General features: G+C 76.2%; 222 protein-coding genes and 2 pseudogenes (1 of these 224 only partly in view). 112 read left to right on the top strand and 112 right to left on the bottom strand.

What is annotated here, in order from left to right; genetic code table 11:
• Positions 1-254: 254 nt before the first annotated feature.
• Both ACZ462_RS14075 and ACZ462_RS14080 read right to left on the bottom strand, forming a co-directional pair.
• Complete coding sequence (locus ACZ462_RS14075; RefSeq protein ID WP_467808602.1) at positions 255-947, bottom strand: class I SAM-dependent methyltransferase; 693 nt, start codon at positions 945-947, stop codon at positions 255-257.
• Positions 948-1057: 110 nt separating this feature from the next.
• Positions 1058-1714, bottom strand: a complete 657-nt coding sequence (locus tag ACZ462_RS14080) for a hypothetical protein (protein WP_467808603.1) — start codon at positions 1712-1714, stop codon at positions 1058-1060.
• Positions 1715-1962: 248 nt separating this feature from the next.
• On the opposite strand from ACZ462_RS14080, the gene ACZ462_RS14085 reads away from it, so the two are divergent.
• The gene (locus tag ACZ462_RS14085; protein WP_467808604.1) at positions 1963-2424 is read left to right on the top strand and encodes a BP74-related protein; all 462 of its coding nucleotides are present in this window, start codon (positions 1963-1965) and stop codon (positions 2422-2424) included.
• Positions 2425-2427: 3 nt separating this feature from the next.
• Here the strand turns inward: ACZ462_RS14085 and ACZ462_RS14090 are convergent, their stop codons facing one another.
• Positions 2428-3258, bottom strand: a complete 831-nt coding sequence (locus ACZ462_RS14090; protein ID WP_467808605.1) for a class I SAM-dependent methyltransferase — start codon at positions 3256-3258, stop codon at positions 2428-2430.
• Between the two features lie 192 nt (positions 3259-3450).
• Between ACZ462_RS14090 and ACZ462_RS14095 the strand changes: the two genes are divergently transcribed.
• Positions 3451-3912 carry an NUDIX domain-containing protein gene (locus ACZ462_RS14095; protein WP_467808606.1) on the top strand — a complete coding sequence of 154 codons (462 nt, stop codon included), beginning with the start codon at positions 3451-3453 and terminating at the stop codon, positions 3910-3912.
• A 110-nt stretch (positions 3913-4022) separates the two neighbouring features.
• Complete coding sequence (nadE, locus tag ACZ462_RS14100; RefSeq protein ID WP_467808607.1) at positions 4023-4853, top strand: ammonia-dependent NAD(+) synthetase; 831 nt, start codon at positions 4023-4025, stop codon at positions 4851-4853.
• Positions 4854-4855: 2 nt separating this feature from the next.
• Here nadE and ACZ462_RS14105 read toward each other — a convergent pair whose 3' ends face one another.
• Both ACZ462_RS14105 and ACZ462_RS14110 read right to left on the bottom strand, forming a co-directional pair.
• Positions 4856-5464, bottom strand: coding sequence for a GNAT family N-acetyltransferase (locus ACZ462_RS14105; protein ID WP_467808608.1), 609 nt, complete (start codon positions 5462-5464; stop codon positions 4856-4858).
• An 8-nt stretch (positions 5465-5472) separates the two neighbouring features.
• Positions 5473-6114 (bottom strand): GNAT family N-acetyltransferase, encoded by a 642-nt coding sequence (locus tag ACZ462_RS14110; protein ID WP_467808609.1) that lies wholly within the window; start codon positions 6112-6114, stop codon positions 5473-5475.
• Positions 6115-6327: 213 nt separating this feature from the next.
• Here ACZ462_RS14110 and ACZ462_RS14115 point away from each other — a divergent pair, with 213 nt between their 5' ends.
• On the top strand, positions 6328-7068 hold the full coding sequence (locus ACZ462_RS14115; RefSeq protein WP_467808610.1) for a siderophore-interacting protein: 741 nt from the start codon (positions 6328-6330) through the stop codon (positions 7066-7068).
• 22 nt (positions 7069-7090) lie between these two features.
• Here the strand turns inward: ACZ462_RS14115 and ACZ462_RS14120 are convergent, their stop codons facing one another.
• From ACZ462_RS14120 to ACZ462_RS14150, 7 genes are all read right to left on the bottom strand, one after another.
• Positions 7091-8866 carry a thiopeptide-type bacteriocin biosynthesis protein gene (locus ACZ462_RS14120; protein WP_467808611.1) on the bottom strand — a complete coding sequence of 592 codons (1776 nt, stop codon included), beginning with the start codon at positions 8864-8866 and terminating at the stop codon, positions 7091-7093.
• 7 nt (positions 8867-8873) lie between these two features.
• Positions 8874-10709: a TOMM precursor leader peptide-binding protein gene (locus tag ACZ462_RS14125; protein ID WP_467808612.1), complete on the bottom strand. Its 1836-nt coding sequence runs from the start codon at positions 10707-10709 to the stop codon at positions 8874-8876.
• A 329-nt stretch (positions 10710-11038) separates the two neighbouring features.
• Complete coding sequence (locus ACZ462_RS14130; RefSeq protein ID WP_467808614.1) at positions 11039-12910, bottom strand: hypothetical protein; 1872 nt, start codon at positions 12908-12910, stop codon at positions 11039-11041.
• A complete protein-coding gene (locus ACZ462_RS14135; RefSeq protein WP_467808615.1) occupies positions 12907-14055 on the bottom strand; it encodes a hypothetical protein in 1149 nt (382 codons plus the stop codon). The genes ACZ462_RS14130 and ACZ462_RS14135 overlap by 4 nt, the downstream gene beginning before the upstream one ends.
• 82 nt (positions 14056-14137) lie before the next feature.
• Entirely contained in the window at positions 14138-16891 is a 2754-nt protein-coding gene (locus ACZ462_RS14140) for a lantibiotic dehydratase (RefSeq protein ID WP_467808617.1), read from the bottom strand.
• A gap of 107 nt (positions 16892-16998) precedes the next feature.
• Complete coding sequence (locus ACZ462_RS14145) at positions 16999-17190, bottom strand: thiazolylpeptide-type bacteriocin (protein ID WP_467808618.1); 192 nt, start codon at positions 17188-17190, stop codon at positions 16999-17001.
• Positions 17191-17252: 62 nt separating this feature from the next.
• On the bottom strand, positions 17253-17444 hold the full coding sequence (locus tag ACZ462_RS14150) for a thiazolylpeptide-type bacteriocin (protein WP_467808619.1): 192 nt from the start codon (positions 17442-17444) through the stop codon (positions 17253-17255).
• 772 nt (positions 17445-18216) lie between these two features.
• Between ACZ462_RS14150 and ACZ462_RS14155 the strand changes: the two genes are divergently transcribed.
• Positions 18217-19317 (top strand): DNA alkylation repair protein, encoded by a 1101-nt coding sequence (locus tag ACZ462_RS14155; protein WP_467808620.1) that lies wholly within the window; start codon positions 18217-18219, stop codon positions 19315-19317.
• Positions 19318-19387: 70 nt separating this feature from the next.
• Here the strand turns inward: ACZ462_RS14155 and leuE are convergent, their stop codons facing one another.
• Both leuE and ACZ462_RS14165 read right to left on the bottom strand, forming a co-directional pair.
• The gene (gene leuE / locus ACZ462_RS14160) at positions 19388-20068 is read right to left on the bottom strand and encodes a leucine efflux protein LeuE (protein ID WP_467808621.1); all 681 of its coding nucleotides are present in this window, start codon (positions 20066-20068) and stop codon (positions 19388-19390) included.
• A 23-nt stretch (positions 20069-20091) separates the two neighbouring features.
• Positions 20092-21585 carry a B12-binding domain-containing radical SAM protein gene (locus ACZ462_RS14165; RefSeq protein WP_467808622.1) on the bottom strand — a complete coding sequence of 498 codons (1494 nt, stop codon included), beginning with the start codon at positions 21583-21585 and terminating at the stop codon, positions 20092-20094.
• 381 nt (positions 21586-21966) lie between these two features.
• Between ACZ462_RS14165 and ACZ462_RS14170 the strand changes: the two genes are divergently transcribed.
• Positions 21967-22827 carry an isocitrate lyase/PEP mutase family protein gene (locus tag ACZ462_RS14170; protein WP_467808623.1) on the top strand — a complete coding sequence of 287 codons (861 nt, stop codon included), beginning with the start codon at positions 21967-21969 and terminating at the stop codon, positions 22825-22827.
• Between the two features lie 19 nt (positions 22828-22846).
• On the opposite strand, the gene ACZ462_RS14175 is transcribed toward ACZ462_RS14170, so the two are convergent.
• Positions 22847-23317, bottom strand: a complete 471-nt coding sequence (locus ACZ462_RS14175; RefSeq protein WP_467808624.1) for a hypothetical protein — start codon at positions 23315-23317, stop codon at positions 22847-22849.
• 134 nt (positions 23318-23451) lie between these two features.
• Here ACZ462_RS14175 and ACZ462_RS14180 point away from each other — a divergent pair, with 134 nt between their 5' ends.
• A complete protein-coding gene (locus ACZ462_RS14180; RefSeq protein WP_467808625.1) occupies positions 23452-24435 on the top strand; it encodes a GlxA family transcriptional regulator in 984 nt (327 codons plus the stop codon).
• Between the two features lie 34 nt (positions 24436-24469).
• On the opposite strand, the gene thpR is transcribed toward ACZ462_RS14180, so the two are convergent.
• Entirely contained in the window at positions 24470-25054 is a 585-nt protein-coding gene (thpR, locus tag ACZ462_RS14185; RefSeq protein ID WP_467808627.1) for an RNA 2',3'-cyclic phosphodiesterase, read from the bottom strand.
• A gap of 226 nt (positions 25055-25280) precedes the next feature.
• Here thpR and ACZ462_RS14190 point away from each other — a divergent pair, with 226 nt between their 5' ends.
• Positions 25281-28361: an NACHT N-terminal helical domain 7-containing protein gene (locus ACZ462_RS14190; RefSeq protein ID WP_467808628.1), complete on the top strand. Its 3081-nt coding sequence runs from the start codon at positions 25281-25283 to the stop codon at positions 28359-28361.
• A gap of 35 nt (positions 28362-28396) precedes the next feature.
• On the top strand, positions 28397-28783 hold the full coding sequence (locus ACZ462_RS14195) for a DUF5655 domain-containing protein (protein ID WP_467808629.1): 387 nt from the start codon (positions 28397-28399) through the stop codon (positions 28781-28783).
• Positions 28784-28832: 49 nt separating this feature from the next.
• On the opposite strand, the gene ACZ462_RS14200 is transcribed toward ACZ462_RS14195, so the two are convergent.
• The 3 genes from ACZ462_RS14200 to ACZ462_RS14210 all read right to left on the bottom strand — a co-directional run bounded on the left by ACZ462_RS14200 (position 28833) and on the right by ACZ462_RS14210 (position 31468).
• A complete protein-coding gene (locus ACZ462_RS14200) occupies positions 28833-29111 on the bottom strand; it encodes a hypothetical protein (RefSeq protein ID WP_467808631.1) in 279 nt (92 codons plus the stop codon).
• Between the two features lie 174 nt (positions 29112-29285).
• The gene (locus ACZ462_RS14205) at positions 29286-29867 is read right to left on the bottom strand and encodes a hypothetical protein (protein WP_467808632.1); all 582 of its coding nucleotides are present in this window, start codon (positions 29865-29867) and stop codon (positions 29286-29288) included.
• Positions 29864-31468 carry a serine/threonine-protein kinase gene (locus ACZ462_RS14210; protein ID WP_467808633.1) on the bottom strand — a complete coding sequence of 535 codons (1605 nt, stop codon included), beginning with the start codon at positions 31466-31468 and terminating at the stop codon, positions 29864-29866. Before ACZ462_RS14210 ends, ACZ462_RS14205 begins: the two co-directional genes overlap by 4 nt.
• A gap of 340 nt (positions 31469-31808) precedes the next feature.
• Here ACZ462_RS14210 and ACZ462_RS14215 point away from each other — a divergent pair, with 340 nt between their 5' ends.
• Positions 31809-32342, top strand: coding sequence for a hypothetical protein (locus ACZ462_RS14215; RefSeq protein WP_467808634.1), 534 nt, complete (start codon positions 31809-31811; stop codon positions 32340-32342).
• A 125-nt stretch (positions 32343-32467) separates the two neighbouring features.
• Here ACZ462_RS14215 and ACZ462_RS14220 read toward each other — a convergent pair whose 3' ends face one another.
• Complete coding sequence (locus ACZ462_RS14220) at positions 32468-33463, bottom strand: hypothetical protein (protein ID WP_467808635.1); 996 nt, start codon at positions 33461-33463, stop codon at positions 32468-32470.
• Positions 33460-34953 (bottom strand): chloride channel protein, encoded by a 1494-nt coding sequence (locus ACZ462_RS14225; protein WP_467808636.1) that lies wholly within the window; start codon positions 34951-34953, stop codon positions 33460-33462. The genes ACZ462_RS14220 and ACZ462_RS14225 overlap by 4 nt, the downstream gene beginning before the upstream one ends.
• 140 nt (positions 34954-35093) lie before the next feature.
• On the opposite strand from ACZ462_RS14225, the gene ACZ462_RS14230 reads away from it, so the two are divergent.
• Complete coding sequence (locus ACZ462_RS14230; protein ID WP_467808637.1) at positions 35094-36059, top strand: TIGR03557 family F420-dependent LLM class oxidoreductase; 966 nt, start codon at positions 35094-35096, stop codon at positions 36057-36059.
• 66 nt (positions 36060-36125) lie between these two features.
• Positions 36126-36368 carry a hypothetical protein gene (locus tag ACZ462_RS14235; protein WP_467808638.1) on the top strand — a complete coding sequence of 81 codons (243 nt, stop codon included), beginning with the start codon at positions 36126-36128 and terminating at the stop codon, positions 36366-36368.
• A 99-nt stretch (positions 36369-36467) separates the two neighbouring features.
• Here the strand turns inward: ACZ462_RS14235 and ACZ462_RS14240 are convergent, their stop codons facing one another.
• The 3 genes from ACZ462_RS14240 to ACZ462_RS14250 all read right to left on the bottom strand — a co-directional run bounded on the left by ACZ462_RS14240 (position 36468) and on the right by ACZ462_RS14250 (position 37536).
• Positions 36468-36734 (bottom strand): DUF4235 domain-containing protein, encoded by a 267-nt coding sequence (locus tag ACZ462_RS14240; RefSeq protein WP_467808640.1) that lies wholly within the window; start codon positions 36732-36734, stop codon positions 36468-36470.
• A gap of 55 nt (positions 36735-36789) precedes the next feature.
• Positions 36790-37194 carry an ATP-binding protein gene (locus ACZ462_RS14245; RefSeq protein WP_467808641.1) on the bottom strand — a complete coding sequence of 135 codons (405 nt, stop codon included), beginning with the start codon at positions 37192-37194 and terminating at the stop codon, positions 36790-36792.
• A 96-nt stretch (positions 37195-37290) separates the two neighbouring features.
• Positions 37291-37536: a hypothetical protein gene (locus ACZ462_RS14250; RefSeq protein WP_467808642.1), complete on the bottom strand. Its 246-nt coding sequence runs from the start codon at positions 37534-37536 to the stop codon at positions 37291-37293.
• A gap of 208 nt (positions 37537-37744) precedes the next feature.
• On the opposite strand from ACZ462_RS14250, the gene ACZ462_RS14255 reads away from it, so the two are divergent.
• Positions 37745-38641, top strand: a complete 897-nt coding sequence (locus tag ACZ462_RS14255; RefSeq protein ID WP_467808643.1) for a Rieske (2Fe-2S) protein — start codon at positions 37745-37747, stop codon at positions 38639-38641.
• A gap of 35 nt (positions 38642-38676) precedes the next feature.
• Here the strand turns inward: ACZ462_RS14255 and ACZ462_RS14260 are convergent, their stop codons facing one another.
• Both ACZ462_RS14260 and ACZ462_RS14265 read right to left on the bottom strand, forming a co-directional pair.
• Positions 38677-39381 (bottom strand): UdgX family uracil-DNA binding protein, encoded by a 705-nt coding sequence (locus tag ACZ462_RS14260; RefSeq protein WP_467808644.1) that lies wholly within the window; start codon positions 39379-39381, stop codon positions 38677-38679.
• A gap of 56 nt (positions 39382-39437) precedes the next feature.
• A complete protein-coding gene (locus ACZ462_RS14265) occupies positions 39438-40721 on the bottom strand; it encodes a cytochrome P450 (RefSeq protein ID WP_467808645.1) in 1284 nt (427 codons plus the stop codon).
• A gap of 211 nt (positions 40722-40932) precedes the next feature.
• Between ACZ462_RS14265 and ACZ462_RS14270 the strand changes: the two genes are divergently transcribed.
• Complete coding sequence (locus ACZ462_RS14270; protein WP_467808646.1) at positions 40933-41964, top strand: NAD-dependent epimerase/dehydratase family protein; 1032 nt, start codon at positions 40933-40935, stop codon at positions 41962-41964.
• Positions 41965-41990: 26 nt separating this feature from the next.
• On the opposite strand, the gene ACZ462_RS14275 is transcribed toward ACZ462_RS14270, so the two are convergent.
• On the bottom strand, positions 41991-42863 hold the full coding sequence (locus tag ACZ462_RS14275) for an SDR family NAD(P)-dependent oxidoreductase (RefSeq protein WP_467808653.1): 873 nt from the start codon (positions 42861-42863) through the stop codon (positions 41991-41993).
• A gap of 91 nt (positions 42864-42954) precedes the next feature.
• Here ACZ462_RS14275 and ACZ462_RS14280 point away from each other — a divergent pair, with 91 nt between their 5' ends.
• The 3 genes from ACZ462_RS14280 to ACZ462_RS14290 all read left to right on the top strand — a co-directional run bounded on the left by ACZ462_RS14280 (position 42955) and on the right by ACZ462_RS14290 (position 44366).
• Positions 42955-43440 (top strand): MarR family winged helix-turn-helix transcriptional regulator, encoded by a 486-nt coding sequence (locus ACZ462_RS14280; protein ID WP_467808647.1) that lies wholly within the window; start codon positions 42955-42957, stop codon positions 43438-43440.
• Positions 43441-43519: 79 nt separating this feature from the next.
• On the top strand, positions 43520-43930 hold the full coding sequence (locus ACZ462_RS14285) for a YciI family protein (RefSeq protein WP_467808648.1): 411 nt from the start codon (positions 43520-43522) through the stop codon (positions 43928-43930).
• 112 nt (positions 43931-44042) lie between these two features.
• Complete coding sequence (locus tag ACZ462_RS14290) at positions 44043-44366, top strand: hypothetical protein (protein ID WP_467808649.1); 324 nt, start codon at positions 44043-44045, stop codon at positions 44364-44366.
• Between the two features lie 266 nt (positions 44367-44632).
• Here ACZ462_RS14290 and ACZ462_RS14295 read toward each other — a convergent pair whose 3' ends face one another.
• Positions 44633-44974, bottom strand: a complete 342-nt coding sequence (locus tag ACZ462_RS14295; protein WP_467808650.1) for a hypothetical protein — start codon at positions 44972-44974, stop codon at positions 44633-44635.
• A 244-nt stretch (positions 44975-45218) separates the two neighbouring features.
• Here ACZ462_RS14295 and ACZ462_RS14300 point away from each other — a divergent pair, with 244 nt between their 5' ends.
• On the top strand, positions 45219-45668 hold the full coding sequence (locus tag ACZ462_RS14300) for an SRPBCC family protein (RefSeq protein ID WP_467808652.1): 450 nt from the start codon (positions 45219-45221) through the stop codon (positions 45666-45668).
• 69 nt (positions 45669-45737) lie between these two features.
• Here ACZ462_RS14300 and ACZ462_RS14305 read toward each other — a convergent pair whose 3' ends face one another.
• On the bottom strand, positions 45738-47036 hold the full coding sequence (locus ACZ462_RS14305; RefSeq protein WP_467809974.1) for an AI-2E family transporter: 1299 nt from the start codon (positions 47034-47036) through the stop codon (positions 45738-45740).
• Positions 47037-47232: 196 nt separating this feature from the next.
• On the opposite strand from ACZ462_RS14305, the gene ACZ462_RS14310 reads away from it, so the two are divergent.
• Both ACZ462_RS14310 and ACZ462_RS14315 read left to right on the top strand, forming a co-directional pair.
• On the top strand, positions 47233-47583 hold the full coding sequence (locus ACZ462_RS14310) for a hypothetical protein (protein ID WP_467809975.1): 351 nt from the start codon (positions 47233-47235) through the stop codon (positions 47581-47583).
• 256 nt (positions 47584-47839) lie between these two features.
• A complete protein-coding gene (locus ACZ462_RS14315) occupies positions 47840-50185 on the top strand; it encodes a SpoIIE family protein phosphatase (protein ID WP_467809977.1) in 2346 nt (781 codons plus the stop codon).
• A 60-nt stretch (positions 50186-50245) separates the two neighbouring features.
• On the opposite strand, the gene katG (ACZ462_RS14320) is transcribed toward ACZ462_RS14315, so the two are convergent.
• Positions 50246-52477 (bottom strand): catalase/peroxidase HPI, encoded by a 2232-nt coding sequence (katG, locus tag ACZ462_RS14320; protein ID WP_467807898.1) that lies wholly within the window; start codon positions 52475-52477, stop codon positions 50246-50248.
• 253 nt (positions 52478-52730) lie between these two features.
• On the opposite strand from katG (ACZ462_RS14320), the gene ACZ462_RS14325 reads away from it, so the two are divergent.
• Positions 52731-53147 carry a Fur family transcriptional regulator gene (locus ACZ462_RS14325; protein ID WP_467807900.1) on the top strand — a complete coding sequence of 139 codons (417 nt, stop codon included), beginning with the start codon at positions 52731-52733 and terminating at the stop codon, positions 53145-53147.
• 61 nt (positions 53148-53208) lie between these two features.
• Here ACZ462_RS14325 and ACZ462_RS14330 read toward each other — a convergent pair whose 3' ends face one another.
• From ACZ462_RS14330 to ACZ462_RS14345, 4 genes are all read right to left on the bottom strand, one after another.
• Positions 53209-53832, bottom strand: coding sequence for a class I SAM-dependent methyltransferase (locus ACZ462_RS14330; RefSeq protein WP_467882746.1), 624 nt, complete (start codon positions 53830-53832; stop codon positions 53209-53211).
• Between the two features lie 50 nt (positions 53833-53882).
• Positions 53883-54446 carry a DUF4396 domain-containing protein gene (locus tag ACZ462_RS14335; RefSeq protein ID WP_467807902.1) on the bottom strand — a complete coding sequence of 188 codons (564 nt, stop codon included), beginning with the start codon at positions 54444-54446 and terminating at the stop codon, positions 53883-53885.
• 99 nt (positions 54447-54545) lie between these two features.
• Complete coding sequence (locus ACZ462_RS14340) at positions 54546-54887, bottom strand: hypothetical protein (protein ID WP_467807903.1); 342 nt, start codon at positions 54885-54887, stop codon at positions 54546-54548.
• Between the two features lie 7 nt (positions 54888-54894).
• Positions 54895-55326 (bottom strand): ATP-binding protein, encoded by a 432-nt coding sequence (locus tag ACZ462_RS14345; RefSeq protein ID WP_467807904.1) that lies wholly within the window; start codon positions 55324-55326, stop codon positions 54895-54897.
• Between the two features lie 266 nt (positions 55327-55592).
• Between ACZ462_RS14345 and ACZ462_RS14350 the strand changes: the two genes are divergently transcribed.
• Positions 55593-56270, top strand: a complete 678-nt coding sequence (locus tag ACZ462_RS14350) for an STAS domain-containing protein (RefSeq protein ID WP_467807905.1) — start codon at positions 55593-55595, stop codon at positions 56268-56270.
• Between the two features lie 74 nt (positions 56271-56344).
• Here ACZ462_RS14350 and ACZ462_RS14355 read toward each other — a convergent pair whose 3' ends face one another.
• On the bottom strand, positions 56345-56875 hold the full coding sequence (locus ACZ462_RS14355) for a SixA phosphatase family protein (RefSeq protein WP_467807906.1): 531 nt from the start codon (positions 56873-56875) through the stop codon (positions 56345-56347).
• A gap of 424 nt (positions 56876-57299) precedes the next feature.
• On the opposite strand from ACZ462_RS14355, the gene ACZ462_RS14360 reads away from it, so the two are divergent.
• The 10 genes from ACZ462_RS14360 to ACZ462_RS14405 are packed head-to-tail and all read left to right on the top strand — an operon-like array spanning position 57300 to position 68369.
• Positions 57300-58298 (top strand): NAD-dependent epimerase/dehydratase family protein, encoded by a 999-nt coding sequence (locus ACZ462_RS14360; protein WP_467807908.1) that lies wholly within the window; start codon positions 57300-57302, stop codon positions 58296-58298.
• A 13-nt stretch (positions 58299-58311) separates the two neighbouring features.
• Positions 58312-59976: a carbamoyltransferase family protein gene (locus ACZ462_RS14365; protein ID WP_467807909.1), complete on the top strand. Its 1665-nt coding sequence runs from the start codon at positions 58312-58314 to the stop codon at positions 59974-59976.
• Complete coding sequence (locus tag ACZ462_RS14370) at positions 59973-61037, top strand: glycosyltransferase family 2 protein (protein ID WP_467807911.1); 1065 nt, start codon at positions 59973-59975, stop codon at positions 61035-61037. Before ACZ462_RS14365 ends, ACZ462_RS14370 begins: the two co-directional genes overlap by 4 nt.
• A complete protein-coding gene (locus ACZ462_RS14375) occupies positions 61034-61708 on the top strand; it encodes a D-glycero-alpha-D-manno-heptose-1,7-bisphosphate 7-phosphatase (RefSeq protein ID WP_467807912.1) in 675 nt (224 codons plus the stop codon). Before ACZ462_RS14370 ends, ACZ462_RS14375 begins: the two co-directional genes overlap by 4 nt.
• The gene (locus tag ACZ462_RS14380; protein ID WP_467807990.1) at positions 61705-62802 is read left to right on the top strand and encodes a glycosyltransferase family 9 protein; all 1098 of its coding nucleotides are present in this window, start codon (positions 61705-61707) and stop codon (positions 62800-62802) included. Before ACZ462_RS14375 ends, ACZ462_RS14380 begins: the two co-directional genes overlap by 4 nt.
• On the top strand, positions 62799-63764 hold the full coding sequence (locus ACZ462_RS14385; protein ID WP_467807914.1) for a glycosyltransferase: 966 nt from the start codon (positions 62799-62801) through the stop codon (positions 63762-63764). Before ACZ462_RS14380 ends, ACZ462_RS14385 begins: the two co-directional genes overlap by 4 nt.
• Positions 63761-65038, top strand: a complete 1278-nt coding sequence (locus ACZ462_RS14390) for a glycosyltransferase (RefSeq protein WP_467807917.1) — start codon at positions 63761-63763, stop codon at positions 65036-65038. The genes ACZ462_RS14385 and ACZ462_RS14390 overlap by 4 nt, the downstream gene beginning before the upstream one ends.
• A 60-nt stretch (positions 65039-65098) precedes the next feature.
• The gene (locus tag ACZ462_RS14395; RefSeq protein ID WP_467807992.1) at positions 65099-65881 is read left to right on the top strand and encodes a D-sedoheptulose-7-phosphate isomerase; all 783 of its coding nucleotides are present in this window, start codon (positions 65099-65101) and stop codon (positions 65879-65881) included.
• Positions 65878-67299, top strand: a complete 1422-nt coding sequence (gene rfaE2 / locus ACZ462_RS14400) for a D-glycero-beta-D-manno-heptose 1-phosphate adenylyltransferase (protein ID WP_467807918.1) — start codon at positions 65878-65880, stop codon at positions 67297-67299. The genes ACZ462_RS14395 and rfaE2 overlap by 4 nt, the downstream gene beginning before the upstream one ends.
• Positions 67296-68369, top strand: a complete 1074-nt coding sequence (locus ACZ462_RS14405) for a glycosyltransferase family 9 protein (protein WP_467807919.1) — start codon at positions 67296-67298, stop codon at positions 68367-68369. The genes rfaE2 and ACZ462_RS14405 overlap by 4 nt, the downstream gene beginning before the upstream one ends.
• 24 nt (positions 68370-68393) lie before the next feature.
• Here the strand turns inward: ACZ462_RS14405 and ACZ462_RS14410 are convergent, their stop codons facing one another.
• Positions 68394-69662: an MFS transporter gene (locus ACZ462_RS14410; protein WP_467807993.1), complete on the bottom strand. Its 1269-nt coding sequence runs from the start codon at positions 69660-69662 to the stop codon at positions 68394-68396.
• 499 nt (positions 69663-70161) lie between these two features.
• On the opposite strand from ACZ462_RS14410, the gene ACZ462_RS14415 reads away from it, so the two are divergent.
• Entirely contained in the window at positions 70162-70908 is a 747-nt protein-coding gene (locus tag ACZ462_RS14415; protein ID WP_467807995.1) for an SDR family oxidoreductase, read from the top strand.
• Positions 70909-70936: 28 nt separating this feature from the next.
• Here the strand turns inward: ACZ462_RS14415 and ACZ462_RS14420 are convergent, their stop codons facing one another.
• The 3 genes from ACZ462_RS14420 to ACZ462_RS14430 all read right to left on the bottom strand — a co-directional run bounded on the left by ACZ462_RS14420 (position 70937) and on the right by ACZ462_RS14430 (position 72783).
• A complete protein-coding gene (locus tag ACZ462_RS14420) occupies positions 70937-71953 on the bottom strand; it encodes a DNA topoisomerase IB (RefSeq protein ID WP_467807921.1) in 1017 nt (338 codons plus the stop codon).
• A gap of 12 nt (positions 71954-71965) precedes the next feature.
• Positions 71966-72289, bottom strand: a complete 324-nt coding sequence (locus ACZ462_RS14425; protein ID WP_467807922.1) for a plasmid stabilization protein — start codon at positions 72287-72289, stop codon at positions 71966-71968.
• Between the two features lie 128 nt (positions 72290-72417).
• A complete protein-coding gene (locus tag ACZ462_RS14430; RefSeq protein ID WP_467807923.1) occupies positions 72418-72783 on the bottom strand; it encodes a hypothetical protein in 366 nt (121 codons plus the stop codon).
• A gap of 220 nt (positions 72784-73003) precedes the next feature.
• Here ACZ462_RS14430 and ACZ462_RS14435 point away from each other — a divergent pair, with 220 nt between their 5' ends.
• The gene (locus ACZ462_RS14435; RefSeq protein ID WP_467807996.1) at positions 73004-73876 is read left to right on the top strand and encodes an SDR family oxidoreductase; all 873 of its coding nucleotides are present in this window, start codon (positions 73004-73006) and stop codon (positions 73874-73876) included.
• 36 nt (positions 73877-73912) lie between these two features.
• Here the strand turns inward: ACZ462_RS14435 and ACZ462_RS14440 are convergent, their stop codons facing one another.
• Together ACZ462_RS14440 and ACZ462_RS14445 are read right to left on the bottom strand one after the other, a co-directional pair.
• Positions 73913-74449 carry a DUF5709 domain-containing protein gene (locus tag ACZ462_RS14440; RefSeq protein ID WP_467807925.1) on the bottom strand — a complete coding sequence of 179 codons (537 nt, stop codon included), beginning with the start codon at positions 74447-74449 and terminating at the stop codon, positions 73913-73915.
• Positions 74446-74649, bottom strand: a complete 204-nt coding sequence (locus ACZ462_RS14445) for a hypothetical protein (RefSeq protein WP_467807926.1) — start codon at positions 74647-74649, stop codon at positions 74446-74448. Before ACZ462_RS14445 ends, ACZ462_RS14440 begins: the two co-directional genes overlap by 4 nt.
• A 644-nt stretch (positions 74650-75293) precedes the next feature.
• Here ACZ462_RS14445 and ACZ462_RS14450 point away from each other — a divergent pair.
• A complete protein-coding gene (locus tag ACZ462_RS14450) occupies positions 75294-75770 on the top strand; it encodes a hemerythrin domain-containing protein (RefSeq protein ID WP_467807928.1) in 477 nt (158 codons plus the stop codon).
• Between the two features lie 187 nt (positions 75771-75957).
• Entirely contained in the window at positions 75958-76179 is a 222-nt protein-coding gene (locus tag ACZ462_RS14455; RefSeq protein ID WP_467807929.1) for a hypothetical protein, read from the top strand.
• Positions 76180-76255: 76 nt separating this feature from the next.
• Here ACZ462_RS14455 and ACZ462_RS14460 read toward each other — a convergent pair whose 3' ends face one another.
• The 3 genes from ACZ462_RS14460 to ACZ462_RS14470 all read right to left on the bottom strand — a co-directional run bounded on the left by ACZ462_RS14460 (position 76256) and on the right by ACZ462_RS14470 (position 80894).
• Positions 76256-76669 (bottom strand): SHOCT domain-containing protein, encoded by a 414-nt coding sequence (locus tag ACZ462_RS14460; protein ID WP_467807930.1) that lies wholly within the window; start codon positions 76667-76669, stop codon positions 76256-76258.
• 112 nt (positions 76670-76781) lie between these two features.
• Positions 76782-78200: a DUF2252 domain-containing protein gene (locus ACZ462_RS14465; protein ID WP_467807932.1), complete on the bottom strand. Its 1419-nt coding sequence runs from the start codon at positions 78198-78200 to the stop codon at positions 76782-76784.
• Positions 78201-78257: 57 nt separating this feature from the next.
• Positions 78258-80894, bottom strand: a complete 2637-nt coding sequence (locus tag ACZ462_RS14470; protein ID WP_467807933.1) for a winged helix-turn-helix domain-containing protein — start codon at positions 80892-80894, stop codon at positions 78258-78260.
• A gap of 319 nt (positions 80895-81213) precedes the next feature.
• Between ACZ462_RS14470 and ACZ462_RS14475 the strand changes: the two are divergent.
• The 3 genes and pseudogenes from ACZ462_RS14475 to ACZ462_RS14485 form a co-directional block, all read left to right on the top strand.
• Positions 81214-82440 (top strand): annotated as a pseudogene (locus tag ACZ462_RS14475) (diacylglycerol/lipid kinase family protein); the annotation flags it as partial.
• Between the two features lie 707 nt (positions 82441-83147).
• Entirely contained in the window at positions 83148-83987 is an 840-nt protein-coding gene (locus ACZ462_RS14480) for a class II glutamine amidotransferase (protein WP_467807935.1), read from the top strand.
• A gap of 90 nt (positions 83988-84077) precedes the next feature.
• The gene (locus tag ACZ462_RS14485; protein ID WP_467807937.1) at positions 84078-84251 is read left to right on the top strand and encodes a CsbD family protein; all 174 of its coding nucleotides are present in this window, start codon (positions 84078-84080) and stop codon (positions 84249-84251) included.
• Between the two features lie 78 nt (positions 84252-84329).
• On the opposite strand, the gene ACZ462_RS14490 is transcribed toward ACZ462_RS14485, so the two are convergent.
• Positions 84330-85424: an SRPBCC family protein gene (locus tag ACZ462_RS14490; RefSeq protein WP_467807938.1), complete on the bottom strand. Its 1095-nt coding sequence runs from the start codon at positions 85422-85424 to the stop codon at positions 84330-84332.
• A gap of 4 nt (positions 85425-85428) precedes the next feature.
• Complete coding sequence (locus ACZ462_RS14495; RefSeq protein ID WP_467807940.1) at positions 85429-86451, bottom strand: histone protein; 1023 nt, start codon at positions 86449-86451, stop codon at positions 85429-85431.
• A gap of 228 nt (positions 86452-86679) precedes the next feature.
• On the opposite strand from ACZ462_RS14495, the gene ACZ462_RS14500 reads away from it, so the two are divergent.
• The 10 genes from ACZ462_RS14500 to ACZ462_RS14545 all read left to right on the top strand — a co-directional run bounded on the left by ACZ462_RS14500 (position 86680) and on the right by ACZ462_RS14545 (position 91249).
• Positions 86680-87039 (top strand): gas vesicle protein GvpO, encoded by a 360-nt coding sequence (locus ACZ462_RS14500; RefSeq protein WP_467807941.1) that lies wholly within the window; start codon positions 86680-86682, stop codon positions 87037-87039.
• A 26-nt stretch (positions 87040-87065) separates the two neighbouring features.
• Positions 87066-87548, top strand: a complete 483-nt coding sequence (locus tag ACZ462_RS14505) for a gas vesicle structural protein GvpA (RefSeq protein ID WP_467807942.1) — start codon at positions 87066-87068, stop codon at positions 87546-87548.
• 3 nt (positions 87549-87551) lie between these two features.
• Positions 87552-88274 (top strand): GvpL/GvpF family gas vesicle protein, encoded by a 723-nt coding sequence (locus ACZ462_RS14510; RefSeq protein ID WP_467807944.1) that lies wholly within the window; start codon positions 87552-87554, stop codon positions 88272-88274.
• Between the two features lie 62 nt (positions 88275-88336).
• Positions 88337-88585, top strand: a complete 249-nt coding sequence (locus ACZ462_RS14515; protein WP_467807945.1) for a gas vesicle protein GvpG — start codon at positions 88337-88339, stop codon at positions 88583-88585.
• 28 nt (positions 88586-88613) lie between these two features.
• Positions 88614-89045: a gas vesicle protein gene (locus ACZ462_RS14520; RefSeq protein ID WP_467807946.1), complete on the top strand. Its 432-nt coding sequence runs from the start codon at positions 88614-88616 to the stop codon at positions 89043-89045.
• Positions 89042-89878 (top strand): GvpL/GvpF family gas vesicle protein, encoded by an 837-nt coding sequence (locus ACZ462_RS14525; RefSeq protein ID WP_467807948.1) that lies wholly within the window; start codon positions 89042-89044, stop codon positions 89876-89878. Before ACZ462_RS14520 ends, ACZ462_RS14525 begins: the two co-directional genes overlap by 4 nt.
• Positions 89875-90099: a gas vesicle protein gene (locus ACZ462_RS14530; RefSeq protein ID WP_467807950.1), complete on the top strand. Its 225-nt coding sequence runs from the start codon at positions 89875-89877 to the stop codon at positions 90097-90099. Before ACZ462_RS14525 ends, ACZ462_RS14530 begins: the two co-directional genes overlap by 4 nt.
• Positions 90089-90556, top strand: coding sequence for a gas vesicle protein K (locus ACZ462_RS14535; RefSeq protein ID WP_467807951.1), 468 nt, complete (start codon positions 90089-90091; stop codon positions 90554-90556). Before ACZ462_RS14530 ends, ACZ462_RS14535 begins: the two co-directional genes overlap by 11 nt.
• Positions 90557-90686: 130 nt before the next feature.
• Complete coding sequence (locus ACZ462_RS14540; RefSeq protein WP_467807952.1) at positions 90687-90872, top strand: hypothetical protein; 186 nt, start codon at positions 90687-90689, stop codon at positions 90870-90872.
• A 110-nt stretch (positions 90873-90982) separates the two neighbouring features.
• Entirely contained in the window at positions 90983-91249 is a 267-nt protein-coding gene (locus ACZ462_RS14545; protein WP_467807953.1) for a hypothetical protein, read from the top strand.
• 69 nt (positions 91250-91318) lie between these two features.
• On the opposite strand, the gene bla is transcribed toward ACZ462_RS14545, so the two are convergent.
• A complete protein-coding gene (bla, locus tag ACZ462_RS14550; RefSeq protein WP_467807954.1) occupies positions 91319-92224 on the bottom strand; it encodes a class A beta-lactamase in 906 nt (301 codons plus the stop codon).
• Positions 92225-92405: 181 nt separating this feature from the next.
• Here bla and ACZ462_RS14555 point away from each other — a divergent pair, with 181 nt between their 5' ends.
• The 3 genes from ACZ462_RS14555 (at position 92406) to ACZ462_RS14565 (ending at position 94667) form a co-directional block, all read left to right on the top strand.
• Complete coding sequence (locus ACZ462_RS14555; RefSeq protein WP_467807955.1) at positions 92406-93650, top strand: cytochrome P450 family protein; 1245 nt, start codon at positions 92406-92408, stop codon at positions 93648-93650.
• A 93-nt stretch (positions 93651-93743) separates the two neighbouring features.
• Positions 93744-94076: a GYD domain-containing protein gene (locus tag ACZ462_RS14560; protein WP_467807956.1), complete on the top strand. Its 333-nt coding sequence runs from the start codon at positions 93744-93746 to the stop codon at positions 94074-94076.
• Between the two features lie 93 nt (positions 94077-94169).
• Complete coding sequence (locus ACZ462_RS14565) at positions 94170-94667, top strand: TspO/MBR family protein (protein WP_467807958.1); 498 nt, start codon at positions 94170-94172, stop codon at positions 94665-94667.
• Here ACZ462_RS14565 and ACZ462_RS14570 read toward each other — a convergent pair.
• Both ACZ462_RS14570 and ACZ462_RS14575 read right to left on the bottom strand, forming a co-directional pair.
• The gene (locus ACZ462_RS14570) at positions 94657-95136 is read right to left on the bottom strand and encodes a rho GDP-dissociation inhibitor (protein ID WP_467807960.1); all 480 of its coding nucleotides are present in this window, start codon (positions 95134-95136) and stop codon (positions 94657-94659) included. The two genes, ACZ462_RS14565 and ACZ462_RS14570, sit on opposite strands and share 11 nt — an antisense overlap.
• Before the next feature lie 78 nt (positions 95137-95214).
• Positions 95215-95778 (bottom strand): hemerythrin domain-containing protein, encoded by a 564-nt coding sequence (locus ACZ462_RS14575; protein ID WP_467807961.1) that lies wholly within the window; start codon positions 95776-95778, stop codon positions 95215-95217.
• 219 nt (positions 95779-95997) lie between these two features.
• Between ACZ462_RS14575 and ACZ462_RS14580 the strand changes: the two genes are divergently transcribed.
• Positions 95998-96567, top strand: a complete 570-nt coding sequence (locus ACZ462_RS14580) for a hypothetical protein (protein WP_467807963.1) — start codon at positions 95998-96000, stop codon at positions 96565-96567.
• 228 nt (positions 96568-96795) lie between these two features.
• Here ACZ462_RS14580 and ACZ462_RS14585 read toward each other — a convergent pair whose 3' ends face one another.
• From ACZ462_RS14585 to ACZ462_RS14600, 4 genes are all read right to left on the bottom strand, one after another.
• Complete coding sequence (locus ACZ462_RS14585) at positions 96796-97920, bottom strand: YihY/virulence factor BrkB family protein (RefSeq protein ID WP_467807964.1); 1125 nt, start codon at positions 97918-97920, stop codon at positions 96796-96798.
• A 42-nt stretch (positions 97921-97962) separates the two neighbouring features.
• Positions 97963-98214, bottom strand: coding sequence for a type II toxin-antitoxin system RelE family toxin (locus ACZ462_RS14590; protein WP_467807966.1), 252 nt, complete (start codon positions 98212-98214; stop codon positions 97963-97965).
• Positions 98215-98303: 89 nt separating this feature from the next.
• A complete protein-coding gene (locus tag ACZ462_RS14595) occupies positions 98304-98804 on the bottom strand; it encodes a hypothetical protein (RefSeq protein WP_467807967.1) in 501 nt (166 codons plus the stop codon).
• Between the two features lie 111 nt (positions 98805-98915).
• The gene (locus tag ACZ462_RS14600) at positions 98916-99332 is read right to left on the bottom strand and encodes a CBS domain-containing protein (RefSeq protein ID WP_189812865.1); all 417 of its coding nucleotides are present in this window, start codon (positions 99330-99332) and stop codon (positions 98916-98918) included.
• Positions 99333-99678: 346 nt separating this feature from the next.
• Between ACZ462_RS14600 and katG (ACZ462_RS14605) the strand changes: the two genes are divergently transcribed.
• A complete protein-coding gene (gene katG, locus ACZ462_RS14605) occupies positions 99679-101868 on the top strand; it encodes a catalase/peroxidase HPI (RefSeq protein ID WP_467807968.1) in 2190 nt (729 codons plus the stop codon).
• A gap of 97 nt (positions 101869-101965) precedes the next feature.
• Here the strand turns inward: katG (ACZ462_RS14605) and ctaD are convergent, their stop codons facing one another.
• Positions 101966-103654 carry an aa3-type cytochrome oxidase subunit I gene (ctaD, locus tag ACZ462_RS14610; RefSeq protein ID WP_467807997.1) on the bottom strand — a complete coding sequence of 563 codons (1689 nt, stop codon included), beginning with the start codon at positions 103652-103654 and terminating at the stop codon, positions 101966-101968.
• 373 nt (positions 103655-104027) lie between these two features.
• Between ctaD and ACZ462_RS14615 the strand changes: the two genes are divergently transcribed.
• On the top strand, positions 104028-104297 hold the full coding sequence (locus ACZ462_RS14615; protein ID WP_467807969.1) for a hypothetical protein: 270 nt from the start codon (positions 104028-104030) through the stop codon (positions 104295-104297).
• Positions 104298-104310: 13 nt separating this feature from the next.
• Here the strand turns inward: ACZ462_RS14615 and ACZ462_RS14620 are convergent, their stop codons facing one another.
• Both ACZ462_RS14620 and ACZ462_RS14625 read right to left on the bottom strand, forming a co-directional pair.
• Complete coding sequence (locus tag ACZ462_RS14620; RefSeq protein ID WP_467807970.1) at positions 104311-104577, bottom strand: protealysin inhibitor emfourin; 267 nt, start codon at positions 104575-104577, stop codon at positions 104311-104313.
• 243 nt (positions 104578-104820) lie between these two features.
• Positions 104821-105255: an ATP-binding protein gene (locus ACZ462_RS14625; RefSeq protein WP_467807972.1), complete on the bottom strand. Its 435-nt coding sequence runs from the start codon at positions 105253-105255 to the stop codon at positions 104821-104823.
• A gap of 195 nt (positions 105256-105450) precedes the next feature.
• On the opposite strand from ACZ462_RS14625, the gene ACZ462_RS14630 reads away from it, so the two are divergent.
• Entirely contained in the window at positions 105451-107106 is a 1656-nt protein-coding gene (locus tag ACZ462_RS14630) for an ABC-F family ATP-binding cassette domain-containing protein (RefSeq protein WP_467807974.1), read from the top strand.
• A 94-nt stretch (positions 107107-107200) separates the two neighbouring features.
• On the opposite strand, the gene ACZ462_RS14635 is transcribed toward ACZ462_RS14630, so the two are convergent.
• From ACZ462_RS14635 to ACZ462_RS14650, 4 genes are all read right to left on the bottom strand, one after another.
• Positions 107201-107479: a GlsB/YeaQ/YmgE family stress response membrane protein gene (locus ACZ462_RS14635; RefSeq protein ID WP_467807975.1), complete on the bottom strand. Its 279-nt coding sequence runs from the start codon at positions 107477-107479 to the stop codon at positions 107201-107203.
• Positions 107480-107582: 103 nt separating this feature from the next.
• Entirely contained in the window at positions 107583-108830 is a 1248-nt protein-coding gene (locus ACZ462_RS14640) for a hypothetical protein (protein WP_467807977.1), read from the bottom strand.
• 191 nt (positions 108831-109021) lie between these two features.
• Positions 109022-109417 (bottom strand): DUF2267 domain-containing protein, encoded by a 396-nt coding sequence (locus ACZ462_RS14645; protein WP_467807979.1) that lies wholly within the window; start codon positions 109415-109417, stop codon positions 109022-109024.
• Positions 109418-109467: 50 nt separating this feature from the next.
• Entirely contained in the window at positions 109468-109896 is a 429-nt protein-coding gene (locus ACZ462_RS14650) for an Hsp20/alpha crystallin family protein (protein ID WP_467807980.1), read from the bottom strand.
• A 175-nt stretch (positions 109897-110071) separates the two neighbouring features.
• On the opposite strand from ACZ462_RS14650, the gene ACZ462_RS14655 reads away from it, so the two are divergent.
• From ACZ462_RS14655 to ACZ462_RS14665, 3 genes are all read left to right on the top strand, one after another.
• On the top strand, positions 110072-110731 hold the full coding sequence (locus ACZ462_RS14655; RefSeq protein WP_467807981.1) for a type III effector protein: 660 nt from the start codon (positions 110072-110074) through the stop codon (positions 110729-110731).
• Positions 110732-110788: 57 nt separating this feature from the next.
• The gene (locus ACZ462_RS14660; protein WP_467807983.1) at positions 110789-111157 is read left to right on the top strand and encodes a hypothetical protein; all 369 of its coding nucleotides are present in this window, start codon (positions 110789-110791) and stop codon (positions 111155-111157) included.
• Positions 111158-111264: 107 nt separating this feature from the next.
• A complete protein-coding gene (locus ACZ462_RS14665; protein WP_467807985.1) occupies positions 111265-112476 on the top strand; it encodes an RNA ligase family protein in 1212 nt (403 codons plus the stop codon).
• Positions 112477-112546: 70 nt separating this feature from the next.
• Here the strand turns inward: ACZ462_RS14665 and ACZ462_RS14670 are convergent, their stop codons facing one another.
• Positions 112547-113035 carry a lamin tail domain-containing protein gene (locus ACZ462_RS14670; protein WP_467807986.1) on the bottom strand — a complete coding sequence of 163 codons (489 nt, stop codon included), beginning with the start codon at positions 113033-113035 and terminating at the stop codon, positions 112547-112549.
• A gap of 343 nt (positions 113036-113378) precedes the next feature.
• The gene (locus tag ACZ462_RS14675; protein WP_467807987.1) at positions 113379-114461 is read right to left on the bottom strand and encodes a lactonase family protein; all 1083 of its coding nucleotides are present in this window, start codon (positions 114459-114461) and stop codon (positions 113379-113381) included.
• Positions 114462-114636: 175 nt separating this feature from the next.
• On the opposite strand from ACZ462_RS14675, the gene ACZ462_RS14680 reads away from it, so the two are divergent.
• The 3 genes from ACZ462_RS14680 (at position 114637) to ACZ462_RS14690 (ending at position 116826) form a co-directional block, all read left to right on the top strand.
• The gene (locus ACZ462_RS14680) at positions 114637-115509 is read left to right on the top strand and encodes a helix-turn-helix domain-containing protein (RefSeq protein ID WP_467807988.1); all 873 of its coding nucleotides are present in this window, start codon (positions 114637-114639) and stop codon (positions 115507-115509) included.
• A 144-nt stretch (positions 115510-115653) separates the two neighbouring features.
• On the top strand, positions 115654-115779 hold the full coding sequence (locus ACZ462_RS14685; RefSeq protein WP_467807989.1) for a hypothetical protein: 126 nt from the start codon (positions 115654-115656) through the stop codon (positions 115777-115779).
• Between the two features lie 153 nt (positions 115780-115932).
• Positions 115933-116826, top strand: a complete 894-nt coding sequence (locus tag ACZ462_RS14690; protein ID WP_468252108.1) for an IS982 family transposase — start codon at positions 115933-115935, stop codon at positions 116824-116826.
• Positions 116827-116850: 24 nt separating this feature from the next.
• On the opposite strand, the gene ACZ462_RS14695 is transcribed toward ACZ462_RS14690, so the two are convergent.
• Both ACZ462_RS14695 and ACZ462_RS14700 read right to left on the bottom strand, forming a co-directional pair.
• Positions 116851-117303 carry an iron chaperone gene (locus ACZ462_RS14695; RefSeq protein WP_467806442.1) on the bottom strand — a complete coding sequence of 151 codons (453 nt, stop codon included), beginning with the start codon at positions 117301-117303 and terminating at the stop codon, positions 116851-116853.
• 63 nt (positions 117304-117366) lie between these two features.
• A complete protein-coding gene (locus ACZ462_RS14700) occupies positions 117367-117726 on the bottom strand; it encodes a VOC family protein (RefSeq protein ID WP_467806441.1) in 360 nt (119 codons plus the stop codon).
• Between the two features lie 219 nt (positions 117727-117945).
• On the opposite strand from ACZ462_RS14700, the gene ACZ462_RS14705 reads away from it, so the two are divergent.
• The 4 genes from ACZ462_RS14705 to ACZ462_RS14720 all read left to right on the top strand — a co-directional run bounded on the left by ACZ462_RS14705 (position 117946) and on the right by ACZ462_RS14720 (position 124006).
• Positions 117946-120813: an ATP-binding protein gene (locus ACZ462_RS14705; protein ID WP_467806440.1), complete on the top strand. Its 2868-nt coding sequence runs from the start codon at positions 117946-117948 to the stop codon at positions 120811-120813.
• A 72-nt stretch (positions 120814-120885) separates the two neighbouring features.
• Positions 120886-121617 carry a sporulation protein gene (locus ACZ462_RS14710; protein WP_467806439.1) on the top strand — a complete coding sequence of 244 codons (732 nt, stop codon included), beginning with the start codon at positions 120886-120888 and terminating at the stop codon, positions 121615-121617.
• Between the two features lie 130 nt (positions 121618-121747).
• The gene (locus ACZ462_RS14715) at positions 121748-122695 is read left to right on the top strand and encodes an NmrA/HSCARG family protein (RefSeq protein ID WP_467806438.1); all 948 of its coding nucleotides are present in this window, start codon (positions 121748-121750) and stop codon (positions 122693-122695) included.
• Between the two features lie 102 nt (positions 122696-122797).
• Positions 122798-124006, top strand: a complete 1209-nt coding sequence (locus ACZ462_RS14720; RefSeq protein WP_467806437.1) for an FAD-dependent oxidoreductase — start codon at positions 122798-122800, stop codon at positions 124004-124006.
• 17 nt (positions 124007-124023) lie between these two features.
• Here the strand turns inward: ACZ462_RS14720 and ACZ462_RS14725 are convergent, their stop codons facing one another.
• A complete protein-coding gene (locus tag ACZ462_RS14725) occupies positions 124024-124392 on the bottom strand; it encodes a DUF6233 domain-containing protein (RefSeq protein WP_467806436.1) in 369 nt (122 codons plus the stop codon).
• 220 nt (positions 124393-124612) lie between these two features.
• Between ACZ462_RS14725 and ACZ462_RS14730 the strand changes: the two genes are divergently transcribed.
• Positions 124613-125257, top strand: coding sequence for a dihydrofolate reductase family protein (locus tag ACZ462_RS14730; RefSeq protein WP_467806435.1), 645 nt, complete (start codon positions 124613-124615; stop codon positions 125255-125257).
• A gap of 62 nt (positions 125258-125319) precedes the next feature.
• Here the strand turns inward: ACZ462_RS14730 and ACZ462_RS14735 are convergent, their stop codons facing one another.
• From ACZ462_RS14735 to ACZ462_RS14750, 4 genes are all read right to left on the bottom strand, one after another.
• Positions 125320-126051 carry a hypothetical protein gene (locus ACZ462_RS14735; protein WP_467806434.1) on the bottom strand — a complete coding sequence of 244 codons (732 nt, stop codon included), beginning with the start codon at positions 126049-126051 and terminating at the stop codon, positions 125320-125322.
• 160 nt (positions 126052-126211) lie between these two features.
• Positions 126212-127825 carry a mucoidy inhibitor MuiA family protein gene (locus ACZ462_RS14740; protein ID WP_467806432.1) on the bottom strand — a complete coding sequence of 538 codons (1614 nt, stop codon included), beginning with the start codon at positions 127823-127825 and terminating at the stop codon, positions 126212-126214.
• A gap of 8 nt (positions 127826-127833) precedes the next feature.
• The gene (locus ACZ462_RS14745; protein ID WP_467806431.1) at positions 127834-129951 is read right to left on the bottom strand and encodes a DUF4139 domain-containing protein; all 2118 of its coding nucleotides are present in this window, start codon (positions 129949-129951) and stop codon (positions 127834-127836) included.
• A 77-nt stretch (positions 129952-130028) separates the two neighbouring features.
• Positions 130029-130385, bottom strand: a complete 357-nt coding sequence (locus ACZ462_RS14750; protein WP_467806430.1) for a hypothetical protein — start codon at positions 130383-130385, stop codon at positions 130029-130031.
• Positions 130386-130726: 341 nt separating this feature from the next.
• Here ACZ462_RS14750 and ACZ462_RS14755 point away from each other — a divergent pair, with 341 nt between their 5' ends.
• Both ACZ462_RS14755 and ACZ462_RS14760 read left to right on the top strand, forming a co-directional pair.
• Positions 130727-131329, top strand: coding sequence for an RNA polymerase sigma factor (locus ACZ462_RS14755; protein ID WP_467806429.1), 603 nt, complete (start codon positions 130727-130729; stop codon positions 131327-131329).
• Positions 131326-131616, top strand: coding sequence for a hypothetical protein (locus ACZ462_RS14760; RefSeq protein WP_467806428.1), 291 nt, complete (start codon positions 131326-131328; stop codon positions 131614-131616). Before ACZ462_RS14755 ends, ACZ462_RS14760 begins: the two co-directional genes overlap by 4 nt.
• A gap of 61 nt (positions 131617-131677) precedes the next feature.
• Here ACZ462_RS14760 and ACZ462_RS14765 read toward each other — a convergent pair whose 3' ends face one another.
• Positions 131678-132040 (bottom strand): cupin domain-containing protein, encoded by a 363-nt coding sequence (locus ACZ462_RS14765; RefSeq protein ID WP_467806427.1) that lies wholly within the window; start codon positions 132038-132040, stop codon positions 131678-131680.
• A 199-nt stretch (positions 132041-132239) separates the two neighbouring features.
• Here ACZ462_RS14765 and ACZ462_RS14770 point away from each other — a divergent pair, with 199 nt between their 5' ends.
• A complete protein-coding gene (locus ACZ462_RS14770; RefSeq protein WP_467806426.1) occupies positions 132240-133028 on the top strand; it encodes a class I SAM-dependent methyltransferase in 789 nt (262 codons plus the stop codon).
• Between the two features lie 224 nt (positions 133029-133252).
• On the opposite strand, the gene ACZ462_RS14775 is transcribed toward ACZ462_RS14770, so the two are convergent.
• Positions 133253-133603, bottom strand: a complete 351-nt coding sequence (locus tag ACZ462_RS14775) for an STAS domain-containing protein (protein WP_467806425.1) — start codon at positions 133601-133603, stop codon at positions 133253-133255.
• Positions 133604-133848: 245 nt separating this feature from the next.
• Here ACZ462_RS14775 and ACZ462_RS14780 point away from each other — a divergent pair, with 245 nt between their 5' ends.
• A complete protein-coding gene (locus ACZ462_RS14780; protein ID WP_467806424.1) occupies positions 133849-134553 on the top strand; it encodes a class I SAM-dependent DNA methyltransferase in 705 nt (234 codons plus the stop codon).
• Positions 134554-134569: 16 nt separating this feature from the next.
• Here the strand turns inward: ACZ462_RS14780 and ACZ462_RS14785 are convergent, their stop codons facing one another.
• A complete protein-coding gene (locus tag ACZ462_RS14785; protein ID WP_467806423.1) occupies positions 134570-135271 on the bottom strand; it encodes a YoaK family protein in 702 nt (233 codons plus the stop codon).
• A gap of 329 nt (positions 135272-135600) precedes the next feature.
• On the opposite strand from ACZ462_RS14785, the gene ACZ462_RS14790 reads away from it, so the two are divergent.
• Both ACZ462_RS14790 and ACZ462_RS14795 read left to right on the top strand, forming a co-directional pair.
• Positions 135601-136890, top strand: a complete 1290-nt coding sequence (locus tag ACZ462_RS14790) for a ClC family H(+)/Cl(-) exchange transporter (RefSeq protein ID WP_467806421.1) — start codon at positions 135601-135603, stop codon at positions 136888-136890.
• 51 nt (positions 136891-136941) lie between these two features.
• Positions 136942-137499 (top strand): DinB family protein, encoded by a 558-nt coding sequence (locus ACZ462_RS14795; RefSeq protein ID WP_467806420.1) that lies wholly within the window; start codon positions 136942-136944, stop codon positions 137497-137499.
• A 94-nt stretch (positions 137500-137593) separates the two neighbouring features.
• Here ACZ462_RS14795 and ACZ462_RS14800 read toward each other — a convergent pair whose 3' ends face one another.
• Positions 137594-137809 carry a hypothetical protein gene (locus ACZ462_RS14800; RefSeq protein WP_125547364.1) on the bottom strand — a complete coding sequence of 72 codons (216 nt, stop codon included), beginning with the start codon at positions 137807-137809 and terminating at the stop codon, positions 137594-137596.
• A gap of 466 nt (positions 137810-138275) precedes the next feature.
• On the opposite strand from ACZ462_RS14800, the gene ACZ462_RS14805 reads away from it, so the two are divergent.
• Positions 138276-139328: an aldo/keto reductase gene (locus ACZ462_RS14805; protein ID WP_467806417.1), complete on the top strand. Its 1053-nt coding sequence runs from the start codon at positions 138276-138278 to the stop codon at positions 139326-139328.
• Positions 139329-139359: 31 nt separating this feature from the next.
• Here ACZ462_RS14805 and ACZ462_RS14810 read toward each other — a convergent pair whose 3' ends face one another.
• Positions 139360-140283 (bottom strand): SDR family oxidoreductase, encoded by a 924-nt coding sequence (locus tag ACZ462_RS14810; protein WP_467806416.1) that lies wholly within the window; start codon positions 140281-140283, stop codon positions 139360-139362.
• Positions 140284-140462: 179 nt separating this feature from the next.
• On the opposite strand from ACZ462_RS14810, the gene ACZ462_RS14815 reads away from it, so the two are divergent.
• The gene (locus ACZ462_RS14815) at positions 140463-141263 is read left to right on the top strand and encodes a hypothetical protein (protein WP_467806414.1); all 801 of its coding nucleotides are present in this window, start codon (positions 140463-140465) and stop codon (positions 141261-141263) included.
• 38 nt (positions 141264-141301) lie between these two features.
• Here ACZ462_RS14815 and ACZ462_RS14820 read toward each other — a convergent pair.
• A pseudogene (locus ACZ462_RS14820) lies at positions 141302-141726 on the bottom strand (VWA-like domain-containing protein); the annotation flags it as partial.
• A 190-nt stretch (positions 141727-141916) separates the two neighbouring features.
• Between ACZ462_RS14820 and ACZ462_RS14825 the strand changes: the two are divergent.
• On the top strand, positions 141917-142591 hold the full coding sequence (locus ACZ462_RS14825) for a hypothetical protein (RefSeq protein ID WP_467806413.1): 675 nt from the start codon (positions 141917-141919) through the stop codon (positions 142589-142591).
• A gap of 500 nt (positions 142592-143091) precedes the next feature.
• On the opposite strand, the gene ACZ462_RS14830 is transcribed toward ACZ462_RS14825, so the two are convergent.
• The 8 genes from ACZ462_RS14830 to ACZ462_RS14865 form a co-directional block, all read right to left on the bottom strand.
• Entirely contained in the window at positions 143092-144177 is a 1086-nt protein-coding gene (locus ACZ462_RS14830; RefSeq protein ID WP_467806411.1) for a class I SAM-dependent methyltransferase, read from the bottom strand.
• Positions 144174-145415 (bottom strand): glycosyltransferase, encoded by a 1242-nt coding sequence (locus tag ACZ462_RS14835; RefSeq protein ID WP_467806410.1) that lies wholly within the window; start codon positions 145413-145415, stop codon positions 144174-144176. Before ACZ462_RS14835 ends, ACZ462_RS14830 begins: the two co-directional genes overlap by 4 nt.
• A complete protein-coding gene (locus ACZ462_RS14840) occupies positions 145412-146260 on the bottom strand; it encodes an alpha/beta fold hydrolase (protein ID WP_467882610.1) in 849 nt (282 codons plus the stop codon). The genes ACZ462_RS14835 and ACZ462_RS14840 overlap by 4 nt, the downstream gene beginning before the upstream one ends.
• Positions 146257-146589, bottom strand: a complete 333-nt coding sequence (locus tag ACZ462_RS14845; protein WP_467806407.1) for an acyl carrier protein — start codon at positions 146587-146589, stop codon at positions 146257-146259. Before ACZ462_RS14845 ends, ACZ462_RS14840 begins: the two co-directional genes overlap by 4 nt.
• A complete protein-coding gene (locus ACZ462_RS14850) occupies positions 146586-151238 on the bottom strand; it encodes a beta-ketoacyl synthase N-terminal-like domain-containing protein (protein WP_467806406.1) in 4653 nt (1550 codons plus the stop codon). Before ACZ462_RS14850 ends, ACZ462_RS14845 begins: the two co-directional genes overlap by 4 nt.
• A complete protein-coding gene (locus ACZ462_RS14855; RefSeq protein WP_467806404.1) occupies positions 151235-158677 on the bottom strand; it encodes an SDR family oxidoreductase in 7443 nt (2480 codons plus the stop codon). Before ACZ462_RS14855 ends, ACZ462_RS14850 begins: the two co-directional genes overlap by 4 nt.
• Positions 158678-159070: 393 nt before the next feature.
• Positions 159071-159259, bottom strand: a complete 189-nt coding sequence (locus ACZ462_RS14860) for a DUF6381 family protein (RefSeq protein ID WP_467806403.1) — start codon at positions 159257-159259, stop codon at positions 159071-159073.
• 207 nt (positions 159260-159466) lie between these two features.
• Complete coding sequence (locus ACZ462_RS14865; RefSeq protein WP_467806402.1) at positions 159467-159787, bottom strand: hypothetical protein; 321 nt, start codon at positions 159785-159787, stop codon at positions 159467-159469.
• Between the two features lie 273 nt (positions 159788-160060).
• On the opposite strand from ACZ462_RS14865, the gene ACZ462_RS14870 reads away from it, so the two are divergent.
• On the top strand, positions 160061-162715 hold the full coding sequence (locus tag ACZ462_RS14870; RefSeq protein WP_467806401.1) for an NACHT domain-containing protein: 2655 nt from the start codon (positions 160061-160063) through the stop codon (positions 162713-162715).
• Positions 162716-162751: 36 nt separating this feature from the next.
• Here ACZ462_RS14870 and ACZ462_RS14875 read toward each other — a convergent pair whose 3' ends face one another.
• Entirely contained in the window at positions 162752-163396 is a 645-nt protein-coding gene (locus tag ACZ462_RS14875; protein WP_467806399.1) for a dihydrofolate reductase family protein, read from the bottom strand.
• Between the two features lie 277 nt (positions 163397-163673).
• Here ACZ462_RS14875 and ACZ462_RS14880 point away from each other — a divergent pair, with 277 nt between their 5' ends.
• A complete protein-coding gene (locus ACZ462_RS14880; protein ID WP_467806398.1) occupies positions 163674-164522 on the top strand; it encodes a hypothetical protein in 849 nt (282 codons plus the stop codon).
• A gap of 203 nt (positions 164523-164725) precedes the next feature.
• Complete coding sequence (locus ACZ462_RS14885; RefSeq protein WP_467806397.1) at positions 164726-166150, top strand: oxygenase MpaB family protein; 1425 nt, start codon at positions 164726-164728, stop codon at positions 166148-166150.
• Positions 166151-166199: 49 nt separating this feature from the next.
• Here ACZ462_RS14885 and ACZ462_RS14890 read toward each other — a convergent pair whose 3' ends face one another.
• From ACZ462_RS14890 to ACZ462_RS14900, 3 genes are all read right to left on the bottom strand, one after another.
• Positions 166200-167549 (bottom strand): NAD(P)/FAD-dependent oxidoreductase, encoded by a 1350-nt coding sequence (locus tag ACZ462_RS14890; RefSeq protein WP_467806395.1) that lies wholly within the window; start codon positions 167547-167549, stop codon positions 166200-166202.
• A 69-nt stretch (positions 167550-167618) separates the two neighbouring features.
• On the bottom strand, positions 167619-167876 hold the full coding sequence (locus tag ACZ462_RS14895; protein WP_467806394.1) for a DUF4404 family protein: 258 nt from the start codon (positions 167874-167876) through the stop codon (positions 167619-167621).
• A 98-nt stretch (positions 167877-167974) separates the two neighbouring features.
• Complete coding sequence (locus ACZ462_RS14900) at positions 167975-168592, bottom strand: VanZ family protein (RefSeq protein ID WP_468142775.1); 618 nt, start codon at positions 168590-168592, stop codon at positions 167975-167977.
• A gap of 516 nt (positions 168593-169108) precedes the next feature.
• Between ACZ462_RS14900 and ACZ462_RS14905 the strand changes: the two genes are divergently transcribed.
• Positions 169109-170101 carry a magnesium and cobalt transport protein CorA gene (locus ACZ462_RS14905; RefSeq protein WP_467806392.1) on the top strand — a complete coding sequence of 331 codons (993 nt, stop codon included), beginning with the start codon at positions 169109-169111 and terminating at the stop codon, positions 170099-170101.
• A 19-nt stretch (positions 170102-170120) separates the two neighbouring features.
• Here the strand turns inward: ACZ462_RS14905 and ACZ462_RS14910 are convergent, their stop codons facing one another.
• Together ACZ462_RS14910 and ACZ462_RS14915 are read right to left on the bottom strand one after the other, a co-directional pair.
• On the bottom strand, positions 170121-170600 hold the full coding sequence (locus ACZ462_RS14910; protein ID WP_467806391.1) for an NUDIX hydrolase: 480 nt from the start codon (positions 170598-170600) through the stop codon (positions 170121-170123).
• 124 nt (positions 170601-170724) lie between these two features.
• Positions 170725-170874, bottom strand: coding sequence for a hypothetical protein (locus ACZ462_RS14915; RefSeq protein WP_467806390.1), 150 nt, complete (start codon positions 170872-170874; stop codon positions 170725-170727).
• A gap of 272 nt (positions 170875-171146) precedes the next feature.
• Between ACZ462_RS14915 and ACZ462_RS14920 the strand changes: the two genes are divergently transcribed.
• The gene (locus tag ACZ462_RS14920) at positions 171147-171845 is read left to right on the top strand and encodes an alpha/beta fold hydrolase (RefSeq protein WP_467806389.1); all 699 of its coding nucleotides are present in this window, start codon (positions 171147-171149) and stop codon (positions 171843-171845) included.
• A 65-nt stretch (positions 171846-171910) separates the two neighbouring features.
• Here ACZ462_RS14920 and ACZ462_RS14925 read toward each other — a convergent pair whose 3' ends face one another.
• Entirely contained in the window at positions 171911-172345 is a 435-nt protein-coding gene (locus ACZ462_RS14925; RefSeq protein ID WP_467806388.1) for a YunG family protein, read from the bottom strand.
• A 184-nt stretch (positions 172346-172529) separates the two neighbouring features.
• Here ACZ462_RS14925 and ACZ462_RS14930 point away from each other — a divergent pair, with 184 nt between their 5' ends.
• The 3 genes from ACZ462_RS14930 (at position 172530) to ACZ462_RS14940 (ending at position 174510) form a co-directional block, all read left to right on the top strand.
• The gene (locus ACZ462_RS14930) at positions 172530-173138 is read left to right on the top strand and encodes a TIGR03086 family metal-binding protein (protein WP_467806387.1); all 609 of its coding nucleotides are present in this window, start codon (positions 172530-172532) and stop codon (positions 173136-173138) included.
• Between the two features lie 200 nt (positions 173139-173338).
• A complete protein-coding gene (locus tag ACZ462_RS14935; RefSeq protein WP_467806386.1) occupies positions 173339-174085 on the top strand; it encodes a class I SAM-dependent methyltransferase in 747 nt (248 codons plus the stop codon).
• A 245-nt stretch (positions 174086-174330) separates the two neighbouring features.
• Positions 174331-174510, top strand: a complete 180-nt coding sequence (locus tag ACZ462_RS14940; RefSeq protein ID WP_467806385.1) for a hypothetical protein — start codon at positions 174331-174333, stop codon at positions 174508-174510.
• Between the two features lie 12 nt (positions 174511-174522).
• Here the strand turns inward: ACZ462_RS14940 and ACZ462_RS14945 are convergent, their stop codons facing one another.
• Entirely contained in the window at positions 174523-175422 is a 900-nt protein-coding gene (locus ACZ462_RS14945; RefSeq protein ID WP_467806383.1) for an NAD-dependent protein deacetylase, read from the bottom strand.
• Between the two features lie 53 nt (positions 175423-175475).
• Between ACZ462_RS14945 and ACZ462_RS14950 the strand changes: the two genes are divergently transcribed.
• From ACZ462_RS14950 to ACZ462_RS14960, 3 genes are all read left to right on the top strand, one after another.
• The gene (locus ACZ462_RS14950; protein WP_467806382.1) at positions 175476-176042 is read left to right on the top strand and encodes an SMI1/KNR4 family protein; all 567 of its coding nucleotides are present in this window, start codon (positions 175476-175478) and stop codon (positions 176040-176042) included.
• Between the two features lie 89 nt (positions 176043-176131).
• Positions 176132-176467, top strand: a complete 336-nt coding sequence (locus ACZ462_RS14955) for a hypothetical protein (RefSeq protein ID WP_467806381.1) — start codon at positions 176132-176134, stop codon at positions 176465-176467.
• 85 nt (positions 176468-176552) lie between these two features.
• Complete coding sequence (locus ACZ462_RS14960; RefSeq protein WP_467806380.1) at positions 176553-176786, top strand: hypothetical protein; 234 nt, start codon at positions 176553-176555, stop codon at positions 176784-176786.
• 140 nt (positions 176787-176926) lie between these two features.
• On the opposite strand, the gene ACZ462_RS14965 is transcribed toward ACZ462_RS14960, so the two are convergent.
• Entirely contained in the window at positions 176927-177505 is a 579-nt protein-coding gene (locus tag ACZ462_RS14965; RefSeq protein ID WP_467806379.1) for a TetR/AcrR family transcriptional regulator, read from the bottom strand.
• Positions 177506-177611: 106 nt separating this feature from the next.
• Here ACZ462_RS14965 and ACZ462_RS14970 point away from each other — a divergent pair, with 106 nt between their 5' ends.
• Entirely contained in the window at positions 177612-178781 is a 1170-nt protein-coding gene (locus tag ACZ462_RS14970) for an FAD-dependent oxidoreductase (RefSeq protein WP_467806377.1), read from the top strand.
• A gap of 76 nt (positions 178782-178857) precedes the next feature.
• Here the strand turns inward: ACZ462_RS14970 and ACZ462_RS14975 are convergent, their stop codons facing one another.
• Together ACZ462_RS14975 and ACZ462_RS14980 are read right to left on the bottom strand one after the other, a co-directional pair.
• Positions 178858-179718, bottom strand: a complete 861-nt coding sequence (locus tag ACZ462_RS14975; protein WP_467806376.1) for a DUF4190 domain-containing protein — start codon at positions 179716-179718, stop codon at positions 178858-178860.
• Positions 179719-179922: 204 nt separating this feature from the next.
• Positions 179923-180390: a VOC family protein gene (locus tag ACZ462_RS14980; RefSeq protein ID WP_467806375.1), complete on the bottom strand. Its 468-nt coding sequence runs from the start codon at positions 180388-180390 to the stop codon at positions 179923-179925.
• 154 nt (positions 180391-180544) lie between these two features.
• On the opposite strand from ACZ462_RS14980, the gene ACZ462_RS14985 reads away from it, so the two are divergent.
• The 3 genes from ACZ462_RS14985 to ACZ462_RS14995 all read left to right on the top strand — a co-directional run bounded on the left by ACZ462_RS14985 (position 180545) and on the right by ACZ462_RS14995 (position 183198).
• Positions 180545-180823, top strand: coding sequence for a DUF3253 domain-containing protein (locus tag ACZ462_RS14985; protein ID WP_467806374.1), 279 nt, complete (start codon positions 180545-180547; stop codon positions 180821-180823).
• Between the two features lie 522 nt (positions 180824-181345).
• Positions 181346-182470: a nucleotide disphospho-sugar-binding domain-containing protein gene (locus tag ACZ462_RS14990; protein ID WP_467806373.1), complete on the top strand. Its 1125-nt coding sequence runs from the start codon at positions 181346-181348 to the stop codon at positions 182468-182470.
• A 116-nt stretch (positions 182471-182586) separates the two neighbouring features.
• On the top strand, positions 182587-183198 hold the full coding sequence (locus ACZ462_RS14995) for a PASTA domain-containing protein (protein ID WP_467806372.1): 612 nt from the start codon (positions 182587-182589) through the stop codon (positions 183196-183198).
• A 15-nt stretch (positions 183199-183213) separates the two neighbouring features.
• Here ACZ462_RS14995 and ACZ462_RS15000 read toward each other — a convergent pair whose 3' ends face one another.
• The 3 genes from ACZ462_RS15000 to ACZ462_RS15010 form a co-directional block, all read right to left on the bottom strand.
• Positions 183214-183702 (bottom strand): hypothetical protein, encoded by a 489-nt coding sequence (locus ACZ462_RS15000; protein ID WP_467806370.1) that lies wholly within the window; start codon positions 183700-183702, stop codon positions 183214-183216.
• A gap of 148 nt (positions 183703-183850) precedes the next feature.
• Positions 183851-184960, bottom strand: a complete 1110-nt coding sequence (locus ACZ462_RS15005; protein ID WP_467806369.1) for a hypothetical protein — start codon at positions 184958-184960, stop codon at positions 183851-183853.
• Between the two features lie 81 nt (positions 184961-185041).
• Positions 185042-185839, bottom strand: a complete 798-nt coding sequence (locus tag ACZ462_RS15010) for a restriction endonuclease (protein WP_467806368.1) — start codon at positions 185837-185839, stop codon at positions 185042-185044.
• A 173-nt stretch (positions 185840-186012) separates the two neighbouring features.
• Between ACZ462_RS15010 and ACZ462_RS15015 the strand changes: the two genes are divergently transcribed.
• A complete protein-coding gene (locus tag ACZ462_RS15015; protein ID WP_467806366.1) occupies positions 186013-186306 on the top strand; it encodes a hypothetical protein in 294 nt (97 codons plus the stop codon).
• 37 nt (positions 186307-186343) lie between these two features.
• Here the strand turns inward: ACZ462_RS15015 and ACZ462_RS15020 are convergent, their stop codons facing one another.
• A complete protein-coding gene (locus tag ACZ462_RS15020) occupies positions 186344-186886 on the bottom strand; it encodes a GNAT family N-acetyltransferase (RefSeq protein WP_467806365.1) in 543 nt (180 codons plus the stop codon).
• A 351-nt stretch (positions 186887-187237) separates the two neighbouring features.
• Between ACZ462_RS15020 and ACZ462_RS15025 the strand changes: the two genes are divergently transcribed.
• Positions 187238-187612 carry a VOC family protein gene (locus tag ACZ462_RS15025; protein WP_467806364.1) on the top strand — a complete coding sequence of 125 codons (375 nt, stop codon included), beginning with the start codon at positions 187238-187240 and terminating at the stop codon, positions 187610-187612.
• A gap of 47 nt (positions 187613-187659) precedes the next feature.
• On the opposite strand, the gene ACZ462_RS15030 is transcribed toward ACZ462_RS15025, so the two are convergent.
• Entirely contained in the window at positions 187660-188205 is a 546-nt protein-coding gene (locus tag ACZ462_RS15030) for a hypothetical protein (RefSeq protein ID WP_467806363.1), read from the bottom strand.
• Positions 188206-188572: 367 nt separating this feature from the next.
• Here ACZ462_RS15030 and ACZ462_RS15035 point away from each other — a divergent pair, with 367 nt between their 5' ends.
• Positions 188573-189538 carry an amidohydrolase family protein gene (locus ACZ462_RS15035; RefSeq protein ID WP_467806362.1) on the top strand — a complete coding sequence of 322 codons (966 nt, stop codon included), beginning with the start codon at positions 188573-188575 and terminating at the stop codon, positions 189536-189538.
• Positions 189539-189608: 70 nt separating this feature from the next.
• Here the strand turns inward: ACZ462_RS15035 and ACZ462_RS15040 are convergent, their stop codons facing one another.
• Positions 189609-190664, bottom strand: a complete 1056-nt coding sequence (locus tag ACZ462_RS15040) for a cytochrome d ubiquinol oxidase subunit II (RefSeq protein ID WP_467806361.1) — start codon at positions 190662-190664, stop codon at positions 189609-189611.
• Positions 190664-192175, bottom strand: a complete 1512-nt coding sequence (locus ACZ462_RS15045) for a cytochrome ubiquinol oxidase subunit I (protein ID WP_467806360.1) — start codon at positions 192173-192175, stop codon at positions 190664-190666. The genes ACZ462_RS15040 and ACZ462_RS15045 overlap by 1 nt, the downstream gene beginning before the upstream one ends.
• A 338-nt stretch (positions 192176-192513) precedes the next feature.
• Between ACZ462_RS15045 and ACZ462_RS15050 the strand changes: the two genes are divergently transcribed.
• Positions 192514-193080 carry a hypothetical protein gene (locus ACZ462_RS15050; RefSeq protein WP_467806358.1) on the top strand — a complete coding sequence of 189 codons (567 nt, stop codon included), beginning with the start codon at positions 192514-192516 and terminating at the stop codon, positions 193078-193080.
• A 33-nt stretch (positions 193081-193113) separates the two neighbouring features.
• On the opposite strand, the gene ACZ462_RS15055 is transcribed toward ACZ462_RS15050, so the two are convergent.
• Positions 193114-193962 (bottom strand): universal stress protein, encoded by an 849-nt coding sequence (locus tag ACZ462_RS15055; RefSeq protein ID WP_467806357.1) that lies wholly within the window; start codon positions 193960-193962, stop codon positions 193114-193116.
• A gap of 185 nt (positions 193963-194147) precedes the next feature.
• On the opposite strand from ACZ462_RS15055, the gene ACZ462_RS15060 reads away from it, so the two are divergent.
• Positions 194148-194999 carry a DMT family transporter gene (locus ACZ462_RS15060; protein WP_467806356.1) on the top strand — a complete coding sequence of 284 codons (852 nt, stop codon included), beginning with the start codon at positions 194148-194150 and terminating at the stop codon, positions 194997-194999.
• 31 nt (positions 195000-195030) lie between these two features.
• On the opposite strand, the gene ACZ462_RS15065 is transcribed toward ACZ462_RS15060, so the two are convergent.
• Entirely contained in the window at positions 195031-195690 is a 660-nt protein-coding gene (locus ACZ462_RS15065) for a CBS domain-containing protein (protein ID WP_467806355.1), read from the bottom strand.
• A 315-nt stretch (positions 195691-196005) separates the two neighbouring features.
• On the opposite strand from ACZ462_RS15065, the gene ACZ462_RS15070 reads away from it, so the two are divergent.
• From ACZ462_RS15070 to ACZ462_RS15085, 4 genes are all read left to right on the top strand, one after another.
• On the top strand, positions 196006-197082 hold the full coding sequence (locus ACZ462_RS15070; protein ID WP_467806354.1) for a zinc-dependent alcohol dehydrogenase family protein: 1077 nt from the start codon (positions 196006-196008) through the stop codon (positions 197080-197082).
• A gap of 5 nt (positions 197083-197087) precedes the next feature.
• Positions 197088-197771, top strand: coding sequence for a helix-turn-helix domain-containing protein (locus ACZ462_RS15075; RefSeq protein ID WP_467806352.1), 684 nt, complete (start codon positions 197088-197090; stop codon positions 197769-197771).
• A gap of 84 nt (positions 197772-197855) precedes the next feature.
• Positions 197856-198305 carry a universal stress protein gene (locus ACZ462_RS15080; RefSeq protein WP_467806351.1) on the top strand — a complete coding sequence of 150 codons (450 nt, stop codon included), beginning with the start codon at positions 197856-197858 and terminating at the stop codon, positions 198303-198305.
• Between the two features lie 66 nt (positions 198306-198371).
• The gene (locus ACZ462_RS15085) at positions 198372-198962 is read left to right on the top strand and encodes an Rv1733c family protein (protein ID WP_467806349.1); all 591 of its coding nucleotides are present in this window, start codon (positions 198372-198374) and stop codon (positions 198960-198962) included.
• A gap of 10 nt (positions 198963-198972) precedes the next feature.
• Here ACZ462_RS15085 and ACZ462_RS15090 read toward each other — a convergent pair whose 3' ends face one another.
• Genes ACZ462_RS15090 through ACZ462_RS15100 form a run of 3 tightly spaced genes read right to left on the bottom strand, consistent with a single transcriptional unit; the run spans position 198973 to position 201195 of the window.
• The gene (locus tag ACZ462_RS15090; protein ID WP_467806444.1) at positions 198973-199551 is read right to left on the bottom strand and encodes a CBS domain-containing protein; all 579 of its coding nucleotides are present in this window, start codon (positions 199549-199551) and stop codon (positions 198973-198975) included.
• A gap of 55 nt (positions 199552-199606) precedes the next feature.
• The gene (locus ACZ462_RS15095) at positions 199607-200479 is read right to left on the bottom strand and encodes a universal stress protein (RefSeq protein ID WP_467806348.1); all 873 of its coding nucleotides are present in this window, start codon (positions 200477-200479) and stop codon (positions 199607-199609) included.
• A 32-nt stretch (positions 200480-200511) separates the two neighbouring features.
• Complete coding sequence (locus ACZ462_RS15100; protein WP_467806347.1) at positions 200512-201195, bottom strand: CBS domain-containing protein; 684 nt, start codon at positions 201193-201195, stop codon at positions 200512-200514.
• Between the two features lie 273 nt (positions 201196-201468).
• Between ACZ462_RS15100 and ACZ462_RS15105 the strand changes: the two genes are divergently transcribed.
• Positions 201469-202377 carry a universal stress protein gene (locus ACZ462_RS15105; RefSeq protein WP_467806346.1) on the top strand — a complete coding sequence of 303 codons (909 nt, stop codon included), beginning with the start codon at positions 201469-201471 and terminating at the stop codon, positions 202375-202377.
• Entirely contained in the window at positions 202374-203237 is an 864-nt protein-coding gene (locus ACZ462_RS15110) for a universal stress protein (protein WP_467806345.1), read from the top strand. Before ACZ462_RS15105 ends, ACZ462_RS15110 begins: the two co-directional genes overlap by 4 nt.
• A 126-nt stretch (positions 203238-203363) precedes the next feature.
• Here the strand turns inward: ACZ462_RS15110 and ACZ462_RS15115 are convergent, their stop codons facing one another.
• Complete coding sequence (locus tag ACZ462_RS15115; protein WP_467806344.1) at positions 203364-203828, bottom strand: Crp/Fnr family transcriptional regulator; 465 nt, start codon at positions 203826-203828, stop codon at positions 203364-203366.
• A gap of 219 nt (positions 203829-204047) precedes the next feature.
• On the opposite strand from ACZ462_RS15115, the gene ACZ462_RS15120 reads away from it, so the two are divergent.
• Entirely contained in the window at positions 204048-204368 is a 321-nt protein-coding gene (locus tag ACZ462_RS15120) for a hypothetical protein (RefSeq protein WP_467806343.1), read from the top strand.
• Positions 204369-204404: 36 nt separating this feature from the next.
• On the opposite strand, the gene ACZ462_RS15125 is transcribed toward ACZ462_RS15120, so the two are convergent.
• Together ACZ462_RS15125 and ACZ462_RS15130 are read right to left on the bottom strand one after the other, a co-directional pair.
• Entirely contained in the window at positions 204405-205118 is a 714-nt protein-coding gene (locus tag ACZ462_RS15125; RefSeq protein ID WP_467806342.1) for a response regulator, read from the bottom strand.
• 94 nt (positions 205119-205212) lie between these two features.
• Complete coding sequence (locus ACZ462_RS15130; protein ID WP_467806340.1) at positions 205213-206184, bottom strand: helix-turn-helix transcriptional regulator; 972 nt, start codon at positions 206182-206184, stop codon at positions 205213-205215.
• Positions 206185-206246: 62 nt separating this feature from the next.
• Between ACZ462_RS15130 and ACZ462_RS15135 the strand changes: the two genes are divergently transcribed.
• On the top strand, positions 206247-207446 hold the full coding sequence (locus tag ACZ462_RS15135; RefSeq protein ID WP_467806339.1) for an epoxide hydrolase family protein: 1200 nt from the start codon (positions 206247-206249) through the stop codon (positions 207444-207446).
• A gap of 21 nt (positions 207447-207467) precedes the next feature.
• Here ACZ462_RS15135 and ACZ462_RS15140 read toward each other — a convergent pair whose 3' ends face one another.
• Positions 207468-208556, bottom strand: coding sequence for a hypothetical protein (locus ACZ462_RS15140; protein WP_467806338.1), 1089 nt, complete (start codon positions 208554-208556; stop codon positions 207468-207470).
• 372 nt (positions 208557-208928) lie between these two features.
• Here ACZ462_RS15140 and ACZ462_RS15145 point away from each other — a divergent pair, with 372 nt between their 5' ends.
• A complete protein-coding gene (locus ACZ462_RS15145) occupies positions 208929-209579 on the top strand; it encodes a hypothetical protein (protein ID WP_467806337.1) in 651 nt (216 codons plus the stop codon).
• Here ACZ462_RS15145 and ACZ462_RS15150 read toward each other — a convergent pair whose 3' ends face one another.
• On the bottom strand, positions 209580-210593 hold the full coding sequence (locus ACZ462_RS15150; RefSeq protein ID WP_467806336.1) for a GlxA family transcriptional regulator: 1014 nt from the start codon (positions 210591-210593) through the stop codon (positions 209580-209582).
• A gap of 74 nt (positions 210594-210667) precedes the next feature.
• On the opposite strand from ACZ462_RS15150, the gene ACZ462_RS15155 reads away from it, so the two are divergent.
• The 7 genes from ACZ462_RS15155 to ACZ462_RS15185 all read left to right on the top strand — a co-directional run bounded on the left by ACZ462_RS15155 (position 210668) and on the right by ACZ462_RS15185 (position 217528).
• Positions 210668-211255 carry a cysteine hydrolase family protein gene (locus ACZ462_RS15155; protein ID WP_467806335.1) on the top strand — a complete coding sequence of 196 codons (588 nt, stop codon included), beginning with the start codon at positions 210668-210670 and terminating at the stop codon, positions 211253-211255.
• Between the two features lie 151 nt (positions 211256-211406).
• Positions 211407-212069 (top strand): hydrolase, encoded by a 663-nt coding sequence (locus ACZ462_RS15160; RefSeq protein ID WP_467806333.1) that lies wholly within the window; start codon positions 211407-211409, stop codon positions 212067-212069.
• A 5-nt stretch (positions 212070-212074) separates the two neighbouring features.
• Positions 212075-212563, top strand: a complete 489-nt coding sequence (locus ACZ462_RS15165; protein WP_467806332.1) for a DoxX family membrane protein — start codon at positions 212075-212077, stop codon at positions 212561-212563.
• Between the two features lie 394 nt (positions 212564-212957).
• On the top strand, positions 212958-213788 hold the full coding sequence (locus ACZ462_RS15170) for an alpha/beta fold hydrolase (protein WP_467806330.1): 831 nt from the start codon (positions 212958-212960) through the stop codon (positions 213786-213788).
• Positions 213789-213941: 153 nt separating this feature from the next.
• Positions 213942-214895, top strand: coding sequence for an alpha/beta hydrolase (locus tag ACZ462_RS15175; RefSeq protein WP_467806329.1), 954 nt, complete (start codon positions 213942-213944; stop codon positions 214893-214895).
• Positions 214892-216805 carry an amidohydrolase gene (locus ACZ462_RS15180; protein WP_467806327.1) on the top strand — a complete coding sequence of 638 codons (1914 nt, stop codon included), beginning with the start codon at positions 214892-214894 and terminating at the stop codon, positions 216803-216805. Before ACZ462_RS15175 ends, ACZ462_RS15180 begins: the two co-directional genes overlap by 4 nt.
• 18 nt (positions 216806-216823) lie before the next feature.
• Positions 216824-217528, top strand: coding sequence for a GPR1/FUN34/YaaH family transporter (locus ACZ462_RS15185; protein WP_467806326.1), 705 nt, complete (start codon positions 216824-216826; stop codon positions 217526-217528).
• A 68-nt stretch (positions 217529-217596) separates the two neighbouring features.
• On the opposite strand, the gene ACZ462_RS15190 is transcribed toward ACZ462_RS15185, so the two are convergent.
• Positions 217597-218442, bottom strand: partial view of a helix-turn-helix domain-containing protein gene (locus tag ACZ462_RS15190; protein ID WP_467806325.1) — the 3' portion only. 123 nt of this gene lie beyond the right edge of the window; 846 of the gene's 969 nt are visible here — the last part of the coding sequence; the start codon falls outside the window, past its right edge; it ends in the stop codon at positions 217597-217599.

Raw genomic sequence — 218442 nt, forward strand, 5'->3', positions numbered from 1 at the left:
GGTCGTCCTGTCAAGGGTGGCCCGCAAGGGCCATCGCGCAGCGACGCGCCCAACGGGCGCGCCCTTTACAGGACGACCCGCCCCGGAAGGACAATCGGCTGCCGGGACACCCCCAGCACGTAACCGACACCGAGTCACCGGCTGCCGCACACCCCACGCCCACCTCCCCTGCCGTCTCCGGCCGACCCCGCCCCCGCGGCTCCCGCCCCACCCCCCGTCCGAGGCTCCCCACCGGCCCGCCCCCGGTGCGCTCCCTATGCCCCGCCCGGGCGTCGGGCGTAGCAGAACAGGTGTTCTTCCGGTGTCGCGAGGTCGCCGTCGGGGAGGAACAGGGAGACGGAGTGGTGCAGTACCTCCAGGCCGCAGTCCTCGCGCAGGAGGCGCAGGTAGGCGTCGGTCGAGTAGCTCGACACCCGCACCCGCCGCCCCATCCACTCGACTTCGGCGTCCTCCACGTCGGCCGGCACGGTGGCCGACACCAGGTAGCCGCCCGGCACCAGCCAGCCCGCCATCCGCCGCAACGCGGCGGATGCCTCCGACCGGCTCATCATCAGCAGCGGGAAGAAGGAGCAGACGGCGTCGAAGCCGCCGTCGGGGGTGAAGTCGCGCACGTCGCACTGTTCGAAGAGGGCCTTGGGGACCTGGCTGCGGGCCAGCTCGACCATGACGCGGGACACGTCGATGCCGGTCACCTCGAACCCGGCGTCGGCGAGCCGCTCGGCGACCGGGCGGCCCGTGCCGCTGCCGACGTCCAGCACGCGGGCGCCGGGCGCCAGCCGGGCGGCCAGCCAGTCGACGGCGTCCGACTGGGCGGGCAGCCTGCCGAACGCCTCCTCGTACGCGATCCCCAGCCCGTCGAACAACTCGGCCGCCGATACGGGCCGCCCGGCACCCGTCGTATCTGCCCCGCCCGCCGGGTCGTCTCCTGCACGCGCTCCGCTTCCCACGCCGCTTCCCTTCCCCCGTGCCGTGCCGGGCCGACCGCGGCCCGCGGCCCGCGGACCACCCGCAGGCCACAGCAGACCTACCCCGCTGGCCCCCTGCGCTACCACCCGCATCAGCGGCGGGGCCGCCACCCGCGGGGCATCAGGCCGGTGCGCCGGGCGGTCGCGTCCTCCTCGGCGGAGCCGCGGGCGCCGCCCGGCCGGGAGCGCGTCACGTACCGGAACGGCAGCCCGCCGGGCAGTGCGAGCATGCCGCCGAACCGGGTGTCGCCCGCGAACCACACCTCCTGCGGCGGGTCGGCCGGCTGCGGCACCGCCGGCCCGTCCCAGCCTTCCCCCGGTGGCGGGAAGGAGCAGTGGCTCTGGCCGTCCGGGCGCAGCAGGACCACGCGGCCGTCCGTGCCCCAGCGGCGGCCTCCGGCCCGCCGCCCCTCGGCGGCGACGACCCGCACCTGCTGTGCGGCGCACGGCCACACCTGCCAGCCGTAGCAGGCCATGACGAGCCGCTCCCTGCGCCGCGCCCGGCGCCACAGGAGCGCGAGCCCCACCGTCACGGCGAGGGCCGGCACGAGGACGGCGGCCGCGCCGGCGGCCGCTGCGGAGCCGGGGCCGGCGGCCGCGAGCACCGCGGCGAGGAGGCCGGCTTCGGCGGCCGCGGCCCAGGCGCCCCAGCGCAGGCCGCGCTCGCGCCGGCGCAGGACGTCCTCGACGCCGGGTGTGTCCAGGGCCGCCCCCGGAAGCACCGGGTATCCGTAAGCGCGGGCTGACATCGGCGGCTCCAGGGTGTCGGGACCGCACCGGGTGTGCGGCGGTGCGGTGGGTCGGGGAGCGAGGATACGGGCGTCGGGGCCGCCGGAACGGCGGAGCGTGGCCCTCCGGGCAGGGGGGTGGCCGTACTTGGTGTCCTTTGGGGCAGTTTCGCGGCACAAGTGGCCATTGAGGCTGGTGAGTTGGTTACGTTGCGGTTTCGACAGGCCGAAAGGCCCCACACCACCCACCAGGTACGGAGGTACCGGTCATGCGACGAATCCTCACCCGCGCCGGCAGTGTCGCGGCCGTCTCGATGCTCGCCCTGGCACTGGGCCAGCCCGCCCAGGCCGCGCAGCCCGCCGAAGGCGACACGGTGTCCGCGGCGGCGCGCGCCACCTACTTCGAGTTCACCGACGGCACGGACACGTTCGTCTTCAAGCTCACCGACCCGGCCAAGATCCGCCAGGCCCGGAACATCCTCAGCGGCGTCGACACCGAGCACCGCGGTGTCATGGGCACCGTCGTCAAGACGCCCGCCTCGTACAACAAGCCGTGGACCTACCATCTCGATCCGAACTCGGTGCAGTTCTTCGGCATGGCGATGGAGGTCTGCGACGCGGGCATCGCCTACGTCGACGAGCACCTGGACGAGGTGGGCGGGGCGCTCCTGCCGCGTTCCACCTGGTGCCCGTGGCAGTCGAAGCTGACGCGCGAGCTGCCCAGGCCGTGACGGTCAGGCGCGGGGGCGCTCGGCGGTGACGACGTAGTAGTCGAGCAGCCCCCGCTGCCAGGCGTGCAGGAAGTTCCGCGGCCAGGTGCCCGGCTCCCACTGGGCGGACAGCCAGTGGTCCCAGCCGGGCCACACGGCCGGACCGATGGAATCGGCCCGCGCGCCGGCCAGCCCGGCCCGGGTCAAGGCGCCCGTCAGGTCCGCGGGCTGCCGGGCGATGTCCAGTCCGTCGGCGAAGGTCGTCAGCAGCGAGGCCAGCGGCTCCGGGGCGGCCGGGTCGGCGGCGAAGAAGCTGGCGACGGCGAGCCGCCCGCCCGGCCGCAGCACCCTGGCCGCCTCCGCCGCGAACGCCTCCAGGTCGTCGAAGTGCTGGGCGGCCTCCACGCTGTAGACGCGGTCGAACTCGCCCTCCCCGAACGGCATCCGCTCGGCCGCCCCGCGGACCAGCCGGAACCTGTCCGGCCCGGTCGCCGCCAGGAGGCCGGTGTTGGCCCGGCGGGCCCGCTCCAACTGCTGCGGGTGGATGTCCATGCCGGTGATCCGCGCCGGCCCGTACTCCTCCAGGGCCAGCGCGCAGCCCACGCCGAGGCCGCAGCCCACCTCCAGCACCTCACCGCCCTCGACCGGGCCGACGGTGTCCAGCACGTGCCGGTACAGGTCCTGCTGGCTGCGGATCCGGTCGGCGACCGTCAGGGGCCGGCCCAGGTCGCCGGGCTGCCAGTAGCCGAAGTTGATGAAGCCGCCGGCGAAGACGGGCACCGCGCTGAGGTCCGCGGGGCCGTACGTCTCCCGGACGGCGGGCCGCATGCCGTCGAGCCGTTCGCGTTCCGTCATGTGCCACCTCCGTGCCCCAGTGTGACCGGACGGCGACGCCCTGTCGACGGGCCCGGCCCGCCCGCCGCCGACCGGGTGGCCGTCGTCGCCCCGGCCCGCGGAACCCGCCCGCGGCAGCGCTGTTACGGTGGGTGCCGGCCCGGCCGGCCGGAAGCGGGGCGGGGCCCGTCCAGCCGTCAGAGGAGCCACCGCATGACCGACGACCCGCCCGCGCGCCGCACCAGGGCCACCGCATCGGCCGCCGCCGTCGTCACGGACGGGAACGGCCGGGTGCTCGTCGTCAACCCGGTGTACAAGGACCGGTGGAACCTGCCGGGCGGCCACCTCGACGAGGGGGAACTCCCCACGGCCGCGCTGCGCCGCGAGCTGCGCGAGGAGCTCGGCCTGGACCTGGAGGTCGGCGGCCTGCTGGTGACCGCGTGGCTGGCCCGGCCGGAGGGCACGCACGTCTTCCACGTCTTCGAGGGCCCGCAGCTGACCCCCGGGCAGCAGCAGCGGATCACGCTCCAGGACTCGGAGATCGGCGAGATCCGCTTCTGCCGGCCCGAGGACGTCACCGCGGACATGGTCCCGCCGGCCGTGCTGCCGGTGTGGCAGGCGGCGCTGGCCGCCCGCGACCAGGGCCGGCCGGCCTACCTCGAACTCTCCCCGTAGCCCGGCCCCGCACGGGAGGGCGCGTACCGGCGGAGAAGGCTTCGGCTAGGGTCGGTCCCGAAACACCGAACCGCCCCGCGTACCCACGCGCACGACCCCGAGGAGCAGCCGTGAGCGAGCCGGCGTCCACCGCCCTGCAGCAGGAGATCGCACGGGACCTCCAGGTCACCGGCTCCTTCGACGCGGAGCGCGAGATCGAGCGCCGCGTGGCCTTCCTCGCCGGGCAGCTCACCGCGAGCGGCCTGCGCTCCCTCGTCCTCGGCATCAGCGGAGGCGTGGACTCCACCACCGCGGGCCGGCTGTGCCAGCTCGCGGTGGAGCGCGTCCGCACCGCCGGCCACGAGGCGGCCTTCTACGCGATGCGCCTGCCGTACGGCGTCCAGGCCGACGAGAAGGACGCCCAGCTGGCGCTGTCGTTCATCCGCCCCGACCACGTGCTGACCGTGGACGTCAAGCCCGCCAGCGACGCGGCGCTCGCCGCCGCCCTCGCCGCGGGCGTCGTCTTCCGCGACGCCCACCACCAGGACTTCGTCCAGGGCAACATCAAGGCCCGCCAGCGCATGATCGCCCAGTACGCCGTCGCGGGCGCGCACGCCGGCCTCGTCGTCGGCACCGACCACGCCGCCGAGGCGGTCTCCGGGTTCTTCACCAAGTTCGGCGACGGCGCCGCCGACCTCGTGCCGCTCACCGGACTGACCAAGCGCCGCGTCCGCGCCGTGGCGGACGCGCTGGGCGCCCCGGCCCAGCTGGTGTGGAAGGTGCCGACCGCCGATCTGGAGACCCTCGACCCGGGCAAGGCGGACGAGGACGCGCTGGGCGTCACCTACGACGACATCGACGACTTCCTGGAGGGCAAGCCGGTCGACGAGCGGGCGTTCGACATCATCGCCCGCCGCTACCGGGCCACCGAGCACAAGCGGCAGCTGCCCATCGCCCCCTGAGGTCAGGACGGCGGCGGGGCGTCCAGGAAGAGGAGGCGGGCGCGCTTGGCGGGGATGCGGACCTCCGGCAGGTCGATTTCGGGGAGGTCGACCTCCGGGCCGCGCACGAAGCCGGCGCGCTCCAGCCTCGCCACCGCCTTGCGGTTGGCGGGGTCCGGGTCGGCGACGAGCCGGCGGGTGCCCGGCAGCGCCCACAGGTAGGACAGGAACGTGCCCAGCAGGGCCGCCGTGTGGCCCGGCCGCGGCGGGCCCGACGGCGGCCCGATGAGCAGGTGCACGCCAACGTCGCCCGGCCGGACCGGGTAGCACGCGGACACCCGGTCGGCCGCGCAGTCGTACGACTGGAACAGCGCGGCCGGCACGCCGTCCAGGAGGGCCAGGAACGCGTGGTGGGTGTCCCGGCGGTCGAGGTCCTCGTAGATGTCGCGGACCAGGCCGCGGTCCGCGCCGCCCATCCCCCAGAACCGGGCTCGCTCCTCGCTCACCCAGCGGTGGACCAGCCCGGCGTCGGCCGCCGGGTCGACGGGCCGCAGGGCGGCGCGGCCGAAGCCGTCGACGGTGCGGGAGTACACGGGCCGCGGCCGCGCGGCGTTCGGGTGCGCTGTGGGCATACGGGTTCCTAGGGGGTCGGGGTGCTCCCGTCGGCGGGCGGCAGCACGGCCGGGCGGTCGAGGAAGGCGAGCACGGCCCGCTTCTCCGGGAGGTATACCTCCGGCAGATCGATTTCCGGCAGAGTGATCTCCCCTTGCGGGACGAAGCCGAGGCGGCCCAGCAGCGCGACCGCCTTCTCGTTGCGGGCGTCGGGCTCGCCGACGGCGCGCCGGACGGCCGGGTCGCGGAAGGTGAAGCGGATCAGCGCGCCGATCAGCGTGCGGCTGAAGCCGGACCGGGGCCGCCCGTTCGCGGGGGCCAGCATCAGGTGGACGCCGATGTCGCCCTCCCGCACCTCGTAGCACTCGCTGACGCGGTCCTCGGCAGGCTGGTACGTCTGGAACAGTGCCACCGGCTCGTCGTCGAGCCGCACCATGTACGCGTGGTGGGTGTCCCGGCGGTCCACGTCCTCGTAGATCTCCTGGACCAGTTCCCGGCTCGCGCCGTTCATGCCCCAGAACCGGGCGCGCTCCTCGGCGACCCACGCGTGGAGCACAGCGGAGTCCGCCGCCGGGTCGACGGGGGTGAAGCGGACGGTGCCGAAGCCGGGGACGGTCTCGGTGTGGACGTCCGCGCGCGGGGAGGCGAGGGCGGTGGACTCGGGTCTCATGGCGGTTCTTCCGTTCCTTCGTGACATCCGGCCGGTGGCGGGCCGGTGCGGGGCGCCCGGCCGCGGAGGCCGGGGCCGGCCGGCCGTACGGGGCCGGCGGCGGCAGCGGCCGGACCCGCGGGGCGCCGGGGGGGCGCGCGACGGTCCGTACCACTCCCCGAAATTATTAGGTTAGGCTCGCCTGACTATACGGCGTCAGGGGAAGGGACGGACATGGCGGTTGCCAAGGGTTGGGAGGGCGTGGTCCTCAAGCTGCTGCGCGGCAAGGACTTCACCTTCACGGTCACCGGGGCCGAACAGGTCACCCCGCACTACCGGCGCCTCTCCTTCACCGACGGCGGACTGCTCGCCGCCGCCGGCGAATCCCTGCACCCCACCATGTGGGTCCGCCTGTGGTTCACCGACAACGGCAAGCCCCACCAGCGCGCCTACACCCTCGTCGACCCCGACCCGGCCGCCGGCACCTTCTCCCTGGAGTTCGCCCTCCACGACGGCGTGGCCAGCGACTGGGCGCGCACCGCGGAGCCCGGCGCCACCATCGACGCCACCGTGCAGGGCACCGGCTTCAGCGCGCCCGCACCGGCCCCGGAGCGGCTGCTCGTGATAGGCGACCCGGCCTCCCTGCCGGCCGTCAACTCCCTGCTCGACGCCCACCCGCAGACCCCGGCCACCATCTGGTTCGAGACCCAGCACGAGGACGACGCCGACCTGCCCGTCCGGCTCGACGCCGACCGGCACGACATCCGCCGCATCCCCCGCTCCGGCGACGGCGCCGCCCTCGTCGAGCGGGTCCGCGCCGAACTCCCCGAGCTGGCCCCCGACCCGCAGACCGCGTACGTCTGGCTGGCCTGCGACACGGCGACCACCCGCACCCTCACCGCGTACCTGCGCAAGGAACTCGGTCTGCCCAAGCAGCGCGTCAACAGCCTCGGCTACTGGCGGCCCGCGGCCTGACCGCCGCCCGGCCGCCGCCCGGTCATCCCTCCAGGCGGCCCAGCGGCAGCAGGTACTGGACCGGCTCGTCCAGGTCGTCCAGGCCGAGCAGTTCGTGCGCCAGGTCGTCCTGGAGGCCGCCGAGCGGGATCGTCGCCAGCCCGAACGCGCCCGCCGCCAGCTGGAGCACCTGGGCCAGGTGCCCGGCCTCCAGCAGGCCCAGCCGCAGCGCCCGCAGCCCGTACCGGCCGCGCAGCAGCCCCAGGTCGAGGTGGACGGCGAGGACGGCCGGCGCCGCGTCGATCCCCACGGCGTCCGGGTCGCCCTCCGGGCGCGCCAGGTACGAGGACAGCGCCTTGAGCGCCTCCACCTCCGGCGCCGGCCCGAGGCGCACCAGCGACCGGCGCTCCGGCGCGCAGTGGTAGGTGCCCGAGGGCAGCCCGTCCACGCCCAGCGCCAGCAGCCGCACCCGCACGCTGTACAGGGCGCCCGCGCTCGGATACGGGCGGTGCCGGAGCTTCCGCTCCGTCCCGTCGGACAGGACCCGCCGGGACTCGTGACTCGGGGCGTGCGCGTGCCACAGCACCCCCCCGAGCTCGGCCGCGCCGAGCGGACCCGTTAGCGCGCCGCGCGCCGAGCGCCGCCCGTGCAGCGCCTCGCCGAGCGACACTTGCGGCAGGGGCGCGGCGGGCAGCGGGACCTCCCCCTCGACGCGGCGGGCGACCGGAGCCGCGGGCGGCCGCGGGACGTCCCGGACGGCCGTGTCCTGCGCGCGCCCGATCTGGAACTTGCTCTGCTCCAGGTACCGGTAGTCGGCGGCGCGCACACCCGCCGCGAAGAACCCGCCGTCCGCCGGCCCGTCGCCGTCCGCCGGCCTTTCGCCGTCCGCGGGCTCCAGCAGGGCCCGGCCCGCCAGCCGGCACACGGCCCGCTCCTCGTCCGGGGCCACCCCCAACCGGTTGAACAGCATGTGGAGTTGCGACGCCCACACCCACAACCGCCGATCCGCCCGCCCCGGGGCACCCGGCCCGCCCGCGGGCAGCACCGCCCGCAGCACGGCGTCGGCCGCGCGGACCTGCCGCACCCACTCGGCGAGCCACGGCGCCGCCCCGCCGCCCTCCGCGACCCCGGCGCGCACAGCTCGCGCCCGCCGTGCCAAACCCTCCCGCTGCGCGGCGAACACAGAGTTCACGCGGCTGTGGACGGCGGCCCCCGGCAGCGGCCGGACCTCGGCGACCCAGCGCCAGGACGCGGCGTGCCGCCGCAGCCAGCCCGCGGCCGCCAACTCGTCCAGGCCGAGGGCCGCGGCGGTGGCGTGCGCGAGGTCCAGCGCCTGCCCCAGCCGGTCCGCCCGCGCGGGCAGCGCGCGCAGCGCGGCCACGGCGGCACGCGTCGCGTGCACGAACACCTCCTCGGCGACCGGGAGCGCCGCCCGGCCCCCGTACCGCTCGGTCTCCGGCTCGTACGGCACCGCCCGCACCTCGCCGTGGCGGACCGGCCACGGCCCGGCGACCGGGGCCGTACCGGCGGCGAGGCCGCCCAGCTCCGCCGCGAGCCCGGCCGCGTCGCCGGGGCCGGACGCCGGCCCGCGGAACCGGATCCGCAGGTGCGGCCCCCCTTCGCCGTACCGGATGAAGAACCAGGCACCTCCCGACTCCGGCCCGTACCGGGCGTCCATCAGCGGGGCGAGGGCGCCGGCGACGAACGCGTCGGTGTCCGCGACGCCGGTGTGCAGCGCCAGGTGCAGGCTCTGCCAGCCGCCCGCCGCCGAGGACGGGGCAGCGGCACGGGCCGGGGGAGGGTACGCCTGAGGGGTCATCGGAACCTCACGGGAAGGGGTGCGGGTACAGGGGCAGTTCCTCGTGCCGCAGCGGGCGCGCGGTGCGGCCCAGCCGGTACGGCACCTCCAGCAGCCGGGGCAGGCCGAGGGTGCGGCGGTTGACGTGGCCGAACGTCATCGGGAGGGCGCCCGGCACGACCACCTTCGCGCAGTGCAGCCCCAGCCGGTCCCGGACGCCGGGCTCGTCCTGCCCCACCACCACGACCTCCAGCCCCTCCCCGGCCAGCCGGGCAGCCGTCTCCGACAGCAGCACCGTCAGATCCGCCACGGGCTCGGGCGCGCCCGGCCACCGCTCCTGCCAGGGGGCCGCCCCGGTGTCGGCGAACAGGAACTCCAGCCGCGGCTGCGCCTCCGGCAGCGCGTTCACGCCCACGTGGTCGTCGAGACCGACCACCAGCTCGGGCCGGTCCAGCATCGGCCGCAGCCGCTCCGGATCGCGCGCCCCGCCCCGACCGGCCGGACGCTGCGCGGCGTCCTGGACGTTCGTGACGGCCTCCGCCACCGCCGATCGGATCGCGACCCGCGGATCGTGGTGCGCACCCGCCGCGAGGAACACCCGGGGCGCCTCCGGATGGTTGCCCTCGTAGCGGCACACGGCCACCACGGTGGGCACACCGAGGTCGTTCGTGGCGTCCAGCAGGCGCAGCCGGTAGCCGAGCAGCTCCGCCCGCGCCGCCAGCGCCGCCACCAGCGGATCGCCGGCGGGCAGGGCCACCCCGGGCAGGGGGGTGCGCGCGTACCAGGCCATCAGGAAGGCGTCCCGCTCGGCCACCTCGAACAGCCCGTACAGGGCCGCCTCCTGCGGACTGTTCCCCAGCCCGCAGCCGTTCGAGGACTCGTACACCACCCGCGTCCCGGGCGGCGCACCGTCCGGCGGGTCCGGCAGGTCCCAGTACGCGACGTGCTCGGGGACGGCGCGGGCCCGCCCCTCCGCCAGTGACCAGCCGTACACCCAGTCCAGCACCAGGTCCGGCCGGTACGGCACCGTCCGGGAGGCCGGGTGGCCGTGGTACGCCGGGTCGGGCAGGCCCAGCCGGACCGGGTCCACCGCCGCGTCCGGGCCCAGCTCCGCGAAGGACGCCCGCAGCACGGTGCGCCGGCCCGTCGGGCGCATGCCGGCCAGCCGCTCCACGCTCTCGAACAGCGCCACGCGCTCGCCGGATCGGAAGTCCGCGGCGCGGCCGTACCCGCCGTCGTCGAGCAGCCGGCCGTCGGTGACCCAGGCGGTCGTCAGGCCGAAGGCCGAGTCCTCCGTACGGAAGAGGCGGCGCACCGGGCCGAACCGCTCGTCGTACAGCTCCGCCCGCAACACCTCCGCACTCGTACGGTCGTTGGGGCCGCGCAGCTCCGCCGGGTCCGGCAGCGGGCGCGGGACGGCGGGCAGCTCCGCCGCGGCGGGCGAGTCCTCCGGCAGCGGCCGGCAGACCGGGCAGCCGCCGACGGGCCGGACGCGGTGCGTGGACCAAGTGGCCCGGCCCCCCTGGACGACGTACACGGTCGCGGACGGCGCACCGCCGTCCCCGGCGGGCGGGACCGGCTCGCCGAGCAGCCCGGCGGCGAGCAGCACGGCCCCCTCCGCCAGCGCCGGCGTCCCGGTGCCTCCCAGCCGGAGCCGGGGGCTCCGCCACGGCACGCGTCCCCCGGCAGTGGCGAGCCGCTGGTACTCGGTGCACACCAGGCAGGCCCGCGCCCCGGGCTCCAGCACCGGGCCCACCACGGTCAGCGCCCCGTCCTCGCGGACGGGCACCAGGCGCACCGGATGGGCCAGCGCATGGCGGCTGAGCCGCTCGGCCGACTCCAGCGTCCAGGACGCCAGATGCACGACGGCACTCCCGGCGACGGCGCCGAGCGCCGCATCCACGTCCAGGACGGGCAGACCCCCGGGACCGCCGGCGGCGGACGCCGCCGGGCAGGGCCCGCGGCTGCCGGAGGCGTGCGGCGCCCGGCCGTTTGGCGCGGTCGTCCGCGGCGCCGCGTCAGGGTGTCGCGGGCCGGCGTCGGGGGATGCGGCCGCGTGCGCTGCCGGGTCGGCCGGGGCCGTCGCCCGGGGTGCTGCCGCGGGGACTGCCGCGGCGTCCCCCTGCGCGGCGGGCGCTGCCGCGCCCGGGCGGGCGGTACGGGGCGTGGGGGCCGCCGGGGCGGGGGTGCCGTTCACGAGGTTTCCTCCGGGTCGGCCAGAAGGGTGAAGCCGCAGGTGCGCAGGGCCGCCGCGGTCCGGGTCGCGGCAGGGTCGCCGCCCGGCGGCAGCCACGGGCCGGGGGCCGGGCCGGCCAGGCGGGTCAGGGCCGCCGTCAGCGCCGGCTCCCGGCGCGCGACTCCGGTCAGCCAGACGTCGGTCCAGCCCTCGTCCGCCCAGGCCGCCGACTCGGCACCCGCCGCCGCGAGCGGGGCTTCGGCGCCGCTGAACGGGGCGTGCGCGGCCCCGGCCGGCCCGTGGGCGGCGGCCATGGCCCGGGCGACGGCGCCGAGCAGGGCCATGGCGGCGGCATCCGCCGGGGTGGCCTCCACCGCGCTGCCGGCGGCCGCCGCCGCACCGGGAACCCGTACGACGGCCCCGTAGGCCTGCTCCCCGCCCAGCCGGCGCACCGCCGGCCGGGCGTGCGCGTACCCCGGGAAGCCGGTCAGGGCCGCCCACCAGTGGCGGGCCTGGGGATGCCCGCGCCAGAGGTCCTCCGGCAGTACGGGACCGGCGTCCCACGAGTCGGGGGCGGCCAGGGCGGCCCGGCGCAGGGCCCGGCTCCGCGCGTGCTCCGGCCCCGCGCCCGCCACCGCGCCGCCGCCCAGGCGGAGTTCGGCCGCCCGGCACGCCGCGGCCAGGCGGGCGAGGTCCGCCCGGGGCGCCCCCGCCACCAGGTGCCCGGCAGGGGTCCGGCAGGCGGCGAGCGCCGCGGGCAGCTGCGGCAGCCGGCCGGGCTGCGGCGCGTCGAGGACGCCCAGGAGGGGGTCGGCCAGCGCTCCGACGCGGCGCAGCGCCTCGGCCAGGCCGCCGGCCGGGGGCAGGGCGGGCTCCGATGCCGCGGCGGGCCCGGCCACCCACGGATGGTAGGACGCCCGGGGCGGCGCCGCCTCGGCGACGAGGACCGCGGGGCGGCCCGGCAGCAGCCGCTGGTCCTCGTCCGCCCCGGCGGGGTCGGGCAGTCCGGCGGCGGTGCACAGCAGCCGCTGCGCGGCCGCGCCCGCCAGCAGGGCCGTGAGCGCGTCCGCACCGCCCTCCGTGCCGGGGGCGCCGACGGTGCCTGCCAGGCGGGCGGCGACCGATTCGGCGTCCGCGCGCACCCGTTCGGGGGCGGTCGGCGCCGAGACGAAGCCGCCCCCGGCGGTCCGGCCGGCGGCCACGGCGACCGGCGGGGCGCCGGCCGCGGCCACGACCAGGCCGGGCGGCAGGCTGCCGTCGGCCCGCGCCTCGGGCCGGGTACCCGCCCGGTGCAGGGCCCGCAGCAGGGCCGCGGCAAGCGGGGCGTCCGGATCGGCGGCCGTGACGACGGGCGGGGCGGCGGCCAGCGCCGCGGCCGCCTCGCCGGGTCGGTCCGCGGACGCCGCCAACCATGCGGCCGGCTCCTCCCCGCCCGCGGGGGACTCCGCGAGCAGCCCGTGCGCCCGAAGCTGCCCGGTGAGCCCCTCCAGCGCCGCCGCAACCCGCGGGTCCGCCGCATCCAGCCCGCCCGGCCGGTGCGCTGCCGGCCTGCGGGCGACCGTGCCCGGTTCCGTGCCGGTTCGGCGGGGGTCCGCCGGGTCCGGTCCGCCCGGCCGGTGCACTGCCCCGGCGGGGGCGTCCGCGGCGGGCTCCGCGCCCGGGTGGCGGGGGTCCGCCGGGTCCGGCTCGGTCGGCCGGTGCGCCGCGTCCGCCGGGGTGGGCGGCGTCGCGTCCAGGCGGGTGGCCAGCAGCTCCCACAGTGCGGGCAGTGCACGGCTGCCCTCCAGCGTGACGCTGCCGTCGCGCCCGCGCAGGTGCAGGCCGGACCGGAGAACGGTGGCCGCCACCCCGGGGCGCAGCCGCACGACGGGCGGCTCCCCGGCGGTCACCGGGAGCCCTCCACGGCGGCGATGACCTCGTCGATGCGCGCCTGCCAGCGGTGCCCGGTGAGGCCCGGCACACTCCGCACCACCAGGTGCGCGGCCAGGTAGCGTTCCACGGGCCGGACGTCGCAGACGGCCAGCAGCCGGTACAGGGCGTTCGTACACGCCCGGTAGACGAGGTAGTCGGCGCGGCTCCACATCGCGCCCTCCGGGTCCGAGCGGTGCAGCTGCCGGTGGAAGTCGCTGTAGCGGGTGCGGACCTCCCGGTTCCAGCGCGCGGCGGTCTCCCGGTCGCCCAGCGCGGCCGCCCGCGCCCGGTACTCCGCGGCGTCACCGGTGAAGTCCGCGCCCGCCGCGTGCCGTTCCTCCGCGGTCCGCCAGGCGCCGGCGGACCAGTCGGCCCAGGCCCGTTCGGGGCCGGTGGCGCCGCCGGCCGCGATGCGGCCCACCAGCGCGGAGATCCGGCCGCCCGCGGCCTCCCAGCGCCGTTCGAAGGCCGCCCGCAGCCGCCCGTCGGGGTCCTCGTAGACGAGGAAGTCCTCCAGGTGGGACAGGAACGAGTAGTGGCCGCCGACGAGCCCCTCGGGGTGGGCGGCCGCGTGCGCGGCAAGGGCGGTGACCACCAGCTCCACCCGGGCCGCCGAGGTGTCCCCGCGCTCGCCGAGGAACGCCGTGCCGGCCTCCAGCGCGGGCAGGCCGGCCGCCAGGAGGTCCTCGCGCAGCCGTACGCCGTCGGGGCCTATCAGCGCCCGCAGCGGGGTCAGGTCGACGGGCTCCACACGCACGGTGTTGTCGGGGACGAGCGGCCCGTACGGCGGCGGGACGAGCTCCGCCCGCCCGGCCGCTGCGGCCTGCTCCAGCAGCTCCCGCTCGTCGGCCCCGGCCCGCGACGGGTGCGCGGCGGCGTGCGCGCGCAACCCGGCGGCCGTGCGCTCGGCGGCGGCCGCCACCCGCGCGGGGGCGCCGTGCAGCCGCACCCGTACGTGGGGGCCCCGCAGCCAGTGGCGTTCGACGTGCACGGCGAGCCCCTCGGCGGCCGCCCGCCGGGCGAGCGGCAGGACGGCCTCGCGCAGCAGGGGCGCCTTGACCGGCTCGTAGTGGTGGGCGACGACGTCGAGCGCGGTCGGCGCCGGCGGGGCCGGGGCGTTCATCGGGTGCCTCCTCGGCGGATGGCGGGCGGTGGGCGGTGTCGGCGGTGTCGGCGGGGGCGGGTGGGGCGGGTGGGGCGGCGCGTCAGCCGGTGCGGGCGGGGCGGTGCGTCTCGGCGACCAGTTCGACGGCGCGGCCCGGCCGGTCCCGCCCTGCGAAGGCGGGCAGCGCCTCCTCCAGCACCACCCCCCGCGGATGGCGGGCCAGCCAACCCGCCAGGCACCGCAGGTGCAGGGCGCTGCCCAGGTCGAGGGGCTGCGGCTTCGGCGCGCGCAGGGACGCCAGGAAGTCGTCGGCGGCGCGCCCCGCGGGCGGCTGCGGCACGGGGTGGAGGAACAGCTGCTCGGGCAGGCCCAGCAGCGCCCGCCAGCGGGCCACGGCGGCCGCCGGTACGTCGCCCGGGTCGTCCGCGAGGTCGGCGCGCAGGGCGGCCAGCACCCCTTCGGGCAGGTGCCAGCGGCGCCGGGCGAGCACCACGTGGCGGTGGCGCAGCCGGGGCGTGCGGACCACCCGGCCGCCGGGGGCGGCGGAGGCGGTGCGGGGCAGGAGCCGCCGGAAGTCGACGACGCCCTCGGGGTGGTCGCACAGGAACGGCGCGAGGCGCTGCGGAAGCATCACCGGGGCGAGGAAGCCGAGGTAGAGGACGTCGAGGAACTCGCCGGTGGCGCGCAGGCGCAGGCGCAGCTGGTCGGAGGCCGGGTCGTGCACCAGCTCCACGTCGGACTCGGCGATCGCCCCCCGCAGCGGGTCGGGCCCGATCTCGGCGTCCACGAGCAGCGGGTGGAGGTTGGCGTTGAAGCCGCCCACCGGCCGGATCTGGACGGCCCGGGAGCCGGGGCCGAGGCCCCGGCGGATCTCGCGGGCCACGGCGCGGGCCGCCGCGGTGGGCAGGGCGTCGAGGAAGCGGCTGGTGAAGCGGCCCCAGCCGGCGTACACGTGGTTGACGCAGAGCAGTCGGTCCGCGGCGTCCTCCGGCGGTGCCCCGGCCGCGTGCTGGACGAACCAGGCGTAGCCGAGCGGCCGGGCGGCAGTCCAGTCGGGCAGCCGGGCGGCCAGCCCGCGCACCTCCGCGGCGGGCAGGACGATCTCCCCGGGCGGGCCTTCCGGGCCGTCGGCGGCGGCCTCGACCGACCGGGCGAACTCGGCGCGCAGCCGGGCCAGGCGGGCCGTGCCGGGCGGGAGGGAGGGGTCGTCGCCGGGGAGGGCTGCCAGGCGGGCGGCGTCCTCCCAGGCGGCGGCGGTGTCCGCGGCGAAGTCCCAGGGGGCGGGGCACGTGCCGCCGACCCCGTAGCGGGCGGTGAAACGCCGGACGGCGGCGCGGCGCATCAGGTGGCCGAGGTCGAACAGCTCGGCCAGGGAGGTGAGTTCGGCGAGGGCCGCTCGGTCCCTCCCGGACAGTGCGGCTGCCTGCGCGGGGTCGTCGCCGGCGGGGTCCGGACCGCGGCCGGGGGCGGGTGCGGCCACTGCGGCTGCCGGCGCGGGCCGCGGGGCGTGGGGGCGGCCCGTGGCGAGTACGTCCTCGGAGAGCACGTTCAGCGGGGCGGCGTCGGCCGGCACGGGCCGTCCGGTGTCGGCAAGCAGCGCGCGCCAGCGCTCGGCCAGGTCGCCGAGCAGCGTCGGCCGTCCCGCGGCGGGGGTGTGGGCGAACCGGGCGGTATCGGCGGCGAGGAGGTCGATGCGGTCGGCGAGGGCGGCGTCCTCGGGCCACCCGCGCAGCCAGTCCGCGAGGGCGCGCAGCGGCTGCGGGTGCTGCGGATCGACGGGGTCGACCGGGACGAGCAGCCCGTTGTCGGAGAGCTGCCCGACGAACCGGCGGACGGCCGGGTCGCCGGCCGGGCGGCCGAGGGCCGGGGCGAGCCGGGCGGCGAGGGCGTCCGGCGGCGCGGGCTGCGCGGCGAGCCGGTCGAGGACGGCAAGCGCGGGGTGCGCGGCGACCTCGATCTCCTCCTCGCGGGTGACCAGATACCGGCCGCCCGCGAACACGGTGGTGTCCCGCACGTAGCGGGCCCGGCCGCCGCCGGCCGGCAGGGCACTGCTGGTGAGGCGGTGCGCGAGCGTGCCGCGGCGGCGCGGCTCGTCCAGCAGCGCGGCGGTCAGCGCCGCGACCAGCGTCCGGTTCTCCCGCACCACGGCCCGCAGCACGGGCGGGCCGGCGGCCGGGTCCGGGCCGGGGCCCGACCAGCCCACCGCGGTGAACCAGGACAGCGGACTCGTCTTGGCGGTGGCGCGCAGGGCGTGGCGGACCACCGACGGCTCCTCCTTGCGGGCGCGCCGCCCGCCCTCGTCCCGGGCGGCCCGTGACACGGCGCGCAGCAGGTCCGCGCTGCTCAGGGCGACGGCCCGGGAGAAGTGGGGGGAGCGGCACACCTCCGCCAGGGCGGAGCGCTCGGCGGCCAGGGCCGCCGGGACGGCGTCGCCGGCCTCGCCGAGCAGGTCGGTGCGCTCCTCGCGCAGGGCGAGCCACGCGCCGAGCCGGGGGACCCGTACGGGCAGGTCGCCGAGCCGGTCCAGCAGGGCGGGCCGGGGTGCGCGGCCGTTGTGCAGCGCCCGGCGGAGCGGGAGCACCACCCGGCGGTGGAAGTCCTCGGAGTGGCCCTGCCGGGATGCGAACAGGTCGTCGCACAGCGCGGCCCGCAGCGCCTCCTCCCGGGCGGCGATCCGGGCGAGCCCGCCGAGCAGGGCCCGTACGCGGGCGGACGCCTCGGAGTCGGCCGGGTGCGCCGCGACGGTGGTGCGGACCAGCGTGTAGGGGGCGGGCCGGGCGGGCGGCTCCGGCAGGGGGCGGGCGGCCCGCGCGGTTGCGGCGCGCGGCGGCGCCGTCGGGGAGGGGTGCGGCATGGCGGGGCTCCCGTGGTGGCGGATCCGGTCCTGGGGCGGGGTGTTCCGGCGCGGTGCCGGAGCCCGTGCGGCCGGCCCGGACGGCCGGCCGCACGGAGCGGCCTTGCTCAGAGGGGCAGTTCGGGGAGGCGCGGCTGGCCGCAGGAGGAGGAGCCGCAGGAGCTGGAGCTCACGCCGCCGGAAGCACCCGTCTCGGGCAGGGCGACCGAGTCGCGCAGTGCCGTGACGGTGAGCTCCCCGAGGTCGAGATCGAGGTCGAGGTCGTCCAGGGCGAGGACGCCCTCGGCGGGGTCGGTCATGTGTCAGCCTCTCGCAGGGTCGGGAACACGGGTCGGGTGGAGCGGGCGGCCGCGGCGAGCCGTCAGCCGATGGGCGTGTCCGTCTGCGGCTGGGCGCAGGACGAGGAGGCCTGGCAGGAGCAGGAGCCGTGCGACGCGCCGCTCTCCGGCAGGGCGGGCGTGTCGCGCAGCGCCGTGACGGCCAGGTCGCTGAGGTCGAGGTCCAAGTCGAGGTCGAGGCCCTCGGGGGCGGGGCCGGCGATGCTTTCGGGCATGGCGGACTTCCTCTCTGGTGGAAGGGGTGCCGGGCCGCTGGGACTGCGCCGGAGTCGTCCGGCGCCTGCGGCCGGCGGCATGGAGGCGCCCCGGGGCGGGAGGCCGCCGGATCGTCCGCGGCCGGACGCCCCGGCACACGGCGAACGGCTGCCCAGGGGCATCCGAATGAGCGTTCGCGGTGCGGTTCCGAGTCTCGGCGGCGGATCAGGCCAACGGCAAGTCCACGTGTCACGTTGGCCTGTTGTCCCGGCCCCGTACGTCAACTCGGCGGCAGTCCAATGAGCCTCCACCGGACCGCGAGTGGCCTGTGCCATGGCCCCCGCAGACCGACCCGGTCCACCGCGGACGCGGTTGATCGCCGCTGCGTGGTGCGGCGTGCCGCAATCCGACGGTCTGTCGGGAACATACCGTTCCGCTGCCCTGGCGCGCGGCACCCGGCGACGCAGTGCGCCGACCGCTGCTCCCCGCCGCGGCCGGTGGTCCGTCCGGAACCGGCCAAACTGCACCCTCTCGCGCCGCCCGCCCGCCGCCGCCCCACCCCTCCCAGCCCCCTCCGCACCCCCGGCCCCAGCCCCGCCCCACACCGCCCCGACCGCGACTCCGGTCGGCCCCGACCCCTGGTGCGCCGCCCCGGCTCCCGCCACCGGTGTCCGGCGCCGCCGGATCCGGGGTCCCGCCCGAGGGCGCAGTCTCGGCCCCCTCCGCCCGGCACGGCGTGCGGGACCCGGGGGCGCGCGCCGGGCGGGTCCCGGGATCGGCCACACTGGCTCCATGCCCACGGCCGACGAACTGCTCAGCGCTCACACCGTCCGCGACCTTGCCCGCCGCCTCGCCCCGGCAGCCGGACCGAGGTCCGCCCCGGCCCTGCTGGCCTGCGCGGACATGCTCGACGGACTGACGTTCAGCGGCCGGGTCGCCGCCGTCCGCGACGCCGCCCTCACCGACCTGCCCGTTGACTGGGCCGCCTTCGAGACCGCCCTGCGCACCGCCCTCGCCGACCCCGGATTCGACGGCTGGATGACCTTCCCCGTCAACGAGGCGGTCGCCGTCCGCGGCCTCGCCTCGGGCCCCGGCGCGTTCGGCCCGGCCCTCGCCCTGCTGCGCGACCTCACCCCGCGCCTGACCGCGGAATCCGCGGTCCGCCCCTTCCTGCGCGCCGACCGGGACCGGGCCCTGGCGCTGATGGGCCCCTGGATCGAGGACCCCGACCCGCACGTCCGCCGCCTCGTCAGCGAGGGCACCCGGCCCCGGCTCCCGTGGGCGCCGCAGCTGCCGGAGTCCATCGCCGACCCGCGGCCCGCGCTGCCCCTCCTGGACGCCCTCTACCGCGACGACTCCGACTACGTGCGCCGCTCGGTCGCCAACCACCTCAACGACATCAGCCGCGACCACCCCGAACTCGCCGTCGAGACGGCCGGACGCTGGCTGGCCGCGCCCGCGGCCACCACCGGCCGGGTCGTCCGGCACGGCCTGCGCACCCTCGTGAAGGCCGGCCGCGCCGACGCCATGACCGTCCTCGGGCACGCGCCCGACGCGCCGGTCACCGTCCGCGGACCGGTCGTCGCGACCGCCCGCGTCGCCGTCGGCGGGTACCTCGTCTTCGAGTACGCCCTCACCAACGACGCCGGTGCGCCCGCCGACCTCGTCCTCGACTACGTCGTCCACCATGTGAAGGCGAACGGCAGCCGCACCCCGAAGGTGTTCAAACTGGCCACCCGCACCCTCGCCCCCGGCGAGACCCTCGCCGGAACCCGGCGGCACTCCTTCAAGCCCCTCACCACCCGCCGGTACTTCCCCGGGGAGCACCTCGTACAGCTCCAGGTCAACGGCAGGCTGCGCGGCGAGGCCGCCTTCGTGCTGGACGCGGACTGACGGGCCGGCGGTGCACCGCCGGGCGGGCGGCGGGCGTACAGCCGCCCGCCGCCCGCCCGCCCGTCCGCCGTCAGTTGCCCGCCGTGGCCAGTTTGGCCGCGAACCCCAGGAACAGCGCGCCCGCCCCCGTAGTGAGCCCCGCCGAGAGCCTGCGCCGCCGCCGGAACTGCGCGGCCAGGTACGTGCCGCCCAGGATCAGCGCGGTGACGTACGCGATGCTGATCAGCTGGTAGACCAGGGCCAGCAGCCCGAACGACAGGGCCGGGTGCGGGTAGCCGGGGTCGACGAACTGCACGAAGAAGGAGATGAAGAACAGGATCGCCTTCGGGTTGAGCACGGTGATCACCAGCGAGCGGCGGAACAGCCGCGCCCCCGCTGCTGCGGCCCCCGAATCCCCCCGCTCCGGCGTCCCGTCCGCGCCCGCGTCCGCCCCCGCCGTCCGGCCGGGGCGCCGCCACATGGCCCACGCCGCCCGGATCATGCCGACGGCGATCCACGTGAGGTAGCCGGCGCCCGCGTACTTCACGATGGCGAACAGCAGGTCGTTGGTCTGGAGGAGCGAGGCGAGCCCCGCCGCCGTCGCCGCCATCAGGAGCGTCTCGCCGAGGAACACCCCCGCCGCGGCCCTGTAGCCGGCCCGCACACCGAGCCGTGCGGCCACGGACAGCGTGAACAGCGAACTCGGCCCGGGCAGCAGGATGATGAGCAGGGCGCCGACGGTGTACGTCAGCAGGTTGTCCACTCCGAGCATTCGGGCACCTTTCCTTCCTCGCGCTAGCCGACGTTGTTCCCGGTGCGCACGTTGTGGGCGCTCACCATCTCGTCGACCTCCGCGATCCGCTGCAAGGCGTAATCCTCGCTGATGTGTGTGAAGTTGTCCGCCCAATAAGCGCCCAGCTCGTCGATGTCGAGCAGGTCGCGCCCCCCGAACCGGTCCAGCATCTCCGCACGCTCCGCGCCGGTGAAGGAGATTCCGAGGCCGGCCAGGTAGGCGTCGATGTCGCCGCTGCTCTTGAAGAAGTTCGGCCGCCCGTAGTCGACGAGGAGGTCCCACGCCGGGCTGTTCGGCAGCGGAATGAACCGCGAGAACTCGACGGAGGACAGCTCCACCTCCCCGAGCATCTGCCGGATTCCGTCGATCGTGCGGTCCAGGGTCTCCGGCCGCTCGCCCGGCGCGCCGGCGATGTACGAGGCGTGCACCGAGATGCCCGCCTTGTTGAGCATGCGGATCGCCTCGAGGTTCGTCTCGCCGGTCGTCCTGTTCTTCCGCTGCGCCTCCAGCATCTCCGGGTCGGCGGCGTCCAGGCCGATGTTCGCGCGGACCACGCCCAGCCGCCGCAGCTTGTCGACGTTGTTGCGCTTGGTCAGCCCGAGGGCCCGCGCGTACACCATCACCTGGAGCTCGCCGCCGTCGATCAGCCGCTTCAGGTGCGGGGGAGTGGCGTCGATGAGGGCGTCGACGTACCGCGGGCTGGCGGTGAAGCTGTCGTACACCTCGAAGAACAGGTTGATCCCGTGCTCGCGGTGGTACTGGTCGACCGTCTTCCAGAACCCGCGCGGATCGCCCGTGTTGACGGTGAGGTCCGCGATCGAGCAGTAGGTGCAGCGCTTGTGGCCGTTCTCGCAGCCGCGCGCGTTGTTCACCGTGACCGGGCGGACCTCGTGCCCGTGCAAATGGCCGAACTGGGCCCGGTAGTTGTCGGCGTAGACGTCGAGCACGTCGTCGATGAAGGACAGGTCGGGAATCGTGTTGCGCAGGGAGAGCGCGTATTTGGGGGCCGGGTTGAGGCGGATCCGGCCGCCGTCCCGGTAGGCGAGCGACGACACCTCCGCCACGCCGCTGCCGTCGGCCAGGGCCCGGACCAGTTGCACGAACGGTATCTCACCGCCGTCGTTCGCTATCACGTAGTCGATCTGCGGCCTGTTCCGCAGAATCATCTCGGGGAAGAAAATCGCGTGGTCGTCGCCGAGCACGACCTGCGCCCCGCACGCCTTCGCGGTCGACGCGATGTCCAGGGCCTCCGAATAAGTCGGGGTGAGCGCGCTGATGCCGACGAGGTCGGGCGCGAAATCCCGGACCGCGCGCTGCACGGCGGCCGTGTTGGATATGCCGCCGTCGACGACGCGTATCTCGACGCGGTCGCCCAGCGCGTCCCGGGTCGCCGTGGCGAGCTGGACGATGCCGATGTGGGGATAGCAGGCGTAGTTCGAGGCGTTGCGGTTGGCCGTGGGGTTGGGGGCGTTCGCGAGCAGCAGCTTCAGCGTCATTCCTTCTCCTGGCGGAAGAGGGGGGCGAAGAGCGGGCGGGCCGGTGGCAGCCCGTCACCCGGACGGCTCCGTGAACATGTGCACACGGGTATGTGCCTGCAACGGGCACCTATCGGCCGACGGGCGATCGGATGCGGACCTTTGCATCCGGCGCCGGAGGGTCCCTCGTGCTCCTCTCGCGCCCCCCTCAAGCCCCGCTCGCGGCGGGGGCGGCGCGGCGTCTCCGCGCGGAAGCGGGCCGCCCGCGAGGGTGACACGCTGACGCCCTTCTGCTGCATTGCGTGTCCGGTCGGATACAAAGCGTGATGACTCTTTCTTTGCCTCCGCATTACCGTTTCGCGGTGCTGCGGCCGGCCGCCCCACCCATTCCGAGGAGACGCGTTGACCCACGGCAGCAAGCTCCGGGCCCGGATCGCCCGGCCCGGCACCACCCCGCTCATCGGCGTCCACGACATGTACTCGGCCTCGATCGCGGCCGAGCACTACGACGGGATGTTCGTCTCCGGCTTCGGCTTCGCGGCCTCGTACTACGGCCTGCCCGACATCGGGTTCATCGCCTGGCCGGACATGCTCTCCTTCGTCCAGCGGCTGCGCGGGGCCTTCCCCGGCCACGACCTGCTCGTCGACATCGACGACGGCTACGCCGACCCCGAAGTCGCCTGCCACGTCGTCGAGAGCCTGGAGCGCATCGGCGCCTCCGGCATCATCCTCGAGGACCAGCGCCGCCCCCGCCGCTGCGGCCACGCGGACGGCAAGCAGGTGCTGCCCCTCGCGGAGTACCTCGACAAGCTCGACATGGTCCTCGCCACCCGCAGGGACCTCGTGGTCGTCGCCCGGACGGACGCGACCGAGGAGGACGACATCCTGCGGCGCGCCGAGGCACTCGCCGCCACCGACGCGGACGTGGTCCTCGTGGACGGGGTGCGCAGCGTCGAGTGGATCCGGCGCATCCGCGAAGTCGTCGCCGGAAAGCCGCTGCTCTTCAACCAGATCGCGGGAGGGAAGTCACCCCGGCTGTCCCTGAGCGAGCTGACGGGGCTCGGCGTCGACGTGGCGATCTACAGCACCCCCTGCCTGTTCGCCGCGCACCGGGCGATGCACGACGCACTGACCGAGCTCAAGCTCTCCGACGGCCGCCTGCCGGACCCCGCCGCGGCCGGCGGCGTCGGCGTCAGGGAGTCCACCGGCCTGCTGGCCCGGAACATCGCCCGGCAGCGCACCCTCGAAGGCGCGGGCGCCTGACCCGCCGCGGCCCGGGGCGTCAGGACCAGGCGAGCAGGGCGGCCGCCCCGCACAGGTCGACCACGCAGCACCACTCGGACCAGGCCCGGGGCACCACCCGGCCGGTCCGGTGGTGCACGAAGTCCCACACGGCGTGGGCCGCCCACCCGGCTGCCAGCAGCCGCAGGCCGGCGCCCTCGTCGACCGACACCGCGACGGCGGCCGCCGCCCCGAACACCAGCAGCCCGGCGACCTGCACCCCGGCCGTCCGCAGCCCGCCGAGTTCCCGGCGGAACGCCCCGAACAGCAGGTAGCAGACGGGCATGACCACCAGCAGCGCGGCCAGGAACCCCCGGCCCGGCAGCCCGTCCGCGAAGGTGGCGGCGCCGAGCGCCAGCGCCAGCAGCGCGGGCCACCGGTGGGCCACCGCCCCACCGACCCGCGCACCGCGGGACGTCCTGTGGGCCGCGGACGGCGGGCTGGTGCGGCGGCGGGCGGAATCGGTCGTCACGGTGTCTCCCCGAAGGACGGGACGGGTCGGCGGTCACGCCCAGGGTGTGCCGGGGGCGGGCCCCGGCGCAGCCGCCGCGGCCGGTCCCGTCCGACGGCTTGGGGTACCCGTCCTTCCGGCATAGGGTCGGGCCCATGGGGGAGCGGCTCATGGTGGTGGTCGGCTTCGAGGCGGCCGAACTGCTGGACATCGCGTGCGTGACGACCGGGCTGGCCATGGCCAACCAGCTCGGCACGCCCGACCGGCCCTACCGCGTCAGCCTCGCCGCCCCGGGCGGCGCCCCGATCATCTGCGGCACCGGGCTGACCCTGCACGCCGGGCAGTCCCTCGAACGCCTCACCGGCCCCCTCGACACCCTCATCGTCTCCGGAGGCGTCGGGTTCGAACGGGCGGCCGCGGACGACCGGCTCGTCGGCCACGTCCGCCGCCTGGCCCGCGAGAGCCGCCGCGTCGCCTCCGTCTGCACGGGGGCGGCCGTCCTCGCAGCCGCGGGCCTCCTCGACGGCCGGCGCGCCACCACGCACTGGCGGTTCGCGGCCCGGCTCGCCGCCCGCTACCCGAAGGTCACCGTCGACGCCGACCCCATCTACATCCGCCAGGGGAACGTCTACACGGCGGCCGGCATCACCAGCGCCCTCGACCTCACCCTCGCCTTCGTCGAGGAGGACCACGGTCCCGAACTCGCCCGGCAGGTCGCCCGGGACCTCGTCACCTACCTGCAACGCCCGGGCAACCAGGCGCAGATGAGCCTGCACACCGCCGCCCCGGCCCCCGACAGCGGCGTCGTCGCCAAGGTCGTCCGGCACATCCTCGCCCACCCCGCGGACGACCTGGGCACGGCCCGCCTCGCCGCCCTCGCCGGGGTGACACCCCGCCACCTCACCCGCCTGTTCACCGAGCACCTGGGCCAGGCCCCCGGCCGGTACGTGCGCCAGGCCCGCACCGAGGCCGCGGCCCAGCTCCTCGCCGCCACGGACCTGCCCGTGGCGGGGGTGGCCGCCCGCTGCGGCTTCGGCACCACCGAATCCCTCCGCACCGCGTTCACCGGCCGCTACGGCATCTCCCCCTCCCGCTACCGCGCCACCCAGCAGCGCCGCCCCGCCTCGGCCCCGGACTGACCCCCGAGCGGGTGCGGGACCGCAGGCGCAGCCGTCAGGAACCGCCGCCGAACCCCCACGACTCGATGTCCCGGTAGCGGATCGGGCCCGGGCCGCGCCCGAAGTTGCTGCCCACCAGGTGCAGCCGCGCGGCCGGCCACGTCCGCCCGGCGAACCGGGCCAGGCCCGCCGCGGCGCCCGCCACGCTGCTCAGGTCGTCGCGGCGGGCGCGGGCCAGCGTCAGATGGGGCCGCAGCGGCCGTTCCGCGAACGGGATCCCGCACCCCTTGACCACGGCCCGGACGTCGGTGGCCAGCAGGTGCAGCCCCTCCAGGTCCCCGCCGACCCCGCTCCACAGCACCCGCTCGTCGAAGTGCCCGCCGCCCCGCAGCGCCAACTGCAGAGGGTCCCGCGCCGCGGCCAGCCCGGCCAGCGGCGCGCGCAGCCGCGGAACCGCCGCCGAGGGCAGCTCGCCGAGGAACGCCAGCGTGATGTGCCAGTCCTCGATCCGGTTCCACCGCATGCGCGGGTACGCCGCGTACGCGGGCGCCAGCTCCCGCTCCAGCTCCTGCTTGGCGTCGTCGGGCGGGGCGAGGGCTATGAACACGCGCACGGTCGGGGAGGGGCTCTGTTCCTTCACGGGCCATTCGTACACCACCGGCCGCCCGGCACTCCGGCGAGGGCCCGCCCCCCGGACCGCGTGCGCACTGCACCGAACCGCGGACGAGCCCGGCCCGCCCGTGCGAGAGTGTGCCCGGCGGCCTCCGCGCCGGATCCCCGCGAGAGGGCGGCGCCGGAGGACGCGGCGAACCGGACGGGGCGAGGGCGAGGGTGGGGCGGAAGTGGGCGGGCGCAGGCTGCTGTCGTTGTCGGACGCACTGGTGCTGCTCGGCGGCGACCCGCCCGCGGTCGCCGCACTCGACCGCGCCCTCGGCGGCGCCCTCGGCGCGGCCACCGGCGGCATCGGCGACGGACTGCTGCGGATCGCCGACGCCCGCGGCAGCATCGTCGCCCTCGGCCGCGACGCCGTCCACGGCCTCGGACGCCGCCTCGGACACGCCCGGGGGCGGGCCGAGCGCACCGAACTCCTGCACGCCGCCCACACCGTGATCGTCGTCGTCGCCTGGTTCGACGCACTGGACGGATCCGATCTGCCCTTCCGCGTGGACGACCTCGAACTGACCCGCGGCGAACAGCTCGCCCTCGCCGGCGCACCGGAGCGGAACGCCCGCGGAGCGGCGTTCGCCCACACCCTGGCAGCCGTCGACGCGCCCCGCCCCGCACCCCACCGCCCCTCCGAGGACGTCGCCGCCGAACTGCTGCGCTGGTACGCCGGGCTGTCGGACCGCTTCCTCTCCTTCGTCGAAGGCCTGCACCTGTGGAGCGGCCTCACCCCGTCCCAGCGCTCCGCCGCGGTGCGCGCCCTCGGCGCCGAACTCGCCCCCCGCGCCGTCGCCCGCTACGAGGACCTCTACGCCCGGCTCGCCGCGGAAGCCCCCGAATTCGGCTTCTGGGTCGGGCAGGTCGAACACCAGGCGACCCGCGACCGGATCCGGCTCGCCCTCGCCGGCATCGAGGAGCTGCTGTCCGGGGCGGCCCGCGGGATGCGCCCGCCCGCCGACGTGGCGGCCGCACTCGCCCGCGCCGCCGAAGCCGCGCTGACCCGCCCCGTCCTCGACGCCTCCGCCGCCCCCGACGGCATCCGCGTCCCCGCCCTGCGGGACATGTACCTCGACCCCGACTTCCGGGTCCGTGCGGCCGACGGAACCGGCGGCCCCGCCACCGAAGCCTGGTGGGAGGAGGCGCCCGTACGCCGCGACCTGACCGGCTACCTCGCCGGCGCCCTCACCGACCCGGGCGGGGCGCAGGCACCGCTCCTCGTCCTCGGCCAGCCCGGAGCCGGCAAGTCCGTCCTCACCCGCGTCCTCGCCGCCCGCCTCCCCTCCGCCGGCTTCCTGCCCGTCCGGGTGCCGCTGCGCGACGTACGCGCCGAGGACGACCTGCAGGAACAGCTGGAGCAGGCGGTCCGCGCCGCCACCGGCGAGCGGGTGGCCTGGCCCGAACTGGTGCGCTCCGCCGGCGGGGCGGTCCCCGTCCTGCTCCTCGACGGGTTCGACGAACTCCTGCAGACGACCGGCGTCCACCACAGCGACTTCCTCGTCCGCGTCGCCCGCTTCCAGCAGCGCGAGGCCGACCAGGGCCGTCCGCTGCGCGCCGTGGTCACCAGCCGCACCGCCGTCGCCGACCGCACCCGCTATCCCGAGGGGCTCGTCGCCCTCCGCCTGGAGCCGTTCCGCGCCGCCCAGATCCGCCGCTGGCTGGACCTCTGGAACGGCGCCAACGCCGCCGGGCTGGCCGCCCGGGGCCTGCGGCCGCTGCCGTGGGACGCCGTCGCCCGCCACGCCTCCCTCGCCGGACAGCCGCTGCTGCTGACCATGCTGGCCCTGTACGACGCCGCCGACAACGCCCTGCCGCGCAGCGCCGGCAGGCCGCCCGGCACCGGCCCCGACGGCGGCGACCCGCTCGACGAGGCCGAGCTGTACGAGGAACTGCTCACCTCCTTCGCGCGGCGCGAGGTCGACAAGACCGCCGGGGACACCCTTCCCGAGGACGGCCTGGCCGAACTCGCCGAACGGGAGCTCCAGCGGCTGTCCCTCGTCGCGTTCGCCCAGCTCAACCGGCGCCGCCAGTGGGTGTCGGCCGCCGAGCTCGACGCGGACCTGACGGCGCTCCTCGGCCGCCCGGCCGCCGAGACCGCCGGCTTCCGGGCGCCCCTCGGGGCGGCCGAGGTGGCGCTCGGCCGGTTCTTCTTCGTCCAGCGCGCCCAGTCCCTCCGTGACGGCCGGATGCTCTCCACGTACGAGTTCCTGCACGCCACCTTCGGCGAGTACCTGGTCGTACGGCTCGCGCTGCACGTGCTCACCAGCCTGCTCGCGGACCGGCCGGCCCTCTCCGCGGGCGCCAGCCGCATCGACGACGACCTGGCGTACGCGCTGCTCTCCCACGCCCCGCTGTCCTCCCGGCAGATCCTGCGCTTCGGCGGGTCGATGGCCCGGCGGATCCCCGACGGCGAGCGGGAGCGGCTGGGGCGGCTGCTGGTGCGGGTCTTCCACCAGCACGGCACCCGCACGGACGATCCCCACCCCGCCTACCGGCCCGCCCGGAACCGCACCTCCTCCCGGCACGGCACGTACGGCGCCAACCTGGTTCTGATGCTGCTCTTACTGTCCGGGCCCACCACAGCGGACCGCCTGTTCCCCGACGCGTCCGACCCCGCCTCGGCGTGGCACCGCAGCGTCCTGCTGTGGCGGTCGTCCTTCAACGAGCAGCAGTGGACGGACTTCGTCCTGTCCGTCTCCGTCCACCGCGGCTGGACGGACAGCGGCCGGAGCCTGGAGATCCGCCTGCGGGAGGAGGAGCAGCGGGCGCCCGAGCCGCTGGACATGCACTGGCTGTACCGCCGGCCGCAGCGCGACACGGTCCTGTGGTCGCGCACCTACTGGGACGACGTGTGGCACAAGATGGACGTCACGGGCGGCACGACCGACCTGCTGGTGCGGCACGCCGTCGACCCCGTCATGGAGCTGCTGGGCCCGGCCGTCACCCTGTTCACCTCCTCCCGGGAGGGCGGGCCCGCCACCTCCCTCGCCCACGACCTGCTGCGCCTGCTGATCGGCGGCAGCACCGGGCTGCCCGCCGACGAACTGGCCGACCTGTACCGGCGAGTGGGCCGCGCGCTCGTGCTGCTGCCCGACGACGCGCCGGTCCGGGAGCCGGTGACCCGGCTGCTGGCCGACGCCCTGCGCAGGGACGGCGCCGTCCTGCCGGGCAGCACGCTCCTCCAGCTGGACCGTGCCGGCCTGCGCGAACGCCGCCTGCGCGAGCGCATCGCGGAGGCCGTCCGGGCCCACCATCCGCACCTGCTGCGCATGCTGCTGGACCACTGACCGCACCTCGCCGCCGAGCGCCCTATCGTGGACGCATGGCCGGAGACGGACGGGCCGGCGCGGGCAGTCCCGAGGAGTTCTTCGAGGGCTGCGGCCGCGGCCTCGCGCTGTACGAGGCGGTCGCGCAGGCGGTCGCCGCACTCGGCCCGGAACCATGCGGGATCCGCGTGACCAGGAGCCAGATCGCCTTCCGGCGCCGCAAGGCCTTCGCCTGGGTGTGGCGGCCCGACCGGTACGTGCGGAGCTCCGTCCCGGCGGTACTGTCCGTCGCCCTGCCGCGGAAGGTGGATTCGGAGCGGTTCAAGGAGGTCGCGCACCCCGCCCCGCGGGTGTGGATGCACCACATCGAGCTGCACGACCCGGCCGAGGTCGACGCGGAGGTGCGCACCTGGCTGGCCGCCGCCCACCGCAACGCCGCCTGACAGGCGTACCTCACGGGTGTCCCGCGGCGGGTCGGCCCGGCACGGCCGGTCAGCGGGAGGCGCGGCAGGCGCCGCCCGCGACGTCCGCTGGGATGCCGGCCTGCTCGAGGCTCGCGACGCAGCTGGTCTGATTGCCGATGGAGCCCTCGTAGCACGCCTGGGCCACGGCAGGGGACGCCGGCTTGCCGTGCGAGGTGACGTACTGCTGGCAGTCCTGGACGCCGGAGGCGGAGGCGGAGGCGGAGGCGTGCGGGGCGGAGAGGAGGACGCCGCCCGCGGCGAGAACGAGACCGGCGAGGATGCCGGGGATACGAGCTGACGGACGCATGGGGGTGCACCTGCTCTTCTCGGGCGTCACGCGATCCGCGAGAGCGCCGGATCACGGGCGGGGGCGGCCCCTGGCGGGCGACATGACGCTCACCCCGCACCTCTCGACGCTAGTGCAGTGGCCGGCCCCCCGCACTCCGGCCGGGCGGTCCCGCGTCCGCCCTCCCGCCGCCGGCTACGGCGCGCAGCGGTAGGTGAACGCGACCTCCGCGGTGCGGCGGTCCGGCGACCGGAGTTCCAGACGGGCGGTGGCCGGGTAGTCGCCCGTGCCGTGGAAGGTCCACAGCAGGTGGAGCTTCGCCTCCTGCTGCCCCTTCACCAGACGCTCCGTCAGCTCCTCGGAGCGGGTGCCGTCGCTGCGGATCCACCGGTACGCGAGGGTGCCGGCGCGGCCGTTCGTCCGTACGGCCGCCGTGATGTCGGCGGTGCCGCCGCACGCCGGTCCGGCCGGATCGGTCGAGACGGCCACGTCGCGGACCTCGATGCCCGGGCCGAGGCGCTGCCAGCCCAGGTAGAGGAGGACGGCGGCGAGGATGGCCGCGGCGAGCGCGTACCGGCGCAGGCCGCCGCCCCGGCGGGCCGGGGCGGCGGGCACCGGCACGGGGAACGGGGCGAGCGCGGCCGCGGTGACGCCGGGGCCGAAGCGCAGCACGGAGCCGTCGACCCGGTCGGGCGCGACGAGGGTGCGGCCCTCGGCGGGGGTTCCGCTGATCCAGTGGCTGCCGAGGGCGGTGGCGCTGTAGTCGTCGTCGCTCATCGGATCTCGCACCGTCTCGTCAGGATCTGCTGGACCGCGGCGCCGGAGCCGGCGGCGGGCGTGGTGGTGGCGCGGACGCTCCAGTAGCAGCCGGTGCCCTTGAAGGACAGGGTCCGCGGGGTGCCCGCCGTGGACGCGGGGAAGGTCATGGATCCCTCCGACACGGCGGCGGTGCCGCGCCCGTCGCTGCTGAACCACTCCAGGCGGACGGTCGCCGGACCGGTGGCGTCGACGGCGAGCGTCACCTGGCCGGTGGTGAAGCCGGTCTGCCCGAACGAGGTCACGGCGACGGAGCGCACCTTCACCGCCGGGGAAGGCGGTGCGGAAGTCGGCGGTGCGGTCGTCGGCCCGCCCGTCGGCGTGCCCGGGGTGCCGGGGCCCGGCGAGCCGGGGCCGGGCGTCGGCCCGGACGCCGAGGCGGAGGCGGATGCGGACGGCGACGCGGACGGCGAGCCCGAGGCGGAAGCCGAGGGGGAGGCCGAGTCCGACGGGGACGCGGAGGGCGAGCCGGAGGCCGAACCGGAGGGTGCCGGGCCGCCCGTCGGCGGGGCGGCACTGGTCGTGGCGAAGGAGCTCAGCGCCGCCGCCCCGCCGGTGTGGTCCGTGGCGGCCGCCTGCTGGACGGCCAGCAGCAGGCCGAGGACGAGGGCCGCGCCGGCGCCCAGCCAGCCGCGGCGGCCCGGCGCCCACAGGGAGGTGCTCGCCGTGGCCGTGGTGGACGCGGCCGTGCCGCCCGCGGAGGGGAACAGCAGCGGCAGCAGGGCGGCGAGGGCGGCGAGCTTGCGCTGCCCGCGCTCCTCCCAGTCGGGCCCGTACGCCCCGCGGGCGATGCCCTCCAGCTCGGCGACGAACGCCTCCGCGTCCTCCGGCCGCTCCTCGGGCCGCTTGGCCAGGCCGCGGCGGATCAGCGGGCGCACCGGCTCCGGGGCCTCGCACTCCGGCACCGGGGCCTCGATGTGCTGGAGCGCGAGCTCGGCGAAGTTCTCCCCGGCGAACGGCTTGCGGCCGGTCAGGCACTCGAAGAAGGTGGCCGTCGCCGCGTACACGTCGGCGGCGGGGGAGGCGGGCCGGCCCTGCCACTGCTCCGGCGCCATGTACGCGGGCGTCCCGGCGACACCGGCCTCGGTGCCCCGGTCTGCGGCGATCCCGAAGTCGACGAGCTTCGACGAGCCGTCGGCCGCGACGAGGACGTTCTCCGGCTTGTAGTCGCGGTGGACGACCCCGGCCCGGTGCGCGGCGGCGAGGCCGAGGAGGGAGCCCTTCAGTACGACGAGCGCCGCCTCGGGCCCGGTCTGCCCCGACTCCCGCAGCAGCTCGCGCAGCGCGATGCCGTCGACCAGCTCCATCACGATGGCGGCGCCGCCGGGCGCCTCCACGTACTCGTACAGGCCCACCACGTAAGGCGAGTGCAGGCCCCCGAGCAGCCGCGCCTCGGCGCGGAACCCCTGGACGAACGCCGGGTCCTGGCGCAGCCGGTCGCTGAGGTACTTCACGGCGACGGGCGTGCCCGTCGCGTCGTGCACCGCGAGCACCACCCGGCCGCTGGCTCCCGCACCGAGCTCTCTGGTCTCCGTGTAACCGGGGACCACCCACGCTTTCATCTTTCCGTCCCCCCTGCTTCGGGCGTTTCTGTCCTGCTACACACGAACGAGCCCATTCCGGTTCCCGGACCGGTGGTGTGGGTGTCGTCGTCCCGACCGGCCGGGCCGGCGGGCGCCGCCGGCAGCGCAGGAAACGCCCCCGGGCTGCGGCGGGGTCATGATAGGGCCCGTCGCCGACACCGGAGCCCCCGGGCCGGACGCTGGCGCCGCAGTGGCCTGTTCGGGGCGGAGGCAATGATTCCGGCTGTGCGCGGACTGTCCCAGACCGCTGTTAGGGTGACGTGTGCTCGTCAAGGCGAGCTCCTTTTTCCATGCATCCACACTTCAACGGGGGTTGAACGTGAAGCTTCGCCATGCCCGCGCCGTAGCCGTCTTCGGCATCGTCGTCTTCGCTCTCACCGGCGCCCGCGGCTCCCACGGCGGCAGCTGCGGCGGAGGCCACAGCTCGTCCGGCTCCGGCAGCTCGGGCGGCAGCAGCTCCGGCGGGAGCAGCAGCAGCGGCACCACCAGCGGCAGCGACGGGAGCGACAGCAGCAGCACCAGCTCCTCCGGCAGCGTCTCCGGCGGCGCCAAGAGCGGCGACAAGGCCGAGCGCGACATCCGCATCAACGAGTGCAAGATGGACGCCACCGGCAAGAAGCTGGTCGCCCGCATCACCGTCACCAACAGCGGCTCCCTGGACGCCACGTACGGCTTCATCGTGAAGTGGAAGGGCGACCCGACGGCGAGCCCCGCCGTCGCCACCGTCACCGGCCTCAAGGTCAAGGGCGGCGCGTCGCAGACGACCGAGGCCACCACCACCTACCTCGGCAAGGGCAACGGCAGCGAGTACAAGGAGTGCGTGGTCTCCAGCGCCACGAAGAACACCTTCTGACGGACGCCCCGGCACTCCGCACCCGAGGCCGTCTCTTTCGGATCCCGCCTGGCGGCAAGACCCGAAAGAGACGACCTGGGTCCCGGCCGCGCGCAAACGCCGCGCGCGCCGGGACCGCGCCGTCGTCACCGCTCCGACGCGGCCGTCCCGTCCCGCCCGGCCCTGCTCCGCCGCCGCAGGTGCCACCACGCCCCCACGGCGGCGGAGGCCGCGGCCAACCCGATCAGCAGCGCGGGCCAGCGGCTGCCCGCCGTCCGCAGGTCCGCGAGCAGGACCAGCAGCACCACGCCCACCGGCACCAGCACCGACGACAGCACGCGCACCGCCCCGGCGAGCGCCCCCGGGTCCAGCCGGGACGCGGTGCGCCGCCGCTCCGGGGGCGGCACGCGCAGGAGGTAGGACTCGGCGGCCCGCACCAGCAGCCGCCGGGTGGCCTTCCGGTACGAGACCGCCATGTACGGCATCCAGACCAGCGGCACCACCATCCCCACCGCGAGGACGGCCAGCAGGAGCGCCCACTGGCCGACCCGCACCAGCCAGGCCCGCCCCCGGCTGCCGGTGCTCTCCTCGGCGGTGGTCACCAGGCCGAGCAGGCGGGCCATGCGCAGCGTCACCCCGACGAGGACCGTCCACCGGCTCCGCGACCGAGCACCGCCGGGCTGCGCACTCCTGCCCGCGTCCGCGGCGAGCGCCCGCGCCGCGGACTGCGCGTCCGGGTAGACGCCTTGCAGCACCAGCAGCTCCGCGGCCCGCTCCGGCGCGGTGGGATCCAGCCCGGACACCGCCGCCAGTTCCATGACGGTGCGCGCCTGCCGCAGCAGCGCCGCGCAGAACGCGACCGGGATGAACACCAGGAACGGGCCGCCGACGAAAGCCCCCTCGGCCACCGTCGCGCGGGTCCCGCGGGCGATCACCGCCGCCCCCAGCGCGGACGCGTCCGCATCCGGCAGCTCCTCGCGCAGCCGCGCCACGCCGCGGGCGGCCCGCGGCCCGTCGTGCCGCAGCGCGAACCCGGCCAGCAGCTCGGGCAGCCGGCCCGGCTGGGCGAGCACCTCCCCCAGCAGGTTCCGCGGCTCCCCGGCCGGCGTACCGCCCGGCGCGCGGCCACGATGCCGGCTCACGGCGCGGAATCCCTTCCCCCGCCGGGCCCGCCATCCTGTCGCGGCGACCCGTCACCCGGCCGCCGCGCGTCACCCGGTCGCGGCCCGGACCCGGCTCCGGAACCTGCCCCGGCCCCGGAACCCTCCCCTGGGCCGGGCCCTGCCCCGGGGCCCGCCCCGGCCGTCGCGCCCGGCGCGGGTGGTGTCCCCTCCGCCGGGGGCTCCGGGCGGCGCAGCAGCCGGGCGACGATGCTGGCCACCACCGCCGCGAACACCACGAGCGGGGTCTGGTGGTAGGCGCCCTGCCCCAGTAGCAGCACCGTCAGCACGGAACTCGTCAGCGGCAGGCCGGTGACCGCCGCGGCGGCCGCCGCGATGCCCAGCGCCAGCCCCGGCGTGGTGCCGAGCCCCGGCAGCCCCGAACACACCACACCGGCGGCCGCACCCACCAGGAGCGACGGGAAGATCGGACCCCCGCGCAGAGCGCCGAGACTGAGCCCCCAGGCCAGGCCCTTGAACAGGATCAGCGCGCAGAGCGCCGCGATCGGCCAGGCGTGCGGGTCGACGGCCAGCGTTCCCAGCGTGATCTGCCCGGACAGCGCGGCCTCCGCCGGGTCTCGGCCCGTCAGCAGCGCGTATGCCGCCACGCACACGCCCACCCCGACGGCGCAGAGCACCGTACGCGGCCCCGTCCGCGGCCGGACCCACTTCTCGGTGCGCCGGCCGAGCGCCATGCCGGCGGCGATCAGCGCCGCGATGAGCGCGGCCGCGGGGATCCCCCACAGGAAGTCGGCAGCGTCGGGGGTGAAGCGGGGCGGGGCGGTCGGCAGGGCGAGATCACCCGTCGACAGCCCCGTCCAGTCCCCGAACCCGGTGAACACCAGTGCCCCGGCGCCGCTCGCGAGCAGGGCCGGCAGCAGCACGACGACCATGCCCGTCCCGCCGAGCCCGGCGGCCTCGATGACCAGGACGGCCGCCACCAGAGGCCCGCCGAGGATCGTGGAGATCGCGGCGGTCTGCCCGGCCGCGGCGACGACCGCCCCGTTCATCGCGTCCAGGGGCTTCCGGGACAGCTGCGCGGCAAGCAGCGCAAGGCCCGAGCCGAGAGCCATCAGCGGTGCCTCCGGCCCGAGGACCACGCCCAGCGGCAGCGTCAGCAGCGCCGCCACGACCACACCGGGCAGCGCCTTCGGACCGACGGGCGGCCCGCCGAGGCCGTGCGCGGGGACGTGGCCCCCGCCGCCCGGCATCCGGGTGACGACCGGCGCCAGGACCAGCCCGGCCAGCAGCAGGCACGGCAGCGGCCACCACCACGGAGACCGGTCGAAACCGAGGTCCCTGGGCCAGTCGTCCCACACGAGATCCTGGAGTTCCTGCTGTGCGCTGACGAAGAAGAAGGACACGAGCGCGACCGGCACGCCCAGCAGGGCGGCGAGGAGCAGCAGCCGCCGGTACCCGCGGCTGGCGAGGATCTGCCGCAGCTGGGGGTCCGCGGCCGAGGTGGGCGCCATGCCGCCATCCAAGATCCTCGGCGCTCCGGCCGCTCGTCCGGCTGCTCCGACCGGACGAGCGGGCGCCCCGCCGAGGGCGGCACGGACGCGCTCCGGACCGGGCCGGGTTTGAAGCCGGGGCGACGGGTCAGACGCCGGGCATGGTGCGCATCGGATACACGATGATGACCGAGCAGGGCGGGCCGCGTGCGCTCGTCGACGACCTCGTGGGCGCCGAGGCCGCGGGCTTCGACTTCTCCGTCATCTCCGACCACTACTTCCCCTGGCTCGAAGAGCAGGGCCACTCGCCCTACGCGTGGAGCGTGCTCGGCGCGGCCGCGCAGGCCACCGAGCGGATACCGCTCATGACGTACGTGACCTGCCCTACCTACCGCTACCACCCCGCGGTCGTCGCCCAGAAGGCCGCCACGGTGCAGCTGCTGTCGCAGGGCCGCTTCCGGCTCGGCCTGGGCTCCGGCGAGAACCTCAACGAGCACATCACCGGCCGCGGATGGCCCGCCCCGCGCGAACGCCTGGAACGCCTGGAGGAGGCCGCCGTCGTCATACGCCGCCTCCTCGCCGGGGAGACCGTCGACCACGACGGCCGGCACTTCCGGATCGACGGCGCACGGCTCTTCGACCTCCCGGACCGGCCCCCGGAAATCGGTATCGCGGTCTCCGGCCCCCGCTCCTGCGCGGTCGCCGGCCGCCACGCCGACCTGCTCATCGCGATCGAGCCCAAGCGCCGGCTGCTGGAGGACTTCGACCGCAGCGGCGGCGCCGGCAAGCCGCGCGTCGGGCAGGTGCCCGTCTGCTACGACCCCGACCGCGACGCGGCCCTGGCCCGCGCCCACGAGCAGTTCCGCTGGTCCGTCGGCGGCTGGCGGGTCAACGCCGAGCTGCGCGGGCCCGCCGCCTTCGCCGAGGCCACCGCCGCGGTGGGTCCCGAGGACGTCGGCAAGGCCGTTCCCTGCGGCGCGGACGTGGAGGACTTCGTCGCGGCCGTACGCCCGTACGCCGAACTGGGCTTCACCGAGGTCGCGCTCGTCCAGATCGGCGGCGCCCACCAGAAGCCCTTCCTCCAGTGGGCCGAGGCCGAACTGCTGCCCGCCCTCCGCGAACTGTAGGCCCGGGCGGGGGCACCCCACCCACCCCGATCACCGACAGACACAGTGCGAAAGGAGCCGTGCACGATGGACGACATGGACCAGGGCGGCGCCGGCGGCGCCCCGCTCGACGACGACACCCCGCAGGACCGGCGCCGGCGCCCCGGCGGCCATGGCGCCCACCAGCCGGGAACGGGCCGCGGACGGCCCCGCGGAGAACGGGGCGCCGCGGACGAGGACGCCCGGGACGGCGAGGCGGGCGACGCCCTCAGCCCCAGCCCCCAGGCACAGCGCCGGACGGCGCACGGCCCGGGCCCCGGCCACGACTGACCGGTCCGCGCTGCGGCGCGGGCGCACAGCGCGACGCCCCCGGTTCCCGAGCCGGGGGCGTCGTACGGCCGGGTCCTCGGCGTACGGGGCGGGGCCTCCTCAGGCGGGCCAGCGGCCCGTCAGGCGCCGCACTCCCGTGGCGCCGGCCCGGTCCACGGCCGCCTTGACCGCGGCGAACACCGCGCCCTGCAGGGCCGCGGCGATGAGGATCTCCGACCAGGCGCGGTCCTCGTCCATCGCGTCGGGCGCGTCGCCCTGGCGGCCCACCAGCTTCCACACCTGTTTGAACACCAGCCCGGCGAGGAGCCCTCCCGCGGCGCCCAGCGCCATTCCGACGGGCCGGTAGGCGAGCTTGGCCTTGTTCACGTCGTCCTCGTTCCTTCCTGGGTCGGGCCTGTGCGGCCGCTCCGGTTGCCGTTCCTCAGGGCCGGTCCGCGATGTACGCGTGGACCGTCTTGCCGCCCTCCGGCGTGGGCCGCACGGACAGTTCCTCGGCGAGGTGGTTGACCAGGATCCAGCCCCAGCCGCCCGCCCCGTCCACATGCGGCGGCCGGCGGACGGGCGGGTCGGGGCTGGTGTCGCTGACGTCGATGCCGACGCCCGCGTCGTACCGGGCCACGTGCAGGGTGCACGGCCCCGCCGTGTGCCGCAGGGCGTTGGTGACGAGTTCGCTGACCACCAGCAGCACGATGTCCGCCGTCGCCGGGGCGACCGGCCGGCCCGCCCGCGCCGCGTCCTTGAGGAACCCGACCGTGGCGCTCCGGGCACTGGCCGCGGCTTCCGCGTCGTGCCCGGGGTCGAGGGACTGTTCCAGTTGGAGAGCCATCGCCTTCTCTCCGGTCGCGTACGGTCGGGCCGGCGCGGACCGCCGTGCCGGTACCGGCCGCTGGGGCCTGTCCGGCCTTGGATCCGCCGGATGGACCTAGTCCGGCGGTTCCACCGGCGGGGGAGTGGCCGGGACGTCGTCGGCGGGGCGCTCACGTCCGCCGCCCTCGCCGCTCTTGCCGCCCGCGCCGCTCCCGCCGCGTACGGCCTCGTCGGCGCGCCGGCGCTCCTCGCGGTCGCCTGCCTCGCCGGGCGCCTGGGAGGGCGGTGTCGGCTTGCGCTGCTCCGCCTCCGGGCCGGCACCGCGCTCCGGCTGCCGGTGTCCTCCGGGTTCTCGGGTCATCGTCTGGGGCCTTCCTGTCGGGCTGTGCACGCCGCATCGGGCAGCTCGCATCGGGCAGCCCGCCCGGGCCGGCATTGCCGCCGACCCGGCGGGCGCACGCGCGCCGCATCCTGTGTGCCTCACGGTGCGGCTGCCCGGATCCCCCGGCCGGAAACGGCCCGGCGCCCGCACGAGTGAGACGCGGACGGGCCGGGGTAGACGCCGGGCCATGAGAAGCCGACCACTCACCCCGCCGCTGTCCCCCGAGGCCTCACGCCGCCTGCTGCGCGCCGTGGAACGGCTCGAACAGTGGCCCGCCCCCGACCGCCTCGCCTCCGCCGTCCGCCGTGCGGTGCGCGCCGTCCCCCTGGGCCGGGCGCGGGACGTCCTGCACGGCCTGCCCCTGGGCCATCCGCTGCACCCGCTGCTGGTCCAGGTGCCCGTCGGCGCCTGGCTCTCCGCCGCCGTACTCGACTGCGTGCCCGGCCGCAGGAGCGAGCCGCAACTGCTGATCGGCGTGGGGCTGGCGGCGGCCGGGCCGGCCGCCGCGGCCGGATGGGCCGACTGGGCGGAGCTGCCGCCGGAGCAGGCCCGCGTCGGCCTGGTCCATGCCGCGTCGAACGCCGCCGCCGTGTCCCTGTACGCCGCCTCCCTGGCAGCCCGGCTGCGCGGCCGCCACGCCCGCGGCCGGCTGCTCTCCCTGGCCGGGCTGGCGGCCGTCGGCATCGGCGGCGCCCTCGGCGGGCACTTGGCGTACCGGCAGGCGGCCGGGGCGAACCACGCCGAGGCCGTCCCCCACCTGGTCCCGGAGGACTGGACCCGGCTGGGGCCCGTCTCCGACTTCCCCGCCGGCCAGGCCGTACGCGCCGACCTCGCGGGGGTGGAGCTGGTCGTCCGGCAGGCAGGAGGCGAGGTGCACGCCTTGGCGGGGCGCTGCTCGCACATGGCGGGCCCGCTCGCGGAGGGCGACATTGACGACGGCTGCGTACGCTGCCCCTGGCACGGCAGCGTCTTCCGCCTGTCGGACGGTTGGAACGTCCGCGGTCCGGCCACGGCGCCCCAGCCGTCCTTCGAATGCCGCACGGTCGACGGGCACATCGAAGCCCGCCTCCGCCGCCACCGCTGACGGCAGCCGCGGCCGGCTCGGGGCGGGGCGCGGGGTCAGCCGTCATCCAGGGCGGCCGCGGCCACGCGCAGGTCCGCCACCAGGCCGCGGTAGGCGGCGTCGCGGTCCGGGGCCCGGAGCACGGCCGAGGGGTGCACGGTCGCCAGGAATCGGGCGTCGGCCAGGGCCGCGGCCCCGCCGGGAGCCGGGAAGGGCTGCAGCACGCCCCGGTGCTCGCCGACGCGGAAGGGTCCGCCGAGCAGGGCCCGGCCGGCCGTGGCGCCGAGTGCCACCACCAGGCTGGGGCGGACCGCGGCCAGCTCGGCCGTGAGCCAGGGCCGGCAGGCGGTCATCTCGCGCAGGTCGGGCGCCTTGTGGATGCGCCGCTTCCCGCCCGCCGGCACCGTGAACTTGAAGTGCTTCACCGCGTTCGTCAGGTAGACCTCGGCCGCATCCAGCCCGGCCTCCTCCAGCGCACGGCGCAGCAGGCCCCCCGCCGGTCCGACGAACGGCTCCCCGGCCCGGTCCTCCCGGTCCCCGGGCTGCTCGCCCACCAGGACGACCCGGGCCCGCTCGGGCCCCTCCCCGAACACCGTCTGCGTGGCCGCCGCGTACAGCGGGCACCCGCGGCACCCGGCCGCGGCCCGGGCCAGTTCGCCGAGGTCGTCCGTACGGGGCACCCAGGGGCCGGCGTCGTACGCCTGCCCGTCCTGCCCGCCCGGCGCCCCCGCCCGTGTTCCGGCCCGTGCTCGCTGCGCCACCTCGGCCACCTCCTGCGGTCGCCCGGCGTCTTCACCGGCCGGGGCGGCGCCAAACGTCAGCGGGCGGCTGCTGCCCCGACGAGAGGGTCCGAGGGCATGGCGATCCGGGCGGTGAACCCGCTGCGGGGCAGTGTCGGGATCCGCGACAGCGGGATCGACAGGTCCTGCGCGGGTACGTCCAGCCGGCAGCGGGCCAGCTCCCCGGCCAGCGCCGCGAGCACGCTGACGGTGATGTCCTCGCCCGGGCAGCGGTGCCCCCGCGCCGCGTCCCCGCCGCCCTGCGCGAGGATCAGGTCCACGGGCGGCCGCGGTCCGTCGAACCGGTCCGGCCGGAAGGCATACGGGTCCCCCCACAGCGCGGGGTCGTGGTGCTGCCCGTACACGTCGAGCAGGACCGTGCAGCCCGCCTCGACGGGCTCGCCGTGCCAGCTCGTGTCCCGGGCGGCCCGCCCGCCGACGAACGGCGCGAACGGGTAGAACCGGCGCACCTCGTGCGCGAACCGCACCCGGTGCGCGCCGGAGTCGTCGTCCCGCAGGGCGGGGGAGAGGCCCGGCTGCCGGTGCAGGGCGTGCGCGGCGAAGACGGCGAACCAGGCGATCGCCACGGTCGGCCGGATGACGTTCAGCAGCTCGACGGCGGCCGTCCGCTCGTCCAGCGGCAGCCCGTCCGCATCCCGGTGCTCCGCCACCGCCGCCACCGCCGACCCCGGCGGGGCCTTACGGCCGCCCCTCCGGACGGCCCCCACCAGGGCCGCCAGACTGCGCTCCTGCCGGGCGCGGGCCCGCCTGGCCCGCAGGTGGCGGGGGCCCGGTGTCGCGAAGCCGTCGACCATGGCGACGCAGTCGGCCGCCATCCGCCGCGCGTGCGCCTCGGCGAGCGGCAGCCCCGCCCAGGCGCACACCGAGCGGGCCAGGACGCAGGAGGCCTGCTCGAACAGGGCCACCTGCTCGCCCCGGTGCGCGGCCACGGCGGCCCGCCACTGCCCGACGACGGTGTCTGTCAGGGCGGCGACCCCGTCGGCGTCCTTCAGCAGGGCCGTGAACATCGCCTTCCGCACGCGGTGCGCCTCCCCGTCGAGGGTGTGCACGGCCCCGCGCCCGAACAGGGTGTCGAGCACCGGGCCCGGGACGGCCGCGCGCCGCACGATGTTGTCGTCGTCGTAGAAGAACGGCACGGCGTCGGGCCCGTGCAGCGCGACGGCGGGGCGGCCCAGCAGCCGCGTCCGCACCAGCGGGCGGTCCTCGGCCCGCAGCAGGTCGGGCAGCCAGGCATAGCCGTGCAGCAGCAGCGGCAGCGTGCTGTCGGGCAGGCGGACGGAACGGTGGTGTAGTGGGTTCACGGTGCGGCGGCTACCCGGACCGGGAGGTTCCACACGCGGTCCGGCCGCACGTCCCCCCAATGCGTCGCCGCGGCCGCCCCGGGTAGGCGCGGGGCATGTCTGTTCCCATGCGTTCAACACCTCCCCTTCCGACTCCGGCGACGACCGTGTTCACGGCGGCGGGCGGCCCGCCCCGGGCCCGCCTGCTGCCCGGGAAGGCGGGGTGGTCGTGATGCGGGTCGTCGTGACGGGAGCCACCGGAAACGCCGGCACCAGCGTGGTGCGGGCCCTGGCCGCCGACCTGCGGGTCACCGACGTCGTGGGCATCGCCCGGCGCCGCCCCGCCCTCGACATTCCCGGCGTGCGCTGGGTGGCCGCGGACATCGACCCCGGCCACTCGGACCTGACGGGGATCTTCGAGGGGGCGGACGCCGTCGTCCACCTGGCCTGGAAGTTCCAGCCCACCCACGACCCCGTCGAGACGTGGACGACCAACGTGCTCGGCGGCATCCGCGTCTTCGAGGCCTGTGCCCGTGCAGGCGTCCGCACCCTGGTGCACGCCTCGTCCGTCGGCGCGTACGCCCCCGGCCCGCCCGACGGGCGGCCCGTCGACGAGAGCTGGCCCACCCACGGCTGGCCGGGCGCCGCCTACACCCGGGAGAAGGCCTACCTGGAGCGCTACCTGGACGGCTTCCGGCACACCCACCCGGAGATGCGGGTGGTCCGGATGCGGCCGGCCTTCCTGTTCAAGGAGGCCGCCGCCAGCGAACAGCGGCGGATCTTCGCCGGCCCGCTCCTGCCGTGGTGGCTGGTCCGGCCGGGCCTGCTGCCCGCCCTGCCGGACGTGACCGGCCTGCGCTTCCAGGCCCTGCACACCGACGACGCCGCGCAGGCGTACCGGGAGGCGGTGTTCCGCCCCGTGCGCGGTGCGTTCAACCTCGTCGCCGATCCGGTCCTGGACATGGCGGCCGTGGCCCGGCTCCTGCACGCCCGCACGGTCCCGCTGCCCGCCGGAGCCGCCCGGGCGGCCCTGTCCGCGGCCTGGCGGATGCGCCTCGTGCCCGCCGCCCCCGGCCTGCTGGACGCCTTCCTGCGGCTGCCGCTGCTCGACGCCGGCCGGGCCCGCGAGCAGCTCGGCTGGACGCCGACCGCCACGGCCACCGAGGCCGTCGCCGACTTCCTGACGGGTCTGCGCCGCGGGGCGGGCCTGGAGACACCGCCGCTCGCCGCCGCCGGAACCCCCGCCCGCAGACACGAGCGCTGACCCCCGCCGCTCGCGGACCGGACGGCTCAGGCGACCCACGCGGAGGTGAGGCCCTGGACCGCGGAGCCGTCCACGTCGGCCAGCTTGGCGCCGACGAACTCCCGCGCCCAGTCGGTGGTCTGGATCCGGAACGACGGCTCCGCGGCGGTCAGCGCCTCCATGACGGACTCCGCGGCCGCCTCCGGCGTCTGCGCGGTGCCGTCCAGGAACTGCGCGACCGTGCGGTCGACGTACGAGCGCAGGGCCCGGGTGTACGCACCGGCCTCCAGGCCGCCTTCCGGGTCGATGCCGATGTTGTTGACGAACTCGGTGGCCACGGCGCCCGGTTCGACCACCGACACGGCCACGCCCAGGGTGCGGGCGACGGGGGCGAGGCTCTCCATGTAGCCCTCGACGGCGAACTTGGCCGCGCAGTACGCCTCGTTGAACGGCTGGCCGACGACACCGCCCACGCTGGTCACGGTGACCAGGCGGCCGCCGGCCGCCCGCAGGTGGGGGAGCGCGGCCTTGGACACGTTCAGCACGCCGAAGAAGTTGACCTCCATCACCGCGCGGATGTCGGCGAGGGAGTCGTTCTCCAGGGTGCCCAGGTGGCCGGCGCCCGCGTTGTTGACGACGGCGTCGAGGCGGCCGTGGTCGGCGACCACTCCGGCGACGGCGGCGGAGACGGACGCCTCGTCGGTGACGTCGAGCTGCCGGATGTCGAGTTCCACGCCCGCATCGGCGGCGGCCTTGCGCAGCGCGTCCGCGCGGGAGGGGTCGCGCAGCGTGGCGACCGTACGCCAGCCGGCGCGGGCGGCGGCGACGGCCGCGGCGAGGCCGATGCCGGAGGACGTTCCGGTGATCAGGACGGTCCGTCCGGATCCGGAGCCGGCAGAGGTGTGAGCGGTGGCGGATATATCGGTACTCCTCGGGATGTTTCATTCTGTGCGTGCACACACAACATACATTCCTGTGTGTGCACACGCAACCCTCCCTATACTCGGATCCATGCCGAAGAAACTGACCCAGGCCGAGATGCCCGCCGAGGACTACGCCTTCTACGGCCTCGTGTGGGCCGGCACCGTCATGACCGAGCGCGTCGACCGGGCCCTCACCAAGGCGCACGGCCTGCCCGTGTCCTGGTTCGAGGTCATGCTGTGGCTGGCGTCCAGCCCGGAGCCGGTGCCCGCGTCCGTCCTCGGCAACAGCACCATGCTCAGCCGCAGCCAGGTCTCCCGGGTCGTGGACGCCCTCCAGGCCCGCGGCCTCGTCACCCGCACGCCCTCGGCGCGCGACGCCCGATCCGTCGAGATCTCCCTCACGGACGAGGGCCGCGAGGTCTTCGCCGCGGCCGACGACACGCGCCGCGCGGCCCTCGCACCGGTCTTCACCGACCTCCTCGACGACCGGGACCTCGAAGCCCTGGGCACGGTGTGGCGCAAGCTGAAGGCGGAGAAGGAACGTCTCGCCCAGGAGCCGCCCGCCGGCTCCTGACCCCGCCGCCCGGGGGAACCGCGGCGCCGGCCCGCCGGGGGAGCGCCCTGTCCGGGCCCGGGGATGGTTGGCTGCCCGGATGAAGTACTTCGTGGCGGTGCTGGCGAACCAGGCGGACTACGACGCGATGGAGGGCAGGGCCTCGCCCGCCTCCCCGGCCTGGAGCAGCGACGACATCACGGCGATGTTCGCCTTCATGAGCGGACTCAACGAGGAACTCGCGGCCTCCGGCGAACTCGTGGACGCCCAGGGCTTCGGGCCGCCCTCCGAAGCCCGGTTCGTCACCGGCGCCCCCGGCCGTGAACCGGCCGTCACGGACCGCCCCTACGCCGACACCGAGGTCGTCACCGCCGGCTACTGGCTCCTGGACTGCTCCGGCCTCGACCGCGCCACCGAGATCGCGGCCAGGATCACCCAGTGCCCCGTCCCCGCGGGCTCCCCCGAGTACCCGGTGGTCATCCGCCCCGTCGGCGAGGCCCCGTCCGCCTGAGCCCTTCTCCGTCCTGCCCCGCGCCACAGGGCGGGACGGAAGCACCGAGAGGGTTGCCGCGGGCCCGCCCGGCTGAACCGCAGTGGAGCAGGCGGTGTTGGATGGCGCCGTGGTGAGACGGAAACGAGCGAAGAAGCAGCCGCCCTTCGGCCTGCCGAAGGGCATCATCCTTCTGGCGACGGCGGAAGGCTGGCGCCACAGTGTCCTCACCGTGGAGGGCGGGATGGCCTGCGGGGCGCTCCCCGACGTGCAGGTCCATGCCGACCCCGCGTACGCGCGGGCCGCCGCGGCCGCCATGGTGGTGGGTCTCGCGCGCGACTTCCACCAGATTGATGTCGAAGTGACCTGGGACCCGCCTCGGGAGCCCTGGTCGTGGACCGGTCAGGTCACCCTCGCGGCACCGCCGCCGGACGCCGGTGGTGCCACGGGGGGTTGACCCGTCACCGCCAGACGGTGTTCATCAGGATGATCGCCGCCAGGTCGGCCAGGATGACCGAGAGGGTGGCGATGACCACGGCCCAGGCCCGCTGCGACTCGGTCCGCTGCATGTGGCGCCTCCCGACGGGACGCAGGTCCCGGCCGGACCCTCCGGCCCGCGGCCCGGCTGCCTCCGGGTGTGGCGTCCCTGCATCCAGCCGACCACGATCCGCGCCGTCCGGCTCCCCGACCGGCCCGTTCGGGGCCCGGCGGCGGCCCTCCGCGTTACAGCTCGGGGCGGTGGCCCGGGTACAGGACCAGCAGCCATTCGTCGCCGCGGGTCTCCACGGCGAATCCCGCGCCTCGGAAGGCGGCCGCCAGCGCCAGGCCGAACGCGTGCCGCAGGCCCGGCAGGTCCGGCCGGGAGCGGTCCCGCCGCCGGGCGCGGGCCGGACCCCGGCGCCGTGCGCGCAGCCGGGGCAGTTCCTCCGGCATCCAGCCGACCATCACGCCGCGGGCGTGCCGGACGACGTGGACGCCCTCCGCCCCGGTCGTGGCCTCCGTGAAGCCCGCATCCGCCAGGACGGCCCGCACCGCGGCCGCGAACTCCGCTTCCTGATCTTCCACGCAGCGCACTGTAGCCGCGGGACGCTTCCGCACGGCGCACGGGCGGCCGGACCCGCCGCGTCGCGACCGGCTGCCGCCCCCTCCGCAGATCGGGCGGAAACCGGCATGGGCGCGCATCACCGCGGGCGCGCCGGGCAAGGGCGGACCGAGGGCGCCGACCGGTGCCCGCGGGGGCGGCGGGGCCGTGCAGGCCCCCGTCGACTCCCGGCGGATCAGACAGTTCGCGAGAATGGGGAGACACGCCATGTCGCATGTGAAGGAATCGATCGAGGTCGACGTCCCCGTCCGGACGGCGTACGACCAGTGGACGCAGTTTGAGTCGTTCCCGCAGTTCATGGACGGTGTGGAGCGGATCGAGCAGCGCACGGACACGCTGACCCACTGGGTGACGAAGATCGCCGGCGTGGAGCGGGAGTTCGACGCGGAGATCACCGAGCAGGTGCCCGACCGCAAGGTCGCCTGGGTGACCGTGGGCGGCACGGCCGAGCAGTCCGGCGTCGTCACGTTCGAGCCGATCGACCCGACGCACACGCAGGTCACGCTCATGATGGACTTCGAGCCCGAGGGGATGGCGGAGAACATCGGCGACAAGCTCGGCTTCGTCGACCGCCGGGTCAAGGGCGACCTGACGCGGTTCAAGCACTTCATCGAGGACCGCGGCACGCCGACCGGCGAGTGGCGCGGCCGCGTCTGACACGACCGTGCGGCCGGATCCGGCGCCCGCCCCCGCGGGCCGCACGCCGGATCCGGCCGCGGGCCGGGCTTACGCCGGGTCCTCCGGCCGGGCGGGAGGTTCCGGCTCCGAGCCCGCGGCGGACGGCTCCCCGGAACCGCCGGCCCCCGCCTCCGCGGCCCCGTTCTCGCCCGCGTGGGCCCGCAGGTGGACCACCACCGTGTTGGCGACGGCCACCAGCGGCACCGCCACGACCGCCCCGCCGATCCCGGCGACCAGCCCGCCGGTCGCCACGGCCAGGACCACCGCGAGCGGGTGGACCCGCACGGCCCGCCCGAGGATGAACGGCTGCAGCACGTGGCCCTCGATCTGCTGCACGACGAGCACCACCAGCAGCGTCATCAGCGCGGTGAACACGCCCTGCGTCACCAGCGCCACGACCACGGCGAGCGCCCCCGAGACGACGGCGCCGACCAGCGGCACGAAGGACGCCATGAAGATCACGACGGCGATCGGGACGGCGAGCGGCACGCCCAGGAAGTAGATGCCGATCCCGATGAACAGGGCGTCGATGAACGCGACGATCAGCGTCCCCCGCACGTAGGCGGTGAGCGTCCGCCACGCCAGCGGGCCCGCGCCCGACACTCCGGGCCGCGCCGCGGCCGGCACCAGGCCCAGCGTCCACCGCCAGATGCGCGGGCCGTCGTACAGCAGGAACAGCGTGCAGAACATCGCCAGGAGCATCCCCGTGATCACCTCGACGAGGACGGTCACGCCTTGCAGGCCGGTCGACGTGATTTCGCTGGTGCTCGTCCCGATCGCATCGCTCAGGCTCGACGCGACATCGCTGATCTGCTGCTCGGTCACGTGCAGCGGGCTGTTCAGCAGCCACCGCTTCAGCTCCTCGATGCCCTCCTGGAGCCGGTCCCCCAGGTTCCCCAGGTTGTCCGACACCTGCCAGGTGATGAACCAGCCGATCAGGCCCAGGACGCCGAACCCGCACAGCGCCGTCACCGCGGTGGCGAGCCCCCGCGACAGCCCGGCCCGGTGCAGCCGCGCGACGGTGGGCTGGAGCAGGGCGGTGACCAGCAGCGCCGCGACGAACGCCAGGACGACCAGCCGCACCGACCCGATCACCTGCATCACGACCCACACGGCGGCCGCGAGCACCAGGAACCGCCAGCCGGCCTCCGCCGCGACGCGCACCCCCCACGGCACCGCAGCCGCCGGGTCCGCGGCACGCGAACGGTCCCGGCGGGCCTCGGCCCGCGCCCGTTGCCGTGCCGCCCGCTCCTCGGCGTCGTAGCGGGCCTGCACCCGCGCCCGGCGTTCGCCGAGCGCGGTCGCGCCGGCCTTGACACGGCCGGGCCAGTTCCGGATTCCGGGCATTCCCACGCTCCTTCCGTCCGCCACCCGTCTGCCCCGCATCCATGGGATCAGGCGGCGGGCCCGAACCGGCCCGGGCGGACGGAGGAGTCCCCCGTCCGGCCGTCATCCGGGCGGGTGCCCAGCGGATGCCCGGCGGCCCGGCCCGCGTCAGGCTGCGGTCAAGGCCCGCCATCACCGCACAGACGAGGATCCAGCCATGTCCCACCTCCGGCGTACCGGCGTCATCTCCGGGGCGGCACTGCTCGTGCTCGCGGCCACGGCCTGCTCGGCCGGCAAGACCACCGTCGGCGAACTCACCTTCCGGGCCCACGACTCCCCGGTCGAGCTGACGTACTCCAACACCCCCGTGCAGGGCTGCCACCGGATCCGCCTCCCCCGCGGAGCGGCACACGTGGAGAACAACACCCTCGTCGACGTCATCCTGTACCGGACCCCCGGCTGCCAGAAGGTCGAAGGCAGCGACGAGGGCACCTACATCCCCATGTCCAGCGCGAACGTGACCGCTCCCGACACCCTGCCCTGGCGCAGCTTCACCGTCGTCCACTGACCGGCCGCACCACGCGGCCGACGGCCGCCGCGGACTGTCCCGACCGGGTGTTCCGGCGGGCCCGTCCGGGGCACTCCGCGGGGCGTCCGGATGCGGCGCCCGCCGGAGGAGGGGGATCCTGGCTGTGTGACCGGGAGAGAGGCGTGATCCGGCGCCGGACCACCGCCCGCGGGACTCCGTACCGGCCGGCCGGCCGACGCGCCCGCTCCGGTGCGCCCCCGGCCGCGGACGGGCCCGCGCACCGCAGGGAGCCCACATGAACGGGACCGCCGGCTACGAAGGCCTCCACGGCCCCCTCGACGTGTCCCGGGCGGCCGTGGCGGTCCTCGACGGCGAAGGCCGCATCGTCGGCTGGAGCCCCGCCGCCGCGGACCTGCTCGGGTACGCCCCGTCCGACGTCCTCGGCCGCCGCTTCGCCGCACTCGCCGCCGACCCCGGACCGCCCCCGCTCACACCCGGCCTCCGGGCCGTGATGCGGCTGCACCACCGCGACGGCGGCCCCGGCCGGCGGACCGCCGTCGCCGTCCACCCCCTCACCTCCGCGTCCGAGGACCACCGCGGACCCGCCGCCCCCGCCCGCCGGCAGCCCGCCCGCCTGCTCGCCATGGCCGACGCCGACGCCGCAGACCACTGGGACGCCCTCCAGTCGATGCTGCACGGCCTCGCCACCCAGTCGCCGATCGGCCTGGCCATCTACGACACCGACCTCCGCGTCGTGTGGACCAACGCGGCCCTCCGCAAGGAGATGGGACCCGCCGACTACGCCGGGATCGGCCCGGACGACATGGTCGCCGACGGGGCGGTCGTCTCCCCCGGAATGCCCGGCACCCTGGAGGAGGTGATGGCCCGGGTCCTCGCCACCGGTGGGCCCGTCACCGACCTGCACTACAAGGGCCGCCCGCCCTCCGCCCCCGACCGCGACCACGTCTGGTCGTGCTCCTACTACCGGCTCGAAGGCCCCGAGGGCACCCCCCTCGGGGTGTGCGAGGAGACCTTCGACATCACCGACCGCTACCTCGCCCAGCAGCGACTCGACCTGCTCGTACGGGCCGCCCGGCGGGTCGGCACCACCCTCGACATGGGCCGCACCGCACACGAGTTCGCCAACGTCGCCACCCCTGAGTTCGCCGACGCCGTCACCGTCGACGTACTGGAAGCCGTCCTCCGCGGCGAACGGCCGCGCCCCGAAACCGAGGGCGACACCGCCTCCGTCCGGCTGTGGCCGCCCGAGCACCCCGCGGCGCCCGCCGCGCCCGACCCGCACGAGCCGGGCACGCTGACCGTGCCCCTGCGCACCGAGGGAACCGACCTCGGCCGGGTCACCTTCACCTGGCGGCACCGCACCGGCCCCTTCGACCCCGGCGAGCTGGCCGTCGCCGGGGAACTCGCCGCCCGGCTCGCCGTGTGCGTCGACAACGCCCGCCGCTACACCCGCGAACACGCGGCCGCGCTCCTCCTCCAGCGCAGCCTGCTGCCCCGGCTCCTGCCGCAGCTGTCCGCCGTGGAACTCGCCTACCGCTACCTGCCCGCCGACATCGGGGCCGGCGTCGGCGGCGACTGGTTCGACGTCATCCCCCTGTCCGGAGCACGGGTCGGCCTCGTCGTCGGGGACGTCGTCGGCCACGGCCTCAGCGCCGCCGCCACCATGGGCCGGCTGCGCACCAGCGTGCGCGTCCTCGCCCGCATGGACCTGGCGCCCGACGAACTCCTCACCCGCCTCGACGACCTCGTCACCCAGGACACCGACGAGCGGGCCGCGCCGCGCACCGCGGGGGAGGAGCTGCCCGACGCCGGGGGATTCGGCGTCACCTGCCTGTACGCCGCGTACGACCCCGTGTCCGGGACGTGCACGACGTCGCGGGCCGGGCACCCCCTGCCCGCCGTCGTCCGCCCGGACGGCACCGTGACGTTCCCCGAGCTGCCCTCCGGGCCGCCCCTCGGACTCGGGGGGCTTCCCTTCGAATCCGCGGAGCTGACGCTGCCGCCGGGCAGCCTGCTCGCCCTGTTCACCAACGGCCTCGTCCAGGGCCGCGGCCGCGACCTCGACGAGCAGCTCGGCGTCCTGGGCACGGTCCTCGGCCGGCACGACCGGCCGCTGGACGACCTCTGCGACGACGTCGTCGAGGCGCTCCTGCCGGGACCGGCCGAGGACGACGCGGCACTGCTGCTGGTCCGCACCCGGGTCCTCGGCCGGCAGCAGGTCGCCTCCTGGGACCTGGACGACGACCCGCGGGCCGCCGGCCGGGCCCGCGCCGCCGCAGCCGCCCAACTGCGCGACTGGGGGCTCGACGAGCTGGTGTTCACCACCGAGCTGGTGGTCAGCGAACTCGTCACCAACGCCGTCCGGTACGCCTCCGGAGCCCCCGTCCGGCTGCGCCTGATCCGCGACCAGACCCTCATCTGCGAGGTCTTCGACAGCGGCCACACCTCACCGCACCTGCGGCACGCCGCCGGCGACGACGAGGGGGGCCGGGGCCTGTTCATCGTGGCCCAGACGACACAGCAGTGGGGCACCCGCTACACCGGCGCGGGCAAGGTCATCTGGGCGGAGCAGGCCCTGCCCCCGCGCCGGTCGGCGGAACCGGACCCGCCGCCCGCATAGCGGGCCGTCCGGGCCGGCCGGCAGCGCGCGCCGCCGGCCGGCCCGGACCGGGCCGGGCCGTCACACGAGGTCGAAGCGGTCCAGGTCCATCACCTTGGCCCACGCGGCGACGAAGTCGTCCACGAACTTCCGCTTCGCGTCGTCGCTCGCGTAGACCTCGGCGAGCGCCCGCAGCTCGGAGTTCGAGCCGAAGACCAGGTCCACCCGGCTGCCGGTCCACCTCAGCTCGCCGGTGGCGGCGTCCCGGCCCTCGAAGGTGTGCGCGTCCGGCGAGGTCGGCTTCCAGGCCGTGCCCAGGTCGAGCAGGTTGACGAAGAAGTCGTTGGTGAGCGCGCCGGGCGTCCGGGTGAAGACCCCGAGCCCGCTCTCCCCGTGGTTCGCGCCCAGGACGCGCAGGCCGCCGACGAGGACCGTCAGCTCGGGCGCGCTCAGCGTGAGCAGGTTCGCCCGGTCGAGCAGGAGCAACTCGGCGGGCAGCCGGTGGCCCTTGCCCAGGTAGTTGCGGAAGCCGTCCGCGACCGGTTCGAGCGCGGCGAAGGACTCGGTGTCGGTCTGCTCCTGGGAGGCGTCGACCCGGCCCGGCGCGAAGGGGACCTCCACCGCGAAGCCCGCCTCCTGCGCGGCCCTCTCGACGCCCGCCGCGCCCGCCAGCACGATCAGGTCGGCGAGCGAGACCTCCTTGCCGTCCGTCCGGCCGGAGTTGAAGGACTCCTGGATCCCGGTCAGGGTCCGCAGCACCCGGGCCAGCCGGTCCGGCTCGTTCACCTCCCAGCCGATCTGCGGCTGCAGGCGGATGCGCGCGCCGTTGGCGCCGCCCCGCTTGTCGCTGCCGCGGAACGACGAGGCCGACGCCCATGCCGTCGACACCAGCTCCGCGACGGTCAGCCCGGAGTCGAGCACGGCGGCCTTGAGGCCGGCGATGTCGGAGGCGTCGACGAGTGCGTGCGTCCGTTCGGGCAGCGGGTCCTGCCACACCAGGGTCTCGGAGGGGACCTCCGGGCCGAGGTAGCGCGCGACGGGGCCCATGTCGCGGTGCGTCAGCTTGAACCAGGCGCGGGCGAAGGCGTCGGCGAACGCGGCGGGGTCCGCCAGGAAGCGCCGCGAGATCCGCTCGTAGACCGGGTCGAAGCGCAGCGACAGGTCGGTGGTGAGCATCGTCGGGGCGTGCGCCTTCGCCGGATCGTGCGCGTCGGGGACGGTGCCCGCGCCGGCGCCGTCCTTGGGCCGCCACTGGCGGGCGCCCGCCGGGCTCTCGAACAGCTCCCACTCGTAGCCGAAGAGGATCTCGAAGAAGCTGTTGTCCCAGGCGGTGGGCGTGGTCGTCCAGGTGCCTTCCAGGCCGCTGGTGATGGTGTCGGCGCCCTTGCCGGTGCCGAAGGTGTTGTGCCAGCCGAGCCCCTGCTGCTCCAGCGGGGCGCCCTCGGGGTCGGCACCTACGTGGTCCGCCGGGCCCGCGCCGTGGGTCTTGCCGAAGGTGTGGCCGCCCGCGATGAGGGCGACGGTCTCCTCGTCGTTCATCGCCATCCGCCGGAACGTCTCGCGGATGTCGCGCGCGGCCGCGACCGGGTCCGGATTGCCGTTGGGGCCTTCCGGGTTGACGTAGATGAGGCCCATCTGGACCGCGCCGAGCGGCTCCTCCAGCTCCCGGTCGCCGCTGTAGCGGCGGTCGTCGAGCCAGGTGGTCTCGGGACCCCAGTAGACGTCCTCGTCCGGCTCCCAGACGTCCGCGCGACCGCCGCCGAAGCCGAAGGTCTCGAAGCCCATCGTCTCCAGGGCGACGTTCCCGGCGAGGATCATCAGGTCGGCCCAGGACAGGCTCTGCCCGTACTTCTTCTTCACCGGCCACAGCAGGCGGCGGGCCTTGTCCAGGTTGGCGTTGTCCGGCCAGCTGTTGAGCGGGGCGAAGCGCTGCTGGCCCGCGCCCGCGCCGCCGCGGCCGTCGCTGATCCGGTAGGTGCCGGCGCTGTGCCAGGCCATGCGGACGACGAACGGGCCGTAGTGGCCGAAGTCCGCCGGCCACCAGTCCTGGGAGGTGGTCAGCACCTCGGCTATGTCCCGCTTCACGGCCGGCAGGTCGAGTGCCCGGAACGCGGCGGCGTAGTCGAAGTCCTCGCCGAGCGGGTTGGCCACGGCGGGGTTCTTCGCGAGGATCTTCAGGTTGAGCCGCTCCGGCCACCACTGGCGGTTCCCGCCGCCCTGGGTCGGGTGCGGGGCGCGCCCGTGCGCGACCGGGCAGCCCCCGCCCCCTTCCGTCTTCGCGTCTACGACGATTGCGTCATCGTTCTCAGGCATGGGAATCCTTCCGGATCAGGTGGATCGCGGTGCTCAGGAACTGCCGGCGGTGGAACGGCGGGGCACGGGCTCCGGCGGGTGGCCTCGGCCCGGTGCGTCCCGGCAGGACGGCGCGGAACGCCCAACTCGGCCTGTCCGCCCGGGCCTTGGTTGTCGCCGGAAGCGATCCTACGATGGACGAAGTCCAAGTCAATGCGGCAACCAGATCCGAATCAACTCGGCATTCGGACATGCACATTTAGGCTGGTGGGGCATGAGCGACCTGGTGGGACGGCTGCGCGCACGCGGCTGGCGCATGACGGCGCAGCGGCGGGTGGTCGCGGAGGTGCTGGACGGCGAGCACGTCCACCTGACGGCGGACGAGGTGCTGGCGCGGGCCACCGCCCGGCTGCCGGAGGTCTCCCGCGCGACCGTGTACAACGCCCTCGGCGAACTGGTGGCGCTCGGCGAGGTCGCCGAGGTGGCGACCGACGGGCGCGCCAAACGGTACGACCCCAACGCCCGCCGCCCGCACCAGCACCTGGTGTGCTCGGGCTGCGGGGAGATCCGCGACGTCCACCCGGACGGCGACCCGCTGGCGGCGCTGCCCGCCTCCGAGCGGTTCGGCTTCGCCGTCTCCGGCGCCGACATCGTCTACCGCGGCCTGTGCCCCGCCTGCGCCGCGATGTGACGGGCGCGGCGGCGGGCAGGGCGGCGCCCCGGCCGATACCGCGTGCGCGCCCCAGGACGGTTCACGGCCGGCGGCTCTCCCGCGGACGGGCCGCGCTCAGCAGCGCCGCCGTCGACGCCATACGGCCCGGCGGCTCCCACGTCCAGGTGCGGACGGAGTCGAAACCGGCCACCCGTACGCTGTCCGCGAGCGTGGGCAAACCCCCGCGCAGCCACCTCAGGTGCGTACAGAGCAGGATCCGGCCGCCCGGGCGCAGCACTCGCCGGAGTTCCGCGAGCGCTGCGGGCACGTCCGGCCAGAGCTGAACGTTGTTCACGGCCATCACGATGTCGACGGAGCCGTCCGGCAGCCCCGTACGGTCGGCGGTGCCGGCGGCCAGGCGCAGCCGGCCCCGCGCGATCGCCCCGGCGCAGCGGCGCCCGGCCGCGGCCAGCATCACCGGGGAGGGGTCGACGCCGACCACGTGGGCCGAACGTCGGGCAGCGGCCTCCAGCCCCACCCCCGGGCCGGGGCCGACGACCAGGACGACGTCCCGCTCGGCCGGTGCGGCCACCAGCACGGCATGGCGCTCGGCGGCGGCGTTGCCGCGAGCCATCAGACGGCCGCCGAGCCGCCCCAGCAGCCCGCTCGGCCTGCCGAACGCCCGGACCAGGACCCAACGCACGACGCGTTCCACACCGTCCATCACAGCACTGCTCCGGGCGCGCGGCCCCTTCAGGTCCCCGCCGGCGGCGGTCAGTGGTGGGCGTGCACCACGGCGTGGCCCCTGCCGCGGCCGATCATCCACTTGTTGATCGGCGTGGTCACCACGAAGGCCACCGCGAAGCCGCCCAGCAGCGCCGCCCAGAACAGGCCGTCGTCCAGATGGGCGTCCATGGCGCCCGGCGTGAGGGCGATGACGGCGTTGTCGACGAACTCCATGACGGCGATCGACACGGTGTCGGCGGCCAGCGCGACCTTGACCGCGGCCTTGAGCGTCAGGCCGGACCTGACCACCGCGAACAGGGTGAACGAGTACCCGAACAGGAACGCCAGGGCGATGGCCAGCACCATCGTCTGCACGTTCCCCCAGGCCAGGGCGGTTCCGATGACCATGCCGAGGATCTCGCCGATGGCGCACCCCGTCAGGCAGTGGAGGGTCGCCCGGACAGCCGTCCCCCACGTCGCCCCGGCGTGGGCGACGGGCCCGGCGTGACCGGGGTGTGCGGCGTGTCCGATCCGGCCCGTGTGGCCGATCTGACCGACGTGGCCGATGTGGCCGCGGTCTCCACCGTGGTCCCTTTCGCTGCTGCCGTCCATGACGCAACCTTCCCCATCCCGTCCGACGGTCGGACACGCGGGTGCCCCGCGCCCACGCCGGAGAACGCAATACCCCGCGGGGGTATTCCGCTCGCAGGTTCACAGAGTCTCCGGATCCTCCGGCTCCGCGGGATCCTCCATGGCCAGGACGAGGGCCAAGTGCTGGAGGATCTGCTCGCTGGTCTCCATCGGCTCGCCGCCGTCGTGCGCATCGGCCAGCGCGTCGAAAGCGAGCAGGAAGCCGTTCACCAGGGCACTCAGCGGCTCGGACAGCTGCTCCAGGACCGCGCAGCCCGCCTCCGCCGCCGTCGCCCCGGCAGGGACGACGAAGCTGGCGGGCATGGCCTCTCCCAGCAGATCGGAGACCAGCTGCTCCTCGACACCCGACCTCACCGCCGTGATCGCGGCGATCGCCCGGAGCTTGACCTCGTTCTCCCTCATCGGCGGCCTACGTCCTGTCGTCCGCGGGGTGCGCTGCGAACCGCCGCGCACCCTCCTCGTCGGCGGTGCGCGCGTCCAACACCACGGTGATCGTCTTCCCGGCCCCGCCGGAGCCGCCCGCCCGCACGTCCAAGCGCTCCGCCAGGCTTTTGACCATCTGCCAGCCGAAACGGCCGGGAACCGACGCGGGGGAGGGCCGGTCGACGGGGAACCGGGGATCCGCGTCCGAGACCTCGACCACGGCCCGCGGCGGCCGGCAGCGCACCCGGAACGCGGTGGTCCCGCCGGCATGGCGCCGCGCGTTCGACACCAACTCGCTCACCACCAGCAGCACGGCGTCGATGTCGAAACCCACGACGCCGCGCGCGGACAGGACGGCCCGGGCGATGCGCCGGGCCTCCTCACAGGTGAGGCTGCTGTGCCCGCTGAGCGGTCCCATGCCCCAGTCCTCCCTCCGGCACGAAAAACCCCGGACGGCGCTGCCCCTGTCCCGCACTCGGCGGCGACCCGTCGGGCGCGCCCCTCGCAGGAGCGTCTGTCCTGACCGCCGGAGCCGAAACCGGCAACCGGCGACACGTGCGACAGCCGGTGGTTCGTCCTGCGGACGACGAAGGCCCGCTGTTTCGCTGCCGAGGCTGCGGGGCCTCCGCAGCGGCGCGGAGCATTTTCATTGTCGACCCCCGGACGGGTGGAGGTGGGATCCCGATGATCGCTCCGCTGCACCCCGACCACCGCGTTCAGGCCCCCGCGCCGGCCCGGATGCTCCTCACCCTCGACGGCCTGCCCGGGGGCCGCACCGCTGCCCTGGTCGTCGGCGAGATCACCGACACCACGGCACCGCCCCTGCGGCGCAGCCTGCTCGCCGCACTCGGCTCCTCAACCGGGGGCGTCGACCTCGACCTGTCCGCCGTCGCCTTCTGCGACATCGCAGGCCTCCACCTGCTGCTCAACCTGCACGCCCGCGCCCTCGAGAAGGGCGGCACCCTCCGCGTCACCGCGGCCTCCCCCCTCGTCCGGCAACTCCTCGAAGCCACTGCCCGCTGGACCCGGCTCGCCGCCGACCCCGCATCCGCGGGCCCCTCGCTCCTGCTCACCACCGAACTGCGCCGTGTCCTCGTACGGCCCGGGGGAGCGTCTCCGGTCCTGCGGGGCGCAGGCGGCTCCCTCAGGGTGCGCATCGAGGGGGCCACGGCGACGGTGACCTGGCCGGCTGTCCCCTCCGGAGCCACCGCCGACGGCACAGGACAGCGCCTCGCCCGAGCGGCGGTCGCCTCGGCCCTGCACCGGGCGGGCCTTCGCACCGTACGCCACCGCTCGGCGGCGGCCCCCGGAGCACGAACGGCCCTGTTCGGGCCGCCCGCGGCTCGGCGGGGGCCGAGATGACAGCCTGCTGCGGGGCGTGACGGCGCGGGCACACGATCAGCCGAAACGCCGCTTCCGGGGCCTCGGGCTGCTCATCAGCTGCCGCCCGGAGTCCACAGGTCCGCCAGGCGGGCCGTCCCGGGGCCGATCCCGTCCCAGGGGCGGGTCACGGTCAGCACGGCGACGGAGGACGTGGGAAACGCGTGGTCGAGGTGCTTGCGCAGCTTCTTGTCGCCGCTCCCCGCCAGGGCGGCCGCCAGCTCGTGGACGGCCGGATTGTGGCCGACCAGGAGGACCCCGTACAGCTCGGGAGCCTGCCGGCGCAGTACGGCGAGCAGCCCGCCCGCATCGGCGTGGTAGAGCTCCTCCGTGTAGTAGGCCGGCGGCGGGGCGGAGAGGTGCGGCAGCATCATCTGCCAGGTGCGGCGCGTCCGCAACGACGTCGAGGACACGGCCAGGTCCACCCGGTGCCCCGACTCTTCCAGCCACCGCCCGGCCTCGCCGGCGTTGCGACGACCGCGCGCGGTCAGATCCCGGTCGGGATCGTCCGCGGCATCCTTGGGCACGGCCTTCCCATGCCGCACGACGACGATCAGCCGCCGGTCACGCCCACCGCTACCACTCACGGCGCACCTCCGTTCCACCCCGGTGCTGGCGTGTGCCCGGGGGGCGGGGGGCCAAACGCGGGGTGGGGTGGGGGCGGGGGCCGTGTGGTCGGGGGCGGTGCATGCCGGGGGTGTCCCGGCCGATCCGACGCCCGAAGGCCTTCGCGAACCGGACAGCGCCTGCGAAGCGGCGGCTCACGCCGGTTGTTTCCCCGCCGCGGTCGGGTTCGTCGGGCGAAGCCCCGCAGGCGGTTGACGTCCCGGTCGCCGATCGGCGGCTCACCCGGATGCCGCATCCGCCGTGCCGGGGGCGGGTGGCGCGGGCAGTGTGGGCAGGGCCGCTCACGGCCCCGTCCGGCGCCTCGTGCCGTACGGCAGCCGTACGGCACGCCCGGGGTCGCGGCCGTACCGGCCGGCCCCGCGCCCGACCCGGAGGAGAACCCCCATGGCACCCTTGCCGGACCCCCGCTGGAGGCATGCCGTCGTCACCGGCGGCGCGGGATTCGTGGGCTCGCACCTGTGCGCCGCCCTCCTCGCCGAAGGCACCGACGTGACCTGCCTCGACGACTTCAGCACCGGCCTGCCCGACAACACGGCCGACCTGCACGGCCACCCGGGCTTCACGCTGCGCCGGGTCGACGTCAGCCGGCCGTTCACCGTCGACCGTCCGCCCGACCTGGTGCTGCACCTGGCCTCCCCGGCGTCCCCCGCCGACTACCTCCGGCTGCCGCTGCACACCCTGGACGCCGGCAGCCTCGGCACCCGCAACGCCCTGGAGCTGGCCCGCCGCAGCGGCGCCCGGTTCGTGCTCGCCTCCACCTCCGAGGTGTACGGGGACCCGCACGAGCACCCGCAGAGCGAGGCCTACTGGGGCAACGTCAACCCGGTGGGGCCGCGCAGCGTCTACGACGAGGCCAAGCGGTTCGGCGAGGCGCTCACCACCGCGCACGGCGCCGCCCACGGCACCGACACCTGCATCGTCCGGCTGTTCAACACCTACGGGCCCGGAATGCGCGGCCACGACGGGCGCGCCGTCCCCACGTTCGTCCGGCAGGCCCTCGACGGCGAGCCGCTCACCGTGACCGGCGACGGCCGGCAGAGCCGCTCCCTGTGCTACGTCGACGACACCGTCGCCGGGATCCTCGCCGCGGCCGCCCACGGCATGCGCGGCCCCGTCAACATCGGCAACCCGGACGAGATCACCATGCTGGACCTCGCCCGCCGCATCATCGAACTCACCGGCTCCGCCTCGCAGATACGCTTCATCGCCCGCCCCGTCGACGACCCGGCGGTCCGCTGCCCCGACATCACGCTCGCCCGCGGGAAGCTCCAGTGGGAGCCGCGCACCGGCATGGCGGACGGCCTGCGCCGGACCATCGCCTGGTTCCGGGCCCGCAACGGCAGCCCGGACCGCCGCTCCGCGCCGAGCCCCTCCGGAAACTGAAGGACGGTCAGCCATGCGCGTCCTCGGCATCAACGCCCTCTTCCACGACCCCGCAGCCGCCCTCGTCGTCGACGGCCGGACCGTGGCCGCCGCCGAAGAGGAACGGTTCAGCAGACGCAAACACGGCAAGCGGCCCGTGCCGTTCTCCGCGTGGGAACTCCCCGTCGAATCCGCCCGCTGGTGCCTGCGCAAGGCCGGCCTCCGCCCGGAGGACCTCGACGCCGTCGCCTACTCCTACGACCCGCAGCTCGCCCGGGCCGCCGACGCCATGGGACTGGACGACCCCTGGGACCACCTCCGCCAGACCTACGCCCGCGAAGCCCCCGGCTTCCTGGCGTCCGCCCTCCCCGGACTCGACCCCGCCAAGGTCCGCTTCGTCCCCCACCACATGGCGCACGCCGCCTCCGCCGCGTTCGCCGCCGACCGGGCCGAGCGCAGCTCCGTCCTCGTCCTCGACGGCCGCGGCGAACGCGCCTCCCACCTCGCGGCCCGGCGCACCGGCGCCTCCCTGGAGCCCCTCTGCGCCCAGGAACTCCCCCACTCGCTCGGCCTCGTGTACGAGGAGCTGACCGCCCATCTCGGGTTCCTGCGCTCCTCCGACGAGTTCAAGGTGATGGCCCTCGCCTCGTACGGCACCCCGCGGATGCTTCCCGAGCTGCGGCGCCACGTCCACCCGACCGGCGACGGCGGGTTCCGGGCCACGGCCGTCCCCTGGCACGAGTTCTGCCCGCCGCGCAGCCCCGACGAGCCGTGGACGCGCGAGCACGCCGACACCGCGGCCTCCGCGCAGGCCGTGCTGGAGGAGACCCTGCTCGACCTGGTGCGCTGGCTCCACGGCCGCACCGGCGACCGGACGCTCACCCTGGCCGGCGGCGTCGCCCTCAACTGCGTGGCCAACTCGCGGATCGCCCGCGAGGGCCCGTTCGACCGGGTGTGGGTCCAGCCCGCCGCGGGCGACGCCGGTACGGCGCTGGGCGCAGCCCTCCTCCTGGCCGCCGGCGCCGGCGACGACACCCGTCCGATGGACGGCGCCGACCTGGGCCGCGAATGGTCCGACGCCGAGCTCGGGGCCTGGCTGAAGTCCGCGGGCGTCCCCTTCGACCGCCCCCCGGACATCGCCGCCGCCGTCGCCGAGGCCCTCGCCGACAACGCCGTCGTCGCCTGGTTCCAAGGCCGCTCCGAGTACGGGCCGCGCGCCCTCGGGCACCGCTCGCTGCTCGCCCACCCCGGGCACGCCGGCAACCTCGAACGGCTCAACGACGTCAAGGGCCGTGAGCAGTTCCGGCCCGTCGCCCCAATGGTCCTCGCCGACCGGGCCGCCGAGCTCTTCGACGGCCCGCTCCCCAGCCCGTACATGCTGTTCGTGCACGACGTGCGGCCGGGCTGGGCCGAGCGGATCCCGGCCGTCGTCCACGTCGACGGAACCGCCCGCATCCAGACCGTCGACGCCGCCCGCGAACCCCTCGTCGCCCGCATGCTGGAGGCGTTCGAGCGGCTCACCGGGCTGCCCGTCGTCGTCAACACCAGCCTCAACACCGCCGGCCGGCCCATGGTCGACGATCCGCACGACGCCCTGGAGTGCTTCGGCTCCTCGCCGGTCGACCTGCTCGCCATCGGCCCGTACGCCGTCCGCCGCGGCGCCATGTTCCGCACGTCCCCCGAGGGGTGGTCCGCATGACGGCACCCGCGCCCCGCTACGCCGTCGTCATCCCGACCGTCGGCCGCCCCCAGCTGACCGCCTGCCTGGAGGCCCTGGCCGCCACCCGCGGCCCCGGCCCCTGCCGGATCGTCGTCGTCCACGACCGGCCGGGCCCCGGCGGGACCCTGCCGCCCCTGGACGTCCCCGAGGCACTGGCGGCGCGGACCCTCGTCGTGCCCGGGGCGGCCCGCGGGCCCGCCGCCGCCCGGAACGCCGGCTGGCGCGCCGCAGGCCCCGTCCCCTGGGTCGTCTTCCTCGACGACGACGTGGTGCCCGGCCCCGACTGGGCCGAGGCGCTCGCCCGCGACCTCGCGGCCGCCGGTCCGGAGACCGCCGCGGTCACCGCCCGGATCGAGGTGCCCCTGCCGGAGGACCGGCGCCCCACCGACTGGGAGCGCTGCACCGCCGGCCTGGCCACCGCCCGGTGGATCACCGCGGACATGGCGTTCCGCACCGCCGCCCTGCACGCCGCCGACGGCTTCGACGAGCGGTTCCGGCGGGCGTTCCGCGAGGACGCCGACCTGGCCCTGCGCCTCCAGGCCGGCGGCTGGGCGCTCGCCGAGGGCACCCGCCGCACCCGGCACCCCGTCCGGCCCGCCGACCGCTGGATCTCCGTCCGCACCCAGGCCGGCAACGCCGACGACGTCCTCATGGACCGGCTCCACGGGCGCGGCTGGCGGCGGCGCGCCGCCGCCCCGCTCGGCCGCCGCCCCGCGCACCTGGCCGTCACCGCCGCCGCCTGCGCGTCCGCGGTGTGCGCCCTCCTCGGCCGCCGCCGCGCCGCCGCCTGGTGCGCGGCCGCCTGGCTCGCCGGCACCGCCGAGTTCGCCGCGGCCAGGATCGCGCCCGGGCCCCGTACCCGTGACGAGGTCCTCACCATGGCCGCGACAAGCCTGCTGATCCCGCCCGCGGCCGCCTGGCACTGGGCCCGCGCGCTCGCCGCGCACCGGCGGGTCCCGCCCACCCCCGCGGCCGGCCCCCCGCCCGCCCCCTCCCCGGCCGGGCGGCACACCGCCGCCGCCCCGGCAGGTGCGCCGTGAGCGCCCGCACCCCGGCCCCGGCGGCACCGCCCGACCCCGGCCGGGGCGGACCCTGGCTGTGGACGGGGCCCCCGGCGGCCGGACCGGCGCACCGGGGCCTGCCCCAGGCCGTCCTCTTCGACCGCGACGGCACCCTCGTCGACGACGTCCCCTACAACGGCGACCCCCGCCTCGTCCGGCCCGTGCCCACCGCGCGCGAAGCCGTGGCGGTCCTGCGCCGGCTGGGCGTGCCCACCGGCGTCGTCAGCAACCAGTCCGGTGTCGGCCGCGGCCTGCTGACGCGCCACCAGGTCCGCGCCGTCGCCGACCGCGTCGACGCGATCCTCGGCCCGTTCGGGGCGTGGGCCGTCTGCCCTCACCGGCCCGAGGACCGCTGCCGCTGCCGCAAGCCGGCCCCCGGCCTCGTCCTCGCCGCCTGCACCGCCCTGGGCGCCGACCCCGACCGCACCGTCGTCATCGGCGACATCGGCGCCGACGCGGCCGCCGCCCGGGCCGCCGGCGCACACGCCGTCCTCGTGCCCACACCGGCGACCCGCCCCGAGGAGGTCCGGGCCGCCCGCCACACCGCCCCCGACCTGCTGGCCGCCGTACGCCTTGCACTCGCACTCGCCCTCCGCCCCGGCCCGGCCCCCGGCCGGTCGGCCGCCCACCCGGGAGGCAGGCCGTGGTGAGGCTCCCGCGCACCCTCGTCGTGCGCCTCGACAGCGCCGGCGACGTCCTCCTGTCCGGCCCCGCCGTCCGCGCCGTCGCGGCCGGCTCCTCCTACACGGCCATGCTGTGCGGGCCCCAGGGCGCCCCTGCTGCCGCGCTGCTCCCCGGCGTCGAGCGGATCCTCGTCCACCACGCGCCGTGGGTGGGGTTCGCGCCGCCGCGGACCTCCCGCGAGGAGTGCGACCTGCTGCTGGACGCGCTCGCCGCCGACCGCTTCGACCGGGCGCTGATCCTCGTCTCCCACCACCAGAGCCCGCTGCCCGCGGCCCTGCTGCTGGCGCTCGCCGGGATCGAGGAGACCGCCGCCGACTGCACCGACTACCCCGGCTCGCTGCTCTCCCTGCGCCACCGCCGCCGGCCCGGCCGCCACGAGGCGGAAGCCGCCCTCGACCTGGCGCGGGACTTCGGCTACCCGCTGCCCCCCGGCGACGACGGAGCGCTGCGGATCCTGGAGCCGCCCGAGACCGTCGGCCTCACCGGCCCCGACCCCTACCTCGTCGTCCACCCCGGCGCGGCCGTCCCGGCCCGGGCCTGGAGCCCGGAACGGGCCGCCGGAGCGGTGGCGGCGCTGCACGCCGCGGGGCACCGCGTGGTGGTCACCGGCGGGCCCGCCGAGCGGGAGCTGACCGCCCGAGTCGCCGGCCGGCACGCCCTCGACCTCGGCGGCGGCACCCGCGACCTGCACGAGCTCGCCGGAGTGCTGGCCGGCGCCCGGGCGGTCGTCACCGGCAACACCGGCCCCGCCCACCTGGCCAGCGCCGTCGGCACCCCCGTCGCCTGCCTGTTCGCGCCCGTGGTGCCCGCCGAGCGCTGGCGCCCGTACGGCGTCCCGCACGTCCTGCTCGGCGACCAGCAGGCCCCGTGCGCCGCGACCCGCGCCCGCACCTGCCCGGTGCCCGGCCACCCCTGTCTGGACTCCGTACGGGACGAGGAGGTCCTCGCGGCCGTGGCCTCGCTCCTCGGCGCCGCGCCCGGCCGCCCGTCCGACCGCGACCGGTGCGCGACCGCCGGCGTCCGCCGCGCAGCAGCCCCCGACCTAGGAGCAGCACGGTGAACATCCTCCTGTGGCACGTGCACGGCTCATGGACCACCGCCTTCGTCCAGGGTCCCCACACGTACCTGGTGCCCGTCACCCCCGACCGCGGCCCGGACGGCCTCGGCCGCGCCCGCACCTTCGACTGGCCCGAATCGGTCCGCGAGGTCACGCCCGAGCAGCTCGCCGGCACCCCCGTCGACGTGGTCGTCCTCCAGCGCCCGCACGAGTGGCGGCTCGCCGAGCAGTGGCTCGGCGGCCGCCGCCCCGGCAGGGACGTGCGGGCCGTCTACCTGGAGCACAACGCCCCCGACGGCTCGGTTCCCTCCACCCGGCATCCCGCGGCCGACCGCGACGACACCGTCCTCGTCCACGTCACCCACTTCAACCGGCTGTTCTGGGATTCCGGCAGCACCCGCACCCGGGTGATCGAGCACGGCATCGTCGACCCCGGGCACCGCTACACCGGCCGGCTGGCCCGGGCGGCCGTCGTCGTCAACGACCCCGTACGGCGCGGCCGGTACACCGGCACCGATCTGCTGCCCGCCCTCAGCGAAGCTGCCCCGCTCGACGTGTTCGGCATGCGCACCGAGGGCCTCGCCGGGCACCTCGGACTGGACCCGGACCGCTGCCGCGGCCGCGACCTGCCCCAGGCTCGGCTGCACACCGCCATGGCCGAACGCCGCCTGTACCTGCACCCCGTCCGCTGGACCTCGCTCGGGCTGTCCCTCCTGGAGGCCATGCACCTCGGCATGCCCGTGGTGGCGCTGGCCGCCACCGAGGCCGTGGCCGCCGTCCCGCCCGGCACCGGGGTCCTGTCGACGCGTCCCGAGGAGCTGGCCCGCGCGGCCCGCCACTACCTGAACGAACCGGAAGCCGCCGTGGAGGACGGCGCCCGCGCCCGCCGGGCCGCGCTCGACCGGTACGGCCTCAAACGCTTCCTGTCCGACTGGGAGCACCTGCTCACGGAGGTACGGTCATGACGCCCCCCGCCCGTTACGACCGCGGCCGCCCGCTGTCGATCGCCCTGGTCTCCGAGCACGCGAGCCCGCTGGCCGCACCGGGCACGGTCGACGCGGGCGGGCAGAACGTCCACGTCGCCTGCCTGGCCGGCGCCCTCGCCGACCGGGGCCACCGCGTCACCGTCCACACGCGGCGCGACTCCCGGGGCCTGCCCGACACCGCGGAACTCCGCCCCGGGGTTCGGGTCCACCACGTCGACGCCGGGCCGCCGCAGCCGGTGCCCAAGGACGAACTGCTCCCGCACATGGGCGCCTTCGCGGCCCGGCTGCTGGCCGACTGGAGGGCCGCACCGCCGGACGCCGTGCACTCCCACTACTGGATGTCCGGGGTCGCCTCGCTCACCGCGGCCGGCGCGCTCGGCGTCCCCGTGCTGCACACCTACCACGCCCTCGGCACCGTCAAGCGGCGCCACCAGGGCGCCGCCGACACCAGCCCCGCACAGCGGATCCCCCGGGAGCGCGACATCGGGCTGCGCTGCGACCGGATCCTCGCCACCTGCCGCGACGAGGTCGGCGAGCTGATCCGGATGGGCGTCCCCGAGGACCGCGCCGACGTGGTGCCCTGCGGTGTGGACCCGGCGCGGTTCCACCCCGACGGCCCGGCCGCCCCCCGGGACCCTGCACACCCCTACCGGCTGCTGCAGCTGGGCCGGCTGGTGCCCCGCAAGGGCGCCGCCGTGTCCATCGCCGCCCTGTCCCGGCTCCCCGGCGCCGAGCTCGTCGTCGTCGGCGGACCGCCCGCCGGGCACCTCGACCGGGACCCCGAGGTGATCCGGCTGCGCGCCGCCGCCCGGCAGGCCGGGGTCGCCGACCGGGTCCGCTTCGCCGGCGGCCTCAGCGGCGCCGACGTCCCCGCCGTGCTGCGCAGCGCCGACGTGGTGCTCTGCCCCGCGGACTACGAGCCCTTCGGCATCGTCCCGCTGGAGGCGATGGCCTGCGGCCGTCCGGTCGTCGCCAGCGCCGTCGGCGGCCAGCTGGACACGGTCGTCCACGGGGAGACCGGGCTGCTGGTGCCGCCCGGCGACCCCGCCGCCCTGGCCCGCGCCGTGTCCCGGCTGCTGACCGCCCCGCTGCTGCGGGCCGAGTACGGGACGGCCGCCCGCCGCCGGGCCGTCGCCCGCTACGGCTGGGACCGTGTCGCCGCCGCCACCGAGGCCTCGTACCGGTCGGTCCTCGAACGCCGCTCCCGGGCCGCCGCAGCCGCCCTCGGCGCACGCCGCCCCGCGCCCGCCTGAACCGTCCCGCGCGACCGGAAGGAGGTGAGGCCGACCGCGACCCGCGGGCCGGCCCCCACCATGAACCCGCACCCCCGCACGCAGCGCGAGCCCGAAGGCCCCGCGCGCCCCGGCTCCCCGCCCCCCACGGCCGTCCGAGCCCACTGCACCTCCCTGCAGTCCGCCCTGGAGCGGATGTGCCGCGACAGCACCGGCCTGCTTGAACGGTGGGCCGGCGAACTCGCCCGCGCCCTGCCGGCCGGCGCCCGGCTGCTCGCCGCCGGCAACGGCGGCAGCGCCGCGCAGGCCCAGCACCTGACCGCCGAACTGGTCGGCCGGTACCGCCGGGAGCGGCCCCCCTTCTCCGCTATCGCCCTGCACGCCGAAAGCTCCAGCGTGACCGCCATCGGCAACGACTACGGCTACGACCAGGTCTTCGCCCGGCAGGTCGCCGCCCACGGCCGGCCGGGCGACATCGCCCTGCTCCTGTCGACGTCCGGCCGCAGCGGCAACCTGCTGTCGGCCGCCGCCGCGGCCCGCGAGCACGGACTGCGGGCCTGGGCCCTGACCGGGCCGGCCCCGAATCCGCTCGCCGGTGCCTGCGACGAGGCGCTGTGCGTCGACGCCGACACGGCCGCCACCGTGCAGGAAGTCCACCTGGTGGCCGTGCACCTGCTGTGCGAGGCCTTCGACGAGGCCCTGGACCGGGACACCGCCGAAGCCGCGCGGCCCCCCGGGACCGTACGGGCCGGCCGGGCCGCCGCCCGCGCCGGGCGTCCCGCCGCCGCCCGCCCTGCCGCGCGCCCCGCCGCGGGCCCACCGGACGGCCGGCCCGTCCCCGCCGTGCCCGGGAGGACGCCGTGACCGCACCCGCGTGGGACGCCCCCCTGGTCGTCGTCGGCGACGTCCTCCTCGACCGGGACATCGACGGGGCCGCCGACCGCCTCGCGCCCGACGCGCCCGTCCCCGTCGTCGACGTCGCGTCCGACCGCTCCCGGCCCGGCGGCGCCGGACTCGCCGCCGCCCTGGCCGCCGCCCGCTCCGGGCGAGAGGTGGTCCTGGTCACCGCGCTCGGCCGGGACGCCGCGAGCCGCCGCGTCCGCGAGGCCCTGCGCGGCCGGATCCGGCTCCTGGAACTGCCCCTGGAGGGCACCCTCCCGGTCAAGACGCGCGTCCTGGCCGCCGGGCGCCCCGTGGTCCGCATAGACCGCGGCGGCGGCCGCGCCGGGCCCGCCCCCGAGGAGTGCGGAGGGCTGCTCGCCGCGGCGCACACCGTCCTCGTCGCCGACTACGGCCGCGGCACCGCCGAGGCTCTGCGGCCGCTGCTCGCGCAGGCCGCGCGGCGGGTGCCGCTGGTGTGGGACCCCCACCCGCGCGGCGGGCCGCCCGTCCCCGGCGCCCGCCTCGTCACGCCCAACGCGGCGGAGGCCCGCGCGCTGTGCCCCGAGGAGGGCAGCGGGGGATCCCTCGGCGCGTACGCCCGCCGCGGCGCGCTGCTCGCCGCCCGCTGGCGGGCCGCCTCGGTGGCCGTCACCCTCGGCGAGCGGGGCGCCCTGCTGACCCGTCCGCACGCGGACGCGCCGCTGCTCGTGCCCGCGCCGTTCCGGGCGTACGGCGACACGTGCGGCGCCGGCGACTGCTTCGCCGCGCACACCGCCGCCGCCCTCGCCGACGGCGCCCTCCCCGAGGAGGCGGTCTGGCACGCCGTCACCGAGGCGGCCGCGTTCGTGGCCGCCGGAGGGGCCGCCAAGGCCGCCCTGTGGCGCCGGCCCGAGCCGGCCCCCGCCGTCCCCGACGGCTCCGACGCCCTGGCCCTCGTACGGGAGGTCCGGGCGCGCGGAGGCACGGTCGTGGCGACCGGAGGCTGCTTCGACCTGCTGCACGCCGGCCACGTGGGCCTGCTCGACAGCGCCCGCCGGATCGGGGACTGCCTGGTCGTGTGCCTGAACTCCGACGCGTCCGTGACCCGGCTCAAGGGACCGGGCCGCCCCCTGACCCCGCTCGCCGACCGCACCCGGGTGCTCCAGGCGCTCGGCAGCGTCGACGCCGTCCTCCCGTTCGACGAGGACACCCCCGCCGAGGTGCTGTCCCTGCTGCGGCCCGACATCTGGGTCAAGGGCGGCGACTACGCGGTCGACGACCTGCCCGAGGCGGCCCAGGTGCGGTCGTGGGGCGGGCAGGCCGTCGTCCTGCCCTACCTCGACGGGCGCTCCACCACCGGCCTGGCCAGGCGTGCGGCGCGCGCCTCGGCGGCCGGGCAGGCCGGGGCCGGCGTCCCGTGACAGTCGCCCCGCCGCCCGCCGGGCCGGCCGCGGCCCCCGCCGCGACCGGCCCGGCCGCATCCCCGCCGCGGCGCCGCCGGCGGCGCGCCACGCCCCCCAGGGCCGCCGTGCTGCGGGCGCTGGGCCTCGGCGACCTGCTGACCGCCGTCCCGGCCCTGCGCGCCCTGCGGAACGCCCTGCCGGAGCACGAACTGGTCCTGGCGGCGCCGGAACGCCTCGCCGACGCGGTCCGGGCCCTCGGCACCGTGGACCGGCTGCTGCCCGCCCACGCCCCCGGCCGCGGCGTGCCGGCCGCCCTGCCCTGGCCCGGCCCCCCGCCCGACGTCGCCGTCGACCTGCACGGCTGCGGCCCGCCCTCCCGGATGCTGCTCGCCGGCCTGCGGCCCCGCCGCCTCCTCGTCTTCGCACCCCCCGACCGGCCGCGGGCGCCCGGCCCTCGCTGGCGCCCCGACGAACACGAACGCGACCGGTGGTGCCGCATGCTCCGCTGGTACGGCCTCCACGCCGACCCCGACGACCTCGCCCTCCCGCTCCCCGCCGAGCCCTCGCCGGCGCCCGGCGCCGTGGTCCTGCACCCCGGCGCGGACGCCCCGGCCCGCCGCTGGCCGGCCGAGCGGTTCGCCGCCGTCGGCCGGGCCCTGGCCCGGGACGGGCACCGCGTCGTGGTCGTCGCGGGCCGCGGCGAGGGCCCGCTCGCCCGCCGCGTCGCCGCCCGCGCGGGCCTCGGGCCCGACGCGGTCGCCGGCGGCGACGGGGACCTGCCCTTCGGCCGGCTCGCCGCGCTCGTCGCGCACGCCCGCTGCGTCGTGGCCGGGGACAGCGGCGTGGCCCACCTCGCCTCCGCGCTGCGCACCCCCTCCGTCGTCCTGTTCGGGCCGGTGGCGCCCCGCCTGTGGGGACCCCCGCCCGGCGGCCCCCACCGCGTGCTGTGGCACCCGTCCCCGTACGACGACCCGCTGCGCCCGGGCGACGCCCACGGCAGGCTGCCCGACCCCCGGCTGCTGCGGATCTCCGCCGCCGAGGCCCTGGCGGCCGTACGCGCACTCCCCGAGCCGCCGGCCCGGGCCTGACACCCGGCCCGGCCGGGCCCGGAGTCAGGCGGCCGCCGCCACCGCCGTCGGGGAGACCGCCGGCGCGGGGCACGCGGCCGGGACCGGCGTCACCGGCGCGGCCCGCCGGGCGCTGCGGTGGCGGGCCAGCCAGCCGGCGCCCACGACCGCCGCGATCACGAGGCCGCCGGCGACCAGCGCGGCCCGCACCCCCAGCTGCTCCATCAGCAGGCCCAGCAGGGGCGGCGCGGCGAGCCCCCAGCCCGTGCGCACCGTGGACCAGGCGCCGAGCACCCGCCCCCGCATCCGGGCCGGCGGGTCGGTCTGGAGCAGGGTCGACTGGGCGGTGTCGCCGACGGACTCGGCGACGGCCATCGGCAGGACCAGCACCAGCAGCACCGCCAGCGACGGCGACAGGCCCGCGAGGATCTGCAGGAGCGCCCCCAGCACGGTGAGTCCGGCGACGAGGCGGACGCCGGGGAGCCGCAGCCGCGCCCCGAGGACCGCGCCGACGATGCCGCCCGCGGCGAGCACCGTGGACACCGCGGAGAAGGACGCCGCGTTCCCGGCGAGCGGGCCGGTGACGAGCACCACCAGCGTCAGCGAGTAGTTCCGGCCGAAGAGGGCGCTGATGCCGTTGAGGCCGGCGAGGGCGACCAGCCGGCGCCGGCCGAAGAAGTACCGCAGCCCGGCCCGCATGCCCGCGGCGGGCTCCGCCCCTTCTTCGGACGGCCCGCCCGCGGCCGCCGCGGCGGGCCGCTCCGCACCCGGGGACGGCCGCAGGAACGGGATGACGCAGGCCACGAAGAGGAAGGACAGCCCGTTCACCGCGTACGCGGCCGCCGTCCCGAACGCCGCGACCGTCACCCCGGCCAGCGCCGCCCCGACCAGCCGCCCCGCGCTGTGCACCAGCGACCCGATGCCGATGGCGGACGGCACGTCCCGCGCGGGGACGAGGCCGTTGCCGAGGAGCGCGCAGGCCGGCCCGTCGACGGTCGCCACGACGCCCGTGACCACGGCCAGCGCCAGGAGCAGCGGCAGGTTCAGCAGGCCGAGGGCGACGAGCAGGCAGGTCGCGAAGGCGACCACGCCGAGCAGCGCCTGGCAGACCGCGGCGGTCGCCTTGTGGGGGAACCGGTCGACGAGGGAGCCGCCGGCCAGCCCGAGCAGCAGCCCGGGGGCCGCCTGGAGGGACACCGACAGGCCGGTGAGGGCGGCCGAGCCGGTGATCTGGAGCACCAGCAGGTTCTGCACCGTCAGCTGGGTCCAGGTACCCGCGTTGGAGACGAAGTTGGCGGCGGCCCACCAGCGCATCCCGCGGTGGCGCAGGGCGCGCCACGGCGAGCGGTCGGGGACCGCTGCGGAAGGCGCGGGAGCGGGCGCGGAGGCGGTCGCGGCGGGGGAGGGCGCGGCGGAGCGCGCCGGGGAAGCAGAGGGAGACACAGCGGTACCGGGGAACGGGGCCAGGACGGGTCACGGGCGGATCCGGCGTCTCGGCTCGGCCGGCGCCCGCACCGGGCGGCCGCGGGGCGGGCACCGAGGGAATCGTCCCGTTCGGCCCATGCTGGCAGACCGGATCCCCGAGGGGGGCGTGACCGCCGTCACCGGCTCCCCAATCCGCCCGTCGGAGAGGCCGGTTGGGGCCCGGGTGGGTTTGCTCACACCGGCCCCGGGCGCCCGGCCGGTGCACGGGCGGCGCAGCCCGGCGTGCCCGCCCCGCCCCCGCCCCGCACAGTGGAGGCGCAGACACCGCCGGGCTGCGCCCCCGTGCGCCCGGCGGCCGGTGTACCGCGACGAAAGGCGTGTGACCGCGATGGACAGCTCCTCGCCCCTCGACCTGCTCGGCAGGCAGGCACTGGTGACCGGCGGGGCGCGCGGCCTGGGCGCCGCGATCTGCCGCCGGCTGGCGGACGCGGGGGCCCGGGTGCTCGTGGCCGACGTACGGCGCGACCTCGCCGAGGACCTCTGCGAGGACCTCACGGCCCGCGGCGGGCAGGCCCGCCACCTGGACCTCGACGTGCGGGACCCGGCGCAGGCCGCGGACGCCTTCCGCACCCTCGACGACGCCGGCGAGGCACTGCACGTCCTGGTGAACTGCGCCGCGGTGGACGTCACGAAGTCCGCCGAGCACCTCACGGCGGACGAGGTCACCCGGGTGGTGTCCACCAACCTGCTGGGCCCGATGTACCTGTGCCTGGAGGCGTACCGCCGCATGGTGGCCCGCGGCGGCGGCCATATCGTGAACATCCTCTCCACCGCCGCCAACCGCACCTGGACGGAGGCCGGCCCCTACGCGGCCAGCAAGACGGGCCTGCGCGCCTTCACCCACACCCTTTTCAAGGAGGCGCAGCGCGACTGCCTGGGCATCGGCGTGACGGGCGTCATCGCCGGCGGCATGGAGACGGCGTTCATCACGGACCGCTTCCCCGACGCGGACATCTCGATGCTCCAGAGCCCCGACATCGTCGCCGACACCGTCATGTACGCGCTGTCCGTGCCGGGCGGCAGCGCGGTCCCCGAGGTGGTCGTCGTACCCCGCCGGGAGCCGTCCTGGCCGTGAGCGCCGCCGGCCCCGCCGGCCGCGCCGGTCAGCCGCCGAGCAGGCGCAGGACGGCCCGCTCGACCGCGCCGCGGGTGGCCGGCGTGCCCAGGTCGGCGTCCTCGCCGAGCCGCCCCAGGGCCGGCGCGATGGTGACGCCGTCCTCGTACCGCTCGAAGACCAGCGGATCGATGTAGGAGGCCCGGCACACCGCCGGGGTGTTGCCCAGGTAGTGGCTGACTTCGCGCACCGCCCGCGCCGCGGCCCGCCTGCGGACGGCCTGCGAGCCGTCGGCCGTGGGGGCCGACACGGCGAGGGCGACCGCGGCGAGGACCGTGGCGTGCCACGTCCGGAAGTCCTTGGCCGTGACGTCCCGCCCGGCCCGCTCCCGCAGGTAGGCGTTCAGGTCCGCAGCCCGCACCCCGTGCCAGGTGCGGCCCTCCCGGTACGCGAACAGCCGCGGGCCCGGCTCCCTGCGGCGCAGCAGCGCCCGTACGACGGCCAGGGCCGCATCGTCGACCAGGGTCCGCTCGACGTGGCGGCCGGACTTGGCCGGGAAGTCCAGGCACACCTCCCCGCGACTGCACCGGGCGTGCTCGCGCAGCAGCGTCGTCAGGCCCCGGCTGTCGTTGTCGCGGGCGTACCGCTCCCCGCCGATCCGGAAGAAGCCCAGGTCCAGCAGGCGCGCAGCACAGGCCAAGACCCGGTCCGGGCCGAGGCCGCGTCCGGCGAGGTCCTCCTCGACGGCCTGCCTCAGCCGCGGCAGGCTCCGCGCGACGCGGCGCACGTGCTCGTGCTTTGCCGCGTCGCGCCGCTCGCGGAACGCCTCGTGGTACAGGTACTGGCGGCGGCCCGCCGCGTCCCGGCCGACGGCCTGGATGTGGCCGTTCGGCCAGGGGCAGATCCACACGCCGGTCCACGCCGGCGGGATGGCCAGGCGGCGGATCCGCTCCCCCTCCCCGGCGGGGAGCGGGGCGCCGTCGGCGTCGAGGTAGCGGAACCCCCGGCCGTGGCGCACCCGCTGCCAGCCGGGCCGGTGCGGGTCGCTCGTGCGCAGTCTGGTCACGGGGCGGCCGGGTCAGCGGTCCAGGGCCCGCTGCAGTTCGGCCTTGTCCATCTGCGAGCGGCCCTTGATGCCCTTCTTCTTCGCCTCGTTGTACAGCTGCTCCTTGGTGGGGCCGCCCGCCCCGCTGTGCGAGCGCTGTCCGCCCCTCTGGGACGAGGGCATGTCCTGCGTGGAGGACCGGCTGGCGGTCTTCGACTCGCCGGACCGCGCCCGCTCCTTGTTCACCGTCCGCGCGGCGATCTCCTCGGCCCGCTTCTCCGACTCGCCGCGGTCCCGCGCGGACTCCTTGATGTGCTCGTACTGGCGTTCCCGCTTCGGGGACGATCCTCGGGGCATCGCCTGCTCCTTCCTGTGCCGTGGGGTGTGGGTGCGCCCGGGGGGTGCGACAGTCCTGTGCGCTGCCCGCGGTGCACGGTGCGTGCTCTCGGCGTGCCGGGCGCCGTGCGGGACTGTCGCAACGCCCCCTAGCCCTTGCGCTGTGTCTTCGGCGCGTCCGGCGAGCGGACGCCCGAGAACGCCGAGTCGTCCTTGGCTCCGCTGGGGCGCCCGGACCGGCCGCGCCGGCCCAGGTCGTGGTGGCCCTCCTGGGCCTGGCCCGCCATGTCCTCGCCGCGGCGGGTGGTGGACTCGACCGGGGTTCCCTCGTCGGCCGGGCCCGCCTTCGACCCGCTCTTGCGGCGCTTGCCGGGGGAGTCGAAGGAGCGTCGGGCGCTCGGGTTCTCCTGCTTGTGCGTCGCGTCGACGTCGCCGGACCAGCCGTGCTGCTCGGTGCCCTGGTGCCGGCTCGGGCCCTCGCCGTGCGGAACGTGTGACTTCGGGCTGGTGGACATGAGCCGATCCTCCTCGCCTCGTGGCCCCCCTCGGCCACCCGCCTGCCCCGTCGGCCCACGGCCAATCCCCCCGTACGGGGGGTGCCGCGTGTCCGCGGCGAAGGGCCGGGTAGGCGGGGCCGAGTGGTTTCCGTTCCCGACACGGGCGCACGGCCCGGAGGAGGAGTACCCCGTGACCGACACCAACCCCAGCACCGGCACCGAGACCGGCCGGGGCGGCGTGGCCCCGGACCCGACGACCCTGTACCCCCGTCCCGACTATCCGGCACAGGAGCAGCAGCCGCCGGGCGACACCCGGGCGATGGAGCCCCGGCCCGACCACGGGGAGGACTCCTACCGCGGCAGCGGCCAGCTCCTCGGGCTGAAGGCCGTCGTCACCGGAGGGGACTCCGGGATCGGGCGCGCCGTGGCGCTCGCCTTCGCCCGCGAAGGGGCCGACGTCCTGTTCACGTACCTCCCGGAGGAGGCCGAGGACGCCGACACGACGATGCGCCTGGTGGAGGCCGCCGGCCGCCGGGCGGTGGCGGTGCCCTGCGACCTGAGGGAGGAGGAGGCCTGCGCCGCCGTCATCGCGCACGCGGCCGCGGAGTTCGGGCGCATCGACATCCTGGTCAACAACGCCGCCTACCAGATGGCCCAGCCGGAGGGCATCTCCCACATCAGCACCGAGCAGTTCGACCGGGTGGTGCGCACCAACCTGTACGCCATGTTCTGGCTGTGCAAGATGGCCCTGCCGCACATGTCGGCCGGTGCCAGCATCATCAACACCGCGTCCGTGCAGGCCTACAAGCCGAGCCCGCCGCTGCTGGACTACGCCATGACCAAGGGGGCGATCGTCACCTTCACGCAGGGGCTGGCGCAGATGCTCGCGGAGGACGGGATCCGCGTCAACGCGGTCGCGCCGGGACCGGTCTGGACCCCGCTGATCCCGGCGACGATGCCGGACCCGCAGGAGTTCGGGAAGCAGAGCCCCCTGGGGCGGCCGGCGCAGCCGGCCGAGATGGCCCCCGCGTACGTGTTCCTGGCCTCGTCCCGGGCGAGCTACATCACCGCCGAGGTCCTGAACGCGACGGGCGGGACGCCGCTGCCCTGAGCGGCAGCGGCCCCGCCCGCCCGTCGGCCGCGTCCCTCAGGCTCCGCCCGGTCCTTCATCCTCCGTCTCGATGACGTGCACGGCCGCCTCCTCCGCGGAGGCGGCCCCGCCGTCGATCCCGGTGTCCCGGGCCACGACGGAGATGTGCCGCACCGGCATCTGCTCGTCGGAGGCGGTCATCCGCCCGGCGCGCTCGCGGCCCGCCGTGGAGCGGTCGCCGCCCGGATCGGCCGTGACGTCCTCGCCGCGGTCCCCGCCGCCGGTGCCGGCGGGCTCGGCGAGGTCCTCGCCCGGGCTCGCCTCCGACCCGCCGCCCGCCTCCGCGGAGGGGTCCGGTTCCGGCTCCTCCTGGGCGAGCCGCTGGTCCAGCGTCTCCCCCTCGCGCTGCTCGCCGGCGGTCGTGCCGTGCCGGGTGACCGCCCTCGGGCGGTCGGGCGGCGAGTAGCCGGTGTCGAGCGTGTCGTCCAGGTCGGGTTCGTCCAGGGCGTTCTCCATGTCCGGCTGCCACTCGCCGGGCTCCGCCTCCGCCGGCGGCTGGTAGACGCCGTTGCCCTGCGATTCGCTCGCGCTCATGCTCCGCCTCCTGTCGGGGTGTCCGCCGGTGCGGCGCCGCTGCCGGCTCCGGCCGGCCTCGTCCGCGCCGGGCCCGTCCCGGCCTCCAGCAGGCCGAGCATCTTCTGCATGACCCTGTCGAAGTCCTGCCACGGCCCCCGGGGAGCCCCGTCCGCGGGGCGGGCGGCGGGGCCGCCCCGACTGCTCGTCCTCGACACCATCGTGAACCACTCCTCCGCTCGGCTCGGCAGATTCCCTGCGGCGGCGCGACGGCCGCCCGGTGGGTATGCGCGTCTTCCCCGCAGGGCGGCGCCCATGTGCCTCAGCTGCGTGTTTCACCCGTTCGGACAGGCCGATCGGACCCGGCAGCCCGCAGGGGCCGCCCAGGTCCGATACGGCGTCCCCGGCGGGGGACGCGGTGCCGGCCGGGGGTCGGGGCAGGGAGCCCGGCCGGCACCGGGAAGGCCGCAGCCGCGGGTGCGGATGCGGCGTGGCCTTGCCGCCTGTGCCGCCTCGTCGCCTGTGCGGCGCCGAGGCCGCCCGCCGAAGGCTCCGGGAGATGCCGTTGCCGGTGGGCGCCGCGGCGCACCGGGCGTCTTTCCCGCAGCCGGCGGCGCAAACCGCCCGTGGCGCACCCCTGCTCGGCCGCATGCCGGACGGCAGGGACGTCCCGCGGGCGAAACGCCCCGCCGCGCGGAGCCGGCCGCGCCCTGTCCGGCCCCTGCCCGCGTACGGTGACCGCTCGTCGCGGCCCGCCCGCCGGAACCCGGTGGCGCAGCCGCGGCTGAGCCGCCGCCGTGCGGGTATGGGCGGCAGGCGTTCCGTTGGTTCGGTAGGGCCGGATACGACCGGAAAGGAAAGCCCCATGGATGCGATCGTGCTGCTGCGCGAGGACCACAAGACCGTCGAGAAGCTGTTCAAGCGCTTCGAGAAGACCGGCGACGAGGACACGGAGGAGCGCCGGGAGATCGCCGACAGCGTGATCGAAGAACTCACCGTCCACGCCTGGATCGAGGAGCAGATCTTCTATCCGGCCGCCCGGGAGGCGGCACCGGACACCTCCGACCACGTCCTGGAGAGCGTCGAGGAGCACCACGCAGTGGTGTGGATGCTCTCCGAGCTGAAGGACATGGACCCCTCCGACGAGCGGTTCAAGGCCAAGATGAGCGTCCTCATGGAGAACGTCCGCCACCACGTCGAGGAGGAGGAGAAGGACTGGTTCCCGGACGTCCGCAAGGCCATGGGCCGCAACCGGCTGGTGGAGCTGGGGGAGCGGATGGCGGCGGAGAAGGAGAAGGCCCCGCGCGACCCCCTGACCGTGCCCAGCGCCGACAGCCGCTGACCGCTCGCCGCCCGCACGCACGCACGCCCGCCCGCCCGCCCGCACGCGCGGGCGGGCGGGCGGGGCCGTGGAGCCGTACGCACGGCGGCTGCCGCCGCGGGTGTGGCCGGGCCGGATCCGGGTATCACCACATGTTCCCCGCGAGCGCCTTCACCGCCCCCCCGCCTCGCGGAACGGAGGCCGCACCATGTCCGACTGCAAGATCCCCGACTACCGCTCCGGGCGGCGCGGCCGACACTGGACGCACGCCCTGCGCAGCGCCGAGAAGACCGGCGCGGTCATCGTCACCGACGACACGGGCGAGCCGGTCCGGTTCGCGGCCGGCGGCACCGGCCCCGGCCGCTTCCGGCCGTGGGCCGGCCCCGACGGCCGCCGCTACGACAGCTACGAGGTGCACCCCGAGTGGTAGCCGCGGCGGCGCCTGCCACGCGTTGCCGGAGCCCGCGGGGTGCGCGTGCGCCCGCCCGGCGCGGGACCGGCGCGGGTCACTGCAGGATGCGCTGCTTGGCGCGCTGGAACTCCTCCTCGGAGATGTCGCCGCGGGCGCGGATCTCCGAGAGCTTCGCCAGCTGGTCCACCTCGCTGGTGCCGGACTTCCCGGCCGTGCGCCGGATGTAGTCGTCCATGGCCTCCTGCTGCTCCTGCACCTGCTGGAGCTCCCGCCGGCCCATCTTCCTGCCCCTGGCGATCACGTACACCAGGACGCCGAGGAACGGCAGGATGATCACGAAGACCAGCCAGGCGGTCTTGCCCCACCCGCCCAGGTCGTGGTCGCGGAAGATGTCGCTGATCACGCGGAAGAGCAGGAAGAACCACATGATCCACAGGAAGATCCACATGGTCGTCCAGAAGACCCCCAGGACCGGGTAGTCGTACGCCAGTGACACGGAACCGTCCATTGCTTCCTCCCAGCTGGGCGATGAGGACGGGATCGACTCTGCGGCTCCTGCCGCCGCCGCGGATCACCCCTGGCGGGTGAACCGGCCCGCGCGGCGCGGACGCGCGGCGGCCTCAGCCCTCCGCTGTCGTGACGCGTCCCGTGCGTGCGGCGTCCGCGAGCGCCGCGAAGTCCCGCTCGTTCTGGTCGGCGTACGACTCCGCGAAATCCGCGACCGCCCGGTCGAACGTGTCGGCCGAGCCCAGGTAGGAGGCGATCGCGATCGGGTCGCCGGAGCGGGCGTGGGCCCGGGCCAGCGAGCGGCCGCACACCCGGGCGAGGAGTCGCATGCCCGCCGGGGCCATCCCCTCCGTCGTCGCGGAGCCCTTCCAGTCCAGGAGCTGGCGCACGTAGAAGTCGCGCTCCCGGCCGTCGAGGCCCGTCAGGCGCTCCCAGCCGAGGAAGATGTCGCCGACGGCCTGCATCACCCGCTGCCCGGCCACGACCCGCTGCCCCTGGTTGTCGTACGCGGACGGCGCGGTGTACGGGGCGAGCACGGACGGGCCGGCCTCCTTGGCCTGGAGCAGCAGCGGGTCGCCCTCGTCCCGGCCGAGCAGCAGGAAGATCCAGCAGCGGGTGCCGACACTGCCGACCCCGACCACCTTGCGCGCCATGTCGACGACCTGGAACCGCTCGACCAGCGTGCGCAGTTCGGGCGCGAGGCTCTGCGCGTACGTGTCGACGAGCCGGCGCAGCCCGGTGTCCAGGTCCGTCGGGCCGGACCCGTCCAGCAGCTCCGTCAGGGGCACGACGAGCGGCGGGTCCGGGGTGATGCGCAGCCGCCCGCCGACGCGGCGGGTGAGCTTGGAGAACGCCCGCATGTGGTCGCGGGTGCGGGCCTTGGCGAAGACCTTGTCCGCGCGGGCCAGCATGGCCCCGCCGCCCTGGGCGGCCATCGCGCGCAGGTCCGCGGAGTCGTCCCGCGCGTACCAGATGTCCAGGACGCGCATGCCGGAGAAGTCCTGCATCCGCAGGCGGTACGCGGAGACCGCGTCGAGGACGACGGCGGCCCGCTCGGCGGCGTCGAAGCCGTTCTCCCGGCCGGCCGCGGCGAAACTGGCGGCGAGCCGTTTGACGTCCCATTCGAACGGCCCGGGGTGGGTCTCGTCGAAGTCGTTCACGTCGAAGACGAGGGACCTCTCGGGCGAGGCGAACAGGCCGAAGTTCAGCAGGTGCGCGTCGCCGCACAGCTGCACCTCCAGCCCCGTGTGGGGCGCCGTCCCGAGGTCGTGCGCCATCACAGCGGCCGCCCCCCGGTAGAAGCGGAACGGCGACTCCAGCATGCGGCCGCGGCGGATCGGGACCAGTTCGGGCACCCGGGCCGCCTCCTGCTCCAGCAGGATCCCCACCGGGTCGGGCCGGTCCGGGCCGGGCTCGAACCGGGCCTGCTCCGAGCGGCGCACGCTGGTGCGCGCCGCCTTGCCGCGCTCCGCGCGCTCCGACGGAGTGAGCGCGACCGGGCTTCCCCCTCCGGCACTGAGGGACCTCGTCACGGCGGTGCCTCCTCTCGGCCCGCGGCCGGCCGGGGCGCCGGGCCGGGTGCACGGGGTTCAGATGACGTGCAGGTCGCGGGCGCGCTCCACGGCGTCGCGGCGCCGTGAGACGCCCAGCTTGCGGAAGATGCCGCGCATGTGGGTCTTCACGGTGTTCGCGGACAGCCGGAGCTCTGCGGCGACCTCCTCGGTCGACATCATCCGCGCCACCAGGGCCAGCACCTCCTTCTCGCGCGGGCTGAGCTCCTCGACCGGCATGCCGTCCGCGGTGCGTGGTGCGACGGCCGTGACCCACTCGTAGGCGCCGCTGTGCCCGTTGAGGCCGCCCGCGAGGTGCCGCAGCCAGGGGCCGGCCTCCGCGAAGGGCCGCCGGAGCAGCTCCGGACGGGCGGTGTCCAGGGCGTGCAGGAGCCGGTCGCGGGCCCCGGCCTCGTCGCCGTCCAGCAGGGCGCAGTGGGCGCGGAGCAGGGTGAGCCGCACCCGGTCCAGAAGCGTGGCCTCCGCCGAGCCCTCGGCTTGGGCTATCAGCCGCAGGGCCTGCGCGGACTGCCCGGCGGCCAGGTGGGCCTGGGCGAGGAGCACCGTACGCGCGGGCAGCGACTCGGGGACGGCCCGCAGCGCGGTGAGCGCCGCGTCGCGGTCGCCGCGGGCCAGCGCGGCGCTCGCCTGCGCGACCGAGAGCCGGGCGGCCGCGCCCGGCGGGCCGGGCTGCCGCGGTGCGTCCAGGACGGCCAGGGCCGCGTGCCAGCGGCCGCCGGCAATCTCCAGCTGCGCCCGCAGGACGGAGTGCTCCGCCGCCAGGACGGGGTCGTGCAGGATGTCGGCGTGGCCGGCGCCGCGGTCCAGGTGGGCCGCCGCGCTCCGCAGATCGCCCCGCTCGACCGCCACGGAGGCCAGCGCCAGCCAGGCGGCCCCGGAGCGGTCCGCCTCGGGGACGCCGCCCCGGTCGGCGGCGTCCAGGGAGGCCGTGCCGTGCTCCTCCGCGGCCGACAGGGCGCCCGCCGCCGCGTCGGCGAGCGCGAGCCGGCCCAGGCAGCGGTGCAGCAGGGCCGGCGCCGCGTCGCCGCAGGCCCGCACCGCCTCGGCGAGGCCCTCCCGCGCCGCCGGCACGCGGCCGTCCCGCAGCAGGGCGCGGGCGCGCCCGTACAGGCGGAGCGGCTCGATCTCCGGATGCCGCGCCCGCTCCTCCTCCGGCAGCAGCGGCATGAGCTCCGCGACGCGCCGCGCCGCCCGCTCCGCCGCGGCCGAGCCGGGTGCGGACAGCAGCCTCAGCAGCTCCAGGGTGAGCAGCTCGGCCGGTCCCGCGGCCGGCTCGTGCACCAGGTCCCGTTCGGCGCGGGGGAGCCGGGCCAGGCAGCCGGCCGCGTCGTGGCGGGCCAGGCGGCAGGCCGCGGCCACCAGCCCCGCGGCGGCGCCGGGGGTGTGCTCGGGCATCCGGGTGAGGGCCGCGGCGGCGGGGGCGGCGGAGGGCTGCGCCCCGGGCGGCGGGGCGGCGGGAAGGCCGGCGAGCAGCGGGACCACCGCGAGGTGCCGGACGGCCTGCGCCGCCGCGTACGCCCATTCGCCGCCCGCGGCGGCCTCCTCCACCGCCTCCGCGGTCCGGCAGTGCGCCGCGTACCAGCGTGCGGCCCGGCGGTGCAGCAGGGCCTCCAGGGCCGGCTGCCGGCGGCGGAGCCGGCCGCGCAGCACCGCCGCGAACAGGGGGTGGACCCGGAACCACCGGGTTCCGGCCACGGGTTCCACGAAGGCGTGGCGGCGCACCAGCTCGTGCAGGACGGCCTCGCAGTCGGTGCGCCCGGTCAGCGCGGCGGCGAGGCCGGGGTGGACCCGCCCCAGGACGCCGGCGCGCAGCAGCAGCTCGCGGGAGGCGGCGGGCTGGACGGCCAGCACCTCCGTCAGCAGGTACTCGGATACGGCCTGCCGGGCGGCGGCCGCCGAGCCGGCGAAGGCGAGGGGGTCCTCGGCCCGCTCCATGGCCAGGGCGCACAGCCGCAGCCCGGCCGCCCACCCCTCGGTGTGTTCGAGCAGCAGGTCGACGACGCGCTCGTCGCGCGGGCGGCCGCCCGGTGCCTGGAGCAGGCGGGCGGCCTCGGAGCGGGTGAAGGCGAGGTCCCGCCCGCCGATCTCGGCGACCCGGCCCTCCACCCGGTAGCGGTGCAGCGGCAGCGCCGGCTCGGACCGGCCGAGGACGACGAGCCGGAAGGCGGGCCCGGCGTGTTCCACGACGAAGCGCAGCCCGGAGGCCGCGTCCGGGCCGCGGACCCGGTCGAGGCCGTCGAGGACGAGCACCAGCGGCGCCGGAAGCTCTTCGAGGGCGGCGGCGATCCGCACCGGCAGGCCCGGATCGGGGCCGTCGCCGCGGCCGCCGTGCGCGCCCTCGCCGCAGAGGGGGCCGCCGACGGGCGCACCGCCGCGGCGGAGCCCCTCCACGACGTGCGCCCAGAAGGTGTGCGGGGTGTCCTGCTCGTCCAGTGACAGCCACACCACAGGAGAGGAGGCCGCCCGCGACCGAGCCCAGGAGGCGACCAGCGCGGTCTTGCCGCTGCCGGCAGCCGCCGTGACCAGCGTGAGGGGTCCCTGCGCACCGCGGTCGAGCAGCCCGGTCAGCCGCTGCCGGCGCACCAGGCCGGGCGGCGGACCCGGCAGGGCGAACTTCGCACCCAGGACGGGGGCGCGCACGAGAGAGACGGTCATAGGCTCCAACTCCGTGGAGGCGGCTCACCGCGGTCGCGGTCCTGTCCGTGCACGACCCTCCGATCGTGTCCGCTCCGGCCGCCGGAGCCGCTGTTCGGCGGCGGGCGGAGCCCCCGGGCACCGGCCTCTCCATGCTCACGCCCCGTGCCCTTGATCGCCACGCAGCGCTCTTCGCCCGGCACGGGGGATGCGCGCCGGCCCGTCCGGACCGCCAATGGGCTCCACGTCCCGTACGCCCGACGGCGCGGAGGTCGACCACGTGAGCACCCAAGCCAAGGCGCGCCTCGCCCTGCTGTCCGGGGCGGCGGCGCTGCTGGTCATGCTGCTGTTCGCCGGCTACCGCAGCATCCTGCTGGTCGCGGCGGGGCTGGTCGGGGTGGCCGCCACGGCGGCCGCCGTCTGGCTCGTGCTCGCCCACCGCGGGCCGGTGCGCTGGCTCGCGCTCGCGGCCGCCGCGGCGGTGCCCGTCCTGCTCGTGGTCTCGTACGTGCACTCGGGGCTGCTCTGGGTCGTCCTGTGCTCGGCGGCCCTGTGGCTGGCGGCCGTGGCAACCGGGCGGTCGGCCCTGGCGGACGAGGCCCGCGCCCGCATGCCGGAGCATCCGGCGGCCCGGCCCGCACGACCCTTCCTGATCATGAACCCCCGTTCCGGCGGGGGGAAGGTCGGCGCCTTCCACCTGAAGGAGAAGGCGGAGAAACTCGGCGCCGAGGTCGTGCTCCTGGAGGGGCCCGAACCGCTGGACGTCGCCGCCCTCGCCCGCGGCGCGGTCGCCCGCGGGGCCGACCTGCTCGGCGTCGCCGGGGGCGACGGCACCCAGGCGCTCGTCGCCGCCGTCGCCGCCGAACACGACCTGCCGTTCCTGGTGATCAGCGCCGGCACCCGCAACCACTTCGCGATGGACCTCGGCCTGGACCGCACGGACCCGGCGGCCTGCCTGGACGCCCTCACCGACGGCGTCGAACTCCGGGTCGACCTCGGACGCGTCGGCGAGCGCCCCTTCGTCAACACCGCGTCCTTCGGCACGTACGCCGAAATCGTCCGGAGCCCCGCCTACCGCGACGACAAGATGCGCACGACCCTGGAGCTCCTCCCCGACCTCCTGGCCCGGCAGACCGGGCCCCGGCTCACGGTGAGCGCCGACGGCACCACCGTCGAGGACCCGCAGGCGGTGCTGGTCAGCAACAACCCCTACGGCGCCGGCGACCCGGCGGGCCTCGGCCGGCGCGCCCGCCTGGACGCCGGCACCCTCGGGGTGTTCGGCGTGAAGGTCGCCGGCGCCGCCCAGGCGGCCGGCATCCTGCGCGGCCGCCGCTCCACCGGGCTGGTCGCGCTCGACGCCCGGGAGGTCGTCGTCGACGCGGACGCCCCGCACATCAGCGCCGGCATCGACGGCGAGTCCCTGACGCTGCCCACGCCGGTGCGCTGCCGGATCGAGCCGGGCGCCCTGCGCGTCCTGGTGCCGCGCCGCCGCCCCGGCAACCGCGCCGGAGTGCCCCTCAACTGGGCCGAAGTCCGCAGACTGGCCCGGACCATGGGCCGAGCCGCCACCGGCGGCCAACCGGTGCAGGGCGGCGAGCCGGACCACCCGGGAGGGCGCCGCCGCTGGCACCGGTACGGCACGGGCGAACGGCCGCGGTTCGACTACAGCGGTGCCGTGTACGGGTCGCTGCTCGCCGCGTCGGTCGTGGTCGGCTCCGGTGTCGGCGGCCCCTTCCCCCGCCTCCATCTGATCGTGCTGCTACTGGCCACCGGAGTGGTCTTCTGGGCGGCCCACGTCTACGCCCGCCTCTTCGGGGCGTCCCTCGCGAACGAGCCGCTGACCTGGCACGAGTTCCGTACCGTCTGCCGGGACGAAAGACCGCTGATCGACGCCGCGCTGCCGCCGGCGGCGGCCGTCGCCGTCAGTCCGCTGCTCGGTTTCGACACCACGGCGACGACCTGGTTCGCCATGGCGGTGGCGCTGGCCGGCCAGGTCGGCTGGGCGGTCCTCGGCGCCGTACGGGCGGGCGCGCCGCGGCGCCTGGTGGTCATCACGGCGGTGGTGACCGTCCTGCTGGGCGCGGCCATCGTCGCGGCCAAGGCGGGCCTGTCCCATTAGGACGTGCCCGGCCGGCCACGGCCGGGCCCGGCGGCCGGAACTCCGCGGGCCGGCCGCACGCCCTTCGGCCGTCACCCGGCGCGGGTGATGCGCCGGGGCGGCCGCGGGCCCACCGTCGAAGGGCGCACCGGCGCCGCGGGAAAGGATGGTCGATCATGTGCCGATGGCTCGCCTACTCGGGGACGCCCGTCCTCCTGGAACAGCTCCTGTACAAGCCGGCCCATTCACTGATCGACCAGAGCCTGCACTCGCGGCTGGGCGTCGAGACGACCAACGGGGACGGCTTCGGGATCGGCTGGTACACCCAGGAGCCCGACGTCCGCACCCCGGCGATCGTCCGCGACGTCGGCCCCGCCTGGAACAACCGGACCCTCCGCGAGATCGCCGATCACGTCCGCTCGCCCCTGTGCTTCGCCCACATCCGGGCCTCGACCGGCACGGCGGTCCAGCAGACGAACTGCCACCCCTTCCGCCACGGCCGCTGGATGTGGATGCACAACGGCTCCATCGCCGGCTTCCACGGGCTGCGCCGCGAGCTGAGCATGGCCGTCGACCCCTACCTCTACCTCGACATGGAGGGGACCACGGACTCCGAGGCGATGTTCTACCTCGCCCTGACCTTCGGCCTGGAGGAGGACCCGCCCGGGGCGGTGGCCCGCATGGTCGGCTTCGTCGAGAAGGTCGGCCGCGAGCACGGCATCGACGCCCCCATGCAGATGACCGTCGCCGTGACCGACGGCGCTGCCGTGTGGGCGTTCCGCTACGCCAGCGCGGGCGACGCCCGCTCGCTGTTCTACAGCACCCGCGTGGAGTCGCTGCGGGCGCTGCACCCCGACCTCGAGTACCTGCGGGAGCTGTCGGACGAGACCCGGCTGATCGTCTCGGAGCCGCTGGGCGACCTTCCCGGCGCGTGGAACGAGGTGCCCGAGCACTGCTACGGGGTGGTGCGGGAAGGGCACGACGAGATGCACTCCTTCACCCCGCTGCCCGTGTGAGCGAAAAATCCGGGTTTCGCCGTGCATGGCCGGGCCCGTCCCGGGCATCCGCGTGCCAGTGAAGCTCCTCGACCAGGAGGTGAGCGGAGCATGGCCGCAGGCAAGAAGGCCAAGAACGTCGGCAAGAGCGTCAAGGGCAAGGTGAAGGAAGCCACCGGCAAGTCCGTCGGCAACGAGAGCCTCGAAGCGAAGGGGCGGGCGGAGCAGACGGCTGCCGATGCCAAGCAGGCCGGTCGGAAGGCCAAGGACGCGCTCAAGCACTGACGGGCCACCCGACAAGCGGGGGCCGCCGTCACCGGACGGCGGCCCCCGCTGCCTGTGCGCATGCGGCCGCGGCCGCGCTCACCGGCGGGCGCGGCGGCGCGGCTGCGGCTCCTCCTCTTCTTCCTCCTCTTCCTCCTCGTCGGCGTCCTCGTACGCGCCCTCGTCCTCGTCCCCGTCCTCTGGTTCCTCGTCCTCGGGGCCGGCTTCGTCCTCGTCCTCGTACGCGTCCTCGTACTCCTCGTCCTCGGGCGCCTCCTCGTCGGCGTACTCCTCGCCCTCTTCCTCGCCCTCCGGATACTCCTCGTCCTCCGGCTCCTCACCGCCCTCCCCTTCGGCGGACTCCTCCTCCTCGACGGCCTCCTCGTGGCTGCGCACGACCTCGCCGTCCTGGATCTCGCCGCGCCAGCCCTCGGGCTCCTCGTCCGTCAGCGTCACGTAGCGGACGAAGTGCTTCAGGTCGAGGCGCAGGCGGCGGCCCTGGGCCCGCCAGAGGTTGCCGGTCTTCTCGAACAGGCCGGCCGGGTAGTACTCGACGACGAGGACGATGCGGGTGAGGGACGGGGCCAGCTCGTGGAAGCTCACGCAGCCCCGCGTGGTGCCCTTGGCGCCCTCGGACGTCCACACGATCCGCTCGTCCGGCACCTGCTCCTGCACGGTGGCCTTCCAACTGCGCGTGGAAGGACCCACCTTGACCTTCCAGTCACTGGTGGTGTCGGCGCCCTGGGAGACACTGCGGACGCCCTTGGCGAAGGAGCTGAACTTCTCGTACTGGGTCCAGTGGTCGTACACGGTGCGGACGGGGAGGCCGATGTCCACGGTCTCCGTGATGTGGGTCGGCTTGGAACCGCTCTTGCGGCCCTTGCCCTTGCCGCCGCCCAGCAGTCCGCCGCCGACCTCCTTGACCTTGTCCTTCAGGCCGCCGAGAGAGCCGCCGACGGCGGCCTTGAGCGGCGAGTCGCCCTTGAGGATGCGGCCGCCTATGTCGGCGAGGGAGCCCCCGTTCTGCGCCGCGTCCTCCAGCTGGTCGGTCAGGTCGCCGAGTTTGTCCCCGGCCTTGTCGGCGAGTTGGCCGGCCTGCGCGGAGAGGTAGCCGGCGAGTTGGTCGAGGAGCTGGTTGACGGGGGACGGGGATTCTCCGGAAGGGGCCCGGTCGGCCCGGTCGGTGGTGGCCATCGTGTTACCTCCGCGTCGACGGCTTGCGGGCCGACGCCTTCTTCGCCTTCTTCGCCGACGAGGCCTTCTTGGCGCTGCCGGAGCCGCCGCCGCGGGCCGGCGGACGGGACGCGGTCTTCTTGGCCGCTGTCTTCTTCGCCGCGGTCTTCTTCGCAGGGGCCGTCTTCCTGGCCGGTGCCGCCTTCTTGGCCGGAGGTGCCTTCTTGGCCGCCTTCCGGGCGGGCGGAGTCGCGGCGGCCTTCTTCGCGGTGCCCTTACGGCCACCGGAGCCGGAGCCGCTGCGGTCCGCGGCGGCGGACTTCCGGGCCGCCGGGGCGGCCTTCTCGGCCGGCTTGCTCCGGGGGGCGGCCTTCTTGGCGGGCTCGGCGCGGGACGCGGCCTTCTTCGCCGGGGGCTTGGCGCGGGACGGGGTGGCGCGTTTCGAGGGCTCGGCGGGCGTCCGGCGGGTCCGGGAGGCGGCACGCGCGGGGCGCGGCTCCTCTTCCTCTTCCTCCTCCGGCTCCTCTGCCTCCTCCTCTTCTTCCTCTTCTTCCTCCGGCTCCTCCTCCTCTTCCTCCTCCTCCGCTTCGGGCTCGGCCCCGCGGCCCTCCTCGTACGCCTCCTCGTCCTCTTCCTCGCCGTCGTAGGGCTCCTCCTCGGGCGCCTCGTCCTCGTACTCCTCGTACTCTTCGTCCTCGCCCTCCGCTTCTGCGTCCTCCCTGCCTCGCGCCGGTCCGCGGGTGAGGTCGAGGGTGCGCTGGTGGAGGGTGTCGGCGAGGTCGGCGATCTGCCGGTTGGCGGCCGCGGTGAGGGCCTTGCGGCCCGCCTGGAGGGCTTCGCCGCGCACCTGCTCGCGCAGTTCGGCGACCTGGGGCAGCTCGTTGAGAGCACGCAGTCCCTGCGTCATCAACTGGCCCGGCTGCAGCCCGAATCTGCGTCCGGCCAGGTACGTGGCCAGCGACAGGGCCATGCGGCCCTTCTTCGCCCGGCCCAGTACGTAGCCTCCCGCTATGGCGGCTGCCAGGGCGATCTTGCTCGTGTCCTGCATCAGCCCTGTCCTTCCGGAGGTGGTGGGGGGGGTGGCCTGGGCCCTGGGCTCCGAGGTGCGGTGCCCGCGGACGGCCCTGGGGCCCGGTGGTCCGCGATACCTACAGGCCTGCTCACACTGGCGCCCGATATGCACTGTTATGCGAAAAAAATCCATAGTGGAAGGTGTGCGGCGCGCCGACCGGGGGAGGGGCCGTGCAACGACGGAGACGACGTTCGAGGGGAGCCCATGACCGCGCCAGAACCCGCCCCCCGACGGCGCCGCCCCGTGCAGGACGACGGGGAAGCGCGGCCCGCCGCCAAGCCGGCGCGCCGGGCTCCCGCCCGCCGGGCGGGGGCGGCCTGGGTGCTCCGGGCCGCCATGGAGCAGCTGTCCGAGCTGCTGGGCCGCCACCCCGACTCGGTTTCCGCGCTGAAGCCGACGGAAGAGGGCTGGGAGGCCGTCGTGGAGGTCGTGGAACTGCCGCGAATCCCCGACACCACCAGCGTGATGGCCAGCTACCGGGTGGCTCTCGACGAGGAGGGCGAACTGATCTCGTACGAACGGACCCGGAGGTACAGCCGGGGCATGATCGACCGGCCCCGCTGACCGCGGCGGCCGGGAAGGGAAGCACCATGACGATGATGCCGCAGGGAACGGGCACAGGCGTCAACCGCGCCGGAGGCGGCGGCACGAGCAGCCTCTACGACGTTCTGGAGCTGATCCTCGACCGGGGCCTGGTCATCGACGTCTTCGTGCGGATCTCGCTCGTGGGCATCGAACTGCTCAAGATCGACGCGCGGATCGTGGTCGCCAGTGTCGACACCTACCTCCGCTTCGCCGAGGCCTGCAACCGGCTCGATCTGGAGGCGGGACGCCGCGCGCCCGCGCAACTGCCCGAACTCGTCGACAACATGATGGAGAGCGGCGGCCACGGAAAGGCCAAGGGCGCCCTGAGCGGCGCCGTGGAAGCCGTGACGGACTCCCTCTCCGGCGGCGGCAAGGGCAGGAAGGCCAAGGACGAGGACGAGGACCAGGCCGAGGAGGAGTACGCGGAAGAGGAGGCCCCGCGCCGCCGGCGGCCGGCCCGGCGCCCGGTCCGCCGGGAGAGGGAGTGACCCATGCCCGTCTACGTCTACGCCGTCACGCTGAGCGACCACCCCTGCCGCCTCGACGGCGCCACCGGAGTCGGCGCCGCGGCCGCGCCCCTGCGGACCGTACCGGCCGGGGACCTCAAGGCCGTGGTCAGCGACGTGAACGAGGAGATCAGCCCCCGCCGCCGCGACCTCGTCGCCCACCAGGCGGTCCAGGACCGCCTTCTGGAGGACGGGACGCAGCTGCCCCTCCAGTTCGGCTACACTGCCCCCGACGACGACGCCGTACGCCAGGTGCTCAAGGAGCAGGCGGACCTCTACCTCGGCGCGCTGGAGCGCGTCCGCGGCTGCGCCGAGTACAACGTCAAGGCCTCCTGGGACGAGGAGCACATCCTCCGCCGGATCCTGGAGGAATCGCCCTCGGCCCGCAGCCTCAACGAGCAGATCGGCGCCGGCACCGACGACCCGCGGCTGGCCCTCGAACTCGGCCAGTTCGTCGCCGACGAGGTGCAGCAGCGGCACTCCGAGGCGGCGGCCGGGATCATCGACACGCTGGTGCCGCTGGCCCGCGAACACGTCGCGCACACACCCACCGGCGAGGACTTCCTCAACCTCTCCCTGCTGGTGGCCCGTGGCGCCGAGGGCGAGGGCGCCCTCCAGGTCGCGCACGCCGACCTCGTGGCGGACGGTGGGACCGGGGTGGAGATCCGCGTGGCCGGCCCGCTGCCTCCGTACAGCTTCGTGGCGTAGCCCCGCCCGCCCGGGGACCCGGGCGCAGGCGGCCCGGCCGGCCGTGCCCGAGAGGAGGAGCCATGGGCCTGATCGGAAAGCTGTTCACCGCCCCCCTGCTCCCCGCCCGCGCGGTGGTGTGGGTGGCGCAGCGGGTGGCCGACAAGGCCGAGGCCGAGTACTACGACCCGGCGCCCGTCTGGGCCGAGCTCAGGCTGCTGGAGCGGCGGCTCGCCGAAGGAGAGATCGACCAGGAGACCTTCGACGTCCAGGAGCGGTTCCTGCTGGACCGCCTGATGGAGATCGAAGAGTTCCACCACCGCAACCCGTGACCTGCCCGCGCGACGGAGAGGCGACGACGTGACCGACCCCATGGCCCGCTCCTTCGGCTCGCGCCCCGCGATGGCCGGCTACCCGCCGAGTTCCTCGGCGAGCCTCGCCGACATCCTCGAACGCGTCCTGGACAAGGGCATCGTGATCGCCGGCGACATCCGCATCAACCTCCTCGACATCGAACTGCTCACCATCAAGCTCCGCATCCTCATCGCCTCCGTCGACAAGGCCAAGGAGATGGGCATCGACTGGTGGGAGCACGACCCCGCGCTGTCCTCCCGGGGACGCGAGGAAGCCCTCGCCGCCGAGAACCGGCGCCTGCGGGCCGAGCTGGAGCAGATGCGCCGCACCCCGCTTCCCCCGGACCGGGCCCGGCCGGACACCGCCCTGCCGGAGGCGGCCGAGGACGAGGAGGAGCGGCCCGCCCGCCGCACGACGAAGCGCAGGCCCCCGCCGTGAACGCCCCGTCCCTCGTCTACGCCTACGCCGCCACGCCTCCCGCGCCGGCGCTGGAGCACCTGCTGCCCGGCCTCACCGGCGTCGCCGGCAGCCCGGTTACCCTCCTCGCCCTCACCGATCCCGGCGGCGGGCCCGCCGCCGCGTTCGCGGTCAGCGACGTCCCCCGCTCCGAGTGGGACGAGGAGGCCCTCAGGGCCCGCTTCGAGGACCTGGACTGGCTGGAGGAGACCGCGCGCGCCCACCACCGCGTCATCGAGGAACTCGCCGCCCACACCACCGTCCTGCCCCTGCGCCTGGCCACCCTGTACGCGGACCGGGCGAGCGCCCTGGCCGCCCTGCGCCACCACGGCCAGGCCCTCGCGACCGGCCTGGCGCGGCTGAGCGCCCACACTGAGTACGGCGTCAAGCTGTACGTCCGCCCCGCCGCCCCGGACCCGCCCGGAACAGCCGCCCCGGCCCCGGCGGCCGGCGCCTCCGCCCGGCCGGGCGGAGGACGCGCCTACCTCCAGGCCCGGCGCGCCCAGCAGCACGCCCGAGACGACCACTACGCCCAGGCCCGCGCCGCCGCCGAGCGGATCGCCGCGCTCGCCGCCCCCCACACCGCCGACCATGTGCGCCACCCCGTCCAGAGCGGACCGCTCGCCGCCTCCGTGGCCGGGGAGAACGTCCTCAACGACGCCTACCTCGTCCCGGATGCCGAGGCCGAGGCGTTCCGGGAGGCCGTGCACACCGCCGTCCGCGGCCTGTCCGGGATCCGGCTGGAGCTGACGGGCCCCTGGGCCCCGTACTCCTTCGCCGCGCCGCCGCCCCCGCCGACCGCCGCCGCGCCGTGACCACCCCCGACCGCCGCGCCGCCGGCCTGCCGGACCGGCAGGTCGCCCTCGTCGACCTCCTCGACCGGCTCCTCGCCGGCGGGGTCGTCATCACCGGCGACATCGTCCTGTCGATCGCCGACATCGACCTCGTCCGGATCTCCCTCAGGGCGCTCATCAGCTCCGTCGCCACCGCGGAGGCTTCCCGCCCCGACGAGGACGGAACCCGCCATGGCCCCTGACCGCCCCGACGCCCCGCACCGCCCGCCCGCGCGGCCGCAGCCGCCCGCTCCCGGGCCGGAGGGGCCCGCGCCCGCCGCGCCGGAACCCGACCTCCGGCGGGTGGGCAGCGCGATGGCCGACGCGCTCCGGTTGCTCCCCGCGACGCCCGCCGAGGAGGCCGCCGACCGGGCCGGCGAGCCCGGCCACCGGATGCGCACCGGCCCCGACACCGTCGGCGACGACCTCGTCAAGCTCGTCCTGACCCTCGTCGAACTCCTCCGCCAGCTCATCGAACGGCAGGCGCTGCGGCGCGTCGACGCCGGAGGGCTCACGGAGGAGCAGGAGGAGGAACTCGGCGCCACCCTGATGGCCCTGCACGACCGGATGACGGAGCTGTGCACCGAGCACGGCTACACCCTCGCCGACCTGAACATCGACCTCGGCCCGCTCGGCCCCCTGCTGCCGCCGCCCGGCTGACACGCCCGCGGCGCCGCCGTCAAGCCCCGACTTCCAGGGGCGTGCCGGACGGGCCGCCCCGGGGCGCAATGGAGTCACGGGCCGCCCCGGACACCACGGCCGGCCCGGTTCGCCGACCCCGGGAGCCACCATGACCCGCCTGCACCCCTCCTCCCTCCTGACGGCCGCCCTCGCCGTCGGAGCCGTACGCATCGCCCCCGGCGCCCTCACCGCCCCCACCCCGGCCGCCCCCGGCACGGTGCTCACCGTCCCCGCACTGCCGCCGTACGGCAGCCGGACGGCCGACCGCGCGCGGCGATCGAGTACGGCCTCGTGAGGCCGAACGGGTCACGCAGCCAAGGGCTGCCGGGCTGTCAACTTTCGATGATGCGGAGATGGTCCCTTCGTCGTACGGGATCGCCGCCCCGCGTCGATAGCGTTGTGGGCATGACAGACGGAAAGGCGGAGGGGTCCGACGGCTCCTCCACACCCCTCAAGACCGCCGCGGGCGTCGCCGTCGGCGTCGCCGTCGGCATCGGCCTGATCGCCCTCCTGTGGCGGATGGGCTGGCGGGTGCCGTTCGTGACCGGGTGGCTCTCGCTGAAGATCGCCGTCAAGGCGGGCGTCCTCACGGTGGGCGGCCTGGTCGCGTTCGCGGCGTGGCGGCACAAGCGCCGCACGGACGGACGGGACGGCGCGCCGCCGTCCGACTGACCCGCGCCGGTTTCCCGCCGGGGGCGGCCCCGGGCCCCGGGCTTCCTCCCCGAGGCCGCCCCCCGCCCGTCAGGCGAGCTTCTGCACCACCAGCGCGGCCGCCCGCGCGACCAGGGAGTCCTCCCGCTGCGCCGTCGCGTCCGGCTTGGTGCTGAGGACGGCGATCACGACCGGCGGCCGGCCGGGCGGCCAGGCGACGCCGGCGTTGTTGTTGGTGGCGTACGAGCCCGCCCCGGTCTTGTCCGCGACGGCCCAGTCCGCGGGCAGGCCGGCCCGCAGCCGGTCCTTGCTGGTGGTGTTCCCGAGCAGCCAGCCGGTCAGCAGCTCCCGGTGCCGCGGCCGGAGGGCGTCGCCGAGCACCAGGCGGGCGTACGTCCGCGCGATCGCCCGCGGGCTGGTGGTGTCGGTCGACACCCAGGGCTCGGCCGAGTTCAGCTCGGGCTCCCACCGGTCCAGCCGCGTCGCCGGATCACCCAGGGACCGGCAGAAGGCGGTGATCTCTGCGGGCCCGCCCAGCTCCCGCAGCAGCAGGTTCCCGGCCGTGTTGTCGCTCTGCGCGATGGCGGCGGAGCACAGCTCGGCCACCGTCAGCCCCGCCGCGATGTTCTTCTCCTGCCGCGTGATCTCGCCGCCGCCCGCCCGGTCGACGTCCGCCTGCGTGTAGTGGATCCGCCGGGCCAGGTACTCCCCGTCCCGGTCGAACCGCCGCATCACCGCGGCCGCCGCGAGCGTCTTGAACAGCGAGCACTGGGGGAACAGGGCATCGGCGCCGTGCGCCGCCGTCCGCCCCGTGGCGGTGTCCCAGGCGTAGACGCCGAGCCGGGCCCCGTACTCGCGCTCCAGCGCGCGCAGCGCCGGAACGACCGCCCCCGCGCCGCCTCCCGCCCCAGCCGCGTGCGCCGCGCCCGCCGGTAAGGCGGCGGCCAGCGCCGCTCCCGCCCCGATGGCCAGGGCCGTACGGCGAGTCGTCGTCATCTGGACCTCCCTGTCGCTTCCTGTGTGATGTCGTACCGGGGAGGACACGAAAAAGATCAATCCGGTTCCGACCGGGCAAACGCCCGGGAATGGCCGGAAGGCGGCGTCCCGCCAGAATGGTGCACAGGACATGATTCCGTGCGACGACCGACGCGAGGACGACGAACTCCCGGGAGGCATCGTGAGTGACCGACCCGTTCTGCTGCCCTACGCCGACCCCGCCTTCACGGCGAACCCGTTCCCGCTCTACCGGCAGCTGCGCGAGGAGGGCCCCGTCCGCCGCGCCGTCATCGCCGGAGGCCTCGAAGCCTGGCTTGTCACCCGCTACGAGGACGCCATGGCGGCCCTGTCCGACGCCCGCCTCTCCAGCGACGTCCGCGACGCCGCCGACGCCCGCCTCCAGCAGCAGCTGCCCGCCACGGAACGCGAGTCCCTGCTCGGCACCATGCTCCGCAGCGACCCGCCCGACCACACCCGGCTGCGCCGCCTGGTCTCCAAGGCGTTCACCGCCCGCCGTGTCGCGGGCATGCGGCCGCGCATCCAGGCGATCACCGACGGGCTGCTCGACGCGGTCGTCCCGGCCGGCCGCGCCGACCTCGTCGCGGACTTCGCGCTGCCGCTCCCCGTCACGGTGATCAGCGAGCTGCTCGGCGTACCGGTGGACGACCGCCACGACTTCCAGCACTGGACCGACCGCATGATCATGCGGGGCGCCGAGCCGCCGGACCCGGCCGCCGTCGACGAGGCCTGGCGCCACATGCACGGCTACGTGACCGGCCTCCTCCGCGCCAAGCGGGCGCACCCCGCGGACGACCTGCTCAGCGCCCTCGTCGCCGCCCGCGACGCGGAGCAGCGGCTGACCGAGCCCGAACTCGTCGCGATGGTCTTCCTGCTGCTGGCCGCCGGCTACATCACCACCGTCAACCTGATCGCCGGCGGCATCGCCGGCCTGCTCGACCACCCCGACCAGCTGGACCTGCTCCGCGCCGACCCCGGGCTGCTGCCGGGCGCCGTCGAGGAGCTCCTCCGCTACGACGGACCGGTCAACCCCGGCATCGCCCGGTTCGCCCGCGAGGACCTCGAGATCGCGGGCACGGCCGTCCCGCGCGGCGCGACCGTGCTGATCGCCTCGGCCATCGCCGACCGCGACCCGGCCCGGTTCCCCGACCCCGAGCGCCTCGACATCACCCGCCAGGACAACCCCCACCTGGCGTTCGGGCACGGCATCCACTACTGCCTGGGCGCACCGCTCGCCCGGCTGGAGGGGCAGATCGCCATCGGCACGGCCCTGCGCCGGCTCCCCGGCCTCGCCCTCGCCGTGCCCCGCGGCGAACTCCGCTGGCGCCCCGGCGGCCTGCGCGGCCCCCAGGCCCTGCCGGTCACCTTCACCGCGGGGGAGCAGGCCGGCCCCCCGCCCGCCGGCTGAACCGGCCCGGCCGTCCGGGTGGTCCGCGGGCCGCCCGCAACGCCTCCCCGCCCCGCGCGGGCAGCGTGGTGGGAAACGGAGGAGAGGGACGCGATGCCGCTCTACCTGTCCAGGTTCAGCTACACACCGGAGACGTGGGCGAGGCTGACCAGGCAGCCCGAGGACCGGGCGCAGGCCGCCCGCTCGTACATCGAGTCCGTCGGCGGGAGGCTCCACGGCTTCTGGTACGCCTTCGGCACGCACGACGGCTACAACCTGTGGGAGGCCCCCGACAACGTGTCCATGGCCGCGGTCGCGTTGGCGATCAGCGGGGGAGGGGCCCTCAGCTCGTTCGAGACGACCGTCCTGCTGACCGTCGACGAAACACTGGAGGCCCTGCGCACGGCCGGGCAGATCGGCTATCGGCCCCCCGGCGCCGAGGCGTGACCGCACGGCCGCCCCGCGGCCGCCGTGCATCCGTCGGCCCCCCGTACGGCGAAGGGAGGGTGTACCGGGTCGCCGAGCGGACAGGAGCCGGGCATGGAGACCGCCGGAGCACGCGCCGCCGTCAGGCGGCCCCTGCCGCTGCTGCTCGGCCTGCTGGTCGTGACGTACGGCGTCGCCGCCGTCGGCGCCCTCGCCGGCAGCGGCTCCCGCGAGGTCTACGCCTCGCTGCGGCTGCCTGCCTGGGCGCCGCCCGCCTGGCTGTTCGGGCCCGTGTGGACGGTCCTGTACGCGACCATCGCCGTCGCCGCCTGGCTCGTCGTCCGCAAGGGCCGGCCGGAGCTGCGGCGCCCGGCGCTCCAGTGGTGGTCGGTCCAGCTGCTCCTGAACCTCGCCTGGACCCCGCTGTTCTTCACCGCCGGCCGGTACGGGCTCGCCCTGGTCGAGATCTGCCTGCTCCTGGCGGCGGTGGCTGCGACGGCCGCCGTCTTCGCGAGGGCCTACCGGCCGGCCGGGCTGCTCCTCGTCCCGTACGGCCTGTGGGTGGCGTTCGCGACCCTCCTCAACGCCTCGATCTGGCTCCTCAACCGCTGACCGCCCCGCCGGCCATCCGCGCGCTGCCGTCCCCCGAGCCGGGGAGCAGCACGGCGGCGGAGTGCGGGGTGACGCGGTAGCGCCGGCACGCGCTGGCCAGGAGCCTGCCGCGGCGGTCGGTGAAGGTGCCGCGCACCTCGTACGTGCCGCAGGAGGCGTGGCCCGACGGCAGGCGCTCGGGCCGCAGGCGGATCTCGTACGGGCCGCCGGCGCGGAAGCTCCCGAGGTGCGTCTCGCAGGGGAGGCCGGGGGTGCCCTCCCGGATGCGGACCTCGGTGTAGGTGAGCCCGTCGACGTCCCGGCCCAGGCGGAAGACCAGCGCCAGCGTGACGACGCCGCCCTCGGGCAGGTCGAGGGGTTCGAGGGGCTGGGAGTGCTCCGCCGGACGGATCCGCACGGACGCGCCCTCCTCCTGGAGGAGGACCAAGTCCACGAGTTCGAAGTCAGCAGCGCCGGGTCGGCCGTTCATGGCCGGCACCTGCCCGACGGCCGGTGCCGGAAACCCCGCACCGGCCGCCCGGGGGCCGCGCCGCGCCGCCTCAGCCGCTCAGGTGTCCTTCCCCCGGCCGCTCATGGCGTCGCGGAGCCGGTCGACGAGGCCCACGCCGGGGGCGAGCAGCTTGTTCGCCGGGGGGTGGTCGGGGGCCGCCGGGTGCGGCCGGGTCGGCGCCGTCTTCTTCGCCTGGCGGACCTTGTCGCCCAACTCGTGGAGCGTCTCCGCCGAGCAGGCGGTGCGCAGCCGCGGGAAGAGGTTCGCCTCCTCGTCCGCCACGTGATGGCGGATCTCCGCCATCAGATGCCGCACGAGCCCGTCGAACCGCGGGTCGTCGGCGGCGCACCCCTCCAGCTCCTTCATGGTCCGCTCGGCGGCCGCGTGCTCCTCCAGCTCCTTGTCGGCGAGTGCGTCGCCGGACGGGACGTGCTCGCGGACCGCGGGGTACAGGTAGGCCTCCTCCGCCACGGAGTGCCGCACCAGCTCGATCGTGACCCGGTCGACCAGGTCCTTGCGCCGGGGATGCCCCGACGGCAGCTCCTCGATGTCGGTGAAGAGCTCGGCCACCTCCTCGTGGTCGGTGGTCAGCTCGGTGATCACGTCCCCGCCGTGTCCCATCGTGGCTCCTCCTCCGTACGGGCGGCCGGCCCGGTTGCGGCCGCGGCCACCAGTGAAAGCCGCGGCCGGGCGCCCGCACGCCATTGCGCCGGGCGGGCGTGTGTCGCACCGCCGTGTGGCCGACGCCACCTTCCGACCAGTGATTTCTCCCATTCCGCTCCGGTTGTCCGGGCGGCTATCGTCGTCGGTCCCCCCTCTTCCGGCACCCGGATGGCCCCTGTGTCCACGACGTCCAGCCTCGCCCCGGTGATCACCGCCACCGCGCAGTGGCTCGCCCGCGCCTATCCCGCTTCCGACGGTGCGCTGCAGCACGCCCTGGCCGAGGCGCAGGCCCACCAGGCCGCCACCGTCGCGGCGTGGCTGCGCTACCCCACCCGTATGGACGCGGAGCTTGCGGCCCTCACCGGGGCCCGCGGGTCCGGCGCCCTCGACTGGGCGGGCGGCGCCGACGACGGGCTGCCGCTGCCGCCCCCGTACGGGGGCGCGCACGACGCCGACGCGCCCGCGGAGGACGCGGAGGCGTGGCGCAGCTGGGTCGACGAGGCGGTCGCCAGCTGGGCGGCCTGCCTCCTGGCCCGCCCCGACCTGGCGTCGGCCGCGGTGGACGCCCTCGCCGGCACCGAGCACGCCGGAGCGATACCCGTCGGCTTCCGCCGGCTGACCAGCCCGACGGAGGGGGACATCGCCGCCGCCGCGCTCCTGCGCCACCCCGACCTCCTGGAGCCGGTCGCCCGGCTGTACCGGGACGGGCTGCTGGAGCGCCTCGGCCGCCGGCCCGCCGAAGCCTGACCGCGAGCCGGCCCCGCCGCCGGCCCGCCGTCCGTACCTGCCGCGCCCGGGCGGCCGGCGACCGCCAGGCGGCGGACGCCCTCGGCCGGGCCGCCGGGGAGACGGGCCGCAACGTCGAGATGGCCCGGCCGGCGTGGCTCACCGAGGAGGCGCGGACCCTGCGCACGGCCGCGTCCTGACCCGCCCCCGGCGGCCCGGTGCGGCCCGGCGCAGGCCTGGCGGGCCGGGTCAGCCGGGCTCCCCGGGAGGCCGGCGCCGGCCGTCGGCTGCGGTTCCGTCCGCCGGGACGCCGTCCCATTCCGCGCGCTCGGTGTCCGACCACTCGCTGGTGTCGCGCGGCTCCACGTAGGGCTCCTTGTCGGCGGGATGCCCCTCCAGGATGGCGCGCTGGCGGGCCATCTCCGCGTCGAACTCCAGGCCCAGCAGGATCGCCAGGTTGGTGATCCACAACCACACCAGGAAGATGATCACACCGGCGAGGGTTCCGTATGTCTTGTTGTACGAGCCGAAGTTCGCGACGTACACGGCGAAGCCCGCCGAAGCGGCCATCCAGATCAGCAGGGCCAGGAAGCTGCCCGGCGTCACCCACAGGAACCCGCGCGACTTCGCGTTCGGCGCCGCCCAGTACAGCAGCGCGATCATGATGGTGACCAGCAGCAGGAGCACCGGCCACTTCGCGATCGACCACACCGTCACCGCAGCCTCCCCGAGGCCGAGCGCGGACCCGGCCTCCCGGGCCAGACCGCCGGTGAAGACCACGATCACCGCGCTCGCCCCCGCCAGCAGCATCAGCACCAGCGTCAGCACGACCCGCAGCGGGGTCAGCTTCCAGATCGACCGGCCCTCCGGCATGTCGTACACGGCGTTCGCGGAGCGGATGAACGCCGCCACATAGCCCGACGCCGACCACAGGGCCACGAGGAGGCCGACGATCGCGAGTACGCCGCCCGTCCCGCTGCTCGCCTGCAGCTGCTCGACCGCGCTCCTGATGACGTCCCGCGCCGCGCCCGGGGTCAGCTTCGCCACGGAGTCCAGCAGGCCCTGCGTCGCCGCCTTCCCCGTCACGCCGAGGAGCGAGACCAGGACGAGCAGCGCCGGGAACAGGGCCAGCACCCCGTAGTAGGTGAGCGCGGCCGCCCGGTCCGCCAGTTCGTCCGCCCGGAACTCCGAGAAGGTGCGGCGCAGCACCGCCTTCCAGGACTTCCTGCCCAGGTCGGTGGGCTTGTCGGGGCCGTTCTGCTCCGGCTCGTGAGCCGCGGCGGCCGGTCCGCGGCGCGGGTCCGCGTCGTCAGCGTCCCGCCGTGTGCCTCGTTCGGTCTTGTCCATGCCGGGCGCCTTACCCGAATCCGGCATCCGAACCGGGCTCCGGCCCGAACCGCGTACCGTTCGGCCCGCTCAGCCCAGTCGGCCGACGTGGAACAGGACGACGGCCCCCGCGGCGTCGAGGACCTCGTACAGCACCCGGTAGCGGCCCACGTGCATGCGGCGCAGCCGGGAGGAGCCGTACTCGACGGTGCCCTGCGGCCGCGGCCTGGCGGCCAGGAGGTCCACGGAGTACATCAGCTGCCGCAGCCCCTCGGGGTCGTCCGCCATGAAGCCGGCCGCCGCGTCGATGGCGGCCTCGTCCCAGTGGATGGCGTACGGCATCGCCCTCACCTGCCGGTCCGGCCCGGAGTCTCCCGCAGTCCCGCAGGAAAGCCTGCCCGACCCCGCGCGCCGTATGCCTGGACGCGGGGTCAGTGGCCGGCGGCCGCCTTCACCACCGCCACCGCCGTGCCGATCGCCGCGTCGACGGCGCCGGCCGCCAGGGCGAACACCGTGCCGCCGCCCATCCGGAGTCCGCCGTAGCAGCCCCACGCGAAGAGGGCGGCGATGTTCACTGCGGCCGCCGTCACCAGCGCCGTGTCCAGCCCCATCAACCCGAGCGCCGCGGCCGCGACCAGCAGCAGCGGGCCCACCGCGGAGAGCAGCAGCGGACTGCTGACGAAGAGCATGGCGCGCAGCTCCCGCCCGCCGGCGAGCCTGCCGTGGACCACTCGGTGGGCCTGCTGGTCGGCGACGACCGCGGCCAGCCACAGCCCTGCGGAGGCCGTCGCCACGGAGGCGGCCGCGCCCCCCGGCTCAACGTGGCCGCTCGCGCCGAGGCCGACGACGACCGAGATCATGGTGATCGTCGCGTACAGCCGCTCCTTGAGCCGGGCCGTCGCCGTCGCGGTGTCCGCTCGTACGTCCGTCACCCGGCCACCGTAGGGCGGCGGCCCGCGCCGGCCCGGGCAGGCGGGCGGCCCGCGCCGACCCGGTGTCACCCGGGTGGCGGTCGCGGCGCCGGGCGGGCGGGCAGACCGGGGTCAGTCCGTGGAGAGCGCCTGGACGAGGTCGCCCACCTGGGGGTCGGGAAGCGAACGGGCCACGTCCGCCTGCGCGACGATGCCGACGAGGGTGTGCCCGTCGATCACCGGCAGGCGGCGCACCTTGTGCTCCGTCATCGTCCGCAGGATCTCGGCGGTGTCGTCGTCGGCGCCGATGGTCACGGCCTCGCCCTGCGCGAGCTCTCCGGCCTTGACCTCGGCGGGGTCCTTGCCCTGGCCGAGGACCTTCACGACGATGTCGCGGTCGGTGAGCATGCCCTTCAGCTTGTTGTCGGTTCCGCAGATCGGCAGCGCACCGACACCGAGCTCGGTCATCTTCCTCGCCGCTTCCAGGACGCTCTCCTCGGCGCCGATGCAGGTCGCGTCGGGCGTCATGATCTCGCGAGCGGTTGTCATCGCAGTCTCCCTGGTCTCGCAGCAGCCGCCGGGCCGCAGGCGCCTCGGCGGCAGTCCGGTTGGTGATCCGCGCCTGCCCTGGGGAACGCGGGCCAAGCGTGCGGCGCGGGCGGATTCCGCGGCCGCAGCCCCCGGGGCGCGGGGCCCGGCGTGCCGGTCGTCGCTCTGCGTGTTCTCGTAGCGATGCGGAGGACGGTGCGCAACCATATAGAAGCTGACAAAGCTCGCCTATCGGACTCACGCGTTCGGAGGGGGAACACGGGGCACGAGACGAGGCGTGCCCGGCAGGGGCCGGGCGCCGGCAGCACAGCACAGGGAACCACCGAGACAGGAAGAAGGACCCGACGTGTCCGGCAGCGAGAGCGAGAACCCCGCAATCCCTTCGCCGACCCCGGCGCCGCCCCGGCCCCGGACGAACCGGGACTGGTGGCCGAATCAGCTGGACCTCCAGGTTCTCCACCAGCACTCGCCCCAGGCCAATCCGATGGGGGAGGAGTACGACTACAAGGAGGAGTTCCGCAGCCTCGACGTGGAGGCCCTCAAACGCGACGTCTTCGAGGTGATGACCACCTCCCAGGACTGGTGGCCCGCCGACTACGGCCACTACGGGCCGCTCTTCATCCGGATGAGCTGGCACGCCGCCGGGACCTACCGCATCGCGGACGGCCGGGGCGGCGGCGGGTCCGGAGCCCAGCGCTTCGCCCCCCTCAACAGCTGGCCCGACAACGCGAGCCTCGACAAGGCCCGCCGCCTCCTGTGGCCCGTCAAGCAGAAGTACGGCCGGAAGATCTCCTGGGCGGACCTGCTGGTCTTCGCCGGGAACTGCGCCATGGAGTCCATGGGGTTCAAGACGTTCGGCTTCGGCTTCGGGCGGCAGGACATCTGGGAGCCCGAGGAGGTGTTCTGGGGCCCGGAGGACACCTGGCTGGGTGACGAGCGCTACAGCGGCGACCGCGAACTGGCCAACCCGTTCGGCGCGGTGCAGATGGGCCTCATCTACGTCAACCCGGAGGGCCCCAACGGCAACCCGGACCCGGTGGCCGCCGCCAGGGACATCCGCGAGACGTTCGGGCGGATGGCGATGAACGACGAGGAGACGGCCGCGCTCATCGTCGGCGGCCACACCTTCGGCAAGTGCCACGGCGCGGTCGACCCGCAGTACATCGGCCCGGAACCGGAGGCCGCCCCGATCGAGGCGCAGGGCCTCGGCTGGAAGAACACCTACGGCACCGGCGCGGGGCCCCACGCCCTCACCAGCGGCCTCGAAGGCGCCTGGACGAACAAGCCGACCACCTGGGACAACGGCTACCTCGACAACCTGTACGGCTACGACTGGGAGCTGACGACCAGCCCGGCCGGCGCCAAGCAGTGGACCCCGAAGAACCCCGAGGCCCAGGGCACCGTGCCCGACGCCCACGACCCGTCGAAGCGGCACGCCCCGATGATGCTGACGACGGACCTGGCCCTGCGGGTCGACCCGGTCTACGGGCCGATCACCAAGCGCTTCCACGAGCACCCCGAGGAGCTCGCCGAGGCGTTCGCGAAGGCCTGGTACAAGCTGCTGCACCGCGACATGGGCCCGCTCTCCCGCTACCTCGGGCCGTGGGTGGCGGAGCCGCAGCTGTGGCAGGACCCGGTGCCCCCCGTCGACCACGAACTGGTCGGCGGCGAGGACGCCGAGGCCCTCAAGCGGAAGATCCTCGACTCCGGCCTGCCCCTCCGGCACCTGGTGACCACGGCGTGGGCGTCGGCGGCGAGCTTCCGCGGCACCGACAAGCGCGGCGGGGCCAACGGCGCCCGGATCCGGCTGGAACCGCAGCGGAGCTGGGAGTCCAACTCGGGCCCCGAGATCCCGGAGACGCTGGAGGCACTGGAGCGGATCCGCCGGGAGTTCGACTCCGCGCAGGCGGGCGGCAAGAAGGTCTCGCTCGCCGACCTGATCGTCCTCGGCGGCTGCGCCGCCGTGGAGCAGGCGGCGCGCAACGCGGGCCACGACATCAGGGTGCCCTTCGCGCCCGGCCGCACGGACGCCTCGCAGGAGCAGACGGACACGGAGTCCTTCGCCGTCCTCGAACCGCGCGCGGACGGCTTCCGCAACCACGTCAAGGCCGGGGAGAAGCTGCCGCCGGAGACGCTCCTGCTGGACCGGGCCAACATGCTCGACCTGACGGCCCCCGAGATGACGGTCCTGGTCGGCGGCATGCGGGCCCTCGACGCGAACGCCCGCCAGGCCCCGCACGGCGTCCTGACCGACCGGCCGGGCACGCTGACGAACGACTTCTTCGTCAACCTGCTCGACGCCGGCACCGAATGGAAGACGTCCGCGACCTCCGAGGGCGTCTTCGAAGGACGGGACCGGGCCACCGGCGAACCGAAGTGGACGGCGACCGCCGTCGACCTCGTGTTCGGCGCGCACTCCCAGCTCCGCGCCATCGCGGAGGTGTACGCCTCCGCGGACGGGCAGGCGAAGTTCGTCCAGGACTTCGTCGCCGCCTGGAACAAGGTCATGAACCTGGACCGGTTCGACCTGGCGTGACCGCCCCGCCCCCGCCCCCTCCCCGCCGCCCGGGCCGGCCTCCTCGGCCGCCCGGGCGGCGCCCTGCTCCGGGCCCCGGCTGCCGGGCGGCCCCGGTCTACTCCGGCCGGCCGGTCCCGCCGTCCCGGTCCTGCGAGCCGTCCGGCGGCAGGTGCGCCCGGTCCTCGTCGGCGACGTCGCGCCGGCCCTCGTTCTCGCGGCGCCCGTACTCGGCGATCTCGTAGTGGTGCAGGTCGAACGCCGGGGACTCCGACCGCACCCGGGGCAGCGTCACGAAGTTGTGGCGGGGCGGCGGGCAGGAGGTCGCCCACTCCAGGGACCGCCCGAACCCCCACGGGTCGTCGACGGTGACCCGCGGCGCGGACACGGCGGTCTTCCACACGTTGTAGAGGAACGGCAGCGTGGACAGGCCCAGGAGGAACGCCCCGACCGTGGAGACCGAGTTGAGGACGGTGAACCCGTCGGCCGCCAGGTAGTCGGCGTACCGCCGCGGCATGCCCTCCGCGCCGAGCCAGTGCTGGACGAGGAACGTGGTGTGGAAGCCGACGAACAGCGTCCAGAAGTGGATCTTCCCGAGGCGTTCGTCGAGCATCGTGCCGGTCATCTTCGGCCACCAGAAGTAGAAGCCCGCGAACATCGCGAAGACGACCGTGCCGAAGACGACGTAGTGGAAGTGCGCGACGACGAAGTACGTGTCGGTGACGTGGAAGTCCATCGGCGGCGACGCCAGGATGATCCCGGTCAGCCCGCCGAACAGGAACGTCACCAGGAAGCCGATCGACCACAGCATCGGCGTCTCGAACGACAGCGACCCCTTCCACATGGTCCCGATCCAGTTGAAGAACTTCACCCCCGTCGGCACCGCGATCAGGAACGTCAGGAACGAGAAGAACGGCAGCAGCACCGCCCCCGTGGCGAACATGTGGTGAGCCCACACCGTCATCGACAGCCCGGCGATCGCGATCGTGGCCCCGATGAGCCCGATGTAGCCGAACACCGGCTTCCGGGAGAAGACGGGCAGGATCTCCGTGATGATGCCGAAGAACGGCAGCGCGATGATGTACACCTCGGGGTGCCCGAAGAACCAGAACAGGTGCTGCCACAGCAGCGCGCCGCCGTTGGCCGGGTCGTAGACGTGGCTGCCGAACTTGCGGTCCGACTCCAGCACCAGCAGCGCCGCCGCGAGGACGGGGAAGGCGAACAGCACCAGCACCGACGTCAGCAGGATGTTCCAGGTGAAGATCGGCATCCGGAACATCGTCATCCCCGGCCCGCGCAGGCAGATGATCGTGGTGACGAAGTTGACGGCGCCGAGGATCGTCCCGAACCCCGACAGCACCAGTCCCATGATCCACATGTCGCCGCCGATGTACGGGCTCCGCTCGGCCCCGCTCAGCGGCGTGTACGCGGTCCAGCCGAAGTCCGCCGTCCCCTGCGGGGTGAACAGGCTCGCGACGACGATGATGCCGCCGAACAGGAAGAACCAGAACGACAGCATGTTCAGCCGCGGGAACGCCACGTCCGGCGCCCCGATCTGGAGCGGCATGATCGCGTTGGCGAACCCGGCGAAGGTCGGCGTCGCGAAGAACAGCAGCATCACCGTCCCGTGCAGCGTGAACGCCTGGTTGTACTGCTCCGCGGAGACGATCTGCAGGCCGGGCCGCGCCAGCTCCGCACGCATCAGCAGGGCCAGCACACCGCCCACGAGGAAGAAGAGGAACGAGGCGATCAGGTAGAGGTGCCCGATCTTCTTGTGGTCGGTGGTGGACAGCCACTCCACCATCACCTGCCCCCTCGACCGGCCCGGCGCCGGTACGGGCGCGACGGGCTCGGTGACAGCCGATGCAGACAACCCGGTGCTCCTCACTCTGGCGTTCCTTCCACCCGGCCGCGCGACGCCGCCGGGCGGCCGGGGCGGGCCGGCGGCGCCGTCGGCGCTCGCGCCGGGGGGTCCTCCACCGTCGCAGGAGGGGCCCCCGGCAGGCGGCCACCACGCGGGGCCGCGCCCGGTACGCGCCGCATTTGGGGGATGCGGCCCGCCGCCGGGCCACCGGGCGATACCGTGGCGGCGGCAAGCCGTCGGTGTCCCCTGGAGCCTGAGTGATGAGCGACATGCCGGTCCCCGCCGACCGCACCCCCCGGCCCCGGGCCGGTGCCTGATGGCCGCGCAGCGCGGACGCCGCGCCCGCATCGCCTTCTCCGACTCCGCGGCGAAGCAGCTGGAGGACATCACCAGCGAGGCAGGGCTCCACGCCCTGGACCGCGCCCTGGTCGTCATCTCCGTCGACCCCGACATCGGCGAGCCGATCCCGGGCAGCGGCCCCGGTCCCCGCCTGCTCCGGTACACCGACGACATCGAACCCGTCCGCGTCCTGTACTTCGTCACGGCCCTGCGCACGGTGGTGGTCGTCGCGTACATCGAGGTGTGACGCCCGGCGCCCGTCAGGCGCCCTCGCCGAGGACGGCCCCGATCAGCTGCCGCTGGTCCTCCGTCAGGTACGGGTCGCGCAGCCGCACGGCCAGGCCGTCGGCCTTCAGCACGTACGCGAACCCGTCGGGCACCGCCGGACGGTCGGGCGGGCACCCGCCGCGCAGCGCCCGCTCGGCCAGCGCCTCCAGTGCGGCGCCGTCGGTGCGGCACTCCGTGTCGAGGGAGCCGCTGCGCTCCCTGCCGGCGAAGCCGCCCGTACGCGTCACCGTGATGAGCATGGGTTCCTCCTCTTCGGCGCCGCCCCGCCGCCGGGCCGGCAGGCTCCGGCGAAGGCGGCGCGCCCTTGTCGGACCGGAACAGGGCGCCGCCCCGCCGCCGGGCCGGCAGGCTCCGGCGAAGGCGGCGCGCCCTTGTCGGACCGGAACACGGACACCGTCCCGCATGCCCGGGAATCCCGCCCTCCGACGCGCGGCCGGGCCGCCAGGCCGAAGAAGGCCGAAATCCGCCCGTGCTCGGCGCCTTCAGGAGCCGCCGCCGTGCGGCCCCGGCCTGCCGCGAGGGCCGAAGCACGCGGTGACGGCCTTGCCGCCGTGGACGGCGTGCACGTCGCAGGAGTCGGCCACCGCGCTCACGATCCCGAGCCCGCGCCCCGAGGTGGCGCCGAGGTCGGCGTCGGCGGGGCGCAGCCGCGGCATGCGCGGGTCGTCGTCCGCGACGCTGACGTGCAGGCAGCTGCCGTCCCAGGTCAGCACCAGCCGGGCGGAACCGCCCGCGTAGCGGTGGGAGTTGGTGACCAGCTCGGACACCGTCAGCAGCACCGAGTACGTCGCGTCCTGTCTGGTCTCCTCGTCCCACGGCACCGACTCCAGGTGCTCCGCCGTCCATTCGCGGGCCGCCCGTACTCCGCGCGACACCGGGAAGGAGCGGGCCCAACCCACTGCCCTGACCGTCACCATCCCCACCTCTGCTTCGTCTCGGCAGCCCGCCGTGCGGCGTGCCGTCCTGTCGGTGTGTCAGTGCTCGGGTACCCAGCCTCGGCCCCCGCACCCGCCCGGGAGCCGCACGCCCTCGCGAGACGAAGCGTCTTGCGCAGGCGCCGGCGATCCCGTAAGGTCGCGCACATCGACAAGACGATACGAATCGTCTCGCAAATGTCGTGCAGTACCGCCCTGTCGCCCACCCCGGGAGTTCCGCCCTTGTTCCGTGTCCAACTCGCCGACGTCACCAAGCGCTACGACGACCGGATCGTCCTCGACCGCGTCTCCCTCTCCGTCCGCCCCGGCGAGCGCATCGGCGTCGTCGGCGACAACGGCTCCGGGAAGTCCACCCTCCTGAAGCTGCTCGCCGGTCTCGAAGCCCCCGACAACGGCAGCGTTGCCGTCGAGTCGCCCGGCGGCACCGGCCACCTCGCCCAGACCCTCGACCTGCCGGACACCGCGACCGTCGGCGCGGCGATCGACCTCGCCCTCGCCGACGTACGCCGGCTGGAGCGGGCCATCCGCACGGCCGAGGCCGGCCTCCACCGCACCGGCGACCTGGAGGGCTATGCGGCCCTGCTCGCCGCCTACGAGGCGCGCGGCGGCGCCGGCGCCGACCGCCGCGTCGACAGCGTGCTGCGGCGGCTCGGGGAACGCGAACCCCTCGACCGGGCCCGCCCCCTCGGCACCCTCTCCGGCGGCCGGCGCTCCCGCCTCGCGCTCGCCGCGGTCCTCGCGGCCGAACCCGAGCTGCTCCTCCTCGACGAGCCCACCAACGACCTCGACGACGAGGCCGTCGGCTGGCTGGAGGAGCGGCTCCTCGCCCACCGGGGGACCGTCGTCGCCGTCACCCACGACCGCGCCTTCCTCGACCGGGTCACCACCGCCGTCGTCGAGGTCGCCCAGGAGACCCGGACCGTGCGGCGCTACGGCAACGGCTACGGCGGCTACCTGGCGGGCCGGGCCGCCGACCGGGCGCGCCGCGAGCGGGAGTACGAGGAGTGGCGTACCGGCACGGCCCGGTACGCGGCCCTCGCCGACAGCGGCATCGACCGGCTCGCCGCCATCCCGCGCAAGGCGCCGGCCGCGTTCAGCGGGGCGGGGGCCTTCCGGGCCCGGTCCCGGGCGCACGGGGCGATGGGCCGCATCCGCGCCGCCCGCGAACAGCTGCGGCGGCTCGCCGCACACCCGGTGCCGAAGCCGCCCGACCCGCTGCGGTTCGCCGCCCGGATCGAGGGCCGGGGGGCGGCCGTCGAGCTGGCCGGCGTACGGGTCGACGGGCGGCTGCGGCTGGACGCCCTGCGCCTGGAGCCCTGCGAGCGGCTCCTGGTCACCGGGCCGAACGGAGCCGGCAAGACCACCCTGCTGCGGGTCCTCGCGGGCCGGCTCACCCCGGACGCCGGAACGGTGCGCGCCCCGGCCCTGGTCGGCATGCTCGCCCAGGACACCGCCCTGCCCGAGGACCCGCGGACCCTGGCCGCCGCCTTCGGCGCAGGCCGCGAGGAGGAGCTCCTGACTCTGGGCCTGTTCGCCGAAGCCGACCTGCGCACGCCCGTCCGGTGCCTGTCCACGGGGCAGCGCCGCAAGCTGGAACTCGCCCGCCTGGTGACCGCCCCGGCGGACCTGCTCCTGCTCGACGAGCCGACCAACCACCTGGCACCCGGCCTGGTGGAGGAGGTCGAGGCCGCGCTCGCGCAGTACGCGGGCACCCTCGTCGTCGTCAGCCACGACCGCCGGCTGCGGGCGGGCTTCGCCGCCCGGCGCCTGGAGCTGGAACCGTGGCCCGGCGCCGCGGCTCCGGCGGCCGCCCGCCCCGCCGCGGCCCGGTGACCCCGCGGGCGTACGGCGAACGGCTCCTGCCCCCGGACAGGGAAGGAGCCGTTCGCCGATGCTGCGCCGATCAGCCGCGGCCGGGCGGGCCGGGTCAGGTGTGCCGGTGGGCGTGCCGGCCTCCGGTGGCCAGCCGGTAGAGGGCCAGGAGGATGACGGAGCCGATGATGGCGGCGATCCAGGTGGAGAGGTCGAAGAAGCCGTCGATCGAGTCGACGCCGAAGATGACCTTGCCGAGCCATCCGCCGAGCAGTCCGCCGGCGATGCCGATCAGTGTGGTGATGATGATGCCGCCGGGGTCCTTGCCCGGCATGAGCGCCTTGGCGATGAGGCCCGCGAGCAGGCCGATGAGTATCCACGCGATGATGCCCATGACGTGTCTCCTACCTCCCTGTGTACGACGTGCGTGACTTCCGTTTTGACGCTCCGGGACTTTTCAAACGTGCCGGTGCGCGACTTCTCCGCGGCCCGCGCGGTCACACGAGTACGCCCGCGAAGAACATGGCCCCCAGCAGCGCGTACTGGGCGGCGCAGGCAGCCAGCAGCAGGACCTGCACCCAGCGGGGCAGGTGCCTGACCAGGAGGAGCCCCACGAACATCTGGGCGTGGTTGCGGTACCACGACATCTCCGCGCCGGCGAAGAACGGCGCCCAGAAGACGGCGAGGGCCAGGACCAGGGCGGCCCATTCCGCGGTGTCCAGCCGCCGGTGCCGCAGGAGCCGTACGGCGGCTGCCGCTACCACGAGCAGGACGAACGCCGTGTTCAGCCACAGCTGGCCGCGGTGCGCGGCGAGCGCGTGCTCCACGAGCCAGGGGAGGGGCCCGTCCGGCCGGTACCAGTCGGCGAACGGGAAGTCGTAGGCGTTCCGGATCTCCTCGAGGGGCAGGCGCGGGCCGCCCTGCCCGTAGCTGGACGCCTGGAGGGCCTCGTACGCGTCCCAGCGGCCCGTTCCCTGCCACATCAGCCACTTGGCCCACAGCACCCCGCAGGCGGCGAGGGCCGCGGAGCCCGCCGCCTTCGCGCACCGCACCGGGCGGCTGTCCGCGTGCCAGGCGAAGAACGCGCTCAGCAGCAGCATGCCGACGGCGGCGGCGCCGACGAGGTGGCAGGCCGCTGCCGCGAACCCGCCCGCGGCGGCCACGGGCCAGGAGCCCCGCCGGAGTCCGGCGACGCAGACGAGCAGGGCGAGGGTGCCGGCGGCGAGCGGGAAGAGGGCGTGGAAGTAGATCCCGCCGGGGAAGACCGCCCCGATGGCGAGGGTCAGGCCGGCGGCCCGGCCGGGCCCGGCTCCGAGGAGCCGCCACAGCAGGACGAACATGCCGAGCAGGCAGGCCTCGGTGACGACCGCGGCGGCGGTCTCGTACGGAAGCCCCGTGGCGGAGACGGCCCGCACGGCCATGGGGTAGCCGGGGAACCAGGCGGTGTTGCCGCAGAGGACGTCGGGGAAGTCCGGGTGCCGCTCCCGGCACGGGAACAGCTCGTAGCCGGCCCGTGCGACGGAGAGGTAGTGCTCGGCGTCCCAGCGGCGCCTGGCGGCCGTGGACCAGTAGGCGATCCGGGAGCCGTCGTTCGCCGCGGACAGGGCGGCGACCAGCCACGTGGCCAGGTTCGCGGCGAGCCAGGCCGCGACCGGCGGGAGCAGCCGGCGGACCCGGTCGCGTGATGCCGAACACGGCGGTCCGGCCGGGTCAGCGGCCGCGGAGCGGGCGGCCGCGCCGGTCATCGGCGGAACGCCGACGGGGCCCGGCGGGCTGCTCTTGCCGTCGGCGGGGGAGCGGCGGGCACGGCCATGTGCCCAGCATGCCCGCCGCCGCGGTCGCCCGCGGCCCCGGGCGGCAGGGCGAACGGGTGACGCGCCGGCCGGACGGCGGCGGGTGCCCGGCCGGCGCGTCCGGGGCGGTGCCCGGAACCGGGTCAGGCGTCCTGCGGGCGGCCGAAGAGCAGGTCGTATCCCGGCGGCAGTTGGAGCAGGACCCGCCTCAGGACCTCGTCGTCGAGGGTGTCGGCGACGACGCTGAGGACCGCGCTGACGTCCCACCGGGCCGTCGCCTCCGTCGCTCCCTCGATCCAGGCCGCGGTGGCCCGTACGAACCGCTGCGCGTCGAGCGGTTCGGCGGCCCGCAGCGGGTTGAGCAGGATCAGGGCGTAGGCCTCGGGCAGGCCCGCGGCGACCCGGGCCCGGTCCTCGCCCACCAAATGGGCGCCTAGCAGCGCGAGGACCACCCGCGCCGCCCGGTCGGCCTCGTCGCGGCTGCCGTACTCGCCGCGCTCGCGGACGCGTTCGAGGAAGACGTCCCATCGCAGGGTCATCGCTGGATCCTCCCGGCCCGAAGGGGCCGGCGGCCCGCAGGCCGCCGCCGTCAGCTGCTGATCTGCTTGCGGGAGCCGTCGCCGATGGCGATCTTGCGCGGCTTGGCGCGCTCGGCGATCGGGATGCGGAGCGTCAGCACGCCCGCCTCGTAGTCGGCCTCGATGCGCTCGGTGTCGAGGGTGTCGGCCAGCACTACCTGGCGGGAGAACACGCCGAGGGGGCGCTCGGACAGCTCGACCTGGGCCTGGTCCGACTTGGCCGCGGGCCGGCGCTCGGCGCGGACCGTCAGCATGTTCCGCTCGACGTCGATGTCGACGGCCTCCTTCGCCACGCCCGGGAGGTCGAAGGCGATCACGTACGTGTCGCCGTCCCGGTAGGCGTCCATCGGCATGGCGGACGGCCTGGACCACGTCCCCGGGCCGAGGAGCTGCTGGGCGAGGCGGTCCATCTCACGGAAGGGGTCGGTGCGCATCAGCATGGGAGAACACCTCCGGTCGTCTCGGCTGCGGTGCCAGTGCGCTTCGGACACCACCGTTGTAACATGTCATCCAACTGATGACAAGTGGCGACGTAACCTTGTGGATGACGGCGCTGTGCCGGAGTAGGCTCTCCGCCACCGGTGCCCGCGCCGTCCCCAGACCCGGGAGGAATCCGTGACCCCACCCCAGCAGCCCGCCGGGCCGCCCGGCTCCCCGGCCTCCTTCCTCGCCGCAGCGGCCGCCCTCGACGCGATCGGCAAGGCTGTCGAAGGCGCCCACGGCCAGGAGGCGGACGCCCCCCGCGACACCGACTCGGCCCTCGCCGCCCTGCTGCTCCTGCGCGAGGTCCGCGAGCAGCTCGCCTCCTGGGAGAGCGGGCTCATCGAGACGGCCCGCGCGGCCGGCGCCAGCTGGGCGGACCTGGCCGGCCCCCTCGGCGTCGCCAGCCGGCAGGCCGCCGAACGCCGCTACCTGCGGCTGCGCCCCGGAGCGGCGGGCACGACGGGCGAGCAGCGCGTCCAGGCCACCCGCGACTCCCGTGCGGCGCAGCGCAGCGTCGACACCTGGGCCCGGCAGAACGCGGGGGACCTGCGCCAGCTCGCCGGCCAGATCAGCGCGCTCACCGGCCTCGACCGGCCGGGCAGCGCCTCGATCGGCAGGGTCCGCAGCGCGCTCGCCGGCGACGACGCCGCCGACCTCCTCGGCCCGCTCAGCGCGGCCGAACCGCATGTACGGGCCGGCCACCCCGAACTCGCCGACCGGATCGACGCCGTGAACCGGCACACCGACCGCGTCCGCCGGGCCAGCGGCCTCCGCCGCCAAGGCGCCGAGTAGCCGCGGGTTCCGGCGCGCGCCCCGGCCCTGCCCGCCGGGCCCCGGTACGATCCCGGAATGGAACGCGCGGAAATCCTGAAGCGGGTCATCGCCATCCTGACGGAGGTGCAGGAGATCCGGCACGCGGTGGAGGCCGGCGAGGACCCCGACATCCCCGAGGCGGAGTCGCAGGTCGTCACGGAGCTGCTCAACGAGATGCTCCCCTCGATCCGCGTCCCCGCCGACGCCGCGCCGAAGGAGGTCGTCCGGCTGGTCGCGAACTCGCTCGGACCGGCCCTGCAGAGCATGGTCGCGGGCTTCAGCCTCGCCTTCACCAGCCTGGCCATGGCCCACGACAACGGCCGTACGGACCTCACCTCCACCGACGTCCTGCGCACCCTCGCCCTCGAAGTCGAACGCGGCACCTACGACGACGGCGCCCCCTGACCCCGCCAGGACCCGGACGGCCCGGGCGCCCGGGGAAAAAGCAGGCGGCCGGGGGCGGTTCCCGCCGCTACGATCGGGCCTCCACCCGAACGGACGCCACGGAGGCCATGATGGAGCCGGCTGCCCCGCGGACGCCCGCGCACCCCGAACGACCCGAACGGGGGCACCCGTTCCGGCAGCGGAAGGTTTCGTCCGCGCCCGGCACCGAACCCGGCCGCCCCCTCGCCCGGTACCGCCGGGAGGACAGGGCCGCCGAACGGGAGGGCGCCCGGCCCCCGTTGGCGTTCCTCGGCGGCACCGACTGGTCGCCCTACCCCAAGATCCCCTCCCGGACCCGGCCCGGGAGCGCGGCGCGGGCCCGCGAGTGGGTCGCGCAGGAGAAGGTCCACGGCGCGAACTTCGCCGTGCACTGCGACCGGACGGGGACGCGGCCGGCCAAGCGCCGCGAACTGCTGGGAGAGGGCGGCCTGGACGACTTCTTCGGCGTCGCCCGGATCTGGCCCGCCCTCGCCGTCGCCGCCGAACGGTGCGCGGCCGCCCTCCGCCGCCACTGCGCGGCGGACCCCTCCGCACCCGTCACCCTGTACGGCGAACTCGCCGGCGGACGCTACCCGCACCCCGATGTCCCGCCCGCCGTCGGCGCGGAGCCCGTCCAGACCGGCGTCTGGTACGCGCCGGGGCTGCTCTGGCTGCCGTTCGACGCCGTCGTCCGGACCGGCGACGGCGCCTGCTGGGCGGGCGAGCGGGCCCTGCGGGACGCCGCGGCGGCCGCGGGCCTGCACTGCGCCCCGCTCCTCGCGCGCGGCACGCTGGCCCGCGTGCAGGAGGCGTCGCCGGTGTTCGAGACCAGGGTGCCGGCGCTCCTGGGCCTGCCCGCGCTGCCCGGGAACCTCGCGGAGGGGCTCGTCGTCAAGCCCGCCGGCGACTGGTGGGTCTCCGGACCGGACGCCGCCGCGGCCGGGGCTCCCCGCCCGGTGGCCAAGGCCAAGCACCCGGCCTTCGCCGAGGACGGGCGCTTCGACGGTGCACGCCCCTACACCGCGCCGCCCGAAGGCGCGGCCGGGGTGCCCGGCTGGCTGCTCTCCGAGGCGGCCGCGCTCCTCACACCGGCACGGGCCGCGGCCGCCGTCGGCAAACTCGGCCCGCGCACACCGGTCGAGGAGGTCGCCGCGGAGATCGCCCGGGACGCCGCCCGGGATCTCGCCGAATCCGTCGGCGGCCTCGACGGCGCGCCGGCCGCGGCCCTGGAACGCGCGCTGCACCCCGGAGCGCTCGCCCTCGCCCGCTTCGACGCGGCCGACCGCCGTCCCCGGCCCTGACCCGGGCCGGCACAGGACCGCGCTCCCCTGGGGTCCCCCGGGGAGCGCGGCGGAGCGGGAGGGGCGGTGGTCAGCGGCGGCCGGCCTCGCGGCCGCCCCACGACCGGGTGTCGACGATGTTCCCGCGGGCGTCGCGCAGCGTGGCGGTGTCGCGCTCGTCCCAGATCCGGCGGTGGCTGCCCTGGTAGACGTCGGTGCGCGTGTCGCGGCCCTGGCCGGTGTGGACGCGGACGCTGGAACGGCCGTCGAGGCGGAGGCGGTCGAAGCGGTAGCGGTTGCCCTCGCGGTCGGTGAGGGTGAACCCGCGCAGGTCCACGGCCTGCCGGCCGTTGTTCCTCACCTCGACCCACTCGCGGTTCAGGTCGTTCACGGTGCGGCCGCGGCTGCGGCTGCGGCTCTCGTGCTGCACGTCGCCGATGGCGAGCGGGGAGTAGCGGGCCGCACGGCTGTCGCGCCGGTCGTCGTCGTGGGCGGCGGCCGGCAGCGCGGTCGCGCCCACCAGGGAGCCGGCGGTGAGGACCGCGGCGAGCAGACGGCGGGCGGGGAGGGAAGCAGACATGGGGGTGGCTCCTTCGAAAGGCGAGCCCGGACCGGGTGCGTGCGCACCGGCCGGACTCCGTCCGGTTCCCGGCATCGTGCCGAGGGGCCACACTCTGGCCACGTCCCACCCGCGGACGCCGCATCTCGGGCGCGTGTTTCCCTATGCGGACATTTCCGTAACGCTCCCGTGTAGCGGACAAGGGTCAACCGCGTTTGACGGCTCCGGGGTGCGGCCGCGCCACGGCCCGCCCGCCGCTTGGCCCGCCGGCCGGACGGCCGGCCCCCGGCCGCGCGGCGGCGTACGCCGAACGGGCGGGCCGCCTCGTAACAGGGGGTCCGCGCCGTTGGGGGTGCCGTCGGGATCAGGCGAACACGACGCAGGCGGCGGCCGGGACGTCCACCTGCCCGGAGCGGGTCAGCCGGCCGGTCCAGAGGTCCGCCTCGAACCAGGTGACGTCCCCCGACCACTCGTTGGAGACGTAGACCCGCCGCCCGGACGGATCGGCCGCCAGGTCCCGCGGCCAACTCCCGCCGCACGGCACGGTCTGGAGGAGCCGCGGCTCCCCGGAGTCGGCGGGCAGCGCGAACGTGTGCAGCAGGTCGCTGCCGCGGACCGCCACCCGCAGGAACCGCCCGTCGCCCGACACCAGGCCCACCGACGGGTACTCGCGTGCGCCCGCCGCCTCCGCCGAGCCCAGCGGCACCTCGCCGGCGGGATCGAGCCGGCCGGCGGCCGCGTCCCAGCGGCAGACCGTCAGCAGGGGCTCCAGCTCGTGCACGACGTACGCGGCATCCCCGCCGGGACGGAACGCCAGGTGGCGCGGCCCGCTCCCGGCCGGCAGGGCCGTCTCCGCGTGCAGCCGGAGCGCCCCCGTCGCCGGATCGAGGGCGCAGACGCGTACGGAGTCGGTGCCGAGGTCGACGCTGAGGACCCAGCGGCCCGAGGGGTCGGCCAGCACCTGGTGGGCGTGCGGCCCGCTCTGCCGGTCCGGGTCGGGGCCCGAGCCCTCGTGGGCGAGGACGTACGGGTCGCCGGCCGGGCTGCCGTCGGCGCCGAGGCGGATGCTGCTCACGCTGCCGGAGGCGTAGTGGGCCGTCAGCAGCCGGTCGCCGGCCAGGCCGAGGTGGGTGGGCCCGCGCCCGCCGACCGGTGCCGGCCGGCCGAGCGGGACGAGCCCGCCGGCCGCGGTCCGGTAGGCCGCGACGACGCCCTCGCCGTCGTCGCTGTCGCTCACCGCGTACAGGAACCGCCCCGCGCCGCCGAGTGCCAGGCAGGCCGGGTTCACGATCCCGTTCTCGGAGCCGGCGGGGGCCAGTGCCCCGGTCGCGGGGTCCACCGCGGCGGTGGTGATGCCGCGGCCGCCGCCCGTGGTGAACGACCCGATGTAGGCGCGCCGTCCGCGCGGTCCGCCGCCGTGGTCAGTGGTGCTCGCGCCGCCGTCCACCGAAGTGTCCTTCCCGCCGCCTGTGGAGTCGGGAAGGACGATAACAGGACAATACGGATGTCCGGATTGTTGACCGGACCTCCGGCGCGTCTGGAATGCTGAAGCGGACCGGGGGCTCGGGCCGGGGCCGCCGACCGGACGGGGCGGGGCCGCGGCAGGCAGAGGGAGGGCGTACATGCTGACCGGGGAGACGGGCGCGGACGGCCGCGGAGTCCGGATGACCCGTATGGGCGGCCGATGGCGGGTCACCCGGCCGTGGCCCGCTCACCTGCGCCCGTTCCTGCACAGCTACGCCGGCTACTGGGAGGCGGCCGCCACGCCCTACCGGGTGCGGCTCGTACCGACCGGCCGGGCCGTGCTGCTCATCAACCTCGGCGAGCCGTTCGCCCAGGTGCGGCGGCTCGCGGACGACACGGGCCTCACCGGCCGGGCCACCGGCGCGCTGGTGGTGGGCCTGGAGGACGGGCCCCGCGTGTGCGACCACCCCGGCGGACAGGAGGCGATCCGCCTGGAGCTGACGCCGCTCGGCGCCTACCGGCTGTTCGCCCTGCCCATGGGGGAGCTGACCAACCGGGCCGTCGGACTCGGCGACGTCCTCGGGCCGGAGGCACGGCTCCTGGTGGACCGGATGGCCGCCACCCGCAGCTGGACGACCCGGTTCGACCTGCTCGACGCCGCACTGACGGCGCGGCTCGACACCGGCCCCGTGCCTGCCCCGGAGGTCGTCCAGGCGTGGCGGCTGCTGCGCCGCAGCGGCGGCACGGTCCCGATCGGCCGGATCGCGGCCGATGTCGGCTGGAGCCAGGGGCATTTGGTCCGCCGGTTCACCCAGCAGGTCGGCCTCACCCCGAAGGCGTCCGCGCGCGTGCTGCGCTTCCGGCGGGCCGTACGCCTGCTCACCGGCGAACACGCCACCCCCGCCGACGTGACCGCCGCCTGCGGCTACTACGACCAGGCACACCTGAACCGCGAGTTCCGCGCCCTGGCCGCCACCACCCCCGGCCGGATCGCCGCGGCCCGGCTCGCGGAAGGGGCGCTCACTCTCTGAGGCGAGGTCAAATTCGTCCAAGCCAGGCCGCCCCCGCGGCCACTAGGGTCTGTCCGGCGGGCCCGGCCATGACCCGCCGGACAGGCCCTGGTGTCGCCTCCGTCGCCGAACGGGCACCCGGCCCGCGGAACGGGGGAGCGGCCGATGGAAGAGCTGCTGCGGATCCTCGTCGCCGGCGCGCTCACGGGCGCGCCGGTCGGAGCGGCCGGCGTCCTCGGGCGCCGCAGCCGCAGGCGCCGCGAGGACGGCGGCGGCACGGACCGCCGCTGACGGGCCCGGGCCCGGGCCCGGGGCCGGGGCCGGGGTCCGCCACGGGGGAGCGGACTCCGGCCCCGCCTCCGAACCCGTCCCGCCGGTCACAGCACTAGACGAGTAAGTCCGAAGTCTTGTGGCGCATGAAGCGAGGGTCTCGTTGATCCGTTTGTGACGACAGACCTCGAAACCCTCGCGACAGCACTGTACGTGAAGATCGATGACTCTCTGGCAGGAACGCGGCGGGCAGGACGGCCGCCGAGGCTGACGGACGCAGAGCTGTTGACGTTGGCAGTCATGCAGGCTGTCCTCGGGTTCGCCTCCGAAGCCCGCTGGCTACGGTTCGCCCGACGCCACCTGGCCGCCGAGTTCCCCTACCTGCCCGGCCAGTCCGGCTACAACAAGCGCCTGCGGGCAGCGAACACACTGATCAGCCGGTTCATCCGCACCCTGGCCCGGGACACCGACCTATGGCACGACGACATGTGGATCGTGGACTCCACCCCCGTCGAATGCGCCCGCTCACGCCCCACCGCCAAACGCTCCGACCTCGCCGGCTGGGCCGGCTACGGCTACTGCCCCTCCCACTCCCGCTTCTTCTGGGGCCTGCGCCTGCACCTGCTCTGCACACCCGGCGGCCTGCCCGTCGCCTGGGCCCTGGCCAACCCCAAAATCGACGAACGCGAAGTCCTGGCCGACATGCTCACCGGCGACGCCGACCTGCTGGCCGGCCGCCCCGGGCAGACGATCGTCGGCGACAAGGGCTACGTCTCCAAGCACCTGGACGCCCTCATGGCCAAGTACGGCCTGACCCTGCTGCGGCCCAGCTACCGCAACCGCAAGCCCCGGCCGGGCGAGCATCTCCTCAAACCGATCCGGCAGCTGATCGAGTCGGTCAACGACACCCTCAAAGGCCAACTCGACCTCGAACGCCACGGAGCCAGGACCCCTGCCGGGGTCCTGGCCCGCGTCGGACAACGCATCCTCACACTGACCGCAGCCATCTGGCACAACCGGGCCAACGGAACACCACTCACCCGATCCCTGATCGCCTACGACCACTGAACCGAGCACTTCGGACTTACTCGTCTAGCCCGCCGCCCGCTTCACGAGGGCGGCGATCCGCTCCTCCACCTCGTCCGTCACCTCGGTGAGGGCGAAGCCGGCCGCCCACATGGGGCCGTCGTCGAGTGCGGCCTGGTCGCTGAAGCCGAGGGTTGCGTAGCGCGCCTTGAACTTCTCGGCGCTCTGGAAGAAGCAGACGACCTTGCCGTCCCGGGCGTAGGCGGGCATGCCGTACCACAGCTTCGGGGCGAGCTCCGGGGCATGCGCCCTGACCACCGCGTGGACGCGCTCGGCCATCACCCGGTCCGACTCCTGCATGTCGGCGATCTTCGCGAGGACGTCGCGCTCGGCCGCCGCGGCCTTCTCCGCGGCCGAGCCGCGGCGGGCGGCCTTCTTCATCTCCTGTGCGTGGTCCCGCATGGCGGCCCGCTCCTCGGCGGTGAAACCGGCGTACGACGTGCTCTCGGTGGCGCTCATGGGATACGGCTCCTGGGGTGTGGGTGTGGGTGGTGGGTTGCGGAGGTGCGGCCCTGCGCGGGCTCAGCGGTCCTGGAGCAGGCCGACGAGGTTGCCGTCGGGGTCGATGACGGTGGCCGTCAGCCGGCCGCCGCCGACGTCGCCGACCGGGTCCTTCACGGTCGCGCCGGCCGCGGTCAACTCGCCGAGCTTCGCCTCGATGTCGGCCACGTGCCAGTAGCCCAGCGGCGCGGTCAGGCCCTGCGGACCGCCGGCCGGCAGCAGCCCGAGGTGCTGCCCGCAGGTCTCGAAACCGGCGTAGTAGGGGGCGTCGACCTGCGGCGGGACGCCCAGCAGGGCCGTGTACACCGCCTTGGCCTGCCCGAGGTCGGAGACGGGGACCAGTACGGTGCGGACTCCCTGGTGGTCGGAAGCGGTCGTCACGGCAACTCCTTGGCTCGCGGGTCGGATCGGCCCGGTCCGGTGCGTCCGGCGGGCCCGTTCTCGCTGTGACCCCAGCTTCCCCCGGCAGGCCTGCGGACCGCCTCCGTGCTCACCACGGAACGCACCACGGAGAGCACCGCGGTCCACGCGGCGGTGCCAGCCGCACGGAACCCGGTTCTCCCCGCCGGGAGTCAAGGAAGATCATCGGATAATGGTGCGGTGACCACGCCAGCCATCTCGTCCCGCGAAGCCGAAGTCCTCGACCTGCTCGGGGAGCACCTCAGCAACGCGGAGATCGCCGCCCGGCTGTTCATCTCCGTACGCACGGTCGAGTCGCACGTGTCCTCCCTGCTGCGGAAGCTGGAACTCCCCGACCGCCGCGCGCTCTCCCGCCGCTCGCCCGCCGGTCCGGCGGCCCGCCCCGCGGCGGCCGCGCTGCCCGTCCCGCTGACGGCGTTCGTGGGGAGGGCGCGGGAGCAGGCGGAACTCGCCGAGGCCGTCACGGCGGGCCGGCTCGTCACGGCCGTCGGCCCGGGCGGCATCGGCAAGACGCACCTCGCCCTGGCGGTCGCGGCCCGGGCGGCCGGCGACTTCCCGGACGGCGTGTACTTCGCCGACCTCGTCCCGGTCACCGACCCCGGGCGGGTGGCCGCAGCCGTCGCCGCCGCCACCGGTGTCGGCGAGCAGCCGGGCCGCAGCCTCGACGAGGTGCTCCCGGCGGCCCTCGCGGACCGCCGGGCGCTGCTGGTCCTGGACAACTGCGAGCAGGTACGCGAAGGAGTCGCCCCCTTCCTGGAACGGCTGCTCACCGCCTGCCCCGGCATCCACGTACTGGCGACGAGCCGCGCCCGGCTCATGGTCCCCTTCGAACGGCTCTTCCCCGTCCCGCCGCTGTCCCGTGTCGGAGGCGGCCGGTCGGAGGCGGCCGCCCTGTTCCTGGAGCGGGCCGCGGCGGTCGGAAGGGCCCCGGACCCGGCGGAGCACGACCTCGTGGTGGCTCTGTGCGAGCGCCTCGACGGCATGGCCCTGGCGATCGAACTGGCCGCGGCCCGCTGGTCCACGCTCGGCCTCGACGGCCTCACGGCCGGCCTCTCCGACCAGCTGCGAATCCTCGCCGGAGGGCCCCGCGCCGACGGCCGGCACCGGTCCGTGCGGGCCGTCCTCGACTGGAGCCACGACCTGCTCGCACCGGAGGACCGGGCCCTGCTGCGGCGCGTGTCCGCGTTCGTCGTGCCGTTCACGGCACAGGACGCGGCCGACGTGGCGGGCTTCGCCCCGCTGGATCCGGCGGCCGTCCCCGACGGCCTCGGACGGCTCGCCGAACAGAGCCTGCTCACCGTGGCGGCCTCCGCGGGCGGAACCCGCTACCACGCCCTGGAGACCATCCGCCAGTACGGCACCGAGCGGCTCGCCGACACCGGGGAACTCGCCGGCGTCCGGGAACGCCACCTCGCCTGGTGCCTGGACGCCGCGGCTGCCCTCGCCGAAAGCGCATCGGAAGCCGGAGGCTCCGCCCCCGGTCCGCCCGCCGCCGGCCCGGGCGCACCGCAGGGCGGCGCGGCGTGGCGGGCCCGCTTCGACGCCGTCGCCGACGACCTCAGGGCAGCCCTCGCGTGGGCCGCCAGCCTGCCGGAGCACCGCGCCGACGCCCACCGCCTTGCGCACGCCCTCGCCGGCTCGGCCCTCACCCGCAACATGCTCGGCGAGGCCCAGCAGCGCCACGAGCAGGCGGCCGGGCTCGCCGCGGACGACACGGGTGCGGCCGCCGCCCTGCGGCAGGCGGCCGGAGTCGCCGGCTGCCGCCGGCTGGGCGACGACATGTACCGGCTGCACCGGGCCGCCGGCGAAGCGGCCCGCCGGGCCGGCGACCATGCCGCGGCCGCCCGCGACCTGGCCGCCGCCGCCACCGTGGCCTACCGCTTCTCCAGCACGTTCGAACGGATCCCCGCCGCCGAGGAGGCGCGGGCCCTGCTCGCCGAAGCCCGCGGGCAGGCCGCCGCCGCCGGCGGGGATCCGGCCGCCGCGGCAGCCGTGGCGCTCGCCGAAGCGGCTGTCCTCGCCGACGCCTTCGGCGCCGTCCAGGGGGACGCCGACAACAGCGCGGAGGACACCGTGACCGCCACCGAGCGGGCGGTCGACCTCGCCCGCCGCACCGGCGACACCGCCGCCCAGTCCGCCGCGCTCGACGCACTGTCCGGCGCGCAGAGCTGGGCGGGCGACTCCTTCGCCGCAGCCGCCGCCGCCCGGCACCGCATCGGCCTCCTGGACCGGGACCCCGCCACCACACCCGCCGCCACACACGAACTGGTCGACGCCCTCGCGATGGCCGCCGCCACCGCCGTCGGCGCCGGCGAACTGCCGCAGGCCCGCGAGTGGGGAGCGCGCCTCGCCGGCCGGCCCCTCCTCGCCGAGGCCGGCGACCACGCGACGTCCTGGCTGCTCGTCGCCGACGCCCTGGCCGGCCGCGCCGACGACGTCCTCGCCACCAGCCCCCGCTTCCTCGACGCCTGGGAGCAGACCGGCCGGCAGCGCTCCTTCTCCCTCGGCCCCGCCGCCGCTTCCGTCGCCATGGTCCACGGACTGCGCGGAGACAGCGGCGCCCGCGCCCAATGGCTCGCGATCGCCGACCGCGCCGGCGCCGAGGAGGACCACCGGCACGGCCACGGAGCCGTCTTCGACAGCATCGTCCTGCTCCACCGCGGCGACCCGGCCGCAGCACTCGAACGGACCGCGCCCGAACCGGAATCCGTGTGGAAATGGGTCTGCTGGGTCTGGCTGCACTGGTACGCGGCCCTCCGGGCCGAAGCGTCGGTCCTCGCCGGACACCCCGAGGCCGGGGCCCGTATCGCCGCCGCCCGGGACCTCGTCACCGGCAACCCCGTCGCGACCGCCCTCACGGACCGCGCCCGGGCCCTCCTGGACGGCGACCGGCAGCGGCTCCTCGCCACCGCGGACGCCTTCGCCGCCGCCGGCTGCCCCTACCAGGCGGCGCGCACCCTCCTGCTCGCCGGAGACGGCCACGCCGCCGCCGGGGCGGCCGCCCTCGACGCCCTCGGCCTCCGGCCCGGCCCCGCCGCGGCGCGCTGACCCCCCGGCAGGCCGCCGGGCGCCGGCGGCTACGGTGAGCCGCACCACGACGCAACAGGGGGAGAAGCCGCCATGGCATTCCGCAAGCTGCTCAGCGCGCTGGGCGTGGGCGCGCCCGAGGTCGAGACCGAACTGGACCGGACGCGGTACCTGCCGGGCGAGGAGGTCACGGGAACCGTCACCCTGCGCGGCGGCGCCGCAGACGTCCGGATCGAGGGGCTGACCGCGGAGCTGGTGGTCCGCTTCGAAAGCCACATCACCGAGTCCGCGTACCTGCACCCCGTCGCCCGGTACGAGCTGCCCGGACCCTTCACGCTGCGGGCCGGCGAGGTCCGGACCGAGCGGCTCTCCCTGCCCCTCCCGCTGGCCGTGCCGCTCACCCATGCGGACGGACGCCCCCTCAAGGGGGCCTACTGCGCCGTCCGCACCGAACTCGCCGTCGACAAGGCCGTCGACCGGAGCGACCTCGACGGGATGGAAGTCCACGCCCTGCCCTCGCAGGCCGCCGTCCTGCGAGCCTTCGCCGAACTCGGATTCCGCTTCGACGAGGCCGAGGTCAAGCCGGGCATCGCCCTGGGCTCGCGGCAGGACGTGCACTGGTGGCAGGAGATCGAGCTGTCCGCCCCGCCCGGGTACGGGCTCGACACGGTCGAGCTGCTCCTCGCCGTCCTGCCGGACGAGATCGACGTACGCCCCGGGACGACCGTCGCGCCGCTCACCCTCCGGCACGAGGAGACCGCCGACCACACCGCCCTGACCGCCCGTCTGGAGGCCTACCTGCGGGACGTCTTCCCGCCGCGCTGACCCCGGCTGCCCGCGGCCGTCACCGGAACGGACCACACGGCGGCGTGTGCGGCGCGGCTGCGGGGCCGCCCGACCGTAGGTTTCGCTTGCAGGTTCCGAGGGTGGCTGCGGCAGGGAAGAGGTGCTGGCGATGGACGGCAGGCGGACCATCACCGTGTTCGGCGCGACGGGGCAGCAGGGCGGGGCGCTGGCCCGGGCCGTCCTGGCCGACGGGGACGGCACCTTCGCGGTGCGCGCCGTGACGCGCCACCCCGACTCCGACCGCGCCCGGGAGCTGGAACGGCTCGGCGCCGAGGTCGTCCGGGCCGACCTGGACGACGAGGCAAGCCTGCGGGCCGCCCTGGAAGGCGCCTACGGGGCCTTCATGGTGACCAACTTCTGGGAGCACATGTCCGCGGCCCACGAGAAGGAGCAGGCCCAGGCCCTCTCCCGGGCCGCCGGGCACGTCGGCATCCAGCACGCGATCTGGTCCACGCTGGAGGACACCCGCGAGTGCATCCCGCCAGGAGACGGCCGGATGCCGGTGCTCCAGGGCTCGTACAACGTCCCGCACTTCGACGCCAAGGCGGAGGCGGACCACTTCTTCACCGACGACGGCGTCCCCACCACCTTCCTGCGGACCACGTTCTACTGGGAGAACCTGCTGTCGATGTTCGCCCCGCAGCGCGGCGACGACGGCACCTTCGAACTCGCCTACCCCATGGGCGACAGCCGCCTCTCCGGTATCGCCGTCGACGACATCGGCAAGACCGCCCTGGCCGTCTTCAAGGGCGGCACCGACTTCATCGCCGCCACGGTCAGCATCGCCGGCGAGCACCTGACCGTCGCCGAGATGGCCGCCACGATGACGGACGTGCTCGGGCAGCCCTTCCGCTACCGGCCGCTCACCCCGGACGCCTTCCGGGCGCTCGGATTCCCCGGCGCCGACGAGGCGGGCAACATGTTCCAGTACTACGCCGACTGCGAGCACGCCTTCACCGCCGCCCGCGACCTGGCCGCCGTCCGCGCCCTCCACCCCGGCCTCCAGGACTTCCGGACCTGGCTGACCGCACACCGCGACCGGTTCGACCTGTCCTGACCGCGGGACGGGACCCCCGCCCCCGCCGATGACGTAACCTGCCCGACGGGGGCGGTCCCCCGCGCGGGCCGCGGCCCGGCCTCCGAGACCGAAGGGTGTCCCATGCCGATACGCCACGCGGTGGTGGTCGGGGCCGGAATCGGCGGCCTCACCGCGGCCATCGCCCTGCACCGCCGCGGCTGGGAGGTCACCGTCTGCGAACGCGCCCCCGAGCCGCCCGCCACCGGCGCGGGCATCGGCCTCGCCCCCAACGCGCTCCGCGCCCTCGACGCCATAGGCGTCGACGCGGCCCGCGCGGCCGGCGGCGCGATACCCGACACGATGGGCGTGCGCCGCTCCGACGGCCGCCGGCTGACCGGGGCCGGCACCGCCGCGATGGCGGCCCGCTACGGCACGCCCCCGATCGCCGTCCCCCGCCCCGCCTTCACGGCCGCCCTGGCCGCCGCCCTCCCGCCCCGCGCCCTGCGGTACGGGGCCGCCGTGACCTCCGTGGACGGCGCCGGGGGCCGCCGCCCCACCGTCCGCACGGCCGGCGGCGCGGACCTCCCCGCCGACCTCGTCGTCGCCGCCGACGGCATCCGCAGCCCGCTGCGCCGCACGTACTTCCCCGACCACCCGGGCCTGCACTACCTGGGCGAGACGGCCTGGCGGACCATCGTGGACGCCCCCGACCTCGGGATCCGGGCCATGAGCGAGACCTGGGGGCGCGGCGAGCGGTTCGGCATCACCCCGCTGTCCGACGGCCGCTTCTACCTCTACGCCACCGCGCTCGCCCCCTCCGGCACCCGGTCGGCGGACCCCCGCGCGGAACTCCTGCGCCGCTTCGGCTCCTGGCACGACCCGATACCGGCCCTCCTGGAACGGGTACGGCGCCTCGATCCGGCCGACGTCCTGCAGAACGACCTCCACGACCTGGCCGCCCCGCTGCCCCGCCTCCACCACGGCCGGATCGCCTGGATCGGCGACGCCGCCCACGCCATGGCGCCCAACCTCGGGCAGGGCGGCTGCCAGGCCATCGAGGACGCGGTGGTCCTCGCCCACCTCCTCCCCGCGGGCGACGCGCCGGATCCCGCGCCGGGGGCCGCCGGCCTCGCGGACCCCGTACCGGCCGCCCTCGCCGCCTACACCGCGGCCCGCCGCGACCGCACCGACGCCGTACGCGTCCGGGCCCGCCGGGTCGGCCGCCTCGGCGCCCTCCGCCACCCCCTCGCGGCCGCGGCCCGCGACGCCGCGGTCCGCGCCGTCCCCGACCGCCTGGCCCTGCGCGGGATGGACGGCCTCTTCAACGGCTTCCGCCTCCCCGCCCGGTAGCCGGCTATGCGCCCGCCTCAGGGGTCGCCGGCGCCGAGGAGCCTGCCCGCGTCGCAGACGCCGCAGGGCTCGACCTGCGGGTGGCGCAGGGCGTCGACCGCCTGGGCGCGGGTCGCGGGCCGGGTCCGCCCCGAGACCAGGGTGCAGTCGCCGGTGTGGATCAGCATGGGGGTGTTGGAGGCGCCGATCCCGTACTGGATCTGCCACTCGACGACCGGGGCCGGCACGGGCCTGGCAGCGGCGGCCTCCGCGATGCGTCCGGCGGTCTCGATCTCGCCGATCCGCTCCCGGACGAGCTCCAGCAGCAGCTCGCACCACCGCTCCAGGGTCTTCAGCCGGGCCAGGTCCGGCGGGAGCAGCCACCCGGTGTCCCGCCCGCCGCCCACCGTCACACCCCCCGCCGGCGCCCGGCGCACGGCGCAGCGGCGCCGGCGGCCGAGAGGCCCCCGACGCGAGGGGCGGACAGCAGGTCGTACGTACTCACCCCCCAATCGTAAACCTGTTCGATTTCGGTTTCGAACCCGCCTCCGCCACACCGATGAGTCCGCGGCCGCCCGCCGGTCCACCCTGGGACGGAGACCACCACCTCGCACCCCGGAGCACGCCATGGGCCTCATCCGCATCGCAATGTTCGCGACCCTCGACCTCGTCGGGCAGGCGCCCGGCGGTCCCGACGAGGACCCGGACGGCTTCCCGTTCGGCGGCTGGCAGGCCCCCCTGCTGGACGAGACCGCCGGCATGCAGATCGGCGCCGCGTACGAGGGCACGGACGCCCTCCTGCTCGGCCGGCGGACCTACGACATCTTCGCCGCCTACTGGCCCCACCAGAAGGGCGGCGAGGACGGCGCGATCGCCGAGCTCTTCAACCGGGTCCCCAAGTACGTGGCCTCCCGCGGCACCCCCGACCTCTCCTGGGCCGGCTCCACGCAGCTCGGCCCGGACCTGGCCGCCGCCGTGCGCGGGATCCGCGACCGCCACGAACACGTGAAGGTCGTCGGAAGCCTCGACCTTGTGCAGACCCTCCTGCGCGAGAAGCTCTTCGACCGCCTCGACCTCTGGGTGCACCCCATCGTCCTCGGCGTCGGGAAGAAGGTGTTCGCCGAGGGCGCGGTGCCGACCAACCTCACGCTGCTCGCACCCCCGGCGGCCGGCCCGAAGGGCACGGTGTACCTGCGCTACGGCCTCGCCGAGGGCGTCCCCGCCACGGGCGACATGAGCGCACCCGACCGCGGCCTGCCCCACGGCGGCTGACGACGGCCGACCGGGAGGCCCCCCGGCTGCTCCGCCGCCCCCGCCGAGGGGCGGCGGAGCCGCTACGCGGACGGCCCCCAGGCGGTCGTCAGCCCCTCCAGCCACGCGGGCGGCAGCTCGGCGGCCTCCCACTCCTCCCGCAGCGCCGCCGGCTCCGCCAGCAGGCGCTCCAGCACGGCGATGCCGGCGGGGGAGTGGAGCAGGGAGTAGCGGCCGTGGATGGCGATGGGGCTGCCCGGGCCGTACTGCGCGTACATCCGCTCCAGCCGCGCCCGGTGCTCCGCGGCGAACGCGTCCAGCCGCCCCGCGTACCCGGTCCGCTGCCGCGTGCTCATGGTGCCCAGGACGGCCGCGAGGACCGGCCCGGAGACGTCCGGGTCGAGGTCGGACTCCTCGGCGAACGACGGGTACAGCGACAGCACGGCCACCTTCGCCCGCTCCAGCTCCATCCGGCCGGCGGGCGGGCGCGCCTCCAGGGGATCCCCGGGCGCGTCGGCGCCGACGGCGTCGCGCAGCATCCGCTCGGCGATCCCGCCGAGGGCGTCGGTGACGGTGCGGGCGCCGTCGAGCCAGCCGGACGCGTAGGGCTCGCCCTTCGCCGCCGGGGCGTCCTCCGCGCGTCCCGCGACCTCCGCGGCCGCGACGGCGACCGCCCCGGCCGAGACGAGCCCGATCAGCTCCTCGGCGTCGCCGGGGTGGATACCGGCCCGGCCGAGGAGCCCGACGAGCGTGGTCTTCGCGTTGAGGACGCTGACCGCGTCCAGGTGCAGTGGCCCTTCCCCGGCGGGGTTCATCGGATCCTCCTCGGTCATAGGGGGTGCCGGTGCGAGCTTATGCGGCGGACCGCCGCAGGCAGGCCCCGGAGGGCGGCCGGGCGCAGCGGCGCCCGGACCCGGCGAGGACGCCCGGGCCCGCGGAGAGCCGGCGCCGGTGCCGGACAGGGCACCCGCACGGTCAGAGGCCTGCGACCTTCGCGGTCGCCGACACCTCGTACGCCAGGGTGATGCTGCGGCGGCCGCCCGGCGGGAGGGTCACGTCCCAGCGGGCGATGCCGTCGGCGTCGACCGTGTCCGGGACCGGGGAGCAGGCCTCCTTGCGCAGGCGCACCCCCACCGCGGAGATCTCCGAGACCGGGATCCGCTCGCGGACGGCGACGGTCCGCCCGCCCTGCTCGCCGGGGGCCGAGAACCGGGACAGGTGCAGCCGAACCGTGCGGGTGACGACCGTCCGCTGCATGATCCCGCCGGACTCGCGGGACTCCTCGGCCTCCCGCACCACCCGCAGGTCGTCGCAGCTGCCGAAGGCGAGTTCGGCGGCGGCGCCCGGCGCGGTGAACTCCAGCGTGCCCCGGCCGCCGAAACCGCTGCCGCGCACGAGGTCCACCGGCCCGGCGAGCAGGGCGTGCCCGGACCGGTTCGCGAACCGGACCACCTGCGTGACCAGCGGTGACAGCTCGGGCGAGGCGGCGTACTCGGAGGCAGCGTCCGCGGTGAACGACGACAGCGGGACCCGGTGGGCGCGGCCGTCCGACGGCACCGAGACCGGTGCGGGGGCGGCCAGCACGCGCGTCTCGCCGCCGTCGTCGACGCCCGGCAGGCCCAGCACCGGCGCCGGGCCGAGCTCCGCGACCTCCTCCTCCCGCAGCTCCACCTCGACCGTGCGGCGTTCGGCGGCGGTGCGCTCGGTGAGCACCAGCCGGTCCTCGCCGAGCCGCGGAGGCTCGGCCGCCAGCGCGGACCGGGCCGTCGACAGGGTCAGGCGCACGCCCGACCAGTCCTCACCGGTGCGCTGCCACACCATGGCGTCGCTCTCCAGCGTCAGCGAGCCGCCTTCCAGCACGGCCCGGTAGACGGGCCGCCACAGCGCGCAGGCGGTGAGGTGGACGAGCCGCAGCCGGGCAGGACCGGCCGCCGAGGCACGGACGGTCAGCTCGACGTGGGCCACCAGTTCGGCCGGCTGCTCCTCGGCGGCGGCCAGCCCCCGCCGGACGTCCGCGAGTTCCGTGTCGAGCGCGGCCAGCCGCGCCTGCGCCACGCGCAGCCGCTCGCCGTGCGTGTCGCGTTCGGCGTCGACCCGGTCCAGTTCGCGCGCCCAGCGGTCCGGGTCGCTCTCGCCGGCGCCGGCGCCTTCGCGGATCTCCCGCAGCAGGCGGTCGGCGAGTTTGCCGAGCAGGCCGAGGCGGACGTGCAGCCGGTCCCGCTCGTGCTCCACGGAGACCTGTTCCGCTTCGAGGGCGTGCAGGCGCTGCCGCAGCGCCGAGTCGTCGGCGGCCGGCAGCGGCCCGCGGGGCGTCCACGTACGGACGATCCGCACGTCCAGGACGCCGGCCGGCCGGTCGGCGGCCAGCTCGGCGTGGAGGGTGCGGTCGACCGCCAGGGCGCTGATCGGGCCGAGGCGCAGGCGCTGCACCCCGGCTTCGAGGTCGACCACGGCGGTGCGCTCGATGTGGGCGCGGTCCTCCAGGCAGGTGACGGCGGTGACCGGCAGGGCGATCGGCTCCCCGGCCGGGGCGGGGGAGGCGGCGTGCGACGCGGCGCGGAGCGTGTCGTCGGGCGTGTCGTGTGGCATGGCGTGTGTCAGCTCCTGCGGTTGCCGCCGACGAGGGCCTTGGCGGCCGGGATGCGGATCTCGTAGCGGCCGTCGAGGGCGGCGGTGCCGCCGGCCGGCAGCTCCACCCGCCAGATGCGGGTGCCCGGGGCGTGCTGCTCCGGTTCCGTGCCGGCGTCGGGAACCGCCCAGTCGGCCCGCTCCTCGATCCGGACGTCCGGGTCGGAGGTGACCGGAACCCGCTCGCGGACCTCGACGGTGACGGCCCTGGAGAGCCGGTTCGCCAGCTCCACATGGACGCGGTGGTCGAGGACGGTGGTGCCGCCCCGCAGCCCGGCCGCCGACTCGTGCAGGTTCGTGCGCCGGGTGACGCGGACGCCCTCGGCGGGGCCGAGGCCGAGCCGGGAGACGGCACCGGGCGCCAGCGTGGGCAGCGCGGCGGTCAGCAGGAACTCGTCGTCGACGGTGACCTCCACCGGCCCGGCGAGCAGCGCCTGGCCGGTGGCGTTGGAGAGCACCAGCGTCCCGTACACGGTCTGCTCGACGGACGGCGCGCAGAGGTACTCGGTGCGCAGCCCCAGCGGGATCTCCCCGACGGTGACGGTGTGCCAGGTGCCGTCCGAGGGGACGTCGGCGCGGGCGGCGGCGTCGAAGCGGTGGTCGAACGAGCCGGCCGACTCGCGGGGCCGTACGGCGTGCCCCGGCAGCGGCAGCGCGGCCACCGCCTCGGCGCGCCGGCGCTGCTCGGCGCCCACCGGGTCGGAGGGGGCGCCGGGGAACAGCCTGCCCCGGCGGGCTGCAACGTCCTCGGCACCGGCGAGGACGAGCGCGGAGTAGTCCAGTTCCGCCCCGCTCGGCCGCGGCGGGCCGACCGGCGGGGGCGGTGCCGCGGCCGGCGCCGGCGCGGCGGGCGCCCCGGGCGGCAGTCCGCCCGGGGCCGGCGGGGCGGCCGGGGCTCCGGTGCGCGCCCGCCGGGCGGCCGGCCGCGCCGGGACCTGCGGCGCGAAGTCGGGGGCGCCGCCGCCGAAGCCGGGCGGAGCGGGGGCGGGCGCGGCGGCCGGGGCGGGCATCGCCGGCGGCGGCGCCCCGTAGGCCTGCGGGACCGGCTGCACCGGCATCGGGGGCGGCGGCAGGGACGGTACGGGGCCGGTGGCCGCGCCGGCCCGCGGAGCCGCGGGTGCGGGGGCCGGCGGGGTCGGGCGGGGGCCCGCGGCCGCGTATCCGGCGAACAGGTCGGCGAGGCCCGCCGGCGGCTCGCGCCAGCCGGACGGCGCGGGCGCGGGCTGGCGGCGCCCGATCCGGACCGAGTGCAGCCGCGGCAGGTCGGTGCGGCGCCGCAGGTCCGAGGTGGCCAGCGCGATGCGTACGCCGTTCCAGTCCTCGCCGGTGCGCTGGGCGACCGAGGCGCGCAGCACCAGCGTGCCCGTGTCGTCTCCCTGTCGGTGGGCGAGGCGGTACGCGGGCACCCAGACCGCACCCGGAACCCCGTACTCCACTTCCAGTGCGACCTCGGCCCCGGCATCCGCGCCGGCCCCGCCGGCACCCGTGCCGGCCAGTGTGAGGACGGCGGACACGGTGGTGTCGACGTGCGGCTGCGGTGCGTCGCCGGAGGCGCGGGCGAGCCGGTCCTCGGCGACGGCGAGTTCGTGCCCGGCGCGCAGCAGCTCCTCCTCCAGCTCCGCCAGGCGCGCCTGGAGGGCGGCCAGCCGCCGGTCCACGAAGTCGGCGAGCTCCAGCCACGCCTCGACGGGCGTCCGCCGCTGCGCCTCCTCGCGCCGGCGGGCCGGCGGCGGTGCCGGGTGCAGGCTGCCGGCCTCCTCGATCAGCGCCAGCTGCCGGTCCCGGCGGGCCCGCACGGCCGCATGCCGGTCGCGCAACCGCTCGGCCTCGCGCCGCAGCTCGCGGGGAGTGCGGGGGTCGGCCGGCTCCGCCTCGACCTCCACCCGCGCCTCCACGACGCGCACGGGGGACGAGCCGAGGACGCGGGCCCGCAGCGAACCGGGGTCCAGCGAGCGGGGCAGCCCCGTCACCCGCAGCCGTCCGTCCGGCGGTACGGTGCCGCGGGCGAGCCGGCGGCAGAGTGCGCCCTGTGCGTACACCACGACGGAATCCAGGGCCGATTCCCACCGTGCGGTCCGAGCCGTCATACGTCCTGCCCCCCGACGTGCGTCCGTGCTGAGCGAAGCCTACCCACCCGCCGTACCGGCGCCTCCGGCGGTGCCGCTCACCTGCCGCCCGTGAAGGCACCGGCCGGTACCGACAGCTCGTGACCGGTGGCGAAGCGGATGCGCACCTCCGACTCCGTCCAGGTCGCGGACCGGATGCCTTCCGCGCCCATGGAGGTCTCGACGGGGAGCCAGTGCCCGTACGACGCGTCGGGCTCCCTGCCGATCACCATCCGGTACGAGTCGTCCCCGGACAGGTCTTCGACGTGCTCCATCCTCAGGAAGTACGGCGAGCCGTCGTAGGGCAGCGACGCGGGGGAGGCGCTGCGGTACACCACCTCGGTCCGCGGCCACGACGCGGCCACCAGCACGGCGATGCTCAGCACCACACCCGCCGCGACGCCCAGCAGGAGCATGCCGATGCCGCCCCGGCGGCGGGCGCCCGGGCCGCCGACGGCCGGGGTGTGGGTGTACGTGCTGCTGATGGCGTCCCTCCGAGTGCCGCACCGCTCCGGCCCCCCGGGCGGGGAGTCGGCTCAGCGGGAAGGACGCGGATCCGGGCCGATCGGTTGTCACCGGCGGTCACGCGGCCGGCCGGTGAATCCTTTTCGGCGGACGGCGCCTCTTGTACACGTGCCGACAGCCGTCGGACCAGGAAGCCGGAGGAAGAACATGATGGTGGGAATCGCGGTGGCCGTCGGAGCGGTGCTCGTGTGCACGTGCGTGTACGCGGTGTCGCGCAGGCGGGGGCGGACGCGTGGCTGAGTACGCATGGCCCGGTGAGCAGTTGGTCGCGGCCGCCCGGCGCGGCGACGTCGACTCGCTCACGGCGCTGGTGTCGGGATCGCACCCGAACGTGCAGCGGTTCGCCCGCTCCCTGTGCGCCACACCCGAGGACGCGCAGGACGCCGCTCAGGAAGCGCTGATCATCCTGTACCGGAAGATCGGGACGCTCCGCGCGTCCGGCGCCCTCGCGTCGTGGATGTTCCGCATCGTCCGCAACGAGTGCCTGCGGAGGGCCCGGACGATCGGACGGGACCTCGCACCGCTGCCGGACGAGGTCCGGCCCTCCGCCGAGGAGGAGGCCCTCCGGCGGTTGGAGGCGGGCCGTGTGGCGGCGGCGATCGCCGCGCTGCCCGCGGAGCAGCGCCAGGTGCTGATCATGCGGGACGTGCAGGGGTTGAGCGGGCGGATGGTCGCCGACGCGCTCGGGATCGGCACGGCGGCGATGAAGTCGCGGCTGCACCGGGCCCGGGCCGCGGTCCGGAACCGGCTCGACGACGCCGACGGCATGGACGGCATGGACGGCGTGCCCGGTGCGAACGGCGTCAACGGCACACAGGCGGGAGGCGGACGGTGAAGACGGCGACGACCGGGAAGGGCGGCGGACCCGACTACGCGAGCGCGTCCCTGCCCCGGCACCTGGCCCGCGGCGCGGTCGGCTTCGGCTCCCTGATCGGCGGGGCGGCCCTGGCGTTCACCGTCAGCCCGCTCGCCCTGCTGCTCCTGCCCGTGGGGCTGGTGGCACTCAGGGGATGCCCGATGTGCTGGACGATCGGTCTCGTGCAGACCGTCTCGCGGGGACGCCTCCGGCGCTCCTGTGAGAACGGCCGCTGCACGCTCACCGTCCCGTCGCGGCCTTCCTGACGGCGCCGCCCCGCCGCCGGCCGCCCTCCCCACGGGGACAGGGCGGCCGGCGGGCCGGGGGTCAGGACCGGGACGTGATGTGGTCGAGGACGGCGGCGAACTCCGCCGTCGGGGAGAAGTCCACGTACTCGCAGTCCTCCAGGGCCACGGGGGCGTGGCCGGGCGGCCAGAAGAACGCCTGCCCCGCCTCGTAGACCTCCTCGCCGCCCTTCGTCACCATCTTCAGCCGGCCCTTGAGCATGTAGCCCCAGTGGGGGCAGGGGCACAGGTCGTCGGGCATGCCCTGGAGCGCCGGGCGGAGGTCCGCCCCTCCGGGCAGCCGTACGAACGCGACGGAGAGGTCGCCGCCGGCCGGCTGCGTGCGGAGTTCGACGCCGTCGCCTTCGACCGCCACCGGTGTGTCGCCCCGTGTCATCGCCGTCATGGCCGCCTCGCTTCCTACGGGTGCAGCGGTGCCCCCTCTCCAGCGTGGCCGCGGCGGCCGGGCCGCGCCAGGCGGGCGCGGGCGGCCGGTGCGCGGCGTACCGGATGCCCCGGCGCCGGGGGCGGGGGATGCTGGTTCCGGGCGGTCCGGGACCGCCCCCGTCTCCGGACGGTGGCCGTACGGGAGCGGGTGGTCGCCCGTGTGGGGTGACGGCGAGGCGTACGAGCCGTACATCGGCCGGTGGAGCCGGTGCGTGGCCGAGGAGTTCACCCGCCGGCTGGACGTGCCGGCAGGCGTCGCCTGGTGGGACGTCGGCTGCGGTACGGGCGCCGTCACCCGCGCCGTCCTGGAGGCGGCGGACCCCGCCCGGGTCGTGGGCGCCGATCCGTCGGAGAGCTATCTGCGGTACGCGCGCCGGACCATCGGCGACCCCAGGGCCGGCTTCGTGCGCGCCGACGCCCGCCGGCTGCCCGCACCGGACGGGGCGGCGGGCGCCGCGGTCAGCGGACTGGTCCTCAACTTCGTGCCGGACCCGGCCCGTGCGGTCGCCGAGATGCTCCGGGTGGTGCGCCCCGGCGGCCTGGCCGCGGTGTACGTGTGGGACTACACGCAGGGCGGGATGGGGCTCCTGCGGCACTTCTGGGAGGCCGCCGCGGCACTGGACGCGGACGCCGCGCCGCTGGACGAGCGCGCCCGCTTCCCGCTGTGCGCGCCCGAACCGCTGCGGCTGCTGCTGCGCGGATCCGGGTGGGCCGGTGTCACCGTCGGCGAGATCGCGGTGCCGACCCGATTCCGGGACTTCGCGGACTACTGGGAGCCGTTCCGGGGCGGGCAGGGGCCCGCGCCCTCGTACCTGGCCTCCCTGCCGGAGGCGCGCCGCGACCTGCTGCGGGAGCGGCTGAGGTCGACCCTGCCCGCCGCGGCCGACGGGTCGATCACCCTGTCCGCCCGGGCCTGGACGGCCCAGGGCAGGCGCCCGCCCCGCTGAGGCCACGCCGGGCGGGGGCGGGGCGGTCCGTCGGGGCGCCGCACCCGCCCCCCTTCCCGGGAAGCGCCCGACGCGACATCGGTCGGACCTGCCGCGGACCGGCCCACGGGCGGGCCGCTGACCGGCCTGGCTCAGGCGGGCGGCGTGTGCCGACCGGCCGGCCCACGCGGGCGGGCCGCATCCCGGGCCGGGCCCCGCCGCCGGGGCCGGCAACCGGCCGCCGCTCAGTCCGCGGCGGCCGGCCCGAACGAGAACAGCTCGACCGCCCCGGTCAGTTCCAGCAGCCGCAGCATCTGGTGGCTCGGCGCCGCGAGCCGCACGGCGTGCCCGTCGGCCCGGGCCTTCTCCCTCGCCTCCAGCAGGACGTTGAGGCCCGAGGAGTCGCAGAAGGAGGAGTTGCGGAGGTCGACCACCACGTCCGCGCGGTCCGGCGCCCGGGAGATGGCCGCGTCGAGCGCCGTGCGGAGCTCCGCCACGTGGCCGAGGTCCATCTCGCCGCTCACACGCACCACGCACCGCGCCCCGGGCGGGGGAGGGGCCGCGGGAACCGTTGTGCGCTCTTCGTCGACAGCCATGGCGCACCTCCTCGTACGCGGCGCATCTGCCCCGCGGACCGTGCGCCATGCCCCGCGCGCCCGCGTACGCGCCCGCCGCCGCCCGCCCGCCGCGCCTCCGCGCCCCGCCCGCCCGCACCGTGCTCCGGCTCCCGCAGGCCGCTTCCGCGGAACCCCCGCGGCGTCCTCCGCGCGGCCGTAGCCTGGCGGCGGTCCGCCCGCAGGCGGCTCCCGCACGCCGCCCGCGCCACTCACCGGGAGGATCCGTGACCGACGCCCCCACCGCACGACCCGCCGACGCACCCGCCCGTGACGCGAGCAGCACCCAGGGCTACTGGGACTGCTACGCCGCCGGCTGGGGCGTCCCCGACTGGCCCGACGACAGCCTCTGGCGGGGCTGGACCCAGTACCCGGGCCACGGCCCCGGCCCCGAGCACCTCGGCGACCCGGCCGACATCCTGGAGCTCGGCTGCGGCCCGGCCCTGGAGCTGGTCCACTACGCCCGCCGGGGGATCCCGGTCACCGGCGTCGACCTCGCCCCCGCCCACATCGACGCCGCCCGCGCCCGCTGCGCCGGACTGCCCGCCGAGTTCCACCGGGCCGACGCCGCCGCCTTCCTCGCCGGCACGGAGCGCCGCTGGGCCGCGGCCGTGTCCCGGTTCGGCGCCGTCTGGTTCCACGACCCCCGCCGCCTGCTCCCCCTCATCCGCGACCGGCTCAACCCCGGCGGACTGCTCGCCTTCAGCCACGCGCCCGCCGTACCCGGCTGCCACGGCCCGCAGGGCATGTACCCCGGCGGGCTGCGCGGGCGTCCCATCGCCGTGCGCCGCTGGTCCTACACCCCGCGCACGTGGGCGCGCCTCCTGCACGCCGCCGGGTTCGAGCGCGTCGACGCCGCGGTGCTCCCCGCGCCCGACCCCGCCGACCTCGGCACCCTCGTCGTCCGCGCCTGGCTCCCAGGATCCCCGTAGCCCGGTAGCCCCCTGCTCACCCGGTGCGCAGGTGCGGCCCCGGGACGTACGCCGCCGCGACCACCAGGAGCGTGCCCGCCGTCAGGAGCAGCAGCCCGGACACCGGCCACCCGGCGCGGATCCACAGTGCGCCGGCCAGCCCGCCCGCGAACATCGCGCCCACCGAGGCGGCCCGGCGCGCGGTGGCGGCCGTGCCGCGGGCGAGGAAGGAGTCCCGGCCCAGCAGGGACCCGGCGAGCAGGGCCGTCATGGCCCGGGTGACCAGCGTCGTCGGCAGGTCCGGGACCTGGAGGCGCAGGCTGGTTACGTTCCGGACGCCCATGGCGGCCGACAGGACGCCGACCGCGGCGAGATGCCGGCCCGTGGGCGCCCGGTGGACCGCCGGGACCCCCCACGCGGCGGCGGCCGCCGCCCCGACCAGGACCGCCTCCACGACAAGCGAGAGGATGAACCAGCGGCGCCGGTCGGCCTCCAGCCGGGTCTCCAGCCGGGCGCCGGCCACGGCCCCCGCGAGGAACGCGCCCAGCGACGTCGCGGGCGCCACCACCGACAGGCCGCCCTCGCCGGCGAGGCCGAAGGAGAAGAACAGGACGTTCCCCGTCTGCATGGAGGTGAACACCGGCCCCAGCGCGAGCAGGCTCGCCGCCTCCACCAGCCCCGTCGTCAGAGTGAGCACCACCATGAACGGGGCCAGCACTGACGCGGTCTTCGGCTCCACGGCCCCTCCCGGTCCCCGGGCCCGACGCGCGGCCCGACGCCCCCAGTGTCCGCCGCCGCACCGGCGGCGCGGCGCCGCAACGCCGTCGCCGCGGACGTGGTCCGGTCGGGGCGCATCGCACCGCGCCGCGGCGCGCTTCCCGACGACGGCCGCCGGGAGCGGTCCACGCTCGGACGGGCACACGGACCGGACGCACGGGCGGACGGGTGCCCGGACGGACGGCAGGCCGAACGCCCGCGGAGCGGACCGCGGACGGACGCCCGCAGGCTCGGCACGGGAGGTCGGCACATGGCGGGTCCCCACCCCGTCCCCGCGGTGGGGCGGCCGCGGTGACGGCGCACCGGCTCCGCGGCGCCTGCCGCGCCCACCTGGTGGCGGCCCTCGCCGGCTGCCTGGTGGGCCTGGTCGGAGGGGCGTTCCGGTGGTGTCTGCAGCGGGCCGACGCACTGCGCGGCCGCCTACTGGAGACCGCCGCCGGGCTCGGCGGCCCCGGATGGCTGGTCCCCGTCGCCCTCACCGCGGCGGGAGCGGCCCTCGCCTGCGCCATCGCCCGGCGCGTCCCGTACGCGGCGGGCAGCGGCATCCAGCACGTCGAAGCGGTCTGGCGGGGGGAGAGCGAGGCCCGTACGCCGTGGCTGCTGCTCCCCGCCAAGTTCGTGGGCGGTGTCCTCGCGATCGGCTCCGGGCTGGTCCTCGGACGGGAGGGCCCCGCGGTGCACATGGGCGCCGTGATCGGAGCCGAAGCCGGCCGGCGCACCGGCCTGGGGGCCGACGACACCCGGCTGCTGCACACCTCACTCGCCGGCGCGGGCCTCGCCGTGGCGTTCGCCGCGCCCCTCGGCGGGCTGCTGTTCGTCTGCGAGGAGGTCACCCGGTCCGTGCGGCCGCGGCTCGTGCTGATGACCCTCGTCGGCACGGCCGCCGCCACCGCCGTCTCCGCGCTGATCGCCGGCGGCGCGCCGATCTTCCCCTTCCCCGACGCGCCCGCCCCGCCCGTGTGGCTGCTGCCCGTCTTCCTGCTGTTCGGAGCCACCGCCGGGCTGCTCGGAGCCGCGTACACGGGCCTCGTCACCGGCACGCTGACCCTGTCCGACCGGCTCGCGACCCGGGTGCCCGCCGTCGCCCTCGCGGCCCTGATCGGGGCCGCCGTCGGACTGCTGATGGCGTTCGACCCGCTGCTCGCCGGCGGCGGCGACCCGCTCGGCGGACGGCTCCTGGCCGGCTGGAGCCCGGCCGTCGGCGTCCTCGCCGCCTACCTGGCCGTGCGCTTCGTCGCCGGACCGCTCAGCTACGCCGCCGGCACGCCCGGCGGACTGTTCGCCCCGCTGCTGGCCGTCGGCGCACTGTGGGGCGCCCTCGCGCACGCCGCCGCCGGGCCGCTGCTGCCGGGCCGGGCGGCGGGGTCCGCGGCGTTCGCCGTGGTCGGGATGGCCGCCCTGTTCGCCGCCGTCGTACGGGCGCCCGCCACGGGCATCGTCCTCGTCGTGGAGATGACCGGCGCCACCTCGCTCGTCCTGCCGCTGCTGGCAGCGTGCTTCGCCGCCACGCTCACCGCGGACCGGCTGGGCAGCGAGCCGGTCTACGACCGCCTGCGGCGCCGCATGCGCGAGCGCCCCTGACGCGGGCAAACCCACTGGCGCCGACGCGGTGCCGCGGGTGATCATGCGCCCATGACAGAGCAGCCCGAGCGGTGGACGAAGGCGACCGTTCACCCCGACATGTGGGCCGATCCCGCCGACGACCCCCGCAACAACGAGTCCAGCGGGGACGGCGAACTCGCCACCCTGCTGGACTTCCTGGCGAACTACCGCATCACCCTGCGCATGAAGTGCGAGGGCCTCGACCCCGGACAGCTCGCCCGGCGCTCGGTCCCGCCGTCGACGATGTCCCTGCTCGGCCTGGTCCGGCACCTCGCCGAGGTGGAGCGCGACTGGCAGAACTGGATCACCGACGGGGAGCCGCTGCCCCGGCTGTACGGCCCGAAGGACGCGGACTTCGAAGGGGCTGTCGCCGAACAGCCGGTGGTCGACGCCGCGTACGCCGACCTCGCCCGCGAGCAGGCCGCCACCGACGCCGCACTGGCCCGCCACGCGGACCTCGGCAAGCGGGTCGGCCGCGAGCGGATCGCGGTAAGGGAGCTGATGGTGCACAGGATCGAGGAGTACGCCCGCCACTGCGGGCACGCCGACCTGCTGCGCGAGTGCGTCGACGGCAGGGTCGGCCAGTGACCCGGCCCTGACCGGTTCGCGGCCGACCCACCCGGAGCGGGGTCCGGACGGCGGGCGCCCGGCCGCGCCGCACCGGCGGGGGGCGGCGCCGCGGTCATGGGCGCTCCCGGGTCTCCTCGACGACCGGCACGACCGCCGAGACGCGCCGCCGCCGCAGGACGCTCGCGTACACCGCCAAACCCAGGATGCCGACGCCCATCATGAGCAGTCCGACGACGTCCAGGTTGACGCCCTCCATCTTCCAGTCGCTGGCGAAGGTGAGGATCGCCCCCACCAGGATCAGTGCGATGCAGCCGCCAATGCCGCGCATGGGGTGCTCCCTCCGCGTTCGGGCGAGGTGGTTGGGCCGGCACGCCGGCCGCCGCGGCGGACCGCGGGGGCGAAACGCTGTGCCGAACTGACTTCACAGCCACGCTCCTGCCCCGGAACGGCCGCCCGATGCAGGCCGATCCGGGCCGAGTTCAGCCCGTGGCGGCGCAGCGCAGCCGTCCGGCGTACTGGCGCATCCGCGCCACGTCCTCGGGAAACCAGCCGACCCGCCCCCGCCGCAGAAGTCCACGCCACGGCCTGCCCGTCCTCGGGAACGAGCGGGACCGCCCCGTCCACGACCGCCGCACACGACAGGCCGAGACACGCCGCCACCCCACCGGGGACGTTGCCGCTCCCAGGCCAGGGGGGCAGCCAACGTACCCAGCCCTGCGGCCCCTTGCCGTCGAGCGCACTCCAAGTCCTAGACTGGCGCCGCCCCCACCCCCCACCTGCGACGGAGCACCGGCATGCGCTACCGCGTCCTCGGCAAGACCGGCATCGAGGTCAGCACCCACTGCCTCGGCACGATGATGTTCGGGGGTGTCGGCAACCCCGACCACGAAGACGCCGCCCGCATCATCCGCACCGCCCTCGACGCCGGCATCAACTTCGTCGACACCGCCGACATGTACTCGGCCGGCGAGAGCGAGGAGATCGTCGGCAAGGCGCTCAAGGGAAGACGCGACGACGTCGTCCTCGCCACGAAGGTGCACTTTCCGCTGGGTGAGGGCCGCAACCGCAGCGGCAACTCCCGCCGCTGGATCCTCAAGGCCGTCGAGGACAGCCTGCGGCGCCTGGACACCGACTGGATCGACCTCTACCAGGTGCACCGCCCCGACCACACCACCGACATCGAGGAGACGCTGTCCGTCCTCGGCGACCTGGTGACGGCCGGGAAGATCCGGACCTTCGGCTGCTCCACGTTCCCCGCGGAGGACCTCGTCGAGGCGCACCACGTCGCCGAGCGGCGCGGGCTGATGCGGATGCGCACGGAGCAGCCCCCGTACTCGATCCTCGCGCGCGGCGTCGAACGGTCCGTGCTGCCGACCGCGCAGCGCCTCGGCATGGGCGTGCTGACGTGGTCGCCGCTCGCGTCCGGGTTCCTCTCCGGGGCCGTCCGGCAGGGCCGGCCCGTGGACCTGACCGCCGGCCGCGCCGCGCGCACCCCGCACCGCTTCGACCCCGCCCTCCCGGGCAACGCCGCCAAGTTCGCGGCGGTCGAGCAGCTCGTCGCCCTCGCCGAGGAGATCGGCTGCACCCTCCCGGAGCTGGCCGTCGCGTTCCCGCTCGTCCACCCGGCCGTCACCTCGGTGATCATCGGCCCGCGCACGGGAGACCAGCTGACCTCGCTGCTCAAGGGGGCCGACCTCCTGCTCGACGACACGGCCCTCGACCGCATCGACGAGATCGTGGCGCCCGGCACCGACCTCTACCGGGCCGACGGCGTCTGGCAGCCGCCGTCGCTGACCGACACCGCCGCGCGCAGGCGCCCGCCCGCGGACCGCCCGGCCGCCGCCTGACGCATGCCTGCGCGTCCGCGTCCGAACCCGGTCAGCCGTCCCGGTGCTCCGGGGACCGGTGGGCGTGCCAGTCCGCGAGGCCGCCGGCGCCCAGCACGCCGACATCGGCGGCCAGTTCGGCGCGCGTACGGGTGCGCAGTTCGCGGCGGGCGATACGGGCGACCACCACCGGGAAGAGCGGTCGCAGCGGCTGGCACCACCGCAGCCAGGGCGGCGCGTACACGGCCGGGGAGCGGCGGGCGATACCGTCGGCCAGCCAGGCCGCGACCTCCTCGGGCGGGTGGACGCGGCGGGCGATGCCCGGCTGGTGGCGGCGCAGGGCCCGCAGGACGGGGTGGTCGTCGATGCCGCTGACCATGTCGGTGCCGGTCCAGTGGACGTAGGCGATGCCGACCGCCACCCCGTCCGGCTCGACCTCGCCCCGCAGCGCCAGCGCGAACGACTCGACGCCCGCCTTGGACGCGCAGTAGGCGCTCATCATGGGCGCCGAGCCCAGCGCGGCGGTCGAGGCGACCTGGAGGAAGTAGCCGCGCGTGCGCGTCAGGTGGGGCAGGAAGGCGCGGGCGGTGTTGGCGGAGCCGGTGAGGTTGACGTCGATGACCCGCTGCCACAGGTCGGCGGCGGTGTCGGCGAAAGGCCCGCCGACGGCGATGCCGGCGTTGGCGGCGACCACACTGGCCGGGCCGAGCCGCTCCTCCACGTACCGGGCGGCGGCGCGGAGGGCCGCGTCGTCGGTGACGTCCGCTTCGAAGCAGACGCTCCGGTTCGGCAGGGCGGCGGCCGTGGCGCGCAGGGACGCCTCCTCGCGGCCCAGCAGCGCCACGTGCATTCCGGCCCCGGACAGGTTCCGCGCCAGCGCCGCCCCGATCCCGCGCGCGGCGCCGGTGACGACCGCGACCCGCCCGCGCAACGGCGAACCGTCCCGGTGCCGACCGCCGGAGAGGGTCTCGCGCATCCCGTCCTCATTTCCTCCGCGGGGGATCCGACGGACGCCGATCGTCCCCCTCCACCGCCCGCCATCCCGGCACGACACGCCCCCGCTTCACCCCGGCCGCCCGAACCACCCCTCGTTCCGCCGACCGGGCCACCGAGCCCCCCGGAGAGAAGCCCGGACGCGCCTGGGAAGATCAGCGGATGCCCGAGGAACCGAACCTGCTGTCCCGCCTGTGGCCGCTCGCGCCGTCCGGGGCCACCGACTGGCTGCCGGAGGTGTGCGGTGACGGACTGACCGGGTTCATGCCTCCGGCGATGCCTGACGCGGTGTGGGTGCTGAACGCCATGTACGAGCACGAGCAGGGGCCGACCGAGGTGTCGTACGACGAGTACCACCGGGCCCGCCGTGCCGACGGGAGCACCCGGCCGCACCGTCTCGGAGGCACCGACCTCGACGCCGTGGGCATCGCCACGGGGGGAGGCCTGGGCCGTGCCCGGCACCCGGGCCCCGGCTGGCGCCGGCTGCGCTGGGCCGAGCTGGCGCGACGGACCGGCGATCCGATGGTGCCCGACGGGCTCCTGCCGTCCCACCGCTGCTTCCCCTCGGCCAGGAAGAACGGCAGCTGGCCCGTGGGCATCGTCCCGCCGACCGAGGGAAGCCTGGACCGGGAGACCTGGAGCCGGCTGGTTGCCGCCCTGGCCGCGCACAGTCCCGCAGGCCCGGACACCCGCTGCCTGGCCTACTACAACCCGCTGGTGCTCGGAGCCACCGACTTCGACGACCTCCGCGTGCACGCGGGCCGGCTCGGCGACGCCGAAGCCCTGTACGACCTGTCCGAGGCGGACTTCAGCCCGTCCAACCTCTGGGCGGAGGACCGCTCCTGGATCCTCTGCACCGACTACGACCTGTGGGGCACCAAGGTCGCCGGTCCCCCCGCCGTCGTCGAGGCCCTGCTGGACGACCCGGACATCGAGGCGGTCCGCCTGCCCTGGGCACACTGACGGCGAGCCGCGGCCCGACCGCCCCGCAGGGGGGGCGGTCAGCCGAGGGTGACCACGCGGGCCCAGCGCGGCGGCTCGTCCGGCCGGTGGTCGGGTCGTCCTCGTACGGGGTGCCGGGCGGCATCGGGCGGGGGAAGGGACCCGCCACCGTCCGGCACGGCGGGGGGTCGGGCGGCCGGGGGGTCTGGCCGTCGGTGAGGGCCACGACGACGTCGGGCCGGGGGCGGTAGCGCAGCGCCTGCCTGAAGCCCCGGCGGAGGTCCGTGCCCCCGCCGCCGACCAGCGGGATCCCCTCGGCCCGGCCCAGGGGCCCCACCACCCGGGCCGCGGCGTCGAAGGTCGGTACGGTCACCAGGCCCCGGCGGCCGCCCACGGCCCGGCAGATCGCGGCGACTTCGAGGAGCGCACTCCCGAGTTCGTCGTCGCTCACCGGACCCGGCGTAGACCGCCCCGGCCGGATCCGCCAGGCATGTCCGGCGGGGCGGGGAAGGCGACCGGCAGGAGTGGCTCATTCTCGACGCAGCGCCGGCGGGCATCGGAAGAATCTCACCTCGCAACAGGCGGTGATCGAACACCCAGCCGGGCCGCGGTCGAACGCGCGCCCGGGGCCAGGCCGTTCACCGATCCCCCCAGCAAGGTGAAGAGGTACCTCGATGACAACTTCCCGCGTCAAGCGCCACACGGCCCGCGCGCTCTCCGTGGCGCTGTCGGCGTGCGCGGTCGCCGCGGCGACGGCCCTCCCGGCGGCCGCCGCGGACCAGCCCACCCGCGAGCTGCTCATGGCGGACTGCCGGTCGGGCGAAGGCAAGTGCTCGTTCAACTCGCCGAAGCTCGGCGAGGCGTACCTGGGCGAGTTCCGCCAGGTCTCGAACTCGCTCTACAACTGCAGCACGTCCGACGCGACCCAGTCGATGACCTGGGACGACACGGTCGGTGCGACGGACTCGCTCGGCGTCTCCGTCACGGCGGGCGGCAACATCGCCGGGCTCGTCGACCTGAGTGTTACGGCGAGTTACAGCCACAGTTGGTCGAGCAGCCACTCCGAGAGCAGCTCGCTCAACATGACGGTGAAGCCGGGCGAGGTGGGCTGGATATCGCGCGCCCAGGTGATGCAGAAGGTCACCGGCACGTGGCAGACCCACTACGACAGCCCCAAGTGGGGCCACTACTACTGGTTCTTCCAGGACACGGTCACCGGCCCGGCCAAGAACGGCACGGACGGCAAGAGCAACGCGGTCGTGGTCAAGACCCGGAAGATGACCGCCGCGGAGAAGCGTTCCTGCACGGACGGCTCGGCCAACGGCAAGGCGTTCGTCCAGGCCCGCTAGGCAGAAGGCGGCGCAAAGGCGGCCCCGGCCCTGCTCCCCGCAGGACGGGGGCCGCCCCCCGCACCCCGGACGGCCGCATGGTGTGCGGGCGGCGGGGCGCCACTCCGGGGGCCGGCGGCCGCGCCCCCGCCAGGGCGAACCCATCCGTGTGTACCGTGCGTGATCGACGACCGCGCACGGTGATGCGGAGGGGAGTCCTCATGTCCGTGCTGAAGGACCCGTCGGCCCAGTCCACGGCCGTCTGCCACGTGTTGCCCAGCGGCTTCAGGGTGTCCGAGTAGCCGTTGCCGGCCACCATGTACGGCACGCGGCCCACGGAGGCGCATCCCCGGAAGGTGCCCTTCGCGTCCGGCTGGGTGATCCGGGCGATCGGCGTCCAGTCGCCGGCCGACCCGTATGGTCGGCCCGGACGGCGTTCCCCGCCCGGGCCGGGGCGCCATCTCGCACCGGGCCGCGCGCCGTCCGGAACCGGGGCGTCACCTTCCGGCAGCGGCTGGCGGCTAACGCTCCGTCAGGCCTGCCTCCCGGCGGGCCACCAGCCGGTAGGCGTTCGTCAGCCCCCACCGCTCCGCCGCCGGGCCCGCCAGCGTCCGGTCCAGTACGGTCGCCGCCACCAGCAGCGGCACCCCCGCCAGCAGGGTGGCGCCCCGCAGCGCCCGCCGGGCCGGACCCGGCGGCTCGGGAAGCCACGGCAGGTCCTCCCGGGGCGCCACCGCGTCCAGCGCCAGCCACGCCGCCGCCACGAGGTCCACCGCGTCGTGCGCCGGTGCGTGCTCCTGCGCCAGCACCGAGAACCCGCTCGCGCCCAGCCTCCGGCGCAGGTTGGCCGCGGGCGCCAGGTGCAGGTGCTGCGGCTGGAGCCACGGCAGCCACCAGCGGCCCAGCAGCCGCGCCCAGCGGCTCTCCGGGTCCGGTACGTCGACCACGAGCAGCCCGCCCGGCCGCAGCACCGCGTACGCCGCCTCCAGCTCGGCGAGCGGGTCCGGCGCGTGCTCCAGGTAGTGGAACATGCTCACCACGTCGTACGACCCGGGCGCCTTCTCCGCCAGCTCAGCGAACGTCCCGCGGTGCCAGTGCCGGACCCGCCCCGCGAGTTCGGCCAGCTCCACCCCGTCGGAGCGGTCGAGGCCGTCGAACACCACGTCGGGCAGGAGCTCCGCGGCGGTCGCGCAGAAGTGCCCGTGCCCCGTGCCCACGTCCAGCCACTCCGCCGGTCCGGACAGGTGCGGGCGCACCGACTCGGTGCGCGCCCGGTAGGAGGCCGTACGCCCCGCGAGGATTCCGTCGAGGCGCTCCTCGCCCAGGCCGTCGTAGAAGTCCCGGTAGTAGAAGGCGAGTCCGCGCTCGTTCAGCCGGGGGTTCTGGAAGACGTGCCCGCAGTCGTGGCACCGGTCCAGGGCGAACTCGCCCGGCTTGTGCTGCACCAGGTCCGAGGTGCGCAGCCGGCCCCCCAGCCGGCCCGACCCGCACCACGGGCAGCGGTGCGCGCGCGGTTCGAAGAACACCGCCGTGCCGTCCGCGAGTTCCTCCCGGTACGCCGCCCGCAGCGCGGCCACCCGGGCCGCGCGCTCCCTGCGCCCGCTCATCCGTCCTCCCCTTCCGCGGCCCGCTGCCGGGCCAGCCGTTCCAGATGGTCGGCCGCGGCGGCCGCGCCCCCCGCCGCCCGGAACGCGGCGGAGACACCCGCGGCCGCCGCCCGGATCCGCGGCTCGCCCAGCACGGTGTCGAGGGCCGCGCCGATCGCGGCGGCACCGGCCCGCCCGAAGCGGATCCGGACGCCCGCCCCGCACTCCGCGACCTGTGCGGCGACCACCGGCTGGTCGTCGCGGATCGGCGCCACGACCAGCGGGACGCCGTGCCACAGCGCCTCGCACACCGTGTTGTGGCCGGCGTGGCAGACCGCGGCCGCGGCCCGCTCCAGCAGGTCGAGCTGCGGCACGAACGGCAGCGCGATGACGTCCGGATCGTCCTCCCGTACGCCGAGCACGCCGTCGGGATCGGCGAACACGCCCTGCACCGCCCCGGCCCGCGCCCGCACGGCGCCCGCCGCCTCGGCGAGGAAGCGCCCGCCGGCGCCGGCGTTCGCCGTCCCCAGAGTCACCAGCACCAGCGCGCGCCCCGGATCGAGCCGCTCCCACGGGAACGCCGCGGGGCGCGGCCGGGCCGCCAGCGAGGGCCCGACCCAGGCGATCCGGTCGCCGCCGCGCAGGGCCGGCCCGGCCAGCTCGGGGGTGCTGAACGCGAGCACGAGGTGCGGGGAGAAGCGCGGATCGCAGCTGCCGCCCGGACGCCCGATCCGCCGGCGCAGGCCGCTCAGCAGCGCGTCGTTCCAGGCGGCGACCCGCGGCATCGGGGCGAGCGCGTCTGCGAACTCGGCGGACGTCGTCGCCGACGTCGCCCATGGGATCCCCAGGTCCTCCGCGACCAGCGCCGCGGCCAGCGCCTGCTGGTCGGCGACGACGACATCCGGGCGGAACGCCGCGGCCGCCTCGCGGACACCGGGCGCCATGGCCTCGGCGAGCGGCACCAGGAAGCGCTCCCACAGGAAGCGCAGCGCCTCCGGGCCGCGCATGCCGGGCGGGCGCACGGGGTCCGCCCCGCCGCCCCGGCCGCTCCCACCGCCTCCGTCGCCGCTGCCCGGTCCGCCGGGGCCGCTCCGGGCGCACGGGTGGACGGCCGCATCCGGCCCGGCCAGCCGCCGCACCAGCTCCGGGTCGCCCGCCCAGGCCACCCGGTGGCCCCGGGCGGCCAGTTCGGACGCCACCCCCACCAGCGGGTTGACGTGCCCGACGAGCGGCGGGACGACGAAGAGGAAGGCGCTCACCGGGCGCGCCCCCGCTGCCCGGCGGCAGCCGCCCGCCGGTCCGCCGCCACGGGCGGGGTGTGGCGGCTCACCCAGTCGAGGACCGCGTCCCGCACCCGCGCCGGCGCCTCCACCAGGACCGAGTGGCGCAGCCCCGGGACCAGCTCCGCGGTGCAGTGCGGCAGCAGCGCGCGCAGCCGGGGCGCCTGCTCGGCGAGGTCGGACTCTGCCCCGTACAGGGCGAGGACGGGGCAGCGCAGGGCCCGGATCGCCGCCTCGTCGGACACCGGGCTCGCCGGGATGTCCGCGGCGATGCTGGTGTCCCGTACGAGCCGTCCGGCGGCCTTCGCCAGGCGGGCGGTGTGCCCGCCGTGCCGGGCGGCGATCCAGGCGAGCGCGGCGCCCTCGTCGGCGGTCATCTCGTGGCGGACCCGGCCCAGCAGCCCGGCCAGCTTGACCGCCCACGTGGCGGTGGCGGGCTCCGACTCGACGGCCACCAGGCTCGCCACGCGCTCCGGGCGCCGCAGCGCGTACGCGAAGGCGACCGTCCCGCCGTACGAGTTGCCCACCAGGTGCACCGGCCCCGGCACCCCCAGCCCGGACAGGACGGCGTCCAGGTCCCCGGCGGCCTCGTCGAGGCCGTACCCGCGGGCGGGGCGCTCACTGCGGCCGTGGCCCCGCTGGTCGTACATGACGACGTCCAGCCCGGCCGCGGCCAGCGCCGGGGCGACGGTGAAGTAGTAGCTGGCCAGGCTGTCGGTGAGCAGGCCGTGCACCAGCACCACGGTGGCCCGGGCGGGGCGCCCGCCCGGGGGCGCGAGGCGCTGCACGTGCAGCCGGACCCGGCCGGTGTCGAGGACGGTCACCGGGTCCCCGCCCCGTCCGCGGCCTTCAGGCATCGGCGGATGTGGTCCACGAGCCGGCCCACGTCCAGCTCGATGATCTCCTCGAGGTCCAGGTCGGCCACGAACTCGGCGAAGTTGACCGCGCCGCCGTACCGCTCCTCCAGCAGCCCGGCGAGCGTCACCAGGTCGATGCTCTCCAGTTCGAGATCGGCGCCGAAACGGGTGCGCATCGTGACCTCGCCCTCCTCCACCTCGTAGCCCTCCAGCACCTGTCGGATCATGGCGGTCAGTTCGGCGAGGATCTCCGCCTCTTCGGCTCCGTCGGACGTGCCGGGCCGGCTGGTCGTCACCCTTCGCTCCCCTCGTCACGGTCGGCGCCCGGGCCCGGCGGGTCCGGGTCCGGGCCGGTCGTCCACGCCACGACGTACGTGCGCGCCGGCAGTCCCGGAGGGTTGGCCACCTCCGTGCAGGCGACCCGGTACACGCCGTACGGGGCCTCCTGCGCGCCCGGCGCGTCCGGGGCGCCCGGCGCCCCCGTGTGGCGGCGGACGCGGACCGTCAGCCGGTCCGGCGCCGCCGCCGTCACCTCGATGTCCCGGGGCCGGCCCCGCAGCCCGGTGCCCTCCGCCTTGGAGACGGCCTCCTTGGCCGCCCAGAACCGGGTGAACCACACCTCCGGAGCCTCCGCGGAGCCCGCCCGGCAGGCCGCCAGGAGCGCGAGCTCCGCCGCCCCGAACACGGCCGCCGCGGTCGCGCCGCCCGGCTCGGCGATCTCCTCGATGTCGATGCCCGGCCCCGGCCCGCCCGGGGCGTCCGCGGGGCGGGCGAGCGCGACGCCCGCCTCGGCCCGGTGCGCCACCGACACCCGCAGCGGCGGCAGCGTACGGCCGTACCGGCCGGTGACGCGGGGCCGCCCCGACGGCTCGTTCTCCACGAGGAGTTCGGCGGGGAATACGGGTCCCTCGCCGGCCTCCCACAGCAGGCGGCGCACGGCGTCCTTCGCCGCGATCCGGCCCAGCAGCCACTGCCGGCGGCCGCGCGGCGGCCGGGCGGCGTACGCGGCGCGCTCCGGCCCGCCGAGGGCGTTCCGCATGATCAGCTCGCGGGACGCCAGGTCGGGCCAGCGCTCGAACACCAGCGACCAGCCGCCGGGCCCGGCCACCGAGAGGGTGTGGCGGTCGGGGAAGCGCTCCACCGGCCGGGTGTGCGGATCGTTGTCGAAGCGCCGGTCCTGCCAGCCCGACAGCTCCGCCCACATCCGGCCCGCCACCGTCAGCACCGCGTCCGCCTCCAGCACGGCGTCCGTGAGGGACGTGACCCGGACCGTGCACTCCACCGGGGTGCCGGGCCGCGGGTCCGGGCCGTGGAAGCGCATCTGCCGCACCCGCACCGGGAAGACGACGGTCCGCTCGGTCCGCGTCGCCATGATCCAGTAGCCGAGGACCTGCCCCACGTTGTCCAGCAGCGCGCCCGGTGCGGTCGGCACGGTCAGGACGGCGCGCACGTGCCGGTCGCCGATGGCGGTGAGCCGGCTCAAGCCCCGGTAGGCCGGTCCGTGGAACATCCAGCGCTCGCGGTAGACCTGCTCCGCCGTGTGGTCGGGCACCCGCTCGCCCGCCGCGTCCGCGGGCACCGCGGGCGGCGGTTCGGCCGGCCACCGGCCGGCCAGCTCCACCACGGCGCGCGCATGCGGCCCGAACGACACCGCCACCCGGTCCGGGCCGCACGGGGTGACGTCGACCGGGACGTCCACGGGCTCGGCGGCGGTCAGCCACCGGTCGAAGCACGCGTCGTGCACCGCGACCGCCGCCCTCCCCGGGGCGGCGCGCTCCGCCGCCGCCTTCATCAGGGCGACGATCGTCGTCGCCGGTACCACCGGCCACCGGTCGGCCACGTCCGGCCAGTCCGCGCGCTGCGGGAAGAAGCAGTGGTCCAGCAGGTACGGCATGCGCTCCACCGACACCCACACCGTCTCCCGGCGCGCGGCCGGACCCTGCGGCGCGTGACGGCGTACGCGGGGGCCGGGCCGCCCGGCCCCGGCGAGCAGCGCGGCGGCCGTCTGCGCGGTCCGCGCCGTCTCGTCCAGCAGCGCCGACAGTTCGGCGGCGACGGCCCCGCCGGACGCGGGTCCCGCGGCCGCAACGGCCGTGGCGGAGGTGTGCGGTGCGAGGGGCGGACGGGCCGACGGGGGCAGCGACACCAGCGCCCCGCCGAGGTCCAGCCGGACCGGGCGCCCGCCGCGCGCCCCGGCGGCGCCGGGCCGTGGACCCGGGTCCGGCGCGTCCACGGCCTCGGGGTGCGTGGCGGCGCCGGCCGTCCACAGCGCGGCCGCCGCCCGCCGCAGCTGGGCCAGGCCCCCGCGCCGCGGCGAGTTCGCCGCGACGACCAGGTGGTCGCGCCCCGCCAGGCAGTCCCCGACCAGGGAGCCGAGCTGTCCGGGGCCCGCCTGGACGAAGACGCGGAACCCCGCCTCGTACAGGGAGCGGATGAGGACGCGGAAGCGGACCGGCTCCAGCAGGTGGCGTACGAACAGCTCGCGGACTCCCGCCGCGTCGGCCGGGAAAGGCCGCCCCGTCGTGCCCGACCACACCGGGGTGTGCGGGGCGCGCAGCGGCAGCCGTTCGGCGGCCTCCCGGAAGGGCCCGATGCACGGCGCGAGCATCGGCGTGTGAAAACCCGAGCGGAACGGCAGGGTCCGTACCAGTACGCCGCCGGCGCGCAGGTCCGCGGCGAACCGCTCCACCGCGTCGGGCGGTCCGCACACCATGCACTGGCCGGGCGCGTTGTCGTGCGAGACGACGACCTCCGGGTGGCCGCCCCCGGCCAGCCGTTCGGCGACCCGGTCGGCGTGCGCGCCGACGGCTGCGTACGCCAGGTCGGCGGCCCGTACCGCCTCCGGGTCCAGGGCGGCCATGAACGCGTCCACCGCCTCCTCCTCGTACAGCCCGCCCGCGGCCATGGCCGTCCACTCGCCGACGCTGTGCCCGGCGACCGCGTCCGGTACGGCGCCGATACGGCGCAGCGCGGCGTCGAGGAGCCGGCCGACGGCGACGACGCCGAGCCCGTGGCGGCCCAGCCCGCCCGCGGCCGGGCTGCCCGGTGTGGGGCCATCCGGTGCGGGGGCGGGCGGGGCCGGAGGCCGGGGCAGGCCGAACCGGTCGGCGACCTCGTCGACGCGCGGGGCGAACTCGGCCTCCAGACCGGGGAACAGGAACACCGTCCTGCCGTGGCCCGGTGCCGGCACCCCGAGGAGGGGGCCGGGGCGGAACCACACGTCGCCGCGGCCGTGCCACGGCTCGCCCCTGGCGACGGCCCGCCGGGCCAGGGCCAGCCGCTCGGGGCCGGGCCCGACGACGGCCAGCCGCACCGGCCCCGCCTGCGGGGCGGCCGGCTCCGGGGCGAGGGCCGCCGCGCCGGGTGCCTCGAGGAGGCGGGCGAGGCCGTCGGGCGTGTCCGCGGCCAGGCGCAGGACGCGCTCCGGCTCGTCGACCACCGCCCGCGCCCGCGGCCCCGGCGGGGCGGGAAGGGCGGCCGCCGCGCCGGCGGGGGCCTGTTCGAGGACGACGTGCGCGTTGATCCCGCCGAAGCCGAACGCGTTGACACCGGCCCGGCGCGGCCCGCCCGGCCCCTCCTCCCAGGGTGCCGCCTGCGCGAGCGGGCGGAAACGCGTCCCGGCCAGCGCCGGGTGGGGGTCCTCGCAGTGCAGGGTGGGCAGCAGCACACCGTGGTGGACGGCCAGCGCCGCCTTGACGAGCCCGGCGATCCCCGCGGCCGGCATGGCGTGCCCGATCATCGACTTCACCGACCCGAGCACGGGCGGCACCGCCCCGCTCGAGGTGTGCGGAGGCCCGAACACCTCGTGCAGTGTGGCCAGTTCGGCGGCGTCTCCGGCCGGGGTGGCCGTCCCGTGCGCCTCCAGCAGCCCGAGCGAGCCCGGCGCGGCCGGGTCAAGGCCGGCGGCCCGCCAGGCCGCCCGCACCGCCCGTGCCTGCCCGGCCGGATCGGGGTTCACCAGGCCGGAGGCGCGGCCGTCGCTGCTGACGCCCGTACCGCGGATCACGGCGTAGACGCGGTCCCCGTCGCGCTCCGCGTCGGCGAGGCGCTTCAGCACCACCACGCCGGTGCCCTCGCCGATGAGCAGCCCGTCCGCGCCGCGGTGGAACGGGCGGATCCGCTCGCTCGGCGACAGGGCGCGCAGTTGCGAGAACACGCTCCACAGCGTGATGTCGTGGCAGTGGTGCACGCCTCCGGCCAGCATCACGTCGCACCGCCCGGCGGCCAGCGCGGCGACCGCCTGGTCCACGGCCAGCAGCGACGACGCGCACGCCGCGTCCACCGTGTACGCCGGCCCCCGCAGGTCCAGCCGGTTCGCGACCCGCGAGGCGGCCAGGTTCGGGACCAGCCCGATCGCGTCCTCCGGCCGGTCGGGGCCCAGCCGCTCGGTGAACGCCCGCCGCACCTGCTCCAGCCGGTCCGCGTCCAGGCCCGGCACCAGCTCGCCGAGGGTGTGCACGAGTTGGCGGGCGGTGCGCACCCGCTGGTCGAGGCGGACCAGCCCGGGCGTGAGGTAGCCGCCCCGCCCCAGGACGATCCCGACGCGCTCCCGGTCGGGCAGCCGGCCGGGCCCTCCCGCGTCGGCCAGCGCGTTCGCCGCCACGTGCAGGGCGATCAGCTGGTCCGGCTCGGTGCCGGGCACGGACGACGGCATCACCCCGAGGCGGGCCGGGTCCACCTCCGCGACGGCGTCCACGAACCCGCCGCGCCGGCAGTAGACCCGGTCGGCGGCGGCCGGATCCGCGGCGCTGCCCGGACGGTAGTAGGCGGCGTCCCAGCGGCCGGCCGGCACCTCCCCGACGAGGTCCGCGCCGGCGCACAGGTTGCTCCAGTACGCGGCCAGGTCGGGCGTCCCCGGCAGCAGCACGGACATGCCGGTGATGGCGACGGGCACGGCAGGCGTGCCGCCCCCGTACGGGGCGCGGGCCGGGGCGGCCACCGTCACCACTCCGAAGCGGTCAGGATGACGGCCCGCTCCGCCGGGTCGCCCCACGCCAACTCCCGCAGCAGGGCCAGCGCCCCCTCCTCCGGGTCGATCAGGCGCACCCCGCGCCGGGCGTAGTGCCGGGCCAGCTCCGGCCCGACCATGCCGCCGTGGACGGGCGACGGGGCCCACGGCCCCCAGTGCACGGTGAGCGCCCGCCGCCCCGTGCGGGCCGCCCACACCGCCCCGTACGCCTCCAGTGCGTCGTTGGCGGCCGCGTAGTCGGCCTGCCCGCGGTTGCCGAGGACGGCGGCGATGCTCCCGAACAGCACGGCGAACCGGGGGCGTTCGCCTTCGGGGAGCTGCTCGGCGGCCGCGAGGAGCGCGGCCGCGCTCTGCGTCTTCGTGCCGTGGACGCGGCGGAAGGACTCCGGCGACTTGTCGGCGATCAGCCGGTCCTCGACGACCCCGGCGGCGTGGACCACCCCGTCGATCCGCCCGTGCTCGGCGTGGATCTCCTTGACGGCCTGCAGCACGGCCGGCGCGTCCCGGCAGTCCACGCTGCGGTAGCCGGCCCGGCCCCCGGCCGCCCGTACGGCGTCCAGCGCGGCCGCGACCTCCCGCCCGGCCGCAACCAGATCGGCGGCGCGCTCGACCTCGGCGGGCGAGGCGTACCGGCCGCTGCGTGCGAGGACGCCCCGCAGAGCCGCCCGGTCGGCCGCGGCCGCGGTCAGCGGGTCTTCCGGCCCGACCGGAACGGGGGTCCGGCCGAGGAGTTCGACACGGCAGCGGGCCGCCGCCGCGAGCACGGACACGCAGCGGGCGGTGATGCCGCGGGCGCCGCCCACCACGACGAGAACGGCATCCCGGTCCAGTCCCAGCGCCTCCGCCTCCGCGGCGCCCTCCCCGGCCGGCCCCGCACCCCGGCCGGCGAGCGGCCCGAGCGGCGCCTCGACCGGCACCGGCGCGAACCGTCCCGCGGACGTCCGCACCACGACGGGCCCGCCGCCGTCCGCGGCGACCTCCTCCAGCAGGACCTCCGCGGCGGCCTCGGGCCCCGGCGCGGCAGCCGCATCGAGCGCGACGCAGCGCACCACGGCGTCCGGGTACTCGCGGGCCGCTGCCCGCACCAGCCCGTCCACCCCGGCCGCCCGCAGCCCGTACCCGGCCTCGCGGACGAGGAACAACCGCCGGGCGCCGGCACGCAGGACGGCCCGTACGACATCGAACCCGCCCGGCAGGAAGGCCTGCCCGCCGTCCTCGCCGAGCGCACCCAGCACGACGACCCCGTCGAAGGACCCGCCGGCGGCACCCATGTCGGATCCCGCACCCCGCAGTTCTACGCTCCGGGTGCCCAGCAGGCCCCGCAGCCGATCAGCGGTGCCGCGCCGGTCCCCCGCCCCGTCCCCGAGGATCACCCACCGACTCCCGGCGAGCCCCGCGGCCCCGAGCCCGGCCCCGGCAACCTCGGCGTGCACCACCCGGTACCGCCGCGGCGCACCCACCACGGGCTCCGGCGCCGCACCAGCGGCGGCAAGGGCTTCCGTACCGGGGCCCGCGACAGGGACGGCACCGGCCGGAGTACCGCCGGGGGCGCGGCCGGACTCGGCAGCTGTCGCGCGGTCGCCGACAGCGACCGCGTCGGCGTCGGCGTCAACCGGAAGGCCCGCCTCCGCCGGACGGGCCCCGGCGGCGGCAGTCCTGCCGTCCTGCGCCGACTCCCCGCCGCCGGCCGTGTGGCCGGTCGCGGCGGTTGCGCGGCCCGTCAGCCAGGTGGCGATCGCCGTCGCGGTACGGGCTCGCGACAGGTCCTCCAGCTCCGCGTCGTCCAGTACGACAGGCGCGGCGGTGCCCGCGCGGCCGAGTCTGCGGGCGAGTTCGCCGGCTATCTCGGCGCGCTTGATCGAGTCGATGCTCAGGTCGGCCTCCAGGTCGAGATCCGGCTCGACCATGTCGAGGGGATAGCCGGTGCGTTCGGCGATCAACTCCAGGACCGCCCGCAGAATCGTTTCCCCCGAGGGCTCCGCGGCCCGAGGCGAAGCCGCTCCGGGCGCGCCCGCCGCGCTGGTTTCCGGGGCGCGCGCAGCACCCGGCCCGGGACCCCTTTCGCGGTTCCCCCGGTCGTCCCCGGCATCGGCCGCCTGACCGAACCGGTGCTCCGGCAGCGGCACCGGCGGGGACACGGGCCCGGCGGCCACCGGGGCCGTCCCTTCCACCGTGCCGCCGAAGTAGGCCAGCAAGACGTCCCGTTGCGCGGCGATCACCTCCCGGCTGCTGCGCAGGAACTCGGCGACCAGCGCGTCCGGGGCTCCGGACGCCGCCTCTTCGGGACTCGTCGACACGGGTGCCTCCACAACGGGTCGGGCCGGCGCGAGGGCGCCGGGGAGCGGCTCGCCGGACGCGGTGCGGACGAGGTGCCCGTCCACGGTCCAGCCGGGGGTGCGCGGGGCGGGGGCCCGGTCGATGTCGACGGCGTCCCGCCCGCGGAACATCCAGTCGGCGGCCACCGGCAGCCCGGCGGCCGCGAGCCGGGCGACCGCGTCGAGGAAACCGGCCAGCCCGCTGTCGGGCCGCGGCTCGCAGGCGACGGCCCGGTGCGGCCTGCCGCCCAGGACGTCCGAGACCAGCCCGGTCAGCACCCGCCCCGGACCGACCTCGACGAAGGTCCGCGCCCCGGCCGCGTACATCGCCTCGATCTGCTCCGCGAACCGCACCGGCGCCCCGATCTGCGCGGCGAGCTCCCCGCGCACCGCGTCCGGGCCGGCCGGGTAGGGGCGGGCGGTCCGGTTCGCCCACACCTCGAACTCCGGCTCGTACAGGAGCTGCTCCCCGAGGACGCGGCCGAAGGACGGCCCGGCCGCGGCGACGAGCGGGCTGTGGAAGGCGCACGCCACCGGCAGCCGCTTCACGCCGAGCCCGCTTTCCCGCAGCCGGCGTACGGCCGCCTCGACCGCGCGCGCCGGCCCGGACAGGACGCACTGCCGGGGCGCGTTGTGGTTGGCGACGACCAGCCCGCCGGGCAGGGGCGGGCCGCCCAGCACCCGCCCGACGTCCTCCGGTGCGGCCGCCACCGCCGCCATCGCCCCGGGATCCGCGCCGGCGGCGTCCAGGATGGCCTCGGCCCGGGCGGAACTCAGCCGCGGCAGCGCCTCCGCGTCGACGACTCCGGCGGCGCAGAGGGCGACCAGCTCGCCGTAGCTGTGTCCGGCCGCCATGTCGGGACGGATCCCGCAGCGCGCGAGGAGTGCGTACGCGGCGAGCTCCACCATGCCGAGGGCCGGCTGCGCGGCCCGCGTGTCGGTGAGGGCGCGCCGGAACGCCTCGCGCGCGGCGTCGTCGAAGGCGGCCGGCGGATACAGCGCCGCCACGGCCCGGCCGCCGCCGTCCGCGCCGGTGCCGAGCAGCCGGCCGAGGCCGGGGAACGCAGTGAAGAGGTGCGCCGACATGCCGGGCCGCTGGCTGCCCTGCCCGGGAAAGAGGAAAGCCGTACGCCCGACTCCCGAACCGCCCTCCTCCGCCCGGTACACCCGGCCCCCCTCGGTGTCTCGGCCCCCGGACCCCAAGGCGGCTCCGGCCGGGGTCCAGGTTTCGGGTGCGGCTTCGGCCCGGTCGGCTCGGGCCCGGGGCCCCGCGGCGGCTTGGAGCCTGCTCCCCGAGGCGGCTCCGGCGCGGGTGTCCGCCGCGGCCCCCGGCGCGGCCCCGGCGGAGGTCCAGGTTTCAGGTGCGGCTTCGGCTCCGACGGCTTCGGCTCCGGCATCCGCCTCGGTGTTCGGCCCGGCCTCCGCGGGCCCGGGTTCCGCATCGGCCGCGTGCACCGCGCTGCGCAGCAGTCGGCACAGGTCCGCGGTGTCTCGGGCCGTGAAGGCGATGCGGATGGTCCCCCGCGCCCGTGCGGCCCGGGCCGCCGCCGTCGCGGCCAGGTCGCGCAGGCGCCACGGGGCCTCGCCCCGCGCGGCCGCGTCGGCGGCCTCCAGCAGGTCGGCCGCCGCCCGGCGGGCCGCCGCGGTGTCGGTCCCGCGGAACAGGAACAGCTCGGCCGGCCACTCGTCCCGTCCGTGCTCCGGGGGCGGCGCTTCCCCGCCGTGGCCGGCCAGCACCGCATGGAAGTTGGTGCCGCCGAAGCCGAAGGCGCTCAGCCCCGCGTACCGCCGCCCGGGGGCGGCCGGCCAGGGCAGCGCCTCCCGGTGGAACACGAACGGGCTCGCCCCCGCCCGCCAGGCGGGGTTCGGCCTCTCCAGGTGGAGGGTCGGCGGCCGCACCCCCGTGTACAGGGCGAGCGCCGACTTGATGAGGCCGGCCAGTCCGGCGGCGCACTTCGTGTGCCCGATCTGCGACTTCACCGACCCGAGCACACAGCTTCCCGCGCGGGCGCCGGCCGCCTCGAACACCTCGGTCAGCACGCCCAGTTCGGTCCGGTCGCCGACCACGGTGCCGGTGCCGTGCGCTTCCACCAGCCCGACGTCGGCCGGGGAGACACCGGCGCCCCGGTACGCGCGCTCCAGTGCGGCGCGCTGCCCCTCCGGCCGCGGCGCGGTCAGCCCGAGCGAGCGGCCGTCGCTGGACGCGCCGACCCCCACCACCACCGCGTACACCCGGTCCCCGTCCCGCTCCGCGTCCGCGAGGCGCTTCAGGACGACGCAGGCGACGCCCTCGCCGAGGGCGATGCCGTCGGCGGACCGGTCGAAGGCACGGGAGCGGCCGCTCGGGGACAGGGCGTGCACGGAGGTGAAGAGGGCGTAGTCGTTGATGCCGTTGTGGAGGTCCGCGCCGCCGCACAGCATCATGTCGCTCGTCCCGAGGACGAGTTCCTTGCAGGCGGCGTCCAGAGCGGCCAGCGACGAGGCGCAGGCCGCGTCCACGGTGTGGTTGGGGCCGCGCAGGTCGAGGCGGTTCGCAACCCGCCCGGCGACGACGTTGGCGAGCACGCCGGGGAAGGTGTCCTCGGTGAGCCGGGGCAGCTGCCCGTCCAGCCCGGCCGGCACCCGCCCGTAGTAGGACGGCAGGACGGTCCGCAGCGTGGCGGCGTTCGACAGGTCGCTGCCCGCCTCGGTCCCGAACACCACCCCGGTACGGGTCCGGTCGAACGGCCGGCCGTCCTCGCCGTGGCCGGCGTCCTCCAGGGCGCGCCGGGACACCTCCAGCGCGAGCAGCTGCACCGGTTCGATGCTGCCGAGCGAGGCCGGGGGGATGCCGTAGCGCAGCGGGTCGAAAGGGATGCGGGGCAGGAAGCCGCCCCACCGGGAGGCGCTGGCCGGGCCGCTGCCGTCGGGGCCGGGGGCGCAGTGCACGTCCGGATCCCAGCGTTCCGAGGGCACTTCGGTGACGGCGTCGCGGCCGTCGAGGACGTGCGCCCAGAACGCGGCCAGGTCCGCGGCCTGCGGGAACACGCAGGCCATGCCGACGACGGCGATGTCCAGCGGTGCGGGCGTACGCTCGGCCGGCCCGGCGCCGGCCGTATCCTGCGCCGCAGCCCGCAGGGCGGTACACCGCCGCTCCAGGAAGGCGGCGGCACCGACGGTGACGGACTCGTGCAGCTCGGCGACGGTCGTGGCGGAGTCCCGCAGCACCGCCGCCTGCCCGGCCATGAACATGCCCTCGGCGTACTGCCGTTCCTCGTCCACGGGCGCCAGCCCGCCGGCGGCGGTGCGTTCGAGTCCCTTGCTCGCCAGCCGCAGCCGCCCGACGTTCAGCCGCTCGAGCCGCTCCCAGACCTCCCGGTCGGGGGCGCCGCCGGCGCGCAGCTCCGCCGCCAGCTCCCGGAAACCCTCGCTGAACGGGCTCGGTACGCACCGGGTGGCGTGCCCGGGTGCCGTCCGCAGCAGCGCGGTCCGCTCGGCGGCCAGCACCTGCCGCTGGAACAGCGGCCGTACGGCGCCGTGGACGACGGCCTCCCGGGTGAACAGGTAGGCGGTGCCCATGAGGACGCCGACCGCGCAGCCGCGGGCGGTGAGCGGGGCGGCCAGGACCGCGACCATGGCGGCGGAGCGGGCGTCGTGCACGCCGCCGGCGAAGAACACCTCCAGGGCGGGCGCGGCGCCCGGGTCCTCGGCCAGGTGGTCGAGGAGGACGCGGGTCTGCGCCTCCCACAGCGGGAAGCTGTTCCGCGGTCCGACGTGGCCCCCGCATTCGGCGCCCTCGAAGACGAACCGGCGCGCGCCCTCGGCGAGGTACTGGCGCAGCAGTCCGGGCGAGGGGGCGTGGAGGAACGTCCGTATGCCGTCGGCTTCCAGGGCGCGGGCCTGCGCGGGCCGGCCGCCGGCGATGACGGCGTGGCTCGGCCGGTGCGCGCGTACCGCTTCGAGCTGCGCGGCGCGGGTGTCCTCCGGGGCGAAGCCGAGGATGCCCACCCCCCAGGGGCGGCCGTCCAGCGCGGCGGCCGCCTCGGCCAGCAGGGCGGCGGCCTGCTCCCGGCCGGCCAGGGCGAGGGCGAGGAAGGGCAGGGCGCCGCCGTCGGAGACGGCGCGGGCGAAGCCGGCCCCGTCGCTGACCCGGGTCATCGGCCCCTGCGCGACCGGCAGGCGGGTGCCGAGGGCGCGGCTCATGGGGGATCCGGCGGTGAGGGCGCGGCCGGCGGTGCCGTCGGCGGCCGCCGCGCGGACGGCTTCGACGACGGCGCGGACGGCGCCGGCGGCGTCCCGGTGGCGGTCGGCGAACACGGCGGCCAGGGGGGCGTCCTGCCCGACCGGGAGGAGCCGGCTGTCGGGGTCGCGGCCGCCGAGCAGGGCGGCGATCCGGTCCGCGTCGTCGGGCAGGTCGCGGGGCGGCGCGCCGGGCGGCGGGGCCGCGGCCCGGCGCCGGCGCAGGAAGCGGTGGCCGCCCAGCTCGGTGGTCTCGGAGCCGTCCAGCGGGCGCAGTACGGCCGCCACGGCCGCGGGCAGCGCCGACTCCGCGAGGAGTGCCAGCTGCGTGTCGAGGACGACGCCGGCGGCTCCGCCGGCGACGGCCGCGGCGGCTGTGCCCGGCGCCATGCCCCCGCAGGCCCACACCGGGGGCCCGTCGGGGCCGGCGGCGTCGAGGAGCTGCTGCAGCAGGACGAAGGTGCCCAGTTCGCCGATGCGGCCGCCGCATTCGCTGCCGCGGGCGACGAGGCCGTGCGCGCCCGCGTCCAGGGCGGCCCGCGCCTCGGCCAGGCCGGTGGCCTCGGCCAGCACCCGCACCCCGGTCGGCAGGTCGGCGGGCCGCACCGCCGTTCCGGCGGCGAGGAGCACCGTACGGGGGCCGCCGGGTCCGCCGAGCAGTCCGGCCGCGTCCCGGGGGCTCAGCCGGCAGTGCGGGCCGACCCTCACCCCGAACCGCCCGGGCAGCCAGTCCCGCAGGTCGGCCAGGGCCGCGCGGGCGGCCCCGTCGCCGGACCCGAGGTCCAGGACACCCAGTCCGCCGCCGCGGGTGACCGCGGCCGCGAGGCGGGCATCGGGTCCGCCGAAGGGGGTCACTCCGATGACGTGCTCTGCCGGCGTCATAATTCTCCGAATATGCGATGGCGTTGCCCGGTGGGGGAATGTCGGCCATGACGAGGGCCGCGGGAAGGCACAAGGTCGCGCGGGCCCGGAACGGGAATTCGGGCCTTTCGGTGAACGAAGCGAAGCTAGCGCCAAGTTACTGAAGGGTCAACGCTGCGTACCTGATCCGAAGCGGTCGGCGCCGCGGCAGAGGGGCCGGCGCGGCGCCGGAGCGGGCAGTGGGGGCACACTCGGGGAAACGCCCCCCGGCGGCGCCGGGAGCGGGCGATCGGCGAGAATTCGCCGTTGCGCCGCAGGCGCGGCAAAAGCGCGAAGTGACTGGTCGGTAGCCGGAAATGCCGGACACCGCGGCAGCCGTGGGCAGCCGCGGTCGTCCGAAGGGAGACGGCCGGATTACATCGGGTCCATGGTCGCGCTTTCCGGACCGCTCTCCCGCTCGATCCGCTCGCGGATGCGCAGGGCCTCGTCGGCCAGGCGCCGGCGTACGTCCGGGTCGGTGGTGTGCTGCGCCGCCTGCTCCAGCTCCTCGGCCTTCTCGCGCATCCGCCGGGCGGGCGCGCCGGGCTGCTTCTCGTCGCTCATGGACATCCTCCTCGGGTGGGCGAGTCCTGCCCCCCCCACCCAACCAGCAACGGCGGCCCGCCGTCCGCCATCGGCCCCGGGACGCAGCCGTGTCGCGCCGAACCGGACGGCGTTCCGCGGCTGCGGTCGCACGGGCCGACCCGCCACCGGCACCGCTCGCATGCGGTGTCCTCGGAGGGCGCCCGTCCCCGGGCCCGCAGCACGGGTTCAGGCCGCCCCGCCTCCGGCCGCCCCGCCGTCCGCCCCCGCCCCCGGCACGGCCGGCGGCCCGGCCTGGGCGCGCCTGACCTCCGTGAGGTAGTCCAGCGCCTGCCGCCCGGGCACGGCCGCGAGGAGCCGGTCCTCGTGCGACCCGCGGCGCGCCTCGTTCCGGGCGTTGACGAGCGCCTCCGCCCGCAGCACCAGCAGCGCCGCGAACCCGAGCACGACCACCAGCCACCAGGGGGCGTCGGCCAGCACGCCCGCTCCCGCGGCCGCCAGGCCGCCGACGGAGGGGAAGGCACGTGTCACGGTCGCGGGCAGGCTCATGGGAACTCCTCGGTCGGCAGCGGTTCTTCCGGACTTCGCAACAGGCCGTACAGACGGCGCCGCGATGGCCAAGATGGGTGGGTCGAAGCGGGACGCGGACGCCCCGCGCAGCGCATCGCGGACTGCCGCGGTGCCTGCGCCGGCCGGCCCCGACGGGCCCCGGCGACCACCGTTCTACGGCCCGCCGCACCCCGGCGGCCAGGCCTTCCGGGCAGCGGTGAACGAAGGAACGGCAATGAACGGCAATGAACGGCTCGTGAAAGAGGAGAGCGGATGACAGGACGTGCCGGCCCGCGGCCCCGGGGGCCGCAGCGCCCCGATCCGGCCGCGGCAGCACCCGGGCTGCGGGTGTGGGCCGAACTGATGCGCCGTGTCCACGACGAGCTGTACGAGCCGCGGGAGCCGTCCGACCGCCCCACGGTCACGGCCCTCGCCAGGGCCGCCAACCTCAGCCCGCCCTACGTGTCCGAGTCCTTCTCCGGCAAGCGGCGCCCCCTCCTGGTGCCGTTCCTGTCCATGGTCACCGCGCTCGGCGGCGACCCCCGCACATGGGAGCCGCGCTGGCACCGCGCCTGGGCGGAACAGGACCCCGCCCCCGGCGAGGACCAGGCAGCCGAAGGGGCGCCGGCGACCCGTACCGCGGCACCGGCCGCCCCGCCCGCGCCCCTGCCCGGCGTCGACGACGAGGACGACCCGGCCCCCGCCGCCCAGGCGGAGCCCGCGGCCCCCGGCGAGGCCCCCGCCGCGGACCTGCGCCGCTACCCCCTGCGCCGGCTCCTGCGGGCCGGCGCGGCCTGGGTCCTCGCGGTCCTCGCCTGGCCGGCCCGCTCCCGCAGGGACGCGTACGCGGCACAGCTGCGCCGAAGGCTCGTCAAGCAGGTCAGGGACAGGGCGGCCGTCGACCTGGGGCGCGCCGAGGCACACCACTACCTCACCCCGCGGTTCGCGATCCTCACCGCGCCGGATCCCCACCCCGGCCAACCCGGCCGCGCCCGCCGGTCCAGACGGGCGAGGCGGGCCGAGCCCGTGGCCGTGCCCGCGGGGGCGACCACCGTCCGCGCGCTCTACGAGGACACCGACGACCTGGTGGTGCTGGGCCGGCCCGGCATGGGCAAGACCACGCAACTCGCCGCGCTCGCCCACCGGCTGGCCGTGGAGGCGCTCGACACACCCGACGACCGGGGAGGCGGGCACGTCCCCGTCTACCTGCGGCTGGACACGTACCGGGGCGAACCCGTCGAGGAATGGCTCGCCGCGGCCATGGGCCAGCAGTACCGGGGCGTCTCGGGCGTCCTCGTGCGCACCTGGCTGCGCGAGCACCGGCTGCTCCCCGTCCTGGACGGACTGGACGAGGTACCCGAACCGGAACGGAGCAGGTGCGTGGCCGAACTCCGGCGGCTGCGCCGCTCCTGCCCCGGGATGGCGGTCGGCTGCCGCACGGACGAGGCCGACCTGCGCCGCCTCGCGCAGGACCTGCGCGCGCTGCGCTACGTCGAGGTGCTGCCCCCGTCCCGCCGGGACGTCCAGGACTTCCTCGCCGCCGACCGGGACGCCCTCGCCGACGTGCACGCCGCGCTGGAGGGCGATCCGGACCTGTGGCCGCTGTTCCAGTCGCCGATGATGCTGAACTTCATCCGCCTCACCTACCGCAACCGGCCGGCCGACGACCTGCGCGCACCGGGCAGCCTCGTCGAGCGCCGCGGCCGCATCTTCGACGCCTACACCCGCGAATGCCTGCGGCGCGACCGCCCCCGCCCGGACGGGGACCCGGAGCGCACGCTGGCCTGGCTGGCCTCCCTCGCACGGATGCTCACCGCGCGCAAGGAGCACGTGCTGTACCTGGACCGGCTGGACCTGGGCTGGCTGTCCCCCGTGGAGCAGATCCTGCCGCGGATCGTCCCGAACGTCGTGATGGCGGCGACGGCCCTGGGACTGCCCGTGCTGTGGCTGGCGGCGGCCGTCCGCGCCGGGATGCTGGACACGAGCGTGCGGGACGCGGCGGCGCTCGCCGCGGCGATGGCCGTGAACGTGGCGGCCCAGGCGTACCAGTCGGAGAAGCACCACCTCGGCAGCGACGGCCCCCGCGTGGAGCAGCGCGGAGCAGTCGCCCTGCCGATGATGGCCAACGTGCCCGCGATGTTCCTCATCCTGTGCTGGCTCGTCTTCGTGGAGGCCGACCTGACCGCTCCCGGCTGCTGGATCGTCGGGCTCGCCTACGCGTGGGTGGCCGCCACCCAGCTCGAAGCCTCGTTCACGCCCGTGTTCCAGCCCGTGGAGCAGATGCGGTGGACGTGGTTCCGGCAGGAGCTGATGATCTACTCGTCGCCGCTGAAGTACCACCTCACGCGCGGGCTGCTGTCCGGGTTCGTCTGGGTGGCGCTCGTCTGCCTGCTCGGGTACGTCGTCCTGCTGCTGTGCCCGCAGCCCTCGTGGATCGCGCCGGCCGCGGCGGTCTTCGTCGGCCTCCTGTACGCCTTCGGCAACCAGTTCGAGCCCTCGCTGCAGGACCGCCGCCCCCGCCCGAACGAGGGCGTCCGCCGCTCCGTCCGCTTCTGCCTGGTCCACGGCTTCGCGGGCCTGGCCGTGGCCGGCCTCGGCCTGCTCGCCCTGATCGCGGCGGCCGCCCCCGGCGGGGACGCGCTGCGGAGAGCCGCGTTCGCCGCGTCCCTGCTCGGCGCGCTGTTCGCGGTGATCCGAGGCTTCCGGTTCGGCGGCCTGGCCGTCCTACGCCACTGGACGATCCGCGCGGTGCTCGCGCAGCGCGGCCGCACCCCGTACCGCTACCGGCGCTTCCTCGACACGGCGGAGCAGCGCGTCCTCCTCCACCGCACCGACAGCGGCTACTTCTTCCCGCACCGGCTGCTCCAACTCCACCTGGCCGCCGCTCCGGAGGACCTCCTCCCCAGGGTCCTGGCCCCGCCGCCGTGAGCGGAGCCGGAACCGGGGGGTCCGGAGCCGCCTGCGTCACCTGCGCCAGAACAGGTGGTGCACCACCCCGCTCGGGCTCGGGACGGTCTCCAGGTGGAAGCGGTCGAGGAGATCCCGCGGGGAGTCCCACAGCCGCAGCCCCGAGCCCAGCTCCACCGGCGAGACCGCCACGTGCAGGGTGTCGACGAGGTCGGCGTCCAGGAACTCGCGGATCGTGCGCACTCCGCCGCCGAGCCGCACGTCCTTGCCCTGCGCGGCCTTCCGGGCCAGGTCGAGGACGGCCGCCGGCTCACCGGACACGAAATGGAAGGTGGTGTCCGAGAGGGTGAACGAGGGCCGCGGGTGGTGGGTCAGCACGAACACCGGCGTCCGGAACGGCGGCTCGTCCCCCCACCAGCCCCGCCACTCGTGGTCCTGCCAGGGCCCGCGCTGCGGCCCGAACTTGTTGCGGCCCATGATCTCGGCGCCGATGTTGTGGGTGAAGTCCCGGGTGAAGTAGTCGTCCAGGCCCCGGCTGCCGCCCGGCTCGGTGCGGTTCGGCCAGCTCGCCGTGGCGCCGGCCCAGGCGAACATCCTCCCCGGGTCGACGTGCCCGAAGGGCCGCTCCAGGCTCTGGTCCTCCCCGGCGCCGATCCCGTCGCCCGACACGGTGAAGTTCTGGACCCTCAGCAGTTGGGCCATGTGCACGTCCTCCTCGGCTGGTCGGCAGTGTGCCGTCAGGCCGTTCCGGGCGCCGCACCCCGTCGGTGCGGCCGCGGCAAGGCCCGGACCCGGGCCCGGGTCCGGCCCGGGCCGGCCGCCAGTCTGGCAGGGACGGCGCGCACCGCCCGGAAACGGCGCGGGACCGACCCGGGGAAACGGAATTGAACGCGTTCAGAGCTGTGGCAGTATGAAGCCTGCGGCGCGAACCGGACGGGCGACCGCGTCCGCCCGGCGTGCCGGGGGAGGGGACCCAGCCGTGGAATCCGCAGAACCGGTGCCGAGGCGCTCCTACGGCCGCGTCCTGGTCGTCTCGACGGCGGTCCTGTTCCTGGAGGCGCTGCTCGCGGCCGTGCTCGGAGTGCTGTACGTCCTGACCCGGGAGCCGCTGCGCATCGGCCGGACCGCCGACGCCCTGGCATCCGTCCTCGCCGTCTCCCAGCTCGTCCTCGTCGCGGCGTTCCTGCTGTCGCTCGTCGCCGTCCTGCCCGCCGTGGCGCTCGCCGACCTCCTCGGACGCGTCTTCGGCGGCCGCTGCGCGTGGCCCTGGGCCGTGGCCGTGCCCGCGGCACTGACCGCTCCCGCGGCCACGACCGGCCCCCTGGCGGCCTGGGCGGCGGCCACGGCCGTCCTGTCCGCCGCCGCCCTCATCTGCCGGCTGCGGCGGGAAGGGCTGTTCGGCCTGGTCGTGCTACGGGGCAGCGCGCTCGTGGCGGGCATCGGACTCCTCGGCTCCCTCGCCCTCCGGACCGACATCGTGCCGAGATACCGGCCGCCGCTGCTCACCGCCGCGTCCGCGGCGGGGACCTGGTCGGACGGCAGGGGCGGAACCGTCACCCTCGCCGCCGACGGCACCGCCACCGCCTCCGCGGTCAAGTACTTCCGGACCGGCGAGGACTCAAGCTGGGGACGCGGCTGCTCGGGCCCCGGCACCTGGACCCTCACCCCCGGGCGGCGCAACACCTGGGGCCAGCGCGTCCACATCCGCATCCCGGGGTGCCCGCTGCCCGCGTGGCGGGTCGCCGGCAGCCCGGAGCGCCCGGAGCTGTACCACCACGTCGGCGACCCGGACGACGGCGACCTGTACGAGCTGCGCAGGAGCCGGTGACCGCCACCGGCGCGGTGCGGCCCCGGACGACGGCCGCCCCGAAGCCGCCCAGGGGGAGTCCACCCCGCCGGCGTCCCGTCCATGGGTGCAGCCGTTCGCAGCGACGCACATGGGAGTGATCCGGGCCGCGGCGCGGCCACCCGCCCGCGGCACGACCGTTGTACCGGCTGTCTGCCCGGACCCTCCCGCCACAGGAGCAACACGTGACCCGCACTTCGCTGTCCGCCGCCGCACCCGGTCTGCTACGCCGCACCCTCGGTGAACAGCGCATCGGCCTGGTTGCCTGGAGGCTGCTCGTCCTGCAGACCGCGCACCCCGCCGTCGCGGCCGGCACCGCCCGGTACTCCACCTACCGGGCGCACCCCTGGCGGCGCATGCAGCACACCATGGACAGCGGCGCCCGCCTGTTCTTCGCCTGCCCCGAGGACCGCGAGCGCGAGGCCGCCCGGCTGGCGCGCACCCACCGGCGCATCCGCGGCACCGACGACACCGGACGGCCCTACGCCGCCGAGGACCCCGACGTCCGCGCCTGGGTCATGGTGACCCTGTACGAGTCCATGACCGCCATGCGCGAACTCTCCGGCGACCCCCTCACCCCCGCCGAACTCGACACCTTGTACGCGGAGTTCAAGGACGTCTGCGCGGTCCTCGACATCCCCGGGGAGGCCCTCCCGCCGACCGCCGCCGACGTGCCGGCCCACGTCGACCGGACCGTCCGCGAGGTCCTCGAATACGGCGAACAGGTCCGCTACCTGCTCTTCGACATGCTCCGCGAGGCACCCGCACCCCGCCGCCTCGGGCGGCTGCGCCCCCTCTGGCCGCTGCTGCGCGCCGTCGCGGCCCGGACGCTCACCGCGCTCACCGTGGCCGACCTGCCGCCCGCCTGGCACGAGCGCTTCGGCACGCCCCGCACCCGCAGCGCCGCGGCCCTCTCCTGGGCCGTGCACCGCGGCATGCGGCTGGTCATGACCCGCCTGCCCGACCGCGTACGGTACCGGCACCACTCCGCAGGCGACACCGGCGGACGCCCCGCCGGCCGGGCCCGCCCCCGCCGCGAGCCTGCCCTGCGCCTGCCGCGGCCGCGCGCCGCCGACTCCCGGCCGGCCCGCCTGGAGGCCTTCTTCCGCCAGGTCCTCGACCAGACCGGCGACGGACGAGTCGACTCCGCCGACCTCCAGGCGATGGTCCACAACGTGTGCTGGCAGCTGGAGCTTCCCGCCGAGCGGGAGGACGTCCTCTACGCCGCGTTCGAGGCATGGTGGCGGCACCTGCGCGCGGGCATGGACGCGGACGGCGACGGCGGGGTGGACTGCGCGGAGTTCGTCACCGCCATGCTGACGGGACTCGACCGGGACCCGGACTACCTGGAGCAGGGCCTCGGCCCGGCGATGCGCGCCCTGTTCCGCGCCGCCGACACCGACGGCAGCGGCCACCTGTGCGCGGACGAGTACCGCACCCTGTTCGGCGGGAAGCGCATCCACCCGGCCGAACTCAACCACGGCTTCCGCCAGCTCGACGCGGACGGCGACGGCCGCATCGCCGAAGCCGAGTTCGTCGCCGCGTTCACCGACTTCTTCACGGCCCGCACGGACTCCGCGGCCGGAACGGCCCTCCTCGGCCGGCCCTGAGGCACCCCGCGCACCGGCCCGCGCACCGGCCGTCCCGCGGCCCGCGCCCTCAGCGCGCCGTGCGGGCCCGGATCTCGTCCGCCGTCAGGTAGGCGTCGGTCTGCTCGAACTCCCGCAGCGTGGCGGGCCGGCGCTCCTGGAAGCCGGTCCGCACGAAGTCGTCGCCCGCCACCGCGTTGAGCAGCCAGTTCGTCAGGACGCGGGTCTTCGCGACGTTCGTCCGCAGCGCCGCCCAGTGGTAGCCGCGCGCCACCAGCTGCGCCGGCAGGCCGCGCAGCGGCACCCCCAGCGGCTTCGACACGGCGTCCGCGCCGCCGAGGTCCACGACGAGCCCCAGATCGCGGTGCCGGTACGGGCGCAGCGGCTGCCCGCGCAGGGCGGCGATCACGTTGTCCGCGGCGGTGCGGCCCTGCCGGGAAGCGTGCTGCGCGGTCGGCGGGCAGACGGCCCCCTCGGCGTCCTGTGCGAGGTCGGGCACGGCGGCGGCGTCCCCCAGCGCGAACACCCCGGGCGCCCCCGGGACGGCCATGTCGGGGGTGACGACGAGCCGCCCCCGCTCCGTGGGCGTCCCGAGGGTCGCGACCAGCGGGCTCGCCGCTACCCCGGCCGTCCAGATCAGCGTCCGGGTGGGCAGGACGCGCCCGTCGGACAGCGTCACCTCCGTGGCGCCGGCCTTGGCGACGCTCACCCCGAGGGAGACCTCGATGCCGCGGCGGCGCAGCACGTCCATCGCGGCGCGCCCCAGGGCGCCGCCCAGCTCCGGCATCAGCCGCGGGGCCAGGTCCACCAGGTGCCAGCTGATCTGCCGGGCCTCCAGGCGCGGGTAGCGCTTGACGGCGTGCGTGGTCAGGCGCTGCAGGCAGGCGGCCGTCTCGGTGCCCGCGTACCCGCCGCCCACCACGACGAAGCGCAGCCGGCCGTCCTGCTCGGCGGGGTCGCCGCACGCGTCCGCCAGGTCGAGCTGCGCGATGACGTGGTCGCGCAGGTACGCGGCCTCGGCGAGGGTCTTCATGCCCCGCGCGTGCTCGGCGAGCCCGGGGATGTCGAAGGTCCGGGTGACGCTGCCGGGGGCCAGGACCAGGTGGTCGTACCGCTGGTCGGTGAGGTCCCCCGTGATCGTGCGCACGACGCACACCTTCGCCGCCGGGTCCACGCCGACCGCGGTGCCGGGCAGGATGCGCGTGCGGTGGCGCTCGCTGCGCCGCAGCGACACGGCCACCGACTGCGGGGTCAGCACCCCTGAGGCGACCTGCGGCAGCAGCGGCAGGTACAGCTGGTACGAGTTCGGGGTGACGACCGTGATGTCCGCTTCCCCGGGCGCGCGCCGGCGCTCCAGCCGGCGCACGCACTCGACGCCGGCGAAGCCGGCACCGACCACGAGGATCCTCGGTCGAGCCATGGTGTCTTTCCTTCGGGAGGGGTGGGGCGGGGGAGTGGCGAGCGGCCTGCGCGGTGCGCCGGCCGCGGGTCAGATGCCGAGGTTGGCCAGGTTGGCGCCGACGGTCCGCAGCGCGGCGGAGACGGACGGATGCCGCGCCTCGAAACGCAGGGCGGCCTCCTCCAGCGACTCTGCCAGCCCGGGGTCGTCCCGCGCCCCGTCCCGGCCGGCCCGGTCCAGGAGCCGCCGCAACTCCTCGCGCTCCGCCGTGGCGAGCCCGTGCTCGCCGGTCGCCGCGAGCCGCGCGCGCAGCGCGTCCAGGTGGTGGTCCGCCGACCGGTTCGGCATGGTGCCTCCTCGTCGCTGGTCGTCCCCGCCGTTCGCGGGACGGATACGGGCCGGTTGCCCCGTTCGCGCGCCCGTACGCGCCCCACCGGCCGGCGCGGTCACACGGGCGGCCGGTCCCCGCCGCCGGCCCCGGCTGCCCCGGTGCCCCCGCGGGGGCGGAAGCCGGGCAGGCGGTGCCACCAGTGCCGGCGGCACGGATGCACCGCCCGGCTCATCCGGCGGCCCGCGAGGAGGAATCCGAGCAGTGCCCCCGCGGTGTTGAGGATCACGTCGTCGACGTCGAATGCGCGCCCCGTGACCAGGGCGCCCTGCACCAGCTCCACCAGGGCCATCACGACGGCCGTCACCGCGGCGACCCGCAGCAGGCCGCGCGTCTGCGGCAGCATCACCGGCAGCAGCAGGCCGAACGGCACGCCGAGCAGCAGGTTTCCGCCGAGCTGCCGCGCGGCGTCCCGGGCGGACGCCTGCTCCAGGTACAGCCGGATCGAGGCGCCCGGATGCACGTTGCTGTGCACGAGGCCCGCCGAAGCGGCCGACGGCTCCAGCGTCACCCGGGCCAGGGCCAGGCTGAACACCACCGTCCCGGCGAACGCGGCCAGCACCGCGAGCGCCCGCACGACCCGGCGCCGCCCCGGCTCCGCCCCCGGCGGTGGACCCGGACGGTCCGGCCTGCCCGCCCGCAGCCGTAAACCGGTGGGTTTCCTGCGCATCTCCATGACGGACTCCTTCCGGGGGCTCCTCAGGCTCGGCCGGTCGTGTACCCCGCGACGCACCGCCGATGCGGCGCCGCGGGCGGCAGGAGGGCCGGCCACCGGCACGCCGCCGGCGGCACGGGGCGAACAGGCACGCGGGTGGCTGCCGTACGGATTCCGCGTGCCCGGGGACGGCGGTCCGAGCGCCGTGGCCGGGGGCTTGCCGGGAGGCGGCCCCCGCCCGCCCGGGGAGGAGGGCGGGGCGGGGCGCAGCCCGTGTGCCGTGCGGATCCCGTTCGGCAGCCGGGTCTTCCCCTCGGTGCCCGTGATGCCGACGGGCCCTGGGCCGCTGGTGAGCACGTGCACGGCCCAGGCCCGGCGGGGCCTTGCCGGAGTCCGGGTGCACGCCCCGCCGTCCACGCGTGTGACCCGTCCCCGCACCGCCAAACCCCGCCCGCCCTGAATCCCCGTCACCCGGCGCCCCCGGCCCCGCGCATGGCCGCGACGCATGAACCGGCGGCGCGGAAGCAGACGACACCCATGGAATGCACGCTGTACGACGAACGGACCGGCCGCACCGACTCCGTGCGGTGCGGCCTCGGGGACGACGCCTGCCAGGTGGTCCTCAAGGAACTGCGCGAGCTGGAACCGCACCGCTTCGGCTGGGTGCGCCTCGACGACCCAACCGAGGCCGAACTCGCGGGCCTCGCCGCCGAGCTGGGCCTGCACCCCCTGGCCGTCGAGGACGCCCTGCACCCGCAGCAGCGCCCCAAGGGCGAGTCCTTCGGCGACGTGCTGGCCATCGCCCTGAAGACCCTGTGGTACGTCCCCCGGGGCAACGCCGTCGAGACGGGCCAGCTCATGCTCTTCGCCGGCCCCCGCTACGTCCTCACCGTCCGCCACGGCCCTGTCGACCCCGCCGCCGAAGCGGCCCGCCGCCTCGGCAGCGACCCGGCGCTGCTCCGATACGGCCCGCTCGCCGTCGTCCACGCCGTCCTCGACGTCGTCGTCGACGCCTACGGCGACGCCGCCGGCAAGGCCCGCGGGGCCCTGACCCGGCTGGAGGACAGCGTGTTCTCCGTCGACCGTACCGACGTCACCGAGGACATCTACTCGCTCAAGCGGGAGGTGCGCGAGTTCCGCGACGCGGTACAGCCGCTCGTCCCCGTCGTCCACGGCCTGCTGAACCGGGGCGAGGAGGCGTACCCCGCGCAGGCGCTGCCGTACCTCCGCGACGTCGCCGACCACCTCGCCCGCACCGACACCGAGGTCCGCACCCTCGACGAACTGCTGAACGCCGTCCTCGACGCCCAGCAGGCACGGGTGTCGTCCTGGCAGAACGACGACATGCGGCGCATCTCCGCCTGGGCCGCCATCTTCGCCGTGCCCACCATGGTCGCGGGCGTGTACGGGATGAACTTCCGGCACATGCCCGAACTGGGCTGGAGCTACGGCTACCCCCTCGCCCTCGGCCTGATGGCGGGCGCATCCGGGCTGCTGTACCGCGCCTTCCGCCGCAACGGGTGGCTGTAGCGGTCGGGCGGGCGCGAGGTCACCAGCCGAGTTCGGTGTACACGCGGCCCGCGCGGATGCCGTCGATCGCGGCGCGCGTGTACGGGACGACCCGCTCCGGGAGGGCGTCGGCGGGCCACCAGTCCCAGGACAGGCACCGGTCGGGCTCCCGCACCTCCGGCGTGCCCGTCCAGGCGCGGGCGCGGAAGACGAGCTGCATGCGGGGCCGGTCGTCGGGCCCGTCCACGACGTGCACGACGTGGACGAGTTCCGCGTCGGCGGGGTCGATCCCGAGCCCGGCCTCCTCCTCCGCCTCGCGCACCAGGCAGGCGACGGCGGACTCCCGCTCGCAGTGCCCGGCGAGGAAGTGGTGCGTGTTGCCTGCGAACGCCGAGTCGGGATGGCGCAGCCCGAGCAGGACGCGGCCGTCCCGCTCCAGGTAGAGGTGGACACCGACGACGTTCAGGACACCGCGGGAGTCGAGCGCGGCGACCACGCGCGGCTCATCGGAGGGGTTCACACAGGCTCCTCGGCAGGTCTCGGACGTACGGACGACAGGTGCCGGACGGACGTTCCGGTCCCGTCCGGCGGCTTCCGGCGAGCGGCCGACCAGTCTGGCACACGGGGATGCCGTGTTCCGGGCGTCAGGCGAGGGCCAGGGCGTGGACGGTGACGACGGACACCACGGCGATGGCCGCCGCCGCGGCGAGTGCCGCCGCCACCGCCAGGACGGCGATGCCGGCGCGTTCGGCGCCGAGTCGGTGGTCTGCGGGCTTCCATTCACGCTGGTGCATGGGAACACCCTGCCGCACCGGATCGGCCTCGGCCTGAGTACGCGTACTCATCACCACGCCCGCGAGGGAGGGCCGGGACGCCGGGCGCATCCACGACCCGCCGCGTCCTCGTCGCGGCCTTCCTCGGTGCCGACCTCCACGAGGTCACCGGCCCCGCCGAGGTGTTCACGCCGGCCGGCATCCCGTTCGCCCGCGGCCCTGACCACCATCGCCGACCTCTTCGGGAAGGAGCCCCCACCGGCGTTGTCGGACCCGCCCGCTACGGTGCCGCCATGGCGAACTTCATACTGGTGGCAGGCGCATGGCTCGGCGGATGGGCGTGGGACGAGGTGGCGCCCGCACTGCGCCGGGCCGGCCACGGCGTGCACCCGTTGACGCTGTCCGGCCTGGCCGAGAAGCGGCACCTGCCCGTCGGGCGGCAGACCCACGTCCGCGATGTCGTCGACGAGGTCGAGCGCCTCGACCTGCACGATGTCGTGCTGGTCGGGCACAGCTACGCGGGCATCCCGGTCGGCCAGGCCGCCGGGCGGATCGGCGGCCGGCTGACCCGGGTCGTCTTCGTCGACTCCGACGTTCCGGCCGAGGGCGAGTCCTTCGTGTCCACGTGGTGGGAAGGCCCGGCGAAGCTGGAGGCCGCCATCGCCGCGGACGGCGGCTTCTGGGGGCCCGTCTCCGCCGCGGACTGCGCGGGCCAGGACCTCACGGACGAGCAGATCGCCCGGTTCACGTCCCGCGCGACCCCGCACCCGGGCGCCTCCCTGGCGGACCCCGCCGTGCTGGCCCGCCCGCTGGAGGAGCTGCCCGCGACGTACGTCAAGTGCCTCCTCGACGGCCCCGAGCCGACGGACGACGTGGCCCGACTGCTGGCCGGTCCGCGCTGGCGGTTGGTGGACATGGACACCGGCCACTGGCCGATGTTCTCGGAACCGGACGGACTGGCACGCCTCCTCCTCGAAGCGGCCGAGGCCTGATCCCTCCCGCAGGACCGCCGCCGCGGGCAGGGGGCCGGCGGCGGGCCCGGCGGCGGTCCTGCCGGTCAGTCGGCGGGCGGCGCGGCCGAGGCCGGCCGGGTCCGGTCCCCTGCCGGCTGTGCAAGGCGTTCCAGGACCCGGGTGCGGAGGAGCTCGTACTCCTCTCGGAGCCGGAACGGCTCCCCTCGCGGCGGCCGGGGTATGGCCGTGGCGCCCACGACGGTCTCCTCGGGGCCGAACTGCTCGCGCGTCAGGTCGACTTCGATGCCCGCGCCGAGGCGGTTCCACCAGTGGTAGTCGACCCGTTCGCCGCCGACGCGGACCTCGCCGCGGATCAGCTCGCCGCCCAGGAGGTCGTTGAGGACGAGGGCGGTCACCCCGCACTGGTCGCGGGCAGGGTTGTCCCCGGTCCACTGCGAACGGAACTCGGGGGTGCAGGTCTCGGCACTCCAACTGGCGCGGACGGCCCGTTCGATGTCGGTGAGAAGCAGCGGTGTCATCCCGCCAGTCTGTCGACCGCCACTGACAACGGGCCGTCACGGGCTCCCGGCCGGAAGCGAACAGACGTTCTCCGCTCACCGGGCGGATCGGGGACGGCGGGGCGGCGGAGGCCCGTGTTGCGGTGCGTGCCGGGTCGGCCGCCCGTCTACCCTTCGAGCCATCGTCCCCGAAGGAGCGGCACCCATGACCGATGCGGCGTTTATCGACCTCCGCCCACAGGCCCGGATCGTGGCGCGGCTCGCGGCGGACGTTCCGGACGACCGGCTCGCCGACCCGACGCCCTGCCCCGGATACCGGGTCGGCGGCCTGCTCGGCCACCTCGCGGGGCTCGCGGCCGCCTTCCGCGACGCCGCCCGGAAGGACCTCGGCCCGACGACCGCCACCGCTCCCGGCCCGGGCTCCGTGCCCGCCCTGCCCGCGGACTGGCGGGAGGAACTTCCCCGTGCACTGGCCGAGATGGCCGTGGCCTGGCGGGACCCGGCCGCCTGGACCGGCACGACCCGCGCGGGAGGCGTCGAGCTTCCCGGCGGCGTCGCGGGGGCCGTCGCCACCGACGAGCTGGTGATCCACGGCTGGGACCTGGCCCGGGCCGCCGGCCTGCCCTACGACCCGGACCCGGCCGCGCTGCACGCCTCGTACGCCTTCCTCAGCGCGGCCGCCGAGGAGGGCGAGGCCGGCAGGGAGGGCGTCTTCGGGCCCGTCGTCCCCGTAACCGACGACGCGCCGCTGCTCGACCGGGCGGTCGGGCTGAGCGGACGCGACCCCCGCTGGACGCCGCCGCAAGCCCCCTGAGCCGCCCGGATCACCCCCCCGGCACCCGCACGTTGTTGGTCGATACGGGGGCCCTTCACCCGCTTGTTCGTGTCATCTGCCAGTGCAGCGGCGCGACTCGGCCGCAGCAGACTTCTGCCGACGCCGCGCCCGGCCCTCCACCGCACTCCGCGGCGGCCCGGTGCGGCCTGCGGACGGGACGAACCACAGAGGGGGCGCACGTGAGCGTGCAGCAGCAGTACGACGGCATCGGCGAGGCGTTCGAGGGCTTCAAGTCCCTGCCGCTGATCCGCTACGGGGAGGTGCCGAGCTTCCTCGGCATGGTCGGTGACGTCAGCGGCAGGTCCGTCCTCGACGTGGCGTGCGGAACCGGCTTCTACAGCCGCGAGTTCAAGCGCCGCGGCGCCGCCGACGTGTTCGGTGTGGACATCTCCGGCGAGATGATCGCCGCCGCGCGGCGGATCGAGGAGCAGGACCCGCTGGGCGTGCGCTACGAGGTGGGCGACGCCGCCGAACTGAGGCAGTCGGAGCGGCCGTTCGACATCGCCGTGGCGGTGCAGTGCCTCAACTACGCCTCCGGCATCGCGGAGATGGAGCGCATGTGCCGCAACATCCACCGCAACCTGGTGCCGGGCGGCAAGTTCTTCGTGTTCGCGCAGAAGCCCGACTACCGCTTCGACTGCCCGACCCTGGACACGTACGGCTTCCGCTGCGAGCCGACGGGCGAGGAGCGGGAGGCCGGCCCGCTCGTACGGGTCACCGCGCTCCTCGACCCGGAGCCGATCAGCATCCTCGGCACGGTCCCGCGCCGCGAGGTCTACGAGGAGTGCCTGCGGCGGGCCGGGTTCAGCGGCCTCGAGTGGGTGCCGCTGCACGTGTCCGAGGAGGGCGTCAGCGCGTACGGCGCGGACTTCTGGGCCGACGTCCTCGCGCACCCGCCGCTGGAGATGCTCCGCTGCCGGGCCTGACCGGCGGACCCCGGCCGCGGCTCGCGGCAGGGGCCGCGGCCGGGTGCCGGGGCCTTGGGGGGGGCGACGCCCGCCTCCGCGGCCGCCGGAGCAGCCCGCGATCCGGGTCCGGTGACCACCCCGCCGGATCCGGGGCGCCCCGGGGGGTGTCCGCGGCCCGTTTCCGGGGACACGCCGAGCGTGAGCGGCCGCGGCGCGCGCACTCGCGCGGCGGCCCGGACTGCATGGACGAAGGGAGCCGACCGATGACCGACCCCCAGGGCAAGGCCCGCAAGGACGAACTCAACAGGCGGCGCCGGCAGGAACAGGAACAGGAGCGCGAGCGGGCCCACGCGCACAAGCCCGGCCCCTCCCGCGATGCGCGGACGGAGAACCAGCCGCGCCCGCAGGACGGGCCACATGCCCGCAGGGAACACGACGGCTGAATCCGGCGGGGACTACCCGGCCCCCTCACCGTCGACGGGGACGCCCAAGCGGTCGGCCACCGAGGTCAAGGCCGCGCCCAGGGGGAGCGCGACCCGCGTGACGGCGTGCGGGTCGCCGCGGGTGGCGTCCCGGTTCACGATCAGCACCGGCTTGCCGGCCGCGGCCGCCTGGCGGACGAACCGCAACCCAGACATCACCGTCAGCGAGGAACCGAGGACCAGCAGCGCGTCCGCCCGGTCGACCAGCGCCCGGCAGTGCTCGACCCGCGATCGGGGCACGGCCTCGCCGAAGAACACCACGTCCGGCTTGAGGACGCCCCCGCACCGTGCGCAGGGCACGACCCGGAAGCCGGCGACCTGCTCGTCGGTGAGGTCGGCGTCACCGTCCGGGTTCATGGCGGCGGCCACCGGCGCGAACCCCGGATTGGCCTCCTCCAGCCGCCGGGCCAGCTCGCGCCGCGGCGTGGAGGCGTTGCAGGACAGGCAGACGACCCGGTCGAGGCCGCCGTGCAGCTCGACCACCCCCTCACTGCCGGCGGCCTGGTGCAGGCCGTCCACGTTCTGGGTGATCACGCCCGCGAGCAGCCCGTGCCGCCCGAACGCCGCCACGGCCCGGTGCCCGGCATTCGGCCGCGCCCGGCCGAACGTACGCCAGCCGAGGTGGCTGCGCGCCCAGTACCGGCGCCGCGCCTGTGCGCCCGAGACGAAGTCCTGGTACGTCATCGGAGTGTGCCGGGTGAGGCTGCCGCCCTCGCCGCGGTAGTCGGGGATGCCCGACTCCGTGGACAGGCCCGCCCCGCTGAGCACCAGCACGCCGCCCGCGCCCAGGGCGTCGACGACCGGCCCCGTGTCGGCGGTGCCGGGCGGCAGGTCCCCGGCGGGGGTCCAGCTCAGGGTAGGACGCATACGCATGCCGCCAGGCTACGCACCCCGGCGCCCGTGCGGGGTCCGGTAGCGTCCGGCTCATGATCAGTCTCGATGCGCTCGTCCGTCTCTGCCCGCCGCCCGCCGAGCTGCGTCACGCGGTGGACTGGGCGGAGGCCGAGCGCGCCCTCGGCACTGCTCTGCCCGCCGACTACAAGCAGCTCGTCGACACGTACGGCGACGGGGTCTTCGACGAGGCGGTCTGGCTGCTCGTCCCCGGCTCCCCCCACGCCGACTGCGACCTGATCGCGCAGGCCGCGGAGCGGGACGAGATCCTGGACGGCCTGTGGGAGTTCGAAGCCAAGCCCGCAGGCCTGGAGGAGGCGGGGGCCAGGGTGCTGCCGTGGGCGTACGAGGAGGGGACCGGGGCGTTCCTCTACTGGCTGGTCCGGCCCGGCCGGCATCCCGACGAGTGGACCGTCCTGTACAACGAGGGCCGCGGCCCCCTCTGGGAGCCCCACGCCACCGGCTGCGTGCCCTTCCTCCTGGCGGTCCTCGGCGGAACGGCCGGAACGGCCTACTTCGGCTACCTCCACGAGGGCGCGGAGCCGCCCCAGCACCGCTTCACCCCAGCCGGCGAAGCCCTCGACCAGGCCACCCCGCGATGACCCCGGTCGCGCCCCCGACCCCTGACCGGCCCGGGCCGCGAGCTCCCTCCCCTGCACTGCGAGGCCGAACGCCCTGCGATCATGGCGGCATGACGGCGACACCCGACTCCGACCGGCCACCGGCGGTCGACGCGGAACTCCTGATCGACCACCTACGGGCCGTGGACGACACCGAGGCGACCGCAGCCGTTCGCTGCATGCGCGGGCCGGTCCGCCTCGGCGCGCGGTTCCGCCTCATCCGCGACACCGCGGCGGCGATCGACCTGGAGCTGGCCCGGATCCTCTTCTACGGGCGCCCGGTCGACGCACTGGATCCCGCCTACACGGCCCTCGTCACCCTTCGCGGCGCAGGAACCACTGTGCTCACCCCGGGCGACGACACCAGCGGCCGGTACACCATCCAGGGCACCAACCCGGCGCCATGACGACGCCACCCACAAAACGGGCACCGGTCGCTCCATGACCGTGGCCGGCGGTCCGCGATCCGGGTCTGCGTGGGACCATCTCGGTATGCGCCTGGTAGCTGACGGAGCCACGCCGATCTCGCGGGCGGTGCTGGTGAAGGATTTGACGACCGACGACGGATACGCGTTCGAGCTCGCCGGCGCGCTCTTCCTCGCTGCCGGTGACCGAGTCGGCTTCGAAGGCGGCGCGCTTGTCGTCGCCCGGGCCGCAGGAGAGCGACTGTCGGTGTCCGGCAACTGGTCCACGCGGTGCGGACCGGGATCCTTGCGCAGCCGGTAGGGACCGTCCTCCGCGGCGCGGCGCGGCACGGCCGGTGGTGGCGGGGCGGGGGGCGTCGCCGCGGATCACTGCGGGGGCAGGCCCATCGAGATCATCACCGAGGGGTTCGCCGTGGGCTCCACGCCGGATCGGGCACGTTCTCAGCGTTCCGGCCGGGCGCGCTGGCCCGCCAGGGTGGCGGACAGGGCCGGGGCGAGGCCGGTGACGAGCTCGTCCGGGGTCAGGGCGGCGATCGGGGGGAGTGCCAGGAGGTAGCGGGTCAGGGCGAGGCCCAGGAGTTGGGCGGCGACCAGGCCGGCCGCGCGGGCGGCCCGCTCCGGGCCGAGGGCCGCCGCCAGGGCGGGCGCGACCTGGGTGGCGAACACCTCCCGCATGCGGGCCGCGGCCTGCTCGTTCGTCACGGCGGAGCGCAGCAGGACCAGCAGGGTGTCGTCCGCGGGGTCGCCCTCCCACCGCTCCACGAAGTGCCGCACCAGCGTGGCCGGCAGCTGCTCGGCCGGCACCGCGCCCAGGTCGGGCAGGCGCAGGTCGACCGCGAGGGCGGCGTCGAACAGCTGCTCCTTGCTGCCGAAGTACCGCATGACCATCGAGGGGTCGATCCCCGCGTCGGCGGCGACGGCGCGGATCGTCGTGCGCTCGTACCCGTGGGCGGCGAAGTGTTCCCGCGCGGCCCTCAGGATCGCGGTCTTGGTCTGGTCGGAGCGTCGCGGCGGCGTCATGCCAACAAGCGTAGGCCAACAACTGTTGACAAGCCAGTCGCGCTGGCGCACTCTCATGTCAACAGATGTTGGCCAACGGGTGTTGGCCCGCCGGAGGAGGTCCGCCATGACCAGCACCGCCGCACTGCCCTCCCGCACCGAGGTGGCCGTCGTCGGCGCCGGGCCGACGGGGCTCGCCCTCGCCGTGACCCTGGCCGAGGCCGGCGTCGACTTCGTCCTCCTCGACCGGCAGGCCGAGGGCGCCAACACCTCCCGCGCCGCAGTCGTGCACGCCCGCACCCTGGAGGTCTTCGACGAGCTCGACCCGAGCGGCGCCCTCTCCGCCGACCTCGTCGCCCGCGGCATCCCGGTCTCGCGCTTCCGGATCCGCGACGGCGCCCGCCCGCTCGCCGCCGTCGACTTCGACGGCCTGCCGACGGCGCACCCGTACGCGCTGATGGTCCCGCAGTACGAGACCGAGGCTGTCCTGCTGAGCCGCCTGCGCGCCCTCGGCCGGGACGTCCACCGCCCCCACGAGGTCGTCTCCGTCACCCAGGACGCCGACGGCGCCACCCTCACCACCGCCGCCGGCGAGACCCTGCGCGCCGCCTACGCGGTCGGCGCCGACGGGATGCACAGCACGGTCCGCACGGCCGCCGGCATCGGCTTCACGGGCGGCGCCTACGGCGAGTCCTTCGTCCTCGCCGACGTCGTCATGGACTGGGCCCCCGGGCCGCGCGAGGTCTCCCTCGCCTTCGGCGCCGCCGGCCTCACCGTCATCGCCCCGCTGCCCGGGGACGCCGGACGGGCCGCCGCCGGGCGCTACCGCATCGTGGCCACCGTCGCCGAGGCCCCGCCGTCGCCGGACCTGCCCTTCGTACGGGCCCTGCTGGACGAGCGCCTCCGAGGCGAGGCCCGCGTGCACGAACTCGTCTGGTCCTCCCGGTTCCGGATCCACCACCGCGTCGCCGACCGCTACCGCGCCGGGCGGCTGCTGCTCGCCGGGGACGCCGCACACGTGCACAGCCCGGCCGGCGGGCAGGGCATGAACACCGGCATCCAGGACGGCCACGCCCTCGGCCGCGCCCTGGCCGCCGGCGGCCTCGACGCGTACGAGGCCCGGCGCCGCCCCGTCGCCCGGCGCGTGGTGGCGCTCACCGACCGGATGACCCGCGTCGCGACCGCCCGCGGCCGGACGCCGCGCGCACTGCGCAACACCCTGCTGCCCGCCCTCCTCCGGATCCCCGCCCTCCGCCACCGGCTCGCCCGCGAACTGGCCGAACTCGACTACCGCTGACCCGCCGCCCCGGAAGGCGCAACGGCCGGCCGCGGTGAGCGCGGCCGGCCGGAGCGGCGTGGAGCGGGAGCGGGCTTCAGGAAGCGTTCGCGCGCGCGGAGCCCGTGCTCGTGCCGGTCGGGTTGCCGAGGAAGCAGGTGACCGTGCGGTCGCCCAGCGCCCAACTCGCCGCCTGCGGGTAGTAGTAGAACACCTCGAGCGACTTCGGCAGCTTCGCGGCGTCACGGCCCACGTAGTCCGTCAGCGCCTTGCCGCCGCACTTCTCGTCGGCGCTCGCGACGATCTTGTCCGCCCCCGGGAACGTGCTGCCCTCCAGAGTGATCACGGCGTACACCTCGCCCTCGTGGGGCTGGTCGCACGACACCGTCCGCACCGACTGGCGGGCCTCGGTGCCCCCCTCCTCGGTCTTCGCCAGGTCGTCCTCGGTGTTGAAGCAGTCGCCCGTGCGGATGTCCTCCACGTCCCTGCGTCGCTCGCGCGGGCTCGGGCCGGTGCTTGCGCCGGGGCCGGCGCTCCGCTCCGGCACGGTGACCGCCCCGCCGGTGTCGCGCCGCGGCGCCGATTCCTCGTCCAGGGCGCCGGAGATCCCGAGGGCGAGCATGATCGCGTAGAAAGCGATCGTCGCTCCGTGGATGGCGATCGCCGCGATCGCCAGCCCCTTGCCCTTCTCGCCGTTCCTGCGGATCTGCGAGAGGGCGACGAAGCCCAGGATCAGCGGAACGAACGGGAGCGCACAGACCACCGACATCACGAACGCCACGATGGCGGCCACGTTCGTCCTCTGCGGCTGCGGCGCGTACCAGCCCTGCGGACCGCCGTACGGGGACCCCTGCCCGGGCAGTCCGGGCTGCCCCGGCTGACCGGGCCCGCCGTACGGGCCCTGCGGCGGGTACGGCTGCTGGTACGGGCCCTGCGGCGGCTGCGGGGGTATAGACATGCGCGTGGTGCTCCTCGAAAGTGGGCAAGGCCAACAGCCGGGCGGGAACACCGCCGGGTGGGGGACTGGTGGGCGGATGATGTTCGACCAGCCGCGCCCCAGTATCACCCGTCCGCAGACCGGCTCCCGCCGCATTACCGGCCACGGCCCGGCCCGTCGCCGCCCCGGCCCCGCCCCTGCCGCACCCGGCTGCCGCCCCGGCCGTCAGCCGCCGCCCTGCATGGCCTCCCGGGCCCGCCGCTCCATCTCCTCGTCGGGCACGTCCTCCACATGCGAGGCGAGGCTCCAGCGGTGCCCGTACGGGTCCTCGATCTGGCCGGTGCGGTCGCCGTAGAACTCGTCGCGGACCGGGCGCAGCTCCTTCGCGCCCCGGGCGATCGCCGCGGCGAAGACCGCGTCGACGTCCTCGACGTACACGTGCAGGGTGACGGGCGTCCCGCCGACGGACTTCGGCGAGCGGAATCCCATGTCCGGGTACTCGTCCGCGAGCATGATCACCGAGTTGCCCAGCTCCAGCTCGGCGTGGCCGATCCTGCCGCCGGGCGCGGGCATCCGCGTCCGCTCGGTCGCGCCCAGCACGGACACGTAGAAGTCGATCGCCTCCGCGGCTCCGTCGCAGCACAGGTACGGCGTGATGCGCGGATACCCCTCGGGAACGGGCTTGACGGCCACAGGCTCCCCGCCTTCCTCTCACCGGCGGCCACGGCGACCGCCGCCTGCCCCCACTGATATCCCGCACCCGCCCCGTTCGCGGGACCGCCGCGCGGCAGCCGCCCGGGCATGCCCCGAAGGGCCGCGCCGGCGACCGCGGTGCCACACTGGGGGAGTGGCGGACAGCGGACGGTCCACGGGCCGGCGCCTGGAGCTGGCCATCCTGGACCTGCTGGAGCGCCGCGGCCCGGCCGCGACGATCTGCCCCTCCGACGTCGCGCGTGCGGTGTACGCAGGGGACGGCGACGGCTGGCGCGCGCTGATGGAGCCCGTCCGCCGCGCGGCGAGGCGGCTCGTCGCGGCCGGCGAGGTCGAGATCACCCAGGCGGGCCGCCCCGTGAACCCGTCGGAAGCCCGCGGCCCGATCCGCATCCGCCGCACCGCGACCCGCTGACCGGCCACCGCCGGGTCCGGGCTGCGGTCGTCAGGGGCTGAGCCGGCCGGACCCGGTACGAGGATCAGCCGTCAACCGGGGACCAGGGCCTGTTCTGGGTTGCCCCGCGGCGTCGCGACGCCCGGCACGCACCCTCGGCGCACGAGCCGAACGCCGCTCCTTGCTCCACGGGGCAACCCGATACAGGCCCTGGCAGCCCGCCGAAACGACGCCCTTGGACGACATCCGGACAGCGGACGGCTGCCTCTCGGCCGTCCGAAGCCGCGCCGGCGGGCCGGCATCTGCGTCGCGGCGGTCTCGGCCCCGGGCGGGACGACGACCCGGACCCCCGGTGCACACACAGTGCGGAACACCTCATTCCTGTGTAGTGCAGGCCCATCCGGAAACGTCCGAATTTCGCCCCCGTTCGAGGGAACACCCGTTGCCCGTCGGCCAGTTCACCGAAGGGAGCCGGGACGGGCCCGCCGTGGCCCGTTGCGTGCGGCCCGTCCCGGACCGCCATACCTTGGGCAAGGAGAAAGCGTGCGCATACTCTTCACCGGACCGGCTGCGGCCGGCCACCTCTTCCCGATGATCCCCACCGCGCAGGCCCTGCGGGCCGCCGGCCACGAGGTCCTGTTCGCGAGCGCGCAGCCGCTGGACCGGCTGCGCGAGGCCGGCTTCCCCCTCGTGGAGATCGGCGACGGCCGCACCCTCCGGGAGGTGTTCGAGCAGGCCACCGGCGAGGAGGTGCGGTATGTCGCCCACGATGTGACGCCCGAGCAGATCCTCGACCGGGCGGCCCGCGGCTTCGCGCTCGCCGCCCGCCCCACCGTGGACGGCCTGCTCGCCGCCGCCGAGGACTGGGGCGCCGACCTGCTGGTCTACGACTCCTTCCAGGCCTCGGCCCCGCTGGTCGCGGCCAAACTGAAGATCCCTTCCGCGATCCAGAACTTCGGCGTCTCCTCGGGCCTCGACATGGTCGGCCGGATCGCCGCCCACTTCACCGAGGCGTACGAGGCCCACGGCGTCGAGGGGCCGGCCGGGGCCACCCCGCTGAACGTGGTCCCCGCCTCGCTCGGCGGCGACCCGGGCGGCCTGCGCATGCGCTACATCCCCTACAACGGCGGCGGCACCGTCCCCGCCGAACTCCTCCGCCGCGGCCCCCGGCCGCGCATCGCCGTCACCCTCGGCACGGTCCTCACCGAGCTGGACGGGGTCCGCGCCATCGTCCGCCTCATGGAGGCCGCCGCCTCGGTGGACGCCGATTTCCTGCTCGCCGTCGGAGACGCCGACCTCACCCCGCTCGGCACCCTCCCCGACAACGTCCGCCCGCTGCCCTGGGTTCCGCTCGCCGAGCTGCTCACCACCGCCGACGCGCTGGTCCACCACGGCGGCTCCGGCACCATGCTCACGGCACTGCAGGCCGGCCTGCCGCAGCTCCTGCTCCCGCAGGGCGCCGACCACTTCGTCAACGCGGACGCCCTCACCGCCACCGGCGCCGCCCTGCGCTCCACCTCCGACGGCGTCGACGCCGCGCTCCTGGCCCGCCTGACCGGCGACGTGGCCCTCCGCGAGGCGGCCGCCGCGCTCCGCGCGGAGAACGCCGCCCTGCCCACCCCGGCAGCGACCGTCCCCGCCCTGGAGGCCCTCGCGGCCGCCCGCTGAGACCGCCACCGCCGTCGGCGGTCGGGGTGCCCGGCCGCCGCCGGCAGCCGCACGCGGCACGTCACAACTCGGTCACACCGTGTGCCCGCCGGTCGTGCCCCCGCGAGCATGGCCCGATGCGGACCCACCACATCACCGCCGCCGTCCTGGCGGCCGTCGCCGCCCTCGCCCTCACCGCCTGCGACCAGTCGCCCGCCCCCGGCGACTCGAAGCCCGGTACGCCGGCCCCGTCCGGCACCGCCGGGGCGACGGCCGTACTGCCGGACCTCGTCGGCATGGGGCTCCAGGCCGCGCAGGACGCCGCCCAGGCGGCCGGATTCCACTCGCTCACCTCGCACGACGCGCTCGGCCGCGGCCGCGGGCAGGTCCTGGACCGCGGCTGGAAGGTCTGTTCGCAGACCCCCGCCGCCGGGAGCGGCGTCGACACGGCGACGAAGGTGGACCTCGGTGCGGTGAAGCTGGAGGAGGAGTGCCCCGCCCGGGAGCCGGCGACCCCGTCGGCTCCCGTCGGCGCGGCCATGCCGAACTTCGTCGGCCGGAGCATGAAGGTCGCCCGGCAGGCGCTCCCCGGGAACACGAGCATCACCGTCAAGGACGCGCTGCAGGAGCGGATGGTGCTCCAGGAGTCCAACTGGCGGGTGTGCACCCAGAGCCCCCCGACCGGCACGCCGCTCACGGGGCAGCCCGTGGCGTTCCACGTCGTCAAGTTCGAGGAAATCTGTCCCTGAACGGGGGGCAGCCGGCTACGGCGCCAGTTTCTGCCCGCAGCGGGCGCAGAAGCGGGCCTCGGGGTCGGCGGCCATGCGGCCGCAGGCGGCGCACACCCGGTCCGCCAGGCACGCCGGTTCGCCGGCGCCGGCACGCAGCCCCGTGGTGATCCCGAGGGGCGGGCGGCGGCGGTGGGAGGTGGTGTACGTGAGCCCCTCCGCGCCGGCCCGGACCGAGCGGGTCGTGCCGGCGGGCAGCCAGGCGACGGCTCCCGGCGCCAGCGCCACCGTCCGGTCGGGCGTGCGCAGTTCACCCGAACCCGCGACGACGACGAGCAGCACGCCGAGGACGGTCTCCGTGTGCTCGCCGATGTCGGCCCCGGCCCCGAGCCGGACGAGGTTCGCGTCCAGGTCGCGGCCGGCGCCGCCGAGCGCCCACAGGACGCGGATCCGGCCCTCGCCGACGGCGTCGGCGGACGGCGGCGACGGCAGGAACACCGGTGTGCCCGGCGCGGACGGCTCCATGGCTTCTCCCACTGCGGAAAGGGGTCATGCTCCTCGACGGCCACCACTATCGCAGCCTCCCGGCCCGGCCGGGGTCCTCTCCTCGGGCCGGCGGTCGCGCGGCCGGCCCCGCCGCGCCGCGCCGCGCGGCGGGGCCGGGCGGCCGGGGTCAGTTCTGCGGCTCGTAGGCCTGCCTGCTCGCGCACGTCCACACCGTGGGCGTACCGAGGCCGCCCGCGTCGAGGAGGGTCCCGCCGACGCGGTCGTCGTCCGCGACCGTCCGGGCGGAGCCGCGGCGGGGGCCGCTGCCGCCGGGCAGCGCGAGCACCGGGCCCGTGCCGGGCCAGTACGCGGGCTGCGAGCTCCTCGCCCAGCCCTCCTCGTACGAGACGGCCCGGCCGACCACCGCGCCCGACTCGGGGCTGATGCCCTCCAGGGACAGCTCCGCCTCGCCGGCCAGCCGGCCCGGCTCCACCGGAAGGGCGTCGTAGGGCCGCTTCCAGGTCGCCGGGCTGTGGTGGGACAGCTCGCGCCAGTTCTCCCACTCGTGCCCGACCACCCGGCCGCGGTTGTCGATCCCGGTGGCGATCACGTCGAAGGCCGGGTCTCCCTGGTTCCGGACGGGGAGGGAGTACGGCGGGTAGCCGCCGGCGGGCCAGACGACCGGGTGGGCGCGGGTGGCGGTCTCGTCGGTCGCCGGGTCGTAGGACTCGCCGGAGACGTGGCCCAGGATGTCACCGCGCTTGTTGACGGCGTTCACGGAGACCCTGCTGCCCGGCAGGGCGTCGTCCGGCAGCGGGAGTTCGCGTACCACCCGGCCGTTGACCCACTCCTTGCCGGCGCCGTCCTCGCTGGTGGCCATCCGGCCGCCCTCGTTGACGGCGGCGGCCGCGTGCTGCGTCGCGCCGGTCAGCAGCCGCACGGCGGCGTCGCCCGGCCGGTAGCTGAAGGCGGCGGCCTCGAAGCCGCGCCGCAGCGTGCCGACCATCAGCCCGCCGCTGCTGACCGATCCGACGCTGCCGCCCGTCCAGCCGTCGGGCAGCGGCACCGCGTGGACGGTGCTGCCGTTCCAGTACGCCGGCAGGCCCCTGCTGGCCCCCACCGCCAGGTCGCCGCTGCCGAAGCCGTACACGGTTCCGCGGTCGGCCCACGGGCCGGAGGACAGCGCGTCCAGGCTGCGGATCTCCGGCGTGCAGCCCGTGGCGCCGGCGGGCGCGGCGGCCGTGGTGAGCCCGGCGACGGCGGCGGCCGCGGCGACTGCCGCGGTGCTCTTCCTCATGGGTGCTTCCCCCCTGATCATGGCGCGGACGGGCTCCATACTGCCGGGCAACCGGCCGGAATGCGGTACCCCCACTTGTGGTCACCGGACCGGGTGCCGCGGCTCCCCGGGGACGGCGCCCTCCGCTCCGCCGGCCGGGCCCGCGGCTTCCGCCGGGGCGGCTTGCCACGGCGGTCCGGTCCGGGCCTCGGTCCACGCGGCGAGGGCGTCGCCGTCGACGCAGACGATGCCGCACGCAGCGGCGTACTCCGCGGCCGGGGCGGTGAAGTCACTGGTCGTCACGACGACGGCCACATCGGCCTCGTGCACGGCGAAGCAGGTCCCGCCGAAGCGCTGGAGGTCCTGGGAGCCCACCCGGTGCCCCTCGCCGTAGTGCTTGCACTGGACCACCACGCGCCGGCCCTCCGGCGTTGCGGCGATCACGTCGGCCCCCAGATCGCCCGCACCGCCCACCACCTCCACCTGGGTGCAGCCGTCGCGGGCGCACAGCGCGGCCACCGCGTGCTCGAAGCCGTCGGCGTCCACCGCTTCGTGGTCCAGCGCGTCCGGGCCCACCTCGGGGACCTCGGGGGCAGGCTCCGGCGCGCCGAGGGCTCCGCCAGCCGCCGGCGCGCCGAGGGCTCCGCCAGCCGGAGGGGCGGCCCGAGGACGGGGCCCGGGAGCCACGCTCCACCGGGCGAGGGCCGTACCGGCCGCCAGCGTGGCCATCGTCAGGATCGGCATCACGGGCACACCGCCGCCCGCCCCCGCGGCCGTCCTGACGAAGACGACCGCCCCGCCCAGGCAGATCGCCACCAGCCCGACCGCCAGCACGAGGTCACGGCCCACCGATGCCGTACCGCCGCCCCCGCCCCGCCGGCGCCCTCCCGATGCCGCCATCGCGGCCCTCCTCCCCTCGCGACCTGCACGTCTCCCTCGTCTGGACGCCGACCGCCGCCTTCAAACGCCCCCATCGGGCGCGGCGGGAGCCGCCGTCGGCCGCGCATGGCCGGTGCCTGCGTGGGCACCAGAGGCTGCGGGAGCGGCCGTTCCGCGGTGACGAGGGGGTTGGCATGGCGAGGACCGGACTGACGGCGCGTGAGGCCGCGGCGTGGGACCAGCTGGCGGCGCAGCTGTCCGACACGGACGCCCCGCCGCCCGCCGCCCGCACCTCGGGCAGGACCGGGCACCGGGCGCCTCTGGCGGTTGCGGCGGCGCTGCTGCCCACCGCGCTGCTGCTGCTCGTCGCGGGCAGTGCGACGGGTTCCGGCGCCCTGGCGTGGGGCGGCGTGAGCGCCTGGATCGCCGCCGTCCTCACCGTCTCCCACGTCCTCGGCCACGGCCCCCGGCTGCCCTGGCGCCCCTGACCGGCAGCGGCCGCGCAGGCGCCGGGGCCGCTGCCGGTCAGGGGCGGTCCAGGCCCCAGGTCTGGAGGGAGAAGGGCCGGCCCTTCTCCTCGCCCTCGATCAGCGGTACGTCCAGCAGCCGGAAGCCCGCCTTGCTCGCCACGGCGACACTGGCCGCGTTCTCCGCCTCCAGCTCCAGGATCACCCGTTCCACGCCGAGTTGCTCGAACGCGTACGCGGCCATCACCCGCACCGCCCGCGCCGCCAGCCCCTGCCCGCGGTGCGCCGGCCCGACCGCGTAGCCGATCTCCGTACCCTCGGGCGCGCGCCGCAGCATGACCTCGCCGAGCGGTGCGCCGCCGTCCACGGTGATCGCGAGGAGGACGGTCGTGCCCTCCGCGCGCAGCTTCCGGTCCCGCTCCAGCCGTACCCGGGCGGCTTCCGCGTCGAAGGGCGAGACGATCGGCGTCCAGTACGCGATGTCGGGGTGGTCGAACAGCTCCGGCATCGCGGCCAGGTCGCCCTCCGTCCAGTCCCGCAGGACGAGTCCCTCCCCCCGCAACTCCATGCGCTCGGGAAAGGACGACGTGGTGCCGCTCATGGTGGGGGACCTCCTTGGCCTGCGGTGTGGGACGAGGCAGGATAACCGCGGCCGGGCCGGAACCCGCTGCCGTTTTCCCCGGGCCCGGCCGGCTCCGGAAGCGGTCGCTGTGCGGAATGCAACCGCGGGCGGGCGCACGGTGTGCAGAGGTGGGCCGAAGCCGGCTACCAGGGCGAGGAGACCGCCAGGGGCCCGGCGAAGCGAAGTGGGAGGGGTCCGGCGCGCCTACCGCGCCCACCTCGAGAACGTCGCACGGGTGCTGCGCGACAACCCGCCGCGCCGGTGACCGCGGCGCGTGAGCCGAGCCGTACGGGGTAGGAGCCGGGACGGCCGAGTGACGAGAGGTGCCACGTGATTCGAAAGCTGCAAGCGGTCGCACTGGACTGCGACGACCCCGTCCGGCTCGCGCGTTTCTACGCCGAGCTGCTCGGGGGCCGCGTCGTCGAGGACCCGGACGACCCCGACTGGCTGGAGGTGCACGGCTTCGAGGGGACGCCCCTGGCCTGCCAGCGGGTGGACGGCTACCGGCCGCCCGAATGGCCCGGGCAGCAGCGGCCGCAGCAGGTCCACCTCGACTTCGACGTCGACGACCTGGACGGCGAGGAGAAGCGCGCGCTGGCCCTCGGCGCGACCCTGCTGGAGCGGACGGACCAGATCCGCCCGGAGGCCAACTGGCGCGTCTACGCCGACCCGGCCGGCCACCCGTTCTGCCTCTGCCTCCACTGACGCGGCGCCCCGCCGCACCGTCACCGCACCCGCCGGCCGGCTCCCGCTCAGGCGGAAGGGCCGGGCGCCGGCCGGCGGCGCCGCGGGGCGGTGTCCAGGACGGCCCACATGCGCCGGCCGTCCTCCCCGGTGTCCGTGCCGGCGGCGTCGACCGCGGCCAGCGCCGCGACCCGCGCGAGCACGCCGTCGTCGGGCGCGCCGAGGACATGGCTGAGCACGGCCACGAGGATCTTCCCGTCCTGGTCGCCGAGGTGCACGGACAGGCGCTTCCCGCCGTCCGCGGCCGCCGCCCCGACGAGGGCCCGCACCGACTCCTCCAAATCCCCCTCGGGCACGGCCCCGTACCCCCAGTCGCGCACCGTGTCGACAGCCTGGCGGGCCGCCTTCCCCGCCGCCCACCGGTCCGCCCGGAACACGAGCGCCGCCGTACGCCGGTTCCGGACCACCATCCGCGGACGGGCCCGTACCGCCACCTCCTTCGGCCTGGTGGCGGGCTGCGGACGCGGCGCCTCCACGGGCCTCTTCTGCGGCGGCGGCGTCTTGGGCGGGTGGGTCGGCGGCAGCTTGGGCCCCCTGGCCTCGGGACTGGTCAACTCGGCCTCCTCACAACAGGGAACAGGCAGACGGGACAGCGCGTGCCCCATCCTGGCACGGCGCGGCCCCACACCTCCCCCGTGCGGCCGGAAGGCCGGTCGGCGCCGCGCCGCCCCGCGGCGGCCGCTCCGCTCCCCGCCCCCGCGTGGGACCGGCAAACGCCGTGCTGACGGATTCCCGCTATCGGCCCCGGCCATGTTCCCGGCGCCCCTGCCGCCGCGGGCGATCGTGCGTAGCCTGGTGGCCGATCGCAGACGTGTCCGCCGAACGGCGTGGGGAGACTCCGCCGGCACCACCCGCCCGGACACGCCCGGGGCTCCCGCGCGAGCCCGGTCCCGTCGCCGTCCTCACGCCAGGAGCTGCCGCATGTCCACACCCGCCGGTCTGATCGACGTCCACCACCACGCCGTGCCGCCCCTGTACGCCGAGGCCCTCGGCGACCGGAAGGCGATCCCGGGTGTCGACTACCCGGACTGGACCCCCGAGCGGAGCCTCGAGTTGATGGACGCGCACGGGATCGCGGCGGCCGTCCTGTCCATCACCGCCCCCGGCGTCACCTTCCTCGACGGCGCGGACGCCCCCAAGATGGCCCGCCGGGTCAACGAATACCTGGCCGGGCTGGTCCGCGAGCACCCCGCCCGGTTCGGCGCCTTCGCGATCCTCCCGCTGCCCGACGTGGCCGCCGCCCGCGAGGAACTCCGCTGGGCCATGGACGAGTTGGGCCTGGACGGCGTGGGGCTGCTGACCTCGTACGGGCAGCGCTACCTCGGCGACCCGGAGTTCGAGCCGCTGCTCGCGGAGATCGCCGAGCGGGGCGCGGCCGTCCACGTCCACCCCGCCACCCCGCCGAGCCGGGACCTGGAGACCTTCGACCTGCCCGCGTCCCTGTACGAGTTCACCTTCGAGACGACCCGCACCGCGGCGAGCCTGCTCTTCAACGGCGTCCTCGACCGGCTGCCCGACCTGCGGCTGATCCTGTCGCACGCGGGCGGCACCCTGCCGTTCCTGGCCCGCCGGCTCACCCACGGCCCCACCATCGGCGCGTACCTGAAGGACCGCGCCCCGGCGGACGTCATCGGCACGCTGGGCCGGCTGCACTACGACATCGCCATGTCCGCCAACGAGTTCGCGCTGCCCGCGCTGACCCGCCTCGCCGGCGCCGGCCGCATCCTCTACGGCAGCGACTACCCCTTCATGCCCGCCTCGCACACGGCCGAGAACACGGCCGGCTTCGCCGCGTACGACGGATGGACGGAGGCCGAGCGGGCCGAGGTGGGCCGGACGAACGCACTCCGCCTGCTTCCCACCCTGGCGGCCCGCCTCGCCGGCTAGCCTCCCGTACGGCGGGACGGCCGGTCCGGAGGCACCGGACACCGTACGCCGGGCGGCTTCCGCCGGGCCGTCAGCCGTCGCCGTCGGCCGGGCCGCCCCGGTGCGGGCGGGCCCCGCGCAGGTCGGAGTCGGCGAGGGGTTCGAGCGTGCCGCGGGTGTCCAGCCGGTAGAGCAGGGCCACGGCCGGCCCGATCAGCAGGAGGGCGACGAGGCTGACGAGCGACAGCCACGCGAGGGTCTGGGGGTCGCCCGCGGCGTCCGCCACCGTGAGGGAGGTGGGGATGAGGTAGGGCCGCTGGGCGAACCCCCAGGCGAAGACGGCCGTGCCGACGGCCGCGACGGCGCCGAAGCGGGCCCATCCGGCCTTGCCCCGCACGATGAGCAGCCCGGTGGCGGCGAGGGACGCCGCGGAGGCGGCGGCGAGGGCGAGGCCCGCGCCGTGGGTGAGCCCCTGCCAGACGTACGGGGCGTCGCTGCGGGTGGCGAGGAGGACGCCGCCGGCGGTGACCGCGACGGCGCCGAGGGCCGTGAGGGCGCGGAGCCGGAAGTAGCCGACGAGGCCGGGGGCCTCGAAGCGGCCGGCGTCGGCGGTCAGGAACACGGCTCCGAGGAGCGCGGTCCCCGCGACGGTGAAGAGCCCGAAGGCCAGCGGGGCGGGCCCGGCCCAGACGCGCGCCGCGGCTTCGGTACCCGGTGCGGCCCGCCCGGAGGCGATGCCTCCGACGGCCACGCCGAGGCAGAACGGCGTCAGCAGGGAGGCCCCGGCGAAGGCGGCCCCGTAGAGGCGCCGCCGGGACAGCCGCCGGACGGGCTTGCGCAGCGCGAAGCCGGCGCCGCGCACGACCATGCCGAGGGCGGCCAGGGCGAGCGGGAGCCACATCGCCGTGAAGACGGTCTGGAACAGCACGGGGAAGCCGGTCCACATCAGGACCAGGACGAAGACCAGCCACACGTTGTTGACCTCCCAGACGGGCGCCATGGCGTGGTCGATGAGCCGGCGCGGCCGCCTTCCGCGCGCGGCCCCGCCGGCCGCCAGGTCCCAGAACCCGGCGCCGTAGTCGGCTCCGCCGGCGCAGGCGTAAGCGGTGATCGCGAGCAGCAGCACGAAGGCGACGAGCCCGGCCATCACCGCCCGCCCTCCCCGGAGGGAGCGGAACCCCCGTCTCCGGGGGCGCCGGCCCCCGGAGATCCGCCGGCGCCCGCCGGGACCGGCGGGCGGGGCCCGTAGGGGGTCGCCGCCTCGGGGGCCTCCGCGCCGTCCGGGTCCGGACCGGCGCCGGACGACTCGTCGGCCAGGCGCCATCGGTCGCGCATCTTCAGCAGGACGGCGACGAACGCCGCGAAGACCAGTACGTACACCACGGCCACCAGCGCGAACATCGTCCAGAGGGTTGCGGAGCGGGTCGGTGTCACCGCCTCGGCCACCCGCATGTGCCCGTACACGATCCACGGCTGGCGGCCCACCTCGGCGGTGATCCAGCCGCATTCGACGGCGACGACCGATCCGGCGCCCGCGCCTGCGGCCCCCCGGTAGAACCAGCGGGAGCGGGGCGGACGGCGGTGCCGCAGCCAGGCCAGCCCGTACCAGGCGGCGAGGAGCGCCAGCAGCGAGCCGATGCACACCATGGTGTCGAAAGCCCAGTGTGCGATGGTCGCCTGGGTGGCGTTCGGCCGGTCGCCCGCCGGGACGGCGGTCAGGCCCTGCACCACGGTGTCCGGGCTGAAACCGGCGAGGATGGAGTCGAGCTGGGGGAACTTGATGCCGCCGGTGATCGATCCGTCCGGGTGCAGGCGGCCGAAGAGGTACTCCGGAACGCGGCTGTCGGTCTCCCAGACGATCTCCATGGCCGCGAACTTCACGGGCTGCTCGCGGAAGACCGCCCGGGTGATCGAGTCGCCCAGGAACAGCTGCACCGGGGTGGCCGCGGCGGCGAGGGTGAACGGCACGGTGAAGCCGAGGCGGTGGTAGCGGTCGCGCCGCCCGCGGAGCCATCCGACGGCGTAGACGCCGGCCACGACGTAGCCCGCCGTCATCAGCATCGCCACCACGAAATGCCAGTACTGGGGGCCGAACATCGGCGTGAAGATCGCCTTCCACACGTCCACGCCGACCGGGTCGCCCCGCGAGTCGAGCGTGAAGCCCTGGGGCGTGTTCATCCAGGCGTTCGCGGACAGGATGCCGAAGGCCCCGAGCAGCGCCGCAGCGGGCAGGGGGAGCCCCAGCAGGAAGTGCGTGCGCGGCGGCAGCCTGCGCCAGCCGTACAGGTAGATCGCGATGAGCACCGCTTCGAGGAAGAAGGCCCAGGCCTCCACGCCGAACCCGACGCCGAACACGTCGCCCCACCGGCCCATCAGCCCCGGCCAGAGCAGCCCGAACTCGAAGGACAGGACGGTTCCGGTGACGACGCCGATCGCGAACTGCACGGCCATCACGGCCGACCAGCGCCGGGCCAGCAGCAGGGCCACCGGGTCGCCGCGGCGCAGCCCGCGGTGGTGCATGACCAGGGTGATCAGCGGAAGCGCCACCCCCATCGGCACCAGGATGATGTGGGAGGCGAGGGTGAATGCCATCAACTGCCGGGCCGGGAGGAGCTGGGCGGGCGCCTCGGCCGCCAGAAGGTGGACCGTGGTGTGCATCGCGCTCCTCGCCTCCCCGGACTGCCCGCCCCCGACCGGAGAGGGGCGGCCTGGTCGCAGCCCGGGGCCGGTACGCCACGGAAGCACCCCCCCGCGCCGATCGGGCACCCGGGCGGCGTGGTCTTGGTCCGCGCGGCCCAGCAGCAACGCCCGGCCGGAGTAACCCGCGGGCGCGGCCGGCGGCGCGGGAGGGGTTGCGGGGCGCGCCGTCGGCGTCGGACCCGCCCTCGGCCCCGCGGTCCACACGGAAATCCGACACGGAAGTCTCGTAAGGTGCGACAGATCGGAAATCAGCCCCTAAAAAGGGGCGAAACCGTATCCCGATCGGAAGGACCGTCGTGACCGCCGAGCCCCCGACCGCCGGCCCGCACACCCCGCCGCCCGCGCCCGACGGAGGCGGGCGGGCGCCCACGGGCGGGCGCCCCGGGCACGACCACACCGCGGACTGGATGTTCTGCGGTGTCTACGGCACGGTCCTGGCCAGCGGCCTGCTCGCCGCGCTCGACGAGAAGGGCGCCACGTACACGCCCCTCAGCGACGCGGCCTGGGTGCTGGTGACCGCGATCACCGCCGCCCTGGCCCACGGCTACGCCCACCACATGTCCGGGCACCGGCAGGGCCCCTCCCGGCGCTGGCTCCGGCTGGCCGCCGAGCTGTGGCACGAGTGGCCGATGGTCGCGGCCGCCCTGCCGACCGTGCTGCTGCTCGTCCTGGCAGGGGCCTTCGGCTGGGACGCCCCCGGCACCACCGCCGTGGGCCTCGGCCTCAACACCGCGCTGCTCTTCGGCTGGGGCACGGTCCTCTCGCTGCGCCGCGGCTCCCGGCTCCTGTCCGCCGTCGCCGTGGGCGCCGCCGACGCCGCCATCGGGTTCGCGATCATCGTGGCGAACGCCCTGATCAAGTAGCGGCGCGACCGCCCGACCCGGCCGGGCCGTACGTCAGTCCAGCGGCACCACGGCGACGGGCGCCGGGCTGTGGTGGATGGCGGCGTGCGCCACGGGCCCGACGTGCGGGCCGAGCTGCAGCTTCCGGGTCCGGCGGCCGACGGCCAGCAGCGCCGCCCCCTTCGCGGCGTCCACGAGCCGGGCGCCCGCCGACCCGGTGACGGCCTCGTGGGCGACCCGGACCCCCGAGTAGGTCTTCCGCCACGGCTCCAGGAGCTCCTCGAGGGCCTCGGCAGCCCGCTGCCCGAGCTCGTCGCCGATATGGGGGTCCATCACCCCGGCGTACACGTAGACGGGGGGCAGGCTCCAGCAGTGCAGGAGGTGCAGCGCGCCGCCCCGGCGCGCGGCCTCGGTGAAGGCGAAGCCGAGCAGCCGGTCGCTGTGGTGCGCGAGGTCGATCCCGGCGACGACCCCGCCGTCCGGGGACGGCCCGCCGGCGTCGCCGTCCGGGGCGCGCACCAGGACGACCGGGTGGCGGGCCGTGCCGACCACGCCCAGCGAGACCGAGCCGGCGAGGAACCCGCCGAGGCTGCCGAGCCCCCGCGAGCCGAGCACGGTCAGCTCCGACTCGTCGGCGGCGCGGCCCAGCACCTCGTCGGGCCGGCCCCGGACGCAGCGCGCGTCCACCTCCAGCGAGGCGGCCTCGCCGCGTGCCTGCTCCGCGGCGGCCGCCAGGAGCGCCGTGGAGCGGCCGTCCGGCTCCCCGGCCCGCGCTCCCGCACCCGCCTCCACGTGCAGCAGCTGCAGCGGCACATCGCGCAGCACCGCCTCGCGCGCCGCCCACGCGACCGCTGCGAGGCTCTCGGGTGAGCCGTCCACGCCCACCGTGACCTGGGCCGTCATGGCATGCCTCCTCCGGGTGTCCGTGCTGCATCCAGCCTGCCGCGGCCGCCGCCGCCGCGCACAGGGCCCAAGGGGGCCGCAAGGGGCCCGAAAGGCCCCTCCCCGGCTGCAAGGGATGGCAGCCGGGGACCCCCGCGCGCGTGTCGCGTACGGCCCCGGCCCGCCCCGCTGGCGATAGTCGGCGCATGGATACCGCAGTGGCGGTGGTGGCCGCTCTGCTGTCCGCCGCGGCCTTCGGCTTCGCCTCCGTCCTCCAGCAGAAGGCGGCGCAGCAGGCGCCCGCGCAGGAGGCCCTGCGGCTCAGCCTGCTGCTCGGGCTGGCCCGCCGGCCCGCCTGGCTGGCCGGCATGGCCCTCGTCGTCCTCTCGTACGCCCTCCTCGGCCTCGCCCTGGCCTTCGGGCCCCTGGTGCTGGTCCAGCCGCTGGCCGCCACCGACCTCGTCTTCGCCCTGCCGCTGCTCGCCCGCCGCCGCGGGATGCCGCTGACCCGGCGGGACACGGCCGGGATCGCCTGCACCGCCGGCGGCATCGCGATGTTCCTGGCGGTGCTGCCGCCCGCGGAGCCCGCTCCGGTGCCGACCGCCGGAGAGTGGCTGCCGGTGCTGCTCGGCCTCGGCGGTGCGGCGGTCGCCCTGGCGGCCGTCGGCCGCAGGAGGCGCGCGCCGGCCCGGACGGCCCTCTACGCGATCGCCGCCGCCCTGATGTTCGCGCTGCTCGACAGCCTGACCAAGAGCGCGGGCGTGCTGTTCCGCGGCGAGGGGCTCGGCGGGCTCGCACACTGGGAGCCGTACGCGGTCGTCCTCGTCGGCGTGATGGGGCTGGTGCTGTCCCAGAGCTCCTACCAGGCGGGCTCCCTCGCGATCAGCCTGCCGATCATCGACTGCCTCGAACCGGCCGGCGCGGTGCTGATCGGTGTCGCCCTCTTCGGAGAGCAGCTCGCCACCTCGCCCGGGGCGCTCGCCGTCCAGGCGGTCGGCGCCGCGACCGCCATCGCGGGCATCGTCGTCCTCGACAGGTCGCCGCTGGCGCGCGCGTGACCGCAGCGCCGGCGGGCGGCCGCCGGGCCGGTCAGGCCGCGGCGGGGGCGCGGAGCCGGCAGCGGACGTCGACGACGCCCTCGACGGTGTGCGCGAGCCGCTCGGCCACGGGGATCAGGCGCTCGTCCCGCACCTCGCCGGTCAAGGTGGCGACCCCGTGCACGACCGACACCCGGACGGCCCCGTGGGACAGCGGGAACAGCCGCTCGACGACGGTCCGGCGGATCTCGCCGGCCAGCTCCTCGTCCGGCCGGAGGAAGACCTTCAACAGGTCGGACCGGCTGACGATGCCCCGCAGGGTGCCGTCGGCGTCGACGACCGGGAGCCGCTTGACGTGCCGGACGGCCATGAGGCGGGCCGCCTGCGGGAGCGTGGCGTCGGGGCGGACCGTCGCCGCAGGGCTCGTCATCAGCTCCCCGGCGCGGACCGAGCCGGCCTTGGCGGTGTCGGAGAGGCGGCGCATCTGCTCGATCATGCCGGGGCCGCGCTCGTGGAACTCCTCCTTCGGCAGCAGGTCGGCCTCGGAGACCACGCCGACGACCCGGCCCTCGCCCTCCACCACGGGGAGGGCGGTCACCTTCCAGCGCCGCATCGCGGCGGCGATGTCCTTGAAGCCGGTCTCGGGCGTGACCGCAACGACCTTGGCGGTCATCACGTCTGCGACGGTGTACGGGCTGGAGCCGGAGGTCATGGCGCGCTCCTCGGCGTGCGTGCGGCGAGCGGGGCTCGGCTGCCGTGTGGTGCGGACACACCCACCCTGCCCCGGCGGGCCGCGGCGGGGGAGGGCCGCCCGGGGCACACCGCGGGGCCGTCCGGCCCCGGCCCCGCCGCCCGCCCCGGTTGCGGCGGCGCGGGGGCGCGACACCCTGGAAGGGCCCACCGGTCCCCGGAGGGGCCCGACCGGCCCAAGCGCGGCGGCGGTCCCGCTGGACAGCCTGGCATCGACACCTCCGCGCACACGACACTTCCGCGCACAAGATCCGCGCACAAGAGAGAAGGCCGCGCCATGAAGGCACTCGTCTTCCACGGGCCCGGACAGACCTCCTGGCAGGACGTCCCGGACCCCTCGGTCAAGGACGCCGGCGACGGGATCGTCCGCGTCGACGCCGTCACCATCTGCGGTACGGACCTGCACATCGTCAAGGGCGACGTACCCGAGGTGGAGCCCGGCCGGATCCTCGGCCACGAGGCCGTCGGCACCGTCGTCGAGACCGGCGGCGACGTCCGCAGCGTACGCCCCGGAGACCGGGTCCTGATCTCCTGCATCTCCGCCTGCGGCCGGTGCCGGTTCTGCCGCGAGGCCCGCTACGGCCAGTGCCGAGGGGGCGGCGGCTGGATCCTCGGCCACCTCGTCGACGGCACCCAGGCGGAGTACGTGCGGGTCCCCTTCGCCGACCTCTCCGTCCACCCGCTGCCCAGCACCCTCGCCGACCACGAGGCCGTCCTGCTCGCGGACATCTTCCCCACCGCCTACGAGGTCGGCGTCCTCAACGGCGGCGTCCGCCCCGGCGACACGGTCGCCGTGGTCGGCGCCGGCCCCATCGGCCTGGCAGCCATCGCCACCGCACGCCTCTACAGCCCCTTCCGCATCATCGCCGTCGACCTCGCCGCCTCCCGGCTGGACGCCGCCCGCCGGCTCGGCGCCGACGCCACCGCGACCGCGCGGGAGGAGCCCGAGCGGCTGGTGGCGGACCTGACCGACGGGCTCGGCGCGGACGTCGTCATGGAGGCCGTCGGCCTGCCGGAGGCGTTCGAGCTGTGCACCCGGATGGTCCGCCCCGGCGGACGCGTCGCGAACATCGGCGTCCACGGCAAGCCGGCCGTCCTCCACCTCGAAGACCTGTGGATCAAGGACGTCACCCTCATGACCGGCCTCGTCGACACCCACTCGACGCCGATGCTCCTGCGGATGGCGGCGGCCGGCCGCCTGCCCGGGACCGATCTGGTCACCCACCGCTTCGAACTCGGCCGGATGGAGGAGGCGTACGACGTCTTCTCCCGGGCCGGCGACACCGGCGCCCTCAAGGTCGTGCTCGGCGGACCGCAGCACGACACCGTCGCCGTACCGCCACGGGAGCAGTGATCACCGTGCAGAGCAGCCCGCGCACCCCCCGCCCGGCCTCCGGCGCGCCCACCGGCCGCACCGACCTCGGCCGCCGCCTCGCCGCCCGCCGCGCCTCCCTCGGCCTGAGCCGCGAGGAACTCGGCCGGCTGTGCGGAGCGGACGCCAACTACATCGCCTACCTGGAGGAGCACGCCGCCTCCCCGTCCATCGGCACGCTCATCCGCGTCGCCGACGCACTCGGCGTGACCGTCGACGACCTGACCGGCGCCAGCTCCGACCGGCCGCCGGGCCGGGCCGAATCCCGGCGCGACTCGGCACTCGTCGCCCTGGACGAGGCCGAATGCCGGCGGCTGCTCGGCACTCACGGGGTCGGGCGCATCGCGGTGTTCACCTCCGAGGGCCCGTCCGTCCTCCCCGTCAACTACATGACGGCCGGCCCGGCCATCGCCTTCCGCACCGCCGCCGACACGGCCGCCGCGCGGGCGGGCGGCACCGAGGCCGCCTTCGAGGTCGACCGCATCGACGACGTCACCGCCGAGGGCTGGAGCGTGCAGGCCGTCGGCCTGCTCGAAGCCGTCACCGACCCGGACGAGCGCCAGAACCTCGTCGTCACCGCCCGCACCCACCCCTGGGCCGGCGGCGTCCGCGTCCACTGGATGAAGCTGACCCCCGTCCGGCTCACCGGCCGCCGCGTCGTGCACGGGTGACGGGGCCCGGCGCCGGGCCCGCTCGCCTGGCGGGGCGCACCCGCCTCGCCCACGCTGGACGTAGGGAGTCGGAAGGAGTGAGGCATGGGCACACAGCATGAGGCTCCGCGGATCGTGGTGGGCGTGGAAGGATCGCCCTCCTCGCAGGCCGCCCTGCGCTGGGCGGTGCGGTACGCCGGCCTCGTCGGCGGCAGGGTCGAGGCCGTCACCGCCTGGGAGGTCCCCGGCGAGGCGTCCTGGTCCGCCCCCGCCGTGGACACGGCGTTCGACGAGGAGGACGCCGAGCGGCGCCTGGTCGAGGAGGTCCGCACCGTACTCGGCGAGGACGGCGCCTCCCTGGTCCGCGAGCGCCTGGTGCACGGCCACCCCGTCGAGGTCCTGGTCGACGCGGCGAAGGGCGCCGACATGCTGGTCGTGGGCAGCCGCGGCCGCGGCGGCTTCCGGCGGGCCCTGCTCGGCTCGGTCAGCCAGCAGGTGGCGCTGCACGCCCCCTGCCCGGTGACCATCGTCCGCCCCGAGGCCCCAGCGGGGTGAGCGCCCGGCCCGCCGCCTGAGCGGGGCGGTCCGGCTCCCGGTACGTACGCAGCGCGGAGGTGCGCCATGGACGACCGGACGACAGGAGCGGGGGCGAACCCGCTCCTGCGCAGCTCCGACCGCGCCCGCCGGTGGCTGCGCCGCGCCTTCGCCGCGGCCTGCCTGGTCGCCGCCGTCTGCGGGGCCGCCGCCGGGCTCGCCGCCTGGACCGACGGGACCCGCGACGCCGAGGCGGTCGCCCGCCAGCGGCACGCCGTGACCGCCACCACCGTCGGCACGACCGGCTACCGGGCCGGGGACTGGCCGAGCGACCGCACCTCCACCGCGGCCTCCGCCACCTGGCAGTACCCGCCCGGCCGCGCGCACACCGACACCGTGCCCGTCCCGCCCGGCACACAAAAGGGGGACACGGTGCGCGTGTGGGTCGACGACCGGGGCCGCGCCGCCTCCGCACCCCCCGGCACCGCCGAACTGGCCCTGGAGGCCTTCCTGCTCGGCGCGGCCGCGCTCACCGGGGTCCTCCTCGTCTCCGGGGCGCTCGTCCGCATCGGCCTCCGCGCCGTCGACGCGCGCAGCGCCCGCGCCTGGGAAGCCGAGTGGGAGGACGTCGAGCCCCGCTGGAGCGGCCGCCTGCGCCCCGGTCCCGGCGACGGCTGACGGCGGTTCACTAGCCGCCGATCAGCCTGTTGTCGACGTCCACGACGCCGTCGACGCTCTGGCAGAGCCGCTCGACGACCGGCAGCAGTTCGGCCCGGGGGACCGTCCCGCTGAGGACCACCACCCCGTCGTCCACGTCCACGGTGACCGACGAGGGGGCGATGCGGAGCGTGCGGACGAGGACGTCCTCGACGATCTCCGCCCGGATGGCCTGGTCGCGGCGGAGGAACAGCCGGACCAGGTCGCTGCGGCTGAGCACGCCGATGAGCCGGCCGTCCGCGTCGACGACCGGCAGCCGCTTGACCCCGTGCCGCTGCATCACCCGGGCCGCGCGGACCACGCTCCACTCCGGGCGGGCGGTCACCGCCGGGCTCGACATCAGCTCGCCCGCCGTGGACATCCCGCCGGCCCGGCGGCGCAGCAGGTCGGCCTCCGAGACGACGCCGACGGGGCGCCCGCCCTCGTCCACCACGGGCACGGCCGTGATGTCGTACTCGTGGAGCAGCCGGGCGACCTCCTTGAACGCCGTGGCCGCCCGGACGCCCACGGGGTGCGGCGTCATCAGGTCCGCGACGCTGCGGTGCCGGATGCCCGCGCTCCCCCCGGGCGGGCCGCCCCGCGCGGCCTGGTCCCCGGAGGCGCCGTCAGTCATGCGCGACGACGGCGACGGGGGCCGCGGCGTGGTGCAGCACCGCGTGGGCGACCGATCCCAGGTGCGGGCCCAGCCGGGAGCGGCGCCGGCGGCGCCCGACCACGACCAGGGCCGCACGGCCGCTCTCCTGGACGAGCCGCTCGCCGGCCGACCCGCGGAACACACCGGCGGTGACCGCCACCTCGGGGTACTTCTGCCGCCAGGGCAGCAGCATGTCCTCGACCATGCGGGTGATGCTGCGGCCGATGTCCCGCTCGTTGTCCGGGTCGAAGAAGGGCACGTACGTGTAGGCGGGGGGCATCTTCCAGCCGTGCACCGCCCGGAGCGGGCAGCCGCGCCGGGCCGCCTCCTCGAACGCGAAGTCGAGCACCCGGTCGCCTGCCTCGTGGATGTCGACCCCGACGACGATCTCGGCACCGGCGTCGGTGTCCGCCCCGTCCGGGGCCTCGTCGGCGGTCCGCACGAGCACGACCGGCGTGTCGGTCGCCACCACCGCGGACAGCGCCACCGACCCGAGCAGGAAGCCCGCCAGGCCGCCGACGCCGCGCGAGCCCAGCACCAGCAGCGCCGCGTCCGACGCCTCCGCCGCCAGGGCGGCCGCAGGGCGCGCCGTCGGGCAGCGGGTCGTGATCGCCAGCTGGGGATGGCGCCGGTGCAGCTCCTCGGCCGTCTCGGTCAGCGCCCGGTCGGCCCACCGGTCCGCGTCCTGTCCGCCCACCCCGGGGAACAGCGGGTCGAGCGGCCAGTCGACGGCGTGGACGAGCCGCAGCGGGACCCGCCGCAGTACGGCTTCACCGGCGGCCCAGCGCGCCGCCGCCCGGCTCTCGGGGGAGCCGTCGACGCCGGCCGTCACGTGGTCGTCCATGGGGTGGGGTTCCTTCCTGCGGGGGCCGGGCGTCACCACGGCATCGCCTGCCGTGTCCGCCCGGCGGGGGTGCTTGCGGTGTCGTCGGAGAGGGCCGTGACGTGCGAGGCGACGGCGACGACCCCGTCGAGCCGTTCGACGAGGTCGAGCAGCAGGCGGAGCCGGCTGCGGCGGGCCACCGTCCCGTCCAGGGTGACGACGCCGTCCACGACGTGCACCTCGACGTCGCCGTCCGGGACCTCCGCGGTGTCCGCGAGGATCTCGCCGACCCGGTGGCGGATCTCGGCGTCCGGCCGCAGGAACACGCGGAGCAGGTCCCGGCGGGTGACGATGCCGACGAGCCGGTCCTCCACGTCCACGACGGGCAGCCGCTCGATGCCCCGGCGCGTCATCAGGCGCGCCGCGTCGGCGGCCGTCTCATCGGCGCGCACGGTGACCGCGGGCGCGGACATGAGGCCGCCCGCGGCCGGCGGCCCCGCCGCCCGCCCGTCCGGCGCGTCCGCGGCTTCCTGCGGGCCGGGCCGCAGGGCCGGGGCCGAGCCGGCGAGGAGATCGGTCTGCGAGACGACGCCCACCACCCGGTCCTCCTCGTCCAGGACGGGGACCCCTGAGACGTCGTACTGGGCGAGCAGCTTCGCTATGTCCTTGAAAGCGGTGTCCGGAGTGACGGAGACGACCTCGTCGGTCATCAGGTCCGCCACCTTGATGTGCTTCATGAGGCCCTCCTCCTGCCCTGCCGTCGCGGCACGCGGCCGACGCCCGTGCTGATGTGCCACCACCCTCCGCCGGAGCACGGGCGCACGGCGAGGGCCGAACGGGCCCGTCCCGGGGCCGGACGGGCCAGCCCCCGGACCGGACCGGCCGGACGGCGGCCCGGCAGCGGCAGTGGGCCGTTCGGCCCCGCCGGCGGTCCCGGGCGGCCCTCCTGCCGCCGCGCTCCGGGTGCCAGCGTGGACGGTGTCCCATAGGCTCCTCGGTCGGGAGGCACCGTGGAAAGCACCGTCCGCACCCCGGACACCAGCACCGTCGCCGTCGGCGTTGACGGCTCGGACCCCGCACGCCGCGCCGCGCTCTGGGCCGCGGGAGAGGCCGAACGCCGCGGCGTCCCCCTGTTCGTGGTCCACGGCGCCGACACCGACAGCCGGGCCCTGTACGCGTCAGCGGAAACCCTGGAGAGGGTCCGCGCGGCCGGCCGGGCGATCCTGGACGACACGGCGCGCGCCGTGGCCGCCGCCCACCCCGGCCTGCACGTGTCCACCGAGTTCAGCCGCGCGGACGCCGTCACCAGCCTCCACCGGGCCGCCGGCCTGCACGGCACGATCGTCGTCGGCAGCCGCGGTCTCGGAGGCTTCCAGTCGCTCATGCTCGGCTCCATCGGCCTCGACACGGCGGCCGGGGCAGAGGTGCCGGTCGTCGTGGTCCGCGGAGCCGACGAGGCGGAGGACCGCGGCACCGTCCTCGCGGCCGTCCGCGACGAGCACGACCTCGTGTCCGCCCGCTACGCCGCCAGGGAGGCCGAACTGCGCAAGGCCTCCCTTCGGCTGCTGCACGTGTGGCACGTGCTGCAGTCCGCGGGCAGCGTCGCCCCGATGCTCGACGACGTCGACGCAATCGCCGGCCGGCACGCCGCCGTCCTCGAAACCGTCACGGACGCGATCCACGAGGAGTTCCCCGGCCTGGACGTCGAGGGCGCCGCCGCCAAGAGCGTCTCCGTGGCGGGCGCGCTCGTCGAGGCGTCCGCGGAAGCCGACCTGCTCGTCATGGGCGGCCGCAGGGCCCCCACCGCGCTCGGCCTCGGCCGCAACCTCGGCAGGGCGACCCACGGCGTGCTGCACCACGCCCACTGCCCCGTCCTCCTCATCCCCCGCACGGGGACCGGCCCGGGGAGCCGGACGTGACCGCCGGGCCGGAGGCCGCGCACGGCGTCCTCGTGGGCGTCGACCCCGTCCGCGAGTGGCACCTCGCCGTCGCCTGGGCCGCCGACGCGGCCCGTCGGCGCGGGCTCCCGCTGCGCCTGCTGCTCGCGGTCCCGCCCCCGCACGACACCCACCGCGCCGACGACTCCCCCCGGCAGGCCGCCCTGCGCCGGGCGGCCGGCGACCGGCTGGAGCAGGTACGGGACTGGGTGCGCGAGCGGTACCCCGACCTGCCGGTCGACGGCGACCTGCGGGACGGCTTCCCCGCCCCGGTGATCGCAGGGGCGTCCCGGCACGCCCGGATGGTCGTCCTCGGCTCCCGCCACCTCGGCCGGTTCGCCGAGGTGCTCAGCGCCGGATCCCTCGCGCTCCCGGTGACGGGGCAGGCCGCCTGCCCGGTCGTCGTCGTGGGCGAGGCCGGGCACACGTCCCAGGATCCGCCGTACGTCGTCGCCGGGATCGACGGCAGCGACGCCTCGGCCGCGGCCCTCCGGTTCGCCTTCGACGAGGCGGACCTCCACGGCGCGGCCCTGCGCGCCGTCTCCGTGTGGCAGCCGCCGCTCTTCCCGCCGCACAGTGAGGAGTCTGCCCTGCGGACGCAGCGGGCCCTGCTGGCGGAGGCCACCGCCGGACTGTCGGAGAAGTACCCGGACGTGCGCCTCACCCACGAGGTGCCGGTCGGCCACCCGGTCGAGGAGCTGGCCCGCGCCGCCGAGCACGCCCTGGCCGTCGTCGTCGGCCGCCGCGGCCGCGGCGGCTACTCGGGTATGCGGGTGGGGTCCACCGTCCACGGCCTGCTCCACCGGGCGCACTGCCCCGTCGTGACCGTCCCCGCCGGATGAACAGAGCCGGATGAACAGCGGCCCGGACCGCACCGGTCCGGGCCGCTGCCGGCCTGCGCGGGGCCGGCCTGCGCGGGCACGAGGCCGGCGCCGCCCGGCACCGGCCGCGCGCCCGGCGCGGCGGCGTCAGACGACGCTGCCGCTGCCGTAGGGGGCGTACAGGTCGAGCAGCCGGATCCGCGTGGCGTGCAGGCGGTGGGCGAGGACCTGGCCCACCCAGTGGCCGATGGCGTACCCGAACGCCGGGTCGTCCTGCATCAGCGCCCGTACCTGCTCCGCGTCGAACTCGTAGGCCCGTACGGGCGTCATGGCCTCGGCGCCCAGCCGCCAGGTGCACGGCTTGAACAGCCACGAGCAGCCGACCAGCTCGCCGGCGCCGAGGCTCTCGACGACGGCCGCGCGCCGTCCGGGCACATGGACGTCCAGCGTCACGGTGCCCGAGCGGACGATCCAGAACCGGTCCGCCCGGCCGCCCTCGCGGAAGATGCGGGTGCCCTCGGCGAAGTTCACCTCCCGGGCCGCCTCCATGAGACGGGCGCGGTGGTCGGCGGGCAGCGCCGCGGCGATTCGGGTGGGAGAGGGGGTGCTCATGGGACGGCCTCCCTGGCTCGGGTCACTCCAGTCTCGGCCCTGCGCCGCCGCCCCGCATGGGCCCTGCGGCCCCTCCCCGGGTCCGAACGGCCCCCGCGGCCCGGCCGGCACCCGCCGGACCGCCTGCCCGCGCGGCGGCGGGGCCGGTCGGCCCTGGCGGGAGCCGCGCGGGCAGGGCAGCATGGCAGTCACACCACCACTGCTGCCGAGGTGACTGACATGGCATCCACGACATGGACCACCACGGGGGTGTTCACGGGCCCCGGAGGCGTGCGCACGGCCGAGGCCGGGACGCTGGCCGGAGAGCTCGCGGTGCGCACCACGTGGGAGCCGCAGCAGGCGCACGTCGCCGTCCAGTACGTCGGGGACACCGAGTGGTACCCGCTGGCCGGCAGCCCCGTGCCGTGCCCCACTGCGGACGTCGGCCGCACCGTCCACCAGGGCGCGGTGGACGCGGTACGGGCCGGCGGGGCGGTTCCCTTCACGCTCCCGGCGGCCGTCCGGGCCGCGTACGGCACGCCCACCCGGCCCGGGGGCTGAGACCGCCCGTCCGCTGAGCCGGCGGGGGACGCCGGCTCAGCGGACGCGGCGGTGTTCCCCGTCCTCCCGCTGCCGGTCGTGGATCTGCGCGGCGATCACCGCCGCCTGGACGCGGCGCTCGACGCCCAGCTTCCCCAGCAGCCGGGAGATGTGGTTCTTGACGGTCTTCTCCGACAGGTAGAGCCGCTTGGCGATCTGCCGGTTGGTGAGGCCGTCGCCGATCAGCTCGAGGACCGCCCGCTCCCGCTCGGTCAGCGCGGTCAGCCGGGCGTCCTCGGGGTCCCCGGCGGGTTCCGGGGCGCGCAGGGACCGCATCAGGCGCGCCGTGGTCGACGGATCCAGCAGGGACTGGCCGGCGGCCACCGTCCGCACGGCGGAGACCAGGTCCGAGCCCTTGATCTGCTTGAGCACGTACCCGGCGGCCCCCGCCATGATCGCGTCCAGCAGGGCGTCCTCCTCGTCGAACGAGGTCAGCATCAGGCAGGCCAGCTCCGGCATCGCGGAGCGCAGCTCCCGGCAGACCGTGATGCCGTCGCCGTCGGGGAGGCGCACGTCGAGCACGGCGACGTCGGGCCGCAGCGCGGGCCCCCGGGCCAGCGCCTGCTGCGCGGTGCCGGCCTCGCCCACGACGGTGATGTCGGGCTCCGCGCCGAGGAGGTCGCGCACACCCCGCCGCACCACCTCGTGGTCGTCGAGGAGGAAGACCTTGATCGGTGCCCCGCCGGGGGCGCTCGGTGCGTCGTCGGACATGTCCCAGCCACCTGATCCGAGCCGATTCGCGTCATGTATATGCTTCCTCCCGCATTGTCGCAGCAGTGCGGGGGTCCGGAAGCCCGCCCCGCCGTCACGTCCCCGGCGCCGTGCGGACGGCGCCGAGGCAGCGGGCGGCCTGGGCGGCCAGGGCGTCGGCCAGTTCGGGCGGGGCGACGGCGAGGGTGAAGTCGGTGTCCACCGAGGTGATCATCCAGGCGAGGTCGCGGGCGGAGTCGGCGCCCAGGTGCAGCAGGCAGCTGTGCTCGTCGACGGGTTCGACGACCCCCATCCCGGGCCAGACGCGGTCGGCGGCCACGGCGGCGGGCTCGTGCAGGACGACGGTCGCCTGGAAGGGCCAGGTCTGCGCCGACAGGCGCAGCGCCAGATAGGCCGCGGCGTCGTTGCCGGGCAGCTCGCGGGGCGTGAACCGGGGGCCGGTCGGGGTGCGCGGTACGAGACGGTCGACGCGGAAGGTACGCCAGTCGGCGCGGTCGGTGTCCCAGGCGACCAGGTACCAGTGCCGGTCGAAGCTGACCAGGCTGTGCGGCTCGACCGAGCGGACCGCGGTGCCGACGCGGGGACTGGCGTAGTCGAAGCGCAGCCGCTCGCGCCGGCGGCACGCCTCGGCGACGGCGACGAGGGTGTCGGGGCGGACCGCGGGGGCCGGCGGCGTACCGGCCCGGACGGTCGCGGCGTGCAGGGTGGCGACCCGGTGCCGCAGCCGGGACGGCAGCACCTGCTCCAGCTTGGCCAGGGCGCGCCCGGCGGCTTCCTCGGCGCCCTGCACCGAACCGCCGACCCCGGTGCGCAGGCTGAGGACCACGGCGACGGCCTCCTCGTCGTCGAGGAGCAGCGGCGGCAGCTTCCCGCCGGCGCCCAGCCGGTATCCGGCGGTGCCCTGCGTCGCCCGGACCGGGTAGCCGAGGTCGCGCAGCCGCTGCACGTCGCGCCGCAGGGTGCGCCTGCTGACGCCGAGGCGTTCGGCGAGCTCGCCGCCCGGCCAGTCGCGCGGCGTCTGCAGCAGGGACAGCAGTCTCAGCAGCCTTCCGGAGGTCTCCCGCATGGCTCCAGGGTGCCGCACGCTTGGGACAGTACCTGACCCAAGCGGTCCGTAGCGTCGCCGCCATGACCACCGAAACCCCTGCCGGTATCCGCCCGTTCCGCATCGACGTCCCCGAGGGCCGGCTCGACGACCTCCGCTCCCGCCTCGCCGCCACCCGCTGGCCCGACGAACTGCCCGGTGTCGGCTGGAGCCGCGGTGTCCCGTCCGCGTACCTGCGGGAACTGGCCGGCCACTGGCTCACCTCCTACGACTGGCGGGTCCACGAGGCCGCGCTCAACGCCCACCCCCAGTACCTGGCGGAAGCAGAGGGGCAGACCGTCCACTTCCTGCACGTGCGCTCCCCCGAGCCCGGCGCGACGCCGCTGGTGCTGCTGCACGGCTGGCCCGGCTCGGCGGCCGACTTCCTGGACGTCGCCGGCCCCCTCGCCGACCCGCGGGCGCACGGCGCCGACCCGGCCCGCGCCTTCCACCTCGTGATCCCCTCCCTGCCGGGATTCGGCTTCTCCACCCCGCTGGCCGGGCCCGGGATGGACGCGGCCCGCATCGCGGCCGTCCTCGACGGGCTCATGTCCCGCCTCGGATACGGGCGTTACGGGGTCCACGGCTACGACACCGGCTCGTGGATCGCACCGCAGATGGCCGCGCGGCAGCCGGAGCGCGTCATCGGCGTCCACGTCAACGCCATGATCACCTTCCCCGTCGGCGAGGACGGCGAGTTCGACGGGCTCACCGAGGCCGACCGGCGGCGCTGGCAGGCCCTCCAGGACGCCGACGACAGCTACCTCCAGTGCAACTCCAAGCGCCCGCAGACGGTGGCGTACGCCCTGACGGACTCCCCGGTCGGCCAACTCGCCTGGATCGCCGAGAGGTTCAGGGAGCTCACCGACCCGGCCGGCGGCATGTCCGAGGCCGGCGCCGACCGGGACCGCCTCCTGACCACTGCCTCCCTGTACTGGCTGACCGGCACCGCCGCCTCGGCAGCCCAGATCTACTACGAGGAGACGACCGCGAAGAGCTGGGGCGGCGGCGCGGACACCGCGGACGGCGCCGGCCACGGCGGCTGGGACGCGGCACCCGTACGCGGCACGGTCCCGACCGCCGTGCTGCTCTCCACCCGGGACGTGACCGTCCGCCGCTGGGCGGAACGCGACCACCACGTGACCCGCTGGACGGAACTCGACCGCGGCGGGCACTTCCTCGCGGCGGAAGCCCCCGGAGCGCTCGTCGCCGACCTGCGCGCCTTCTTCGGCGGCCTGCGCTGACGGGGGAGCGGAACGCCCGGATCAGCCGGCGGCCGCGCCCTCCGTACGCTCCAGGGCCCAGCGGCGCAGGTGCCCGTCATCGCCCCCGGTGAGCCACGTCCCGTCGCCGAGGACCGTCACGTCCGGGCCGACGGCGGCCGGGTAGGCCAGCCGCCCGAGCGGGCGCAGGGACGCCGCGTCGACCAGCCAGTGCCGCGTCTGCGGCGGCCCGCCCGCCGGGAACACGCGGCCAGGCACCAGGATGTGGCGCCCGTCGAGGACCTCGGCGGAGCGGAACTCGTCCTCCTCCGGGTCGAGGGCCAGCTCCGCCAGGTCGAGCAGGGCGACCCGTCCGCCCGAGCCGGGCTCGTACACGGCCAGCTCGTCGCGGTCGTCGTCGGGCCACACGTGCTCGGCGTACCGCTGGGTCAGCGTACGGGAGCCGGGGAGGAAGCCGGCCAGCGAGTGCATCCACGTGCCGCCGGCTATGCGGATGCCCTCGGCGGGGTCCGCGGACCCGGTCGGCTCGGCCCACCACGTCGACCAGCTGTGCCAGGCGGTCCAGCAGGACACCGCCACGGCGCCGCCGTCCGGACGCCAGCCCAGCACCGCGCCCGACGCCAGCGAGCGGAGCTGCTGCCGGCCTACGACCGCGCCGGTCGCCGCGTCCAGGAGCAGCAGCCGGTCCCAGGTGTAGTTGCGCCCCGGCTCGGCGTCGTACACCAGCGCCGCCTGCGCCCCGTCGGGCTCCGCCGTCGGCACGACGACGCCGACCAGGCGGCCGTCCGGGCTGAGGGCCGGCGTGGAGTGCGCGCGGGCGGCGCCGTGCCACGGGTCGTGGGCGAACTCCCACCGCGTGCCGCCGCCGGGATCCACCGCCCGCACGGAGGCCGCGCCGGCCACCAGGAACCCGCCGTCGGGTGTGGCGGCCGCCCGCTCCTGCTCCTCCACCCGGAGGGAGGCGACCGGGCCGGCGGCCCCGCCGGCGAGGAACTCCTCCCGGTCGTACGCCTCCAGCAGCCCGCCCGAGCGGACGAGGAGCCGCCCCCCGGCGACCGCCTCGACGTCGCCCCGCGCCCGTACGGTGCCGAGCGGCACCACGTCGATCAGTTCTCCACCGGCTCTGTCCACCCCCGCATGCTCCCAAGCCGTCCGAGCCCGCCGCCAGCGGTTTCCCCACCCGGGCGTCAACCGCGTCCCGCTGCCGTCCCCCCCGGCACGCCGTGCCCGCCAACCGCCCCGAAGGGGCCCGCCCAGTGGCGGCCAGGCGCGCCCGGGCGCGGAAGGCGCCGTGCGCGCGGGAGCGCGCGCTCCGCCGCGCCTCGGGCTCCGCGTAGCGGCGGGCCGGGGCGGGTCCCCCGCCCCGCCGGAGGACACCCTGCCGCCGCCGCGCTCACCGGCCCGCTCGCCGAGGAGCTCCGTCGGCTTGCCGCCCGCCGCGACGACCACGCCCTGACTTGGGAAGCGTGGCAGCCGGGCCTGCTGCGGGCCGCCCGCAGGGTGGTGGCGTGCGCGGCCGCGGCCGAGGACACGCTGCTCGGCGAGATGCTCCGCAGGGCCGCCGAGGCTGCGGGCAGCCACGCCTACGAGGGCCGGGCGGCCGCCGTGCACCGGCGTCTCGCGCCCTACCTGGCCGACCCGGACTCCGACTCCCTGGCCGCCGTCCAGGCTCGCCCGGCCCCGGGCCCCGCCGTGCCCGCCGCCCGCGCCGGGGACGGCCGCCCGTGCGGGTCGGTCCGGTCCGGAGAGGCGCTGGCGCACACCCTGGCCGTCGTCTCCGAAGCGGCCGTCACCACCGCCCTCCAGGCGCTCGCACTCACCGCCGCGGGCATGCCGGGAGCGGCCGGCGGACCGGCCGCCGCCGTGGCCCTCGCCCTCGACCGCTTCCCGCCCGTCGGCGCCGCCGTGCACCCGGTCCGGACGCGGTCCGCGTGGGAGGCAACCGCCGTCGACGCGGGCACCGAGATCCTGGCCGCCCCGGGCTGGCTCCGCAGCGCCACCGACGCCGCCGGCGCCCCCGGGGAGGACCCGCACCCGCTGCCGGGCGGCGGGCCGTCCCCGCTGTGCGGATCGCCCACCGGCTGCGCCGCCGAGGGCGGGAACCCTCCTTCCCGAACACTGCCTCCACCGCCAACGGCGGCGAACTCGGTGTGATCACGAGGAGCCCGCGAATCCCGGAATCGGCTCTTGGTTCGACCCGTCCCCCGCGAACGAGGCGCGGTAGGCGCGCGGACTGGTCCCCAGGCGGGACGCGAAGTGCTGGCGCATGGTGACCTCGCTGCCGAACCCGGCCCGCCGGGCGACCTCGGGCACGGGCAGGTCGGTGCGCTCCAGCAGCCTCTGCGCGGCGGCGATGCGGTGCTCCAGGAGCCACCGCAGAGGCGTGGTCCCGGTGGCCGCCGCGAAGTTCCGCGCGAACGAGCGCGGCGACATGCCCGCGCGGGCGGCGAGCGCGGCGACGCCGAGGGGCTCGTCGAGGTGCGCGAGCGCGTACGCCCGTACGCCGGCCAGCGCGTCCGCGCCGCGGTCGGTGCGGGGCGTCGGGCGCTCGGTGAACTGGGCCTGGCCGCCCGTCCGGAACGGCGCGGTGACCATCGACCGGGCGATGGCCGCGGCCGCCTCCGCCCCGTGCGCGGTGCGCACCAGGTGCAGGCACAGGTCGATGCCCGCCGCGGTGCCGGCGGAGGTCCACACCTTGCCGTCCTCGACGAACAGCGCGTCCGGCCCGACCAGCACCCGCGGGTGCCGGGCGCGCAGCAGGTCGGCCAGCGCCCAGTGGGTCAGCGCCCGGCGGCCGTCGAGCAGCCCGGCCTGGGCGAGGGTGAACGCGCCGCCGCACAGGGCGGCGATGGTGGTGCCGCGCGCGTGGGCGCGGCGCAGCGCCGCGAGGACGGGTTCGGGCGCCGGGGCGGTGTGCTTGTCCAGGCCGGGAACCAGAACGAGTTGGGCGCGGGGCAGCCAGGCGAGGGTGCGGTCCGGTGTGAGGGCGAGCCCGCCCCGCATCGGAACCGGCTCGGGACCGGCGGCCACCCGGCGCAGCTCGAAGGCGGGCACGCCCCGGTCGGTGCGGTCCACTCCCCACACCTCCGTGACGACCGAGACGTCGAAGGCCCGGATGCCGGGGAAGGCGAGAAGGGCGATGCGGTGGGCCGGCGCCGGTCGGTTCATGCCCGGCAGTAAACCATCGATCGCTGTCTTTCCGCCTCCTGGAAGCGGGACCGCGGGCGGGGCAGGATGGCGGCATGGAGATCACGCAGAACACGGCGCTCGTTGTGGTGGACGTCCAGAAGGGCTTCGACGACGCGGCCTTCTGGGGCACCCGCAACAACCCGGCGGCAGACGACAACATCGCCGCGCTCGTCACGGCCTGGAAGGACACGGCCCGGCCCGTCGTCTTCGTCCGGCACGACTCGGCCAACCCGGACTCGCCCCTGCGGCCCGGGTCCGCGGGCAACGCGTTCAAGGACTACGTCGAGGCCGGGCGCGGCAGGGGCGGCGGCCCCGAGCTGCTCGTCACGAAGTCGGTGAACTCGGCGTTCTACGGCACCCCCGACCTCCACGCCTGGCTGCGGGATGCCGGCGTCACCCGGATCGTGCTGGCCGGCATCCAGACCAACATGTGCGTGGAGACCACCGCCCGCATGGCGGGAAACCTCGGATACGACGTCCTGTTCGCCCTCGACGCCACCCACACCTTCGACCTGTCCGGCCCGGACGGCCTGCACCTGACGGCCGACGAACTGGCCCGCGCCACAGCCGTCTCCCTCCACGGCGGCGGCTTCGCCCGGGTGGTCACCACAGCGGCCCTGACGGCCGCCGCCCGCGCCTGAGACGCACTGCGCTCCGGGGACAGCTGCCGGGCACGCAGGGTCAACTCCCCCCGCAGGAACGCCCGTACGTTCGTGTGGTGCCCGCCGCGGGGAACCGCGCGGCGGGCACGGACCGAGCCATCCGACCCTGCACACAGCAGAGGGGACCCCCATGTTCGACGCCACCCAGGTACACGCCGCCCCGAGCGCAGACCTCCTCACCCCCGACAACGCCCTGATGCTGTTCGTCGACCACCAGCCGCAGATGTTCTTCGGCACCGGCAGCGGCGACCGTGCCGCCATCGTCAACAGCACGGTCGGCCTGGCCAAGGCGGCGCGCGCCTTCGGCGTCCCGGCGGTCCTCACCACCGTGGCCGCCGAGTCCTTCTCCGGCCCCCTGCTGCCGCAGCTGGCCGCGGTCTTCCCCGACCAGAAGCCGATCGACCGCACGAGCATGAACGCCTGGGAGGACGAGGCCCTGGTCGAGGCGGTCAAGGCCACCGGTCGCAAGAAGATCGTCCTGTCCGGCCTGTGGACCGAGGTCTGCCTGGTGCTGCCCGCGCTGTCCGCTCTCGCGCAGGGCTACGAGGTGTACGTGGTCACCGACGCCTCCGGCGGCGTCACCCCCGCCGCCCACGAGCACGCGATCGCCCGTATGACGGCCGCCGGCGCCGTTCCGGTGACATGGCTGCAGGTGCTGCTGGAGCTCCAGCGCGACTGGGCCCGCCAGGAGACCTACGGCGCCGTCATGGAGGTCGTCAAGGACCACGCGGGGGCCTACGGCCTGGGCGTCGTGTACGCGCAGAGCATCCTCGGCGCCCACGCCGCCGGCTGACCCCCTTGGACACCGGCCTGCTGGCCCTGCGCCTGCTCGTCGGCCTGCTCCTCGCGGGCCACGGCGTGCAGAAGGTCAGCACGCACCTCGGCGGCAAGGGCCTGGCCGGCGGAGCCGAGGAGTTCCGCGCCGACGGGTTCCGCGGCGGCGCCCTCACCGCACTCGCGGCGGGCGGCGCCCAGATCGGCTCCGGACTGCTGCTCGCCGCCGGACTGCTGACGCCGCTCGCCGCGACCGGGGCCATCGGGGTGATGACCGTCGCCCTCACCGTGAAGCGGCCCCACGGGCTGTGGGTGCAGAACGACGGATACGAGTACCCCCTCGTCCTCATCGGCGCAGCCGCCGCGCTGGCGGCCACGGGCCCCGGAGCCTGGTCCCTCGACCGGCTGCTCGGCCTGGCGCCGTACCCGCTGTGGTGGACCGTCCCCGTGCTCGCCGCGGGCGTCGCCGGCGGCCTGCTCACCCGGCTCGTCCTGCACCGGCCCGCCGCCTAGTCGTTCTGTCCCGGGCGGGTTCACCGGGCCACGGCGCCCGGCACGGCGCCTCGCCGCGCTGTCGGACCGCGTACGCCCAGTACGCGCCGCGGCCCTCCGCCTTGCGATGCACCGCACCGGACGCCGCGACCCGGCAAACCTTCCCGCCCACAGCACCGGAGACGGCCCCGGGCCACGGCCACACCCGGACAGGGTCCGGCCGCCCGCCTCCCCGACCAGGGCGCGGACACCAGGTCGTCCACCCTCGCGGACACGCCGGTGCCGCGGCCCTGACGCAGGCGCACGGAGTACCGCCCCCAGGCCCCTTCCCGCCCGCACTACTTCCTCCACCGACCCCCCCATCCACCGTCCGCCCGCCCGCAGCGGCGGCCGGACACGCACCGAAGGACCGCCCATGCCCTCCATCGACGTCGCCGAAGGCAACAGCGCCCCCGTCCGCCTCCACTACGAGGACCACGGCGCCGGCCGCCCCGTCGTGCTCATCCACGGCTGGCCCCTCAACGGGGCCTCCTGGGAGAAGCAGACCGCCGCACTGCTCGCCGCCGGCCACCGCGTGATCACGTACGACCGGCGCGGCTTCGGCCGCTCCGACCAGCCGGCGGACGGCTACGACTACGACACGTTCGCCGCCGACCTGCACACCCTCCTCACCACGCTCGACCTGCGCGACGCCGTGCTCGTCGGCTTCTCCATGGGCAGCGGCGAAGTCACCCGCTACCTCGGCACCTACGGCTCGGAGCGCATCGCCAAGGCCGTCGTGATCGGCGTCGTCCCGCCGTTCCTGCTCAAGACCGAAGACAACCCGGGCGGTGTCGACGGCAGCGTCTTCAAGGGGATCGAGCAGGCCATCGCCGCCGACCGGTTCGCGTTCATGACCTCCTTCCTCGCGGACTTCTACAACACCGACGTGCTCGGCGGCGAGCGCATCAGCGAGCAGGCGGTCCAGGCCAGTTGGCAGGTCGCCGTCGGCGCCTCCGCCAAGGGCACCCTCGACTGCGTCCAGGCCTGGCTGACCGATTTCCGCGCCGACCTGCCGCGCATCGACGTGCCCACCCTGATCATCCACGGCGACGCCGACCGCATCCTGCCCGTCGACGCCACCGCCGTCCCGCTCGCGCAGCTCGTTGAGGGCGCCGAGCTGACGATCGTGCCCGGCGGCCCCCACGGCCTGCTGTGGACGCACGCCGACGAGGTGAACGCCGCCCTCCTCGCCTTCCTGGACTGAGCGGACGCAGCCCGGGGCGCGTCGGAGGCCGGGTCCCGCCCGGGAGCGTCCGCCGGCGCGCCCCGGCGCCGGACCCGCGCCCACCCCGGCGCCCTCGCACCCGCGTGCTTCCCCGCCGCCGCCCCTCACCCCCTACCGCCGAAGGAGTTGCCCATGCCCCGCGTCCCCGTGCTGGAGCCCGCCGCCCAGGCCTTCGCCGACGCAACGGCCCTGCCGCCCTACCTCTACGAGATCCCCGTCGCCGACGGCCGCAAGGCCGTCGACGGCGTCCAGAACGGCGAGGGCGTCTCCGCGCCCGAGACGGACGAGGAGTGGATCAGGGTGGAGGGCGGGCCCACCGGCTCCGTCCGCGCCCGTATCGTCCGGCCCCGCGCCGCGGCCGGCCCCCTCCCCGTCGTCCTCTACCTCCACGGCGCCGGCTGGGTGTTCGGCAACGCCCACACCCACGACCGGCTGGTCCGCGAGCTGGCGGCCGGCACCGGCGCGGCCGTCGTCTTCCCCGAGTACGACCTGTCGCCCGAGGCCCGCTACCCCGTCGCGATCGAGCAGAACTACGCGGTCGCCCGCTGGATCGTCCGCGACGGCGCCGCGAAGGGGCTCGACGCCGGCCGGATCGCCGTCGCCGGGGACTCTGTCGGCGGCAACATGAGCGCCGCCCTCACTCTCATGGCCAAGGAGCGCGGGGACGTCGCCCTGCGGCAGCAGGTCCTCTTCTACCCGGTCACCGACGCCTCCTTCGACACCCCCTCCTACGAGGCCTTCGCCGAGGGGTACTTCCTGCGCCGAGACGCCATGCGCTGGTTCTGGGACCAGTACACGACCGACACCGCCGACCGCGCCCGGATCACCGCCTCCCCGCTGCGCGCGACCACCGAGCAGCTCGCCGGACTGCCCCCGGCCCTGGTGATCACCGCCGAGGCCGACGTCCTGCGCGACGAGGGCGAAGCGTACGCGGCCGCGCTCCGGGCCGCCGGCGTGCCCGTCACCGCGGTGCGCGTCCTCGGCACCATCCACGACTTCGCCATGCTGAACGCCCTGCGCGAGACGCGGGCCGCCGGCCTGGCGATCCGGCTCGCCGTCGACACCCTCCGCGAGGCCCTGGCATGACGGGCGCCACCGTGCACGGCACGCCCGGTCCGAGCATGCCCGTCGCCGGCGCCGTCCCGGCCCCCGGCGCCGTCCCGGCCGCCGCCGACCTGCTGCTGCGCAACGCCAGGATCCACACCGGCGACCCGTCCCGGCCCGCCGCCACGGCCCTGGCCGTCCGCGACGGCCGGATCCTCGCCCTCGGCGACGACCACGACCTGGCCCCCCACCTCGGGCCGGCGACCAGGATCGTCGACGCCCTCGGCCGCCGGGTCGTCCCCGGACTGAACGACTCCCACCTCCACGTCATCCGCGGCGGCCTCAACTACGTACTGGAGCTGCGGTGGGACGGCGTGCCCAGCCTCCGCGAGGCCCTGGCGATGCTCCGCGAGCAGGCGGGCCGCACCCCCAAGGGGCAGTGGGTGCGCGTCGTCGGCGGCTGGACCGCCGAACAGTTCGCCGAGCGCAGGATGCCCACCGTTGCCGAGCTGAACGCCGCAGCACCCGACACCCCGGTCTTCGTCCTGCACCTGTACCAGTCGGCGCTGATGAACCGGGCCGCCGTACGGGCCGCCGGCTACACCCGCGAGACGCCGGACCCGCGCGGCGGGCAGATCGTCCGCGGCCGGGACGGAGAGCCGACCGGGGTGCTGCTGGCGGCGCCGAGCGCGCTGCTCCTCTACTCCACCCTCGCCAAGGCGCCCGTCCTGGACGCCGCCGACAAACGGACCTCCACCCGCCACTTCCTGCGCGAACTCAACCGCTTCGGCCTCACCTCGGCCGTCGACGCCGCCGGCGGCTTCCAGAACTTCCCCGACGACTACGAAACCGTCGTCGACCTGGCCCGCTCCGGCGAGCTGTCCCTGCGCATCACCTACCACCTCTTCCCGCAGACCGCCGGACAGGAACTCGCGGACCTGCGGCGCTGGACGCAGTCGGTACGGCCGGGGGACGGCGACGAGTGGCTGCGCCTGGGCGGCGCCGGAGAGAACCTGACCTGGGCGGCCGCCGACTTCGAGAACTTCTCCGAACCGCGGCCCGAGCTTCCCCCCGGCTACGAGGCCGAGTTCGAGCAGGCCGTGCGGCTGCTGGCCGAGCACGGCTGGGGCTTCCGCCTCCACGCCACCTATGACGAGACCATCCGCCGCGACCTCGCGGTCTTCGAGAAGCTCGCCGCCGAGGGACTCTTCCCCGCCGGCAGCCGGTGGCTCTTCGACCACGCCGAGACCGTCTCCGACGACAGCCTCGACCGGATCGCCGCCCTCGGCGGGGCCCTGTCCGTGCAGAACCGGATGTCCTTCCAGGGCACCGCGTTCCTGGAGCGGTACGGGGCCGAGGCCGCCTCCCGCACCCCGCCCGTCCGGGCCATGCTGGAGCGCGGGCTGACCGTCGCCGCCGGCACCGACGCCACCCGCGTCTCCTCGTACAACCCGTGGGTCTCCCTGCACTGGCTGGTGACCGGCCGCACCGTGGGCGGCACCGCCCTCCGCCCGCCTTCGAACCTGCTCGACCGGCAGACCGCCCTGGAGCTGTACACCCTCGGCGGCGCCCGCCTGACCGGCGAGGACGACACCAAGGGCATGCTGCGCGAGGGCTTCCTCGCCGACCTCGCGGTGCTGTCCGCGGACTACTTCACCGTGCCCGAGGCCGCGATCCCGGACATCGAGTCCGTCCTCACCCTGGCCGGCGGACGCATCGTCCACGCGAGCGCCGAGTACACCGGCCTCGACGAGCCCCTGCCGCCGGTCAGCCCCGGCTGGAGCCCCGTCGCCCGCTTCGGCGGCCACCGGTCGGCCGGCGCCCGCCAGGCCGACGCCATGGCCGAGGCGGTCGCCGAGTCCGAGGAGCACCGCCGCTGGCGGGCCGCCCGCGGCACCCCGCCCCCGGTGCAGCCCGGGCCCGCCGCCGTCGACCCCTGCTTCGCCCCCTGACCGAGAGTGGTCCCGCCCATGAGTACAGACACCCCCTCCGGCAGCGGGCCGGGGCGCCGATTCGAGCCCGACCTGCGCGCGATGACCCGCATCAACCTGCGCCCGATGGCCTCCCCGATGCCGCTGGGCTTCTTCACCGTGGCGATCGCCTCCGTCATGACCGGCTGCCTGCAACTGGGCGTGTTCGAGGACTCGGAGCGGCGCGCCGTAGCCCTGTGCGTACTGCCGGCGTTCGCCCTGCAGTTCCTGGTGAGCATCCTCGCCTTCAGTGCCCGGGACGTCGTCGCGGCGACCCTCATGGGCGTCTTCGCCGGCAGCTGGCTGGCCTACGCCCTGGTCGTGGGCACCGGCGCGGCCGGCGGGCCCCGGGTGCTCGGCGTGTTCAACCTGGCGTTCCTCGTCCTCGGGGCGCTCATGGCCGCGGTCACCCGCCCCAAACGCGCCCTGTGGCTCGTCATCGCGGTCTCCCTGCCCCGGTGGGCCGCCACCGGCCTGGGCGGACTGACGGGTGCCGAGGCCCTTACCCGGACCGCCGGCGCCCTCGGTCTGGCCGTGGCGCTCGCGGCCGCCTACGCGGCCTTCGCGCTGATGCTGGAGGACATGCGCAGCGAGGAGGTCCTCCCCATCGGCCGCAGCGGACCGGCCCACCACGCCGTCGAGGGCGACCTCGCCGTGCAACTGCGCAACCTGGAGCGGCAGGCCGGTGTCCGCCGCACCCTCTGAGGCGCCCCGGCGCCCGCGTACCGCCCGCCCGGCGCTGCCGGCTGCGGCCGGGGCGCGGCACGCTCCGCTCAGCCGGTGCCGGCCGGCCCCCGGGACGCCGCCTGCCACTCGCGCGGCGTCATCCCGTACGCGGCGCGGAAGGACCGGCTGAAGTGCGAGGGGCTGACGAACCCCCAGCTCTGCGCGACCGCCGCCACCGCCGGCCCGGTCCCGGCGCGGCGGGACAGGTCGCGGCGGCAGCGGTCCAGGCGTTCGGCGTGGATCCACCGGCCCACGGACGTGCCCTCCGTCTGGAAGAGCCGGTGCAGGTAGCGCACCGAGATGTGGTGCGCGGCCGCGATCCGCTCCGGGGTCAGCCCGGGGTCCGCGAGGTGCTGCCGGACGTACTCCTTGATCCGGGCGAGGATGCCGGCGGCGGCCTCCGGTGCCCGGGGGTCCGGCCGGCCCTGCCGTTCGCGGACCAGCACCGCGAGCAGGTCGGCGGCGGTCAGGGCGAGCCGGTGGCCGGTGTCGGCGTCGAAGCGGGGTGCCTGCTCCGCGAGCCGGGCGAGGTAGCCGGCGAACAGCCCGGCGGTTCCGGACCGGCTGTCGAACACGGTTGCCGTGACCGCTTCGAGGTCCTCGTCGGAGACACCGATGTCCTTCTTCGGCAGGCGGAACGCGGTGAACCGGAAGCAGTCGGGCTGTTCCCGGCGGTAGGGCCGGCCGGCATCCGAGCACGTGAACGTCCCCGGGAGGACCAGTGCCTGCCGCCCGTGCTGGGTCAGGCGGGCCGTGCCCCGGTGCTGGAGGGTGACGGTCACGTACTGTCCGCCGCCCTGTGCGATGCGGTGCCGGCTGCGGATGACGGCCTGCGGTCCGGCCTCGACGTCGGAGATCTGCAGGGCGCCGACGTGCCGGCTGACGATCGTGCC

It is taken from the genome of Streptomyces sp. NPDC031121, assembly GCF_055570615.1.

What these genes read in the sequence shown, in the direction of transcription:
- ACZ462_RS14370 (WP_467807911.1), top strand. Translation starts at nt 59,973, where the DNA reads ATGACGGCACCCGCGCCCCGCTACGCCGTCGTCATCCCGACCGTCGGC.
- ACZ462_RS14995 (WP_467806372.1), top strand. Translation starts at nt 182,587, where the DNA reads ATGCGGACCCACCACATCACCGCCGCCGTCCTGGCGGCCGTCGCCGCC.
- ACZ462_RS14080 (WP_467808603.1), bottom strand. Translation starts at nt 1,714, where the DNA reads ATGTCAGCCCGCGCTTACGGATACCCGGTGCTTCCGGGGGCGGCCCTG.
- ACZ462_RS14480 (WP_467807935.1), top strand. Translation starts at nt 83,148, where the DNA reads ATGTGCCGATGGCTCGCCTACTCGGGGACGCCCGTCCTCCTGGAACAG.
- ACZ462_RS14825 (WP_467806413.1), top strand. Translation starts at nt 141,917, where the DNA reads ATGACAACTTCCCGCGTCAAGCGCCACACGGCCCGCGCGCTCTCCGTG.
- ACZ462_RS14445 (WP_467807926.1), bottom strand. Translation starts at nt 74,649, where the DNA reads ATGGTGTCGAGGACGAGCAGTCGGGGCGGCCCCGCCGCCCGCCCCGCG.
- katG (WP_467807898.1), bottom strand. Translation starts at nt 52,477, where the DNA reads ATGCCTGAGAACGATGACGCAATCGTCGTAGACGCGAAGACGGAAGGG.
- ACZ462_RS15180 (WP_467806327.1), top strand. Translation starts at nt 214,892, where the DNA reads ATGACGGGCGCCACCGTGCACGGCACGCCCGGTCCGAGCATGCCCGTC.
- ACZ462_RS15080 (WP_467806351.1), top strand. Translation starts at nt 197,856, where the DNA reads ATGGGCACACAGCATGAGGCTCCGCGGATCGTGGTGGGCGTGGAAGGA.
- ACZ462_RS15130 (WP_467806340.1), bottom strand. Translation starts at nt 206,184, where the DNA reads ATGCGGGAGACCTCCGGAAGGCTGCTGAGACTGCTGTCCCTGCTGCAG.
- ACZ462_RS14430 (WP_467807923.1), bottom strand. Translation starts at nt 72,783, where the DNA reads ATGTCCACCAGCCCGAAGTCACACGTTCCGCACGGCGAGGGCCCGAGC.
- ACZ462_RS14945 (WP_467806383.1), bottom strand. Translation starts at nt 175,422, where the DNA reads ATGCGTATGCGTCCTACCCTGAGCTGGACCCCCGCCGGGGACCTGCCG.
- ACZ462_RS14740 (WP_467806432.1), bottom strand. Translation starts at nt 127,825, where the DNA reads ATGCCACACGACACGCCCGACGACACGCTCCGCGCCGCGTCGCACGCC.
- ACZ462_RS14280 (WP_467808647.1), top strand. Translation starts at nt 42,955, where the DNA reads ATGCCGAAGAAACTGACCCAGGCCGAGATGCCCGCCGAGGACTACGCC.
- ACZ462_RS14310 (WP_467809975.1), top strand. Translation starts at nt 47,233, where the DNA reads ATGTCCCACCTCCGGCGTACCGGCGTCATCTCCGGGGCGGCACTGCTC.
- ACZ462_RS14510 (WP_467807944.1), top strand. Translation starts at nt 87,552, where the DNA reads ATGCCCGTCTACGTCTACGCCGTCACGCTGAGCGACCACCCCTGCCGC.
- ACZ462_RS14115 (WP_467808610.1), top strand. Translation starts at nt 6,328, where the DNA reads ATGGCGGTTGCCAAGGGTTGGGAGGGCGTGGTCCTCAAGCTGCTGCGC.
- ACZ462_RS14895 (WP_467806394.1), bottom strand. Translation starts at nt 167,876, where the DNA reads ATGCCGAACCGGTCGGCGGACCACCACCTGGACGCGCTGCGCGCGCGG.
- ACZ462_RS14225 (WP_467808636.1), bottom strand. Translation starts at nt 34,953, where the DNA reads ATGGCGCCCACCTCGGCCGCGGACCCCCAGCTGCGGCAGATCCTCGCC.
- ACZ462_RS14890 (WP_467806395.1), bottom strand. Translation starts at nt 167,549, where the DNA reads ATGGCTCGACCGAGGATCCTCGTGGTCGGTGCCGGCTTCGCCGGCGTC.
- ACZ462_RS14440 (WP_467807925.1), bottom strand. Translation starts at nt 74,449, where the DNA reads ATGAGCGCGAGCGAATCGCAGGGCAACGGCGTCTACCAGCCGCCGGCG.
- ACZ462_RS15150 (WP_467806336.1), bottom strand. Translation starts at nt 210,593, where the DNA reads ATGAACCGACCGGCGCCGGCCCACCGCATCGCCCTTCTCGCCTTCCCC.
- ACZ462_RS15010 (WP_467806368.1), bottom strand. Translation starts at nt 185,839, where the DNA reads ATGGCGGCATCGGGAGGGCGCCGGCGGGGCGGGGGCGGCGGTACGGCA.
- ACZ462_RS15125 (WP_467806342.1), bottom strand. Translation starts at nt 205,118, where the DNA reads ATGTCCGACGACGCACCGAGCGCCCCCGGCGGGGCACCGATCAAGGTC.
- ACZ462_RS14210 (WP_467808633.1), bottom strand. Translation starts at nt 31,468, where the DNA reads ATGAAAGCGTGGGTGGTCCCCGGTTACACGGAGACCAGAGAGCTCGGT.
- ACZ462_RS14545 (WP_467807953.1), top strand. Translation starts at nt 90,983, where the DNA reads ATGACAGACGGAAAGGCGGAGGGGTCCGACGGCTCCTCCACACCCCTC.
- ACZ462_RS14915 (WP_467806390.1), bottom strand. Translation starts at nt 170,874, where the DNA reads ATGCACCAGCGTGAATGGAAGCCCGCAGACCACCGACTCGGCGCCGAA.
- ACZ462_RS14925 (WP_467806388.1), bottom strand. Translation starts at nt 172,345, where the DNA reads ATGACACCGCTGCTTCTCACCGACATCGAACGGGCCGTCCGCGCCAGT.
- ACZ462_RS14340 (WP_467807903.1), bottom strand. Translation starts at nt 54,887, where the DNA reads ATGAGGGAGAACGAGGTCAAGCTCCGGGCGATCGCCGCGATCACGGCG.
- ACZ462_RS14330 (WP_467882746.1), bottom strand. Translation starts at nt 53,832, where the DNA reads ATGGACGGTGTGGAACGCGTCGTGCGTTGGGTCCTGGTCCGGGCGTTC.
- ACZ462_RS14810 (WP_467806416.1), bottom strand. Translation starts at nt 140,283, where the DNA reads ATGCGCGAGACCCTCTCCGGCGGTCGGCACCGGGACGGTTCGCCGTTG.
- ACZ462_RS14505 (WP_467807942.1), top strand. Translation starts at nt 87,066, where the DNA reads ATGACGATGATGCCGCAGGGAACGGGCACAGGCGTCAACCGCGCCGGA.
- ACZ462_RS14450 (WP_467807928.1), top strand. Translation starts at nt 75,294, where the DNA reads ATGGATGCGATCGTGCTGCTGCGCGAGGACCACAAGACCGTCGAGAAG.
- ACZ462_RS15160 (WP_467806333.1), top strand. Translation starts at nt 211,407, where the DNA reads ATGTTCGACGCCACCCAGGTACACGCCGCCCCGAGCGCAGACCTCCTC.
- ACZ462_RS14575 (WP_467807961.1), bottom strand. Translation starts at nt 95,778, where the DNA reads ATGGGACACGGCGGGGACGTGATCACCGAGCTGACCACCGACCACGAG.
- ACZ462_RS14495 (WP_467807940.1), bottom strand. Translation starts at nt 86,451, where the DNA reads ATGCAGGACACGAGCAAGATCGCCCTGGCAGCCGCCATAGCGGGAGGC.
- ACZ462_RS15060 (WP_467806356.1), top strand. Translation starts at nt 194,148, where the DNA reads ATGGATACCGCAGTGGCGGTGGTGGCCGCTCTGCTGTCCGCCGCGGCC.
- bla (WP_467807954.1), bottom strand. Translation starts at nt 92,224, where the DNA reads ATGACGACGACTCGCCGTACGGCCCTGGCCATCGGGGCGGGAGCGGCG.
- ACZ462_RS14120 (WP_467808611.1), bottom strand. Translation starts at nt 8,866, where the DNA reads ATGACCCCTCAGGCGTACCCTCCCCCGGCCCGTGCCGCTGCCCCGTCC.
- ACZ462_RS14110 (WP_467808609.1), bottom strand. Translation starts at nt 6,114, where the DNA reads ATGAGACCCGAGTCCACCGCCCTCGCCTCCCCGCGCGCGGACGTCCAC.
- ACZ462_RS14245 (WP_467808641.1), bottom strand. Translation starts at nt 37,194, where the DNA reads ATGGCTCTCCAACTGGAACAGTCCCTCGACCCCGGGCACGACGCGGAA.
- ACZ462_RS15135 (WP_467806339.1), top strand. Translation starts at nt 206,247, where the DNA reads ATGACCACCGAAACCCCTGCCGGTATCCGCCCGTTCCGCATCGACGTC.
- ACZ462_RS14250 (WP_467808642.1), bottom strand. Translation starts at nt 37,536, where the DNA reads ATGACCCGAGAACCCGGAGGACACCGGCAGCCGGAGCGCGGTGCCGGC.
- ACZ462_RS15115 (WP_467806344.1), bottom strand. Translation starts at nt 203,828, where the DNA reads ATGAGCACCCCCTCTCCCACCCGAATCGCCGCGGCGCTGCCCGCCGAC.
- ACZ462_RS14105 (WP_467808608.1), bottom strand. Translation starts at nt 5,464, where the DNA reads ATGCCCACAGCGCACCCGAACGCCGCGCGGCCGCGGCCCGTGTACTCC.
- ACZ462_RS14485 (WP_467807937.1), top strand. Translation starts at nt 84,078, where the DNA reads ATGGCCGCAGGCAAGAAGGCCAAGAACGTCGGCAAGAGCGTCAAGGGC.
- ACZ462_RS15040 (WP_467806361.1), bottom strand. Translation starts at nt 190,664, where the DNA reads ATGGCCGGGCTCGTCGCCTTCGTGCTGCTGCTCGCGATCACCGCTTAC.
- ACZ462_RS14090 (WP_467808605.1), bottom strand. Translation starts at nt 3,258, where the DNA reads ATGACGGAACGCGAACGGCTCGACGGCATGCGGCCCGCCGTCCGGGAG.
- ACZ462_RS14085 (WP_467808604.1), top strand. Translation starts at nt 1,963, where the DNA reads ATGCGACGAATCCTCACCCGCGCCGGCAGTGTCGCGGCCGTCTCGATG.
- ACZ462_RS15015 (WP_467806366.1), top strand. Translation starts at nt 186,013, where the DNA reads ATGGCGAGGACCGGACTGACGGCGCGTGAGGCCGCGGCGTGGGACCAG.
- ACZ462_RS14585 (WP_467807964.1), bottom strand. Translation starts at nt 97,920, where the DNA reads ATGCCGGATTCGGGTAAGGCGCCCGGCATGGACAAGACCGAACGAGGC.
- ACZ462_RS14155 (WP_467808620.1), top strand. Translation starts at nt 18,217, where the DNA reads ATGCCCACGGCCGACGAACTGCTCAGCGCTCACACCGTCCGCGACCTT.
- ACZ462_RS14855 (WP_467806404.1), bottom strand. Translation starts at nt 158,677, where the DNA reads ATGACGCCGGCAGAGCACGTCATCGGAGTGACCCCCTTCGGCGGACCC.
- ACZ462_RS14570 (WP_467807960.1), bottom strand. Translation starts at nt 95,136, where the DNA reads ATGAACGGCCGACCCGGCGCTGCTGACTTCGAACTCGTGGACTTGGTC.
- ACZ462_RS14285 (WP_467808648.1), top strand. Translation starts at nt 43,520, where the DNA reads ATGAAGTACTTCGTGGCGGTGCTGGCGAACCAGGCGGACTACGACGCG.
- ACZ462_RS14395 (WP_467807992.1), top strand. Translation starts at nt 65,099, where the DNA reads ATGAACCCGCACCCCCGCACGCAGCGCGAGCCCGAAGGCCCCGCGCGC.
- ACZ462_RS14970 (WP_467806377.1), top strand. Translation starts at nt 177,612, where the DNA reads ATGACCAGCACCGCCGCACTGCCCTCCCGCACCGAGGTGGCCGTCGTC.
- ACZ462_RS15070 (WP_467806354.1), top strand. Translation starts at nt 196,006, where the DNA reads ATGAAGGCACTCGTCTTCCACGGGCCCGGACAGACCTCCTGGCAGGAC.
- ACZ462_RS15185 (WP_467806326.1), top strand. Translation starts at nt 216,824, where the DNA reads ATGAGTACAGACACCCCCTCCGGCAGCGGGCCGGGGCGCCGATTCGAG.
- ACZ462_RS14540 (WP_467807952.1), top strand. Translation starts at nt 90,687, where the DNA reads ATGACCCGCCTGCACCCCTCCTCCCTCCTGACGGCCGCCCTCGCCGTC.
- ACZ462_RS14965 (WP_467806379.1), bottom strand. Translation starts at nt 177,505, where the DNA reads ATGACGCCGCCGCGACGCTCCGACCAGACCAAGACCGCGATCCTGAGG.
- ACZ462_RS14300 (WP_467808652.1), top strand. Translation starts at nt 45,219, where the DNA reads ATGTCGCATGTGAAGGAATCGATCGAGGTCGACGTCCCCGTCCGGACG.
- ACZ462_RS14750 (WP_467806430.1), bottom strand. Translation starts at nt 130,385, where the DNA reads ATGCTCCTGCTGGGCGTCGCGGCGGGTGTGGTGCTGAGCATCGCCGTG.
- ACZ462_RS14665 (WP_467807985.1), top strand. Translation starts at nt 111,265, where the DNA reads ATGATGGAGCCGGCTGCCCCGCGGACGCCCGCGCACCCCGAACGACCC.
- ACZ462_RS14270 (WP_467808646.1), top strand. Translation starts at nt 40,933, where the DNA reads ATGCGGGTCGTCGTGACGGGAGCCACCGGAAACGCCGGCACCAGCGTG.
- ACZ462_RS14680 (WP_467807988.1), top strand. Translation starts at nt 114,637, where the DNA reads ATGCTGACCGGGGAGACGGGCGCGGACGGCCGCGGAGTCCGGATGACC.
- ACZ462_RS14860 (WP_467806403.1), bottom strand. Translation starts at nt 159,259, where the DNA reads ATGAGCGACGAGAAGCAGCCCGGCGCGCCCGCCCGGCGGATGCGCGAG.
- ACZ462_RS15100 (WP_467806347.1), bottom strand. Translation starts at nt 201,195, where the DNA reads ATGAAGCACATCAAGGTGGCGGACCTGATGACCGACGAGGTCGTCTCC.
- ACZ462_RS14335 (WP_467807902.1), bottom strand. Translation starts at nt 54,446, where the DNA reads ATGGACGGCAGCAGCGAAAGGGACCACGGTGGAGACCGCGGCCACATC.
- ACZ462_RS14415 (WP_467807995.1), top strand. Translation starts at nt 70,162, where the DNA reads ATGGACAGCTCCTCGCCCCTCGACCTGCTCGGCAGGCAGGCACTGGTG.
- ACZ462_RS15035 (WP_467806362.1), top strand. Translation starts at nt 188,573, where the DNA reads ATGTCCACACCCGCCGGTCTGATCGACGTCCACCACCACGCCGTGCCG.
- ACZ462_RS14745 (WP_467806431.1), bottom strand. Translation starts at nt 129,951, where the DNA reads ATGACGGCTCGGACCGCACGGTGGGAATCGGCCCTGGATTCCGTCGTG.
- ACZ462_RS14905 (WP_467806392.1), top strand. Translation starts at nt 169,109, where the DNA reads ATGGAATGCACGCTGTACGACGAACGGACCGGCCGCACCGACTCCGTG.
- ACZ462_RS14565 (WP_467807958.1), top strand. Translation starts at nt 94,170, where the DNA reads ATGGAGACCGCCGGAGCACGCGCCGCCGTCAGGCGGCCCCTGCCGCTG.
- ACZ462_RS14345 (WP_467807904.1), bottom strand. Translation starts at nt 55,326, where the DNA reads ATGGGACCGCTCAGCGGGCACAGCAGCCTCACCTGTGAGGAGGCCCGG.
- ACZ462_RS15055 (WP_467806357.1), bottom strand. Translation starts at nt 193,962, where the DNA reads ATGACGGCCCAGGTCACGGTGGGCGTGGACGGCTCACCCGAGAGCCTC.
- ACZ462_RS14795 (WP_467806420.1), top strand. Translation starts at nt 136,942, where the DNA reads ATGACAGAGCAGCCCGAGCGGTGGACGAAGGCGACCGTTCACCCCGAC.
- ACZ462_RS15005 (WP_467806369.1), bottom strand. Translation starts at nt 184,960, where the DNA reads ATGAGGAAGAGCACCGCGGCAGTCGCCGCGGCCGCCGCCGTCGCCGGG.
- ACZ462_RS14640 (WP_467807977.1), bottom strand. Translation starts at nt 108,830, where the DNA reads ATGACCGGCGCGGCCGCCCGCTCCGCGGCCGCTGACCCGGCCGGACCG.
- ACZ462_RS14315 (WP_467809977.1), top strand. Translation starts at nt 47,840, where the DNA reads ATGAACGGGACCGCCGGCTACGAAGGCCTCCACGGCCCCCTCGACGTG.
- ACZ462_RS14805 (WP_467806417.1), top strand. Translation starts at nt 138,276, where the DNA reads ATGCGCTACCGCGTCCTCGGCAAGACCGGCATCGAGGTCAGCACCCAC.
- ACZ462_RS15155 (WP_467806335.1), top strand. Translation starts at nt 210,668, where the DNA reads ATGGAGATCACGCAGAACACGGCGCTCGTTGTGGTGGACGTCCAGAAG.
- ACZ462_RS14165 (WP_467808622.1), bottom strand. Translation starts at nt 21,585, where the DNA reads ATGACGCTGAAGCTGCTGCTCGCGAACGCCCCCAACCCCACGGCCAAC.
- ACZ462_RS14975 (WP_467806376.1), bottom strand. Translation starts at nt 179,718, where the DNA reads ATGTCTATACCCCCGCAGCCGCCGCAGGGCCCGTACCAGCAGCCGTAC.
- ACZ462_RS14470 (WP_467807933.1), bottom strand. Translation starts at nt 80,894, where the DNA reads ATGACCGTCTCTCTCGTGCGCGCCCCCGTCCTGGGTGCGAAGTTCGCC.
- ACZ462_RS14775 (WP_467806425.1), bottom strand. Translation starts at nt 133,603, where the DNA reads ATGGCTGTCGACGAAGAGCGCACAACGGTTCCCGCGGCCCCTCCCCCG.
- ACZ462_RS14135 (WP_467808615.1), bottom strand. Translation starts at nt 14,055, where the DNA reads ATGAACGCCCCGGCCCCGCCGGCGCCGACCGCGCTCGACGTCGTCGCC.
- ACZ462_RS14455 (WP_467807929.1), top strand. Translation starts at nt 75,958, where the DNA reads ATGTCCGACTGCAAGATCCCCGACTACCGCTCCGGGCGGCGCGGCCGA.
- ACZ462_RS14950 (WP_467806382.1), top strand. Translation starts at nt 175,476, where the DNA reads ATGATCAGTCTCGATGCGCTCGTCCGTCTCTGCCCGCCGCCCGCCGAG.
- ACZ462_RS14515 (WP_467807945.1), top strand. Translation starts at nt 88,337, where the DNA reads ATGGGCCTGATCGGAAAGCTGTTCACCGCCCCCCTGCTCCCCGCCCGC.
- ACZ462_RS14255 (WP_467808643.1), top strand. Translation starts at nt 37,745, where the DNA reads ATGAGAAGCCGACCACTCACCCCGCCGCTGTCCCCCGAGGCCTCACGC.
- ACZ462_RS14350 (WP_467807905.1), top strand. Translation starts at nt 55,593, where the DNA reads ATGATCGCTCCGCTGCACCCCGACCACCGCGTTCAGGCCCCCGCGCCG.
- ACZ462_RS14600 (WP_189812865.1), bottom strand. Translation starts at nt 99,332, where the DNA reads ATGACAACCGCTCGCGAGATCATGACGCCCGACGCGACCTGCATCGGC.
- ACZ462_RS14830 (WP_467806411.1), bottom strand. Translation starts at nt 144,177, where the DNA reads ATGAGCGGGCGCAGGGAGCGCGCGGCCCGGGTGGCCGCGCTGCGGGCG.
- ACZ462_RS14645 (WP_467807979.1), bottom strand. Translation starts at nt 109,417, where the DNA reads ATGACCCTGCGATGGGACGTCTTCCTCGAACGCGTCCGCGAGCGCGGC.
- ACZ462_RS14660 (WP_467807983.1), top strand. Translation starts at nt 110,789, where the DNA reads ATGGAACGCGCGGAAATCCTGAAGCGGGTCATCGCCATCCTGACGGAG.
- ACZ462_RS14590 (WP_467807966.1), bottom strand. Translation starts at nt 98,214, where the DNA reads ATGCCGTACGCCATCCACTGGGACGAGGCCGCCATCGACGCGGCGGCC.
- ACZ462_RS14685 (WP_467807989.1), top strand. Translation starts at nt 115,654, where the DNA reads ATGGAAGAGCTGCTGCGGATCCTCGTCGCCGGCGCGCTCACGGGCGCG.
- ACZ462_RS15120 (WP_467806343.1), top strand. Translation starts at nt 204,048, where the DNA reads ATGGCATCCACGACATGGACCACCACGGGGGTGTTCACGGGCCCCGGA.
- ACZ462_RS14425 (WP_467807922.1), bottom strand. Translation starts at nt 72,289, where the DNA reads ATGCCCCGAGGATCGTCCCCGAAGCGGGAACGCCAGTACGAGCACATC.
- ACZ462_RS14710 (WP_467806439.1), top strand. Translation starts at nt 120,886, where the DNA reads ATGGCATTCCGCAAGCTGCTCAGCGCGCTGGGCGTGGGCGCGCCCGAG.
- ACZ462_RS14615 (WP_467807969.1), top strand. Translation starts at nt 104,028, where the DNA reads ATGGCCGCGCAGCGCGGACGCCGCGCCCGCATCGCCTTCTCCGACTCC.
- ACZ462_RS15000 (WP_467806370.1), bottom strand. Translation starts at nt 183,702, where the DNA reads ATGGAGCCGTCCGCGCCGGGCACACCGGTGTTCCTGCCGTCGCCGCCG.
- ACZ462_RS14620 (WP_467807970.1), bottom strand. Translation starts at nt 104,577, where the DNA reads ATGCTCATCACGGTGACGCGTACGGGCGGCTTCGCCGGCAGGGAGCGC.
- ACZ462_RS15045 (WP_467806360.1), bottom strand. Translation starts at nt 192,175, where the DNA reads ATGCACACCACGGTCCACCTTCTGGCGGCCGAGGCGCCCGCCCAGCTC.
- ACZ462_RS14305 (WP_467809974.1), bottom strand. Translation starts at nt 47,036, where the DNA reads ATGCCCGGAATCCGGAACTGGCCCGGCCGTGTCAAGGCCGGCGCGACC.
- ACZ462_RS14920 (WP_467806389.1), top strand. Translation starts at nt 171,147, where the DNA reads ATGGCGAACTTCATACTGGTGGCAGGCGCATGGCTCGGCGGATGGGCG.
- ACZ462_RS14460 (WP_467807930.1), bottom strand. Translation starts at nt 76,669, where the DNA reads ATGGACGGTTCCGTGTCACTGGCGTACGACTACCCGGTCCTGGGGGTC.
- ACZ462_RS14230 (WP_467808637.1), top strand. Translation starts at nt 35,094, where the DNA reads ATGGTGCGCATCGGATACACGATGATGACCGAGCAGGGCGGGCCGCGT.
- ACZ462_RS14365 (WP_467807909.1), top strand. Translation starts at nt 58,312, where the DNA reads ATGCGCGTCCTCGGCATCAACGCCCTCTTCCACGACCCCGCAGCCGCC.
- ACZ462_RS14715 (WP_467806438.1), top strand. Translation starts at nt 121,748, where the DNA reads ATGGACGGCAGGCGGACCATCACCGTGTTCGGCGCGACGGGGCAGCAG.
- ACZ462_RS14195 (WP_467808629.1), top strand. Translation starts at nt 28,397, where the DNA reads ATGGCCGGAGACGGACGGGCCGGCGCGGGCAGTCCCGAGGAGTTCTTC.
- ACZ462_RS15020 (WP_467806365.1), bottom strand. Translation starts at nt 186,886, where the DNA reads ATGAGCGGCACCACGTCGTCCTTTCCCGAGCGCATGGAGTTGCGGGGG.
- ACZ462_RS14875 (WP_467806399.1), bottom strand. Translation starts at nt 163,396, where the DNA reads ATGGCCCAACTGCTGAGGGTCCAGAACTTCACCGTGTCGGGCGACGGG.
- ACZ462_RS14205 (WP_467808632.1), bottom strand. Translation starts at nt 29,867, where the DNA reads ATGAGCGACGACGACTACAGCGCCACCGCCCTCGGCAGCCACTGGATC.
- ACZ462_RS14815 (WP_467806414.1), top strand. Translation starts at nt 140,463, where the DNA reads ATGCCCGAGGAACCGAACCTGCTGTCCCGCCTGTGGCCGCTCGCGCCG.
- ACZ462_RS14390 (WP_467807917.1), top strand. Translation starts at nt 63,761, where the DNA reads ATGACGCCCCCCGCCCGTTACGACCGCGGCCGCCCGCTGTCGATCGCC.
- ACZ462_RS15175 (WP_467806329.1), top strand. Translation starts at nt 213,942, where the DNA reads ATGCCCCGCGTCCCCGTGCTGGAGCCCGCCGCCCAGGCCTTCGCCGAC.
- ACZ462_RS14325 (WP_467807900.1), top strand. Translation starts at nt 52,731, where the DNA reads ATGAGCGACCTGGTGGGACGGCTGCGCGCACGCGGCTGGCGCATGACG.
- ACZ462_RS14800 (WP_125547364.1), bottom strand. Translation starts at nt 137,809, where the DNA reads ATGCGCGGCATTGGCGGCTGCATCGCACTGATCCTGGTGGGGGCGATC.
- ACZ462_RS14955 (WP_467806381.1), top strand. Translation starts at nt 176,132, where the DNA reads ATGACGGCGACACCCGACTCCGACCGGCCACCGGCGGTCGACGCGGAA.
- ACZ462_RS14960 (WP_467806380.1), top strand. Translation starts at nt 176,553, where the DNA reads ATGCGCCTGGTAGCTGACGGAGCCACGCCGATCTCGCGGGCGGTGCTG.
- ACZ462_RS14940 (WP_467806385.1), top strand. Translation starts at nt 174,331, where the DNA reads ATGACCGACCCCCAGGGCAAGGCCCGCAAGGACGAACTCAACAGGCGG.
- ACZ462_RS14670 (WP_467807986.1), bottom strand. Translation starts at nt 113,035, where the DNA reads ATGTCTGCTTCCCTCCCCGCCCGCCGTCTGCTCGCCGCGGTCCTCACC.
- ACZ462_RS15095 (WP_467806348.1), bottom strand. Translation starts at nt 200,479, where the DNA reads ATGGACGACCACGTGACGGCCGGCGTCGACGGCTCCCCCGAGAGCCGG.
- ACZ462_RS14765 (WP_467806427.1), bottom strand. Translation starts at nt 132,040, where the DNA reads ATGACGGCGATGACACGGGGCGACACACCGGTGGCGGTCGAAGGCGAC.
- ACZ462_RS14235 (WP_467808638.1), top strand. Translation starts at nt 36,126, where the DNA reads ATGGACGACATGGACCAGGGCGGCGCCGGCGGCGCCCCGCTCGACGAC.
- ACZ462_RS14095 (WP_467808606.1), top strand. Translation starts at nt 3,451, where the DNA reads ATGACCGACGACCCGCCCGCGCGCCGCACCAGGGCCACCGCATCGGCC.
- ACZ462_RS14635 (WP_467807975.1), bottom strand. Translation starts at nt 107,479, where the DNA reads ATGGGCATCATCGCGTGGATACTCATCGGCCTGCTCGCGGGCCTCATC.
- ACZ462_RS14150 (WP_467808619.1), bottom strand. Translation starts at nt 17,444, where the DNA reads ATGCCCGAAAGCATCGCCGGCCCCGCCCCCGAGGGCCTCGACCTCGAC.
- ACZ462_RS14410 (WP_467807993.1), bottom strand. Translation starts at nt 69,662, where the DNA reads ATGCGCTGGTGGGCCGCCGCCAACTTCGTCTCCAACGCGGGTACCTGG.
- ACZ462_RS14625 (WP_467807972.1), bottom strand. Translation starts at nt 105,255, where the DNA reads ATGGTGACGGTCAGGGCAGTGGGTTGGGCCCGCTCCTTCCCGGTGTCG.
- ACZ462_RS14500 (WP_467807941.1), top strand. Translation starts at nt 86,680, where the DNA reads ATGACCGCGCCAGAACCCGCCCCCCGACGGCGCCGCCCCGTGCAGGAC.
- ACZ462_RS14180 (WP_467808625.1), top strand. Translation starts at nt 23,452, where the DNA reads ATGGGGGAGCGGCTCATGGTGGTGGTCGGCTTCGAGGCGGCCGAACTG.
- ACZ462_RS14140 (WP_467808617.1), bottom strand. Translation starts at nt 16,891, where the DNA reads ATGCCGCACCCCTCCCCGACGGCGCCGCCGCGCGCCGCAACCGCGCGG.
- ACZ462_RS14865 (WP_467806402.1), bottom strand. Translation starts at nt 159,787, where the DNA reads ATGAGCCTGCCCGCGACCGTGACACGTGCCTTCCCCTCCGTCGGCGGC.
- ACZ462_RS14930 (WP_467806387.1), top strand. Translation starts at nt 172,530, where the DNA reads ATGACCGATGCGGCGTTTATCGACCTCCGCCCACAGGCCCGGATCGTG.
- ACZ462_RS14870 (WP_467806401.1), top strand. Translation starts at nt 160,061, where the DNA reads ATGACAGGACGTGCCGGCCCGCGGCCCCGGGGGCCGCAGCGCCCCGAT.
- ACZ462_RS14650 (WP_467807980.1), bottom strand. Translation starts at nt 109,896, where the DNA reads ATGCTGATGCGCACCGACCCCTTCCGTGAGATGGACCGCCTCGCCCAG.
- ACZ462_RS14360 (WP_467807908.1), top strand. Translation starts at nt 57,300, where the DNA reads ATGGCACCCTTGCCGGACCCCCGCTGGAGGCATGCCGTCGTCACCGGC.
- ACZ462_RS14200 (WP_467808631.1), bottom strand. Translation starts at nt 29,111, where the DNA reads ATGCGTCCGTCAGCTCGTATCCCCGGCATCCTCGCCGGTCTCGTTCTC.
- ACZ462_RS14630 (WP_467807974.1), top strand. Translation starts at nt 105,451, where the DNA reads ATGTCGTGCAGTACCGCCCTGTCGCCCACCCCGGGAGTTCCGCCCTTG.
- ACZ462_RS14490 (WP_467807938.1), bottom strand. Translation starts at nt 85,424, where the DNA reads ATGGCCACCACCGACCGGGCCGACCGGGCCCCTTCCGGAGAATCCCCG.
- ACZ462_RS14720 (WP_467806437.1), top strand. Translation starts at nt 122,798, where the DNA reads ATGCCGATACGCCACGCGGTGGTGGTCGGGGCCGGAATCGGCGGCCTC.
- ACZ462_RS14535 (WP_467807951.1), top strand. Translation starts at nt 90,089, where the DNA reads ATGGCCCCTGACCGCCCCGACGCCCCGCACCGCCCGCCCGCGCGGCCG.
- ACZ462_RS14560 (WP_467807956.1), top strand. Translation starts at nt 93,744, where the DNA reads ATGCCGCTCTACCTGTCCAGGTTCAGCTACACACCGGAGACGTGGGCG.
- ACZ462_RS14730 (WP_467806435.1), top strand. Translation starts at nt 124,613, where the DNA reads ATGGGCCTCATCCGCATCGCAATGTTCGCGACCCTCGACCTCGTCGGG.
- ACZ462_RS15065 (WP_467806355.1), bottom strand. Translation starts at nt 195,690, where the DNA reads ATGACCTCCGGCTCCAGCCCGTACACCGTCGCAGACGTGATGACCGCC.
- ACZ462_RS15085 (WP_467806349.1), top strand. Translation starts at nt 198,372, where the DNA reads ATGGACGACCGGACGACAGGAGCGGGGGCGAACCCGCTCCTGCGCAGC.
- ACZ462_RS15170 (WP_467806330.1), top strand. Translation starts at nt 212,958, where the DNA reads ATGCCCTCCATCGACGTCGCCGAAGGCAACAGCGCCCCCGTCCGCCTC.
- ACZ462_RS14735 (WP_467806434.1), bottom strand. Translation starts at nt 126,051, where the DNA reads ATGAACCCCGCCGGGGAAGGGCCACTGCACCTGGACGCGGTCAGCGTC.
- ACZ462_RS14145 (WP_467808618.1), bottom strand. Translation starts at nt 17,190, where the DNA reads ATGACCGACCCCGCCGAGGGCGTCCTCGCCCTGGACGACCTCGACCTC.
- leuE (WP_467808621.1), bottom strand. Translation starts at nt 20,068, where the DNA reads ATGCTCGGAGTGGACAACCTGCTGACGTACACCGTCGGCGCCCTGCTC.
- ACZ462_RS14900 (WP_468142775.1), bottom strand. Translation starts at nt 168,592, where the DNA reads ATGGAGATGCGCAGGAAACCCACCGGTTTACGGCTGCGGGCGGGCAGG.
- ACZ462_RS14695 (WP_467806442.1), bottom strand. Translation starts at nt 117,303, where the DNA reads ATGAGCGCCACCGAGAGCACGTCGTACGCCGGTTTCACCGCCGAGGAG.